We start from the raw sequence: 230,686 nt of genomic DNA, 5'->3' as shown, positions 1-230,686 counted from the left end.
TATAAGCAGCTTCACCTAGAACTTCAACATAATTCACGCCGTGATAGCTTGGATCTGGTGTATTCAACGCTTTAAAACGTTCAGGATATTTGCCCCAAGGGAATTTGCCACTATCAATAATGACACCACCAATACTGTTGCCATGTCCGCCAATGTATTTCGTCAGAGAATGAACCACGATATCTGCACCAAATTCAAATGGTTTCAATAAAGCAGGAGTTGCAACAGTATTATCTACAATAACAGGGACACCATATTCATGCGCAATTTTAGAGATTGCTTCTAGGTCGATGATATTCCCAAGAGGGTTTCCGATTGACTCAACAAAGACCAGTTTGGTCTTATCATCAATAATAGAACGTAAAGCTTCGGGATTCTGATAATCAAAGAAACGAACTTCAATCCCTTGTTTCGGCAATGTATGCGCAAATAGGTTATAAGTACCACCGTATAAAGTGGATACAGATGCAATATTGTCACCTGCTTCAGCAATCGTTTGAATCGAATAGGTGATCGCGGCCATACCTGAGGCTAGAGCCAATGCACCAATACCACCTTCAAGCGCTGCGAGGCGTTGTTCGAGTACGGCGGTGGTTGGATTCATAATACGGGTGTAAATATTGCCCTGAACTTTTAAATCGAATAAGTCAGCACCATGTTGTGTATTATCAAATGCATAAGACGTGGTTTGATAAATAGGTACAGCGACAGCCTTTGTAGTGGCTTCTGGTGAATATCCCGCATGAATGGCTAAAGTTTCATCTTTATAGGTCATGATTACATCATCTACGTGAGTTAAATACTGATCGAGTGTAGCCGAAAAGCTATCCAAAATGGTGCATAATTTATGCGATTTATTGCGTTTTTATTCATATAAACAAAATAATAAGCGATTGAAAGCCATGATTCTGTTTTGAAGACAAAATTGTGTAATGTCTTGAAAAAGAAAATCCTTTGATTGGATGAAACAAAGATGATCTTAACTTCATGTTAATCCCGTTTTCAGCGTATAATACGTGCGATTATTTTTCGCTTTTTGCGATTTATTGTTTTTTCAATTGAGGAGTCCTGCGTGGCCCAATATATTTATACGATGAATCGAGTGTCGAAAATGGTTCCGCCGAAGCGCGAAATCTTAAAAGACATCTCTTTATCATTTTTCCCAGGCGCAAAAATTGGTGTGCTTGGTTTGAACGGTGCAGGTAAATCTACCTTACTCCGTATTATGGCTGGCGTAGATAAAGATTTCTCAGGTGAAGCACGTGCACAACCAGGAATCAAAATCGGTTACTTAGAACAAGAGCCGCCATTAGATCCAACCAAAGATGTTCGTGGTAACGTTGAAGATGGTGTACGTGAAGCACTTGATGCTTTAGCGCGTCTTGATCAGGTTTTTGCAGAATATGCTGAGCCTGATGCAGATTTCGATGCGCTTGCAAAAGAGCAGGAAAAATTAGAATCAATCATCCATGCTTGGGATGCACATAATCTGAATAATCAGCTTGAAATTGCTGCAGATGCATTGAATCTTCCAGCTTGGGATGCAGATGTATCATTGCTTTCAGGTGGTGAGCGCCGTCGTGTTGCATTATGTCGTTTGTTGCTGTCTAAGCCAGACATGTTACTTCTTGACGAACCAACGAACCATTTAGATGCTGAATCAGTATCTTGGTTAGAGCGTTTCTTGAAAGATTTCCCTGGTACGATCGTTGCGATTACGCATGACCGTTATTTCCTGGATAACGTGGCTGAGTGGATTCTTGAACTTGACCGTGGCATGGGGATTCCTTATCAAGGTAACTACTCTTCTTGGCTGGAACAAAAGAATGCCCGCCTAGAGCAAGAGAACAAACAAGAAGAATCTTTTGCGAAAGCATTGAAAAAAGAACTTGAATGGGTTCGTTCAAATGCCAAAGGCCAGCAGAAGAAAAACAAAGCGCGTATGGAGCGTTTTGAAGAACTTAACTCACGTGAATTCCAACAGCGTAATGAAACTTCTGAAATCTACATTCCACCTGGCCCACGTTTGGGTAACAAAGTTGTAGAAGTTGAAGGCATCAGTAAATCATTCGATGGTCGCTTACTTTACGAAAACTTAACGTTTACTGTACCTCCTACAGCGATTGTGGGTATCGTGGGTCCAAACGGTGCGGGTAAAACCACGCTATTCCGTATGATGACTGGCGAACAGCAACCTGATACAGGTACGGTGACTTTAGGTGAGTCAGTTAAAGTGGCTTATGTGGGTCAGATCCGTGACACCTTGGATAACAACAAAACCGTTTGGGAAGAAGTTTCTGGTGGTTTGGATATCTTAAAAATCGGTGATTATGAAATTGCATCGCGTGCTTATATTGGTCGCTTTAACTTTAAAGGTCAGGATCAGCAAAAACGCGTAGGTGAATTGTCTGGTGGTGAGCGTAACCGTTTACAACTTGCCAAAATCCTGCAAATGGGCGCAAACGTGATCCTGCTGGATGAGCCATCGAACGACTTGGATATCGAAACTTTACGTGCGCTTGAGGATGCAATTCTTGTATTCCCAGGTACTGTGATGGTGGTATCGCATGACCGTTGGTTCCTTGACCGTATTGCAACGCACATCTTGTCATTTGAGAATGAACAGCCAGAATTCTACACAGGTAACTATGCAGAATACGAAGCATACCGTCAGTCTCGTTTAGGGGACGCAGCAGCAACTAAACGTACAAAGTATAAAAAGATTACAGGTTAATTTCCTGTCTAAAAAAACCAGCTTTCGAGCTGGTTTTTTTATTTTCAGAAATTATAAATACAAATCAAGGATTGTGCGATAAAGCTAAATTTCAGGACGATCTTGTTTTAGTTCGTTTAATGTAATTTTATTACATGTACTTTATTTGCTATAGTGACGCAAATTTTGAACAGTTGGTGTAACGTGCAACGTTCTGCTGTATTTATGACACTCTTGCTGAGTTTGTTCATGTTCCAAAGTTTTTGGAATGTGGCGGCGGCTTTTTGTGCGCATGAACAGCCGACTGAATATCGTACGTTGAATCATTTTGGGCATCATATCCCTGAAAATTTAGATGTTTCTGAAAAACATGCAGTAGTTGCAGATCAAGATGCTTCTGATTTACCCATGCCGTTAAGCTTGCAAGATCATCATGACCATCTGCCATCTTGTTTTCATGTGGTGGTGGCTGAAGTTCAGCAACGTGTAAATGAACCGATGTTGCACAGTCAGGACGTAGAACAAAAATATTACTGGTCCAACTTCTATCAGTCTCCACATCTTTCAGGGCTAAATCCGCCGCCTTTATCAACCCCGCTATAGGTGGGGTAGCCGAAAAATAGCCCACCGCATTCTTATTACTTTGCGGGGCTTTATATGTCTTCTAGTTTAAATCAGCGTATTCATGCAGTTGAGCAGCATACGCGAAAAAATCGTACTCAATTGTCATTGAAGTGGTCAGTGTTGGCACTTGCCTTAAGCACTGCTATTTTGAGTCCATCCATTGCCGCAGAATCTTTACTTGATGCAAATCAGCCTGCAACCAAGGCTGCACAACGTAATCTGAATTTTGAGCAAATCTTGCAGGATGTGAAACAATATCAGGCAGGCACAGGGGTGTGGCAAACGCAGCAAGGAATCGCTGAGGCCAATGTGAAACAAGCCGGGTTATGGTCGAATCCAAGTATTTCTATTCAGCAAACCGACTTTAGGTCAGGCAAAGACAAAGAGTTGGAATTTGGTGTTTCACAAAAATTAGACATTTTTGGTCAACGTCGTGCTGCGGTTAAGCTTGCCGATGTACAAGCATCTCAAGTGGGCCTTAATCAGGAACTCTACAATGCGCAACTTGAGTTAGCAGTTAAATATCTATGGTCGCAAGTCGTGGTGCTAGAGCTGGAACATGATGTGGTTCAGGCACAGTTAAAAACCAGTCAGGACACTTTGGATGCAACTCGCTTAAGACTCAAAGCGGGCAGCATTGCGCAGGTCGATTTAGATCGTACCTTGATGGCGCATATTGAAAATCAACGGTTGTTTCAACAAACCGAACTCTCTTTAGCCACTGCAAAGCGTCAATTGGCAAATCTGTGGGGCAGTACCGATAACCGCTTCTCTACTCAGGCAAGCAATGTCTGGCCACAACAAAATGATTTGCAAGATTATTTGCAGAACAATTTATTTGAGCGTGCTATTCAACTCGATATCGTGCGTCAAAAAGCCAATATCGATTATTTAAAAGTATCCAACCGACCAAATCCAACCGTCAATTTAGGCATGGTGCAAAGTAAAAGCGCAGAAACCAATTCGACCGATAACAAGTTCCGAGTGGGTATCGATATCCCGTTGAATATTTTTAATCGTCAACAGTATTCATTGCGAATTGCCAATGCCAAACAAGATTTACTGGTCAAACAGCAACAGTTTTACAAGCAGCAGAACTTGAATGCGATTCAGACCTTAACAGCAGAGTTGGCGGGATTGAAACAACAGTTCGATCTCGTCAATCAACGACAAATTCCATTGTCTGAAACGGTACAAGAGAAAATGTTGCTCGGTTTCAAAGTCGGTAAATATGCCATTACCGATGTGCAGCAAGCCACCATGCAATTGCAGGATCAACGTTTAAATAAAGTGCAGTTACTCAAGAGTGCATGGCAAAAGCAAATTGATGCAGAAAGTTTAGCACTAGGAATTGAGCTGAGTATGGTGAGTTCAAGTGATGCCTTAAATCAGATTAATCAAACCCTCTGGAAAGATACCAATAACCTTCCCGCTGTAGTAGGAGCAGAATAATGTCGACAAATAAATCTAAAAAGCAGTGGTTCTGGGTCATTCTGGTTATTGCCGTTGGCTTAGTCCTGAGCGCGTTATTATTTTTCACGGGCAAGAACAAAGCCAGCAGTGATGCAGCAGCTGATAGTCATGGCGAAGGTGAGGAAGGACATACAGAAGGTGAGGCTGGGCAGGCGGAAAGTGAGGAAGGTAGCTTAAATCTCAGCCCAAAACAGATGACTGAATATGGGGTTAAGCTGGCTCAGGTTGGTGTGGGTGAAGTCGGACAGCAATTTGCTTACCCAGCAAAACTGGTGACCAATACTGATCAGCAAGCGCATGTTTCAGCAACCTTTGCTGGGCGTGTGGAAAGTGTTAATGCGGTACTTGACCAACAAGTCAAGAAAGGGCAAGTTTTAGCCACTCTATTTATCCCTGATCTGGTAGATCAGCAGGCTAATTTAAGTATTGCACAAGAAGCTTTAACCCTTGCACAGCAAGATTATCAACGTGAAAAACAACTTTGGGAACAAGGGGTTTCTGCACGTCAGGATTATCAACGTGCCTACAATGCCTATCGTCAGGCACAGATTCAGGTACAAGCTGCACGTAGCCGCTTATCTGCCTTGGGTGCATCTAGTGGTAGTCAGGGTCGCTATGTCTTGACTGCACCTTTAAGCGGTGTGGTGAGTCTGAAAGATATTGTGGTGGGAGAGCAAATTACCGCAGATAAGCAGTTATTTGTGATTGATCAGCTGGATCAACTCTGGATTGAGTTTATTTTACCAAGCGTCAATAACATCAATGTCCAACCGGATCAGCAGATCGAGTTTAAGTCGCTGCAAACCAATAATAGCTTTAAAGCACAAATCCAGACTTTGACCACCGCAGCAGATACGCAGACAGGTCGTTTGCAGGTGCGGGCCAAAGTGTTAACTCCAGCCAAAGAACTTCGACCTAATTTGATGGTAAACGTGTTATTAGATGGTACGGACAAGAAGCCTGTGCTTCGTGTTGCCAAAGGGGCGATTCAGCAGATCGAGGGTAAAGCCACGGTTTTTGTCGCTAAGCAAGAGAAAGACCAAATGCATTTCACTCCAACACCTGTACAACTGGGTAATTACTCAAGTGATGGGCAGTGGGTGGAAATCCAATCGGGTCTGACTGAAAAGCAACAATATGTCAGTCAAGGCAGTTTCCTTTTGAAATCTGAGATCGAGAAGGGAGAGGCTGAGCATGGACACTAAAGATAAGTTGCAGCTTCCTCCCGCGGAAGGTCTGTTTGATCGGATTATTCAGTTTTCAATCTGCAATGCGATTTGGGTCATGCTGTTTGTGGTGGCATGGATCGGGGTCGGTATTTATAGCTACCAAAAACTGTCGATTGATGCCGTACCTGACATTACTAACGTGCAGGTGCAGATTAACAGTCAGGCGGGAGGATTCACTGCCCCTGAGGTTGAACAACGGATTACTTATCCGATTGAAAATGCCATGTCGGGTATTCCGAACTTGGAACAAACCCGTTCCATCTCCCGTTACGGCTTGTCCCAAGTCACGGTGATCTTTAAAGATGGTACCGATATCTATTGGGCGCGTCAGCTGATTAACCAGCGCTTACAGGAAGCCAAGAGTGCTTTGCCTGATGATATTGATCCACAAATGTCACCGATTTCAACTGGTCTAGGCGAGATCTATCAATGGGTGATCAAAGCTGAACCGAATGCCAAAAAGGCCGATGGTACGCCTTATCAGGCCATGGACCTGCGTGAAATTCAGGACTGGATTGTTCGTCCTCAATTACAACGTGTGCCGGGTGTTGCTGAAATCAATACCATTGGGGGATATAACAAGACCTATGTGGTTTCTCCAGACCTGAAACGTTTGCAACAACTGCAAATTCCGTTAACCGATTTGCAAACTGTACTCACTGAAAATAATGAAAACCGCGGTGCGGGTTTTATTGAAGAAAATGGACAACAGCTGACGGTACGTATTCCGGGGATGTTGAAAACCGTACAAGACATTGAGAATGTCACGGTCAGCACCAAGAATGGTTTGCCGATCCGTGTTGCCGATGTTGCAACAGTTTCGATTGGACATGATCTGAGAACAGGGGGTGCCACCTATAACGGTGAAGAAACCGTACTGGGTATCGCGATGATGATGATGGGTGAGAACAGTAAATCCATCGCTCAAGCACTCGACAGCAAAATGCAGGAAATCAAACGTTCATTACCTGAAGGGGTGGTGGTCGAAACGGTATATAACCGCAGTAACTTGGTTGATAAAGCCATTAAGACGGTGGCGAAAAACCTGATCGAAGGTGCAATCTTGGTGATTGTGATCCTGTTTGTGTTCTTAGGTAACTTCCGTGCGGCATTGATTACTGCCTGTATTATTCCTTTATCTATGCTGTTTACCCTGACAGGGATGGCGGAGCAAAAAATCAGTGCCAACCTGATGAGTTTAGGCGCATTGGACTTTGGGATTATCGTCGATGGTGCGGTGGTGATTGTCGAAAACTGTATCCGACGGCTGGCAGAGGCTCAACACCATAAAGGTCGACTCCTGACCCGTTCCGAACGCTTTACCGAAGTCTTCTTGGCGGCAAAACAGGCAAGACGTCCGCTGATTTTTGGACAAATCATCATTATGGTGGTGTATTTGCCAATCTTTGCACTGGCAGGTGTAGAAGCGAAAATGTTCCATCCAATGGCAATGACCGTGGTCTTGGCCTTGATCGGTGCCATTATTTTATCGGTGACTTTCGTCCCTGCTGCGGTGGCATTATTTGTTACCGGTGAGGTCAAAGAGAAAGAAAGCCGTTGGATGGCGGCATTAAAAAGCGGTTATAAATCCTTGCTGGATAAAGCCTATGCTTTCCGCTATGTGGTGGTGGCCGGTGCAGTGACTATTTTGATACTCACCGCTGCGATTGGTTCGCGTGTCGGTAGTGAGTTTGCGCCACAACTGAGTGAAGGTGACTTTGCTTTACAGTTGATGCGTGCACCAAGTACAGGAATTGAAGAATCACTGAAGATTCAGGAAAGTGTTGAGAAGCAATTACTCGCAGAGTTTCCAGAAATCAAGGCGATCTTTGCCCGTACAGGTACGGCCGAAGTGGCAACGGATGTGATGCCCCCTAATATTTCTGATGCAATCGTTTTGTTAAAGCCGCGTGATCAATGGCCAGATAAATCGGAAACCATTGACGAGCTTCGAACCAAAATGTTGGCCTATGTTGAGAAAATTCCAGGCAACAACAGTGAGTTTTCTCAGCCGATTGAATTACGTTTCAACGAACTGATTTCAGGCGTACGTAGTGATATTGGGGTGAAAATTTTTGGTGATGATATGCAGGTTCTGAACCAAGAAGCAGAAAAAGTCGCGCAAACCTTGAGAACGATTACTGGTGCAAGTGAAGTCAAAGTCGAGCAGACTGATGGCTTACCTTTGCTCAATGTCGATATCGATCACGCACTGGCTGCACAATATGGTTTATCGGTGAAATCCATTCAGGATTTGGTTGCTGCCAGTATTGGTGGACAAAGTGTTGGGCAGATTTTACAGGGTGACCGTCGTTTTGATTTTGTGGTGCGTTTGGATGATGGGATGCGTACGCCGCAGCAATTGGCGATGTTACCGATTCAACTACCGAATGGTGGTTTGATCAAACTGCAAGACGTGGCAAAAGTGGAGAATATTTTAGGCTTGGCGCAAGTCAGCCGTGAAAATGGCAAGCGCCGTGTTGTAGTCACCACCAACGTACGCGACCGTGATTTGGGCTCATTTGTGGGTGAAATGCAGCAGAAATTATCTCAGCAAAAATTACCAAGCGGTTATTGGCTTGGTTATGGCGGTCAGTTTGAAAATCTGGCCTCGGCAAAAGCCAGAATGCAGATTGTGGTGCCATTGGCATTGCTGATGATCTTTGTTCTGTTGATGGCGGTGTTTAATAACTTTAAAGAAAGCTTGCTGGTATTTAGTGGCGTGCCATTTGCGTTGTCAGGTGGATTAGTCGCACTTTGGTTGCGAGATATCCCCTTGTCGATGTCAGCAGGTGTTGGGTTCATTGCGCTCTCTGGTGTCGCAGTACTCAACGGTTTAGTGATGCTGAGTTTCATCAAAGAGCTGCGTGAGCAGTTTAATGTACATAAAGCGACATGGCAGGGTGCGATTCTCCGACTACGCCCCGTTCTGATGACGGCCTTTGTGGCATCACTGGGCTTTATTCCGATGGCGATTGCCACAGGTACAGGCGCGGAGGTACAACGTCCATTGGCAACAGTGGTGATTGGTGGGATTATTTCTTCCACTTTACTGACATTGCTGATTTTGCCTGTGGTCTATCGTTGGATGAATGAAGGTAAAGAGGCAAAAAGTCAGGAAACCGCAATCTAATCCATTTATGTTATCTTCTTAATTAAGCATTTTATTAAGAAGAATCTGAACCGATCAAAGCATGATTCATGCTTTGGTCGACTGTGGGGCTGAACAGTCTTACTTTGATAATGATAAGGAGTCCAACATGAGTGGACATCAAGGGCATGATCATAGTCATGCTGCCGTTACAGAAGGCAATGCAAAAAAACTAACGATTGCGCTAATACTGACCACAACTTTTTTAGTCATTGAATTTATCGCAGGTATCATCACACAGAGTTTGGCATTACTTTCCGATGCTGCACATATGTTCACTGATGCCGCTGCATTAGCGATTGCTTTAGCTGCGATTAAAATTGCCAAACGCCCTGCTGATGATAAGCGTACCTTCGGTTATCAGCGTTTTGAGATTTTGGCGGCATTATTTAATGCATCTATGTTATTTTTTGTGGCGATGTATATTCTTTACGAAGCCTATCAACGATTTACCCAACCGCCCGAAATTCAAAGTATAGGCATGTTGGTGGTCGCATCAATTGGATTAATCATTAATTTGATTTCCATGAAAATACTAATGTCGAGTGCGACTGAAAGTTTGAACATGAAAGGTGCTTATTTAGAAGTGCTAAGTGATGCATTAGGTTCTGTCGGTGTGATTATTGGTGCTGTGATTATCTATTACACCAATTGGTATTGGGTCGATACCATTATTGCGGTCGCGATCGGTTTTTGGGTCTTACCAAGAACATGGATTTTGCTCAGACAAAGTATCAATATTTTATTAGAAGGTGTACCTGAAGAGGTTGATATTGAAAAGTTACGCACTGATCTATTGGCTTTAGATGGCGTTGAAAGTATCCATCAATTGAAAGTTTGGGCGATTACTTCAAAAAATATTCACCTAACCGTTCATTTATTTGCACCTAACGCAGATCGCAAACAACTACATCAAGCTGCTACAGAAATGCTATCGCATGAACATGGTATTGTTGAAGTGACTTTGCAGATCGAAGATGATGCTGAAATGAATTGTCAGCATACTCATCAACATGTTGAAGATGAACAACACACTCATTCACATCAGCACTGAGCTGATGTGAATCGGAATTTAGAGCAACGTGTTAGTTTTGCCATTCGTGATTACAGTCACGGCATTTCCAATGCTTTTGCGCTTGCATAAAAGCCTGCATGGAAATTTTGAAATCAGGCAAATCTCGCCAAAATAAGATGCCCGCGATGATACAGACAATAAATACTGCAACGGTCGCAATTTGCAGGCCTTGACCAGCGCCATGCCCAAAAATCCACATGCCCACGCTAATGAGAACGAGCAGGAGTAACATAAAGATTGCAGGCACTAAAAGCACCAGGCTTTTTGGCACATTGGGACGAGGGCTGTTGGCACCCTGACTGACAGGCATAATTTTCACGCTTTGACATTTAGGGCAACGGTATTGCATAAAGATTTCCTATAGTATTTTGCTTATTTTAGCGAAAATTATGCAAAAGCTAAAATCCTACGTTGTTCAAATACATAAACTTACTTATTTTGTACTATCTTTAAAATATTAAGTTGATTCGAGCAATCCATATCGGTCGCAGCTCGTCTAAACCTGTTCGCTAAAATAATATCAGTCATGCTAATTTGTGAACTGAATGTGTTGAATAATGCGCAAGGAATCGCATGCTGCCTACCAAACTTCTAAAATTACGATTAGCTCGCATCGAAAAGGGAGAAGGTCATCTTTTGACCCAAGACAAGCTAATGTTGGTTAGCATGGAGAGTCCTGATTTAAGTGCAAATTTCTTTTTAAGATTGTTTAAAGTCTCGTTACCCAAGCAATGGAAATTCCAGCATGAGACAGATGAAGATATTCTATATACATCACAACTCATCAAATTAATTGAAAACCAATGAAACATATTTAGAAAATGGATGATTAAATTAATTTAAAAGTGTGCAACAAAAAGACGCAAATTGCGCTAAATAGCATGCTAATCTACATAAAAACAGCCAATAAGTTGATAAAACAGATTGTTGCTCATATCAAAATTGAGTTGCTGAGAAAGGGAAGAGGGAGAACATCTTGAATCGACAAGATGACAAAAAGGCAATGTTCGATATTATGCCTGCAGATATAGAATCATCAGATGAAAAACCGTCTTTATCACGTCGGTTAATCAATAAGACATTACAGCACGCACAAGATGCTGTTGAGTTTGCGAGTGATACCTCTCGTAATATCGCGGGTGTCGCAGATGCTGCCTTAGATGCCTTAGATCAAGTTACCCATCACACCAAACGTGGTGTTGAAGGGATGCGAAATACTGTTCGTGATATGGTATCAGAAACAAGTGAAGCAGCGCGTCAAGTTGCGTTGGCAATGGCACGTGCATCGTTAGGGAAAAGTAGCCTCACCTTATATTTGCCTGAAATGCTGCTCAATAATCAAATTCGGAAACGTATGGATCGTTCTGAAATTGATGATATTAAAATTGAATGTGGCAATGATCGCTTTCATATCGAATTAGATGGACACTATCGCCGTTTCCTATATCGACTGTCTTTAGAGTTCAATGTTTTAGAATGTCGTATTGGGCAGGAAAAATATTTACGTCTTTGTCAGGTCGATGAGCATCTGGACTTACAAATTCGTCATGGTGGTACTTTAACAAATTGGGCAGCAAGACGTGTCGGTAATATCAGCTTTGAAGTGATTAATTCCTTACCGATCCCATTTTTGATCAATCACCTCATTCGTGATGTGCCAGGGATTCAAAAAGAAGGGCATCGTTTATGGTATATCGACCTTGAAGAAGCGGGTTTTATTGATTTCATTAATAACCGCTCATGGATGGTCGATAAGCTATTAAGCTTGACTGATTTTAGTATTTTGCCAGGACTTAATATTTTGCAAGAGAGCCGTGAATTGGTACAACAATTAGTTGATCAATTTGAGATCCGAGGCTTACGAGTTCAGTCTGGACGTTTAGAAGTCCAAGTTGGAATTGGAAGTGAGTAAGCAATAAAAAAGCCACTGTCAATGCAGTGGCTTTTTAGAATTTGGCGTCCCTACGGGGATTCGAACCCCGGTTACCGCCGTGAAAGGGCGATGTCCTAGGCCTCTAGACGATAGGGACTTATATGAGGCATACATCTGAAAACAATAATAAATATTGGCGTCCCTACGGGGATTCGAACCCCGGTTACCGCCGTGAAAGGGCGATGTCCTAGGCCTCTAGACGATAGGGACGTTTCAGAGGTGGGCGTATATTAGGGTGAATTGGATAGGGTGTCAAACACTTTTCCAAAGAAAATCTAAAAAAATCTTGTGAGTGCCTAAAAATAAAACATATCGTAGAATAAATAATCAAAATAAAGAAGTTAAAGTCAAATCATCAAGCAAGTTAATTTAAGTTAAATAAAAAATGCAGCCTAAGCTGCATTTTTTATTCATTATCATTTTATTTACGATCACGGTATAAAACGTAGTAACTTAAATAACAAGCGGCAATAAACAGTAAGCATCCAATAAAACCAGCCTGCATTTCAGGATCGTATGCCATGCTGAGACCTGTAATTAAACAGAAAACAAAACCTAAGATGGGAACGATTGGATAAAGTGGTGCAGCAAATTTTAAATCTTTTGCTGAATGTCCAGCCTTGTACCATTGGCGTCTAAAGTTAAACTGACTCCAACAAATACTCATCCATACGATGACCATGGTAAATGCAGCAACACCTAGTAAATTCTTGAAAATTGTCTCTGGGGCAAAATGCTCAGATAGCAATCCGGGAATTGCGCCAAACATGGTTACCACTAGCGCAATGATAGGCGTACCACTCTTAGACAATTTTGAGAATATGCTTGGCAGTTGGCGTTGATCAGATAAAGACCACATCATGCGAGAAGCCGCATAGAGACCTGAGTTTGCAGCGGATAATAAGGCAGTAATAATCACGAAGCGAATAATATCGTCGGCATATGGAATACCGATGTATTTAAATACTGTTACGAAAGAGCTGCTACTCACTCCATCACCGCCTAGGCCAGTTATATGGAAAGGAAGTAATGCACTAATAACAACAATCGTACCCACAAAGAAAATTAATAGTCGCCAAATTGCTGCATTAATTGCTTTCGGAACATTTTCAGCTGGATTTTTGGTTTCACCTGCGGCAACACCAATGAGTTCAGTTCCAGAAAAGGCAAAGTTAACAATTAACATCGTGGTGAAAATTGGAAAAAGACCTTGTGGAAACCAACCATGTGCCGTTAAGTTATGAAATAACGGTGCTGATTCAGTGCCTTGGAATGGAATGAAACCAAAAATTGCGCATAAACCTAAAAGGATAAAGACAATAACAGTAACGACTTTGACTAATGCAAGCCAAAATTCTGATTCAGCAAAAATGCGGGTTGAACTTAAATTTAATCCTAAAATTGTAATTGCAAAAATAATGGTCCAAATCCACATTGAAATATGAGGGAACCATTCTTGCATGAGTAAGGCTGCGGCAGTAAATTCTGTACCAAGCGTTGCGGTCCATGTCAGCCAATACAGCCAAGAAATCATATAACCCGTTCCTGGGCCAATATATTTTTGAGCGTATGCGCCAAAAGATCCAGCCACAGGCATATGTACTGCGAGCTCACCTAAACAGAGCATGACCATATAGGCAATTAAACCACCTAAAAAGTAGGCAATAATTGCGCCGATAGGACCTGTTTGAGCGATGACCTCGCCAGAACCTAAAAATAAACCTGTACCAATTGCACCGCCCAATGAAAGCATCACTAGGTGACGGGTGCTCATTGCACGTTTTAATGTTTTTGATTCAGAGGTAGCATTTGAGTTGGAAGATTGCATACCACAATTTGTCCAAGCGTGGAGAAGCGGGTATTTTATGTAAAATTTTGAAATGTGCAATCTGAATGAATGAATATTTAGTTGAAAATTATAATTTTAATTATTTTGCATAAAATATGGCGTCCCTACGGGGATTCGAACCCCGGTTACCGCCGTGAAAGGGCGATGTCCTAGGCCTCTAGACGATAGGGACTTATTGAGGCAACACAAATTGAAGTTTGGTGGAGCCAAGCAGGATCGAACTGCTGACCTCTACAATGCCATTGTAGCGCTCTACCAACTGAGCTATGACCCCAGTCTGTGTGAGCGCAATATTAGGGCGAATGCGCTCACACGTCAATGATTAAACTGAATTAATTCTCACTATTTGCATCATTTTTCGGCAGTTTGAGTGATTCGTTTAATTTTTCCCAAACTTTAAGTTCTTTCTTGCTTGGCCCACCTACGATTTCTAAGGCATGACGTAAACGTGCAAAAGTCAAATCAGGACCTAGTGTTACCATAGATTGCATCACAGGCGTTGAACTCGTTGAACCCGCAATCGCAATAAAGAATGCTGGCATAAAGTCACGAAGTTTAACTTCCATTTGAGTGGCTAAATCCATCAGTGTTTGGCTGACAGTATCATTATTCCACGTAAACTGACTTTCTAAGCGCCAAATTGCAAATTGTAAGCTTTGACGAACTTGTTCTTCGGTCAATTTTTTGCTTTCAAACTGTTCTTTACTGATTTGTGGCATGTGATTGAAATAGAAACCAGCCCAATTCACAGCTTCTGAGAGTAGATTGATACGAGGTTGAATCGCAGCCGCAATGTCTTCAAGTGTTTGACGGTCACTTTTCCATGTTAATAGGCGATCTAGAAGTTGTCCCGGTGTTAAGCCTTTGATCCATTGACCGTTCAGCCAATTAAGTTTTTCAACATCAAAGATTGGGCCGCCCAATGAAACACGCTGTACATCAAAGTTTTCAACCATGTCCTGTAACGTGAATACTTCACGCTCATCAGGCATTGACCAACCCATGCGACCTAAATAATTCAATAATGCTTCTGGTAATACACCGATGTCGCGATAATAGTTAATAGAAGTTGGGTTCTTACGTTTAGACAGTTTTGATTTATCTGGGTTACGTAACAATGGCATATGACATAAAGTTGGCATTTCCCAACCAAAATATTGGTAAAGCAACTGATGCTTAGGCGCTGAAGGCAGCCATTCTTCCCCACGTAATACATGGGTAATTTCCATCAAATGATCATCCACGACATTAGCAAGATGGTAAGTTGGTAAACCATCCGTTTTTAGCAACACTTGCATGTCAACTTGTGCCCAAGGAATCTCCACTTCACCACGAAGCAAATCATTAATCTTACAAATACCATCTTCAGGTACTTTCATTCGAATGACATGTGGTTCACCCGCAGCAAGGCGTTGTTGTACTTCTTCTTGTGAAAGTTTTAAGCCACGTCCATCATATTTTGGCGTTTCACCACGTGCTTGCTGCTCTGCACGCATTTGGTCTAGGTCTTCTGCTGTTGCGAAACAATAGAAAGCATGTCCTTTTTCAACCAAATCTAAGGCATATTGTTTGTAAATCCCCATACGTTCCGATTGACGATACGGCGCATGAGGGCCACCCACATCTGGACCTTCTGACCAGTTCAATCCTAACCAACGTAAAGAATCTAAAATCATCTTTTCTGATTCAGGTGTTGAACGGAGTTGATCTGTATCCTCAATACGTAAAATAAATTCACCGCCGTGCTGTTTAGCAAAACATAAATTAAATAACGCAATATAAGCAGTACCTACATGAGGGAAACCTGTAGGAGAAGGCGCAATACGGGTACGAACTTTCATAAATTATCGAAGCTTAAATTAAAATTGAAACTATTATAACGAAAAAGCCTAGTCACAGCATGACTAGGCTTATTTAAACATGTAGAGCGTTACATATTTAAAAGATCAAGATGTGTGCGGTTGAAAAATAGTCTGAACAAAGCGTGAAAAACGTTCGTGTTGGCTTGCAAAGAACGTTTGCGTTGGCGTTGTACGGATCGTATTCAACATTTTTAATTCGTCATCTGTTGAAGGCAACATGGCTGTATTACGTTTTTGTTGATCAAGCGCTTTCACAATTAACGAAGACGATTTGTCTATCATTTTAATATTATTGTTTTCTTCAATTGCGGCTGCATGTCCAACTTGAATAGAAAACACCAAAAATAAGCTTAAGCATAGTGTTTTTTTAAGTTTTGATGCTTGCACGGTAACATCCCCTTCATGACTTCGAGTCTACAAGACTAACTAAATGACTATAGTATTGCTTTAATCATACGATTCAAACATAAATTTTAATAAAAAATATAACCATGTCACACTTTTTACAAAAAATAATAAATAAACACGATTTTGGGTATTGTAAGCCTGATGGCTAGAATATCTGCAAATCAAATCTAACAAGCAAATGTGTAGAAAAAGTGGAGAATGATAATTTTTCTCAAAATAAAAATAACATGAATAAACACTTAGCATTTTAACTGCAATACATCCTTAATATCACGATATATAAAAAAAAGAATAATTTCTAAATTATTGATATAACTATTTGATTGTAAATTATTTTTAAATAAATATAGTGGTCACAGATATACAGAAAATGAGTGAATAATAAATGAAAACAGTGATCGCCGCAGCATTGCTTGCTTTGGGTTTAAGTAGCATAGCGCAGGCAGCTACAATGTTCTTAAATGTATCTTATGATCCAACACGAGAGTTCTATCAAGAATATAACCAAGCATTTGGTCAATATTGGAAACAGCGTACAGGTCAAGAGGTCGATTTTAAACAATCGCATGGTGGTTCAGGCAAACAGGCAAGATCGGTAATTGATGGTTTACAGGCTGATGTTGTGACATTGGCTTTGGCGAATGATATTGATGAAATTGCCAATGCAGGTCTCATTCGTAAAGATTGGCAAAAACAATTTAAAAATAATTCTGCACCTTATACATCAACGGTTGTCTTCCTTGTTCGCAAAGGAAATCCGAAAAATATCCGTGATTGGAATGATCTCACCAAAGAGGGTGTCGAAATTATTACCCCAAATCCGAAAACAGGGGGTGCACCGCGTTGGATTTATTTATCGGCATGGGGCTATGCGTTGAAACAACCCGGTGGTAATGAGACTAAAGCCCGTGATTTAGTGAAAAAGTTATACCAAAATGTCAAGGTACTTGATTCGGGAGCGCGAGGTTCTTTAACCACATTCGCTGAGCGAGGTATAGGCGATGTGTTACTGTCATGGGAAAATGAAGCTTTATTGGCGACCCAAGGTTTAGGTAAAGATAAATACGATATTGTATATCCATCAATTTCGATTTTGGCTGAGCCTTCAGTTGCGATTGTAGATAAAACCGTGGATAAAGATGGTAATCGCAATTTAGCGCGCGGTTATTTAAATTTTCTTTATTCACCTTTAGGGCAGGAACTTGCGGCAAAACATTATTTCCGTCCACGTAATCCGCAAGTTGCAGCAAAATATGCGAAACAATTTCCAAAGATCAAACTATTCAGCATTAACGATGTATTTGGTGGATGGGCAAAAGCGCAAAAAACACACTTTGTGAATGGTGCGATTTTTGATCAAATTTATGCAGATAAACAGTAAATAAATTATATGTAAAATTTGTGATTGAAGATGGGAAAGCAAATACACCGAGTATTTGCTTTTTTGTTGCATAAAAAATGATAAGAAAACGGTTTTATCTATGAAAAGTTAAGAATTCTCTACAAAAAGTCGTTTGGTACTGGGATAAAACAAGGTGATAATGTGCAGTTACATTTTTAGCTATTGATCCTATTGTTATGTCGCATATTTCTGTCTTACTTCATGAAACCGTTGATGGCGTATTGGCAGGTCGCGATACTGGTATTTTTGTCGATGCAACGTTTGGTCGAGGAGGGCATACCAAGCTCTTACTTTCCAAATTGGATCAAAATGCACGTGTTTACGCCTTTGATAAAGATCCTCAGGCACTTGAAGTTGCCGCAGAATTAGAACGAGAAGATTCGCGGTTTAAAATTATTCATGCCAGTTTTGCCGATATTCAGGCGGAATTAATAAATATTGGTATTACCGAAGTTGACGGCATTATGGCCGATTTGGGTGTGTCTTCACCACAACTTGACCAAGCAGAACGTGGGTTTAGCTTTATGCAAGATGGCCCACTAGACATGCGTATGGATAATTCTCAAGGTTTAACTGCGGCGGAATGGTTACTTGAAATCGAAGAAGAAAAATTAGCCAATATTATTTTCCAATATGGCGAAGAGCGTTATAGCCGTCGTATTGCCAAAGCGATTAAATTGGCAGGTGAAATTACGACAACTGCTCAACTTGCAGAAATTGTCAAAGTTGCTCATCCGAAATGGGAAAAGCATAAACATCCTGCAACGCGTACTTTCCAAGCGATTCGTATTGCAATTAACAAAGAGCTTGATGATATTGAAACGTTTTTACCGCAAGCTGTAGAATTGTTGAAAGTACAAGGACAGTTAGCTGTGATTAGCTTCCACTCTTTAGAAGATCGTTTGATTAAACAATTTATTCAAAAAGAATCAACTTTAGCGGAAGATCATGGTTGGGGAATGCCTCAAGCACAGGTTGATACGCGACGTTTAAAGAAAGTGTCTCGTATTCGTGCGAGTGAAGCAGAAGTAAAAGCAAATCCTCGTTCACGTAGTGCATGGTTACGTGTAGCAGAGCGTTTAGAGCAGAAAGGCAGATAATGAATAAAAAGAATGATGATGAGATCATATCTAGCAGCAAGAAAGGACTGAAAAAAGTTGTAGTGTATGCTGTGCTGATGGCGATGGTATTCACAAGCGCAATGATGGTGGTCTTTCAAGTGTTTGAATATCGTCATGATTATCGTGATTTAAGTGCTTATATGCGTGAAAGAGACGATCTGAATGCAGAATGGGGGCGCTTGCTGATTGAACAGCAAACGTTTGGTGCAACTGCGCAGATTGGCTCTCGTGCTGTTACACAATTGCGGATGTTTTCACCACCCGCAGCACAAACGGTTGTGATTTCTTTACCTATGACTTCAAAGCAAGACAAATAAGGCATGCTGTATGGCAGATAAGCGAAGTAAACCAATACGAAAAAAACAGCAGTCTATTTCTGAAAGACCGACACTTGCATTAGACATGTGGCGATTTTATTTGCTTTGGGGTACGGTATTGCTGTGCTTTATTGTATTGATTGCACGTGCATTTTATGTGCAAGTGGTCAATAAAGACTTTTTACAAAATAAAGCGAATGCCAATATTTTGCGTACGGAACGCCTAGAAGCAATGCGTGGTGTGATTAGTGATCGCCACGGAGTGCCTTTAGCGATTAGTACACCGATCATGAAAATTGTGATTGACCCAAGAGATTATTGGGAAACGAAACAGCAATTTGATGAAATCACAGCCGAATTAAAAAAAGATCCACATAACCGAAAATTAAAACGTCAATTACCTGATAAAAACTTGAATTTGGATGAGTTGGCAGATGCGGTTGGTGTAGACCGTGCTGATCTCAAAAAGCAAATGGAAGCTCGTCCACGCTCACGTTATTTGGTACTACAAAAAGAAATTCCACCACAGCAAGCTGACCTCATTACCAAGCGAAACTTTCAAGGGGTTTATGCTGAAAAGACGTATAAGCGTTACTATCCGCAACCACAGCCGAATGCACAAATTATTGGTTTAACCAATAGTGAAGGTGTTGGGGTTGAAGGTTTAGAGATGCAACTGAATAAACAGTTGTCAGGCGTCGATGGTGAACAAAAAATTATTCGGGATAAAAAAGGTAATCGTCTTAAAGTCTCAGAAGTGATTAAAGAAGTCGAGTCAGGTGAAAATGTCACGCTCAGTATCGACTCACGTTTGCAATATATTATGTATCGTGAATTGACCGCTGCTGGTGTTGCAAATAATGCTCGTTCGGCAACCGCTATTGCTGTAGATGTAAAAACTGGTGAAATTTTAGCAATGACCAGTTGGCCGTCATATAACCCAAATGATAAAAATGGTTTAGCCAACAAAGATGCAATGCGTAACCGTGGTGCAATCGATATGTTCGAACCAGGTTCGACGATGAAGCCATTTACTGTTGCAGCTGCCTTAGAAAGTGGCAAATACACGCCAAACACAATCGTGAATACCTCACCAGGTTCAATGAAGTTGGGATGGCATACCATTCGTGATACACACAACTATGGTGCATTAACCCTGACAGGTATTATTGTTAAATCATCTAACGTGGGTTCAGCCAAACTTGCGTTATCGTTACCTAAAGATGCGATTCCATCATTCTTCCGTCGTGTCGGTTTTGGGCATCGTTCTGATGTGAAATTTCCAGGCGAGAGCGCAGGGCTGTTGTATTCGGGTGATAAGTTGAACCCCTCTCAGTTGGGTACGATGGCGTATGGTTATGGCTTAAACGCAACCATTCTCCAAGTTGCACAAGGTTATGCGATGCTCGCAAACCATGGTGTGGAAATGCCATTAAGTCTTAGAAAATTAGATCAAGCACCCCAAGGTAAGCAAGTTCTTGATCCTAAGATTGCAGATCAAGTGTTATTGATGCTTGAGCAAGTTACTATGCCAGGTGGTACAGCTACACAGGCCAATATTCCTGGTTATCGTGTGGGTGGTAAAACAGGTACGGCACATAAATTACGAGCTGACCGTAAAGGTTATTCGAGTAATGAATATCGTGCCTTATTTGCTGGGGTTGCTCCAGTGAGTGATCCTCGTCTGGCGATGATTGTCGTCGTTGAAAATCCTCAAGGTCGTTATTATGGTGGTCTCGTTGCAGCGCCCGTTTTTGCGAGAATTATGCAAGAATCGCTACGATTACTGAATGTACCTTTAGATAAACCACTTGATACCTCTATAAAATCCAATCCGTAGGTAGATTATGTCGATTAGTTTTCAGCAGATATATCCGATTCATATCGATGCGGCTTGGTTCACTCAGCCTTTTCAAGGCTTTTGTCTAGACAGCCGTAAGATTGAAGTTGGGCAGATTTTTATTGCTTTAAGTAGTTATAGCCAACCTGAAAAAACCCGTCAATTTGCACAAAATGCGCTGAATGCAGGGGCATTGGCGGTCATTAGTGAAACAAGTTTGGGGCTTGCGAACGAATGGGTTTGCCCTGAAGTACGTTTTCTTATGGGTGAATGGCAGCAGCAATATTTACAAGCGGTCGATCCTGTAGAGTCATTACGTGGTATTGCAGTCACAGGTACCAATGGTAAAACCACGATTTCACGCTTAATTGCAGAGTTAATTAGTTCGCAAGGGCAAGGCTGTGCAGTGATGGGGACAACAGGCAATGGTATCTTGCCAAACTTGACCCCTTCAACCCACACCACTTTAGATGCGCTGCACTTACAGCAGGCATTGCATGATTACGCTAAACAAGGGGCTAATTTTGTTGCACTTGAGGCGAGTTCGCATGGTCTGGAACAAGGTCGTCTGAATGGTTGTGATCTTGAGATAGCAGTTTATAGTAATTTAAGTCGTGATCATTTGGATTATCACGGTACTTTAGAGGCTTATGCAGAAGCTAAGGCGCTATTATTTAAATTTACTACATTAAAAGTCGTTGTGATTAACATCGACGATGCACATGCAAACGTGATGCTGGCTGCTGCGAAAGAAAATCCATCAAAACCGAAAGTTTTGACTTATTCTTTGACTCAAACTTCTGCGGATTATTATATTGATCATTTGCAATATCGCTTGAGTGGTGCAAGTTTTACATTGATTAGTCCAACAGGTAGATTTGCTGTGCAAAGCCCATTGCTTGGACATTTTAATGTAGAAAATTTATTAGCAAGCTTGATTGCAGCAGAATATGCTGGTTTTTCGCTTGCTGATTTAGTGCAGTTTGTTCCGCAACTTAAGGGTGCACCAGGACGAATGCAAGTCATTCAAGATGCGGATCGTCTATTTGTCGTTGATTATGCACATACACCTGATGCATTGATTCAGGTGTTAACCACGTTGAAACGTCATGTCACTGGACAATTATGGGTGGTATTTGGCTGCGGTGGTGATCGCGATCGCGGTAAGCGTCCTTTAATGACTCAGGCTGCGCTTGATCATGCTAATCCAGTAGTTCTCACCTCGGATAATCCACGAACTGAAAACCCTGAACAGATTTTTGCTGATATGAAGCAGGGAATTGATTTTGCAGAACACAGCGTACATGAAATTCATGATCGCCGTGAAGCGATTAAATTTGTGGTCGCTCAAGCTCAAGCTGGAGATATTGTCGTGATTGCTGGCAAAGGTCATGAAAACTATCAGGAAGTAGATGGCGTTCGTCACTGGTTTGATGATGTAGTCGAAGTGCAATCTGCGATTAATGCTCAGCCACATTCTGTAGATTCAGCTTATCCTGCACACTAAGGTTAAAAGGTAAATAAAGCGTATGCATACTTCAACAACCAGCACCGTTCCACTAGAACCTTGGACAGCAGAGCAATTACAACAAGCGACTCAAGGTGAATGGCATAATCATAAGATTCCACAAAGCGAAATTAAGCGTATTTTGACTGACTCTCGTCATGCTGAAGCTGGAGATGTTTTTCTTGCTTTAAAAGGTGAGCGCTTTGATGCTCATAATTTTGTAGCACAAGTGGCGACGCAAGGTTGTGAGATTGCCATCGTAGAGCATCCTGTCGATGCAGATATTGCACAACTCGTCGTTAAAGATACACGTTTGGCTTTAGGGCATCTTGGAGCCTATCGCCGTCAGCAAAATCCACAGTTGAAAGTGATTGCTTTAACAGGCAGTAGTGGTAAAACCACCACGAAAGAAATGTTAGGTAGTATTTTATCCCGTTTAGCACCAACCCTGATCACGCGTGGCAACCTGAATAATGATTTGGGTGTGCCGATGATGTTGCTGGAACTGCGTCAGGAGCATCAATATGCTGTGATGGAGTTGGGTGCCAGTCACCAAGGTGAAATTGATTACACCTCGAATCTGGTGCAGCCACATGTGGCGGGGATTTTGAATATTGGTACAGCGCATTTGGGTGAATTTGGTGGCCGTGAGGGCATTTGTCGCGCTAAATCAGAAATCTATTCGCATATTTTGCCTGACGGAGTATCGGTTGTTCCCGCTGATGATGACTTTACGGCGACTATTCGTGAAAATGCTCAAGCTCATTCAATGTTGAGTTTTGGTGATGGTGGCGATGTGTTTGCGACAGAGGTTGAATTACATCCTCAATCAGCGAAATTCAATTTACATACTCCACAGGGTATCCGTACAGTAGATCTACCGTTTGCAGGTGCTCATAATGTGCAAAATGCAACTGCTGCAACAGCATTTGCCTTGGCAATTGGGATTGCGCTTGATGATGTTGTACAAGGCTTAGAACAAGCACAGGGTGCCAAAGGGCGTCTGAATTTTATTCAACACCAAAATCACTTATTCATTGATGATACTTATAATGCCAATCCAACTTCAATGCGTGCAGCAGCAGAAGTTCTTGCTCAACAAATGGGCATTAAAGTGATGGTAATCGGGGATATTGGTGAGCTTGGAAGTACAGCAGCGCAACAACATTATTTGTTGGGCCGAGATTTGGTTTCGATGCAAGGTATTCATTTTGTAGTTGCAGTGGGTGAATTCTCACCTGCCACTCAAGAAGGTGCAAGAAGCACACAATACGGTAAAAAATTACAAGCTTTTCTGAATCAGGGGCAAGCTTTGTCATTTTTAATGAGTTTAGTAGAGACACATCAACCCCAGCACATGAGTTTCCTATTTAAAGGTTCTCGCTATACCCATATGGAAACGTTGATGGCTGACTTGATGGAGAAGATTTAAATGTTGTTATGGTTATTTGAACAATTGGCAGGCTATAACAGCTCTTTCCAAGTGGTTCGTTATTTAACATTACGCTCTTTGTTGAGTGTATTAACTGCTTTGACCATTGGCTTGGCTTTAGGGCCTGTGATGATCCGTAAATTACAAGCCTTAAAATATGGTCAGGCAGTAAGCTCATTTGCTCCTGAAAATCATGCGAAGAAGATGGGAACACCAACGATGGGTGGGATCTTAATTCTGCTCTCAATTGGTATTAGTACCTTATTATGGGCTGATTTATCAAATCCTTATGTTTGGATTGTATTGGGTGTTATGGTGGTCTTTGGTGCTGTTGGTTGGGCAGATGACTGGATTAAAGTTCGTTATAAAGATAATGCTGGTTTACCTGCACGTAAAAAATTCTTTTGGACTTCTGTGGCATCATTAGGTGCTGGTATTGCTTTATATCTAATTGCAAAGCAACAAGATAATCCAATGAATACTGCAAATATGCTAGATTTGCTGATTCCATTCTTTAAGAATCTCTCCATTCCACTTTCAGCGGTGCCGTTTGGTTTAGCATTTATTGTTTTCACTTATTTAGTGATTAATGGGGCGTCAAATGCAGTCAACCTGACGGATGGATTGGATGGATTGGCAATTATGCCAATTGTCATGGTTGCAGCAGGTTTGGGTGTATTTGCCTATTTATCAGGTGATATTCGGTTTGCCAATTATTTGCATATTTCCTATGTAAAATATACCTCTGAACTGGTGGTGGTGTGTTCAGCCATGGTTGGCGCAGGCTTGGCTTTCCTTTGGTATAATGCGCATCCTGCTCAAGTATTCATGGGTGATGTCGGGGCTTTGGCACTAGGTGCGATGCTGGGTACAATTGCTGTTATGGTTCGCCAAGAAATCGTTTTTGCGATTATGGGTGGTGTATTCGTAATGGAAGCCGTTTCTGTGTTTTTACAAATTGGTTCATTACGAATGCGGAATAAGCGCGTTTTCTTGATGGCGCCTTTACACCATCATTATGAAAAACAAGGTTGGAAGGAAACACAGGTTGTTATTCGTTTTTGGATTATTACCATTTTCCTTGTTGTGTTAGGCTTAATGACCCTAAAGTTGCGTTAAACCATGATTCAAAAAGAAGCTGGTGATCACCAGTTTTTTTTATGTTTGGAGAAAATAGATGAATTTATTGATGTGTCCTGTTTGTCGCCAATCATTGAATTTGGTTGAGCGTTCTTGGCGTTGTGAAAAAGGCCATCATTATGATGTCGCCAAACAAGGTTATGTCAATCTGCATGTCGTACAGCATAAGCATAGTAAGACACCAGGGGATACTGCAGAGTCTGTATTGGCTCGTCGTGAATTTTTGCAAACAGGTGCTTATCAGCCGTTACAGCAGGCGATTGTTGAGCTGTTGCAGCGGCTCAGGCCGAAAACTATTTTAGATATTGGTTGTGGTGAAGGTTATTACACCAGTGCGATGCAAGCGCATACTCAACACTGTATAGGTGTGGATATTGCTAAAACAGCTGTACAACGGGCTGCAAAACTCAACTCTAAAGTCACTTGGGTTGTTGGGACGGGTGCAACATTGCCCGTACAGGATCATTCAATCGACGTATGTACTAGTTTATTTAGTCCAATTCCACAAGAAGAGATCACACGTGTTCTTCAAGAGAATGGTCATCTGATTGTGGTGACACCTGCACCTCGACATCTCTATAGGTTGCGTGAAGCTTTATTTGAGCAAGTAAATTTACACGAACCAGAAAAATTTTTAGAACAGCTAGATGGTCAATTTGAATTACAGCAACAACAACTTGTCGAGAGTGCAATCGAGTTAGATCAACAAGCGCTAAAAAATTTGATTGCTATGACACCTTATGCTTATAAAGCGAATCCTGAACGAAGAATGATTTTAGAACAAGAACAGCATTTCTTAGTGACAGCCGCTTTTCAAATTTATGTATTCCAAAAAAGAAAGAAGCCATCAATTTGATGGCTTCTTTTAAATTTACTTATTGAATATTATTAATTAAATTTTCAATACCATCATGTTCTTTTTGGGGTGATGCTGTTTCCATTGTTGGAACAATAATTTGCTCTTCATCAGATGGTGCTGTATCTGGTAAATCTGAGAAGTCAGTTTGCGCGGAGCGAGTTGGTGCACCAGGAGCAGGACGATAAAGTGGGCGTGCCAACGGTGGGGAAGCACGATATTCTTTTTGCCCTTCATTTTTCTCCAGTTGTAATTTGTCGAATGAAATTGGATCTTTTGCGTCTTTATCGAAATGTACCCACGCTGATGGCGTATCTTTAAGCGAATTCGCCATGAAATTCGTCCAAATTGGTAAAGCAGCAACTCCGCCATATTCACGTCGACCGAGTGTACGAGGTTGATCAAAACCAACCCAGGCGATTGCAACTAATTTTCCATTAAAACCTGCAAACCATGCATCTTTGGCATCATTGGTTGTTCCTGTTTTTCCACCTAAATCGTTACGACCGATTTTAAGTGCTGCTCGTCCAGTACCATGCTGAATCACATCGCGTAAAATATTAGCCATATCATAAGCTGAGCTAGATTTTAAAATGCGTTGCGCTTGGCGATAATTACTATTTGTCGTTGCGGCTGTTTGAGAGTTAGATGTAACAGTTTCAGATGCGGCAGATACATCATCTAAAGTTTCATTGGTGATTTCATTTACAGCATCTTGCTCTTGAATAGCATCGGCTGTTGCATAGGCATTTGGATCACTAATACAAGGGATACAAGCGTATTCTGGATTTGCTTCATAAATTACTTTGCCTGATGCATCTTCTATTCGTTTAATAAAATGGGGCTGAATGCGATAACCACCATTTGCAAAAGTGGCATAGCCTGTAGCCATTTGCACAGGGAGTACTTGAGGTGTTCCTAATGCGATTGTGTAGTTACGAGGAATTTGATCTTCTTGTAATCCAAAATCCATAAATAGTTGGCGTGTGCGTTCAATTCCCACAGTTTGTAATAAACGGACAGAAACCGTATTCCTTGACAAATATAATGCACGACGTAAAGGAATCATGCCTAAGTAACGTCCATCGGAGTTTTTTGGAGACCATTTACCAATACTGATGGGGCTATCGTTCACCATGCTATAAGGTGTCATGCCACGTTCAAGTGCCAATGCATAAACAAATGGTTTAATAGTTGAACCTGGTTGTCTCCACCCTTGTAACGCACGGTTAAACTTCGATTGATAAAAACTATAGCCGCCAACAACAGCTTCTATGGAGCCATCATTTGGATTCAATGCAATCAATTGACCTTGAACTTTAGGAACCTGTACTAAAGACCAAACGGTTTTGTTTTCATTGGGACGTAATCGAATAATATCTTTCACTTTAACGATTTGTGAAGCATTCGACATAGCGCCGCCTACGCTGTTCGCATTCCGATAAGGGCGAACCCATGACATGCCTGCCCAATTTACCGTAACTGTTGAGCCATCTTGCATCAAAGCATCAAAAGAATTGTTATTCACTTTTATGACTTGTGCTGGATAGGTATTTGCATATGGGACAAACTGGTTAAGAGGTTTGTCATGTGCTTCTGGTCCACGCCAACCATGGCGACGATCATAGGCTTCTAAACCGTCTTGAATTGATTCTTCAGCGTAACGTTGGCGGTTACTATCAATCGTCGTATATACCTTATATCCTGAATCAATTGCTTGCTCGCCAAAGTTTTCAACCAATTCTGAACGAACCATTTCGCCGACGTACGGGAAAATATTACTGACAGAGCGATCAATCATATTCAGGTTGATTGGCTCAGCAACAGCTTTTTGATATTGACTCTGATTAATATAGCCAAGTTGTAGCATACGCCCTAAAATCCAATTCCGGCGTTCAAGCGCGCGTTCAGGATTGACGACAGGGTTGTATTTTGATGGTGCTTTCGGTAATCCTGCAATCATTGCCATTTGCGCAATGGTAAGTTGATTAATATTTTTGTTGTAATAGATTTGTGCAGCTGCAGCAATTCCGTAAGCATTTTTGCCTAAGAAGATCTTATTGACGTATGAGCTTAGAATTTCTTGTTTGGTGAGATTTTGCTCGATTTTGCGAGCGAGAAAAACTTCAGTTAGTTTGCGTTTAAGTGTTCGTTCTGGACTCAAATAATAGTTTTTTGCTACCTGCATGGTAATGGTTGAACCACCAGTTTGTACATCTGACCCTGTAATAGATTCTGTTAGTGCTCGCCCCAAGCCCTTAAAACTAATCCCATTATGTTCAAAAAATGACGAATCTTCTGCTGCTAGAAATGCATGAATAAACGCTGGTGGAATCTGTTCGTATTTCACTGGAATGGAAAGTTTGCCGCCATATTCTGCAATTAACTTATTATCTGCCGTGTAAACTTGCAATGGTTTTAGTAAAGGTGCCTTTTTTAATGAACTCATATCAGGCAAAGAGGGTGCTAGATAGAGATACATGCCATAAAATCCCATTGGAAGTGAGACTAATATAATAATAAGCATCAAAAAAAATGGACGAACAATACCAGAACTGGATAGCTTTTTCATAATAAGTAAGTTTTAATAAGAGCGAATGGCAAACTAATTATGGTCAGTATATCCTTTAGCCTTACGGATTGTTAGATGAGATATTGTATCCGTATCAATTAAAGACCAAAACAAATTAGTGAGTTGTATTTTTGGGGATAAAAAAATAAATAGGAATGTACTGTGCTCAGGTTATATCGTAAACCAAATAAGGGGTTAGTGGGTGTCGATATTAGTTCGACAACTGTTAAGTTATTGGAGCTCTCTGTAAAGAACGGTAGATATTGGGTTGAAAGCTATGCTGTGATGCCACTGCCTGAAAACAGTGTCGTAGAAAAAAGCATCATCAATCCAGAAGCAGTTGGTGACGCGCTTGAAAGAGTCGTTAACCTTGCTAATCCGCATACGAGGAATGTTGCTATAGCTGTGCCAACTTCAATGGTGATTAATAAAATCATTGAAATGGATGCGGATATGACAGCCGATGAACGAGAAGTTCAAATTCGTATGGATGCTGAGCAATACATTCCGTTCCCATTGGATGAAGTAAGTCTAGATTTTGAAGTCTTATCTGACAAATTAGCAAACCCAAATCGTGTAAATGTATTGTTAGTGGCAACGCGTACAGAAAATGTTGACACACGTGTAGAAGTTCTTGAGCTGGCTAATTTATCTGCAAAAATTGCTGATGTTGAAAGTTATGCCATGGAACGTGCTTTCAGTGTATTCGCAGATACTTTGCCAATGGGTGCAAACACAGTTGGTATTTTAGATATTGGTCATACTATGACCACCTTATCTGTCATGCAGAAAGGTAAAATTATCTATACACGTGAACAGGTATTTGGTGGTCGACAGCTAACCCAGGATGTTCAGAGCCGTTACGGTTTGTCTTTTGAAGAGGCTGGGCGTGCGAAAAAAGAAAGAACACTGCCTGACGACTATGATACGGAAGTGCTCGAACCCTTTTTAGATGCCGTAGTTCAACAGGCAGCTCGCTCACTTCAGTTTTTCTTTTCATCATCACAATTCAATGAGATTGACCATATTTTATTGGCAGGTGGTAATGCCAATATTCCTGGTTTAGCCAAGTTGTTACAACAAAAACTAGGTTATCGCGTCACCATTTCCAATCCATTCTTACAAATGGGCTTTTCTCCGCAAATTGATATTAAAAAAATTGAAAATGATGCTTCCTCATTGATGGTTGCATGTGGTTTAGCATTGAGGAGTTTTGATTAATGGCAAAGATTAACTTACTCCCTTGGCGTGATGAGCTAAGAGAACAAAAAAAGAAACAGTTCGTTGCATTTTGTGCTGGGGTAGCAGCATTAGGCGTAGTATCAGTTTTTTCTGGCTGGATGTACTTTGACCATAAGTTGAATGATCAAGAACAGGCAAATCAGTTAATTGTAAGTACTAATCAGAATTTAGATACTCAACTTAAGTCATTAGATGGTTTGCAAGAACGACGTAATGCAATTATTGAGCGTATGAAGTTGATTCAAGGCTTACAGGGACAGCGTCCTATTGCAGTGCGTTTAGTTGATGAGCTAGTGCGAGTAACACCACCTACAATGTATTTGACAAAATTTACCCGTACAGGTGATAAATTTACCATTGAGGGTAAAGCAGAAAGTCCAAACACCGTTGCTGAGCTTTTAAGAAATCTAGAAGCTTCACCTTGGTATCGTAATGCGTTTATGAATTCTTTCTTGGCGGCAGATGATAAAAAAGATAAAACAACAAGCTCTTTAGTTCCTCGAGTTGAAGAAAACTATGGAAGTTTTGTGGTAACTGTTGATTTGGGAGAAATAGGCACAACAGTTGAGGCTGACCCAACTTTAGAAGCAGTTGCATCAGGATCGGGGGTGGTGAAATGAGCCAAGAAGATTTAAACGAATTTGATCAAGAGATTGTTGCTTCGAAAAAGAAAAAAATGACATTAGAGCAATTTTTTCAAGAATTTAATACATTGGATATGAATAATTATGGAGGGTGGCCACTTTCTGTAAAAATTACCTGTTGGATTTTTGTTTTTTTGGTAGTGCTCGCTCTAGGGTATTTTGTCGTAATTAGAGGCCAACTTGATGATATTGCAAATGCTCAAGCACAAGAGCAAAGTTTGTTAAATGAGTTTAGGGAAAAGGATTCTAAATTACGTAATTTGCAGCAATACCAAGCTCAATTACAAGAAATGGAAGCAAATTTCAATCAACAATTAGAACAACTACCGAAAGAAACTGAAATTCCAAGTTTAGTTGAAGATATTAATTTAACTGGTGTGAACTCTGGATTAAAGTTTAAAAATATCCGCTTAGAAAATGAAGTAAAGCAAGAGTTTTTTATTGAGCAGCCCATTAGTATCGAAGCTACAGGTGATTATCACGCCTTTGGTGCTTTTGTTACAGGGATTGCCGCCCTGCCACGTATTGTGACCCTGCATGATTTTACGGTTGAAGCAAAAGAAGATACTCAGAAAAAGTCTGATATTCCTATAATTAATTATTCAATTAATGCAAAAACATATCGTTATATTGGTGCAGATGAACAGGCTAAACTCCAAAAGGAACAATCTGCTCAACCAGCTAAAAATACGACCTCAAAAGTTCAAGAGGGGCAGCACTAATGAATAATTATAAAATACTATGCGGTTTATTGATTAGTATTGGTTTGGTTGGCTGCGATTCACGTATTGATACTGTAAATCAACAAATGGCAGATATTCGTAATCAACCACCCTTATCGATTGAGCCAGCACCTGTGTTCACACCTGTGCCATTATTTAACTATTCAGCACATCAACTAAAAAGCCCATTTATGCCGAGTTCATTGGCTGCTGAATTAAAAATTATGGCTGGGAAGCGGGTTTATCCTAATTTGAATCGTCAACCTCAACCTTTAGAAAGTTATGCTTTAGAAGCATTAAACATGAAAGGAAGTATGCGAGGTAAAATGAATGAAACAATTGCTTTAATCCAAACGCCAGATAAACAAATTGAGCGTATACAGGTTGGTAGCTATTTGGGGATGAATCAAGGGCGTGTAGTTAAAATTAGCCCTACACAAATTGATTTAATAGAAATTGTGCCAGATGGACGAGATGGTTATGTAGAAAGACCACGCACACTCGTTTTAATTGGGCCGGTATCCTAAGATTAAGGGAATAACAATGAAAAAGCAGTTAAAAAGTTCTTTATTTGGGGAAGTTAAGACCATGAATCATGCATTCCGTCAATTTTCAATGGGTGCCGTGGCGATTGCGATTATGCAAGTTGCATCTGCACAAGTGAGTATGACGAATATTGTTCCAATGAGTTTGGCTGACCAAGGTACAGAAATCCGTATTATGTTTAACGGTTTGCCTCCACAGCCACAGGCTTATCAATTGGAACAACCCTCTCGATTGATTTTAGATTTTGATAAAACGCAACAAAATTTGAAACAGGCATCAATACCAGTATCAACTAATGAAGCATCAACAATTGATGTTGCAGCTGATGATCAGCGTTCACGTCTAGTTGTTAATTTAAAGGAAGCAGGAGCATTTACGACACGTGTTGAAGGGAACACGTTTATTCTTAAAATAAATGCAGTTCAACCAGTAAACGCTGTTCGTAATGCTACGGTTGTCAGACAATCACAGCAAGGTGTATCAAATATTGGTTTCCAGCGCGGTAAGGATGGCGAGGGGTTGGTTGCTATTGACCTGTTGGGAAATAACACACCTGTCGATGTACAGCAGCAAGGTAGTAAGATTGTGGTGCGAACAATGGGGAACAAAATTCCAGCCCATTTGGCGCGTCGTCTAAATACCAATGATTTTGCTACACCTGTCGCAAGTGTAGATGCTTATAATGATAAAGGAAATGGTGTGATCACCATTCAGTCTGCTGGTAGTTATGAATATATGGCTTACCAAGCGGAAAATAAATTAACGATTAGTCTTAAGCGTCCAGAAGATAAATCTTCTCCGAAAGCTAAAGCCCAAGTCTATACTGGGAATAAAATTTCATTAGACTTTCAGGATATAGAAGTACGTCGAGTCTTGCAGCTGTTGGCTGATTTCACCGGCATAAACCTGGTTGCTGCTGATACTGTACAAGGGAACATTACTTTACGTCTGAAAGATGTTCCTTGGGATCAAGCTTTAGATATTGTGCTTAAAACAAAGAATTTAGACAAACGCCGAAATGGCAATGTAATCTGGATTGCACCAGTTTCTGAGTTAATTAAGTCAGAAGAAGAGGAAGCAAAAGCAATTGCACAAAGTGTAAAACTAGCTCCATTACAAACTGAATATATTCGTTTAAGTTATGCGAAAGCTACTGATCTTGAGAAATTAATTACCCAAGGTAAAAATAAGACTAATAATTCAGGTGGAAATACGATAACTCAAAATGCTTCGCCTAATGATCCTTTAGGTGATAGTGTTGGGAGTTTATTGAGTCCTCGTGGTACGATTTCTACAGACCCTCGCACGAATACACTGATTATTAATGACACGTCACAAAAAATTGATCAAATTCGTAAAATGGTCGATTTGCTGGATGTATCAGTTAAGCAGGTAATGATTGAGGCACGTATTGTCAGTGCAAGTACTGACTTTACCAAAGAGATGGGGGTGAAGTGGGGCGTGCTTTCTCAGGGTATTACCAATAATAGTAATTTGTTGGTGGGCGGTAGCGATACCACTTTGTGGAACCTGCGTGAACCAGAAAAAGATTCCGAAACAGGTGGTTATAAATATACGATTGAACGCCCTGATAACCTGAATGTTGATTTGGGTGCAACAGCAGTAGGTGCGAGTCGTATTGCTTTTGGTTTAATTAGTCTGTCTGATTTTATGCTGGATTTAGAACTGTCTGCGGTTCAGGCGGATGGTTATGGCGAAGTGATTTCAACGCCTAAAGTTATGACTGCGGATAAACAAACTGCAAAAATTGAGTCAGGTTCTCAAGTTCCTTTTTCATCCTCAACGGGTACTGGGGCAAATGCTACGCCGAAAATCGAATTTAAAGATGTGGTATTAAGTTTAGATGTAACGCCGAGTATTACACCAGATGGAAAGGTTCAAATGAATCTTGATATTAAGAAAGATAGTATTGCTGGTGTAACCCCTCAAGGACAATTCTATTTTAATAAAAACATGGTGAATACTAATGTCTTGGTTAATAATGGTGAAACGGTGGTATTGGGCGGTATTTTTGAACAAGAAAATCTAAACAAACAAACTAAAGTACCATTCTTGGGAGATTTACCCTATGTTGGGAAATTATTCCGTCGTGATTCAAAAACTGAAAATAAACGCGAACTACTTATTTTTGTGACCCCGAGAATTGTTAATGACACTTTGACGAGAAATCATTAATATATTTTGAATAATCGCAATTAATATAGGTGGCGCGTTGCAAGGCAAAGCGTTTGAAACCCTACCAAATATTTATTTGGTAGGGCCAATGGGGGCAGGGAAAACAACAGTCGGTCGACATTTAGCAGAATTGTTGGGGCGTGAATTCATTGATAGTGATCATGAAATTGAGCGTAAAACAGGTGCTACAATCCCTTGGATTTTTGAAAAAGAGGGTGAATCTGGTTTTCGAGCACGTGAAACTAATGTGTTAAATGACCTAACTGCACGTTCTGCCCTTGTTTTGGCGACTGGTGGTGGTGCGGTAACACAATCGGAAAATCGAAAGTTTTTAAAACAGCGGGGTATCGTTGTTTATCTATATACTCCTGTAGAGCTTCAGCTACAGCGAACTCATCGCGATAAAAATCGTCCATTGTTGCAAGTAGAAAACCCAGAAAAGAAATTAAGAGATTTGTTAACTGTGCGAGATCCACTTTATCGTGAGGTTGCACATTTTATTGTTGAAACAAATCAGGGTGCAGCGCGAGACTTAGCGCAAAAAATTCTACAGCTTATTTTATCTAAACAAATTTAGTAATTTTCTTGTTGGTCTAATTTTATGCAAACACTACATGTTGAATTGGGTGATCGTCGCTATCCTATTTTTATTGGAAGTAATTTAAATCCCAGAGATTTGCTAGCGCCATATATTCATGGTCGACAAGTGATGTTGGTTTCCAATACAACCGTCGCACCATTATATTTGCAACATTATGTTGATGGATTGCGCCAGTTAGATAAACAGATTGCACAATGTATTTTACCCGACGGTGAGCAATTTAAAGACATTGAACATTTGAATTTAATTTTTGATGCGCTTTTGGAATCAGGTTTTAATCGTGATTGCACAGTGCTTGCATTAGGTGGTGGAGTCATTGGTGATATGGCTGGTTTTGCATCAGCTTGTTTCCAGCGCGGAGTGAATTTTATTCAAGTGCCAACTACATTATTATCTCAAGTTGATTCAAGTGTGGGTGGGAAGACAGGAATCAATCATCCTTTAGGTAAAAACATGTTGGGTGCGTTTCAGCAACCTCAAGTTGTATTAGCGGATATGGCACAGCTTGATACTTTACCAGATCGTGAACTTTCTGCTGGTTTGGCTGAAGTGATTAAATATGCATTACTAGGTGATGTGGATTTTCTAGTATGGTTAGAACAGAATATGGATGCGCTTGTTGCACGTGATGCGAATTTACTCGCAGAAGCAGTCTATCGCTCATGCGCACATAAAGCTAAAATTGTGGCTAATGATGAAAAAGAGCAGGGCGAGCGTGCACTTCTAAATTTAGGGCATACTTTTGGGCATGCAATCGAATCCTATCTAGGTTATGGGGTATGGTTACATGGTGAAGCGGTTGCAACAGGTATGGTCATGGCGGCAGATTTGTCACACCGTCTAGGTTGGATATCTGCTGAAGATGTTGAGCGTACAAAAAGAATTATTCTACGTGCCCATTTACCGATATCATGTCCACAGATTCCACTCGACGAATTTTTGGCTTATATGTCGCATGATAAAAAAGTGCTCAATGGCCAATTACGTTTGGTTTTACTTAAAAAGTTAGGCCAAGCGATAATTACCAAAGATTTTGATGTGGATTTAATGAAGCAAACGATTCTTGCGAACCAATCTTCATAATCAATATATTGAGAAAAATATGCTTATTTCTAGATCAATCTGGCAAAATATTCAACAATACAGCTGGCTCACGCTTGCAATTGTATGCTTGATTGCTGCATTGGTCTTTTGGGGAGTTACTGATGGAGATGCTTTGGTTGAGGTAGATCAACCAGCTAAAACTGAAGTTCAAATTCAACCTGAAAAAGTGACTGCAACTGCTCATCTAGGTGCCTTTTCTAATGAGGTGAAACCGCTAGATTTAACAACCAGAGTTGTTGTTTCTAATGAGCATGCACCAGAATTTCGTGGCACTAAATTTATTAAAGAAAATCAGCAAAAATGGACGATGGAAATTTTTCGTAGTTCAGATGAAGCAATTGTTAAAAATTTTTTGTTGAGTCGATTAGATCGGAAAAAGTTTATTTATTTCCGCTTAACTGGGGAGGATCAGGCAGAACAATATGTTCTTGCTTATGGTATGTCACCGAATATGGAGGAAGTAAATCGTCAGTTTGCTCAATTGAATTTGGTACTTCCGCAATCCGTGCAACCTAAAGCCCAGCAATTATCAAAATATGCAGAGTTTGTGAATGATTTAGGGTTTGATGAATTAAAAACAGCGACAAATCAGCTTTATGATATTCAGTTAAAACCCGCAGCGCTACCTAAAGTGGACGAGAGTTTGTTGGCTGCAGGGGCGGTGGTTTCACAAGGCAGTTTGGGTGTTAGTTCAGAAAAGCCAGCAGTTGATCCTGCAATAGCAACTCAGACAACAGTCACACAGCGTGATGCTCAAGGTAACGTGGTAAACGTCAAACAAAGCCAATCTTCAACACAAAACCCTGAAAAATTGAAAGAAAATTCAGATTCTTCTAAACGCGATGTGGTAGATCCATTCAATTAGTATTGCACTAATTTTGAACATTATTAGCGCCTTTTTAAGGCGAAATGAATTATTTTGGTGCAAAAAAACCTGATAAGATATAGCTTTAGCCTATTATAAATTAAGGTTATTTTAATTTTTTTAATGATTTAGTAAATTTATAATTAATTGGTATGTTTTTTGCTTCCTTGTGGTGCTAATTTATCTGCTCATTGCACTTTTTCACACTAAACACCCAATTAATTTAGTGAAATGGAAAGTTTTTGTGCTTTACAAACATTGGTGAAGGTGTAATAACTGAAAACACTTTATATGCTTGAGTACGCTGTTTCTTCTTAAAGAAAGGCGTATATTGCAAATCCGCCAGGAAAAATGTTTTTGCGAAGCATTGAACTTTATATGAGTTGATCGGCAATATCGCAGAAAATGAATTGATTGTTTGTTGCTCGAAAGAGCCATGTTGAAAGAAGGGTACGCTATGCACATGCCATCGCCTAATACTGTAGCTCCCGCTCAAGGCTTATATCAGCCTGATGAGTTTAAGGATAACTGTGGTTTTGGTCTGATTGCCCATATGAAGGGTGAATCAAGCCATCATCTGGTCGAAACTGCGATTCACAGTTTAAGTTGCATGACGCACCGTGGTGGTATTGCCGCGGATGGTAAAACAGGAGATGGTTGCGGATTGTTATTGGCAATGCCAAAACAATTTTTCCGTGAAGAAGCTCAGAAGCTAGGCAGTAATCTAACTGAGATTTTTGCTGCAGGCACAGTATTTTTGAATATTGACCCTGCTTTAGCTCAAAATGCAAAGAACATTTTAAATAAAGAAATTGCAGCAGAAGGTTTAACGGTTGCGGCATGGCGTGTTGTACCAACAAATAATGATGCTTTAGGTGAAATTGCATTGCAATCACTCCCAGCATTTGAACAAATTTTAGTGAACTGCCCAATGGGTTTGACTGAAGTTGAATTTAACCGCAAGTTATTTTTAGCTCGTCGCCGTGCAGAACAACAATTACAAAACGACCCATTATTCTATGTGACCACACTTGCAACAACTGTTATCACATATAAAGGCTTAATGATGCCAGCAGCAATTGCTGACTTCTATACCGACTTAGCTGATGAACGTCTAAAATCGCATATTGTGGTATTCCATCAGCGTTTCTCAACCAATACTTTGCCACGTTGGCCATTGGCTCAGCCATTCCGTTATCTTGCGCATAATGGTGAAATTAACACCATTACAGCAAACCGTAACTGGGCACTGGCTCGTACGCCAAAGTTTGAAAATCCATTACTGCCAGGTTTAACTGAGTTAAATCCGATTGTAAACCGTACTGGTTCGGATTCATCAAGCCTAGACAATATGCTTGAAATTCTTGTTGGTGGCGGAATGGACTTATTCCGTGCACTTCGTATGTTGGTTCCACCAGCATGGCAGAATGTTGAAACTTTAGATGCTGATCTACGTGCATTCTATGAATTTAACTCTAAGCATATGGAAGCTTGGGATGGTCCAGCAGGTCTTGTGATCCAAGATGGTCGTCACGCGATTTGTATGTTGGATCGTAATGGTTTACGCCCTGCACGTTGGGTGATCACCAAAAATGATTACATCACGCTTGCATCAGAGATTGGTGTATGGGGTTATGAACCAGAAGATGTTGTGTCTAAAGGTCGTGTTGGTCCTGGTCAAATTTTAGTTGTAGATACTTTGACAGGCAAAGTGCTTGATACGAAAGATGTCAGCAATCACCTTAAAAACATGCGTCCGTATCGTGAATGGTTGCGTGACCATGCGATTCGTTTGAAAGCAGATCCTCAGCTTGAAGAACAATTGAGTGATCAGGGTTTAACTGGTGATGCATTAAAAGCGGCTCAAAAAATGTTTATGGTGACATTTGAAGAGCGTGATCAGATTTTGCGTCCAATCGCAGAAAGTGGTCAGGAAGCTGTTGGTTCAATGGGTGATGATACGCCAATGGCAGTCTTGTCTCGTCAAGTTCGCCATGTATCAGACTATTTCCGTCAACAGTTTGCGCAAGTGACTAACCCACCAATCGATCCATTACGTGAATCGATCGTAATGTCATTGGAAACATGTTTGGGTCGTGAGCAAAATGTGTTTGAACAGGGTCCTGAACACGCTGACCGCATCATTATTTCAAGCCCTGTATTGTCACATTCAAAAATGCAGCAGCTTCGTGATGTTGAAAAAGAACGTGCGGGTTATGCTGTTGCTGATATCAATCTGAATTATGCAGAAACCGAAGGTTTACAAGCCGCAGTTGCACGTATTTGTGAAGAAGCTGCACAAGCTGTTCGTGATGGTAAAACTTTAATCGTTTTGACCGATAAAAATATTCGCGAAGGTTTCTTGCCAGCAAACTCAGTATTGGTAACTGGTGCAGTACATCATTACTTAATTCAAGTTGGTTTACGTACTGATGCAAATATTTTGGTTGAGACAGGTTTCGCACGTGATCCACATCAATTTGCAGTACTACTAGGTTTTGGTGCGACAGCAATTTACCCGTATTTAGCTTATGACGTGATTAATGATTTGGTTGCGAAAGGCGAATTATTGGGTGATCCAATTTATGCGCAAGCAAACTTCCGTAAAGGGATTGAGAAAGGTCTATTAAAAGTACTTTCTAAAATGGGGATCTCGACAGTTGCTTCTTATCGTGGCGGCCAACTGTTTGAAGCAGTAGGTTTGTCATCTGAAGTCGTGGATAAATGTTTCCTTGGTGTACCAAGCCGTATCCAAGGTGCGACTTTCGCTGATTTAGAAAATGACCAGAAAAAATTGGCAAGCACAGCTTGGTCAAATCGCAAGCCAATTGATCAGGGTGGTTTACTCAAATTCGTATTCGGTAAAGAGTACCATGCGTTCAACCCTGATGTGATTAACTCATTGCATAAAGCGGTTCGTTCAGGTCAATATCAAGACTTTAAAGAATATGCTGAGCTAGTAAATAACCGTCCAGTTGCTACGATTCGTGACTTATTCAAGTTAAAAACAACCGATTCGATTGCGATTGATCAAGTTGAAACGATTGAAGAGATTCTACCTCGTTTTGATTCTGCGGGAATGTCTTTGGGTGCATTATCTCCAGAAGCACATGAAGCAATTGCAATTGCGATGAATACGATTGGTGGTCGTTCGAACTCTGGTGAGGGGGGTGAAGATCCTGCACGTTACGGTACGATTCGTAACTCGAAAATCAAACAGATTGCATCAGGTCGTTTTGGTGTAACTCCTGCGTACTTAACCTCTGCTGAAGTGTTGCAGATTAAAGTGGCACAGGGCGCGAAACCAGGTGAAGGTGGTCAGTTACCAGGTGGTAAAGTGAATGGCTTAATTGCACGTTTACGTTACTCAGTACCGGGTGTGACTTTGATTTCTCCGCCTCCGCATCATGACATTTACTCAATTGAAGATTTGTCACAATTGATCTTTGACTTGAAGCAAGTCAATCCTCAAGCGATGGTATCGGTAAAACTAGTATCAGAGCCAGGTGTTGGAACGATTGCGGCAGGTGTGGCAAAAGCATACGCTGACTTTATTACCATTTCAGGTTATGACGGTGGTACAGCAGCATCTCCACTTTCATCGATTCACCATGCGGGCTCGCCTTGGGAATTAGGTTTGAGTGAAGCGCATCAAGCCCTTCGTGTCAATGACTTGCGTGGTAAAGTTCGTGTTCAAACCGACGGTGGTCTAAAAACAGGTCTAGACGTAATCAAAGCAGCAATTTTAGGTGCTGAAAGCTTTGGTTTCGGTTCTACACCAATGATCGCGTTAGGTTGTAAATATCTTCGTATTTGCCATTTGAATAACTGTGCAACTGGTGTCGCAACACAGCAAGACCATTTACGTCAAGAGCATTATATTGGCGAACCAGAAATGCTGATCAACTTCTTCAAGTTTATTGCTGAAGAAACACGTGAATGGTTGGCTGCTTTAGGTGTTGCATCACTCAAAGATTTGATTGGTCGTGTTGATTTGCTTGAGGTTTTACCAGGCGAAACTGAAAAGCATGCGCATCTTGATCTGAGTGCATTATTGACATCACATCCTGCTGCTGAAGGCAAAGCTCAGTATTGCCAAGTTCAAGGTAATGCACCATTTGATAAAGGTGTTTTAGCTGAGAAAATGGTGGCTGAGATGTTACCAGCAATTGAAGCAGGTACAGGTGGTTCGTTTAACTTCACCGTTGGTAACTGTGACCGTTCGATTGGTGCGCGTATTTCTGGTGAAATTGCACGTCGTTATGGCAACTTGGGTATGGAAAACAGTCCAGTAGTCATGAATCTTGTAGGTACTGCTGGTCAGTCACTTGGTGTTTGGAACGCTGGTGGTTTGCATATCAAACTTGAAGGTGATGCAAACGATTACGTGGGTAAAGGTATGGCGGGTGGTCGTGTGTCGATCTTCCCACCAAAAGGTTCACCATTCCAAACGCAAAATACCGCGATTATTGGTAACACCTGTTTATATGGTGCGACTGGCGGTAAGTTATTTGCTGCTGGTACTGCGGGTGAGCGTTTCGCTGTTCGTAACTCAGGTGCTTTTGCAGTCATTGAAGGAGCTGGCGATCACTGCTGTGAATATATGACAGGTGGTGTGGTAACTGTCTTAGGTAAAGTTGGTCATAACTTTGGTGCGGGTATGACAGGCGGTTTCGCTTATGTACTTGACCTTGATAATGACTTTGTAGACTACTACAACCATGAGCTGATTGACCTAAATCGTATCTCGACTGAGGCGATGGAAGATCATAAAGAAAACCTCCTCCGTATTCTTGATGAACATATTCAAGAGACAGGAAGTGCTTGGGCATACAAAATCCGTAATGAGTTCGACTTCTATAGTCGTAAGTTCTGGCTTGTAAAACCAAAAGCTGCTAATTTGCAAACGCTTTTGAAAACAACCCAAGCTGATCCACAATAATTCCACGACTGCAAAGACATAGGCAGGTGCAGAGGTGAAGGACACCACTGCGCCTACCCACGGAGAGAGACATGGCAGAACGCCTCAATAATGACTTTCAATTTCTGGATGTACCACGTCAAGATCCAGAGAAAAAAGATATTACTGTCCGCAAAGCAGAGTTTGTGGAAATTTATAAACCTTTTACAGCGGAAGTGGCTGCAAACCAGACTCACCGTTGCTTAGGGTGTGGTAACCCGTATTGTGAATGGAAATGCCCAGTACATAACTATATTCCAAACTGGTTAAAGCTGATTGCAGAAGGTCAAATTTTCCAAGCGGCTGAACTTTGCCATCAAACCAATACCTTGCCAGAAGTTTGTGGTCGTGTTTGTCCGCAAGATCGTTTGTGTGAAGGTGCATGTACCTTAAATGACGGCTTTGGTGCAGTCACGATTGGTAATGCAGAAAAATATATCAATGATACCGCATTTGCTTTAGGCTGGCGTCCAGATATGTCTGGCGTGAAATGGACGAATAAAAAAGTGGCCATTATTGGTGCGGGTCCAGCAGGTTTAGGCTGTGCTGATATTCTTGCCCGTGGCGGTGTGAAACCAGTTGTATTTGATAAACGCCCTGAAATTGGTGGTTTACTTACATTTGGTATTCCAGAATTTAAAATGGAAAAAGATGTGATGAAACGTCGTCGTGAAATCTTCACGGGGATGGGTATCGAATTCCGCTTAAATACTGAAATCGGTGTTGATGTAACGATTGAACAACTCCTTGCTGAATACGATGCCGTATTTATGGGGATGGGAACTTATACCTACATGAAAGGTGGTTTCCCTGGCGAAGATCTTGATGGTGTTTACGATGCCCTAGATTTCTTAATTGCTAACGTCAATCGTTGCCAAGGTTGGGAAAAAGATCCAAGCGAATACATCAGTGTTGATGGTAAGAAAGTGATTGTTCTTGGTGGTGGTGACACTGCAATGGACTGTAACCGTACTTCATTACGCCAAGGTGCGCATGATGTGACATGTGCTTACCGTCGTGACGAAAGCAACATGCCGGGTTCTGCGCGCGAAGTGAAGAATGCCTATGAAGAGGGTGTAAAATTCCTATTCAATCGCCAACCGATCGAGATTGTGGGCGAGAATGGAAAAGTGACTGGTGTTAAAGTGGTCACTACCCAAATGGGTGAGCCTGATAGCCGTGGTCGTCGTAGCCCTGAACCTGTTCCGGGTTCTGAAGAAATTTTACCAGCAGATGCGGTATTACTTGCATTTGGTTTCCGTCCAAGTCCTGCTGATTGGTTTGGTTCTGCAAATGTAAGTTTAGATGGTTCAGGTCGTGTCGTTGCGGCAGAACAACAAGAATTTAAATTCCAAACATCTAATCCAAAAATCTTCGCTGGCGGAGATATGGTGCGTGGTTCTGACCTTGTTGTGACTGCAATTTGGGAAGGCCGCCAAGCAGCAGAAGGTATTTTAGATTATTTAGGTGTCTAATTCATCTTTATAGTTTGATTGCGATAAAGCCTGCTCAAGCAGGCTTTATTTTTTTCATCTTATTTTTTGGTCTTGGAAAAATGTTTATTCAACTGATTCCAGAATACTTGTCTTATTATCAAGCAGATTTTCATCCTGCGAAACATGACTATACGAAATTAGTGAATTATTGGAACGCACGTATGGTAGATGAGTATCGTATGGTCAGTTTTCAAGAAGAAAAATTTTCAAAATTATATAGTTAATTCATTTTTTACAAACATAAATGTTGTGCTTAACAAGGCATTACTCAAGGTCATTCAGTAATGTCTTTTTTATTTAAATACGTATAAAGTAACTTTAATAAATGTTACACAGCGAACAAAAAATCACATTACAATGAATTATTGCAAAAAATATAAAGAAAAACCTGAGGATAAATTTTTATGAAAATGATCAAACACACCGCTTTGGCAACCGTATTGGCAAGCACATTGTTATTCACAGGTTGTGGATATAATACTTTACAAGTGAAAGATGAAGCTGTGAGTGCTTCATGGTCTGAGGTGCAAAACCAGTATCAGCGACGTGCTGACCTTGTTCCCAATCTTGTCAATGTGGTTAAGGGCTATGCTAAACATGAAGAACAAGTCCTCACAGAGGTTACGCAAGCTCGTTCCAATGTGGCAGGTTTAAAAGTAGATAAAGAAGTTTTAGAAGACCCAGCACTATTCGAAAAATATCAACAAGCACAAAGTCAATTGACAGGTGCATTATCTCGTTTAATTGCGGTTTCAGAAAATTATCCAGATTTAAAAGCCAATGAACAATTCCGTGATTTACAAGCACAATTGGAAGGTACAGAAAATCGAATTGCGGTTGCTCGTAATCGCTATATTACGACCGTGCAAGATTACAATTCATATGTGCGTCAGTTCCCACAAGCAATGACAGCAAAAGTCATTGGTATGAAAACCAAAGAGAACTTTAAAGCAGAGCAATCTGCGCAACAAGCGCCAACAGTTTCATTTAATTAAGATTTGAAATTGTTCTTGATGGGTTTGGAGTTGCCATATGTTGGAAGAAATTAGACAAAAACTTAAGCAGCTTTCGGCTGTTCTCATGATTGTTTTTGTAACACTATTTTTTCAACATACAGTTTGGGCTGAGGTTGCAACTGCAACAGATGAAACTGATTTAGTTGTTGCAGGTAAAATGATTCAGCAGCCACAACAAAATCAATCACAACCAAACACTACAGCACAACAAACACCTATTTTACCGCAAGTTGCCAATGATATGGCTGAGGGTGAATCAATCCGCGGTTTACCGACATTAAATCAGCCCATCATAGATCAAGCCAAAATATTAAGTGAGGCGGAAACACAGCAACTCAATCAAAAAATACTGACGTTGTATCAGCAGGGTAAAGCTCAGATTGGGGTGATTATTGTACCCACCACAGGACAAGAAGCTATTTTTGATTTTGCTTTACGTACAGGTGAAAAATGGCAATTAGGTTCTGCTAAACGTGATAATGGTTTGTTGATGGCAATTGCAGTCAATGATCGCAAAATTCAGATTCTAACAGGCTATGGTCTCGAAGGTGTTTTACCTGATGTGGTACTGAGCCGCATTATTCGTAATCAAATTACACCCTCTTTTAAACAAGGTCAGTATGCTCAAGGAATTTCATCAGGTTTGGATGAGATTAGCCGTATTGTGAACCTTGACCCAGAAATTGCACAACAGGCTGCCCAAGAATTAAAAGACCGTCATGAACAAGCTTTACGTGAGCAACAAGCGAAAGATAATACGCTAACTATGGCGCTATTCATCCTTATCGCTGGTGTTGTCGGTTCATTCATTGTTGGCAACCGTTTAAGTGCCTCCACTGCGGCAGTAGCTGCAACTGTTGCGGGACTAGTCAATGGTGCTGGTCTTGTGATGAGTCTGTTATTAGGCATCGGAATTTTCTTTCTACTGATTACTTCATTGGCACAGCTTATTTTTCAAGCTTTTCTATCTGGAGGGGGGCGAGGTAGAGGAGGTTTTGGTGGCGGCAGTGGAGGCGGTTATAGTGGCGGCGGTGGCAGCTTTGGCGGGGGAGGAGCATCAGGCTCATGGTGACAAAGACGGATACAACGGAAATCATTACGCAATCGAAACTGGAAGAATATGCACGACCTAGTCTAAAACGTTGGTTCAAACATTTTTTCTATATTTCTTCTGCACATCGTTTTTTTAATAAAAAAGACCGCTTAGAGATTGCACAAGCTGTTCAGCAAGCCGAGAAAGGGCATGTCGGTGAAATTCAAGTGGTAATAGAAGGCCATATACCCTGTTCACAGGCTTATCATCAAAACACACGGCTACGTGCTCAGCAGCTATTTGCCGAATTAGGTGTATGGGATACTGAATTGAATAGTGGAGTTTTGCTTTATTTGAACCTTTGTGAGCGAAAAGTTGAGATTGTGATTGATCGTGGTCTTAAAAATGCGACTCAAACTGAGATTTGGAATCAGATTTGTCAGCGTATAGTCTATCAACTTGCTCAAAAACAACATCTAGAAGCCATCAAAAGCGGAATTGGTGAGATTGGTCAAGTGTTAGATCATTATTATGTTCATTCTGAAGCGGATAACAAAAATGAATTGCCAAACGAGCCTGTCATTCTCAATTGAGTTATTGTGTATTTTGAAATCTTTATGTAGTTAATTTTGATGAAGAAGATGATATAAATCCTATATTTTAAAATATATCCTTTTATCTTCCGATAAACGGTTGCGTAAATATTCATAATTTTAATGTGATTTATTTCGCTCAATTTTACGCCTCTTCGATAGAAATCATGCTTAATCGATACGGGGTTTGAAAATAAGTCGTGAAAGGTGACGTTTTTTGTCATTTTTTGCCATAAAGAGTGATAATTGCATTAAAACTAATCTGTAATAATATTCTTTTAAGTCTCTGTTTTTTTGAGTTAAAATTGGATAAGCTAAGGATTGGCATAGAACATGCTAAATACTAAGTAGCTGAAAACGGCTTATAAAAATTTAATACATTGGAGAAATGTTATGAACACAATGCAAAAGGGTTTTACTCTTATCGAATTGATGATCGTTGTAGCGATCATTGGTATCTTGGCTGCAATTGCGATTCCTTCATACCAGAACTATACAAAGCGTTCAGTAGATGCTCAATGTAAGTCAACTGGTAAAAACTTTGCAACCGCATGGAATTTATCTGTGTCTGATCCAGAAGGGAAAACATCAGCGCCAGTAGCTACTAATTATAATACAGCGAACTGTGTAATTACTGCACCTACTGGTACTGCAACTACATTTACTATCGCTGTTACTAAAGGTACGGGTACAACAATGACATGTGACTGGACTAAAGGTACTTGTGGTGATCCAGTATAAACATTAGTTATAATAAAAGCACATATTTATTATGTGCTTTTATTTTTTAAAATTAAAAGATATGTGAAATAAAAGATGTATATAAATATTCATAAAATATTAAGTCCTAACACATTGTTAATTAAAAAATCATTAATACTTTTTGTAATATTTTTTTTTTCGTATGCTCAATCTTAAATTCTGAACATAATCTACCATGGGTAAGTTATACATCTGAAAAGTATTGTTTTATTTCATTTGCTTTTCTTTGTTGTTATTTCCTAATATCTTCACAAAAAATATTGTTGCCTATCATAATTATACCGATAGGCTTGATGGTTTTTATTCCTGTTATTCAATATCTTTTTGGTGTTATTGTTTTTTTTGAAACAATGTTTTTTTCCTCAATGTATTTGTTTTGTTTTTTTTGCGCTGTATTAATAGGTTATAATTTTAATGATAGGTTGTTGTTCAGTCGTTTAGTATGCAATATGTTCTTGTTCGTGGGTGTGATATCATCATGTATTGTTATTATTCAGTGGTTAGATTTTTATAATTTACAGCCTTATATAATAAAGATACAAACTGGTCGTCCATATGCAAATTTGGGTCAGCCAAATCAGCTCTCTACTATTCTTATTATAAGTTTATGTTCTTTGTGGTACTTGTATGAGTATGAGAATAAGAAAATATATAACTATATAGCTCTTTTATTATTGTTTTCTATTGTTTTAACTCAATCTAGGACAGCATGGTTAGTCTTTTTATGTTTAGTAATATATTATTTTTTAGTAAAAAAAAGAGTTAATTTTTCATTGAAAGTTAGAGCAATTTTTTTATACATCATTTTCTTTGTCTTTAGCTTAATTTTTCTTCCATATTATAATTCTATTTTAGATTGTTTTAATATAGGTTTGAAAACATCAACTTTTTATGAAAGAATTACTACTGGATACTCTAGATTAGATATATGGGAGTATCTATATCATGCTTTGTTAGAAAAACCATGGACTGGTTATGGTTGGTATCAGACACAGATTGCTAATGTTTCTGGTATGGGTAACGCTCCAACAAAGATGGTTTTAGATAGCTCACATAATATCGCCCTGGATATTTTAGTTTGGACTGGACTTATTTTGGGTATAATAATTCTATTATATTACTTTTTTTTATTTTTATCTATTTTTAAGTCGTTGAAAACCAAGGAGTCTATTGTTTTTTTTGCAATGATTCTATCAATTTTGATACATGGTTTTTTAGAGTACCCACTTTTTTATTCTTATTTTCTTTTACCTATGGGGTGGATGATTGGCTTTGTTTTAAATGAAAATAAACTTAGATTTTTTTATTTAAATAAAATTATTGTATTGTTTTTAATTTTAATTTTAATTTTTTCTATGTTTCTTGTTAATTTTGGTTATAGTTATATGTATAATAAAAAAATAGAAGCCTTAATGAAATTGGATAGAAAGGAAAAAATTTATTATACAGATAAGCAATTGAAGATAAATTTTTTTATGGAGGAAACTATATATGATAGAACTAACTTTATTATTTACTGGGTGAAATTTAATCCATATACTAAATTGGATGATAGTAAGCTTATATCTTTGAAAAAATATGTATTTGCAACAGCTACAAAGCAAAATTTGACAAAATATGCAATATTATTGGCATATAATGAATACCAAAATGAAGCAATAATGATTTTAAAAATAATAGAGAAATTATACGGTCAAAGAATAGACTATGCTCAGCTTTTGGACCATAGGATGTATCATAAGGTCTGTAAGTTTTGTGATTAAAACAGTAAAACCGAATAATAGGCTTTATATGCCATTAAATGTCAATTTTATATGCCATTAAATGTCAATTTTATATAAAAATTAGCATTTTGAAACTTTTTTAAAATGATGAAGACATATAAAACAATAGTTTATGTTTGGCATGTTATTTGAATAAGAAAATATAAAGTGGGGGGACGTAATGGACAGAGAAGGTGGATTTAGTCTGATAGAAATGATGGTTGTGGTTGCAATCATTGGAATTTTAACATCCATTATGATCCCTGCTTATAGCAGTTATCAAAAAAAGACAAGTATTAAAGCATGTTTATTTGAAGTAAAGCGCTATAGTAACTTAGTCTATGTTGATTTATTTGACCAAAATGATAGTACAACTCCTTTTCCTCCAACAATTAATGCTTGTGAATCTATAACAGATGCTTCAACTATGGATGAGAATAATATTCAAAAAATTGTTGGTGTCGTAAAACGGTATTCTGATGTAAAGATAGAATGTGATCTTCAAAAAGGATCCAAATGTATAATTGTTGAATAAATTTAATTTAGTGGTTTTTGTGTAATGTCTAAACGTATTAGATTTTTTTTAGGGCATTTATTAGTTTCTATTTTGATTGCATTATGTTTAAGTGTAATAGTATTTTACTATTGGTATCCATCACCATTAGCTAAAGCTGTTGGGGTCACTCAATTATTTTGCATGTTATTAATCATTGATGTGATCATTGGTCCCTTACTTGGTTTGTTGGTCTATAAAGAAGGGAAAAAAACATTAAAGTTAGATATTGCAACGGTCATTGTCGTACAAATCGCTGCTTCAGGATATGGTTTCTATACGATCGGTCAAGGTCGCCCAGCTTGGATTGTTTACAATAACTTGAGTTTTGTAGTTGTAAAGAATAGCGATATCGAACCTAAGTATTTACAGAAAGCTGAAACTAAATTTCAGCAACCATCTTGGTTGCATCCAAATATAGTAGCCATACAATCCATTTATACGAGTCAGCAAAAACAGTCTCTTGATTCCCTTAGTCAAGAACGTAACAATGCAATGAACCGACATCCAGCATATTATACTGATATAGAAAATGTGAAAGTACGTTTGCAAATGAATGCCTATCCAATTTCTATGTTGGAGCAATATAATGATAAGCAAAGAGTGCTAGATATTTTACATAACTATCCAAATGCGGATGCATGGCTACCTCTTTCGGCTCCAGTACAGGACATGGTTGTATTAATTAATAAAGAAAAAGGCGAAGTTGTTAAAATTGTAGACTTGCGACCATGAAAGTAAATCAATGCAAGTTAATTCATTATTAGGATTTGTTTAAATGAGCTTCGATGTATAATCTATCGAAGCTTATTTTTTTATGTCGATATGCAAATTCTTTGTAGTGTAGTTGCCGCTTTGCTGATTAGTTTTGCTTGGCTGTCACCATTTCATACCTATCCATGGGTGACATTTTCTAGTGAGCTGGCAAGCTTTGGTGCTGCTTTGGCGTTACTGGGTGCTCTGCTTAAACAAAATATTAAAATTCCTAAACCACAGCTTTTGATGTTGCCGTTGCTTTTGATTCCTGTATTTCAATGGCTATTTGGACTCGTTCCAGATTTTAGTGTGGCATTGCTAAGTTTTTCATATGTTTTTATGTTTTGGTTGATGATGATAGGTGGATATAACCTGTCCTCTACATCTGGAAATCGTCAACGCTCTATGCAAGGGTTGAGTTATATCGTACTGAGCGTTGCTTTTATAAGTAGTTTGATTGCGATTGTTCAATGGTTGAATTTAGAGTCAAACTTTAATTGGGTTATTCAGCTCAAAGGTAACCGCCCATATGCAAATTTTGGTCAACCCAATAATTTAGCTACATTTTTGATTATAGGTTTAATGGGTGCATTGTTCTTATATGAAAAGCATAAAGCATCTTTGTGGCTACTTATTCCATCAAGCTTATCTATCTTATTTGCGATTTGCTTAACGCAGTCACGGACTTCCTTGCTAGTCTGTATTTTTATTTGTATCTATTGGGTGATTAAGCAATATAAGAATAAACCAAGGCTTAATTTTATTAAATTATTTGGTTGGGCTGCTACGTATTTTTTAATTGCGGGCTATTTATTGCCTATTATCGCACAAGTCATGACGACAAGTGTTGGAGAGGCGGTAACCCATACAGCATCACTAGCAGAACGTGCAGGTTCAGGGCATGAGCGTCTTGGGATGTGGATGCAAATTATACATGCCATAGGTGAGCGTCCGTGGTTTGGCTATGGCTGGAATCAAACGAGTGTCGCGGTTGTGGAAAGTATTCATTTTAATACCGTACAAGTTTGGTTTAATAGCGCGCATAATATCGTGTTAGATCTTTTGGTTTGGAATGGTTTGCCATTAGGCTTTTTAATTATTGCGTACTTTGCGATTTGGTTATTTTGGTTAAGTAAAAATGCAAAAGATACAATTTCGATTGTGGCAATATTGATGGTCAGTGCAATTTTGATGCATGCAATGTTGGAGTTTCCGCAACGCTATGCCTACTTTTTATTACCAATGGGTTTTTTGTTGGGGTTAATTCAAGCTCAAACGCCAAATTTAAACAGTGTTATCTTACATCGAAATATTATTCGTTGTGTATGGCTCATTTCTCTGATTGTCTTACTGTTGATTTGGCGAGATTACAAACTGTTCCAAGAGAATAGTAAATTGGTTTTTAAGCAAAAACCAGTTTCAGAAGAAATATTGGGAAGTTCTAAAATATTGATACTTACTCAATTTCAGCAAAGATTAGATTGGATTGCTTTAAAGCCTCAGACATTGATGTCTGATTCAGATCTTAGCGTAATTGGCGAAATGGTTGAAAATAAGGCCACACCTTATAATTTAAAAAAATATGCACAATTACTTGTTTATAATCATAAGCTTGATGAAGCGGAGCAACAATTATTTGTTTTACAACAATTGTATAAGCAAAAAATAAGCTTGGCAGAAATTATGGAATTAAATAATAAATAAACTTGTAAAATTCATCTACTTTATCTTTTAAGGGATAAAGTAGATGACATGCTTTAAATTTGGCTTTGGATATAGTTTTCGATGCCAACATTTTCAACTAAATCAAGTTGTGTATCGAGCCAATCCCAATACTCTTCTTCTTTCTCTAAAATTTCCTGAACTAAATCACGTGTAACATAGTCTTGTTGTGCTTCAGCAAGTTCAACAGCTTGTTTAATCGCTTCAATGTTTTCTTTTACTTTACGAATGTCGCAATTGAGGACTTCGATGGTATGTTGCCCAATATACAATTTACCTAGATGCTGTAAATTAGGTAGGCCTTCTAAGAATAAGATTCGTTCAATGACCTTATCCGCATGCTTCATTTGACGAATTGATTCTTTATATTCAGCGGAGCCAAGTTTTTCAATTCCCCAGTCATTAAACATGCGGGAATGTAAAAAATATTGGTTGATTGCAGTTAAATGGTGATAAAGCACCTGATTCAGTTGATTAATGACTTCACGATTGCCTTTCATTGCACTTACTCCATAACACCATGATGCCCTAGTTTTTAAGGCAATTTATATGATTTTAATCAACAAATAATAATCTGACGAGTAAATTATAGAACGGCAAATGAAAATCACAATCAAAATACGAAAAGCATTTTGGATTCGTACTAAAGTGAATAACTGAAATAAAAAAACCGCTTATCTGAGGAATGGTTAAAGTTCGACAAGAAGCGGTGTAGTCGTAAACAGATCGTTAAATGAGGTTGTTGAGATATTGGATTAATTTAGATTATGCAGCAACTGAAATACGAGCAGCTATTTCTGCGAGCTCATCACTAATAATAGAACGGGCTTCGGGTGCACAACGACCACAGCAAGTGCCTAAGTCGAGTAAATCACGAATTTCACGATAACTTTCAGCGCCGTTTGCAACAGCGTCTTTGATATCTTGATCTGTGATTCCACGGCATAAACAGACATACATGGGAGTGATCCACAAATATTAATGCGATAATTGATATTATTGATAATTGTTATCGTTTGTCAATGAATTTCATTCTTAGAGTGAATATATTCTTATTGGGAATTTGAATAAAAAAATACCACCTGATCGGTAGTATTCTTTCTTTATTTTATCTATTTGATAAATATCGCATTTAATTCTGTGTTGGAATAATAACAATACCATCCATTTCGACTAATGCACCTTTAGGCAGGCTTGCGACACCCAATGCTGCACGAGCTGGATAGGGCTGGGCAAAATATTCGCCCATAATTTGATTCACCAATTGGAAGTGAGAAAGATCTGTAAGGAAGATATTTAATTTAGCGATATCTGCTAAGCTGCCACCTGCGGCTGCACATACTGCTTTTAGATTGTCGAATACACGACGAATCTGAGCCTCAATACCTTCTACAAGTTCCATACTGTATGGGTCTAAGCCAATTTGACCTGAAAGATAGAGCGTATTGCCAACAAGAATTGCTTGAGAATATGTTCCGATAGCAGCAGGGGCGTGTTCAGTATGAATAACTTGACGTGACATTAAGCTCTCCTATGTCATTGTTTCTATCTTAAACAATGTGACTTTAACACAAAAGTTTGGCTCCGAAACGGTCGAATACTGTTTAGTCGCAATTGTTTGCAAATGATTCATTAGCTTTAAGAATAAGGAATCTTTCAATTTTAGGTCTGGGTGAACATCGTCTATTAAACGATTAACTGACTTTTGCAACCTCTGGTTGGGCGATTGGCATATTTAATCGTTCAATCCGTGGGAAGCCAAAATGCATGCGTAAATCACGAATAATTTGGGCAATTTGATTTCGATTGCTCACGACTATATTTACATAGGTTTTCTGGTCTTGTGAATAGACCATTTCTACGCCTGTTTTGGCCTTTCGGCATTGATAAATCAGGTCAGAAATTTGTTCGTCACTCATCGTCATATGAATACATAAGAAAGCACTAAAGCGAACATCATCAATTTCTTCTGATTGCCAGTGTAAAGGCATAATGTTTTCAGGATGGAGGTGCTGTTCATGCAGTAAATTACGGCAGCGTGAACGGTGTACGATTAAACCGCGTCGAGATAAATGTCCCTGAATTGGATCGCCAAGCACAGGATTGCAACAGTGTGCATATTTTACATCAACACCCTCAGTTCCTAAAATCAAGCGATCAGAAGTTTCATGATGCTGAGATTGATAATCTTGAGCAAATAAATGATTTGCAACCAATTGAGGTAATAAATCCCCAACTGCGATTTGTTCAAATAGCGTATCTTTATTAGCTAAATGTCGCCACTCAAGTACACTAATCCAGTCTTCTGCTGAAAGGTCATCTATAGAGCGATGAAATAGTTTTAAAGCGCGATTAAGTGCTTGCTGACCGACAAGACGTTGCTCATCAATGTCTTGTTCTCTTAACAAATTTTGTAATGCACGGCGTGCTTTTTGAGTATTAATAAAACTGAGCCAATCTGGATTCGGTGTTGCTAATACGTCTGTGATAATTTCAACTACTTGTCCGCTATGCAATGGGGTTGAAAGAGGACGAATTTCACCATCCACTTTTGCGCCAACGGCATGATTACCTAAAAATAGGCTAGCTGAGTAGGCGAAATCAACGACAGTGGCGCCTTGAGGAAGCTCATGTAATTGACCATGCGGCGTATAGACCCAAATTTTTTCCTGATGTAAATAATCAAGTAAATCGCTAAAAGTGGTTTTTGCACAATCACTGTCTATGAGCGTATTTAGGTTCTGCATCGAAGCTTGAATTGCCGAACGGCATGCTTGAGGTGCATTCTCTCCGAGTACTACACCAAAACGAGCAGCTTTACGCATTAATTCGGTTTGGATCGTCAAAGATAATGTTGTTTTTTCACCTTTTAGCTTAATCATTAATGATTGATTACCACCCGGTAATGGGCGGCGAATATAATCATTATATTGTAAAACTTGGAAATTATCTTTTAATGCTTCAACGAGACGATCACAGTCTGCAATGCTATTTAAAATAATTTCAAAGGCATGGCTATGACTGAGCTCATTTAAATCAATTTCACTTTTTACGAAATGACGTAGTAATTCAATATTATTATTTTTCTTTTTAATACGCCCTTGTAGATTATATTTTTTAAGCAAATCTGATAATTTTTGCTCCCATACTGCTTGGTATTCACAACGTTTGGGTTTGGTTTCTAATAATGCGGCTTGCACATCATTAAACATATCCAAATCAAGATTTTGATAACATAAGTGTTCTAGGTTATCGGCCATTTCATTCATACCGACTAAACGTGCCATAGGTACGAAAATATCAAAGGTTTCTTGCGCGATACGTGCTCGTTTATCTGGACGTAATGCGCCTAAAGTCGTCATATTATGATAGCGATCTGCGAGTTTAATAATAATGACACGTGGATCTTGTAAGGTGGCTTGTAGAATTTTGCGGAATGATGCCGCCTTATTATATTCCTTATCACTAGAGTGGCTGAGTTTGGTTACACCATCAACAAGTTCGGCAACAACAGATCCAAATTTTTCACCAATCTCATCTTTGCTAAATTCGGTATCTTCAATGACATCGTGTAATAAAGCTGCCATAAGCGTCTCGGCATCTAAACGCATATGCGCCAGAATGCAACTCACAGCAATAGGATGAAGAACATAGGGTTCACCGCTTTTTCGCGTAATACCACTATGTGCTAAATCAGCAAAATCACAGGCAGCAAGTACACTCTGAATATCACTATCTTTAAGATAGGCTTCAATAATGACCTTGAGTTGTTGCTTGGCTTGGCTGACCTCTTCGCCTGGCATAAAACACCTTTTATAACATAAATTCAGGAATAAATAAGACTAGCTTCTAATGAAAAGCATATTGTGAAACTTGTCAATTTGTTCATTAGAAAAACTCGTAAATTTTTTCAATGAAATATATTGTTTTTACCAATATAGCACTGAAATTTTCAACAAACAAAAAAGCCCAGTGTATTCACAATGGGCTTTTAGACAAAGCAAATCAAATTTAGAAAGAGAAGCCTTCTAAATTTAATGAGTTTGTAGACAACACCATATCAAGATTTGAAGTCTGATAATCTTGATCGCGTTGTTTTAAAATTTCTTTAGTGACATGACCTGCCGCAATTTCGCGTAATGAAACGACTGTTGGTTTATCATTATCCCATTCTACAGTTGGTTCCATACCTTGACGTGCTAATTGGCGTGCACGTTTACTCGCTACCAGTACTAACTCAAAACGGTTATCTACGTGGTCTAAACAATCTTCAACGGTTACACGTGCCATAAGTTGTCTCGTTTGAACATTACATTTGAAAAGACTAAATAGTATAAAAGGCTTTTAAATAAGACTCAAGTTATTCGCGATTAAGGGTGATTAACTTTTCAATTAATTGCTGGTGACGAGCACTTTGCTGTAAGGTAACTAAACGATTTGCTGTAATAATTGCTTCTAAATCATGAACAGCTTTATTGAAATCATCATTGATGATGATGTAATCGAAATTTGCGAAATGACGCATATCTTCTACAGCACAACTTAAACGATGTTCAATTACTTCAACTGAATCTGTTCCGCGATTAGACAATCGTTGTCTTAAATCATATTGAGTTGGCGGCAAGATAAAGATTTGTTTTGATTCAGGAAAAAGTCGACGAACTTGATCGGCACCCTGCCAGTCAATTTCGAGTAACACATCATGACCTTGTTGTAATTGTTCTTTGACTTTGGCTTGAGATGTACCGTAGTAATTACCAAATACTTCTGCATACTCAATAAAACCACCTTGTTCTACTTGAGCTAAAAAAGTTTCAGTATCAGTAAAATGATAGTGAACACCATCAAGTTCACCAGGGCGTTGACCACGTGTAGTATGAGAGACAGAAACGTGTAAATTGCTGACTCGATCGAGTAGGGCTTTAACGAGAGATGTTTTGCCTGTTCCTGATGCCGCAGAAACGACAAACAATAGACCCGACATGATATTTTTCCTGATATGATAAAATATCTTGGCTATTGTAGTGTAGCGTGCCATTAAACGAAATAGTTTGGCATAAATATTCAGGTGATAAGAGAGGATGTTATGGAAATTGTATTGGCCAATCCGCGAGGTTTCTGTGCTGGTGTTGACCGTGCGATAGCAATCGTCAATCGCGCACTAGAATGTTTTAATCCGCCAATTTATGTCCGTCATGAAGTCGTACACAACAAGTTTGTGGTTGATGATCTACGTCAGCGTGGTGCTGTTTTTGTAGATGAGCTTGATCAGGTTCCTGATGATTCCATTGTGATCTTTAGTGCACATGGTGTTTCCAAGGCTGTACAACAAGAAGCAGATCGTCGAGGTCTAAAAGTATTTGACGCAACTTGCCCTTTAGTGACTAAAGTACATATTGAGGTCACGAAATATGCCAGAGAAGGAACGGAAGCAATCTTAATTGGGCATGAGGGGCATCCTGAAGTTGAAGGCACAATGGGGCAATATGATAAATCTGGTGGTGGAAAGATTTATTTGGTTGAAGATGAAGAAGATGTTGAAGCTTTGGTGGTTGAGCATCCTCATAAAGTTGCATTTGTCACTCAAACGACGCTTTCGATTGATGATACGGCTAAGGTCATCGATGCCTTAAGAACAAAATTTCCTAAGATCCAAGGTCCGAGGAAAGATGATATTTGTTATGCCACTCAAAATCGTCAAGATGCCGTACGTGATTTGGCGGAACAATGTGATGTAGTGTTGGTAGTAGGTTCTCCGAATTCATCGAATTCAAATCGCTTACGTGAGCTAGCCGAGCGGATGGGTAAATCTGCTTATCTCGTGGATAATGCTGATCAGCTTGAAAAAGAATGGTTTAAGCAGCAAAGTAAAATCGGTGTGACTGCCGGTGCATCTGCACCAGAGATACTAATCAAACAAGTGATTCAACGGTTACAAGATTGGGGTGCAACCCCTCCTAAAGAGCTGGATGGACGAGAAGAAAATATTACGTTTAGCTTACCTAAAGAGTTGCGTATTCAGGTGATACAAGCCTAATTCCTATAGAAAAATGTGAACTCAAAACGGATAGGGTACAGCCCATCCGTTTTTTTATGGAGTTTATCTGCTTTGTATTGGTTTTGTAAGAGATAAGTTTATTATTAATATAAGTAAAAGTTTTTCTTGGGTGCGGAGCGATGGGGAAAAATCGAGGATTCACCTTAATAGAATTGATGGTGACGATTGCTGTTTTTGCGATTATTGCAATGATGGCTGCGCCAAGTTTCAAAGCTGTAAGGGCTCAGCAAAAAATAGACTATTCAACCAAGGATTTAGAAAAAGTCTTATTACAGGCACGTTATGATGCAATCTTACATCGACAAAGAATGATGGTAAATTTAGGGCAAATAGGTACCTCTAGTACAAATACACTATATTGGTCTGTTCCTGATGAGCAAACTTTGTCTTTTAAAAAGTTCGTGTGTACAAGTAATAAATGGCAGGGAACGCTTATTGACGGTGTAAAGCAACTGATATTTGCAACTGATGGTACAGCTGAACTATTTCGTGGTTATACAGATGATGATGGCAATGCACAAAGGCAAAAACAAGAACTTTCCTCTATTGAGGTCATTATATCGAATGGTAATACTTCTAAGTATGTAGAAATTAGCCCACTTGGTAAAATAACCACAAAAGATCAATCCAGACAAGATCAGGAGTGCTGATAAATGGGAATTCAGTATCAGAAAGGGGTAGGGTTGGTTGAGGTTCTCGTTGCATTATTACTTCTAGCAGTAGGGGTTTTAGGTTTTACTTTGTTGCAAGTGAGTGCATTAAATTCATCTATAGAAGCATCCAAACGTATTCAAGCCATGAGTTTGGCTAAAGATATTGCAGAGCGTATTCGGGCAAATCAAGAGGGTTTGATTAAAGATATAGAAGGGGAAGCTGATTCGGATGGTAAAAAAGAGATTTATAAAGCCTATATTAAGGGCTTTGAGGGTAAAGAGAATTTAAGTAGTTATAGTTATACCAATTGTTTTGGGACAGCAAATGCTTGCAATAGTGAAAATTTTGCGAAAGAAGATGCAAAGCAGGCGTTATATAAAGCCTATCAAATGGGTATGAAGATTGGTTTAAGTCAATGTGCTGGAGCAGTACAGAGAAACCGTTACTGTATTTATGTGGCTTGGGATGAAACAAATCCGAAAGATGGTTCAAATACTAATGATTGCACTAAAAATGGAAGCTATGGTTTAGATACAAAATGTATAGTCTTGGAGGCATATTGAGATGAGTAAACAACTTGGTATGACCTTGATTGAATTGATGGTTGCATTGGCATTAGGATTAATTATTACTGCTGCTGGTGTTCAATTATTTGTTTCAGGTACGATTAATTATAGCTTACAAAAGACGTTAGGTGAATTGCAGGACAATGGTAACTTTGGTTTAAATTATATTACTAAAGATATTCGTTTAGCGAATTTAGATGCAAATCTGGCTGTGATTAATGATCGAAATTTATACAGTGGGATCGTGCTGACAAGTTTGGAAAGCTATTCTGGATTGACAGCGGATGATAAGGCTGTACAAACGGCCAATTTGCCCCTCCATTTAACAAATGCGGATACAACTAAAATATCTGTTCTAACCCAAGGACATGGTCAAGCAGACTGGGCTGGTCAAACGAATATAAAAGAATATAAAAGTGATCAGTTGGTGATTCAATATAAAGCAATTATTGCAGGGGCTATGGATTGTGAGGGTAATAGCATTACACAAGCAGAGATAGATCAAGGTACATTTATTATACAACGATATTTTTTAAGAAAAGATGGTAATGAGCTTGCTTTAGCGTGTGATGCGGGACGTTATAAAACATTACTTGCAACATCTGACTTACCTACCACGATTAGTAATTATGGAGGAAATGGAGAAATTATTATACGTAGAGTTGACCATTTTCACGTGTTGCTAGGGGTTAAAGATAATAGTAAAGATGAATTTAAATATATGTCGATTAAAGATTATATGGGAAATAATAATAGTCTTATAAAAGATGGAACACCTAGAAATCGTATTATGTCTGTACAGCTGGGTATATTAATGCGTGGTGTGGAAACAATCCCAGGTGGGCAAGATGTACCTGAAACATTCCAAATATTAGACCAAAGTGTTTCGCTTAATAATGCTGCTAAATCAAAAAGATATATTCGGGAGGTCGTCACACAAACGATTGCTTTACGTAATGGTTATGGATTGATGGAGAGCTTGTAATGTCTATGTTCTATCAGCGTGGTGCGACACTGATCACTATACTTTTTGTATTATTGCTTGTGACAGTAGTTGGTACATTTGCAGTCAAACAAAGTATTGTGGGTTTAGGAATTGCGACCAATAGCCAAGCTCGAAATTTAATGCAGCAAACTGCGGATGCTGTCTTTTTTGCTTTGGAACAGGACAATAAAGACAATGCCATTTTACAAAAAAACCTAAGTTCGTTAGGTATGTTGGGGATGGTAAAGTCAGATAATTTTTTAACTAAAGAATTAGTATTTTGCTATCGTCCAAAATCACAAAAAACAATGTTTGATTTGAATAAGGCAAGTATCGTGTCTTGGCAAGAAACAACTGATCCAAGTGACAATACTAAGAAAATTACTCAAATTAAAAATGATGAATTAGGGATTACAGGTTTTTGCCAGTACACATCAAATGATTTTAGTAGTGGTAGAGATATTATGATCTCACAAATCGCGGTTAAAAAAAGTGCTGTGAATAGTGATGTTCCTTTTAAGTTCTATCCAATTGGAACGGATACTTCTACAGTACAACTCGACAATATTCAGCCAGTACGGGTAGTGGTCACGACAGTAATCCCAAGTATGGTATCAGGTGGTAATGCTTGGAGTTCAAATACGACAGAAATTAATAAATGTTTTAAAAATTACACCAATGAGAAGTCGAAAGAGTACACGGACACTGAAACGGTAGCAGACTGTTTTGAAAAGCTGGGTGTGCCCTACAGTCAGCAAGTCATGGACTATGCCGTGGTAAGTTACGCAACGAAACAAGGTAGTTAGGCGAGGATAATGCAATGAAAAATATCAACTTGAAAAAATTGGTCGTTGCTTGCCAAGCGGCTACTTTTACTTTAGTCACCAGTGTAGCTGTCACCACTCAAGCCAGTGATATCGAACTCTATAAAGCACCACAGACCTCACAAACTACGCTAATGTTTATGTTGGATGTGTCAGGAAGTATGAATCCAGAATGGAATGATTATACTGAAAATCGTTTGCAAAGCTTAAAGGATGGAATGACAACTTTATTACAAGGAGATAGTAGTAAAGGAATTGCACCATTGGATGATAAGCTAGTGGTTGGTTTATCTACGTTTAATCATCAAACAGGTCGAATAAAACTTGAAGCAAAACCTTTGGGTGATCCTGTACAACTGGCTGGAAATAGAGAAGTGTTTAGAACCGTTCAACAAGTAGAGCAACAAGCACAAAGAACAAGAACACGTACTAAAACATATGAAGAATGGCAAGAGCGTATAAGAGAACGAGCTCGCTCATGTTTTTTTGGGTGCGGAAGCTGGTCTGATTGGAGTAATCCTGGATGGAAAAATAAAACGTCTAATGGGAGTTGGTCAGCTTGGTCAGAACCAAGTTGGACGCTGACAGGAAGTGAAGTGGTAAAAAGTACCATTGCTCAAGAGTGTGTAGATTGGGAGAGCAATTATAAATGTAAAACAACTGGTTGGGTAGCAACTACAAAGCAGGCTGAAGACTTTGCTGGAACTATTCCTGTATCTCAAACGGGTAATGTGACGTATTCCAATCCCACAAATATTTCTACAGATTCAGCAACCTCCCCTGCTCAATCAATACCTGCGACGGATGAGATAGATTGTGTGGACTCAGATTTAATTAATCGTTGTCTTAAACAAGAAAATAAACTAACTCGAAATGGAAAAAAAACGACTACTACTGAAAAAGTTGATCAGGAAGCCACTGCCTCATTTACAAAGAGTATTATCTATACGGGTGCAGCCTATGAAACACATCGTAAAAAGATGTTGAGGGAAGTCAAAGCATTAGAAGCTGAGAATGGAACGCCAACTTCATTTGCCTATGCTGAAGTTGCTGCGTACTTATTAGGAAAAACAACTAAAAATCAAACAGGCAGTGGTTTTACCGAATCTGATATAGGAAATATTAGAGATGATAATAATTATAAAAAACCTACACAGATCGATTCTACTAAGCAGTGTAATACACAAGGGATTTACTTTCTAACAGATGGAGTACCTGAGTATAATCAACGTGTTTCTACTGAAAATATGGTGAAATCAGCATTGAATGATTCAACCTTTCAATGCGATGATACAAGTTTGAATCCAGTTTCAGGAAACTTTTATGATGATTGTAAAACATGGAATAATAATCGTACATCTTGTACGGAATGGTATAGTAGCAAAGTATCAAAAACAAATTGGCAATGTATTGCAAGTTTAACAAAAAGATTGAAGAATGGAGAGATAGATAACAATAGTAATCCTATTAATAACCCTCAAGGTGTGAGTATTTTAACCGCTGTTGTTGGTTTTGGTAGTACTTTAGGAGAAACAACAGGAAAATATGCAAACGATGTTGCTGCGGCAAAAGCTTGGGGAGCACTTGGTGGTGGTGGGTATTATGCTGGTAATAATGATAAAGCCGTAGTTGATAGTGTAAATGCCTTTGTAAAAAAACTTGGAAAATATATTCCTCCTGTAACCACGGGTTCAGTAACAATTCCTGTTGATAATTTGGATACACAAAATATCCAGCCTTGGGGTTATTTCCCACAATTTGACCCTAAACCTGATGCAGTTGGGAGTACAGGTGTGGTCACTTGGTTAGGAAATCTGAAAAAGTATAGAGTCGTAGATGGAGTTTTAAAAGATCGTGATTCTAATACGATTACCAACAGTAATGGGCTTTTAAAAGATGACCTTAATGATTATTGGGCAGATACATCAATTAAAAAAACTATTGAAAAAGAAGTCGATGGCGTAAAAATAAGTCAGGAAGTGAAGGTTGGAGGAGCGTTAAGTCGTATGTTGCTGGGTTATAGTACAGCCCAGACCCCAAATGAAAGGAGAATTTTTACGGATCGTACTATTAAACAAAATAGTACAGATAATAGTCAAAATGATATTGGTACTATAAGTTCAGGTAACCTTATAAAGTTGGGACGAGATGACTTTATTTCGACCAGTTCAAATTTGTATAAACAAGACCCTAAAAGAGCATATCTATTGTCATTATTTGGTTATCCAGTGGGCAAAGACTTAGCTTATAACGTTGAACTATATCCGAAGGAAACAACTTTTCAGACTGAACTAGAGCAGGTCATTCAGCAAACGCCAAAAAGAGATTGGTTAATGGGATCTGTAATGCACTCCAAACCGATCTTGATTACTCAGGAGGGGACTACCAAATACGATGCAGAGAATAAAGTGACTACCTATGATAAACGTGATGATTTAATTGTTTTTGGTACGACACAAGGCTTGTTACATATAGTACGTGCAGGCACATCTGCAGGGGATGGAGATGCAGGAAAAGAAGTTCTTACCTTTGTCCCAAATGAAATAATTGAAAAACAAGCAAAAGGCTTTTTGTCACAAGACAATCAGTCATCAAATTTGCAATATGGCTTGGATGGGCAATGGACAGCTTATACTGAGTTTGTCACGAAAAAAGGCACAAATGTTAATGAACCTGTAGTGACTGTGAAAGGTGGTAAACAATGGTTGTATGGTGGGTTGCGTATGGGAGGTAAAAGCTATTATGCGCTAGACCTATCTGATGTGACATCAAGTAGCGGTACGCCAAAACTTAAATTCCATATTAATCCAGCAGGAACATGTAGTACCACAAATGCTTTGGGCTGTATGGGGCAAAGCTGGTCTAAACCAACGCTTACATGGGTTAATTGGCAAGGCAAACGTAAACTAGTGATGCTAGTTGGTGGTGGTTATGACGCTGCATACGAAAGTTCTGTAGATTATACCCCAAGTAACACAGATCAAGGCGCAGGCATTTATATGTTCGATGCAGACAATGGTAATTTGTTATGGTGGGCAAGTGCTAATGCAGGATCAACCAATACCGCAACCAACAAAACTTATGCTGACGAGATGAAGCGTAGCGTGGTCAGTAGCATCAAGGCTATTGATCGTAATAGTGATGGTATTACTGATCATCTCTACTTTGGTGATTTGGGCGGACAGGTTTGGCGTGTTGATTTAAATGCCTCATCTAAGGCAGGAAAGGATGAAAACTTCGCTATTCGTGCAGTGCGTATCTTAGATATGTCTGGCTCAACCAAAGTACCTCGTTTTTATAATGCACCAAACTTCACGATTCATAATTCAAATAATGGACTGTTTGCTGCGGTTAGTATCGGTTCCGGTAATTTGAGCTATCCAATGTCTGCATCTACTAATACTGATGATGGTGTATATGTAATATATGATAAGGATGTAACACGTCGTAATTTAGCTGTATTAACAACATCAGAACTATATACTCAAGATGCTAAACCAAGTGCCACAGGTGGGAAAAAGCTGATAAAGAATACCAATGGTATTACCAAAACTACCCTTACCAGTGGTGGATGGTACTATCCTCTAGGAACAAAAAAGCGAGTTTTAAATGAAACGGTTGCAATTGATGGTGATTTATATGTAAGTATCTTTGATTCATCTGTTGATATTAATGATGTGAACTGCGCTGGTGGTGTACGAGGTGAAAGTAACGCAAAACAGTTCTGTCTACCTTATGGTGATGGGGATTGTAAACCTGTTCAGGATTCAGGTAGTGGCACTGGAGGAGGAAGTTCCGATGAAATTTTCTTAGGTAAAGGAAATGTTGGTATTAGTTTTGGGGGGATTAGCCGAGACAGAAATATCGTACTGAACTTGCCAACAGATAAAACATTAAGAACATATACTGGAAAAACCAAGTTCGTTTCCCAGCGTTGGTATGAGCGTTAAGGCGGGATATTTATGAGAAACAAAGGTTTTACCTTGGTTGAATTGATGATTGTCGTTGTGATCATTGCAATATTTGCTGCAATCGCAATCCCAAGTTACCAGCAGTTTGTCCGTCGTGCAATTGCTTCACATGCTGAACAGGAAATGCAGCGATTAGCAAATTTGTTAGAGAGACATAAATCACGGAATCTTAATTATAGAAATTTTGAGACTACTTCTGTTGCTATACCAATAGGTAAAACAGGGTCAGAAAAGCAATATACAGTCTACATACGTGATGCAACGACTCCAGCCAATGATTTAAAAAATAATGAAGCTTTGGGTCAAGGATGGGTTATATTGGCTGAAGCAAATTCTAAAATAAACTATGGTACAAGTTGCACCACTTGTAATGTTTTACAAGAACAGAACTATAGTTTTCTTTTAACTAGTAGTGGAATCCGTTGTAAAACAAAAGATAAGTTAGTGGAAAGTGAGGTCTTAACCTCGACGAAGCTAGCATCAGCAACCCCATGTGGAGCAAACAGTGAAAGTTGGTAAGCAATATGGATTTACTCTAATTGAGCTTATGATTGTCGTGGCAATTATTGGGATTTTGGCTGCCATCGCTTATCCATCCTATCAGGAGTATACACGCAAAACTAAACGTGTAGATGCTCAGGCAGAAATGGTAAATATTGCTGGTCAATTACAACGGTACAAAATTGTAAATTTTAAATTTTTAAAGTCGGATGGTACAGCGATTGAACTCGATGACATTGGAAGAAGTGAACAACTTCCACCATCAGGAACAGCTTTATATAACCTAGCTTTATCTAATGTCACAGCAGGAACATGGACATTAACTGCAACCCCTATTGGAGCTCAAACAGGTGATGGTCATCTTGTACTCAATCATCGTGGAGAAAAATGCTGGACGAAAGGCTCTGACAAAAATAGTGGTTCGCCTTGTATGCCATCAGCGACAACCAACTGGAGTGGTCATTAACAGTTAAATAGTTTACAAGAAGCAAATATTCCGAGTATTCGCTTCTTATGTATCGGGTGTCTTCATGTTTTATTAGCTGTACATTCAAAACTGTGGATAAATCTAAATTATTCTTCCTTTCAGCATAAAATTAACGTAAAATACCGCCCTCTATGAAAGGGGTTTGAAGTGTTGCCGATGGTCGGCGCAGGGATAATCCGTAAAAATTATAAGGTTGTTCTCATGGTTGTTATTCGTTTAGCGCGCGGTGGTGCAAAAAAACGTCCATTCTATCAAATCGTTGTGACTGATAGCCGTAACGCACGTGACGGTCGTTTCATCGAACGTATTGGTTTCTTTAACCCAACTGCACAAGGTAAAGCTGAAAAAGTTCGTTTAGATGCTGACCGTTTTGCTCACTGGATTTCTCAAGGTGCTCAACCTTCAGATCGCGTTGCTTCTTTAGCTGCTCAAGCTAAAAAAGCTGCAACTACTGCATAATTGTAGTAGGTAGCCCATGACATCAACACAGAATGTGCCAGAAGATCGTATTCAGATTGGACAGTTACGTTCAGCTTATGGATTGAATGGGTGGCTTTGGGTTTATTCTAATACAGAACCTATGAGCAATATGTTTGACTACCTGCCTTGGTACATTGAGACCAAGGCAGGTTGGCAAACCATAGATGTAAAACGTTGGAAACCACATGGCAAAGGCTTGGTTGTTGCATTAAAAGGCGTGAATGATCGTACGGGTGCAGAAAACTTAGTTGGTGCAAATATCTGGATTGCCAAATCACAGCTTCCTAAAGCAGATGTAGACGAGTACTACTGGTCTGATCTTAAAGGTCTAACAGTCTTAGGTCTTGATGATGAAGAACAAGAAGTGAATCTCGGTCAAATCTATGAACTGTTTGAAACCGGTGCTAATGATGTCATGGTCGTGAAAGCGACACCTGATAGTATTGATGCTGAAGAACGAATGATTCCTTGGCATAAAGATGTGGTACAACGCGTTGATCTTGAAGCTGGTCGTATTTACGTCAATTGGGGCGTAGACTACTAATCCTTTTTGGAATAGTAGCGCAGCAGGAAAATAAAGGAGTCTGCGGTGTTTTTTGCAGTCATCACATTGTTTCCTGAAATGTTTGAAGCGATTACGGCATATGGCATTAGCGGAAGAGCAACAAAAAAAGATATTGTGCAAGTCACTTGTATAAATCCAAGAGATTTTGCAGAGGGCAACTACAAACGAGTGGATGAACGTCCTTTCGGTGGTGGTCCTGGTATGGTGATGATGGCTGAGCCTTTGGCAAAAGCAATTAACCATGCCAAACAACTTGCAACACAAGCAGGCTGTGTTCATGCCCCAGTGGTGTATATGTCACCGCAAGGGAAAACTTTAAATGAACAGGCAGTACAACAATTCGTTGATTATGATGGTTTGATTGTATTGTGTGGGCGTTATGAAGGAGTTGATGAGCGTTTAATCCAGCATTATGTTGATCAAGAATGGTCAATTGGGGATTACGTTTTATCGGGTGGTGAACTGCCAGCGATGGTGCTGCTTGATAGTATTATTCGTCGATTGCCGAATGTCATGTCTGACGAGCAATCTGCGATCCAAGATTCTTTTGTGGATGGTTTACTAGATTGTCCACAATATACCAAGCCAGACCATTTCGAAGGGTTAGATGTGCCTGAGGTACTGAAGTCAGGACATCATGCCAATATTGAGAAATGGCGTTTTTTACAGCGTTATCAACGAACTTTAGATCGTCGACCAGAGTTGGTGGAAAAAGTTGAGTTGACTAAACAGCAAAAAAAATGGCTTAAAAATTCGCAAGACTAAACTGTTAGAAGTTTGTGTTTGCAACAGACGAGAAGCTTTGCTTCGAGTTACTACTTAAACTGAGTTTAAGTTGAAAATAGGCTCTTTAGGGTAATTTTGCTTTAAAGGGAAAGTTAAACGAGCGATATGCGTTTTAGCCTCTATCCTCAGCGGTATAAGAGACCTCTTCTCTCCCGCACATATTGGAGATTCCACAATGAGTGGTAAACATCCTTTAGTTCAAGCTGTTGAAAATGCACAGTTAAAAACTGATATCCCTGCTTTTGCTCCTGGTGACACTGTTATCGTTCAAGTTAAAGTAAAAGAGGGTGACCGTGAGCGTCTTCAAGCATTTGAAGGTGTTGTAATCGCTAAGAAAAACCGTGGTTTAAACTCTGCTTTCACAGTTCGTAAAATTTCTAGCGGTGTTGGTGTTGAGCGTGTTTTCCAAACTCACTCTCCAATCGTTGCTAAAATCGAAGTGAAACGTCGTGGTGACGTTCGTCGCGCTAAACTTTACTACCTACGCGAGTTGTCTGGTAAAGCTGCACGTATTCGTGAAAAGTTACCAGCTCGTAAACAAGGTTAATTTTAACTTTGTTGTAAAGCAAAAAAATGCGCCTTTGGCGCATTTTTTTATGTCTGCTCTATAGTCCTTGTAATTTTAGTCGATTGGCATGTTGACGATAAATATCAATTGGATTAGGTGCAAACAGTGATTTCAAACCTAAAACCTGATTCACTTCATCTGCATGATTCCAAGGGAGATTATCTCTAATTGTACGTCCAAACTTAGCGCTACAACGGCTGACCATACCATCATTATCTCCTTTAATATCGACAATTAGGCTCGTACCTGCAAATAGGAGATCAAGAGGGTCAAGAATGTTTGTGACTGCTTGAGTACCTGAGAATGAATACATATATATTCCTTTCTCTTGATAATTACCTTCGCCACATGTTGTAGTTGGTACGCCCATTGGGAATCGTGTATTGAATTGGGTTGAACCTTCTACCGAAATACTGCGTCCAGCGGCTAAAGCATCGTGAGGATAGCTTTTTGGATTAAGTCCTTGTGACCATGTAATCGCTCCTGAGAAAAAGTTCACGACGGCAGAGCCAGCTGTACCTAAGATAGTACCATCTACATTCATAATTAAACTAGCGACAGGTGAACCCTTATGAGTGCCACTTACACTGGTTAATGATGCAACTTTATTTGGCATAATGCCAGCCACGTAACGGATCGTTGGACCGCCTTGGCTATGACCAATTAAATTAACTTTAGGTTGCCCAGTAATTGCAATAATTTCTTCAACTTGTTGCGCGAGTTGTTCACCACGAATTTCATTTGAGTTAAAAGGTGAAAGTCGTGTCGCCCAGACATTTGCACCATTACGAGCAAGGTCAGGTAGGATTTGATGCCAGTAATCAACGCCTAGAGGATCACTTCCTACACGTGAAAAACCTGCGACACCATGTACAAAGACCATCGGATATTTGGTTTTTGCATAAGTAGAGGAGGCCGTACCTGTAACTTGTGTTGCGTTTGATGCGTAACTTGTTGATACGCTCATTGCTATCATAGATAGTGCAAGACAGCGGATTAGTTTTTGCATGATATTTCTCTCGATTTTTGTTTTCATCAGGGTCTTGATGTTCTTGCGAACTGACATTGCATCCTTGCTAAATCGCATTATTTCAATGTCTTGTATTACGTGTTCCTAGTTGCTAAAAGGTAAGGTGCCTCCTTGGTCATAGATAGTTTCAAAAGTTTGCAAACGCTGTTGTTCTTGTGCTGATTGGAATTGTTTTTGTTTGAGCTGTTGAATGGCTTGATCCTTGGCTGAAGTGCTCATATTGCTATCTACAATGGTTTTACGCTCATCAAGATAGGATTGTACGCGTTGCTTCCAGTCAGAACGTTGTTGATCAAGCTGCTCTAAACGTTGGGTGGCTGCCTCTCCAACCAGATTGACCCGCATATCCCGAAGTTCCTGCGCTGAACCATTTCTGGCCTTGATTTGTGCAGTTAATGAATGTAAATCATCGAGCTTAGATAAATCTCTGAGGTTATCTTGCCAATCTTGAGGAAGCTGCTCAAAACGTTGTTGTAGTTGTTTTGCTTTCGCTGATGCATCTAATCCGTTATTTTCTAGAATTTTCATGCGATCAAGGGTGTATTGTTGATAGATATCCTCTGATCCAAACAGTCCCTCAATTTCGGTATTTGAAAAAAAATGCTGCTTTAAATCATGCATGGCATTAAAAACAGTCTGGAAATATTGATAGCTTTCCTGAGCAGGCTGTTGCACCTGTAATTTACTCAGCTCTTTGCGATAATCTACATAGCGTGACCACAAGGCTAAAATCTGCTGTTGCTCCGATGCCTGAAAACCCTTGGCAATATAGCGCTGAAAACTCTGACGGATTTCATCAATATTCCGTTCGCCATATTGGGAAATGAAATATTCAAAGCAGTTTCGGGTCAGCTCATTCACCACTAATTTTTGTGATGCATTAAACTGTAGTTTGCAGTTGATTTCAGTATCGAGCTGGCTTGTGCTGTTGAATGTTGCATCAAGTGCTTGTGCCTGCCCTAAATTTTCAGAATGTTCTGCTGAATTGGAGGTGCCGCTGGATTGAGCAGTTGATTTGAACCGTGACTGCTGATCTTGAGGATATAACCAATACAATACACTCAGCGTGACTGCTGAAATGATCAATAAGCTACATAATAATGCTATTTTTTTTCCATTTTTATTCATTAAGCATAATCCATTTGCTTTTAATTTCGGAAACTAATATAAATTTATCATAAGTGTTGTTTTTTTGAGCGTTTAATTTTTAAAAATCCGATGAATAGTTTTGATAAAATACCGTTTTATACTTTGACTTTTCATTTATGAAAAAAAGTTCTTATCGCCATCTGAGTGGTGTTTTTTTGCTTAATAAGCCCTTGGGTTTAAGTTCTAATTCGGCATTGCAAATAGTACGTCGACTTTTTAATGCACAGAAAGCAGGACATACAGGTGCTTTAGATCCGCTTGCAACAGGTTTATTACCGATTTGCTTAGGGGAGGCAACCAAGTTTTCGCATTATTTATTGGATTCTACCAAGCGTTATCAAACAACAGTAAAACTTGGACAAACAACTGCTACGGGTGATGTTGAAGGGGAAATTCTTCAACAAAGAGATGTGCTCGCATTAACTGAAGCTAATATTGAACAGGTTCTAGAACAGTTTCGTGGTGATATCAAGCAAGTGCCACCGATGTATTCGGCACTGAAACGAGAAGGTCGCCCTTTGTATGAACTTGCGCGTAAAGGAATTGAGATTGAGCGCGAAGCACGTCCAGTTACGATTTATGAGCTACGATTAGTGAGTTTTACCGAAGATAGCTTAACTCTGGATGTGACTTGTTCAAAAGGAACTTATATCCGTGTGTTGGGGGAGGATATTGGTGAGGCTTTGGGCTGTGGCGGACATTTGACAAAATTACACCGTGTTCAAACAGGGCATTTTGAGATTGATCCAAACTATACCATTGAATATTTGGAAAGTTTGTCACTTGAACAACGGGATGCTTTATTGCTACCTGTCTATGCACCCGTTGAGCATTTCCCTCGTGTACAGCTCCCTGAGGGACGCGAAAAATATTTTGGTAATGGGCAAGAAAGTAATATTGATCACGAAGCGGCAACGGAAGTATTAGTGTTTAATGGTGATCGTTGTTTGGGCTTAGCTGAAATTACAGATAAAAAACGATTAGTGCCAAAACGTTTATTGAATTTATAAGGTTATATTGATGGAATGGGGGCTGATTCTGAGTCTAGTGTTCTTTGCATTCTGTGCGGGAACAATTGATGCGGCAGTTGGTGGTGGTGGGTTAATTCAGATTCCAGCATTAATGGGTGCATTACCACAAACGGCTCCTGCAACATTATTTGGAACAAATAAACTTGCCTCTATTTTTGGAACGGGTTCTGCAGCTTTTTCATTTGTACGTCGAGTAAAGTTGCAGTGGTCATTATTATGGGTGATCGCAATTTTTGCTTTTGTCAGTGCGTATGTAGGTGCAGCGTGTGTTTCACTGGTGCCTACTCATATATTAAGACCAATTGTCTTAGTTATGCTGATTGTGATTGCGATTTATACCTTTATGAAAAAGCAATTTGGGCAAGTACATGTTGATCAACACATCACACCAAAATTATTATTTTTTGCCGCATTGGGTAGTTTAGCGATTGGTTTCTATGATGGAATCTTTGGTCCAGGTACAGGCAGCTTCTTTATCTTCTTTTTTATTCGCTTTCTTCAAGTCGATTTTTTACATGCTTCTGCATTATCCAAGATTGGCAATTTTATGACTAATTTGGCAGCACTGAGTTTCTTTATTCCCGCAGGGCATATCTTCTTTCAGCTTGGTTTTATGATGGCGGCTGCCAATATTGCAGGTTCATTATTGGGTGTACGTTTGGCTTTGAAATACGGTAGTGGTTTTATTCGTATTTTATTTTTGATTTTGGTCAGTATTTTAATTTGTCGGTTGGCTTATCAAATCTTTGTTGCAGTTTAATCTATAAAAATAAACTTTCCATACAAAAACCTACGCAAACATCGCTGTTTAAAAAAGTGTCATTTTTTAATATGAAGGCTCAGCCAAACAGATCAACTAGATAAGAATTGAAGTAAGTGTTGATTATGCTAGCCATCGCAGAGGTAAAGAATGAATATATTTGAGGCACTCAGAGAAAGCCACGAACAACAACGTAACTTAGCTGAACGATTAATTCAGACCAGCGGACATACTCAAGAAAGGGAAGATTTATTTAAACAGCTTAAGAATGAACTCTATGCACATTCAGTTGCCGAAGACCGTTATTTATATATTCCTCTAATGTTTGATGATGTGGGTTTAGACATTACCCGCCATGCTTTATCTGAGCATCATGAAATGGATGAACTGGTTGAAAAATTAGAAGAAACTGATATGAGTAATCCGAGTTGGTTAGCCACAGCAAAACAATTAAGTGAAAAAGTCCATCATCATTTAAAGGAAGAGGAACATAAATTTTTCCAACAGGCTGGAAAAATATTAGAGGATGATGAAAAGGAAAAACTAGGTAAAAAATATCTTACTGAGTATCAGAAATATAAAAATGCAGATCGCTCATTTTCGTTATAACGAGAATGAGCAGAAAGGAGTACTCTTACTGTGTTTGGGATTTTTCAGCACGTAAGGTCACTCCAATCGATGCAATCATAATACATGCAAGTGCGATCCACTGGATGAAGCTAATTTGTTCATGCAGTAACACGAGTCCTGCTAAAGCAGCAAGCGCAGGTGCAAGGCTTGAAAGCGTACCATAGCTGAGTTTACTTAAACGTTTTAGTGCCATGAGATCGAGTGCATAAGGAATAGCTGTTGCTAAAATTGCTATGACTAAAGCTTTACCCCAATATTGAGTGTCGAGTAGAGCAGGTGCATTACTCCACAGACCAAATGGAAGTAAGGTCAGGGCAGATAAACCAATTGCGATGGTTAAGGCATGCATCCCAATATTCTGTTGCACAACTCGATGTCCGAAATAAATATAAAATGCCCAAAATAGTCCAGCACCTAAAGCACACGCTGCACCAAGATAAGAAAAATGCTCGGTATTTGCATCATGCCAAGGCACCATCAGTGCAATCCCTAAAATCGCAAAAGCCACCCAGATATAATCGCTACGCTGTTTAATTGAAAGCAGGGCCAGACCCAAGGGTCCAATAAATTCCAGCCCCACAGCAATTCCCTGTGGCAATTTTCCTAAAGAACTGTAGAACAGGATGTTCATACAGCCTAAAGAGGCACTGTAAAGTAACAGGTCACGCCATTTGAGCTGTTTAAGTCTGGATAAAATGCTCCATGAGCGGAACATGATCGCAACCAGAACTGTGGCGAAACAGAGCCTTAAAATCGTGACGGTCAATGGATCAAGGGTTGCAATCAACTGTTTGGCAAATGAGGCACTGATTTGATAAGCCACCATGGAAAGAACCATGTATAGCACAGCGACCAACTGAATATTTTTCATGGGAGATCTACAAAATCAAAATAAACAGACCTAAAAATAGGCGCGATGACTATATGCTGTGAAAACGACATTATGTTCATACGGTGACATTTTATTGAGCCTCTTTCTGTTGTCTAGCATGTTGAGTGGTAAAAGTACAACCGATCGATGCAGCTATAATCGTTGCTAAAGCCAGCCATTGATTCCACAATAAAGTCTCACCCAGAAAAATAAATCCTGATAATGCAGCTACGGCAGGTTCAAGACTCATGAGTGTTCCAAAACTTAAAGGAGTTAGGCTTCTTAAAGCGATCATTTCTAAAGTAAAGGGCAATGCACTTGCTAAGATTGCAAGTCCAATAAAATAGTAGATATTTGGCAATTCAATGACACGATCAAGCGCCCCTGAAAAGATGGCGAAAGGTAATAAACACAGCATACCAATACTCATGCCTAAACAAACCGTATGATTACCTGAAATACCTGATGGTTTTTGACCTGCGATAATGTATAGCGCCCAACATGCACCTGCAGCCACAGCGAAAAATACACCGACTAAATCTAGATGTTGTTGTGCTTGTTGTAGAGGAAATAGCAATACCAAACCTAGAATAGCGCAACCCACCCAAATAAAATCATAGCGCTGTCGTGCATGAAATAGTGCAACACTTAAAGGGCCGATAAACTCAAAGGCAACCGCTAAGCCCAAAGGCAAACGCTCTAGTGATAAATAAAACAGGGCGTTCATTCCAGCAAGTGCAAAACCATAGCTGAGAATCGCTTTCCAACGAACCACTTTGAAGTTGATGGTCCAAATTTTAAAAATTACCGCTAAAATGAGTGCACCAAAAAACAGACGCATGGCTGATACGGTAAGGACTGGAAAACTTTGGAACAGAATTTTGGCTAAAGAACCGCTTCCTTGTACACACAACATGGCAATCATTAATAACAATAAGGCATGAAGTGGGGTTTTTAACATTAGAGAAGCAACTTATTATTTGAACAATTGGTATATTATTCACATAATAATTCAAATGCGAATAAAAAAGCCACAGCTATTGCTGTGGCTTTTTATAGATTATTCTAAATTTAGCTTAGAACAATACACGTACACGAATTGTGCCTTCAACTTGGCTTAAGGTATCAAGTGCTTCTTGAGAAGCAGATGCGTCAACATCCATAACGAGATAACCAATATCACCTTTGGTCATTAAAGACTGACCAGAGATGTTGATGCCTTGTTCAGCAAATAATGTATTGATTTTAGACAACACACCTGGCACGTTTTTGTGGATGTGAAGTAAACGGTGTTGACCGTCAGAAAGTGGTAATGCAATTTCTGGGAAGTTCACCGCAGAAAGTGTCATACCTTTATCTGAATATGCAACGAATTTTTCAGCAACTTCTAAACCGATGTTTGCTTGTGCTTCCATCGTAGAACCACCCACGTGTGGTGTTAAAATCACGTTGTCTAAGCCACGAAGTGGAGACTGGAATTCTTCACCATTTGCTTTTGGTTCTTTCGGGAATACGTCGACCGCTGCACCAGCGATGTGACCAGATTTAATCGCATCTGCCAAATCTTCAATGATGACACATGTACCACGTGCAGCATTAATGAAGATCGAACCTTCTTTCATTTTTGCGAACTGTTCTTTTTTGAAGAAGTTACGTGTAGAAGGAACATCTGGAACGTGTAAAGAAACTACATCAGCAGTTTCTAAAAGCTCATCCAATGAACCCACTTGGCGTGCATTACCTAACGGTAATTTAGTTACCGCATCATAATAGCAAACTTTCATACCTAAGCTTTCAGCTAAAACTGAAAGTTGTGAACCAATTGAACCGTAGCCAATAATACCTAGAGTCTTGCCACGCGTTTCAAAAGAACCAACCGCAGATTTGTTCCAACCGCCTGCATGAGTATCTTTTGATTTTTCAGGTACACGACGAAGTAATAAAATTGCTTCAGCAAGAACCAATTCTGCAACCGAACGTGTATTTGAATATGGTGCGTTGAAAACAGGGATACCACGAGACATCGCTGCTTTTAAATCGACTTGGTTGGTACCGATACAGAAACAACCTACCGCAATCAATTTATTCGCTGCTTCAAAGATTTCTTCAGTCAATTGAGTACGCGAACGAATACCAACAAAATGAGCATCTTTGATCGCTTCTTTTAAAGCTTCACCTTCAAGTGCAGTTTTGTGGTAGTCGATGTTGGTATAACCCGCAGCGTTTAATGTATCGATGGCATTTTGGTGCACACCTTCTAACAAAAGGAAACGGATTTTGTCTTTAGGTAGTGATAGATGTTGGCTCATTACGGCTCCGCTACAAAGGCCAAAATTTAGTTGCAGTATCATAGCATAGAGCTTTGAGATATAGATATTTCGTTTAAAATTAGCTCAGCATAAATGTTGAGAATTTTTTCAGTTTCGAATGAATTTTAGGGTTTATACACATTTTGTTATGACACTATTGCCATCCTGTGCTTTATCCCTCGCTTGCTTACATGTAAAATAAAGAAATACGATAATCAAACTGATCAATTGAAAGTTTGATGCTTTCGCTAGCGTTTCTATATTTTGGATGTTTCCAGACCTTTGTTTGTAAGGTTTTGAAAGATATTATGTTGTCATCCAAAAGCCCTATATTTACTTCTTGCTAGGCCTGTAAACGATGAATGCTTCAGTCGCTTTGACACCTGAATTATTGACCCAATTGACGGCAATTGTAGGTGAAAACCGTATTAAAACCGATGCTGACAGTTTAGAAAATTGGGGGCGAGATCATACTAAACATTTTGATCCGAACCCATCAGTCATCGTTTTTCCATCAAGCACTGAACAAGTTCAGTCGATTGTAAAACTTGCCAATCAATTCAATGTTGCGATTACGCCATCGGGTGGTCGTACAGGTTTATCTGCTGGTGCGGTAGCGAATAATGGCGAAATCGTGATTAGTTTTGACAAGATGAATCAAATCTTGGAATTCTTGCCAGCGGATCGTATGGTTCGTGTTCAAGCAGGTGTGGTGACTGAACAACTGCAAAATTATGCTGAACAACAAGGCATGTATTACCCAGTGGACTTCGCTTCAGCTGGTTCAAGTCAAATCGGTGGAAACATTGGTACAAACGCGGGCGGTATTAAGGTCATTAAATATGGCATGACGCGTAATTGGGTGCTTGGTTTGACGGTTGTGACTGGTAAAGGTGACATTTTACGTTTAAACAAAGGCATGATTAAAAATGCGACAGGCTATGCCTTACAGCATTTATTTATCGGCGGTGAAGGCACATTAGGTTTAATCACTGAAGCTGAAATTAAACTTGAGCGTCAACCACAAAACCTACAAGTGATGGTATTGGGTACGCCTGACTTTGAAGCAGTGATGCCTGTATTACATGCTTTCCAAAAAGAAATCGACTTAACTGCATTCGAGTTCTTTGGTGAAGTGGCGATGCAAAAAGTATTGGATCGTGGTCATGTACAACGTCCATTTGAAACAACTTGCCCATTTTATGTATTACTCGAATTTGAAGCGCCGTATGAGCCGATCATGGACAAAGCAATGCAGATTTTTGAGCATTGTATGGAACAAGGTTGGGTGATTGATGGCGTAATGAGCCAAAGCTTAGAACAAGCTCAAAGCTTATGGCGTTTACGTGAAGATATTTCAGAATCGATTGCGCCGTATATTCCTTATAAGAATGACATTTCAGTGTTGATTACGCATGTGCCCGCGTTTATCTCAGAAATTGATGCGATCGTTGCAGACAACTATCCAGACTTTGAAATCTGCTGGTTTGGTCATATTGGTGACGGTAACTTGCACTTAAATATTTTAAAACCTGAAAACTTAACTAAAGATGAGTTTTTTGCGAAGTGTCAGGTGGTGAATAAATATGTGTTTGAGACTGTGAAAAAATATGATGGTTCAATTTCAGCCGAGCATGGTGTGGGAATGACTAAGAAACCATATTTAGAATATTCACGTTCGCCTGAAGAAATTGAATATATGAAAGCATTGAAGTTGGCGTTTGACCCGAATGGAATTATGAACCCAGGTAAATTATTTGATCTTTAATGCTTGATTAAATAAAAGAAGTTCTGCTAAAAGCGCATCGAAATATGCGCTTTTTTTATAAAACCAATATGAAAACTCAAGCTTATATTTATCTAGAGAGTGATCAAGTATATGGAGACTATATTGATCATTTTTATAATGAACATAATATAAAGTGTATGCGTATTATGTTGAGAGTAAAAATTGGAAATCTATTTTACTCCTGTTCATTTATATTCAAAGACTTCTCTTCATGGATATTAGGAGAGATTATTCATTGTGAGATAAATTTTCTTTGTTATGACGGAGAATTAAATTTCTTTAGGAATTACGAGCTCCATAACTTAAAAAATGAACAGATAGGATTTATCTATTTTACTGATGTGTTATAGGTTAACTTAGCTAGTAAATTAAAAATACTATTTTTTATTGGACAAACTAAGGGTAGAGAATCAAATTGACAGGTTACAAATAATAAAATTCTCGTTTAATCGAATCTTAGAGAGAAATATGAACATTCACCAAGAAATCGAAAAACTATTCGAACAACGCCAAGATATTCCACTATTTTATATTGAAAGTGGGAGTCGTCTATGGGGTATGGCTAGCCCTGACAGTGACTATGATGTGCGTGGCTTCCATTTGCCGAGTAAAGATCAATATTTTGACTATAAAAAATACCGTGATTTGATTGAGATCATGGATGGGGATTTCGATTTCGTTTCATATGATCTCGATAAAATGTTTGGATTACTGGCAAAAAGTAACCCAACAGTTTTGGAATGGGTCAGAGCGCATATTGTTTATTTTAATGCTTTTCCAGAATGGCAAACTTTTCGCGATGGATTGCTTGAGCGAATCGACTATAGTGCGCTATATCACCACTACCTATCACTGGCAAAAGGTGGCATGAAAGTAATGCAAACTGCGGATAATTTTACTTATAAGAAAGTATTTTATTCAATTCGTGGTTTGATGTCGGCAGAGTTAGCAACCCAAGAAGTCATGCCTGAATTATTGATTACCGATTTATTTGCGCAAGTCTCTGAGCATGATCCATTACGTCATTGGGCAGAGGATTATTTAGAAATTAAAAAACAGCAGAAAGAAAAAGCCCAACTTCCTGAAACAGAACAAGCATCGGTTCTGAATTTATTGGAAATCAAAATAGACCAATTGGCTGCTAAAGAAATGCAAAAAGCTGATCGTCGAGAGGGCTTAGCGTGTTATTTAACGGAGTATAGTCGCCATTTAAAACAATATTATTATTAATAAAATGATTCGCTTATTCATTATCTAAGTTCGGCTTAAATATTCAGTGAACGCATTTCTGAAGATTATATTTAATGTCGAACTTAGGTTAATGGTTTTATCTATTAAATCCCACTGTTTAGAATACGGATTTTCACATCAGCAACATGGTCTTTGGTTGCTTCAAAATGGTGCTGCATATGCGCAGTTTGCATATGTGCTTCGAGATGAGCAGTACTTTGCCATTTTTCTAACATCACAATGCTATTTTCATCTTGCGTCTGCATAGCAATCGCTGGCATGTGATCAATCAATGGGGCATAGCCATGACAACCATCCTCTGCCAGTACAGTTGGAATGATTTTTTGGAAAGCATCTAAAACTGCTTGGCGATGTTCTGCACCTGCATGTGTCTGAATTTCTGCAATAATCGTCAACATAGGATTTCTCTCTTAATGGGCCGTCGTAAAAAGCTGATCTAAATGGGCTTTGTACGCTTCGATGTAGCTTGGTACATCGGGCATTTTGATTACATCATTCACGATAAATGTAGGTAATGATTGCATACCCAAGAATTGATTGGCTTTATGGAAAGCTAAATACACACCATCAACGCCAACGCCGTGAAAGAATTGATCTGGATCAGTGAACGCTTCAATTGGTGCATTCCATGTCAACGACAACATGTATTTTTTATCTTGCAGCAAGCCACCTGAACCATATTTTTTCGATGCATCAGAACGGCTACGTCCATCACTGGCATAGAGTGAACCATGACCAATGGTAAAAATATCATCAATGTATTTTTTCATTGTCCATGGCGCGCCCATCCACCAGCCTGGCATTTGATAGATCACTACATCTGCCCATAAATATTTTTCAATTTCGGCTTGGATGTCATAGTCACTGTCGGTACGTGTCACTTGTACTGTATGACCTAAAGCTTTTAGATGTGATTCGGAAAAGTCAGTCAGGGTGTCATTCAATTCACCATTCGAGTGAGCGAATTGTTTAGCACCATTAATAATTAAAATATTGCTCATAAAATTAAACTCAAAAATAGATTTCTAAAACTTGGATATATTTTAGAGAATCTATTCATGAGTAAAAATGTATAAATAAGCAAAATACTATTGACTAAAAATCAATAATTATGGGTTCTGTTTTCGTGTTTTATAGGCTTTACGGATTAACCAAATTGCAATAATCACTATATAAAACGCCCAAAATTGGATCAACCAGATGAGCGTTTCTTTAAAATAGGATAGTCCAATTTTGAATGCTTCAGCTATTCGGGTGAGTAATGGATCGCTGTCTAGTGATGCAATACGATGAATATTGAGGTCATGACTCTTACGCACTTTTGGCTGTTGGAAAAATTCTAAACGAATGGTGCTATAGGCTAGGCGATCTTTCACTTCTAAATCAGTGAGCTGTTGTAATTGATTATTTACTGCATTAGATGCGCTATTACTTTGGTTCGCTGTATTGAGTTTCTCTTCTAACAGTTTTAACTCATAACGTTTTGCTTCGTAGCTTTGTGTATTAAAGTTCAGCATTAAAGGCAGTAAATGATTTAGAAATGTTGTCACCTGATCATTTGGAATACGTACCATCAGTTGTACAGTCGGCGTGATTTTTTCATAAATATCCACGGTTCCATCGATACGATCATGTTGAGAACGGTCACTCACTTGATAGTCAATTTGCTTATTCTCAATATAGCCATTGTATTGCAATAATTGTTGCTCAAGTGTAGATGTGGTTTTTAATACATCGTTCACTTCAAATTTTAATTCAGCACTTTTAATTAATTGCCGATTTTGTTCGAGAGCACTTTGTTGTGTGCTTACTAACTGTTCGGGGTTTTTTGCTGCATTTGCTCGAATTGTTTCACTATTGGGCGCCGCACTTTCTGTCGCTACAGATGCATCGCTTGCAGCACCTTCTTCTTTTTTCGAACAGCCGACAATCGTACTACTGACGACTAAAATAATTGCTAATTTTTTTGCTAAATCTGACATTGGTGATGGCTAATCCGTGGTGATATTCATGTTATAAAATTTGTTTTTTTATTGACTTGTGATGATGTTCAAATGATTGATAAATACAACAAATCTCTCATAAGTCACATACATTTTGTTGCTTTGAAATCCAGTTTTGCATAGTAGCATAAATGCATGTGGTAAATAGGAAAGGTACAAAATGTATAAAATTTGGATGGTTTTATGGTGTAGCTTATTTTTAGCCGCATGTAATCAGCCGATTGCACAGTCACAGCAACAAGCAGCGGTACAAAAAAGTACGGCAATACATGCGGTTTTACTCGATCAACCAAATTTATTTCATGATGAAACCAACTTGAAAATAGACCAGCAGTTTAACAGTGCAGAGAATCCAACCGATGCACAGGTGACGGTTGAACAAGCCCAATTAGATGACTCTGTTGTAGCTATTCGTACCGAATATGAGTTAAAGCGTGATCAAGAAGTCTGGAAGATTGTAAATAAAAAACAAAGCTATCAGTGTGCGAGAGCGGACAATACCAATAAATTCCAGTTTGAATTGTGTTCCTGAATCTCATTGATAAATTGACGATGAGTAAAAACCAAACAAAAATGTGGATAACTTTTTGGTTATTCACATATCCACACAATTCATTTTATTGCTTAAATTGCAGGCATTTTTAAAAAGTGCTAAAGTTGCGCTTGTAAATTTTTACGATAGGTAAAATATTTACGAATCTCACGCAATTTATACACCTTGTGAATATGGTGTTTCCACATTTATTACATGCGCTCTCACTGCATGAAAATCAAAATTTAATTTAAATCAGAACCATAAAATGACGTGGTGCGGAATCTATTTTCTTTTTTTTCAAGGAAATGGATGCACGCGAATTGGTTATTTTTGTGAATAGAACATGATGACGAACAATCAAAGCATGACGTTAAACCGTATAACGCTCATGTTTCCATTAGCTTTAGTGCTATTCGAATTTTCAGTCTATATTGGTAATGACTTAATTCAGCCAGCAATGTTGGCAATTACAGAACAATTCGGTGTTAGTGCAACATGGGCACCATCTTCTATGTCTTTTTATTTATTGGGTGGAGCAAGTGTTGCTTGGTTGCTTGGACCTCTGTCAGACCGTCTTGGACGTAAGAAAGTATTATTGGCAGGCGTGGCTTTCTTTACCATCTGTTGTTTACTGATCTTATTGACGCAGAATATCCAACAATTCCTGACTTTACGTTTTTTACAGGGAATTGGCCTTACGGTCATTTCGGCAGTGGGTTATGCTGCAATTCAGGAAACATTTGAGGAACGTGATGCCATTAAAGTGATGGCATTAATGGCCAATATTTCCTTGCTTGCGCCATTACTTGGGCCTGTTCTTGGTGCATTTCTGATTGATTATGTCTCTTGGCATTGGGGTTTTGTTGCGATTGCAATCGTTTCATTCCTGAGTTGGTTTGGTCTAAATAAATTTATGCCAGCAACCCCAGAGCGTCGAGCGAGACAACCGTTTATTTATATTTTTGATGATTTTAAAAAAGTATTCACCAATCGCCGTTTCTTAGGGTTAAGCATTGCTTTACCTTTGGTTGGGATGCCATTAATGCTGTGGATTGCGTTATCACCCATTATCTTGGTCGATGAGTTAAAGCTCAGTAGTGTGCAATATGGTTTAGCGCAATTTCCTGTATTTTTTGGCTTAATTGCAGGGAATATTATCCTGATCAAAATCATTGATCGCTTTCCATTAGGTAAAACGATTTTGATGGGCTTACCCATTATGTTGCTCGGAACCTTATTTTTGCTGCTAGGCGTGATTTGGCAAACTTATCTAGTGCCGTGTTTATTGATGGGTATGACCTTAATAAGCTTGGGAGAGGGGATTAGTTTTTCAGTTTTATATCGTTTTGCATTAATGTCTTCAGAAGTATCCAAAGGGACAGTCGCTGCGGCTGTTTCAATGCTATTGATGATGAGTTTCTTTGTGATTATAGAATTGGTACGTGTACTTTATACGCATTTCCATATTTGGGCTTTTGCTTTAACGAGTGTTAGTTTAATCAGTTTTTGGTTTATGCAACCAAGAGCTGTACTCAAACAAGTGATGCAAGAACGTAAAGCCGAGGGGATCAATTAGTGAATAATATGCTGAACCAATAGCGTAGTTATTTGTAGCTGCATAAAATATCTACGAAACTGTGGATATCTTTTTAGATACCCACAGTGCTTTTATTATTGAATAACACCGCAGGCAATTCGCTCGCCACCACCACCTAAAGGCTTGGGTGTATCTGAATAATTATCTCCACCCGCATGAATCATGATCGCACGACCTTGAATATCTGAAAGTTTTAGGCGAGGAGCAATGACGGGTGTAATCGCAAAACCTTTATTATTGACCACTAACACAGGTAAGTCACCTAAATGCCCATTCTCAGGTGTACCATGATTGGCAATATGATCTGGGTTGAAGTGACTACCGGCAGCAAGGGCGGCTCCCATTTTGCCATCCTTTAATGCTGCTTCACATGAGCCGTTTTCATGGATATGAAAACCATGTTCACCTGGGGAAAGTTTCCAAAGTGCAGGAGTAATTAATAAACCTTTTGCTGTTTGCTTAAATGTTACTTTTCCAATCGATGCACCTACACCTTTGGCATCGACTTGGTAAATTTGTATGAGTTGTTTTTGATCTGTTGTCGTTGGCTGTGTTTGAATTTTAGATGCATTGCTGTCTAAGTTAATAGACGAACATGCACTCATCATCAAAACTAAACTTGCCAGAACACAAGACTTTTGTACCGTTGAAATCATTGCAAATTATCCTTATCTATCAGCTTTATTTGTTTGATTCAAATAAACTATGGGATAACTCGCAAGTTGTCAGTAAGATTAAATGGTAAATCGTGTAAATAGATTACGACCTTGTTTCAGGTGGCGCTTCAATGGCAGCGATTGGCTCCTGAACATTCTCATGCAGCCATTCACGCCAGATTGCCAATAAAATAGCTAAGATGACTGGACCAATAAATAAGCCCACTAAACCAAAACTTGCGATTCCTCCTAGCACACCAAACATAATTAAAATGAATGGAATTTGAGTTGCGCCTGAGATAACTAAAGGTCGAATCACATTATCTGAACTACTTACAATTAAGACACCCCATGTAATCACACCAATTGCTTCGACAGTTTGGCCTTGAGCAAATAGCCATAAACCAACCCCTAAATAGGAGATGGGAGTTCCAAATGGAATTAAGGCCAAAATAAACGTTACCATGGTGAGTAGCATTGGGTTAGGCACACCTGCTACAAAGTAACTGAGACCTGCTAAAATGGCCTGTGCCACAGCAGTTAATCCCACGCCATACACTACAGCGCGTGTTGTTTCTGAAATGGTTTCTAAATAATGATGTACGCGAGGACCAATGATCTTTTCTAAGGCGCGACTCACCTGAGATAAAATCATTTGCCCATCACGATAGAAAAAGAACAACGTCATGATTGCAAAGGTCAGTTTAACTAAATTCCGACTAATCTCGCTCAGTACAAAACGGCCATAGCTCAAATGACCTTGTATCCATTCGGCAACATTCTTCGCAATACTATTCGGATCGGCACTTAATTCATTGACTGTACGACTGATATCCTTACCAACAATCGGAAGTGTTTTTATAAACTCGGGGACTTGAATATGACCTGAAAATAATTGTTTTTGTAAATTAAAATATAAATTTCGGCCTTCGAGTTGCAGCATGAAAATGGCACAAACAAAGGGAACCCCAATCACTAAAATGACCAACGTAATCATGATCGTTGCATTTAGCGTTGGTCGATTTGCACCAAAAAAGCGACGTTGTACCCATAAATAAACAGGCCATGTCATATAAGCAATAATCGCTGCCCAAAGCACAGGAACGATAAAGTATTTGAGAATGCTGAATCCCAAATACATTAAGACAAAGAACAGTCCAAACAATAAAACACGTTGTAATGTGGGAGCGTATTGTTGCACAAGCTTCCGTCTCTAGGGTTAAAAGTTGAATAAAATCATATTAACTGAAAAATGCGTCCAGTAAAATTTTCATTCAGTAATTTCACGTTGAAATCTCTAAATGAAATCAGGGGCTAAACCGCTGGCATGTTTCAGCCAGCCGATTATTTTCAATGGAGTGGCCCGTGATCGGCAATATGTATATCTCAGCATTTACGAAAGTTTCAAGACTGCAATACAGCAACTTACCATAGCAACATTTGCTATCGACTTTAATACAAGAGTTGGCAAAGAGTTACAAAGCGTATTGTTATATTGAATTCATCACACATCCATAAAGTGAATTTAAGGAGCAGTTCGATGACACATTCAAATAATCAGGACAATACCTCTCCAAAAACAGGTCAGGACCATCATTCACAACCGAATAACAGCAATGGTACACAAGCCGAAAGCGCAGTGGCTACCCTCTTGAACGGTGATAAACTCAGTTATCAGCAAGTGGAAGGCCTGACGGACAGTGATCAATTACAGCAGGCTATAGAAAGGGAAGATATTCCTAAAAATCCTGAAAATGCACTACAGGACCAAGGTGCGGAACGTGAACAGGCAATCCAGTCAAATGATGGCAGTCACGGTAACGAGACCATTCGTAAAGCTATGGAAAACCTCGATAGTGATGAAATGAGACATAACCTGAAAGATGAGGGTGATGACACAGACCAACCTAGCCCAAATCCCGCACCTTTCATTGAAGCTAAATAAAGATAAGTTTTATTAATGCAGTTACATCAATGGTCTCATGCCTTGTTCCATCCTGCTAATGGAGCAAGGCGGCTTAAAACCATTCACTTGGATCATCGACTAACTGATTCAGAACGGGTTGCCATTGGCTTTGAATACTCACAAAATTTTTCTGTGGTTTATCAAAAATACTTAAACCTTGCATAGCCAACGTGCCATAAGCACTACGTTCTGAAATCCATGCGACAGGCTCTTGTTCAATCTTCTTAAAGAAGTCTTGAATGTCTTTTGAACTAGAGCTATTCGCTTTCACGCGATTGGCAATCAACAGAATTTGTACTTTTCCTTTACGTATTCGTTTGATGTCTTGTAAATGTTTTAGGAACCGACGCGTACTATCAATATCAAAGAACGAGGGCTGTAAAGGGGTCACAATCGCATGGGCTTCGCTGACCAGTTGTTCTGCATGCTCACCTGACAGTGCACCAGGCGCATCAATGATTAAATAATCGAGATGTTTAGGTGCATCACCAATTGATTTCTCATGCCTCCAGTCGAGGCTTTGAATGGCAGCAACAGTTTCAGGGCGTTGTTTTAACCATTGTAATGATGATTTTTGGTTATCAGCATCAGCCAACGCGACTTTATAGCCCTTTTGTGACAGTGCTGCGGCAAGCGTAATGGCTGTCATGGTTTTACCACAGCCACCTTTTTGATTTGCAATTAATATTGTCTTCATGAAATTAGATTTTTTAACAAGCGTTTTGTATTCAACTATACCTTAGCATCTTTTTCAGTAGAGTGTGTGACACATGACAAAAGTTTAATGTTGCAGTTAAATAGCAGATTCAGAAAAAGGAAAGTTTTATGTCAGTTTGGCTTGCAATGTTAATTGGTGGTTGTATTGGTGTTGTGATTACCACGCTGATTTTGTCCAATACGCGGAATGGTCGTATTCAGGCGGAATATGAAAAATATATTGCTGAATTAGAATTAGAACATAAGCAAGCTTTGCTAGATGCACAGAAACGTAGTGTAAATACCAGTCGTGCGGTGTTAAAAGGAAAAATGGCAGAACAGTTTGCACCGATTTTACCTGAATTTCAGTATTTACCCAGTGATGCAAAATTTCTCGGTGATCCTGTCGATTACGTGGTTTTTGATGGCTATACCGATTTTCGTGATGGTGATGGGACTGCGGACGATATTGAGGTGATTCTACTTGATATTAAAAGTGGAGGTGCGCGCTTGAGCAAAGGACAGCAGGCAATTGCTCAAGCAGTACGTGAAGGACGTATTCGTTTTGAAACGCTAAGAATTGATTTTGAAAATTAATGACTGCTTTGAATTTATAACTTTTGCACGCGAGCCAACAGCATTTTTTGTGCAATCGCAGGAATACCATCTGCATCAAAATATTCTTTTTCAAGAAATTTAAATTTAGCTTGTGCAAGGTGTCGTTCAATATCGCGATTGAGATGGCATCCATCTCCAATCCTTTTTTGTAGCGGAGTGAGTAGGGTCTGTAAGGATTGTAATTTGATCGAGTCAGGATGTTTCACATGCTCAATTAAATGAAAGGTGCCTGTAGGTTTTAACACTCGATAAATTTCTGCTAAGGCGGCATCAAGTTTTGGAATACTACAGAGTGTCCATGTGGAAACAATATGATCTAAACTTGCATCGGCAAATGGAAGTTTTTCTGCGCTGGATTGTACATGCTTAATATAAAAAGGCGCATGCTGAACTCGTTCAACGGCAAGATGATAAATGTCTGGATTGGGTTCCAAAGCATAAAGTGAGTCAACATTGCCATAAAAAGGAATATTTAAACCTGTACCAAAACCTATTTCGAGGACTTCACCTTCGATAGGAACCAATAATTCACGACGCTTATCCATCAAACTTGCAGTCTGCATGACTTGATTGAGTAAATGTGGGAAAACTCGACGTTGATAGAATTGATAAATCATAGAGATCCATTCGTTGATTCAGATTAGAGAAATCAGTAACAAAGCCACAAAAATATGACTAAAGTAAGTTTGATTGTTACTAAAAAAAGTAATTTTTTTCATCGTCTAAGCATACTATGAAGAGATACGCTTTTCTAAGAATTTAGTTAGATTTTGAGGGTGATGAGCCATGAAAAAACGTCTATGGATGAGTTTAGGCATGGTGGTTATGCTTGGGCAGACACATGCATCGACCAGCGGAATAGAATATAACATTGCCAATGGTTTATCGCCGATCGCAAAGGATCAGTCTATTTCGGTGTTACAGCCTTTTTATGGCAACTTCCGTATTCTTGGTTCTAAAATGTACCAAGATGACGAACAAGCAAAATTTTCTCCGATTGATTATGCCGTGAGTTGGGGTTTGTTTGCCAAGCCCGAGATCGCACGTAAAATTTCAGTAAATCAATATGACCGCTATTTGAATTGGAAAATAGATAAGCTACCTGTTCCTGCAAATCAAGCCATGCAAATGGTTTCCAATATGCATATTATTCCCGCAAATCCTGAAATTGCCCAGCAAATCAAACAAGTGAAGCGTGGGGATTTGGTGCAGTTGAAAGGTGAGTTGGTTGAGATTCGGGATAAAGATTTGGTTTGGCGATCTTCTTTAACACCTACGGATACGGGTGATGGTGCTTGTGAGTTATTCCGTGTTAATTCAATTCAGTGGATAGAAAAACAAAAAATCTAATCTTGTTGAACAAGAGAGGGTCGTATGACCCTCAATTTTTTATATCACTCGCTCGCCTTTTTAGTTTCTGTTGGTTGAGAACTTTTCCAATGGTGTAGTTGGCTTTGCGCATGTAGATATTCATTTAAATGATCAACTTGTTTGGCCGTATCAGTATTTTCTGTGGTACTCGCTAAGGTACTTTGCTCAAGTACTTTGGCTTGATTATCCCAGTATTCATATAAAAGTCCTTGAATATATCGACCTTGTTCTGTTTTGAGTTCTAACTCTTTCAGCATATTCAATGCCGATTGAACATTATCTGTTTGGCGTTGCTGTTCAAACGCTGGAGTGAGCGTATTGGCTTCTTTCATCTTTGCCAGCTCTATTTCCATGCTGTCGCTCATTTCGGTAAAACGACGGTCATAGTCATCTAAAATCGCAATATCATGCGCATCGTCAGCCGTTGTAGGGAACTGTTTAATCGGGATTTGTTTAAGCTGACCAATGGCATCATTAGCATTTTGAGTTTGCTGTTCTTGCTGAGAGGGTGCTTTAGGATCTTTGTTACAAGCACTCAGTAATAGTGTAGAGCTGATCAAGCAACTGAGTGCAATCGTTGTTTTAAATTTAAAGGTCATAGAAACACCTGATTTATTGTTACTTTGCTATTTTTTGGAAATGGTAGGCAAAGGTTGTATAAGGAAAATCAATCTGATCTTGAGCAGTTTGGCCTGTAAAATCAAATACAATTTGTTCAAATCTTGCTTTTAATTGCTGTTGTTGATGTTCTGGCATTGCTGCAATAAAACTCGTGGAAAGTAAGCGTTTGCTGACCACTTGTTCTACTGTGCCTGTATGTTTGAGTTGAAAGGTCTGAAGACCGTTGAATTGAAAGAGCTGTTGTTGCTCAAAAACCTGTTTCCATTTCTCACTATGATAACGTGGTGTATCTGCTTCAAATGGGGCGATTTCATCGGCCAACGCTTTGACCCAGTCAACAGTAATATCACGTTGATTCCAAACCAGTCCAAGATGCCCCGTAGGAATGAATACCCGATACATTTCCTTGAGCGTTTCGATATTTGAGAACCAGTGAAAAGATTGGGCACAAATAATGGCGTTAATGGATGCATCCTTCACCAGAAGTTGATCGCTTGAAGTCTGTAGACATTCGACTTTGTCATAGCGTTGCTCCAGTTGTTCTCGCATCGCTGTCACAGGTTCAACCGCAATCACTTTTGCCTGTGTCTGAAGTAGGAAAGGTAAGAATTTGCCAGTCCCTGAACCGAGGTCAATAACACTGGAATTTTCACCGACTTTGAGCTGATCTTGCAGCCAAACGAGGATTTCTGGTGGGTAACTGGGACGAACTTGCTGATACAGTTCAGCCCCTAAACTAAAGCCTTTTTGAGCGGAAGGATGTAAGGATTGTGTCATTTTTTGCGCTTTTTAATCTCTCTTATCTCTATAAAATAAGATACTCCGCAAATAGGGTTTGGCAAAGACATCATTTGATGGCTTTTTGCGACAAGCCTAGGATTAATTTTTCAGTGTGAGCATGGATAAGCAAATAATATTTGAAGATGAACATATTCGCGTTATTTTTTTAAAAGGTTCAAGTGACACTTTGGTGGTTTCGTTTGGCGATTTGATTAGTCGTGCCAAAGGAATGTCAATTAATGCTGAAAAATCACTCATAAAATATCAATACAATGTCATCGGGATTATGCCGAAGCAAAAATCTTGGTTTCCTCAAAGCAGCATGCTTGAGATGCAGCGACAGATTCAGCCGACCTTACAACAGTTTGAGCAGATTGTGGGTTATGGTGGATCAATGGGAGGCTATGCTGCGATTAAATATTCTAATTTATTGAATATGCATAAAATCGTTGCTTTTGTACCACAATATTCGATAGACCCTGATGTGGTTCATGATCGCCGTTATGCAGAATTTTTTGATGCATCTATTCATCAAAATATGCAGATTCAGGCAGATGAAGTGGATTCATCTCGTGAATACATCATTGTCTATGATCCATATTATGCAGAAGATAAAGAACATTTCTTAAAAATACAGCCCTTATTACCAAAGATGCATGTGATTCATTTGCCTTTTACAGGACATGAAGCCCTCTCGGTTTTGGCAAGTTCGCAATTACTCAATGATTTTGTTGAGCAACCTTTTGAGATTACTTATTTTTATAAGCGCGTTCGAGAGGTTAAAAAGCAAAGTAAGTTCTACTATCGCCATGTATTAGATGCATTATTGAGCAGACATCATCAGGCTTTATTGCGAATCTTACAAAATAACAATTTTGAATTAGATGAACGTTATTTTGATGCTGTTCTTAAGCAAAAATTGGTTCAACAATTATTTAATCTACAACAGGGTACTGAGCAAAATTTACGGAAGTTAGGTATTCATCCGCATTTTATGCAACAGATGAACAGCTCAGTGCCGACCATTCTCACGATTCAAAATACATGGTTAGTTTTTAATTTAGTTAGCTTAAAGCTAGAGGCTTATAACGCTGAAGCAATTCAGCCGAATCAGCAATATCTATTGCCATTGAAAGCCAGTGCGAATGCCGTTGTTGAACTTGAGTTAAATGCAGAATCTTATGTTTTGACGATGAATGATCGTGGGATTCATAAATTAGTTAAAGTCGGTGAAGCTTTGGCTTTGGATCAGTCTTTATTGATTTTTAAACGCTATCCTGAATTTTATCAACTCAGTTATAAAAACTTGACCTTGAGTTGTGATGATCATGGACAGGGACATTTTATTGAAGATCATGCAGATGAGCAGACAAAACTACAATTGATAGACTAAATCACATAATCAAAAGCCCTTTGCTTAAGCAAAGGGCTTTTAACGATGGGTTCGAAAATTAGTTTGTACCCACTTTTGCATCGGTATTTACGTTCGCATTTACACCTAATACTTTCACACCAACATTGGCACCTGCCTGAGCCTGTTTCCTGTCTGCATTCAAGCCCGTTTGTGCCTGAATGGATGAGTTTCCAACGTTAACCCCTGCTTGGGTATTCAGGCCAATCGACTTTTGCTCAGCCTGATGTTGCTGATGACGTTTTTTTGCTTCTGCTCTTTTTTCAGCAGCAAACTCCTTGCCATCAGCAGCTTTCTCTACCGCATAATCCTTAGTGTTTTTAACCACTTTCGCGGTTTTATCTACCACCTGTGAACCCACATTTACACCTGTGTGTACAGCAGCATGACCAACATGTTGAGTTGCATGACCAACGCCTTGTGCTGTATTTCTAACTACACCAGTAACGCCTTTGATCAAGCCACCTGATTCGACATTGACTTGTGCAGAACCATTGGCATTTACACCAACGTTTTGCGCAAAAATAGATGCAGAAGCAAGTAGAGTTGTTGTGACGATAGCTGTTTTGATCATTTTTTTCATTGCGATTTCCTTAGCGATGTACCGTATTGGAGTACTTCATCAACGCCAATGCATCATAGCGAGCAAAAGAAAGAAAGCGATGGATTTCAGCAAAACTTTACAAGCACATTACAGCTCAAACACACTCTGGATAGAAATTGTGGAGATGGCAAACTTAGCTACATTGGTCCAAAACGGTTTGGTTAAAGTAGCTTTTTAACTTGTCAAAGTTATGTTTTACCTCAGGTTTCTGAATGTCAAATACTGTGGTTTTTCGCGTTTTCTGATCTAATACAGGTTTTTCAGTGGCCGCATTGAACAAACGATTCGGCACATATTGATAGGTCTCAGAAAAAGCCCGACTCAACTGATTGCCTTTAAATTCCCATGATTCCGTACTCTGCCCACCATCAAAATAACCTGTAAATTGGATCATGCAATGATTCTTGTATTTATTTAAGGATGCCGCATTGGTCTTGGTATTGGGTAGGGCATCAATGTTCTGAACCAGTTGCAGTTGCTGTAAAGGCTGCTCGGTTTGAGAAGAGAGCGTTGAACACGCGGTAAAGCCAATACTACTGACTAAACAAAGCAAAATGGTTTTAAAAGGCATAACTGTCATTGTTTCATTCATTCCTATAAATTTTGTTCAATCGTATTAATTTGATGAGGGTTGACTAAGTTCAGCTCGTTCGATTGGCACATTTCCATTATTTGTACCTACTACAGCATCTTTGGTGTCTTGCCATTTTTTAGCAGTGTATTGTTTGGCTTTTTGCGTTTGTTCCTGAACGATTTCAGATTGTTCAGCGGTATATTCTTTGGTGTTTTTCCACCTCTCACTCATTTTTTGTGAGGTGTTTTCAGATGCACCTTGGATGGATTCACCTAGGTTTTGCATGCCTTTGCCTGTTTTATATAGCAATACGCGACCAAGGCTAGGGTTATCACCATAAGGAAGTGTTTTTTCAGCCGTTGCAGTATTTGCATTCGTCGTAGTTGTATTTGTTTCGGCTGCCCAGAGAGAAGACGATGCGATCAGTGCAGTCGCAAAACACAGTACAGGTATTTTTTTCATCATCTTTTATCCTTTTGGCAATAATGTTGCAATTCAAGTTTTATAGCTTATCGCCAAGTTCAAGAAAAGAATGTAGGTGATGTGAAATCAATACAGTGCGTAAAATTTATGCCTATTCAGTTTATAGCTCTTAAGTCTTTAGCGTATTCGCTGCTTCATCAAATCAAGAAGATAGGGGGTAATCTGACATTTTATGATCGTTGACGCCTTGTTTTCCTCATGATAATTTTCATTCAACACAAATCAATAAATTTTATTTAATTTTTAATTAATTGGGTGTCTTATGCAGCAGGATTTGGAATCTTATGTGTTACTTCTGCTGTATAAGGCTATTGAGGCTTCAAATGGATACTCTAATAAAAATTGATATTGATAAGTTTATAGAAAACTATCCAAATCAATCTTCTGTTGCGGAATTTAATATTAGCGACCTAGAAAAATATATGTCTGAATTGTTAAAAGTAGCAAAAGAGTATGGAAGTATTAACAAATTCCCAAATGGTGTTGATGGGTATTTAATTTTTTTAATGCTTGCAAATATGACTAGAATTTCTGCTCAGGAGAGCGATTATGCTGATTTCACGCATGAAGATTTAAATATCTACAAAAGTGCATATCAGGCATTATATTGTGGTGTTAAAGAAAGATTTGAAAGGGCATTTTAGTAGTTTAAAACTAGATTAAAAGCCTAATTCTTGCTCAAGTGCGACATGCACCCAGCCAATTACGGGGCAATTTTTGATTATTTTGGCAACTTTGCACATTTCGATTTTGTTGCGGGGCATTGCCTGTTAAGCTTTTAGTTTGGCTTCTTTGGAGTATCCAATGAAAGGATCGTGCCTTATCCTCTTTCGTAGTGACAGCTGTACCCTCGAGCGAGCAGAACAAGAACTGAGAGCGTACAACCTGCAAGTTCATCAGAATGGAAACTCTTTGATGGTGGAGCGTTCCGGCTCTTCGAAATTTCAAATAGTTCTGGTTCGGGAGCCTCACGTTATCAAAGAGGCCCAAGAGATTGCTGAAGGAACTGAATATGAACAAAGCATCAGTCTGTGCGATGCTCGGTTTGAGGTAACCATTGATGATCTAGAAATGGCACTTGATGAAATCAATACGCTGATGGAAGTTCAAGGTGCGTTGCAAGATGCTTCTTCTGGCTACGCTTTCCTTCCTTGGAATGGGCAAATCATCAAGCCGTGGGTTGGTTAAAGCAGAGGCTACTGGCACTTCAACAAGGACAAGGCCCCAGCCTCCTAGTAAATCGTTCTAGCCGAGGGATGTCTGATTTCCAACGTTAAGTACCAGTAATATATTCAGATGAATCACAGAATGGAAATTTTTATTAAAATTTGGCTGATGATTACTCAATGAAATAAACCCCGCTATTGTATAGCGGGGTCTATTTGAAAGATCAAGTATTATAAATACTTAACCCTGCAATACACTTACATCTGCAATCGCTGTGAACAAATCACGCAACTGAGCCAATAAACGTAAACGGTTGGCTTTTAACTCTGCATCATCTGCCATGACCATTACACCTTCAAAGAAGGCATCAATTGGTGCACGAAGCGCAGCAAGCTTAGACAAGGCTTCTGTGTAGTTACGCGCAGCAAGTAAAGGCTGAACCACTGGTGTTAAAGCTGATAACTCTGCATAAAGCGCTTTTTCAGCCGCTTCAACGAGATTCGCTTCAACCACAGCACCTTCAGGCGTTGCTTCTTTGGCAAGAATATTGGCAACACGTTTATTTGCCGCAGCCAATGCTGCCGCTTCTGGCAAAGTACGGAAATGATTCACCGCAGTCACACGTTTATCAAAATCAAGTGGAGATTTTGGAGCAAGTGCTTGAACCGCTTGAATCACATCAACTGCAACGCCTTGGTCTTCATATTTGGCACGGTAACGACCTTCAAGGAATGCAACGGCATCCGCACGTGTCTTGTCATGATCTTTAACTATATCGCCATAACCTTGAAGCGCAAAATTAACCAGTTCTTCAATCGTCACATCAAGTTCATTTTCAATGATCAAACGTAAGATACCGATTGCAGAACGACGTAATGCAAATGGGTCTTTAGAACCTGTTGGCGCTTGACCAATACCAAAAATACCAACCAGCGTATCTAAACGATCTGCAAGCGCAATCGTTGTGCCTGTCTTGGTTTGTGGTAATACGTCACCCGCAAACTTAGGTAAGTATTGCTCACCTAAAGCTTCAGCAACTTCATGATTCTCACCTTCAAGGCGAGCATAATAAGTGCCTGCAATCCCTTGAAGTTCAGGGAATTCACCCACAAGTTCAGAGGTCAAATCACATTTAGCGAGTAACGCTGCTTTTTCAGCATCAGCTGTATTTGCACCTGTAATTGGTGACAACGCAACGGCTAATTTCGCAATACGTTCTGATTTATTCCAAAGCGTACCCAATTGCGCTTGGAATACCATATTGGCTAATTTTTCTTTACGAGACGCAAGCGGTTGCTTTTGGTCTTGTAGGAAGAAGAATTCTGCATCCGACAAACGAGGGCGTACAACTTTTTCATTGCCTTCAATAATTTGAATCGGATCTTTCGACTCAATATTTGAAATAGTAATAAAGTAAGGCTGTAATTTACCTTCAGCATTGATCAAACAGAAATACTTTTGATTGTCCTGCATCGTGGTAATCAAGGCTTCTTGAGGAACAGCTAAATAACGCTCTTCAAAAGTTGCACGTAATGCAACTGGCCATTCAACCAAGCTGGTGACTTCATCAAGTAAGTCTGCTGGGACAATCGCAGTTGCATTAACTTCATCAGCTAACTGTTTCACTTGATCTTGAATCGTTGCTTGACGCTTTTCAAAGTTCGCAACAACGTAAGCTTTTTCTAAAGCAGCAAGGTAGTCATTTGCATGCGCCAAAGTCACGGCTTCAGGTGCATGGAAACGGTGACCATAAGTCACATTACCTGCTTTATGATCTTGAATGGTTGCTTCAACCACTTGATCATCTTTTAGCAATACAACCCATTTCACAGGACGTACGAATTCAGTACGACTTGCTGCTGAACGCATACGTTTTGCGATAGGTAAGTTGTCTAATGCAGTTTGTAAAATTTGTGGCAGTAAAGCATCAAGGCTTTGACCTTTCACATCTTTCAAAAAGCAAACTTTTTCAACTTTGCCTGCTTGGAACGTCGAAAGCTGATCAACCGTGATGCCTTGACCACGCATAAAGCCTTCAAGTGCTTTAGTTGGTTTGCCTTCTGCATCATAAGCGGCTTGAACAGCAGGGCCGTCAAAACGTTTTTGTGTGTCTGCTTGAGCAGCATCGATATCAACAATTTTTAATGCCAAACGACGTGGTGCGGCATAAGCTTCGATTGCAGTGAAGTTTAAGCCTGCATCTTTTAAGCCTTTTTCCGTTTCTGCTTTCAAAGCATCACGTAAAGTTTTTAAGCTTTTGGGTGGAAGTTCTTCACAGCCAAGTTCGAATAAAACAGTATGCTTTGTCATTATTTATTCTCCTTCGCTTTTTCAGCTTGGGCTGCTTCTGCTTCAACTTGTGCTTTTAACTGCGCTAATACTTCATCACGTAAATGTGGTTCTGCCATTGGGAAACCGAGTTTCGCACGCGCAGCCACATAACTTTGAGCGATTGAACGCGCTAAGGTACGAACACGTAAAATATAACGTTGACGCTCAGTTACAGAAATCGCACCACGCGCATCTAATAAGTTAAAGCTATGCGATGCTTTAATCACTTGCTCATAAGCAGGAAGTGGCAGTTCAGCTTCCATTAAACGAGCTGCTTCAGCTTCATAGAAATCGAATAATTCAAATAATTTATCGACTGGCGCATATTCGAAGTTATAGGTCGATTGTTCCACTTCATTTTGATGGAATACATCACCATAAGTCACGGTACCGAACTGACCTTTGGTCCAAACAAGATCGTAAACTGAGTCTACACCTTGAAGGTACATCGCAAGACGTTCTAAACCGTATGTGATTTCACCAGTAACAGGGTAGCATTCAACACCACCGACTTGCTGGAAGTAAGTGAACTGAGTCACTTCCATACCATTTAACCAAACTTCCCAACCTAAGCCCCAAGCGCCGAGTGTTGGAGATTCCCAGTTGTCTTCTACGAAGCGAATATCGTGAGTAAGTGTATCGATGCCGATCGCTTTTAACGAATCAAGATAAAGCTGTTGGATATTGTCTGGGTTTGGCTTAAGCACTACTTGGAACTGATAATAGTGTTGTAAGCGGTTTGGGTTCTCACCATAACGACCATCTTTAGGACGACGTGATGGTTGAACATAAGCCGCGTTCCAAGTTTCTGGGCCTAATGCGCGTAAGAAAGTTGCAGTGTGGAATGTCCCTGCACCCATTTCCATATCATATGGTTGTAATACGACGCAGCCTTGCTCCGCCCAATAGTTTTGTAGGGCAAGAATTAAGCCCTGAAATGTATCAATATGCGATATAGCACGACTCATGGTGCATCCACTGGAATCAAACAAAAATTGTGGTTAAGTATAAGGATTTTCGGGTGCAGTGCAAAGGATTCAAGCGTTTCAGCGACAAGTTCTGATAATAAATTATTTAAACGCTTTTGTTTAATTTTCGAGTTAATTCAAAACGTACCTAATAGCTGACATATTTTCCCAGTTGGCAAAGTCCTGAATCGGAGACCATTCACATAAACGTCACCTCATGACGCATAACATCTTTATCGATCTTAATTTTCAAATCATGAAATGTTAGCTTTGAAATGATGTTGTCACTGAGGTGCTTGCTATGTCTGATCGCATTCGTGAAAAATTACAAATTCTTGCGGACGCAGCCAAATATGACGTGTCCTGTTCATCCAGTGGTAGTGACCGTAAAAATAAAGACAAAGGTTTAGGTGATGCCAGTCGGGCAGGGATTTGCCATAGCTATACCGAAGATGGACGCTGTGTTTCTTTGCTGAAAATCTTGTTCAGTAATGTCTGTATTTTTGATTGTGCTTATTGTGTGTCACGCCGTTCTAATGATGTCAAACGTGCTGCATTTACCGTACAAGAAGTGGTTGATCTGACTATTAATTTTTATCGTCGTAATTATATAGAGGGATTATTCCTGAGCTCAGGTATTTTTAAATCCGCAGACTATACAATGGAGCGGATGCTTCAAGTGGTGAAAAAACTACGTCTAGAAGAAAATTTTAATGGCTATATTCATCTCAAAACTATTCCAGGTGCATCACCTGAACTGATTCATGAAGCAGGGCTTTATGCTGACCGTATGAGCATCAATTTAGAAATGCCAACTGAGATCGGATTAAAAGCGTTTGCCCCTGAAAAATCACATCAAGAAGTACAAAAAGACTTAGGCTTAGTACGAGATCGACTGATTCAACTCAAAGATGAACGTCAAATTATTAAGCATGTGCCGAAATATGTACCCGCAGGGCAGACCACCCAAATGGTGGTCGGCGCACATCAAGAAACTGATCAAGACGTACTTGTGATGGCAGATCGACATTACAAGGAATTTAAACTGAAACGGGTGTATTTCTCAGGTTATATTCCAATCAACACAGAAAATAACTATTTACCAGCGGTCGGTTCGGCGCCACCTCTGTTGCGTGAAAATCGTCTTTATCAAAGTGATTGGTTGATGCGTTTTTATGGTTTTGAAGTCAATGAGATCGTCAATGAAAAACACCCACATTTAGATTTGGATGTAGACCCCAAACTGAGTTGGGCGTTGCGTCATCCTGAGCAGTTTCCAGTGGATTTAAATCGTGCTGACTATCGCATGATCCTTCGTGTACCAGGCATCGGCGTAAAGTCAGCCAAGAAAATCGTGCAAGCGCGTCGTTTTGGCAAGATACATACTGATTTATTGAAGCAACTCGGTGTGGCGTATTCACGTGCCCAGTTTTTTATTCGCTGTGAAGACAGTCCACGGTTTCAAAAGGAACTTTCTACGACTGATATTCGTCAGCAAATATTAACGCAGGGTTCATCTAAATACGTTAAACAACTGTCACCGCAATTGAGTTTAGGATTTTAAACATGCTCAGTGATGCGGTGGTTTATTACTACTTTGATGGCTCTATGATCGGTTTACTCAACTGCGTATTTCGTGCTTTTCAATTCAAAGAGTTTCACGTGCAACTGTGTTTAAACCAAGGTGCACAGCATGGTTTATTTGCCACTGTAGTTGAAATTCCAAATCACGAGCAGCATGCAGCACGTGTTTGGTCAGCTTTACAGCAGAAACTTTCGCATTCATCTCTGAGACAATTTTATTTTGCTTATTTGTCGGAATCGTTGGATGCCTATCAGCATTTATTTAATTACTGTATCTATGTTTTTCGGCATCAACATTCAGTCGAAAAAAATTACTCTCATCCCAGTGTTTTAGCGATTTCGCAATGGACGAAAAAAGTCGGACGCGAAAAGCATCGTATGGAAGCTTTTGTGCGGTTTAAGAAAACTACAGATGGATTGTTTTTAAGTTTGGTTCGTCCTGATTTTAATGTGCTGCCTTTGATACAGCCGCATTTTAAGCGTCGTTATCAAGATCAACGTTGGTTGATTTATGACGAACAACGCAAATATGGATTGTATTATGACTTACACGAGATTCATGAGGTGTCTTTAGATGCTCATCAGGTTGACCGTAATATCGAAAATGGGGCCAGTCAAAACTTCCAATTAGAATTAGATGAACAAGAAGAATTATATGATCAGCTTTGGAAAGATTATTTCAATAGTATCAATATTAAAGAACGTCAGAATGTGAAATTGCATGTGCAATATTTGCCTAAACGTTATTGGCGATATTTGAATGAAAAATATGTTTAAGGCATTTTTTTGATTATTATTTTAAAAATACCAACATAACAAAAGAGCACATTCATGACTAAATTAGTTTTAAAAATAGCAGTACTGATTATGGCTTGTTTGAGTACTTTGGTATTTGCCAAAACGCAAGATAAAGCGATAGATCCTTATAGCCAATGTGTCGATAACACCATTCAACAGCTAAAACTGGGGAATATCAATAATGCTGTGGTGGAGATCTGTAGTACCAGAACCAAAACTTTATATGCAAAGCAGATTGTGCAGGTATTGGATCAAATAAAAAAACAGAGTCAGGAATACAAGCAGCTTGAACGCTATCAGGACATCATGAAATCACAACAGCTCTGGAAAAATTTTGTCGATCAAGAGTGCCGTAATGCTGGTGCTTATATCGGTTCGCCGATGTATGAGTTTTGCCCCATGCAAAAATATGCAGAGCGATTGGAGCAATTGGAGGAGTATTTAAATTAACCTTGATCAGTTTTCGTTATTATTTAAAACTGTAATTTAAATACATCTTCAGTCTGAGTCGGCGTATACTGCTGCAACCAATGAAACAACCCTATTCCAGCAAGGTGCATTGTGAGCTTAACCCAATCAGACTGGCTAAATTTCTTAAAACCGAATTACAAAGTATTACCTTTGAAAGAACGTTTACTTTCAGGATTTGGTGCGCTTTGTGGTTTAGCAATATCCTCTTTAATCAGTTGGTATGTATTGGGTGGTATGAATGCATGGTATATCGCCCCGATGGGTGCCTCTTCTGTACTGCTTTTTGCAGTTCCGAATAGTCCTTTAGCGCAACCATGGAATGTTGTGGTTGGCAACATATTGGCAGGTTTAATTGGTGTGACATGTACACAGTTGTTGCCTGATTTAACCTCTGCTTTTAGTGTCGCAGTTGGGTTAGCTATTTTTATGATGATGACAACCGATTCATTGCATCCTCCAAGCGGCGCAGTTGCAATCACCGCGGTATTAGGCGGTGATGCTGTACATCGTTTAGGATTCCACTTTATTTTATATCCCGTATTGCTCAATTCAATTTTACTTTTGTTGATTGCTGTCTTTTTCAATCGTTTGATTGGACGTCATTATCCGATTACAGCGCATGTCAATGAGCGTTCCAAAGACCCGACACCAACTCAGAAAGTTTCGATCCAACCTAAAGATATTAAACATGCTTTAGCACACCACACAGAATTATTAGATATTAGTCAGTATGATTTAGAAAAGATCATTTTAGAGGCACAAGAGCATGCCAATGAACGTTTGAATCACTCATTTGTTTGCCAAGATATTATGAGTCGTGATGTGATTAAGCTACATGAAGATGATGATATTCAGCAAGCCTTAGATAAATTCAAAGCGGTAAATTTAATGAGTTTGCCTGTAGTAAATTCAGAGCATAATTTGGTCGGGACACTTGCTTTGTATGAGCTTGTGGAGTGGTTTAAAGGTGCAACAGATCCAAGAAATTCATGGCAACATTATGTCCATCAAATTATGAGTCATCGCGTAGTAACGGTTGATCCGCTGCAACCGATTCAAGATCTTATTCCTTATTTTGTAGAAAAATCTTTTAATTATATTCCTGTCGTGGAAAATCAACGTTTGATTGGCATGATTAGTCGTGCAGATATGATCGCTGCGCTTCAACAACAACTCAATCGTCAAAAGCTTCAATCAGAATAAAAAAAAGCTACGGTTGTATTAGGGGGGAATTCAACCGTAGCGACCAAAAGAGGCAAAGAAATTAACGTTTTATGCTTTGGTCTTCATAAACGGTTTTTACGGGCTGATTATAGCCTTGTACATAATCAACGCGACTTTGCTGTTGTTTTGGAATTACTAACCACAAAATCAGGTAAACCAAAATACCAGGGAAAGCTGCGCTCATGAGTGAAATCACTACAAAGATCAAGCGTAATAAATTTGCATTCCAACCAAAACGTTCCGCAATACCGCCCATTACACCAGCGATCATGCTTTGTCGGTTTGAGCGATATAAACCAGAATTGGTCATTTAATTTTTCTCCTAAAATATTTGATACAGCAACAGAATGAGGCTTCATTCATGATAAATCGCTGTTAATAATGAGATAGGGATGAACTGGTTTTTTTAAAGTTTAAACAGATGGGAGAATCGTTACGGTGTGTAAAAGGCTGATGGAAAAAACGACGGTATCACCTAAAATGCACCGACTTAAAGCATACTGCTTTGTTAATTTGCTATTTCATCAAGTTACGTCCGCCATAATTACCCATTTGAGGGAAGAGACGAATATTCAAATGCTTCCTATATTTTGCAGAACCATCGGATGTTTTTGAAAAAAGTGTGACAACGATGTTGATATTTGAGATTTGTGGATATGCAGTTCAGGTTCTTCTTACAGCATGTTAGTGTAGGATTTTTATTGAGTTTAGGCTTGAGTGCTTGTGATAGCTATCATCCAGATTCAATGAAAACATCAAACCAAGCGCAGCCAACTAGTGATGAAAGTTCTATTCCAGTGATGTTAGATGCTGAGCAAGCACGAACAAGTGCAAGTGAAGGAATGTCACTGACTGAGGTTGCTGGACAAGCAACAGTTCCTCATGTTGCTTCTAAACATATGACGCAACCGACTCAACAAGATATGCAATATGTTGGGCGCTATCATGCGCGTATTCCTTGTACTGATGCATTTGCTGGTTGTGTCAAAGATGAAAAAGAAGCGGAATATATCTTAAATTTATTAGAAGATGGTTCAGTTTATTGGACCAATACCAGTTTCGGGCGTTTGGGTTCAGATCCATCGCGCAATATGGCCAAAATAGAGCGAACCTGTAAGCAAGTGCAGTGGCATGTTGAGCCCACAGAACAAGAGATCGTTGTGCGCTGTGATGCGGTGGATGTGAATTTATATTATCGGATCAATCAGGACCAGAATCTTGTGATGGATCTGGATAAAATCTGGAATGGGGATCAGGGCCGCAACCGTAAGTTCTTTAAGGAATATCCATTTCCTAAAAAAGCCTATGTGTTTGAAAAGGCGGAATAGAAAAATTAGTATAAAAAAAGAGCGCATCAAGCGCTCTTTTTGTCAGTTCCGATTAGTAATCGAAGCTGAAGTGTTCTGGAGCAAGTGAAGTCAAAGTACGTGAAGTCGTTACCATTGATTCTGCGTGACCTTGTGCACGTGGCAATAAACGGTCAAAATAGAAATCTGCAACTTTGATTTTTGCTTTATAGAATTCAGGCGTTTCAATGCCGTTACCAGCTTCTAGTTTTTCAGAAGCAATCACTGCTTGTTGAGCCCAGAAATAAGCCATCATCACATAACCAGAGAACATCAAGAAATCAGCAGAAGCAGAAGATACGATGTCACGGTCTTTGCGTGCTGCAAGCATGATGCGAACAGTTAATGTGTTCCATTGAGCGCAAACCTTAGTTAAGTCCCAAGCGAAGCGACGTAAATACTTGTTGCGAGCATGTGCAGCACAGAATTTTAAGATTTCAGCAGTATAGTCACGAACAACTTTACCTTTTGAGCTTAAAAGAACTTTACGACCTAATAAGTCAAGTGCTTGGACACCCGTTGTACCTTCATACAATGTTGAGATACGTGCATCACGTGCGATTTGTTCCATGCCCCATTCTTTGATGAAACCATGACCGCCATATACTTGGATACCATGGTTTGCAGCTTCCAAACCTAATTCAGTCAAGAAACCTTTAAGAATTGGAGTATAGAAACCAAGTTTGTCATCGGCAGCTTCATAAGCAGCTTGATCACCACTTGCCAGCGCATCAGCCATTTTATCTGCAAGTTTTGCAGCGTGGTAGATCATTGAACGACCGCCTTCTGCAACCGCTTTTTGAGTTAACAACATACGACGAACATCAGCATGGTGAATAATCGCATCAGCTACACGCTCAGGCTCTTTCTTACCAGAAAGGGCACGCATAGACATACGATCTTTCGCATAAGGTAAAGCACCTTGGAAAGAAAGTTCAGCGTGTGCGATACCTTGAACAGCTGTACCAATACGTGCGGTGTTCATGAAGGTAAACATTGCATGTAAACCTTTGTTGACTTCACCGATGAGGTAACCTGTTGCATTGTCAAAGTTCAATACAGCAGTTGCTGAAGCACGGATACCCATTTTGTGTTCGATTGAACCACAAGATACGGTATTGCGCTCACCTACACCGCCGTCAGCAGTTGGGATGAACTTAGGCACGATAAATAAAGAAATACCACGGGTACCAGCAGGTGCGTCTGGAAGACGCGCAAGTACGATGTGGATAATGTTTTCAGTTAAATCATGCTCACCCGCAGAGATGAAGATTTTAGTACCAGAGATTTTATAAGTACCATCAGCAGCAGGTTCAGCTTTAGTTTTAACTTGACCTAAGTCTGTACCACATTGAGGTTCCGTTAAGCACATTGTGCCTGACCAAGTACCTTCAACCAGTTTAGGCATATAAGTCGCTTTTTGCTCATCTGTACCGAACTGGATGATGGTGTTCATACAACCTGTACTTAAACCAGGGTACATGGTGAATGACCAGTTTGCAGTACCCATCATTTCAGACTTGATGAGGTTTAAAGATATTGGCAGGCCTTGACCACCAAACTCTTCTGGGTAAGAAAGACCTTGCCAGCCACCCATGACGAATTGGTCATAAGCTTCCTTGAAGCCTTTAGGTGTGGTGACTTCGCCGTTGTTAAAGGTACAGCCTTCTTCATCACCCGATTGGTTCAGTGGAGAAAGTACGTTTTCGCAGTAATCTGCCGCACCTTCAAGAATCATATCAACGGTTTCAGCATCCGCATTTTGACCACTTGTCAAAGTTTGGTAATGTGCTGGATAATCTAACATTTCGTTCATTAAGAAACGAATATCGCGGAGAGGGGCTTTATAAGCTGGCATAATCTTAATCCTGTATTTGAATCATTTTGGATTATCTGTTTCGATACTTTGATTATTCATAATAGCGATAAAAATACATTGATAAACTCTAGGGAAAAAATTGTCAGAAAAGCTAATTTTCGAAATGAGTTGTGAGTAAGAAAATCATTTTTCTGTTAGAGTCTTCGCATATATTATATGTGAAAAATGATCTATTTTATAGTTGAAAATATAACGATATAAAGGTGTTTGGTAAAGCTATGCATTTAAAATATTTAACATTATGCTTGTTAGGTCTTAGTCTTTCTGCATGTTCACAGCATGTCATTAAAACCAATTCAGGTTCTCAGAATTTAGAGCAAAAGGCAATTAATAGTCTGAATGCAATGTATGAATATCCGAGTTACGATTATCGTGGCAAATTTAAAGTTCATGTTGACCTAGATCAAAATAAATCAAACACCTCGTCAGAAAAGGCAACCTTAGATGCAGCACTCAAACAAAAAGTAGATCAATATTTACAAGAGCAAAAGGTTAATTTAAACAGCAAACAGAAGCAGGCACTCTATAATGCTTTGGCACAACAGCCCAAAAGTTCTGGTGGTTCTAAAGCTGATAAATTTGCTCAGATCATGGCCAATATATTGAATGATATGCAATTTGAATATGATGGTTCTGTGCATTATCGTCAGAAAATGGGGTTGTTTAATCTGACAGCACGTTATGAAAAACCAACCTTGTTAGTTCAAGCAAAAGTGCCGATGGTCCTAGATTTAAATAATTATAAGTTTTATATCAATTACTTTGCTTTGATGCCGTATTTGGTGAACAAAGAAAATCAAAATAATTTAGCTTATTTGGATTTTTCAAAATATCAGGCAATGTTTAAGCAAGTGGATTACAAAAAATTTGCAGAGTATGTGAAAGCTTCAAGTGCTGTTTATTATCGTTTAGCTGATCAAAATAACATTCAAGCATTGTCTGTCTCCGCTGCTGATCGAAATTTAGGAGTAGTCGAAAAAATTCGCTTAAAAACATCGATTGAAGAATTAATTTTACAAGCGAATTTGTACAGCAAAGTGAATGAAAAATATTTAATGCAAAGCATTTTAAATATTAAAGGACAAAATTTAGAAAAGCTGATTGCTGATGAAACCAATGCTGCAAGTAAAACTAAACCTGATGCAGCGGCATCCATATTAGCGAGTAAAGATTCCGCAGATGATGCAAGTGTCGTCAGTCAGCAATTATATCGTTTAGTGAATCAGCACTTTGGTGTTGAAGATGAAGCTGATCCACAGGTATCCGATGCAGCGCAGCAAGCGATGGATGCTGCCAAAGAAGCAGGGATAGTCACTGACGATTCAGAATCAGCTGATGCTGCCGCAGATGCAGCTTCTTCCTCAGAAGATGAGCAAGGTTTAACAGAGGCCCAATGTACAGCGCTTCAGAATGCTCAACAGGCTGCTTATGGAGATGCACAGTATTGTGAAAGTATTTACGATATTGATGTTTTTAATACGAAAAAAGCCGAATCAGGTTTTCTATCTTATGTTGAAAAATTACAAAGAGTAGAAAAAGAATTTGCTGTATATGATCAAAATCAATTTATTGATGATCAGGCATTTAAAGCGCTGTGGATCAAGCATCAGGCTGAGATTGAAAAAGCATTGCCTCCTCAAGACAAACGTAATCCATTTACTATGGATATTGGTTTAGATGCACAAGGGCGAGCAGTTAAAATTGATTATGATTTGAATTATGCACTCCCTGAACTGAAGTCTCGTTTTAATCTTAAAGCAGATATGTTGATTTCCAATTATGGCCAAGCAACGCCAATTGATCAGGCTCAATTGAAACGAGCGAAAACATGGGCTGAAGCAAGCAAGGGTTCAATGCTCGAACAGGCAATTGGCAGCTTCTCGGAAAAACTAGGCCAGTCTGGCATTCAGGAACGTTCTGCACAGCCTTATACTCTGTCTCTGGATGACCAACTGAAAGTGATTGCGGAACAGCGTTATGATGCAACCCATTCCTATGAACAAACCTATAAAGCTGTATTTATTGCCAAGCTGACAGAAAGCCAGCCACAGGTTGTGCAGCGTTATTCCACTCAGGAGTTGCAGGAGATCGCCAGTGTCTACGCCTACTGGTACTCGGATGAGGAGGTGTATAACCCAGAGGGCAAGGCACTGAAAGCGATTGAGGGTTTACAAGGCAAGCACCACCTTGAACAGGAAGACCAATTTGATGACAAGCTAGGGCGCGCAGTAGACCGTATTGTGAACGATGCCATGCGTGGTGATCAGGATCGTCAGGCTCTGAAAAAATTAAAGGCGCAATATAAACAGCCACAGCAGCTATTTGCTCAACAGTATCAAGTTCAATTTGAGGGTGCTAATGGAGTTTCGAGTGAGGAAAAACCACTATTAGCACAAACCGCAACGATTTTGGGACAAGTATATGTCGATGCTCGTAAAAATCAGTTATCTGAAAAGAGCATTAAATCATTAAAGATTGAGCATAATGAATTCATTGATTATGAAATCTTTAAAGAAGTGTATTTGAAAATGCTAACGGCAAAATAATTGGCGATTACTTGAAAAGAACCTGCGCAATGCAGGTTCTTTTTTGCTTACTAATTTATAGATGGGTTATAAGAAATCTTTTAATTCAGGTTTAACCCCATTCCAAATAGAAAAAGCTTCAATTGCTTGACCCACCAACATACCAAAACCATCTGTTGATGGAACTTGACGCTCTTGAGCTTGATTCAAAAAGCTCGAAGGTTTGCCATAAGCCATTTCATAAGCATGGTGAAAAACCAAGCATTCAGGAAGCTGTAAAGTATCACCAGTTAAGCTGGCAGAAGTGGCATTGATGACAAAATCAAATTCACCAGCGAGTTGCTCCAAGCTGAGTGCTGAGAGTTGCGCCTGCGGCACGGCATCTTTTAAATCTGAGACCAATTGTTCAGCTCGAGCAAGTGTACGATTGGCAATGACAATCTGCTTTGCACCTGCTTGTACTAAAGGATAAATGACACCACGTGTTGCACCACCAGCACCTAAGATTAAAATGCGACTATTTTTCAGGTCCCAACCTAAGGTTTGAGTGGCGGCAACTAAACCCTGACCATCGGTATTATCTCCAAACAGTTTGCCATTTTGCATCCACAAGGTGTTCACAGCTTTGGCAATTTTGGCACGTTCAGTCAGTTGATCACATAAAGCAAATGCCTGCTCTTTAAACGGCACAGTTACATTCATGCCAACACCATTTTGATCGAAGAACGCTTTAACTGCGGATTCGAAACGATCTAGCGGAGCAAGAATTTTTTTATAATTCAAATCAACGCCTGTTTTTGCTGCAAAAGCATGATGCAATTCTGGTGAGCGGGATTGTTCAATCGGATTCCCAATGACAGCAAATTGTTTGGTCATACTTTTATCCAAAGTTGAAAGAGGGGACAGAGGCTATTAAACATATTTGAATGCTTATGCTGAGACAATATACGATAATCTTTAGGTACAAAAAAAGCACCTAAATTCAGGTGCTTTGAATTATTACAGTCAATTATTTATTTAAACTCAACCAATCTCTAGGTTTTAGATAATAATCTGTTAAGCGTTTTTCTATTGAGTCGGCATCCCATTCAGGGCGATACGACCAGCCTGCAAGATTCGGTAAACTCACTAAAATGGATTCAATACGTCCACCTGTTTGCAGGCCAAACAGGGTACCTCGATCGTAGACTAAGTTGTATTCAACATAGCGACCACGGCGATACAACTGAAACTCACGCTGCGCTTCGGTATACGGCTGCTCACGGTGCTTTTCGAAAATCGGCAAGATCGCTGCTAAATAACCATTACCAACGGCTTGAATATATTTAAAGCAAGTTTCGAAGTCCCATTGGTTCAAATCATCAAAGAATAAACCACCTACACCACGTTGTTCATCACGATGTTTTAAGTAGAAATAATCATCACACCATTGTTTATGTTCAGAATAAACATGTTCGCCAAATGGTTGGCATAAGTTATAAGCGGTTTGATGCCAGTTTTGAATATCTTGATCATCTGGATAGAAAGGTGTGAGATCAAAGCCACCGCCAAACCACCAAACAGGGTCTTGACCCTCAGGTTCAGCAACAAATAAACGTACATTTGCATGTGAAGTTGGGATATTGGGATTTTTAGGATGAATCACTAAAGAAACGCCCAACGCTTGTGCTTTTGCACCTGCGATTTGAGGATGGCGTTCCGTTGCAGAAGCAGGAAGTTTACTGATGTTGATGTGGGAAAACATGACCCCACCTTTTTCAATCACTTCACCATTTTGCAGAACTCGAGAGCGACCACCACCACCTTCGGTGCGTTGCCAATCATCAATGATAAACTCAGCGGTGCCACCGCCTGCACGTTCCTGTTGTTCTAATCCTGCACAAATACGTGCTTGTAAGTCGAGTAAAAACTCGCGAACACGTTGAATATCAGCTGAAGTTGGATGCTGCATTTCAACCTTCTAATCATTAAAAAAGATGGAAGGATATGTACCATGAAATCATAAAAAAAATAAGCTGATTTTGTGATTCAAACTGCAATTAGATAGTTGAACAGCTTAAAGGATCTAATCGATCTAACTATAATTATTCCGACCAAAAGGGTTGGTTGATTTCTTAGGTTAAGCTCAGCAGAATGTATTGATAATGCTTGTTGTTGCAAGCTGAACATCAGATAGGCACGTTATGACTCAAGTTCATTCACTCATTCAAAAATACAATGTTGCAGGACCACGTTACACCAGTTATCCGACTGTTCCGTATTGGCAAGAACAAGATTTTAGTTTGGAAATGTGGAAGCAAACTTTAAAACGGGCATTTGATGAGACAAATACGAGTGAAGGGATTAGTTTATATATCCATTTGCCATTTTGTGAAAGCTTGTGCACTTTTTGTGGTTGTCATAAGCATGTGACGAAGCGCCACGAAGTGGAACAACCTTATATTCAAGCCGTGTTAAAAGAATGGGAGTTGTACTGCCAGTTGCTTGTCGACAAACCGCGGATTAAAGAAATTCATTTGGGCGGAGGAACTCCGACATTTTTCTCTGTACAACACTTGATCGAGTTGATTAATGGGTTATTGGCAAATGCAGATATATGTGATGAATATGAATTTAGTTTCGAAGGACATCCGAATAATACGACTCGAGAGCATTTACAAGCCCTATACGACCTAGGTTTTCGCCGAGTGAGTTATGGGGTGCAGGACTATAACGAAAAAGTTCAGAAAGCAATTCACCGTATTCAGCCATTTGCTCATGTACAACAGGTTACAAAGTGGGCACGGGAAATTGGCTATACTTCGATTTCACATGATTTGGTCTTTGGCTTACCATTTCAGAACTTGACTGATGTGTTACACACGATTGAACAAACGAATAGTCTAAAGCCAGATCGTTTGGCATTTTATAGCTATGCTCATGTACCTTGGATTAAAGGCAATGGACAGCGTGGTTTTAAAGATCAGGACGTACCTAAAGATGAGTTGAAACGCCAGTTATATGAAGAGGGAAAGAAAAAACTTTTAGCACAGGGTTATCATGAAATTGGTATGGATCACTTTGCTTTGGAACATGACAAAATGTATCAAGCTTTCCAACAAGAAAATCTGCATCGTAATTTCATGGGGTATACCTCATCAAAAACGCAAGTCATGATTGGTCTAGGTTTGTCTTCAATTAGTGATAGTTGGTACAGCTTTGCGCAAAATGAAAAAAGCCTAGAAGATTATTATGTACGTTTAGAGAAGAATGAGATTCCTGTATATCGTGGACATCTTTTAACAGAAGAGGATTTAGTCATTCGCCAACACATACTCAATTTAATGTGTCGTTTCAGCACTTCATGGCAGAATAAGGCATTGTATTTTCCAGAGTTACCTGAAGTATTAGCACAACTAGAGGAAATGCAGAATGACGGTTTGTTAAAGATGACATCAAAGGATATTCAAGTAACCGAACAAGGTAAAGCATTCGTAAGAAATATTTGCATGGCATTTGATTTACATCTTCGCCGCAAAATACCCAATAATCGTATTTTTTCTATGACGATATAAAACAATCGCTTATTTTCGAATTATCATGAGCTTGATTGAATCAAGGATGACTTAGAAGTCATCCTTCTGGTAAAGATGATCCATACGCTCACGTTTGGTCTTTAAATATTGTTCATTAAATGGGTTACGACCTACTGTTAACGGTACACGCTCAACCACATTGATGTCTAAATCAGTTAGGGCTTTAAGTTTTAACGGGTTATTCGTAATTAACTTAACTTCTTTAATTTGTAGATGATCTAGCATAATGCTACACATATCATAACGACGTGCATCCGCAGGAAGATTTAATAACAGGTTTGCATCAACAGTGTCATGCCCTTGATCTTGTAAAGCATAGGCGCGGATTTTATTCGTTAAACCAATCCCACGACCTTCTTGGCGTAGATACAAAATCACACCTTGACCTGCTTCATTAATCAAACGTTGAGTCGCTTGTAATTGAGGACCGCAGTCACACTTTAATGACGCGAAAGCATCACCTGTTAAGCATTCTGAATGAATACGGACTAAAACAGGTCCTGTTGGGGGAGTTTCTAAACCTTTAGAAAGCGCCACATGTTCTTCGCCCGTTTGAGGGTCTTGAAACACAGAAATATTGAAGTCACCAAAAGCAGTTGGTAGCTTTGATGTTGCAATAAATTCAATCGGCACAGAGAGCTCGCTATGTTAGTAAAAACCGTCAAAGTATAGCTTAATGTGTGAAGATTGAGTGAATTGGAATTTCTGATTTTTCACATAAGTTTTTCTTTTTCATAGAAAGCACACAATAATGGTTGATAAACAGTGACATAATTCAGGATAATCTGTAAGTCAGTTGTTTAAGATTGGCTTGAGAATGTTCAGCACTACATCATTCGCACATGTGGCTGATTGAAGGTAGATCGTATTTAATTGTATGATTGCCCCCATTTAACCCAGCTTCGGATTTGCCAGGCTTAAAAAGGCTTTGCCACATTATGTTGTATACCGAAATTCCAACTCAACGTCCTGTTACGCCATTGTTAGATGGAATTGATCATCCACAACAATTACGTCAGCTCGAGCAAAGCCAACTCGCACAAGTGGCGGATGAGTTGCGTCAATATATTTTGTATGCGGCAGGGCAAAGCGGTGGCCACTTTGGCGCAAATCTTGGTGTAATCGAATTAACGGTTGCACTGCATTATTGTTTTAATACGCCGCAAGACCGTTTGGTTTGGGATGTGGGTCATCAAGCATATCCACATAAAGTACTGACGGGGCGTCGTGAGCGAATTACTACGATTCGTAGTAAAGATGGTTTAGCTGCTTTCCCTGCGCGTGAAGAATCTGAATTTGATACCTTTGGTGTAGGGCATTCGTCAACAGCAATTTCTGCAGGTCTAGGAATGTCGCTTGCGCGTCGTTATCAAAAAGATCCGTGTGATGTGGTTGCAATTGTTGGTGATGGTGCAATGACAGCAGGTATGGCATTTGAAGCCATGAATGATGCGGTTGCACATGATGCTGATCTGATCGTTGTTTTAAATGATAACGATATGTCGATTTCATGTAGTACGGGCGGTTTTGCGAGGCATTTGGCTGCAATTTGGGAAACAGGTCAACTGGTGAATGTCGACGAACATGGTCAAGCCTACGTTCAGCCACATCCGAAGTGGACTTATAACTCACGGTTACATCAGTCTGCAACAGATGCAGCGGATAACTTATTTAAAGCGATCGGTTTTGATTATTTTGGGCCATTTGATGGACATGATGTTGAGCAACTCACACAAGTTTTTCATGCGCTAAAAAAACGTAAAGGCCCTCGTTTAGTTCATATTTATACCAAAAAGGGTAAAGGATTTGCGCCAGCTGAAGCAGACCCGATTACCTATCATGCTATTACTAAAATTGCACCTACAGCATCTGCTCCTGCAAAAAAATCACCGCCTAAATACTCAGACGTGTTTGGACAATGGTTATGTGATGAAGCAGCGCAAGATGATCGTTTACTCGCAATCACTCCAGCGATGTGTGAAGGTTCAGGGATGGTTCAGTTTGCACAGCAATACCCTGAACGTTTCTTTGATGTTGCGATTGCTGAACAGCATGCAGTCACTTTAGCAGCGGGTATGGCGTGTGAAGGTTTAAAGCCTGTTGTCGCGATTTATTCAACCTTCTTGCAACGTGGTTATGATCAATTGATCCATGATGTTGCTTTGCAAAATCTAGATGTCACTTTTGGGATTGATCGTGCTGGTTTGGTTGGTGAAGATGGTCCGACCCATGCAGGTGCATATGATTATGCCTATATGCGTACTGTACCTAACATGGTGATCATGGCACCAAAAGATGAAAATGAATGTCGCCAGATGTTGCATACGGCATATCACTATAATGGACCAACTGCCGTACGTTATCCACGTGGTGTTGGTACAGGTGCTGAAATTCAACAGCAAATGACTGCTTTAGAAATTGGTAAAGCTGAAATCGTTGCGCAATTTAATCAGGACGCAGATCAGCAGATCAGTATCCTTGCTTTTGGTAGTCGTGTTGCAGCATCAGTTGAAGCAGCAGAATTATTTGCAAGTAAACATTCGGTTGCTGTACGTGTGGTCAACATGCGGTTTGTAAAACCATTAGATGAGCAGATACTTCGTGACTTAGCTGCAGACACAAAACTTTTTGTGACTGTTGAAGAACATGCCGTGATGGCAGGTGCGGGAAGTGCAGTGAATGAATTCCTCGCACAAGCAAAAATTGTAAAGCCAATCCTCAATTTGGGTTTGCCAGATGAGTTTTTACATCAAGCTACACATCAACAAATGCTTGCCGATTGTGGTTTGGATACGCATGGAATTTTAGCATCAATTGAACGTGCTTGGTTTTAGATAAAAAACGGAAATAATTTTTCGTAAACATTTTTCCCCTAAAAGCCCTTATATTTGATAGAATGTAAGGGCTTTTATGCATTATTCTTTGTCAAAATCTTCAAATTTGTAGTGGGTGTTCAATGGAACCTATGGTGGTTATGGCTGCGCGTGCGGCTCAAACAGTTGGTCAAGAGCTTTTAAAGGCACATCAAAATCGTCATAAACTCGATTTACAAGTTGAAGAAAAAGGCATTGATGGTCCAGTAACACGTGTTGATCGTTATTTGGAACAACTTACAATAGATACACTTCGCAAAAGCTATAAAAATCATAGTTTCCTAGGTGAAGAGTTTGGTATGCAAGAAGGTAAAGGTCACGATGCAGATTGGTGCTGGGTGATTGATCCTTTAGATGGTACTCAAAACTTTATCAACGGTTTTCCTCATTTCTGTATTTCTATCGCGGTACAACATAAAGGCGTAACTCAGCACGGTGTGATCTATGATCCAGTGCGTGATGAATTATTCTCTGCAAGTCGTGGTCGTGGCGCAGTCATGAACCAACGCCGTATCCGTGTCAATGTTAAAGACTCTTTAGAAAGCACATTCCTTGCGGTAGGTCATCCTTATCGTGCGAAGCGTAACGGTGAAATCGTTTCTTATGCAGAACAACATTTCGCTTCTTTGTTGGCTGTAACTAAATCATGCGCGCAAATCCGTCGTGGTGGCTCTGCTGCTTTGGATTTAGCTTATGTCGCTGCAGGTCGTTTTGATGGTTTCTTTGAGCTTGGTTTAAAACCGTGGGATATTGCTGCGGGTGAGTTGATTGTAAAAGAAGCGGGCGGTGTGGTTGTGGATGCTCGTGGTGGTAATGAATCATTTGATAATGGTCAAGTACTTGCTTGCTCATTGAAAATGTTAAAACCATTGATGCAAACAGTCGTTCCAGCTTGGGGCGATGCTGCAAAATAATTTGTGGATTTTTAGAAAAAGAGTAGCCATTGCTACTCTTTTTTATGCCTAATAATAGAAACACATAGAACAAGATGAAAAAAGAATAAAATAAATATATTTATCATATATGCCCACATAAAAGGTGGTGCATGCATAGCACTGCTATATGCAATTAAAAGTTGTATGAAAGTGATAGTGCTTAAAATCGTGCAACTTCTAAAGGGATATTTTTGAATAGATGAAGTCGATTCTAGAAAATATGTAACGATAAAATAACTAGAAAAAAATAAAGAAATTAGGATTACACCACCTATGGGGTAGTGATAAATATACTCTGGTTCACTCTTTATAAGAAATGGATCAAGTTGAAAACCGAAATAGATAATATTGAGGCATCCTAATAGCCATAAGATGAATAAGAATTTTAGTAGCATAGAGATTTTAAAATTTTTGTTTGTGTATAAATATATTTAAGCTAAATTCTTATAAAATCAATGAATAATCGAAATGGATAGAAAAAACCTATTAAAAAGGGTGACTTTTAAAATTATTCTGCTATAATCCGCCCACGCACTTAAATTCCAGTTCATTACCTGAACATTCAGTTCTATTCATATTAGCGCACGCTGTCCATAGAGAGGACCACATCTTGCGCCCAAATCGCTTAGCGATTCTTCAGGTTGAGGCAGTAATCAAGCGTGCGTTAGTCCACATCGTCGTTATTCGGATTGCCGCTGAATTTCATATATTTTCAGCTTGAGTCGCTTTGCCGCTTTTTGCCGATGTCTATTTTTTTGTATTTATTAAAATGGAGCACCCATTAGGGTGAAACTCTCTATGAGCAAAACTTTTGCCGAATTTTCTTTGCACGAAACCTTACAACAAGCCCTAGAAGGTTTAGGTTTTACTAGTCCAACTCCTGTGCAAGAACAAGCGATTCCAGCTGCGTTAGAAGGAAAAGATCTATTAGTTTCTAGCCAGACTGGTTCTGGTAAGACAGCAGCATTTTTACTCCCAACATTAAACGCTTTAACTGGTCAAGAAACTTTCGTGCCATTTAAAGAGCGCATGAAAGCGATTACCCAACCAAGTATTTTAGTTTTATGCCCAACGCGTGAATTGGCTCAACAAGTAAGCCAAGATGCGATTGCATTTGTACGTCATATGAAAGGTGTTCGTATTGCTGCAATTATGGGTGGTATGCCTTTTGGTAAGCAAATTCAACAGCTTAAAGGCGCACAAGTTATTGTTGCTACACCAGGTCGTTTACTTGACTTGGTTAATCGTCGTCAATTGAAACTTGATAAAGTTGAATCATTAATCGTCGATGAAGCTGACCGTATGCTTGATCTAGGTTTCTCTGAAGATCTAGAAGCAATTGGTGAGTTAGCTGCAAACCGTAATCAAACATTAATGTTCTCTGCTACTTTTGCTGATCGTATTATTCGTCTTGCTGAACGTATGATGAATGATCCACAACGTATCGCAATCGAAACAGGCCACAGTACTAATACTGATGTAACTCAAACATTACATTGGACTGATGGTTTTGAGCATAAGAAAAAATTACTTACTCACTGGTTGTCTGACGAGTCAGTAGATCAAGCTGTTGTCTTTGCAAGCACGCAAGAAGATACAGATATGCTTGCTGAAGAATTGGCTGAAGCAGGTCACTCAGTTGTTGCATTGCATGGTGCTATGCCACAAACTGTTCGTAACCGTCGTTTACGCAGCATCCGTGAAGGTCGTGCAAAAATCTTAGTTGCAACTGACGTAGCAGCACGTGGTTTAGACGTACCAACTATTTCTCACGTGATTAACTTCGGTTTACCGATGAAAAATGAAGACTATGTACACCGTATTGGTCGTACAGGTCGTGCGGGTCGTACTGGTCAAGCGATTACACTTGCGACTTATCGCGAGCGTGGCAAAATCCGTGCGTTAGAAGATTATTTAGATGCACGTTTAAATGTATCTGAAATTGAAGGTTTAGAGCCATCTCCACCTCCTGCTCGTTCAGGTCGTGATGGTGGCGGTCGCGGTCGTGATGGCGGTGGTCGTGGTCGTGGCGGCCGTGATGGCGGTCGTGGCGGTTTTGGTGGTGGTCGTCGTTTTGAAGGCGAGAGCAATTTCAAACGTCGTGAAGGCGGTGAAGATCGTCCACGTCGTAGCTTCGATGATAAACCACGTGGTGAGCGTCCATCATTCGGTGGTGAAGATCGCCCACGTCGCGAGTTTAACTCTGACCGTCCACGTCGTGAAGGTGGTTTTGAAGACCGTCCACATCGTAATTTTGATGATAAACCACGTGGTGAACGTCCATCATTCGGTGGTGAAGACCGTCCACGTCGCGAATTCAATTCTGATCGTCCACGCCGCGAAGGTGGTTTTGATGATCGTCCAAAACGTACATTTGGTGGTGAAGATCGCCCACGTCGCGAGTTCAATTCTGATCGCCCGCGTCGTGAAGGTGGTTTCAATGATAAACCGCGTTTTGATTCGAATGATGACAACCGTGGTAACCGTGTAGATTACAAACCACGTCGTGAAGGTAGCTTCGGCGACCGTCCAAAGCGCGATTTTGGTGATCGCCCACAACGTGAAGGTGGTTTTGGTGACCGTCCAAAACGTAGTTTCGGTGGTGAAGATCGCCCAAAACGTAGTTTCGGTGGTGAAGACCGTCCAAAACGTAGTTTCGGTGGTGAAGACCGTCCAAAGCGTGATTTTGGTGATCGTCCAGCACGTGAAGGTGGCTTCGGTGGTGACCGTCGTCGCAAAAACGATTTTTAATCGTTAAAAAAAACCGATGAAAAGAAGAAGCCAGTTGTAAAACTGGCTTTTTTATTCAAGATTAGTCATGTAAAATTACAAAAATGTCTACTAATTCAAATTTTATAGAAGAAATGAATAAACTTAAACAAAATAAAAGTCTTTTAAGTCAAATATGGTCATTCATTTGTGGTGAAGGGTTGCCATGTCTATTTGTTATTTTAATGCTTTGTAATGGGTTATTTTTTACATATGCACTTATTGCACGCAATAATACCGATTCTTTGAATGCAAGCTCACAACATGAGTTGAGCACAGAAGTTGATAAAAAGAACAATTACATAAATTAATAATCTTCATACGTAGCATATCAAAATAAAAACAAGCGCTTAATCTTTCAGTGTATAGTATGCGTGCATAAAAAGTGCAGGAATGAATGCCAGTATGAATAACAAATCTCCTCTCGATGCTGAAGCCCTCATTGAAGTTAAAAACTTGAGCTTTAACCGAGGGGAACGCGTCATTTATGATGATGTCAGTCTTAAAATTCGACGTGGTCAAATTACTGCAATTATGGGGCCTTCAGGAACAGGTAAGACCACTTTGCTCCGTTTGATTGGTGGGCAGTTAATCCCTGATCATGGTGAAGTATTGCTCGATGGTAAGAATATTGCAGCCATGTCTCGTCCAGACTTGTTTGCTGCACGCGCACGTATGGGTATGTTATTCCAGAGTGGTGCGTTATTTACTGATATGTCAGTTTATGAAAATGTTGCATTTCCTATTCGTGCGCATACACAATTACCAGAACATTTGATTGCTGAGTTAGTCGCTTTAAAGTTGGAATCGGTTGGGCTACGTGGTGCTGAACCCTTAATGCCATCTGAACTTTCAGGAGGTATGAATCGTCGTGTTGCCTTAGCGCGTGCGATTGCACTTGATCCAGAATTGATTATGTATGATGAGCCATTCGCTGGCCAAGATCCAATTGTTAAAGGTGTTCTAACACGATTGATTCGTTCTTTGCGTGAAGCTTTAGACTTAACAACAATTATTGTCTCGCATGATGTCGCAGAGACATTATCGATTGCTGATTATATTTATGTGGTTGCTGAAGGCAAAATTCAGGGTGAAGGTTCACCTGAGCAGCTACAGGCACATGCTTCCCCATTTGTACGTCAATTTTTAACAGGCTCAGCTGAGGGTCCTGTTGAATATCAATTTACTCATCAAGCATATTTAGATAACGAGGTTCGTGCATGAATACGATTGCCTGGTTAGGTAGACTCGTTATTGAGCGAATAAAGGGGATAGGTGCAGCATCACTTATGCTCATCCAGATTTTATTTTCAGCGCCTTCAAAGGGTGGCTTTCAACGCTTTGTCTATCAAATGCATCGTGTCGGGGTCATGTCTCTGCTGATTATTGCTGTGTCAGGTTTATTTATTGGCGCTGTCCTTGGCTTACAGATGTATAGCATTTTGGTCACTTTTGGTAGTGAAGCTATGTTAGGGACTGCGATTTCGTTAACTTTGTTACGTGAACTTGCTGCGGTTGTTGCTGCATTACTATTTGCAGGGCGCGCAGGCTCGGCTCTCACTGCCGAAATTGGTTCAATGAAACAGAGTGAACAATTGGCCAGTATGGAAATGATTGGCGTTGATCCACTTCGTCAAATTGTGGCTCCGCGTTTGTGGGCAGGTATTGTGAGTTTGCCGATGTTGACTGTGATTTTTGCAACGATCGGTATCATTGGCGGCAAGTTGGTTGGCGTAGATTTTTTAGGTGCTGATGAAGGTTCTTTCTGGGGTGGTATGCAAAGTACAGTTCAGTTTGGGCATGATATTTTTAATGGCACTATTATTAAAAGTATTGTTTTTGCGCTGATTTGTACATGGGTTGCGGTCTATCAAGGTTATGCTTGTGATCCAACACCAGAGGGTATCGCGACTTCGATGACCAAAACGGTCGTATATTCTTCACTTTGTGTATTAGGTTTTGATTTCGTGTTGACTGCGGTCATGTTCGGAGGGATTTAATGAAATCACGTACTAGTGAGCTGGCCGTAGGTATTTTTGTGATTATCTTCGGTATCGCTCTATTTTTTCTTGCGATGAAAGTTAGTGGTTTAGTGGGTACAAATCTACGTGATAGCTATAGCATGACAGCGCAGTTTGATAACGTAAATGGTTTAAAACCACGAGCAAAGGTGTCCATGAGTGGTGTGACCATTGGTCGTGTAGAATCTATTACGCTTGATCCAGTAACACGTTTAGCAACAGTTAAGTTTGATTTGGATGGTAAATTAACCAGCTTTAATACTGAGCAATTAAAAGAAGTGCAGAAAAATGCCTTAGAAGAATTGCGTTATAGCTCAGATTATCAACAAGCTGATGCTGCGAAACAAAAAGCAATGGAACAGCAACTTATCAGTAACATGACCTCCATCACCAGTTTGGATGAGGATGCTTATATTATGGTTGCAACCAATGGCTTACTGGGTGAGAAGTATTTGAAAGTTGTACCTGGTGGTGGTGTGAATTACCTAAAGCGTGGTGATGTTGTTTCAAATACCCAAGGTACAATGGATTTAGAAGATTTGATCAGTAAATTTATTACTGGTGGTGCTGGTAAAGCCACATCAAGCTCAACAACTTCAGAGAGTTCGGCATCGCAGCCAGTTGCTACTGAAGCAGAACCATCATTTGTTGAGTAATTCAGGTTAGGAGATTGAAGTGAATACATTATTGAAACAGACGTTAACAGCAAGTGTATTATCAACCATGCTTGCGAGTGCTGCATTTGCAGCACCAACAGAAACCCCACCTGATTTTGTTAAACGTGTGGCTGATGGTTTAATTACACGTCTAAAAGCAGATCATGCGAAATTACAAAGTAATCCTGCTTTAGTTAAATCGATTATTCGTCAAAACCTTGATCCGTATGTTGATTCACAAGCATTTACACGTATCGTATTAGGTACGTATGCAAACAATCAATATACAACTGCTGCGCAACGTGCTCAGTTTGAACAAAATTTCCGTGCGGTGATTATTGAAAACTATGGTGGTGCTTTCGCTAAATATACCAATCAAAGTTATACTATGCGTCCTTTTAAGTCGACCAATAGTAAGAATCCCGTTGTTACATTAGACTTCTTACATAATGGTGAGAAAATCCCTGTATCGTTCCAGTTGACAGATAAAGGTGACCAATGGAAAGTCCGTAATATTAATGTCTCTGGTATTGATTTAGGCTTGCAATTCCGTAATCAGTTTGCTGCTACTGTTAAGCGCAATGGTGGTGATCTGAATAAAGCGATTGCAACCTTTAAGCCAGATGCAGATGCTGCTGTTAATAAAAAATAAGTAGGTGACGGGTGATTCAGTATATTGATCAGCAATTAATTGTTTCAAAAACAATTGATTTCTCGAATGCACAACAGGTTTATCGAGCAGGTTTAAAGCATATCCAGCAACATAAGAGTTTTCCTCTCATTGTTGATCTGGGTCAGCTTGAACAAGGAAATACCCTTTCTTTAGCGGTATTGGTGCAATGGCTGCGTCAGACACCTGAAAGTAAAGGGCTGCATTTTAAAAATGTGTCTGATAAGATGCTGAAAATCATCCAAGCCTGTCATTTGCAAGATGATTTGAAATTGATATGAAAAAAGTCTTGTAATAAAAAAGCACCGCAAGGTGCTTTTTTATTAAATCCATTTCTTCCAGCGGAAGTACACCATTGGGAGTACAAGGAACGCCATCAGGATACTCGCTACAATCCAGAAACTCAGACTACCATGTGCGAAAGGTAAGACCTCAGTGTTCATGCCATAAATACTAGCAATCAGCATCGGTGGTGCAAGCATACTTGGCAAAATCGAGAATCGACGAATTGTGTCATTCTGTTCGGTGTTAATAAAGCCTGATGTGGTATCCAGTAAGAAGCGGACTTTCTGGAATAAGAATGCATCATGTTCGACCAGTGAACGGACATCCTCACTTAATTCTCGAATATCAGCATCATAAATATGACTGCCTAAAGCTCGAGGACGAGAAAGGAAGGTAAGCACACGACGTAAATCGATCAAACACAGTTGCGCCTTTCCAAGCATATCTTCTTGTTGTGCGAGTCGTGTAATCATGTCATCAAGATCGAGTAGGGTTTCACGATGATGATTATTCAGTACCTCTGTGGAATATCTTTCCAAGTCTTTGTGGATATCTTCCAAGATATCCGCAAGCTCATCTAGTTTTGCTTCAAGTAACCCGAGCAAGATCCAAGTGGGATCTTTATAGTCCATATTGTAATCATTACGGCGTGCACGCGCACGGAAGGCACGAAATGCAACTAATTTTTCGCCACGCATGGTAAACAAACGATCTTTATGCAGAATGAAGGCAACTGTTTGTACTGTTGCAAGCATATGAGATGACTCATCTGTATCGCCATCGACCTGATAATTTTTATTCTTTGTTAAAAAATATGTACTGATATGCAAGATGCCATCATCATCACGGTAAAATCGTGCGGATGAGGAAATGTCTTCAAGTGATTTTAATGTTGGTAGGTTTCGCTCGTAAGCATCAAATACCCACTGTTGTTCTTCTTGAGATGGCGCAATTAGATCAATCCAAACCAATTCAGGGTGGAGATCAAAACTCCCATTGATTGTTGCATCTTCTAGACTACCGCGCTCTGTGGCATAAAAGGCTTCAAGCATGTCTTTTTTCCTCGCGCAGCCAATGTGAGATTTTCAGCATTGTACCGAAAACCAGCGTGTATTTTAGACAAGGATGAAACGAAAAACACTTGCCTAAACGTTAATTTCTAAAAAATCTTGTTACACAGCCTACTTTATCAGCATGACAGTTATATAAAACGGTTTTAATTGTATGAATTCTATATGTGTTTTTTGTGTGAGGCTGCCAGATTACGGTTCTATTCATCTAAAAAATTATCGTTGTCTAGATAAGTCATGGCTGAGCAGGACAATACCGAATTTATGGTTCTTTAGTTCTATTGTAATGAATACATCGGTTGAAATTTAAGTGTGAGGAAAGGGTATTGAAAACGATTACTGTGGCTGCCGCTGTCATTTTAAATGAGCAGAATCAGTTGCTTTTAGTGCGTAAACAGAATACGCAGGCATTTATGCAGGTGGGTGGAAAACTGGAACTGAATGAAGCGCCTGAAATTGCAATACAGCGTGAAATTTTAGAGGAAATCGCGTGTGAATCTGAGATCAAACAGTTTATCGGGCGCTTTGAAACGGCGGCTGCAAATGAGCCTGATCATCTGTTAGTGAGTTATGTTTATGAGGTGAAACTGAAACAAACACCACGTATCGCTGCGGAAATTGCAGAGATGAAATGGATTGATTTGGAAGATCAAGTCACTTTACTTGCACCTCTTACTCAACACGTGGTGATTCCATGGTGTCAGCAAAATTTAGAGAACTAGCATTATTACGGATAGGGGCTGCTAAACAAATACTATAAACCTGTTGGCAGCCAAGTTGTTGCAAGACTTGAGATAAGGCGGTAATTGAACTGCCCGTTGTGACGACATCATCGACGATCAAGACTTTGCGATAACGAAGATGATTAGGCGGCGCAGCCACAAATTGCTGTTCAATATTTTCTAGTCTTTCGATGCGCGATAAGCCTTTTTGCGAGTGTTGATCCAAGCGTTGTACAGGTTGCCAGATAGGGATATTTAAGCTTTTACTAAGTGCTTGCGCCAGTAACAGCGTTTGGTTGAAACCTCGTTCAACTAATCGATCAGTTGAAATCGGCATTGGAACGATGGCATGAACTTTAGGAAGCTTGAGTTGTTGTAGCAGACCTTCAAGTAGTCGTTGATGATGCAGTTTTTGTTCATATTTAAATTGCTGAATGATGCGATCAATCGGATATTGATAATGGCATACAACGAATATTTGTTGCTGATTACGTTGAATGGATTGTTTTAACCAAGGTAGCTGATTCCAACAACTTTGACATACTCCGTATTGCTTCCTGATCCCAATATCACACAGGCTACATGGCGTTAGATAATCAAAGATTTGTTTTGCTGATGTTTGAATTAATTTAAACATAGGCGTATCTTGGGGCTTCAGGTAGCCAGCGTTTTAATAGTCCATCAGCATGTTGTGGATAATCTTTTAGAATTTGTTCAGCCACATAATGGGCTTGTGTGAGTAAATGATCATCACGTTCTAAACGTGCCACACGGAAGCCCATATCCCCAGTTTGTTTTGTTCCTAAGAGTTCACCCGGACCGCGTATTTCCAAATCTTTTTCAGCAATCACGAAGCCATCATTACTTTCTCGTAAAATAGACAGTCGCTCCTGACCATTTTGAGACAAAGGTACTTTGTAGAGTAGAGCGCAAAAACTAGCGGTAGCACCACGCCCAACACGCCCTCGAAGTTGGTGCAATTGCGAGAGACCCAAACGTTCAGCATTCTCAATGACCATGATGGATGCATTGGGTACATCGACCCCAACCTCAATCACTGTGGTGGCAATTAATAGTTGTGATTGATTGTCTTTAAAGGCTTGCATGACCGCTTGTTTTTCATCTGCTTTCATTTTGCCGTGGACCAGACCAATATTGATGTCTGGAAAGCGTTCCTTAATTTCTTGATAGGTGGCTTCGGCGGCTTGAGCATCTAGGGTTTCAGATTGTTCCACTAAGGTGCAGACCCAATATGCTTGTTTACCTTCACGACAGTTGCTGGCAATCCGTTGCAGGACTTGTTCACGGCGATCTAAAGGAATTGTTACGGTTTGAATTGGGGTGCGTCCCGGGGGGAGCTCGTCAATAATTGAAGTATCTAAATCACCATAAGCACTCATCGCGAGTGTGCGGGGAATCGGGGTTGCTGTCATCACCAGTTGATGTGGGGTAAGTTGATTAGCGCCTTTATTTCTTAAAGCAAGGCGTTGATCGACCCCGAAACGATGTTGTTCATCAATAATAACCAAGCCTAGTTTAGAAAATTCCACGGCATCTTGGAATAAAGCATGCGTACCGACAATAAGTTGTGCATGACCTTGTTTAATTTGTTGTTCAGCTTGTGTACGTGCTTTGCCTTTTTGTTTGCCTGAAAGCCATGCCACTTGGATGCCTAGCGGCTCAAACCAACGTTTAAAATTTAAATAATGTTGTTCTGCTAAGATCTCAGTCGGTGCCATCAGTGCAACTTGCCAGTCTGCTTCTAGTGCATGGCAGGCTGCAACTGCTGCGACGAGTGTTTTACCTGCTCCTACATCACCTTGGACTAAACGGAGCATCGGTTGATTTTGCTTGAGATCTTGCAAGATTTCCTTAGAAACTCGTTTTTGTGCATTGGTCATTTGAAAAGGGAGACCGTCTAATAATGCCTTAGCCAAGATTTTACTGCTATCAAAACGAGGTGCAGCAATTTGGCGGATATAGGCACGGCGTGTTAATAGGCTAATTTGATGGGCGACCAGCTCTTCAAAAATTAATCGTTGTTGGGCAGGATGCGAACCTTGATTGAGTTGTTGCATGTTGGCATCAACAGGGGGCTCATGAATATATTCTAATGCTTGTTTAAGTTCATAGCCGTTGCTGTATTTTTTAGGCAATAACTCAGCTAAACCATCACTATGATGTTGTAACGCCTGACGAACATATTCACGTAATTTAGGCTGCGTCAGACCTTCAGTGCTAGGATAAATTGCTGTAAGTTGGGTTTTGGGTAACGGCGTATGTTGTTGGATCACCTGTATTTCAGGGTGATACATTTCAAGACCACGTGCTCCAACACGAACTTCACCAAATATTCGGAGCTGTTGTCCCATTTTGATGCGATCAGTTAATCCCTTATAAATATGATAAAACCGTAAAGTAACCTTGCCAAAATCATCTTGTAATAAGGCCGCAAGTGATTTCTTTTTGCCTGGAGGAAAATCTACGGATCGAACTTCACCTTCGAGCAAATAACTTCGTCCAACAACCAGCTGATTCATTGGAATAATGGTGCTACGATCTTCATAGTCACGAGGAAGATGAAATAACAAATCATCCGTGCTAAAAATATGAAGCTTTTCTAATAGGGTTGCTGCGGCGGCACCAACACCTTGTAATTGCTGGACTGAAGTCATCTCTATTCAAGGGTGTATATGCATATTTTATTTATTGGTTATGGTAAAACATCTCAGCGTGTTGCTAAACACTTATTTGAGCAAGGTCATCACATTAGCACAATTAGCCGTAGTCCAAAAATGGATTGTTATGCAAGACACTATATTCAAGATATACATTATTTAGATTTGACTCAGCTTGATCCAATTGATTTGGTTTATGTCATTCTTGCACCTTCGCAGAGCGGCATAGAAGCATATCAACAAACCTATGTTGATAGCGTTGAACCAATTGCTAATGCTCTCAAAAATCATCCTGTTCGACGTATCATCATCGTTTCTTCGACACGAGTCTATGGTGAAAATACAGGGGAGCGAATCGATGATGAATCATTCATCCAACCCATCGATGAGCAGGGACATCTGCTTCGGAAGATGGAGTTGTTGTGGCAATCACATTATCCTCATCAGAGCATTATTGTCCGACCAGCAGGAATTTATGGGACCTCAATTGCTCGTTTAAAAAAGCTTGCTGAACAAACACTGACTTATTCAACGATACATTTTAGTAATCGAATTCATATCGATGATTTAGCCAAGTTTTTAGCATTATTAGCTGTTATAGATGTTGTTGAATCAAGTTATATCATCAGTAATAACAATCCTTTACCCATGCATGAAATATTAAGTTGGTTTCAACAATATTTAAACTTGCCTCAGTTGCAACTTTTGTCTGAGCAAGTGACTGGGAAGCGAATTTATGCAACTCGATTGCCACAAACGGGATTTAAATTTGAACATCAGATTTGCTTTAATGACTATCAGACGCTGTTGTCGGTACATAATAATGAAAAATAATTAGATTAAACTGCAAGACAATTTGAATAGTTGGTATAGATTTTGATGATAAAATACCAACAGACTCCGTAAAGGAACTGCCTGAGTTGTGCACATGGTTTGTGATGAGGCATTAAGGGGTGGATATGAGAAAAATAATTTTTACCATGATGCTGGGTTTGGTAGCAACAACAAGTTGGGCGGGCGCACAAACATGGTGTGTGTTTGATCCATTGGGCACTCAGGGAGATATTAGTCGTCGTTTACAAGATATTCGTCTCTATGCACTTCAACATAAAACTCAGTTAAAGTTTGATACTTTTAAGGATGAAAAAAATGCGATTCAGGCATTTGATCAAAATAAATGTTCAGGTTTAGTGGCATCTAATTTTCATACCTATCGTTACAACCATTTTATGGGAAGTACCAGTGGAATTGGTTTGATTTCAAACAATCGTGTTGCACGTATGTTGTTGCAGTTATTGACCAATCCAAATGTCGAAAAACGTATGCTAGATCAAAATTATGAAGTGCTAGGCATGATTCCAATTGGCACGGCATATATGACCATGAATACTCAGCAGATCAGGAAAGTTTCACAATTAAAGAATAAGACCATTGGTATTCTAGAAAATAATCCGCCTCAATTGGCATTGGTACAAAGTGTATCGGCAAAACCTGTTTATGTGGATTTTGCTACGGCAGTTGATTCTTTCAAGCAAAAGAAGATCGATATATTGGCTGCACCAGCGTATGGCGTATTACCTTATAACTTGAAAAAAGAGTTTGGTGAATCGACCCAAGTGGTCAATTTTCCAGTCGCGTATTTCGCAATTAATATTGTGATTCGATCTCAAGCGTATCCCAATGGTTTTGGACACCAAATCCGAACTTGGTTTGTAAAAAATAGTAATGTTTTAGCTGCACAAGCGATGCAATGGGAAAATCATTTACCAGCGTATTACTGGGCGGATATCTCAAGTTTTGAGAAACAAGGTTATGAGGCGCTGGTTGCTAAGATTCGTAATCGTTATGTGGATTCAGGTTACTACGATGCCTATTTTGTCGAGCTAATCAAACGACTCAGATGTCTAGATGATCCGAAATATTTAGAATGCCGCAAATAAATTGGGTTAGCCAATTTTTTTGACTAACCCATCAGAAGTGAATACCGAAACATTAAGCTTTCTTGCGTTTTAAACGACGTTTTGCCTGTTGAGAAGCCATTGCTTCTAAAGCGGTTGCAAGTTCTTTATCTGTAAATGTTGTGATGTGTTGCAACATTTGCAAGGTCGTTTCATCAAGTACCAACTGTGCACCTGCGGCCATTTCACTAAAGTTGTCATCATATTCAATGAAGCCCTGTTCATTGTTGCGAATATAATTCTGCTGAGTTAGCACCTTAATAAAGCTTTGGAACAGTGCCTTGTCAAAGAACTCTGGTGAGTTGAATTCATACAGCACAGACAGACGTTGACCCAATAAGTGACTCAGCTCCTCAACCTGTTTGGTGGAGATATTGCCAGAACCACGTTGGGTGATCAGTGCAAGCGTCATGTAATAACGCTCTAAGCTTTGTTTAACTGGCATGCCTAAAGTCAAAAGTTTCTGATGTTCTTCACTGTTTGGTGTTGGGCTAAATAAGTTGCCATCATGATCTTGGAAAATTAGACCAATTTTAACAAGTGCGTTGATATAGTTATCAATGTGCTGTTGCAATTCAGAAGCTTTCCACTTCATGAATAATTCGGCTTTTAAGAATGGATACAATGTACGAATCACATTGCTTAAATCTGTTTTATTAATCTTACCGTTATGTTCAACCAATGATGCAACCAGTGATGGTAAGACAAAAGCATGTAAGATATTATTACGGAAATAGGTTAATAAAACGGCTTGATTGTCTTCTATGGCAATAATATCGCCTAAAACATGCTGCACACGTTTGATCAGTTTGAGCTTTAAACCATAAGCAATGATTTCTTTACCTGATAAAGAAGTGACTTGTGTGCGTTCGTCATACGGTTGCTGCGTGGCCAGATCACGATAAATATCAAGTTGTTTCGCACAGATCTCTTCATCTAATGTATGTTTTGGTGTTGCTAATAAGATCAAAGATAATAATGAAACAGGGTTGATGACCACTGCGCGATTAATATTTTCTAAAATAACATTAGCTGAGCTTGAAACAACATTTGATACTTCAGCTGGAATTGGCGCATCATTTTTTTCGATTTGAATTTTATCCGCATTATGCTGCTTTAAAATATCATCGAGGAAAACAGGTTCACCAAAGTTAACGTGTACCTTGCCAAAAATTCTTTCAATTTTACGTAAAGTTTTGACGATACCGAAAATTGATTCTGCTTCTTTTGGCTTACCTTGCATTTCACCTACATAAGTTGAGCCTTCCATCAAGCGCTCATAACCAATATACGTCGGTAAGAATACGATTGGCTTAGCACGACCGCGTAAATGACCATGTACGGTCATTGCAAGCATACCTGTCTTCGGTGGTAGTAAGCGACCAGTACGTGAACGGCCACCTTCAATGAAGTACTCGATAGGCGTATTGCGCGATAGAATGCTGTATAAATATTCTTTGAATACAGATGTATATAGTGCATTTCCGCGGAATGAGCGGCGTATGAAAAATGCACCGCCTCCACGCAATAACTGACCTACAAAAGGTAAGTTCAGGTTATCACCCGCAGCAATATATGGAATCATCAAGCCACGTTTGTAAATCACATAAGACAACAATAAATAGTCGATATGGCTACGGTGGCATGGTGTGTAAATAATCTCATAGTCTTTCGCAAGTTCGCGAACTGTACTGAAATTATGAACTTCAACGCCGTCATACAGTTGTGTCCATAATCGTGTTAAAGCCATATCTGCGAAGCGTACTGCTGACGCTGAATAATCAGAAACGATTTCATTGACATAGCCAATTGCGCGGCGTTCTGCCTCAAGCATGCTGATTTTATGCTGAATACTTTCACGACGAATGGCATCCTGTACATCGGGTGCCTTAATGACAGACTGCATCACGTTGCGGCGGTCTGACAAGTCAGGCCCAAGTACCACTTCGCGTTGCTGGTCTAGGTAGCCATCTAGTGAACTTGCGATATACGTGGCAGGAGAGATATTTGGATGATGTCTCTTGGCATAATCTACCAATTCACGTAGAGATTGAGGCTCATGGAATTCTAAATATGAATCACGCCCATGTAAGCCAATATTCATGAGTTGTTTAACAGTACCTGGTGTTGCCCAAGTATCAGAAAATAATAATTTAAACCATGAATCTTCTTTATCAGGTGAGCGTCCCCAAAGCACTGTAACGGGAACTAATTGAACATCTACTTCTTGATTTTGTTCTAATGCTTCGATCAACTGTAGAAGGCGAGGGGGATATGTTTGAGTATTAAAAAAGTTATTTTCATTTTGATGTAAAAATAGAATCGAGTTTTTTTCGTGATAAGTTCCAAAACTCATGGCATCTAAAGCTGGCTTAAGATGAAGGCGACGCGTTTCACCATCAACTACCAAAGCATTACTACGTGAATAATTTTGTAGTACATAGCAAATCACTTTATTTGAATCTGGTGTGCTTTGCTCAGTTGTTGTTGATTCTGTAGGAACTTCACCAAGAACATGTGGGGTGACCACAAGGTCAAGTAACTTACTCGAAAGTTGGCGATACATTTGACCAAATCCAGTCTTGGACATTACAGACTCCTAAATCATAATCCTGACAGTAAGTCATGATGAGCACGACATTCTGCGTTATTCTGACATAAAACGATATGTTATTTTCTGACAAAATATAGCGTATTTGGTAGATTTTATCGTTAAAAATCGTATTTTTAGCGCTTATAAATAAAGATTAATGTGACGGATGAATCATTTTATCCTGAGCATATTTATTGGAATTTGTGGCACAATCGAAATGATCAATCCTGAATGGATTAGTTGATCTCTCCTCATTGATGTTGGAAGGCTATTACATGAATGCGTTAACTCAAGAACTGGTTGAGCTTTTGACTTTGGAAAAGTTGGAAGAACATATTTTCAGAGGCAACAGTCGCAATTTGGTTGGGAAACGAGTATTCGGTGGGCAAGTTCTTGGACAAGCATTAAGAGCGGCATCATATACCACAAACCGTCCAGCACATTCGTTGCATGCTTATTTTTTATATGGTGGTGATGTCGATGCACCGATCATTTATGAAGTTGATCCATTGCGAGATGGTAAAAGTTTTGCCAGCCGACAGGTCAGGGCGATCCAACATGGACGTACAATTTTCTCGGCGATGGTATCTTTTGCCAGTCCAGAAGAAGGCTTAAATTATCAACATAAAGAACCAGAGTATCCGAGTCCTGAAGAGCTGAAGTCTGAGAAAGAATTAAAGGAAAGTATGCTCAATTTCGTCCCAGAAAATGCACGTACGAGTTTTATGCGCGAACGTCATGTTGAAATCAGACCAACTCGACCAGTTAATCCTTTTCAGCCGCAGCCTGAAGCACCATATTATGCGCACTACATTCGTACCCATGATCGTATTGCAGAAAATGTTGATGACGTTTCATTACATCAAGCCATCGTTGCGTTTTATTCAGATTTTACCTTGATGACCACAGCGTTGCGTCCACACGGGTTATCTTGGATTTCACCAAATTTACAATGTGCAAGCATTGATCATACCATTTACTTCCATCGCCCGTTACGTGCTGATGATTGGATGCTTTACGATATGGAAGCAACGATTAGTGCCAGTTCACGTGGTCTGAATTTTGGACGCATGTGGCAGAATGGTCAGCTGGTATGTAGCACTGTGCAAGAGGGTCTAATTCGATTGAGAGAAATTGAAACCCAGTAAATTAGATTTGAAAAATTCAAAAAAAGCCATCGTTTAGATGGCTTTTTTTTGTCATAAGGCTGTGACAAAAAATTGCTCGATTCTTCAATGTGAGCGTGCCATAGTACCTACAAGCTAAAATATTTTATTAATCAGAATGAATTTAAATACACAAATTCTAATCGCAGCCGTACTGGGTGTTATATATGGGTTCTTCTTAACTTTGTATCCGCAGACTAGTTTTGCTGAACATAGTTTGTATGGACTGGGGATTTTAAGCAGTATTTTTATTGGTTTACTAAAAATGTTGCTCATCCCACTTATTTTTAGTTCGATCGTTGTAGGTGTTTCAAATTTACAGGCTGGCGGACAATTTGGACGAGTTTGGAAAATTACAGCATTAAGCTGCCTCACGACGACAACCTTAGCTTTGATTTTAGGGATTAGTTGTGCACATCTATTTGAAGTAGGTAAAGGCGTAGATATTCAAATCTTCCAAGAAGCCATGCAAAACCATCAGACGCCAGATACGCTGACGCCTTCAAGTTTTCTGACCAGTTTTATCCAAAATACCTTGATCAATCCTTTTAAAGCATTTAGTGAGGGTAATGTACTTGCAGTTGTGGTCTTTGCGTTATTCCTTGGAGTCGCATTAGTCAAAGGGGGTGAAAGCTTTAGTTTGGTTCGCAATATCTGCCAACAATTCTTTGTCATGATGATGATGCTTGTGGGTTGGGTGATGAAGCTAGCCCCAATCGGTATTTTTGCATTGCTTGCTAAATTGATCGCGACCGAAGATCTTTCCGTGTTAAGTCGTTTAGTGGAATTCGCAATGGTTGTCACAGGAACAACGATTTTTCACGGTGCTGTTGTTTTGCCGGCATTACTTTGGATTTTTGGAAAAATGAATCCAATCACTTTCTTTAAAGGTGCACGCACAGCTTTGGTCACTGCATTTGCGACTAGTTCAAGTTCCGCGACGATGCCACTCAGTATGAAATGTGCACAAGAAAATTTAGGTGTGCGACCACAGACGGCAGGATTTGTGATTCCTTTAGGAACACAATTAAATATGGATGGTACTGCACTTTATGAGGCAGCCGCTGCTTTGTTTATTGCAAATTTGATGGGCTTGGACTTGAGCTTAACACAGCAAATTATCGTATGTTTAACTGCCATGATTGCTTCATTGGGAGCACCAGGTATTCCCAGCGCAGGTATGGTGACCATGATTATGGTTTTGCAATCAGTTGGTTTGCCTGCGGAAGCGATTGCGATTTTATTACCGATTGATCGAGTATTAGATACTGTACGAACAGTAGTGAATGTACAGGGTGATATGATGATCAGTGTTGTTGTTGATCGTTATGCTAAGCAAGCAGAAGTTGAATCAAGTTGATGCGATTTAAGAAATAAAAAAGCAGGAGAAGACTCCTGCTTTTTTATTGAAATGCTTATGCAGCTTGTTGTAAAGCGCGTTTTGCTGCCGGTGAATTATTTAAATAATTCACCGCATCTTGAGTATTACCTTCTTTCACAGGATCATACCAAGGCATGAGATAGTCAATTTGTTGGGCGACTAACCAAATTGGATTTGGTAAAACCCGATTATCTTGACGACCAATTTTATACCATTCCATCCAGACCCATGGTTTAAACGGACTTGGTTTTTTGTCGGCAAAACGTGGGTCCTGACTCATGATATGTGCCGCGCCATCAACCCATCAACCCATAAACCAAGTACACCCACGATTACAGCGACACTCATGTAATAACGTGCAATATAACCACCACCTAAATGACGATATAGATCAAAGGCAACGGTACGATGTTCGATTTCTTCAGAACCATGCCATTTAATCAGATCAATCATTTCAGGATCGGCACCGAGCTCTTCCCAACGTTTGTTATACAGTGCGTATTTACCCAATACACAAGTCATGTGTTCAACTGTTGCAATGATGCCTAGACGGAACAAATCCCATTGATGGTCAAGTATTTTAGGAACTTCTTTACCAAAAGGTTTATCAGCTAAAGCTTTGTTAAATAAGAAATCCATAATATCGAGATTACGCTGAATATCAATATTACGTTGGCTAAGATATTCTTTGTTCGCAGACGTATGTGCAACCGCATGCATCGCTTCTTGGCGAATAAATGCTTGAACGTCTTGTTTTAATTTTTCATCAGTAATTTCTGGAAGAACTTTGTTGTATAAGCGGCAGAACCAAAACTCACCAGCAGGCAAAATATTGTTAATTTCATTAATAAAATAACTGGCATAAGGCTGGTTTGGAATCCAATCCACTGGTGTTTTTTTCCAGTCAAACTTCACTTTGCGTGGGAGAATTTTATAGTCAATCGAAGAACCAAGCACTTTATTCTTCATAAATGATAGTAATTTCATCGTTTAGTCCTAATCGATAGTGCAATGAACCAACACTAAGCAGTATATGAAAACTACCTAGTGTTTGTGTTTAGCAATTCGGGACAATTAGAAATTATTTAATGCATCAAGTTGCATAAAATGCATTATTTATTCTTCGACGTCTACTTCTGAAGCTTCTGGGATCTGATCAAGGTCAAATTCTGCTGGTTGATCAAGTGTGAAATTTAAACGGCCACCCATGACGCTTGCCAATTCTTCTAAACCAATTCGATTGAGTGAAGAGAATAATTGAATCGAGAAATCAAGTTTCATTTTCTTCAACTGCTGCTTAATTTCTAATAGTACTTTATTGGCAGGGCCACGGTTTAATTTGTCGGCTTTAGTAAGCAGGATATGCACAAACAAATGGCGTGAATGTGCCCATTCCAGCATCATTAAGTCAAAATGTTGTAATGGATGGCGGATGTCCATTAACAGTACTAAGCCTTGTAAGCTTTTACGATGGATTAGATAGTTCTCAAGTTCTTTCTGCCATACGATTTTCATGGCTTCAGGTACAGCCGCATAACCATAACCTGGTAAATCGACCAAACGTTGATCTGGATTACCTAAGCTAAAAAAGTTGATCATCTGGGTACGGCCAGGTCTTTTAGAGGCACGCGCCAACTGCTTTTGATTGGTTAAAGCATTAATTGCACTCGATTTTCCTGCATTGGAACGACCTGCAAATGCGATTTCATAACCTGTATCTTCTACGCACAAATCCAGTTTAGGTGCACTCATCAAAAATTCAGCTTGGCGTAACCAAGTCAAAGACTGCACTGCATACGCGGTTACAGCAGGATCAGTCTTTTTTTCATAACTGATTTTTTGTTTAGGTGCGAGTTTGGCTTTGGTGTCTTTCGATTTTTCACTACGACGCATAGAAGCTTACTTTTTGAATTGAAATAGCAACGACTATTATAAAGGATGTGAGAGATTCGTGCGAATCTTGATGTTTAGGCTTTTTGAACGAGTTGTAAAAAATCAATATTTGAATTTGTAGAAGAGGGAAGAATGCCATATTGCACCACTTCTCCAAGTGTATATTGATCTAGGCTTTGATAAAAACATTCTAAAGCTTGATCCAAAATACTTTTCAGTCCGCAATGAGAGCGTAAAACACAAGGTGGTGTATTACATTCTACGATTTGATGATTGCCTTGTAGGATACGAACAATTTCACCTAGTTTTAAACTTTTGGCTTCTGGATTTAAACGAAGTCCACCGCCTTTGCCGCGAATCGTTACAATCCAATGCTGTTTTCCCATGAAGTGAACGATTTTCACTAAATGGTTTTGGGATACATGCAAGTCCCGTGCAATATCTGCAATCGTATACGGTACATCACTCGGACGAGCGACATACATTAAGATTCTGAGTGCATAATCAGTAAACTTATTGAGTTGCATGGGTTTTCACTCAATCTATTGCTTTAAACAGAAAGGGCTAGTCTAACATGGACTAGCCCTATGCAAAACGCAGCGCCGATTAGCTGAGTTTTACGCCACCCGTACCGAATGCTTCGCTATGAATGTTTTCGGCAGGAATACCACGGGCAACCAGTGCCTTATGCTGTTCCGCCATAAATGGCATTGGACCACAGAGATAGTAATCTGCATTGATTGGCAGTAAAGCGGCATCCATCGCTGCTAAATCCAGACGGCCAGCAACGTCATAATCTTCACCTAGCACATCACTTTCATGTGGGAACTCATAGGCAGTAAATGTGCTCAGGCGTGGATACTTTGCCTTTAACTCATGAATATGCTTTTTCATGGCATGCACTTGGCTGCTGCGACAAGCATGAATAAAGCTGACAGGCTGAGGCATATCTTCTGTCACTAATTGATTCAGCATAGCAATCATTGGAGTTAAGCCAACACCACCACTGATAAACACATTACGTTTTTTGCTATCAATCAGGTAGAAGTTGCCTGTAGGTGCAGACACCTCAATTTCTGAACCCTCAGCCAAGCCATGTAAGGTGCTTGATACCCAGCCACCTGCCAAATCACCTTTTTCATCTTCACGCTTGACTGAAATACGTAAGTAATCTGCTTGAGGGCTCGTTGAAAGCGTGTATTGACGTGGCTGTCTTAAACCTAGTTCCTCAACAAATACACGGACTGAAATGTATTGACCCGCTTCATATTTAGGTAATTCACCACCATCCACAGGAGCTAAATAGAATGAAGTAATTTCATCGCTTTCAACTACTTTTTTGGCAATTTTGAAATTACGCCAACCTAACCAACTGCCTTTGGTTTGTTGATGTTGATCATAGATCGCTTTTTCAGTGCTAATAAATAAGTCAGCTAATTGACCATAAGCGGCGGCCCATGCACCAATCAATGGATCTTCCATCGAGATATTCAGTACTTCACTGATAGAGTGCAGTAGGTTCTCACCCACAATACTGTAATCAGGTGATTGAATATTCAAGCTCACATGTTTGTGTGCAATCAATTCGACCACAGGTAAAAGTACAGAAGGATCTTCAATATTTTCCGCATAAGCTAGTACAGCACCCGCAAGTGCTTGTGCTTGTGCACCACTACGTTGATGTCCCATATTGAAGGTTTCTTTTAATTCGGGGTTATTACCTAACATACGGTTGTAAAAGTAACCAGTGAGTGCCACACCATTTTCACGGAGTACAGGTACAGTTGCTTTTACAAGGTCAATTTGCTGCGGAGTCATGGGTGATCTCTCTTGGCCATCATTTATAAGATATATTTAAAATATACCTTATAAAATTTATTTGCAAGATCTGTTTTGACTAAAACCATAAAAAAGATAGGGGATAAATGATTATCCTCTGATTTTTAAAATAATAAAGATTTTTATTTGCCAAATAATGAGCCAAGTAAACCGCGAACGATCTTTTGACCTGTAGAGCCGCCCAAGCTACGAGCCGCACTTTTTGCAAAAGTTCCCACAATATCTTGGGTGAGTTTCTCTCGATCTCGTTGTGCTTTCTCTGCAGCTTTTTGTTGCTCTTTCGCAAAGCGTTCTTGTTCTTTCGCCTGTTGTTTGGCTAAAGCATCTTGTTCTTTGCTTTGCTGCTTTTCTAATTCATCTGCCTGTTTTTGTTGAGACTGTTGTAGCACTTTCTTTTGCAGCATTTCATAAGCACTATCACGATCCACAGCTTGATCATAAACACCTGCAACAATACTTTGCGAAATAATAATTTGGCGTTCTTCTGGCGTGATTGGCGTAAATGAAGAGTAAGGTGGCATGACCCAACCGCGCTCTACAATTTGCGGTGTCCCTTGCTCATCTAGACAACTAATTAATGCTTCACCTACAGCAAGTTCTGTAATTGCTTGATCAACTTTGAATGCTGGATTGGCTCGAAAGGTATCCGCTGCGGTTTTGACCGCCTTTTGATCTTTTGGAGTAAATGCACGTAAGGCGTGTTGCACACGGTTGCCTAATTGCCCTAAGACACTTTCCGGTAAATCCAGTGGGTTTTGGGTAATAAAATAAATTCCCACGCCTTTAGAGCGAATCAGGCGAACTACCTGTTCGATTTTCTGTTGCAAGGCTGGACTGGCATTATCAAATAACAAATGAGCCTCATCGAAGAAGAACACCAGTTTCGGCTTATCCATATCGCCAACTTCTGGAAGCTGCTCAAATAGCTCAGAAAGCATCCATAACAGGAATGTGGCATAAAGCTTCGGGGTATTCATCAACTTGTCGGCAGCTAAGATATTGATATAGCCATGACGATTGGTATCGGTCTGAATAAAATCGAGAATATTCAGGCTAGGCTCACCAAAAAATTGCTCTCCACCTTGATCACCTAAAGCCAATAAATTACGTTGAATCGCCCCAAGACTAGCTGGAGAAAGGTTGCCATATTCAGCTTTTAATTCGGCTGCATTTTCGCTGACATAGGTCAGCATGGCTTTAAGGTCTTTGAAATCAATTAATAAAAGCCCTTGATCATCTGCAACGCGGAAAACGGCCGAAAGAACGCCTTCTTGTGTGTCATTCAGATTGAGCATTTGTGCCAAAAGTAACGGACCAATTTCTGAAATTGTGGTACGAATAGGATGACCTTGTTGTCCAAATAAATCCCAAAAAATAACAGGGGAAGCAGCAAATGAAATGGGTTCAAGTTGTAAGTTTTTTAAACGCTCATCAAATTTGGGGTTGCTACTTCCTGCTTTAGCCAAACTAGAGACATCACCTTTAGCATCTGCCAAAAAGACAGGTACGCCCAGCCGTGAGAAACTTTCGGCTAATACCTTCAGAGTCACTGTTTTACCTGTGCCTGTCGCACCTGCAATTAAACCGTGGCGGTTTGCAAATTGAGAATGTAAAACAATATCTTGCGTTGTATCTGTGGTTTTTTTTGCAATAATAATGGGTGTATTCATTCTTCACCTATGCTTTATTTCATTCGAGTTGTTTTAGTGCGTTTTGAATATCTTGGATTAAATCGTTTGGATGTTCTAGTCCTATGCAGAAGCGAACCAATAAACCTTGTTGTAAATGTGTATTTTCTAGTTCTCGCATCTGTTTTAAATCATAAAGCATAACAAGGCTGACAGGGCCGCCCCAACTGAATCCCAACTTAAATAAGTTTAAGCTATCGCAGAATTTTCGAATCGCTGCGAGATCATATTCAGGTTTGAAAATGACACTGACTAAACCTGCACTTTTTCCTGTTTCACAGACTTGCTGCCAAAATAAATGGCCTGCTGAGTTGGCATCACTTGGATGTAAAACTTGGCAAAATTGAGATTGTTGCTTTAGCCAATCAAGCACTGTTATTGCACTGTTAGATTGTTGTTCATAACGAAGTGGCATATGAGCCAAGCTGCGTTGAATTTGTGCGGTATCATCGCCTGAAACACAGATCCCTTGGGTTGCATGCATACGGTACAGTTTATGATGTAATTGCGGATCTCGTGTAACCACTGAACCCATTAAAATATCGCCACCACCGCTTGGGTATTTGGTGAGTGCATGTATAGTGATGTCCACAGACAAATGCTCATCTGAAAAATCAAATGCATTAAAGGCCAGTCCAGCACCCCATGTGTTATCCAATGCTGTCAGAACCTTCGCTTGCTGTGCTTTTTTAACTAGATTTTTGAGGTCGGGAAATTCTAAGGTGACAGAACCTGCTGCTTCAAGCCAGATTAGTTTAGCTTTTTCAGTCGGTTGAAAGCTATTTGCATCAATTGGGTTGTAGATTTTGACGTGAATGCCGTAGCGGTCTTGCAGATTCTTTAAGTGTTCCAGATTTGGGCCATAAATATTGTCTGCAACCCAAACTTCATCCCCTGAACTTAAAAAAGTACTATTCACTAAATTGATTGCAGATAAGCCACTGGGTGCAAGTAAACAATAATTTCCACCTTCAATTCGAGCAATATTATCTCCTAATGTAAACGTCGTCGGTGTACCGTGTGTGCCATAACTATAATCATAAGGGTCAGTCCAGTGGCGATCAAAAAGGTGCGCTGTTGTTTTAAAAATAATCGTGGATGCACGAAACAGGGGAGGTTGAATCGTTTCTATGTATTGGGGAGCTTGGCGTGGTGCATGAATGAGTGTGGTTTGTAAGCTATTTTGTTTAGTCATGGGGCAAAATTAAATCAATAGAATGATTTAGGTTAAGAGAAAATATCGAATCCTGCTAGTCATTTGCATATTTTGTACAGAATCGTTACGAATCAAAGCTTTTAGTCAAAACTGGCTTTATTTTTGCTAAGACTAATTATCATTCTAACTACAATAGGTTTACGCGCATGAAGTCGCATTTAAGAGTGCATTATTTTCAGCACATTGCTGGTGAAGGTTTTGGCAGTTGCTATGACTATTTAAAGGCACATCAAGCAAAAATTACCGCCACAGAGTTCTTTGCTTTACCCGTTGATTTACCTCTTGAATTGGAGGCCCTACCTAATATTGATGAAGTTGATTTGCTGATCATTATGGGGGGAACCATGAGTGTGAATGACGAAGCAAATTATCCTTGGTTAAAATTGGAAAAAAGATGGTTAAGACGTTATCTCTCTGCGGGTAAACCAGCGATTGGTTTATGTTTAGGGGGGCAACTGATTGCCAATGCACTCGGTGCATCTGTGAGTCGAAATCAACATCAAGAGTTAGGTTGGATGGACGTGGGTCGTGTTTCACACGTACCTGAAAATTACTTTCAAATACCAGAAAAAATTAATATTATGCAATGGCATAGTGAAACCTTTGAAATCCCCAAAGGTGGTGTGCGTCTAGCAGAAAACAGGGTGTGCCGTAACCAGCTTTATCAGATCGGGCGGAATGTTTTGGGTTTTCAGTTCCATCCAGAAATGACACCACATGCTTTGCAATTATTGATTGAAAATGAAGAAGATAGTGCAGTATTTAATGGTGAATATGTTCAGCCAATCGCAGAATTAAAAAAAACGATTAAAAGTAAGTTTGAACAGGGTAATCAATTACTAAATCGAGCAATAGAGTATGTGGTGAATGCTTAATCAACTATAAAACTAAAAAAATAAAAGAAGAATTGCATAAGACTTAAACAATCGTTATAATGGGCGACCCTCAAATGGAGGGCGTTCACTACGAAGAAAGTAGTTAACGCATTACAGTCGTGGCATCGATCATGACCTTAGTGATTTTCACTGCCCTTGACACTTGCCAATAAGGTGAGGTGCGTCATGGGTGATTCTTTATATTTTTGGCTTGGAGTTTACTGGTATGTCTAACCAGAGAATTCGTATCCGTTTGAAGTCTTTTGATCATCGTCTGATTGATCAATCTGCTCAAGAGATCGTAGAAACCGCTAAGCGTACTGGCGCACAAGTGTGTGGTCCAATCCCGATGCCGACTCGCATCGAACGCTTCAATGTTCTTACTTCACCACACGTCAACAAAGACGCTCGTGATCAGTACGAAATCCGCACTTATAAACGTTTGATCGACATCGTTCAACCAACAGATAAAACTGTTGATGCATTGATGAAGTTAGATCTTGCTGCTGGTGTTGATGTTCAGATCGCTTTGGGTTAAGGCTTTCGGTTAATTAGCGTTAAGTTAATTAGGCCGCTTTTTTAGAGGTTTATGCACATGGCTATTGGTTTAGTCGGTCGCAAATGTGGTATGACTCGCGTCTTTACAGATGCTGGTGTATCTGTACCTGTTACAGTTATCGAAGTCGATCCAAACCGCATTACGCAAATCAAAACACTTGAAACTGATGGTTATCAAGCAATCCAAGTAACTACTGGTGAACGTCGCGAATCGCGCGTAACTAATGCTCAGAAAGGTCACTTCGCGAAAGCGGGTGTTGCTGCTGGTCGTTTAGTTAAAGAGTTCCGTGTTACTGAAGCTGAGCTTGAAGGCCGTGAAGTTGGTGCTTCTATCGGTGTTGATTTGTTCACAGTTGGTCAAATTGTTGACGTAACTGGTCAATCAAAAGGTAAAGGCTTCCAAGGTGGTGTTAAGCGTTGGAATTTCCGTACGCAAGATGCTACTCATGGTAACTCTGTATCTCACCGTGTATTAGGTTCTACAGGTCAAAACCAGACTCCTGGTCGCGTGTTCAAAGGCAAGAAAATGGCTGGTCACTTAGGTGATGAACGCGTAACAGTTCAAGGTCTTGAAATTGTATCTATTGACGCTGAACGTTCTGTTTTAGTTGTTAAAGGTGCTGTTCCTGGTGCAACGAATGGTGACGTTATTGTACGTCCTACCATTAAGGCCTGAGGGGAAATACTGTGAATTTAAAAACTGTTTCCGGCTCTGCTGTTGAATTGTCTGAAGTTGCTTTCGGACGTGAGTTTAACGAAGCGCTTGTACACCAAGTTGTTACAGCTTACTTGGCTGGTGGTCGTCAAGGTTCGAAAGCTCAGAAATCACGTGCAGACGTTTCTGGCGGTGGTAAAAAACCATTCCGTCAAAAAGGTACTGGTCGCGCTCGTGCGGGTTCTATTCGTAGTCCTATCTGGGTTGGTGGTGGTAAAACTTTTGCTGCTCGCCCACAAGATTGGTCTCAAAAAGTAAACCGTAAGATGTATCGCGGTGCAATGCAATGTATCTTAGCTGAACTTGTTCGCCAAGATCGTCTTGTATTAGTTGAAGAGTTTGCTGTTGCAGCTCCAAAAACTAAAGACTTGCTTGCAAAACTTACAGACTTGAATGCAACTCGTGCATTGATCATTACAGATGCTGTAGATGAGAACTTGTATCTTGCAGCTCGCAACCTTCCACACGTTGATGTGGTTGATGCTACTGCTATTGATCCTGTTAGCTTGATTGCATTTGATAAAGTTGTAATGTCTGTAGCTGCTGCTAAGAAAATTGAGGTAGAACTCGGATGAACAACGAACGTATCTATCAAGTCCTATTAGGACCAGTATTCTCAGAAAAAGCACAAGTTTTAGGTGATACTGCTGGTGTTCAAGTGTTCAAAGTTGCATTAAATGCAAACAAACTTGAAATCAAAAAAGCAGTTGAGCAGCTCTTTGGTGTTGAAGTTGTAAAAATTAATACAACGATCACTAAAGGTAAAACAAAACGCTTTGGTAAAACATTAGGACGTCGTTCTGATGTGAAAAAAGCATACGTCACCCTGAAAGCTGGCCAAGATGTAGAAATGGCTGACTTGGGCGATACCGCTGAAAACGCAGCGGAATAAGGACGAGAATTATGCCAATTCAAAAATGTAAGCCAACGTCTCCAGGACGTCGCTTTGTAGAGAAAGTGGTTCATGACCATCTTCACAAAGGCGCTCCTTATGCACCGTTGGTAGAAGCTAAAAAACGTACTGGTGGTCGTAATAATAATGGTCACATCACTACACGTCACGTGGGTGGTGGTCATAAGCAAAACTACCGTATTGTTGACTTTAAACGTAACAAAGATGGTATTCCAGCGACTGTAGAGCGCATCGAATACGATCCTAACCGTACAGCTCATATTGCTTTATTGAAATATGCTGATGGTGAACGTCGTTACATCATTGCACCTAAAGGCTTACGTGCTGGTGATAAAGTACAATCTGGTAATGATGCTCCAATTCGTCCAGGTAACTGCTTGCCACTTCGCAATATGCCAATCGGTTCTACGCTTCACAACCTTGAACTTAAAATCGGTAAAGGTGCTCAATTAGCACGTTCTGCTGGTACTTCAGTTCAATTGTTGGGTCGTGATGGTTCTTACGCTATCGTTCGTTTACGTTCTGGTGAAATGCGTAAAGTACACGTTGAATGTCGTGCTGTAATTGGTGAAGTTTCTAACCAAGAAAGCAACCTTCGTTCATTGGGTAAAGCTGGTGCTGCGCGCTGGCGTGGTATTCGTCCTACCGTTCGTGGTATGGCGATGAACCCGGTAGATCACCCGCATGGTGGTGGTGAAGGACGTAGTAAAGGTATTCAACCTGTAAGTCCATGGGGTCAAAAAGCGAAAGGGTACAAGACACGTACCAATAAGCGTACGACTAAGATGATTATTCGCGACCGTCGCGTCAAGTAAGGGAATCTGAATAATGCCTCGTTCATTAAAAAAAGGTCCATTCGTCGACGCGCATTTGTTCGCTAAGGTTGAAGCTGCGATTGCTGCTAACAACCGTAAGCCGATCAAAACATGGTCACGTCGTTCAATGATCCTTCCAGACTTTGTTGGTTTAACAATTTCTGTTCACAATGGCCGTAACCACGTTCCAGTAATTGTTACTGAACACATGGTTGGTCATAAATTGGGTGAATTCGCGCCAACTCGTACCTATCGTGGTCACGGTGTTGATAAGAAGTCTAAACGTTAATAGGTGCTATGATGGAAGTAACTGCTAAATTACGCGGTGCCGCTATCTCGGCACAAAAAGCACGTTTAGTTGCTGATTTGATCCGTGGTAAGTCGGTTGCACGTGCGATAGACATTTTGAACTTCAGCAACAAGAAAGCAGCTGTGCTCGTTAAAAAAGCACTTGAATCTGCAATCGCGAATGCTGAACATAACAACAGCTTAGATGTTGATGACCTTAAAGTAACTACGATTTACGTTGATGAAGGCATGAGCCTTAAACGTATCATGCCACGTGCTAAAGGCCGTGCAGATCGTATTACTAAGCGTACTTGTCACATCACCGTTAAGGTAGGGGTTTGATATGGGTCAGAAGGTTCATCCAATCGGTATCCGCCTAGGTGTTGTGAAACGTCATAACGCTAACTGGTATGCGAGTCCGAAACAATACGCTGAATACTTGCTTAAAGATCTTCAAGTTCGTGAGTTTTTGCTTAAAAAACTTAAGAATGCGATGGTCAGCAATATTCTTATCGAACGTCCTACAGGCGCTGCTAAAGTAACAATTAGCACTGCTCGTCCTGGTATCGTGATCGGTAAGAAAGGCGAAGATATTGAGAAATTACAGCGCGAACTCACCAACATTATGGGTGTTCCAGCTCAAGTTAGCATCAATGAAATTGATCGCCCTGACTTGGATGCACGTTTAGTTGCTGAAGCAATTGCTTCTCAATTAGAAAAGCGTGTTATGTTCCGTCGTGCTATGAAGCGTGCGGTTCAAAACACAATGCGTGCTGGCGCTAAAGGTATCAAAGTTGAAGTTTCTGGCCGTTTAGGTGGTGCAGAGATCGCTCGTACTGAGTGGTATCGTGAAGGTCGTGTACCTTTGCATACACTTCGTGCTGACATCGACTATGCTACTATGCGTGCAGAAACAACATACGGTACGATCGGTGTTAAAGTTTGGATTTTCCGTGGCGAGATTTTAGGTGGCATGAAACAAGTCATGAACCCTGCTCCTGCTGAAGAGCGTCCAGCTAAACGCGGTCGTGGTCGTGGTGAAGGTCAAGAGCGTCGTGGTCGTCGCGGTGACCGTGCTGCTGACAAGGGAGAATAATCCATGTTGCAACCTAAACGTACCAAATTCCGTAAAGTGCACAAAGGCCGTAACACTGGTCTAGCGCATCGTGGTAGTACAGTATCATTTGGTTCGATTGCAATTAAAGCAACTGAACGTGGTCGTATGACTGCGCGTCAGATTGAAGCTGCACGTCGTACCATTAGCCGTCGTATTAAACGTGGTGGTAAAATCTTCATCCGCGTATTCCCAGACAAACCAATTACCGAAAAACCATTAGAAGTTCGTATGGGTAAAGGTAAAGGTAGTGTGGAATACTGGGTTTGTCAGATCCAGCCAGGTAAGATCCTGTACGAAATTGAAGGTGTTAGCGATGAGTTAGCGCGTGAAGCTTTTGCTTTAGCTGCAGCTAAACTCCCGTTTAAAACCACTATCGTGACTCGGACGGTGATGTAATGAAAATTAAAGATCTACGTGAAAAGTCGGTAGAAGAGTTGAAAGCTTTGCTTGATGAGCAACAGCTTAACCAATTCCGTCTTCGTATGGCGAAAGCAACTGGTCAATTAGGCAAAACGCATGAAGTGCAAATTGCTCGTAAGACAATTGCTCGTATCAAGACACTCCTTACCGAAAAACAGGGGAACGGACAATGAGTGAAAAAACAGTCCGCACGTTAACCGGCAAAGTTGTAAGTGACAAAATGGACAAGTCTATTGTTGTGCTTATTGAACGCCGCGTTCAACACCCGTTGTACGGCAAATCAATCCGCCGTTCAACTAAATTACACGCTCATGATGAGAACAATGTTGCTAAAACTGGCGACTTAGTGACCATCAAAGAAAGCCGCCCAATTTCTAAAACTAAAGCTTGGACTTTAGTGGAAGTCGTTGAAGCAGCTGCTGAGTAATTAGACGTTCTTGTTGCATCATCGGACAATTTCGAGTACTCTTTGAGCCTTTCGAAATTGCGACCGGTGATGCTCGGTTTTGGAGTAGGGCAATGATTCAAACCGAAAGTATGCTCGACGTAGCAGACAACAGTGGTGCACGCCGCGTACAATGTATTAAAGTACTTGGTGGTTCACACCGTCGTTATGCTTCAGTTGGCGATATTATTAAAGTTACTGTAAAAGAAGCAATTCCGCGCGCACGTGTTAAAAAAGGTGACGTGATGAATGCTGTAGTTGTACGTACAAAATTCGGCATCCGTCGTCCAGATGGTTCTGTTATTCGTTTCGACGATAACGCAGCTGTTATTTTGAACAACAACAAAGCTCCGATTGCGACTCGTATCTTCGGACCAGTGACTCGTGAACTTCGTACTGAACAGTTCATGAAAATCATTTCATTGGCTCCTGAAGTTTTATAAGAGGCAATCATGGCTAAGATTAAAAAAGGCGATCAAGTAATTGTGATCGCAGGTAAAGAAAAAGGCAAACAAGGTGTTGTTTTGTCTGTTTCTGAAGATCGAGTTAAGGTCGAAGGTCTTAACTTAGTGAAGAAGCATCAAAAGCCAAACCGTGTAACTGGCGCTGAAGGCGGTATCGTTACTCAAGAGGCAACGCTTCATATTTCAAACGTGGCAATTTTTAATGCTACAACCCAAAAGGCTGACCGTATTGGTTACCAAGTGATTGATGGCGCGAAAACTCGTGTTTATAAATCAAATGGTGAATCAGTGGCGGTAGCGAAGTAATAGGTTGAATAGGCGATGGCCAGACTTAAAGCACGTTATAACGACGAACTTAAAGCGAAGTTACAAGAAGAACTTGGCGTTAAGAATGTGATGGATATTCCTCGCATCACGAAAATCACTCTTAACATGGGTGTAGGCGCAGCTGCAACTGATAAGAAATTATTAGATGGCGCTGTTGCTGATATGCAACTCATTGCTGGTCAAAAACCAGTTGTGACACTTGCACGTAAATCAATCGCTGGTTTTAAAATCCGTGATGGTTGGCCAATTGGTTGTAAAGTTACTTTACGTGGCGACCAAATGTACGAATTCTTGGATCGTTTGATCTCGATCGCTATCCCTCGTATCCGTGACTTCCGTGGTTTCTCTTCGAAATCATTTGATGGTCGTGGTAACTACTCTATGGGTTTAAAAGAGCAGATCGTTTTCCCTGAAATCGATTTTGACAAAATTGATCGTATCCGTGGTTTAGATATCACTATTACGACCACTGCTCGTAGCGATGACGAAGGCCGTGCGCTTATGCGTGCATTCGGCTTCCCGTTCAAATAAGAGGTCGATATGGCTAAGAAAGGTATGATTAATCGCGAATTGAAACGCGAAAAGACAGTTGCTAAATACGCTGCAAAACGTGCTGAATTAAAAGCAACGATTGCAAACGTAAATGCATCTGATGAAGAACGTTTCGAAGCGATGATGAAGTTACAAGCATTACCACGTAATGCATCTCCAGTACGTCTTCGTAACCGCTGTGGTTTAACTGGTCGTCCTCATGGTTACTTCCGTAAGTTCGGTTTAAGCCGTAACAAATTACGCGATACAGTAATGCAGGGTGATGTACCAGGCGTTGTTAAAGCAAGCTGGTAAGGAGCGACTATAATGAGTATGCAAGATACCGTTGCCGACATGTTAACGCGTGTTCGTAACGCTCAAATGGCAAAGAAACAAGTTGTTTCTATGCCTTCTTCTAAGTTGAAGGTTGCTATTGCAAACGTTCTTCAACAAGAAGGTTATATTTCAAATGTAGAAGTTGCTCAAGAAGATGCAAAAGCTACTTTGACTATTACGTTAAAATATTTCGAAGGCAAACCAGTTATCGAAACTGTGAAGCGCGTAAGCCGTCCTGGTCTACGTCAGTATCGCGGTAAAGATGCACTTCCAAGCGTTAAGCAAGGTTTAGGTATTGCAATTGTTTCTACAAGCAAAGGCATCATGACTGATCGCGCTGCACGTGCTGCGGGCGTTGGTGGTGAAGTTATTGCTTTTGTTTCTTAATAGGTGATTCCTCATGTCTCGTGTGGCTAAAGCCCCAGTAACTGTACCTAATGGTGTAACAGTTACTCAGAACGGCCGGCAGGTCGAAGTGAAAGGCACTAAAGGTACATTGTCTTTCAACCTGCATGCGCTGGTCGAGCTAAAACAGGAAGAAGGTAAACTTCAACTTGCTCCAGTTAAAGAGTCGAAAGATGCTTGGATGCAAGCTGGTACTGCTCGCGCTGTATTGAACAACCTTGTAAAAGGTGTTAGCGAAGGCTTCGAACGTAAGTTACAGCTAGTTGGTGTTGGTTACAAAGCAGCAGTTAAAGGCACTGTCGTTAACCTTGCTTTAGGTTATTCACACCCAATTGACTACGCTTTACCAGAAGGTGTAACAGCGGAAACTCCAACTGCAACTGAAATCATTTTGAAATCAGCAAACAAGCAGTTGTTAGGTCAAGTAGCAGCGGAAATCCGTGCATACCGTTCTCCTGAACCATATAAAGGTAAAGGTGTTCGTTATTCGGATGAAGTTATTCTTCGTAAAGAAGCTAAGAAGAAATAAGGCGCGAGGTTCTTATGAACGAAAAGAAACAAACCCGTTTGCGTCGTGCAAAAAGCACACGCTTGCACATTCGTGCATTGGGTGCGACTCGTTTGTGTGTAAACCGCACTCCGCGTCACATCTATGCTCAAGTTATTTCAGCAGATGGTGGCAAAGTTTTAGCGCAAGCTTCAACTTTAGATGCATCTTTGCGTAGTGGTGCGACTGGTAATATCGATGCAGCAACTAAGGTTGGTGCTTTAATCGCAGAACGTGCTAAAGCAGCTGGCGTTACTAAAGTTGCATTTGACCGTTCTGGTTTTAAATATCATGGTCGTATCAAAGCCTTGGCTGATGCTGCTCGTGAAGGCGGCTTGGAGTTCTAATCATGGCGAAAGTTGAACAAAACGAAGGTCTCGTTGAAAAGCTGGTTGCCGTTGATCGTGTAGCCAAAGTTGTTAAGGGTGGTCGTATCTTCTCTTTCACAGCATTAACTGTTGTGGGTGATGGTAATGGTCGTGTAGGTTTTGGTCGTGGTAAAGCGCGTGAAGTTCCAGCTGCTATTTCTAAAGCACTTGAAGCTGCACGTCGTAACATGATTACTGTAGACCTTGCGGGGACTACTTTACAACACCCTGTGAATGCTCGTCATGGTGCAAGCCGTGTATACATGCAACCTGCTTCAGAAGGTACTGGCGTAATTGCTGGTGGCGCGATGCGTGCTGTTCTCGAAGCTGCAGGTGTACATAACGTACTTGCTAAATGTTATGGTTCTACAAATGCTGCTAACGTAGTAAACGCAACTTTCAAAGGTTTGCGTGATATGACTTCTCCTGAGAAAGTCGCTGCGAAACGTGGTCTTTCAGTAGAACAAATTCAAGGGTAATCAATCATGAAAACGATTAAAGTTACCCAGACTAAATCTTCTTCGCATCGTTTAAAAAATCATAAACTTTGCTTACAAGGTCTAGGTCTGCGTCGTATTGGTCATACTGTAGAAGTGCAAGATACGCCTTCTAACCGTGGTATGGTCAACAAAGTTTACTATATGGTTAGTGTAGAGGAATAAGCCATGACTCTGCGTTTAAATGAACTTGCACCTGCTGAAGGTGCTAAGCGTGAAAATCGTCGTCTAGGTCGTGGTATCGGCTCTGGCGTTGGTAAGACTGGTGGTCGTGGTATCAAGGGTCAAAACTCACGTAAAAGTGGTGGTACTCGTCCAGGCTTTGAAGGCGGTCAAACAGCGTTATATCGTCGTTTACCAAAATTCGGTTTCACTAGCCAAATCGCTTTGAAAACTGCTGAAGTACGTTTGTCTGAATTGAATAAAGTTGAAGGTGATGTAATTAGCCTTGAAACTTTAAAAGCTGCGAACGTTGTTCGTCGTGATCAAATTCGTGCTCGCATCGTTCTTTCTGGTGAAATCACTCGCGCATTCACTGTTCAAGGTGTTGTGTTGACTAAAGGCGCTAAAGCTGCTGTTGAAGCTGCTGGCGGTAAAGTCGAGGAGTAATCTCGAGTGTCTATGACTCCTAGTTCTTCAGGTCATGTAAACATGATGAAAGGCCAACCATTTCATGTGAAATATCGTGAAATTATTCGTCGATTAATGTTTTTGATTGGCGCGTTATTGGTCTTTCGACTAGGAGCGCATATTCCGTTGCCAGGTATTGATAATATAGCGCTAGCACAGTTTTTTAAGGCGAATGAAGGTACCTTCTTAGGCTTATTTAACATGTTCTCTGGTGGTGCATTAGAACGCATGTCGATTCTAGCGTTGGGGATTATGCCGTACATTTCTGCATCGATTATCGTGCAGTTAATGTCTACGGTTGTTCCTTCGTTAGAAGCTTTGAAAAAAGAAGGCGAGCAAGGCAAACGAAAGATCAATCAATATACACGTTATGGCACCTTATTCCTTGCACTCGTGCAAGGTGTAGGGATGTGTGCTGGTTTGATCAGTCAAGGTATTACTTTGACATCAGGCTTAGCATTCTATGTTCCTGCAGTTACTTCGTTAGTTGCGGGAACAATGTTTCTGATGTGGTTAGGAGAGCAAATTACCGAACGTGGTGTTGGTAATGGTATCTCGATGATCATTTTTGCAGGTATTGTGGCAGGCTTGCCAAATCTTGTAATACAGTCGTTTACGTCTGTAGATAATGGTCAAGGTAGTTTAATTGGTTTGGCTGTATTTGGCTTACTCTCATTAGCCGTTTTAGCTGCGATTGTGTTTATTGAAAAAGCACAACGTCGTATTCCAGTGAACTATGCACAAAAGCAACAAGGTCGTCGTGTTTTTACTGCACAGCAAACGCATTTGCCATTAAAAATTAATATGGCAGGTGTGATTCCAGCGATTTTTGCAAGCTCATTGTTATTATTTCCAGCGAGCTTAGGGCAATGGTTAGGTAGTGCTGATCCAAATGCGGGGATTGTGAAGCGTAGCCTACAAGATCTGGCATTGGTGTTATCGCCTGGACAGCCGTTGTATTTGATGCTGTTTGGTGCGTTAATTATTTTCTTCTGTTATTTCTATACAGCGCTAGTATTTAGCCCAAAAGAAGTTGCAGAGAACTTAAAACGCAGCGGAGCATATGTGCCTGGTATCCGCCCAGGTGAGCAAACGGCTCGTTATTTAGATCATATTCTTAACCGTTTGACTTTTATTGGTGCAATTTACATTACTGTAGTGTGTTTAATGCCTATGGTGCTACAAAGTTCGTTTAGTATTCCATTCCATTTGGGTGGAACATCTTTACTCATTGTAGTTGTAGTAGTAATGGACTTTATGGCGCAACTTCAAGCGCACCTTACTTCGCATCAATATGATAATCAAACGTTAATGAGAAAAACGACTGCTCATCCTAAGGGATAAGCGCACTTAGAGGTTTCATCATGAAAGTACAAGCTTCTGTAAAGAAAATTTGTGGTAGCTGCAAAGTTATCCGTCGTAATGGGGTTATTCGCGTGATTTGTAGCGCAGAACCTCGTCATAAGCAGCGTCAAGGTTAATTTAATTAAGACCTGTTGATTTCAGTAGGCTAATTAGGTTATTATCCGCCCCTCAAGATTTTTGTGGGGCGGTTGATTATCTTGACTGCCTTTTTGGAGAAAATTGAATGGCTCGTATTGCCGGTGTAAACATTCCGGATAACAAGCATGCTGTTATCTCTCTCACGTATATTTTTGGTATCGGTCGCCACACTGCTAAGAATATCTTAGCAACTGTAGGTATTGCTGAGACTACAAAAATCCGTGAATTAGATGATGCTCAGCTTGATGCGATTCGTGCAGAAGTTGCTAAGGTTCCGACCGAAGGTGATTTACGTCGCGAAATTTCCATGAACATTAAACGTTTAATGGATTTAGGCTGCTACCGCGGTCTTCGTCATCGTCGCAGCTTGCCTGTTCGTGGACAACGCACCAAAACTAACGCACGTACCCGTAAAGGTCCGCGCAAACCGATTAAAAAGTAAGATTTCTGGAAGCTAAAAGATGGCTAAAGATACTCGCACACGCAAGAAGGTCACTCGTACCGTCTCTGAAGGTGTTGCACACATTCACGCGTCTTTTAATAACACCATTGTAACGATTACCGATCGTCAAGGTAATGCATTGGCTTGGGCTACCTCAGGTGGACAAGGCTTCCGTGGTTCACGCAAATCAACTCCGTTCGCTGCTCAGGTAGCTGCTGAAGTTGCTGGTAAAGCAGCTTTGGATTACGGTTTGAAAAACCTAGACGTCCTTGTAAAAGGTCCTGGTCCAGGTCGTGAGTCTGCGGTTCGTGCATTAGGCGCAGTGGGTTATAAGATTAACAGCATTACCGATGTGACACCAATTCCTCACAACGGTTGCCGTCCACCTAAAAAACGTCGCGTGTAAGGAGAAACATTCATGGCTCGTTATATTGGTCCAAAATGCAAACTCTCTCGCCGCGAAGGGACAGACCTGCAACTTAAATCAGGCGTTAAACCGTTTGATGTAAAAACCAAAAAACACAATAAAGCACCTGGTCAACATGGTCAGGCTCGTGGTGGTAAGCAATCTGAGTATTCACTACAATTACGTGAAAAACAAAAAGTACGTCGTATGTACGGTGTGTTAGAGCGTCAATTTAGTAACTACTATAAAGAAGCAGCTCGTGTTAAAGGCGCAACTGGTGAAAACTTGTTGAAATTGCTTGAAAGCCGTCTTGATAACGTAGTTTATCGCATGGGTTTTGGTTCTACACGTTCAGAAGCTCGTCAGTTGGTATCTCACCGTTCTATTACTTTAAATGGTCGTCGTGTAAACATTGCGTCTATTCAAGTAAAAGCGGGTGATGTAATTGCAGTGCATGAAGGTGCTAAACAACAATTGCGTATCAAAAACGCTATTGAATTAGCTGCTCAACGTGGTATCCCTGCTTGGATGGAAGTTGATCATTCTAAGTTGGAAGGTACGTTTAAAGCTGCACCAGATCGCTCTGATTTACCTGCTGAAATCAACGAAAGCTTGATTGTAGAATTGTATTCTAAATAATCCTTGAGGTAGCAATAAATGACGCGTACTGCAAACGAGTTTCTAACTCCGCAAGCGATCAAGGTCGAAGCGGTGAGCGGGACCTCGGCAAAAGTGATTCTTGAGCCTTTAGAGCGTGGTTTTGGCCATACTCTAGGTAATGCTTTACGTCGCATTCTATTGTCTTCTTTACCTGGCGCTGCTGTGGTTGAAGTTGAGATAGAAGGCGTCGAGCACGAGTACAGTACTTTAGAAGGCTTGCAGCAGGACATCGTCGAGCTCTTGCTGAACCTAAAAGGATTGTCTATTAAGCTGTTCGATCAAAATGAAGCATATTTAACATTAGAGAAGCAAGGTGCAGGTGACGTAACAGCAGCTGACCTTCGTTTACCTCATAATGTTGAAGTGGTTAACCCTGATCATTTAATCGGTACTTTGAGTTCTTCTGGTTCATTAAAAATGCGCCTTAAAGTAGCTCAAGGTCGTGGTTATGAGACATCTGACTCTCGTTTCCCAGAAGGTGAAACACGCCCAGTAGGTCGTTTACAGTTAGATGCTTCTTATAGCCCAATCAAGCGTGTTTCTTACACAGTAGAAAATGCTCGTGTAGAACAACGTACCGATCTTGATAAGTTAGTGATCGATCTTGAGACTAACGGAACTGTTGATCCAGAAGAAGCTATCCGCAAAGCGGCAACGATCTTGCAACAACAAATTGCAATTTTTGTTGATCTTCAGAAAGATCAAACTCCTGTCGCTCAAGAACCTCGCGAAGAAGTTGACCCAATTTTGCTTCGTCCAGTAGATGATCTCGAGCTTACTGTTCGTTCTGCTAACTGTTTGAAGGCAGAAAATATTTACTACATTGGTGATCTTGTTCAACGTACTGAAGTTGAGTTGTTAAAAACTCCTAACTTAGGTAAAAAATCGTTAACAGAGATCAAAGATGTTTTGGCATCGAAAGGTTTACAACTCGGTATGCGTTTAGAGAACTGGCCACCAGCTAGTCTCCGTATGGATGACCGATTTGCCTATCGTAGCCGTTAATTAAGTAGGACTATCACCATGCGTCATCGTAATAGTGGTGTGAAATTAGGCCGTACAAGCAGCCACCGTAAGGCGTTGTTTCAAAACTTAACAAATGCTTTAGTAGAGCACGAGTTAATTAAGACAACTTTGCCTAAGGCGAAAGAACTTCGTCGTGTTGCTGAGCCTTTAATCACTTTGGCTAAAAACGATACTGTTGCAAACCGTCGTTTAGCGTTTGCTCGTACTCGTTCAGCAGCAACTGTTGGTAAATTATTTACCGTTCTTGGCCCTCGTTACAAAGAACGTAACGGCGGTTATCTTCGTGTTCTTAAAGCGGGCTTCCGTGCAGGTGATGCTGCACCGATGGCTTACGTTGAACTCGTTGACCGTGAAGTAAAATAATACTTCTACGTGTAGAACAGTCAGTTGTTCCAAAAAAGGTCGGTGTAATAACCGACCTTTTTTATTGTTTAATAACACTTATAATAAAATCATCAAGATACAATTAGATGAGTCAATACGAGTATTACTACTATAAATGAGATGATCGTGGATTCTGAAAAATATTGTTTTATTAATGGATTGAAAAAGCGGCATGCTAATTTAATATTTGGATACAATGGAAATTTGTATGATAGACAGCTATTAGGATTCATTACAGCCGAAGCAGCAGCTCTAAGTCCAGATTCAATAAGTGTAAAAAAATTATCCAATATTTGGTATGTTGTATCAGAATATGATTGGATAAATAATTTATCTGATGATGAAAGCTATCTTTTTAAGCCGAATTATTTACCAGATGCTGATAATTTCTATCATTTATTTGGTGCTATTCTGTCTGCATTTTCTAATGGTGTGGGCCTAGCATTAAACGGAGAAATAACAACTTCATATAATCTTAGTGACAATGATCTAAATGAAATCAAAAAGGAAGTTGAACAACTAAAAAATAGAGTTGTCTTTTTTAAAAGTGTTGATATTTCAAGTGAATAAACAAATTAATAGATTTTCTACGGAATGGATGAACTTTCCTTTTTCAATGTGTTTTACAAAGCTTATTTTTCTAAAATACCTTCGCCTAAAAATTATATAAAGATTTATCCTTATTTTTTTATATTCAATACAACATAGCTCAAACGTAAACCCAAGCAAAAATCTCAGGATTTTTTAACCTCAATTTTTTTAAATTGTCCCGAAGTGATATAAAAAAACCGATGAATGACTAAACTTGACATTGTGTATTGTCAGATTTGTGCTTTAATAAACTCATAGTTTCTACTAGGTATAAAAAAAATGGAAAAGCAAGTTGATGTATTAATTATTGGTGCAGGGATTTCTGGAATTGGGTTAGCTGTGCATCTCTCTAAGAACTGTCCACAACGTAAATTCGAAATCTTAGAACGTCGTGAAAGTTTCGGTGGGACTTGGGATTTATTCCGTTACCCTGGTATTCGTTCTGATTCGGATATGTCGACTTTTGGTTTTAATTTTAAACCGTGGGCAAAAGATAAAGTTCTTGCAAGCGGTGCTGAAATCAAAGGTTATTTAAGTGATGTGATCAGTGAAAATCAGTTAAAAGATAAAATTCACTTTGGTCATCGTGTACTTTCTGCGAACTATGATTCTACTAAGAAGAAATGGCTTGTTGAAGTTGAAGATAATAATAAGAAAAAGCAAACTTGGTCAGCTAACTTTGTGATGGGATGTACGGGTTACTATAATTATGATCAAGGTTATGCACCTAAATTCCCTAAACAAGAAGATTTCAAAGGTCAGTTTATTCACCCACAACATTGGCCAGAAAATTTAGATTATACGGGTAAGAAAGTGGTGATCATTGGTAGTGGTGCAACTGCAATTACGCTTGTACCTTCAATGGTGAAAGGTGGAGCAGGGCATGTCACAATGTTACAGCGTTCACCAACTTATATTGCTACGATTCCTTCAATTGACTTTATTTATGAGAAAACACGTAAATTTATGTCTGAGGAAACGGCGTATAAATTTACGCGTGCACGTAATATTGGTATGCAACGTGGTATTTATGCATTAGCTCAAAAATATCCGAAAACTGTACGTCGTTTATTGTTGAAAGGAATTGAATTACAGCTGAAAGGTAAAGTGGATATGAAACACTTTACGCCAAGCTACAACCCTTGGGATCAACGTTTATGTGTTGTGCCAGACGGTGATTTGTTCAAGGCATTACGTGAAGGTAAGGCAAGCGTTGAAACGGATCAAATTGAGAAGTTCACTGCGAATGGTATCCAATTAAAATCTGGAAAACATTTAGAAGCGGATATTGTGATCTCGGCAACTGGTTTAGAAATTCAGATTCTAGGTGGGGTGAAAGGTTCAATTGACGGTAAGCCAATGAACACATCTCAACATATGCTGTATCAAGGCGTGATGGTGAGTGATGTCCCTAACATGGCGATGATCATTGGTTATATCAATGCTTCATGGACATTAAAGGTTGATATTGCAGCTGATTATATCTGTCGCTTAATCAATCATATGGATAAAAATGGTTTTGATGAAGTGATTGCACATGCTGATCCTTTACAGCGTGAAAATGATACAATCATGGGTAAATTGTCTTCGGGTTATATTGCGCGTGCAGCTGATGTAATGCCTAAACAAGGTAAACAAGCACCGTGGAAGATCACCAATAATTACCTAGCTGATCGTAAAGAACTGAAAGATGCCAAGTTTAATGACGGGGTTTTAGAATTTCATAAGCGTGGCGATCAAACAAATCGTAAGCCAAAATTAGTCTCATAAGTTTTTGCTTGAATGTTTTGAAACCCTATGCAGTTGCATAGGGTTTTTTATTTGAGTGGCTATTTAAATATAAAAAATATCGCGTATATTGAGCGCAATAACATTTAAAACAGGGATGACTGAGTGAAAAAACTATTAATCTTGGGGACATTATTATTCAGTACATTTGTTTTTGCTGATGATGTAAAACAGAAAGAAGTTATTGCTCAAAAATTGGTATCTGTAGATGGAACCGAACAAGGTTTACAAAACACTGATAAAATGATTTTAGAGCAAATCCGAATGCGTTTGCCTAAAGATATACCTGAAAATTTTTACGTAGATTTGATTAAAAATTTAAACAGTGAACAGCGTAAGCAATTCATTATCCAACGTTATGTTGAAACATTCAGTCAACAGGAACTACAAGCCGCATTAACCTTTTATCAATCTACAGAAGGGAAAGCGTGGGCTAAAAAAGCCAGTGAGATAGGAAGTGAAGTTGCACATTTCACTACGCAAAATGCACGCACTGCTTTAAATGTCACTATGCAGCAACATATTGATAATCCAACGGTAAAGCAACTAATGGCACGAATGAATCCAACGCCTACGCCAGCTCAAGTAACTGAAAAACCTGAAACTAAATAAATAAAAAAGGATCGTGTAATTAAACACGATCCCTTTAACTTTCCCATTTATGTTTAAAGTGTACGAGAAATTAATTCTTTCATAATTTCATTTGTTCCCGCATAAATACGGTTAGCACGGTTATCGATGTAGGCACGTGCAATTGGATACTCCAACATATAACCATAGCCACCATGTAATTGTAAGCAATCATCTACAACTTTTGAGAACATATCTGAAATTTTGTATTTGGCTGCTGCTGCGGCATCCACACCTAAGCTTTCTTCGAGTTGTAATTCCATACAACGATCTAAATAAGTACGGCAGAAATCAATTTCAGTACGTAATTCAGCTAATTTAAACCTTGTATTTTGGAAGGTACTAATGGCTTTGCCAAATGCTTTACGATCTTTGGTGTATTGAACAGTATGCGCAAATGCTGCTTCTGCACCTGCTTGGCAAATAATCGCAACCAACATACGTTCCCAAGCCAGTTCTTTCATCAACATGATGAAACCCATACCTTCCATACCAAGTAGGTTTTCCTTAGGTACTCGTACGTTGTCAAAGAACAATTCGCAAGTATCTTGCCCTTTCATTCCGATTTTATTCAAAGGTTTACCTTTACTAAAACCAGCACGATCAGCTTCAACGATGATTAATGATAAATTTGCTGAGCCTTTTTCATTGTTGCCTGTTTTACAGACGACAATTGCCATGTCACAAAGGTAGCCATTGGTAATGAAGATTTTTGAACCATTAATGACATACTCATCGCCATCAAGCACAGCTGTAGTACGAACTGCTTGAAGATCTGAACCTGTACCCGGTTCAGTCATGGCAATCGCTGTAACTGTTTCACCTGTTGCCATTTTAGGCAGCCATTTTTGTTTTTGCTCTTCATTGCCAAAGTTGTTGATATAGTTGGCAACGATATCTGAGTGTAATGAGAAACCTGTACTTGAGTCCATTGCATAAGCTTGTTCTTCTATGAGAATCATACTGTACAAACGATCAACCCCAGAGCCACCATATTGTTCTGGCATGGTGGTACAGAGTAAACCTAGTTCACCTGCTTTGTTCCATAAGTCACGGTCAACATGTTGTTGTTTCTCATATTTTTCAATATTTGGCACGACTTCTTTTTCATAAAATTTACGTACAGTTTCACGAAATGCTTCATGATCAGAAGTAAATAGCTTACGTGGGAGCATATTTGGAATTGGACGAATTGCACCTGATTGCATTTGTTATTTTTTCCCTAGTCATTGGATATAAACGATCATCATCACGATACAAGAAATTGAAAATAGTGAACAATGTGATCAATGCTCAATTTGATTGATGTATTTGGTCACTTGAGAAAAAACGCTGCGAAGTTAATGGGGGATCGAGTACACTATGACTATAAAATTGTTGCATAGTGGAACAAATAATGTCTGATGAAATAAGTTTGGAAGAACGTAAGGTCGTTTATCGCGCACGTCGTGGTTTAAAAGAAATTGATGTGTATTTCGATCCTTATGTTAAAAACTATTATTTAACCGCCGATGCTGATGAAAAGGCGCTATTTGCAGAGTTGGTTGATCAAGAAGATCCAGATTTATTGGATTGGTTTATGGAAGTGGGTGAGCCACCTCGTGCTGAGTTAAAAGATTTTATTTTAAAATTAAAACATTATGTTCATGGCTAATCGTGTTTTTGAGTTGCAATACAGTCGATTTTCGCTTGTATTGCAACTTTTTGTTTTTGTCACTGTTCTAATTTTAGCCTACCAATTGCTAACTCTTTCATTTTGGCTGCTTAGCCTTGTTGTGATGGTTTTATTTTGGGCTCTATTGTTACGGCGTCCTTTAATAAAGCGTTTTGAGTATTTGGATCATCAGCATTGGTCATTTGAGTTTGTGGATACTTCTATCGCAATCCAAGATCGAACAATCACTAAAATTATTGATCACCAAGCTTATATTACGATTTATTTTTCTGATACTCAGTACCAACCTTTAACGATTTGGTGGGATCAATTGTCAATTTCGCAGTGGAAAAACTTAAAATTATTAATAAAAATGCTTTAATTGTTGGACAATTCTACAACTGCATATAATTAATTATATGTTTATTTTCAATTTTTTATGTTGGTTTTACTTTACGTTCATTTAAATTGTTAGATTAAATATTCTGAAATTTCGTGAAAATATAAATTGTCAGACAATCTGACCATCAACTTGTATTCATTTTCGTTAAAGTACAAATACCAACGTAAAGTGTGGTGGAGGTCCAAAGTAATGGAAATTCCAACATGGTCGTTTCTGGTGATTGCAATTGTTTTTGCAATTGTTATAGGAAGAGCAGGAACTTTACTCAAGGATTACTTTCAACAAAACTAAAAGATAAAGAGTTTCACGTTTTTACCAGTTAATAAGTAGCATGTGCTGAACCGTCGCAATGCTACTTTTTTTTGCCTAAAATTTTTGTATTTTCAACTCTCTGTCAATTCGCTTATCTATGAATTGTGTCAGAATGAGCATGTTAAATTAGAGCAATTACTCTTTAATTCAAGTATTGCATCTGATAAGGTACGTCTAAAAGGAAAAACAAATTAATTAGAGGACAGGAAGAATGTCTAAATTCCAAAAAATGGGACAGGGTGTGGCGGTTGCGTTACTCACAACATCAATATTATCAGGGTGTTCACAAATCATTAAAACAGGGGCTAATGTCGCATTAAGTTTTAGTGAAAATCATATTGTTCCACCAATTTTGGCGATGGATGACGCCGAAATGGTGTGTAATTCAGGTAATGCCTTAACTCCAGCGGTGATGTCAACCAAGGATATGGGTGCTGATCCAACACGTATGGCGGTGTTATTGTATACCTCAGCAGGTATTTGTGCTGAAAATAAAGCCTTAGAAGCGGAACTCCGCTATTTGCGTGCTTCGAAAGCAGGTCAAGTTTCTGAAGCTCAAGATGCTCGTATTGAACAAAAACGTTGGGCGGGGATTGCTGCTGAACGTCAATATGCAGGTTATCAACTTTTTGCAAATCGTTGGGAATCAAAATATAAATATAAATTGGGTGATTCATGCCCAACAATGCGCAATGATTTAGATCAGACAGTTTACCTTTTAGGGATGGTAAGTGGTCTGCAAGCGATGACCAATGATATTAACTCTGGTGGTGCGGTTAATGTCCCGAAAGATATTGCGGGTATTGTTGAGCGTGGCATGACCTGTTTGGATAATGAAAAATTCTGGGGCGCGCCGATGGCGACGCGAGCAGTGATTTGGACTTTATTACCAGGTGCGGGTGACGGTAAACCTGAACCTTATGCAACCATGAAAGAATCAATGCAAATTGGTGAGAAAAAAGGTGTTCGTTTATCACATGCATTATATGCAGTTGCTGCACAAGCAAGTGGTGATGATGCCAAACTGCGTGATGCTTTCCGTTCTTATGCTGCTGCAACAGGTGAAGACAAACCAGTAAATCCTCAATTTAGATTGATCGATAAGATGGCTGGTTTGATGGTCCAGGGTATAGCTGATCGTTATTGGACTGAAAATACAGGTGTACGTTCTAGTGATGAAGGTTTGACTTCTTTCTGGGACGATAAGAAAGAAAGTTCATCTGAATTGGATGCTTTATTTGATGGTGGAGATGGCGCATCAGCACCAGCAGAGTAAACTTGAATTAAACGACCTTTTACAAGTGAAACATTTAAACTGGTAAAAGGTCAGTTTTTTCATGGGGTGGTAATGGATGAAAGATCACGTATGGATACCGAAAGTTATTTTAATCGCTGTATGTGTTTCTATATCAGCGTGCTTGCAAGTATTTGCAGATCACTTCATTTATTGGAAACCTAGTTTATTCGCTGAGTTTTGGCGTTTATGGACTGCACATTGGGTTCATGTTGGATGGATGCATTTTTTCTTAAATATGCTGGCATTTGCATGTTTACCTTTTATTTTTCCTCATGCGCGTAATTTGCACTTATGTGTTCTGCTTTTAATCCTTCCTCCGTTTATTAGTCTTATCTTTTATTTCTACTTACCTTATATCGATGCATATGCTGGTCTTTCTGGCGTGTTGCATGGATTATATGTTGCTGTTGGTCTCGTGTATCTGAAATATCCCAAAGAAAGAAAATTTGCCTTATTGGTCTTGTTGCTGATCTCAGCAAAATTAATATGGGAAAATACTTTTGGCCAGACGGGTACTGCACAGTTAATTGGTAGTCCTGTTTTGACAGAAGCTCATTTGATTGGTGCGATTGGTGGTTTGTTCTGTGGGTTAGGTTATTCATTGTTAAGAAGGATAGAGAGAGAACATATAAGTTGATAAAAAAAACCAATAAAAAAATGATTGTAGTCATTCTTTTTTGGGAAAGATTGCTGCAAATTTAGGCGGTTAAAAGGGATTGGTTACGAAGAGGGTAAATTCACTTATCTATCAACCATGGACATCGCATGATTCAACATCTTTGGATGGGTGTTGATAACAATAAACTGGAATATACATGCAAAATAATCAAGAGAAAAAGTCTGGATTAGCCCGACTGGGTTATATCTGGAATGATTGGATATCAACATTCATCATTCTTGCTTTGTTGCTAATGACTTTGCTTATTGGTACTGGCGAGATGATTCACGGTCAAATGCTCCGTATGGGGGAGCGTTTGTATGGTGATGAAAAAATAGGAATGCAGTATTCGTTTTTACGAGCTGAACCTGAAAAACCATCTTGTGATCGACATCCTAATATTGAAGCGCAAGTTCAAGAGCAGATGAAAGCAAATGCTGCTGATGAGTTTGCAAGTATGTTTGGTACAGCATCTGAATCAGATGTACGCGCTTCTTTATTAGCTGCACAACAACAGTGTGAAGAAAAATATCAGTTCTATGATAAAGCAATGAAGCACTTGGAAGCTCATCCAAGTATTCGTACTTATCGTCAAGTTGAAACCACTTTCTTTGGTATTTTTAAGTTAGGTTCTGAAAATCAGACTGTACTTTTACTGATCATGGTGTTGTTCACCTCTATCACAGCTTCTTTACGTTATCACCACATCGGTTTACGTGCACCTAAGACGAAGATGGACTATCGTGTCTATTCAGCATTTATGGTTGCAGGTAATGCCTTACTGAGTTTATCGACAATTAGTCAATATAACTCGTTGCTGAATTCTGGCGTAGAATTGACTACGAAGACATTGGCGATTTCATGGTTATGGATAGCACTCTTTGTCTCTTTAACCGTAATCAGCTTAGTGCAATTATTTTTAATTCCTAAAACAGCGCAACCTAAAGGTAATTTTGGTTTGGCGGTGCTGAGCGTACCATTGTATGCACAGATGTCACTGATCACGGGGATAATCTTTACTTTCTTCATGGATTATCCAATGGGGCAAGGGATCTACTTGGGAATTATTGTTGAGTTCTCTGGTATTTTCTTAAACCTTGCATTGTTTATTTGGGCAGGTATGTTACTGACCCAAACGCGTGTGATGGATTTATTCTTAAATATCCTGCGTCCGTGGAATCTAGCACCTGAAACTTTAACTTGGTTAATCTTAATTGCAGCGGCAATTCCAACAGCATATACAGGCGCTTCTGGTATTTTCGTTATTGCCGCAGGTGCAATCATTTATAAAGAGGTTTGGAACTCTGGTGCGCGCCGTCAATATGCATTAGCTGTATCGGCAATGTCGGGTTCTTTAGGTGTGGTGATTCGTCCATGCTTGCTTGTAATTTTGATTTCAATGCTAGATAGCCGCCATGTAACGTCTACAGAATTATTTGATCATGGTATCTATGTTTTTTGGTTAACTGCATTTATTTTCCTTGGCGTTTCATTGATTCTTGCTGAAGAAAAATTCCGTGTTGCTTCACCAAAAGTTGCTGTACCTGGAATGTTACGTGCATGTGTGCCTGTGATTCCTTATGTAATCATTGGTTTTGCAGTTGTGATGTTCTATAAACTTGCGTTAGATACATCAATCAATGAATTTACAGCGCCAATGATTTTACCATTGGTGTTGATTGCAATGATTTTGTTTGACAAATTGTTTGCAGCAAAACTTGCACCAGCTCCAGTTATTGATGCAAAGCATGAGGCACTAGTTCTTGAACATGAACAGAAATCAGACTTCTTAAAAAGCCATGATCCTCATGGTGGTAAGAGTTTTGGTTTTGGTGGGGCATTACGTTTTGCAACTTCAGAAACAGTGGGTCATATCGGTGCTTTAATTCTACTGATGGCATTATCTGCGAGCGTTGGTGGTTTAATCGAGCGTGCTGAAGTGGTTGAGTTATTACCAACTCACTTGGATAATATCTATATTTCTCTTGCCTTTATTGCAATGTTACTTGCAATTATTGGTATGACTACAGATCCATTTGGTGCGGTAATCTTAGTTGCTGCGACAGTAGCGCCAGTTGCTTATGAGAACGGTATTCATCCGATTCACTTCTGGATGATCGTATTGGTTGCATTCGAATTTGGTTATGTAACACCACCTGTTGCATTAAACCACTTGCTGACGCGACTCTCAGTCGGGGATGAAGAGGTATCGGCTGCTGATAAGGAAGCGAAAGAGAAATACACAAGTTTCTATTATCGTTATGAGCGTTGGTTATTACCGATTATCGTATTGTTCTCATCTTTAGTGTTGGTGACTTATGCACCATATATCTTCCAAATGTTTGGTTGGTATAAACACTAAGTGTTGAAATAAAAAAGCACCTTCGGGTGCTTTTTTATTTCTAAGATTTAAAATGCTTTAGACATTATTAATGTTGATAAGTTATTTTTAAAGATCAAATATTTTAGCGTTGAATCATTTTCTTTTGACGTTGAGTCAATGGACTACATAATAAAATTGCAAGCAAAATAATACAAAATCCAATCACGCTGTATAAATCAGGTACTTCATTCCAAAGTAAGAATCCCCATACACCTGCAAAAATAATTGCCATATAATTCACAGGTGCAATTTGTCCTGCTGGCGCAAGTCGATAAGCATGAGACATAAAAATTTGGCTGACATTAGCAAGTATCCCTGCGCCAATCAAAAATAATAATTCTTTTACATGATAGGTTCGCCACATCCAAAACATTGGAATCACAGAAAGTGCTGATCCTATCAAGCAGAAATAAAATACGATGCGTTCAGGTGGTTCGGTTTGAGTGAGTGCTCGAACGGTTACAAAAGCCATTGATGCAAGTAAGCTAGAGGCGATACCAATCACCGAAATCCAGTTCAGTAGACCTTGATCAGGTTTAGCCACACAGAACACCCCAATAAAGCCGAGTCCCGCGGCACAGAGCATGGCCGTAGTAATTCGTTCCTTTAAAAATAGCCATGCGATCAGCGGAATAAAAATAGGAGAGGAGTAGGTAAATACCATAGCATTGGATAATTTCAGGTGGGCAATCGCATAGAAAAAGCCATACATAGCTGCAAGTCCAACAATACTACGCCAACTATGCATCCATAGTTTTTCTGTTTTTACAAAGCCAATACCTTGTTTAAAAATAAAAGGCAGAAACAGGATGAGTCCGACCACGTTGCGGAAAAATACAATTGTATAGTTATCAACCGTATGTGATGCATAACGAATACAGATACCCATGATCGAAAAGAGAAGGGCCGAGGTTGTTAGGCAACCAATCGCAAGTAAAAGGTTACGATTAGTTTGAAGTGAATTCATATTAGACGCGAGGCTTTGAGACTAAAGTTATTCTATGCTTCTCAACGGATGAAAGAAATGTGCTTTTAAACTGGATTTTAGATTTATTGAGTGACTTATATCTATCATACCGCAATCAGTGTAAATACAAACTTATGAGTGGCTGTATGAAAAATCGCGATTAGAAATATGAGATTGATATTTCAATGAGTAAAAAGCTTTAAACTGGATTAAACCTTTTGTTGTTTTAAGATTTATGTTGTGCGGAGATTTGAGCCTCCAAAAGTTTAATTTGATCTTCTTTGAGCTTAAGTAAAGTATCAACATCATTATTTTGTTGTTTCAAGTCACGCTGTTGGTCTTGTAGTTGCTGTTGAATATCATCTAGCTTTGCAATCTCTTCTTTGGCTAAACTGTCATTGCTCGGAAGTGGTGATTTGACAACTGACTCTTCGACTAATTGTATTGGTGCAGCAACTTCACTGCTCGCCGTATTTATATTTGGACTAACAGTTGTTTCTGCTTTGGATATAATTGTTTTTTCGGCAATTGGTTGTGTAGCTGTGCTTGTCGATTGCTGATCTTTTTGTGATAAAAACCATTGAATTGCAAGAAACAAAACCACAACAACGCTAATTCCACCAATTATCATCCATAATAATTTGGAATTTTGAGTTTGGTATGTGGACATCATTTTTAACCTTCTAGTCAAAATGACGAGGTTTGAATTGTATCACCCCAATTTCATCTGGCTCAGCGGTTTGTTGCTCTTCCACGTGGGTCGGGCGTTTTTCGCTATAAGCACATTCGATACATTCAATCCACTCGTCATCCACAGTGATGATCTTAACCACACGATCTAAGGCGCCACATTTAGGGCATTTTGCACCCGCGATGAACTGTCTTTTCATGTCAGTTAATTACCACCCTGTGAACAATAATGACGTAGTTTAAGCGGTTTTATTGGTATTCGTCCAACCTTGATGGCGTAATAATGCATCTATTTTTGGTTCTCTTTTTCGGAAATTGCGAAATGCATCAAGTGCAGTATCTTTTCCGCCAACTGCTAGAATAAACTTTCTAAACTCTTTTCCAGTCTCGGTATTAAAAATACCTTCACTTTCAAAGCGGTCAAAGGCATCACTCGCTAAAACTTCTGCCCATTTATAAGAGTAATAACCTGCCGCATAACCGCCTGCAAAAATATGGCTGAAACTGTGCTGGAAACGGTTATAAGGTACCGCAGGAACCACGGCAAATTTATCGCGAATATCGTCCAGTGTCGCTTGGATTTGCTGACTGTTTAAGGCAGGTGCCTGACGGTGAATGCTTAGGTCAAACAATGCAAATTCAATCTGACGTAATGTTTGCATGCCTGATTGGAAGAAACGCGCATTGAGTAACGCAGACAGCAATTCTTGTGGCAAAGTTTGCTTAGTTTGGGTGTGTTCACTGAGTACATCTAAACTTTCATTATCCCAAGCCCAAAATTCCATGAACTGACTTGGTAACTCCACCGCATCCCATGCCACGCCATGTGTGCCTGCAACAGAGATGTTATCTACTTCGGTCAACATATGGTGTAAGCCATGTCCAAATTCATGGAACAAAGTAATGACTTCATCGTGGGTGAGTAGCGCAGGTTGATCGCCAATCGGTGGGGTAAAGTTACACACCATATAGCAAATTGGTTTTTGTAGACCATTGGCCGTTTGCACACGAGAACGGAAACCACTCATCCATGCGCCACCGCGTTTGCCGTTACGGGCATATAAGTCAAAATAGAAACCACCGACCACTTGACCTTGATCTTCAATTTCAAAATAACGTACATCATTTTGCCAAACAGGGGCTTGGCGTTCGATGATTTGAATACCATAAAGACGTTGCACGATTTGGAATAAACCATCCACCACTTTTGGCGCAGGGAAATACGGTTTAAGCGCTTCTTGAGACAAATTGAACTGTTGTTGTTTCAACTTCTCAGAATAATAGGTTGCATCCCATGGTTTTAATTCTTCAACACCATCTTGTTGTGCAATTGCTTTCAGTTCAGCGATTTCAGCAAGGGCTGGTGTGCGGGCATGTTCTGCCAAGTCGACCAAAAACTTATCGACGGTATCAACATCAGGTGCCATTTTGCTGGCAAGGGAATATTCAGCGAAGTTATTAAAGCCAAGCAGTTGAGCCATTTCTTGACGCAAGCTCAGAATTTCCTGCATCACTGGGGTATTATCGAACTCGGTTTTGTCTGATTGTTCTGAGGCGCGAGTCACGTAGGCTTTGTAGAGTTCCTCTCTAAGTTCTCGATCATCGGCATAGGTCATAATCGCAAAATAAGCAGGAAAGTCGAGTGTCGCCACGGCTTGCTCCAGCTCGCGTTGTTGGCCGTATTGTTTTAACAGTTCAACACTGCTTTGCGGTAAGCCTTTAAGTTGCGCTTCTGTTAGCGGTTTAAAGTAGGCTTGAGTGGCATCGAGTACATGATTGGAGAAGTCTGAAGACAGCTGCGATAAACGTGCTGAGATTTCGGCATAACGCTTTTTGGCTTCACCTTCGAGTGCAACACCCGACAGTTTAAAGTCACGTAGCGCCAGTTTAATCGCGCTTTGTTGTGCTTCGCTCAATGTTTGAAATACATTACTATCATGAATCTGCTGATAGGTTTGATACAACGCCGTGTGTTGTCCCAACTGAGTGTAGTATTCACTCAAACTTGGTAACAGTGCTTGATAGACTTCACGGGTTTCGGGATTGTTCATCACGGCATTGAGATGTGACAAAATGCCCCATGCTTCACTCATATTATTTTCAAGTTGATCAACTTCGGTCAATGTTGCCAGTTGGGCTTCAGTCCCTTGCGGAACTTCATTGAGTTGATTTAAGAAATTTTGACCGTTTTGAATGGTTTGTTCGATCTGTTGTTTTAAATCGGCAAGTTGAATTTGATCAAATTGAGGAAGGGGAAGTGTCGCTTGTTGGAGTGTCATTCTATTTTTGCCATATTCATCTTTAAACATAGTTATAGATGTAGGGCTTTGAGGGGGAGAAATCAAGGTTGATGAGATTGTTTTATGATTTCTTTTAGTTTTTCGATAGAAAGGGCTGGGGTTGTACGATGTATCATTGCATGACAATTTGCACAAAGCGGAATTAAATCTTTAATTGGATCAACTTGATAATTTTTTCTAATTTTTGCAAGCGGGATAATGTGATGAACATGAATGTAGTTTTGACCAATTTCACCATAGGTTCTATAGAAATCAAAACCACAGCATAAACATGACGTTCCATAATATTCTAAACATTGTTTTCGAGCAATTGGGTTGCGTTCAAAAGCATTAACTACAATCGTTTTAAGATTACCCTCTATCAATTTTGTAGTGTTCACAGAGGAAATATTTTCTTCTAATGAAAATGAATACATATTTTTGTAAACAGTAACTTCTCTTTTTCCTACTTTTTCTCGTTCTTGTTTATACTTGTTTTGCCAATCTTTAGAAATAGAACTTTTTTTAGTTAATTCAGCGGAAAACCAATCCACTAAATTCCCAGAAACATATGTTAAATTTTGATTTTTATAGCCTGTTGCAATATTTTGTATTAGGTCAGGATATTTCTCAATAAGTCGAGCTGCAATTTGGTCTCGATGGATAGAATCTTGAGTTAATAAGGTATCATCAATGATTTGACCAATAAGAATGAAAACTTCGGCTTTTTTAAATGCAGACATATTTGACCTTTGAAAATAAAAAAGCCGCTCAAAAGATTAAGAACGGCTTTAAATGACTTAATCAGACTTTGCTTTCGCATTGTCCTTTTTCTTTTTCACTTTCTTCTTTGGCTTTTCTTTGCTTTCAGACTTCGCAGAAGATTTTTTACCTGTTTTTTTGGTATAAGAATTAGAACTCGATTTGCTCTTATCCTTTTTCTTACGCACAGGTTTTTCCCCATCTTCACTAACTTTAGCTGTTGTCGATTGTGGTTTGCCAAATACCTCTTCAGTGGTTGAAGCACGATTTGAAGTATTGGTTCTTGGTGCTTTTTGACGAATTGTACGTCCCAAATGCGTCAGTTGTTGAACCAATTGGAAGTCAATCTTACGTTCTTCCAGATTCACGCCTGCCACTTGAATTTTGACTTCATCGCCAAGGCTGAATGACTGTCCACGATTCTGACCAATCAAACTTTGGCTGGCTTGATCATACAGGAAGAAGTCTTCACCGAGCTGACTGACATGAATCATGCCATCGACATAGAGGTCTTTCAGCGTCACAAATAGACCGAACTCAGTCACCGCACTAATGATACCCACAAACTCATCGCCTAAATGCTGTTGCATATAATGGCATTTCAACCATGTTGTCACACTACGTGATGCTTCATCGGCACGACGTTCAGTTTGTGAAAAATGCTCCCCTGCATCATCTAAAGCTGCACCAGACAATGGATAAGCTTTCTTATCGAGATAGGCTTTAATGGCACGGTGTAACAATAAATCTGGGTAACGACGAATTGGTGAAGTGAAATGCGTATAAGCTTCATAAGCAAGACCATAATGTCCTGCATTATTCGCACCATAATAGGCTTGCATCATTGAGCGTAATAACACCGCATGAATACTTGGCGCATCTAAACGATCTTTGGTCGCTTCAATCACGGCTTGGTAATCAGCTTGGGTTGGTTGCTCTGGGAATGGCAAACCGAGTAATTTGACAAAATCACGGACTTTTTGAATACGTGAGAATTCTGGTGCTTCATGTACACGATACAACATTGGAATATCATGTTCTAATGAGTATTCAGCTGCGGCAACGTTCGCCAATAACATGCATTCTTCAATCAGTTTATGCGCATCATTACGAGTACGTGGCAAGATTTCTTTAATGCCGCCCAACTCATCAAAGGTCATATAGGTTTCAATGGTTTCAAATTCCATCGCATGACGTTTGGCACGTAGTTCTTTTAGTGTCTGATAAAGCTGGAATAGGGTATTTAACGATTTATGAACGCTTTTATCCTGTGGAATGGCATCGGTTGCGCCGTCAAAATAAGCAGCCACCTGATTATAGGTCAAACGTGCTTTGGAATGCATCACCGCAGGATAGAACTCATAACCTGTGACTTTACCTGCACGAGACAACTTTAAATCGCAGACCATACACAGACGGTCAACATGTGGATTGAGAGAACACAAGCCATTTGATAGTGCTTCTGGCAGCATTGGCAAAACAAAGTGTGGGAAATAAACCGATGTACCACGTTCTTCAGCTTCTTCATTTAAAGGTGAGTCTAAACGGACATAATGGCTCACGTCTGCAATTGCCACGACAACACGGTAACCACCACCTGAGCGTTTCTCTGCGAATACGGCATCGTCAAAGTCACGTGCATCTTCACCATCAATCGTGACGAGTGGTAAATCGCGTAAATCAACACGACCTTTGCGATCTTGTTCTGAAGGTTCTTTAAAACTTTCAGCTTCTTTAATGACGGCTTCTGGAAATTCATAAGGCAAACCAAATTCTAAAATGGTTTGCGGAATAATAATTTCAGTGTCAGCTTTGTCCGCCATCGACTGTACAACATGACCTGTCGCTAATTCTTCGCGAGTCGGGTAATCATCAATCGCAACTCGTAGCATATCGCCAACTTTGGCATTGGCATGTTCAATCAATTCTTTTTCTAAGGTAATTGGTTGGTGCTGATTTGGATTGCTTGGCTGAATAAAGTATTCACCTTCATGTTCAGCGACTTTACCAATAATTTGTTTGACACGGCGTTGTACGACTTCGGTAATAAAGCCCCAAGCTTTACCTTTACGGTCAACAGAAGTTTGGCGTACTTTAACGCGATCACCATTAAAGACTAGACGTAATTCACGTTCAGGTAATAGTACATCATCCTGACCTGCGATATTGGCCGTACCTAGACCTTTACTATTGATATAGACCGTTGCTTCATGGCTTGGTAAATCGGTTGCAGGTTGGTATTTAAAACCATCCTTCATAAGTTGCCCATCACGTACCATTGCACTTAAACGATGATTCAATGCATCAATACTTTTTTGATCTGGGATATTAAAGTGATCAACCAGTTCTGCATGAGACTGTGCAGTTTTTAATTGTTCTAATGTAGTTAGAATAAGAGTTCGGCTAGGAATAGGATTATCGTAACGTTGCGCTTCTGCTTTTGCTTCGGGATCAACCCAATTTGTAGTCATATCGTTTCATTTCACATCTGGCAGATCGGTTTAGCATAAGTCATTCAAACTTTAACTGCACGTCAAAGATTGCAAGATTCTGTTTATTGTCCAATCTGAATAAAGGAGAGAACACTATATTAACAAGCGTTGAGCTAAAAAATGCCGAAAAAATATAAGAATTGGTTAAAAAACATTTGATTGATTTAAAAAAACAGAAAAAAACAGGATCATCCCTTGTGTAATGTGGTTTTAGTTTGTATTATTGCGCTCGTGTTACGGTGAGATGGGTGAGTGGCTGAAACCACATCCCTGCTAAGGATGCGTACGGGTAACTGTACCGAGGGTTCGAATCCCTCTCTCACCGCCACTTTACTTAAAGCGCTCATAGCTCAGCTGGATAGAGCACTTGGCTACGAACTAAGGGGTCGGGAGTTCGAATCTCTCTGAGCGCACCAAGTAAAGATTTAAAGTAACACATGCCTAAATTGGCAATATAAGTAATGCGCTCATAGCTCAGCTGGATAGAGCACTTGGCTACGAACTAAGGGGTCGGGAGTTCGAATCTCTCTGAGCGCACCAACTTAATAGAAGAAACCGCTTAATTGCGGTTTTTTTGTGCCTGTAAGTTGGAGTAGTTAAACTATAACATATCTATTTGATGTTCAAATTAAGGCTCTTCATTTTTTATTAATAATAAAATCAGTTGTTTATGTTGTTTTTAAATATAATAACTATTGCGTTGTAAACTTGTAACGATCAATCTATCAGCATTTGATTTCTATTTTATTAAAAAACACTTATCAATAGGGAAAAAATGGGTATAATGCGCTCCATGAAATATGCGCTCATAGCTCAGCTGGATAGAGCACTTGGCTACGAACTAAGGGGTCGGGAGTTCGAATCTCTCTGAGCGCACCAATTTGAATTTATCGAAAGATAAAGATTGAAAAAAACCGCTTAAGTGCGGTTTTTTTGTGCCTTATGTCTTTGCCTTGATTTTTTGCACAAACACCGCATTACCGCCCACTGCTGGCAATACGTCATGATACGGCAGGCTTCGCATTGCCCTGAGTAAAAATGGCGCTTTCTCATCAATTTTCATTGAGCTAGTGATTTTAAATAAAGTACCTTGATTAAGCTCTGAGGCAATCATTTTTCCTTTAATCAATCGTAAATCACCACCATTGGCATAAAAGTTATTTTCAACAGTATTTGGATAGTTGAAATGCAGCTTAAATGCAAAAGGAATATTAATCACACCTAAACCCACATTCACTTGAATATCCGCATCTTGACCCTGATTTTGGATTGGAGAGGTGATGATTTTCTTGATTTGTCTTGGAAATAATTCTTGATAGGCTAAAGGGTTTAACCATTTATTTAATTGCTGTGTTGGCTGTTGATAAAATTGATAGGTGGTGGTGAAGCGCATGGCTTCACGTCCATGCGTGTACATGATGCTGGTTGGAGCATGCAGAAAGCTAACGGGTTGCTGTGATGTCTGGCTGAGCTGGGTGATTTTTGTGAGCTGGGCTGCATTGAATTGAGGGCTTGGTATTTGTCCTGAATTTAAGGCAACGATATTCTGTTTAATAAAGCGTGTTCGAAGTGATTCTAGGATAAAAGCATTGGTTGAGCTTGGAATCCCTAATTTGACCTCTGGAATCGCATTCAGAATTTTTTTAAAAATAAAACCTTTAGGTTGATTTAAATCTCCCCACTGGGTGAGCGTAATTAAAGTTCGATGATCATCTAAGGCAAACCATTCAAACTTTCCTAAACCGTATGGAATAGGAGAATCAATCACTAAACTGGAAATACTGTTCGATTTAATCTGATGCTGTAAGGTAACGTCTTCATTAAAATTGAGCACTGGAATAGGCGTTGGAATGGAGACACGATATTTCATTTTTACAGTATTGCCAGATTGTTCTAGTATTTTGGCCGATTTAAGTGTTGGAAATAGACCGACATAGTGATTAAAGTCAGTCAGGGTCTTACTAACCTGTTGTACATTGGTAGGAACAATAAGTGCTGCGGATGTAAAACTGGCGTTTGGTTGTGAATTGGATTTGAGAGTGGGGAGGTTGGTTTTAGTTGTTGGATGCGCATAAATGAAAATATTATTTTGCGTGTAGCTTGCCAAAAGCTGGGGCTTATTTTGAAAAGGTTGTAAAGCGCTTGGGATATTGTCATTCCAAGTCAGCATTTGTGCAAAGCAAGTTTGCGTTATGCTAAAAACAAGAGTCGTTAATATAAATCCATTCAAATAAAACATCACATTCCTTTGATTTTTCTTAGTGATATAGTCAGTGGCATTCATCAGTAAATGATAGAGCCTTGCTATTAATAAAAGTTTTTTTGTTTAAAAAACAGTCGTATTGTGTAAAATTTTCTTGAGCATCGAAACCTTAGACAAAGCGTTATCTATGCAAGTAAATACTTATAGCGGTTAATGTTGATCAGTTAAGTGTAATTTCATTATTACTGAATTAGAAATTCCATCTCTTTGTTAAAAAGCAACTTAGAGTAGTGCTACGCCGTATTTGAATTTTGTATAAAATCGCTATAAATCTGATTTACGCTCAAGTCATTTATGTTCTAATAGATGAGTTTTTTCAAATCTTAGAAATCAAAAATGTCTGAACAACGTCCAACTGTATCTGTGCGCTATTATCTTAATTTAGAAGAATCACAAGATGGTTTTGCTCTTGTCACTTTTGGTAAAAAGACCTTTAGTCGTTTTCTAACACCTGTTATTAGTATTGCAATTATTGGTTGGGGAATCTATTTAGGTTTCTCAGACGTTGGTCGTTATTACGTTGCATTAGGTGCTTTTTTTCTGATTATGCAAGGATTGATGCGCTATTGGTTGTTACCGATGTTGTTTAAACGTCAATTTGTTCGCTACCAATTTGGAAAAAGTGAGCAGGGAATTGACCTTTATCAAGATCATTTTGAACTTTATTCAACAGGTAAAAAGCAAATAGCGCAGTATGCTGAGGTGCAATCTTTTGCAGTTGGAAAGCTCACGTATATGTTAGAGCTGAAGAATCATACCGTCATTATTGTTCCAAAGCGTTCATTCAATGATCCAGCAGATCAAACCAAATTTGAAAATAGTTTTAAAAAATAACTTCATTCGCGATTTAAGGAACAAGGAGCTTTTATGAGCACACGTCCGTCAAAAATTGTTTGTGTAGGCAGAAATTATGCTGAACATGCGAAAGAACTAGGTAATGCAATTCCTGATCGCCCAATTTTATTTATCAAACCACCAAGTAGTTTGAGTAGCTTAGCCCAAGGTGCCCGTTGGAATCAGGCTTTGGGTGAATGTCATTTTGAATGTGAAATTTGTTTGCAGATCGCACACCCATTGTCGCAGGAAACCAATCCAAGCAAAGTTTTAGAAGCGATTGGCGCTGTGACTTTAGGGTTGGATTTAACTTTACGTGATTTGCAGAATGACTTAAAAGCGAAAGGGCAGCCTTGGGAGCGAGCAAAAGCTTTTGACGGTGCATGTATCTTGGCAGACTGGGTTGAAGCGGATGCAATTGGCGATTTACAAGAGTTAGAGCTTGTTTTAATGATTAATGGCGTTGAACGCCAACATGGTTTTAGCCAAGACATGATTTTTGATATTGGTGCATTATTGGTTGAAATTAATCAGTCATTTAGTTTGGAAGCGGGTGATGTCATTATGACGGGTACGCCTGCTGGCGTCGGGGCATTACACCCAAATGATCAATTAACCATGAAACTAATAACCCAATCAGGAGAATATGATTGGGATACATTTGTTCAAGCATAATGATTAAAAATAAGTGCTGTTAATAAATAGCTTCTACCTAATTTCGTATAAGCGAGACAGTAAAAGAAAGACCTCAGTTGAGGTCTTTCTTTTACTTCTGTTCAAAGATCGTCGAAAGAGGAATCGAAAGTTTTGCAGCTAAATAATCATTACTCTCGATGAGGGATGGCCCTAAACGCTCAATCCATTCATCATCTTGATGGATATTGGCCACATCATGACGTAATGGCAGGGGATAAGGGAGTGCTGTAAAAAAGCTCCAGAAATCGACTTGCGCAAGATTTCTAGCCAATACATACTCATCGTTGTCTGTACGTTTGACTAAATTCTGTTTTTCTAACTGTAAGATATATGCAGGTAAACGTCCTAATTCACCACGTCCAATAATCCCAAGAAGTTCTTGTTCACTGACACTTTCTCCAATTTGTTGCTTTTTATAAAATAACTCCAATATGTCTAATAACATTAAGATAGGATGACGCTTTTGTTCTTTATCTGAATGAAAAGCAGTCAGTGCATAACTGATTTCTACGCCTAATAAGATAATGTTCCAAGACAAATAAATCCACAGAAGGAAGATTGGAACAGCAGCAAAAGCACCATACACAATTTCATAACTGGTGAAATTACTCATAATCCAGCCAAAGAAATTTTTTAAAATTTCAAATACTGTTGCGCTAAAACATGCAGCAATAACAGCGGAAAGAATAGGGACGCTACGATTAGGAATGGTCCAGTAAAGAATGAAAAAGCCAACAATTGTAAGTAGAAATGAAATGAGCCATAAAAGGAAAGAGCCATCTAATTGATAACCCGCAAAATTATTGCTCAGAATATTCATTGAGGCGACAGTAGATGAAAGTACAAAAGCACTGCCTAGAATGATTGGACCTAAAGAGATGATTGTCCAATAACGCATAAAGCCAACAAGACCTGTCCGAGTTTCTTTGACACGCCAAATACGATTGAAAACGGTTTCAATCGAAGACAGCATCAGTACAGTGGTGACAAAAAGAAACAGTACCCCAATCACGGTGAGGTTACTGGATTTATCTGTAAATGCGTTCAATGCTTTGTCAAAGGCAATGGTACTTTTTGGTAAAAAATTACTGTAAATCAATTGCTGTAGTTGTTGTCGAGCAGGCTCTAAAGCTTTAATTGAGGAGATAATGACTAAGAAAACGGTCAGCATCGGAACAACTGCAAACAAAGTGGTGTAGGTGAGTCCTCCAGCTTGTTCTCTACAGCGATCAGCTTCGAAACGCCGTAACACAAATACAATAAATTGAAACCATGTTTTTTCTAAAAAAGGCAGATTTTTTAGATAACGATTTAAGATCATGGGTTCTATCCTAGTTATTTTTAATAAAATCCTGTGTTAGCACAGCATTGACTACAGCTAAAAAGAGGAAAAATGTCGTATAGTGTTCTTTTTAACAAAATTTATTAAAGTGATGCAACCTTACGTTCTTGTTCTTTATTACAGTAAATATGGTTCAACTCGAGAAATGGCTCATCTAATTGCCGATGGAATTGAGTCTTCTGGTATCACAGCTCGTATTCGAACCGTTCCTAATCTAGCAACTGTTGTTACCCAAGCAGAACCGAGCATTCCTGCAGAGGGGGATGTTTATTGTACTTTAGATGATTTGACGTATTGCTCAGGTTTGGCACTTGGTTCACCTACTCGCTTTGGTAATATGGCGAGCGAGATGAAATACTTTTGGGATCAAACCACGAGTTTATGGTTGAATGGTGCTTTGCATAATAAACCAGCATGTGTTTTTACTTCTTCTGGCTCGATGCATGGTGGGCAGGAAAGTACTTTGCTTAGCATGTTACCGCCATTATTCCATCATGGTATGTTCATCATGGGGTTGCCAAATTCAATTCCAGCCCTGTCCAATACCAAAACAGGCGGTACACCTTATGGGGCAAGTCATGTCAGTGGCCCTCGTCATGATCAAAGTTTGAGTGCAGATGAAAAAGTATTATGCGAAGCGCAAGGTAAACGTTTAGGTGATGTCGTAAAAGCATTGTTAGGAAAAGTTTAGATCTAAAAATGGGAGCATCTGCTCCCATTATTTTATTTTTTAATTTGCCAATCGTAGATTTTTTTCTGATAGGCATACCACATCATCCACAGTCCAATCAGTAACATTGGTACAGTGAGAATCTGACCTTTGGTCATCCAACCGAATAGAATAAAACCTTGATCTGCATCGGGCTGACGGAAGAACTCCATAAAGAAACGTGCAACTCCGTAGCCCATCAGGAATAATGCTGAAACCGCCATACGGGGACGTGGTTTAGCACTAAACCACCAAAGTATGATAAATAGAATCAGACCTTCACAGAGCGCTTGATAAATTTGCGACGGATGGCGAACTAAACCTAAAGGATCAGTTGGAAAAATCATACCAAATGGATAGCTAAGGTCTTGAACTTGACGACCATACAATTCACCACCAATAAAATTACCGATACGACCAAACATCAAACCTGTCGGTACACAGGGTGCAATAAAGTCCAGTGTTTGAAACCAAGTTTTCTGATATTTCTTACACCAGAATAGCATTGCGATCATGACACCCAAGAAACCGCCGTGAAAGCTCATCCCACCTGTCCAGACTTGGAATAACCAAAGCGGGTTTTCTAAGAATTTGCCAAACTCATAAAACAAGACATAGCCAATACGACCACCAAGTACGACGCCTAGAGCGCCATAAAACACCAGATCGGAGACCATATCGGCAGTCCAACCATCACGTTGTTTAGCACGATAAGAGGCTAAGCCCCAAGCGCATAAAAATGCCAAGAGATACATGAGTCCGTACCAATGCACTTTGACTGGCCCCAAGCTCAGCGCAACTGGATCAATATTTGGATAGGTCAGCATTGCTGTTCCTCAATTTAGAATTTGAAATTAAGTTTTGAGCAGATTGTAGCGGAATGATGTGAAAAATGTTGTACATTCAATGTGTAAAGATGTGAGAACAGAATTAATGTGTATTGTCGCTTTTGCATGGCATGTTCTTGATGATATGCCGTTGTGTTTAATTTCAAATCGTGATGAGTTCTATTATCGACCAAGTGCTGTCTTACATCAGTGGGCAGCAAGTTCAATTATTGCTGGGCAAGATTTACAGTCAGGTGGGACATGGATGGGAGTCACTGAGTCTGGACGTTGGGCAATCGTGACTAATTTTCGAAATGGACGAGATAAGAACCAATATTCAACTTCACGTGGGCATTTAATCCAGTCTTTTTTAGAAAGTGATTTAGCCCCCTTTCGTTTTGCACAACAATTAGAACAGCAACAACAGGACTACGCTGGTTTTAATTTGTTTGTTGGTGATCGAGAGCAAGCGGTTTATATGAGTAATCGGGGGGAAGCACCACAAGTCTTAGCGAATGGTGTTTATGTTGTTTCCAACGGTTTAATGTCAGAAGATTGGGAGAAAACCAAACATTTACGTAAACGCTTTACGCAAGAATTTTTACCAATGTTGCAACAATCAACGATTACAGAATCTGATTTGCAATATTCAGTCTGGGATATTTTGGAAGATGAACGAAAAATTATTCCAGATTTGTTACCAGATACAGGGATTAGTGTGGAGATGGAGGAATTATTATCTTCAACTTTTATTCAAAGCCCAATTTATGGAACACGATGTTCAAACTTCTTAAGGCTTGATTCAAAACAATGGCATTGGCTAGAGAAAACACAGCAAGGTGAGCAGCAGGGGCTTATGATAGAAATAAATATAGATGTGTTGAAATAAAAAAGTGTCTATCCAAAGATAGACACTTTTTTACTAGAATAATTTCAGGTTTTATCCTGCAATTACGCCACCATCTTTACGTGTAATGACTACAGTTGCTGAACGTGGACGAGCAGTTTTATTACTTGAGTCCGTTTGTGTCGCAGGCCAGTTACTATTTGGTGTCGCATAATCTTTCGAGTCTTCACCTGGATGCTGAACATTAATAAAGATTGCTTTGTAATCAGGTGTCATCGCAATACCCGTGATTTCACATTCTTTCGGTCCAACAAGGAAACGACGCAAGGTTTCATCTGTTACTTTCTTACCAACTAAGGTTTCAGTACCATTTGAAGTCGTTGCTTTAGCTCCATCACCAATCTGACCTGGAAGTGCAGCTAGCATCATACAGTTCGTTACGTCAGTGTATGCGCCGTCATCTGTCTGAATCCAAAGTACACCACGAGGGTCAAACCACATACCATCTGGGCTTGAAAGATCATTATTATCTGTCAAACCTGAAAGGTTGATGTTTGCAGCCATAGAAGCTTCAGCACCAAATAAATAGATATCCCATTTGAAACTTTCAGCAGTAGTTAAGTCAGCAGTTTCACGGAAACGAATAATGTGACCGTTTACATTTCCTTTATTGGTTTTTGTACCAGCATATTTGTCTTCATAATTACGTGGATTTGCTGCATCAGTTGGATAGCTAGTACCACGGTTCGAGTTATTGGTCAATGTAACGTAGACTTCACCATTCTCTGGATTTACCGTACACCATTCTGGACGATCCATTTTTGTTGCGCCTACAGCATCGGCAGCTAAACGAGCAAAAGTGACAACATCAGCTTGTGAGCTAAATGGATAGACTGAATTACTTTGGTTCAAACCATTCTTACCAAAAGCTAATTCGATCCATTGACCTGTACCGTCATTATTGAATTTGGCAACATAAAGTTTACCTGCATTCATGTATTTATCACCAGCAGCATAGCCACCGTTGATATCTTTGGTATCCCATTTTGCATCTGAAACGAATTTGTAGATATATTCTCCACGAGAGTCGTCACCCATATAGAATGCTAATGGTTGTCCAGCGATTGCACGGCAAGCACTATCTTCATGAGCAAAACGGCCTAATGAAGTACGTTTTACAGGATTTTGGCGACCATCAAACGGATCAATTTCTACCATCCAACCAAATGTATTAGGACCATTACGGTAATCTTCGGCTGCTGTAGTAGCTTTTACATCAGCTGACCAACGATCATATAAGCCTTGAGACTCGACACTTCCAACAGCAGTTTCCCAACCATAACGTGAATTTGTATTTAGATATTTAATTCGCCCTTGTTCATCTAAGTTTGGTATTTTATTTTTTTGAGCATCTAAAATATAAATAATTTCGCCTTTTTCATTCTTCTTAGGTGTTCCATCTGGATTTTTTTCATATTGATAATCAATAGATAAACCTAAACCATAGCGTTTGAGTGCAATTTCTTCTGTTGCAGTACGTTGGTATTTATCAGTTCCTGAACGCTTAAAATAACCAATAAAGTTTTCTTCAGTCGTTAGGTATGTTCCCCAAGGTGTATAACCATTACCGCAGTTATTATGTGTACCACGAGTTTTGTCAGCTGATTTAGAATAAATTGTTGCAAGAAGTGGTGAACCTGCAGCAGCACCTGCCAAGTCCATCACTGTAGAGCCTGTAATACGACGGTTAAAAACAGAGTTTTTAACAACTTCTACTTTTTGCGAAGTTTTATCTTTTTTGATTTCTATCACCGAAACACCGTGAGCATTTACTTCACGAATAACTTCATCTTCAGGTCGACGACCATCAACTTTAGTTGGACCTTTAGGGTGCAAGAATGTTGGATTGATATATTCGTGGTTCATGACTAATAAACCACGATCTGAAACACTTTCATCAAAACGTTGTGTTGTTGAATTCATGCCGAAATAGTGCATACCATCATGACAGTCACCAGAACGGAATTGAAAGCTAGGACCAGAAGGTATTTTGTCATCCTTCCACTCTTCATAGGCAGGATTGATTGAATCCCCTAAAGCATAAAGTACAGTTGCTTCATAACCTTCAGGCACTGTTACGATGTCATTTAAATTTTTAGCAACAGGAGAAAAGTTTAATTTTTCTGGTTTTTTATTTGGATCAACAGGTGTTGGCGGTGTTCCACCGTTATTGCTCGAATTATTATCGTCGTCGTTACAGCCAGTTAATGTCGATGCTAAAGTTAATGCAACAGCACCACTCGCAGTTTTAGTGATGAGACTACGGCGGCTAATGTGCTGTTCTAAAATGTCACGGAAATGAATATTATCCGATGTGTTGTTATCCAACTCTTGATCTTCATGATATGGCGATAGCTCGGTCATGGAATTTTTCCTAAAAAATATAACAGTTGTTCTAAAAGTTTTCCCCAATAAACTTAATGTTTAAATGTGACGAAGCCTTGACACTTGTGTGACAGCTTTGTGAAAAATCAATTAAAAATTAAAGTAATAAAATTAAAAAAACAGGCGAGAAGCCTGTTTGTAGTTATAAGAACTAAGTAATCAAGTTGTTTTTCTTTTTTCGATAATCTTGCCAAAAAATAATCCAATCTCAAACAATAACCACATCGGAACGGCTAACATGATCATAGAAATAGCATCAGGCGGTGTAACAAACATTGCTACGAAAAAACAGCCAACAATGATAAATCTTCGTTTCTCAATCAGACTTTGTGTACTCACGACTCCAATCAGAATCAAAAGTAGTGTAATCACTGGAATCTCAAAGGTTAAACCAAATACGAGAAATAGTTTTAAACAGAACGCTAGATAGCTATTGATATCTGTCATTGGCGCTACAGTTTCAGGTGAAACACTGATGAAAAAATGTAAAATCGAAGGTAATGCAACAAAATATGCAAAGGCAATTCCTGCATAAAAAAGAAAAATACTGCTTAGTAATAACGGAAGAGCAAGTGTCTTTTCGCGTTCATATAATGCAGGTTTAGCAAATGCCCAAATCTGATAAATAATAAAAGGCATTGCTAACATCAGTGCAACAAAAAAGTTCAGCTTAAAGGGTGCCATGAATGTTGCAGTCACATCTGTTGCGATCATTGATGAGCTAACAGGAAGCTGAGCTCGCAAAGGTTCAGAAAGTAACTGATAGGTACGATTTGCAAATGGTAATAAACAAAAGAATAAGAGTAATAAAATTCCAACGATCTTGAATAAATGCTGACGCAAGATCATTAAATGCTTGGTAATCGGCATTTCTTCAAGTTCAATCTTTTGCTTTGATTCTTCAATCGATTGAGCAGGTAACTGAGAATGAGAGGATGTACTCATACGGCCACCTTAAATTCAGGTTGATGATCTGGTGCAGGAAAAATAGTGGTCTGAGCCTTTTGAATATTTTTTTCCACATATACAAATGAAGAATGCTCTTTCACATAGTGATAAGTAGGATAACTAATGTTATCTGTTGTTTGTTCTTGTTTGCTTGGTTGAACAAACATTTCTCGTTTTTGTTGTTCGAGCTCAGACATTTGAGCTTGCATTTTTTGTTCTAGTTCAGCAATACGTTGCATTTCTTGCTGCATCTGCTCGCGTAATTCAGATAGGCGTAATTCACGATCAATATCGTTTTGCACATTACTGACAAGGCGCTTCACTTTGCCATACCATTTCCCGACAAAGCGAGCTGCTTGAGGTAATTTATCTGGTCCAAGCACAAGTAAAGCAATAATGCCGAACACCAAAAGTTCGGACATTCCAACATCTAACATATTGTTGCTCGCTTAACTTTTGATTGAGCTTTCAGTATTTTTTACTTGTGCATCAATCGTACGGGGTTCATTTAGAGATGCTGCCGCTTCGTCATCTTTCATTGATTTTTTGAAATCTTTAACGGCACCACCGACATCTTTACCTAAGTTTTTAAGCTTTGATGTACCGAAAAGTAAAATAACCACGATTGCAAAAATGAGTACGTGCCAAATTGATAAACCAGCCATAATTTTATTCCTATCAAACTTTGTATATATCTCAACAGCTTGGCATGACAAATATGTGACACTTATATTGCAATTTTGCGACAGACGGATAAGTAACTTTAAATAGTTGAATAGATAATTTTACTTTTTGGTTTGTAATCAAGGTTTAATACAAGGTTTTTGTTATTCTAAATTCAGCGTGTTTGATTTTTATTTTATCTAAAAGTGCTCTAGTTTTTATTAACTAGAGCACGCAGTGCGATTTATATTAAGCTAGCTTTGAAGAGCTGCATCGCTTTACCACGATGACTAATTTTACTTTTTTCTTCTTTGCTGAGTTCAGCACTCGAACAGTTACGTTCAGCTACCCAAAAGAGGGGATCATAACCAAATCCATTTTCTCCGCGAGCAGTTTCTAAAATTTCACCTTTCCAAATACCTTGAAAGATTTGTGGTAGAGGGTCTTCGGCATGGGTAACCAATGCAAGTACGCAAACAAACATGCCTTCAATCACTTCGCTGTCTTTGCGGAAAGGTGCGAGGTCAGCTAAAAGTTTTTGGTTATTGGCAGCATCGTTACCATGTTCGCCAGCATATCGCGCTGAGTAAATGCCTGGTGCTCCCCCTAAGATTGGCACACATAAACCCGAGTCATCTGCAATAGCAGGTTTGCCTGAAAGTTTAGATGCATGGCGAGCTTTAATAATTGCATTTTCAACAAAGCTTAAACCATCTTCAATCGCATCTTCGATATTGAGTTTACCTTGAGGAATGATTTCGACAGGTAGATTGAGTTGTTGAAATAGATGATCAAATTCAGCAATTTTACCTTTGTTATTGCTTGCAAGCACAAGGCTGCCTTGATTAAGCCATAATGGAGTAGACATATATATTTTAGATCAGCTCAGATTGACTGGGATTTTAATATGTTATTTTAAGATAGAATAGAAAATTGTTTAAATAAGATAAATTAGTTCAAGTATTAAGATCGAATAATATTGGTAAGTGGTCACTATATTGAAGCCATTCATCTTTATCAAAAATTTTAAAATGTGAGTTTCTTCCAGAGAATAAACTAGTATGACTAAATAAATAATCGATATGATAATTTTTTTCTTGGTTTCGATTCATAAAAAAAGTTGAATTCTTTTCCTTGCCTTGTTCTTCATTTGTTAGTTCATGGTAAAGACTATGGATATTCATTGTTTTTAGCTGATTGACCACATCACTGTGATTCCACCAACGATCCCATACATCCCATTGAGCGTTGCTATTTAAATCTCCACAAATAAGAGTTGCTTTTGTTGCAATAGCTGTATTATGTAATTGTAAATATTTCCATAGTTGTCCGATGTATTGGAATGTTGGAGAGTTAGCATATTTTGTCCAAACAGCTAACAATTGAAAGTCATCATTGATTTTAAGTGGTAAGAATAGTTCTAGGTTTGAATCTTCCCAATATAACTGTTCTAATTTAAATTGCTCTTTAGCAAAAACTCCTAATCCTTTGTTTTTATTATGGCCTTTCCATATTCGATTAGGTAGCCAACTATCATAAGTTCCTTGAGACTTTTCTTCACTTTCACATTCTTGAATTATGTATATGTCTGCATCAATCTCTTTTAATAATTCAATTTTCTTTCTGAAAGCACCATTACAGTTCCAAGTTAAAATTTTCAATTTTATTCCTTTATTAATAAAAAACCGACTCTCAACAGTCGGTTTTTTTAAATAAATCAGCTGATCTAAACTAGTTTACTGCGCTTGAATCCATTTATCAGCACGGTCACGTGCGGTACGGATTTGCTCTTGAGTTAAGTTTGCAGCCAAAGCTGTTTTCTTACCTTCAGAAAGACTAATTACTTTAGTATCGAGCATGCCATCACGTGTTGAAAGCTCATACCACTGATATGCACCAACGTAGTTTTTCTTTTGCTCTTCCATCATGGCAAGATTGAAGCTTGCACGATTGTCGCCGTTACTTGCTGCTTTTTCGAAATATTTGCGAGCCAATACTTCATCTTTCTTTGTGCCAATGCCATCTGCATACATACGACCAACATTCAGTTGAGCCGCAGAGATACCTTGATCCGCAGCAGCCTTAAACAATGCAAAAGCTTGTTTCTCGTCTTTAGCGACATCTTTACCATATTGATAGCGTGTAGCTAGATAAAACTGTGCACCAGCTTGACCAGCTTTTGCAGCGCTTTGTAACTCGCCAATACTCATCACAGAGTATCTAGCTGCTTGTGTTGCTACTGACTGTGGTTGAGCAACATAGTCTGCATGCGCTTGAAAGCTGAGTATGCCAAATAAAAACGTGCTGATTAATGTCTTTTTCATAGAGCGCTCACTCGATAAATTGCGACTTCACCAAATAGGTTCGGCATATGCTTACTCAGCACACTACCTTGTTGGTCACCATTAACGGCAAGTCGATTAATAATTTTAATTCCGTTTTCTGCACATAAGGCTTCGAAATCACGGAAAGTACATAAATGAATATTTGGGGTGTTATACCACATATAGGGTAAAGCTTCAGAAACAGGCATTTTTCCTTTCAAAGCAAGAAAAGAACGAGTCTTCCAATACGCAAAGTTTGGAAAAGTAATAATTGCCTGTTTTCCGACACGCACCATATCACGAAGTAATACATCGGGCGCATCTACAGCTTGCAAAGCTTGTGCCATAACCACAGAGTCAAACGACTGGTTGGCAAAACGGCTTAAACCCAAGTTTAAATCCTGTTGGATAATATTTAACCCTCGACTGATGGCAATTGCAATCTTTTCTTGATCAATTTCTAAGCCATAAGCACGAATATTGTGCTGTTTGCTCATATGAGCCAACAGTTCGCCATCACCACAACCCAAGTCTAGTACGTTAGAATTAGGGCTAATCCATTTTTCAGCGAGTCGTTGATCTATACGCATTAGTGAAGCTCCTGCGGTGTCGATTGCAACTGTTGTTCTCCACCTAAAAATGCTCGAAGTGTTTTGACATAAAGCGGGATTGGGAATAAGAACGAGTCATGCCCTTGTTCAGCATCGATATCTAAATAGCTGACAGGTTTATGATTATCAATCAAAGCATCAACCAATTCTTGTGAGCGACTCGGGCTAAAACGCCAATCTGTAGTAAATGAAATCACCAAAAATTTGCATTTAGGCTTGCTCATTGCTTTAGTCAATGAATGTTCATACTCACGAGATGGATCAAAATAATCCAAGGCTTTGGTCATAATCAAGTAAGTATTTGCATCAAAATTGCGACTAAATTGTTCGCCTTGATAACGTAAATAACTTTCAACTTGGAATTCGACATCAAAGCCGTACATAAATTTGCCTGATTTGAGATCACGACCAAATTTCTGTTTCATCGCTTCTTCAGACAAATAAGTAATATGACCAACCATACGAGCCAAAATCAAACCGCGTTTTGGATAACTGTCATGTTCCAAGTAACGCCCATTATGGAAATCTGGATCAGAGAGAATTGATTGGCGAGCAACTTCATTAAAGGCAATATTTTGTGCCGATAATTTTGGTGCACTGGCAATAATGACACATTTTTTTAAACGATCAGCATAGTCCAATGACCATTGTAGTGCTTGCATGCCACCTAACGAACCACCAATCACCGCATACCAAATATCTATACCAAGACGATCAGATAACATGGCTTGAGTTTTTACCCAGTCACGAACTGTAACTAGTGGGAAATCAGGACCATAAGGACGGTTTTCATTTTCTGGATTTGGTGAGGTTGGTCCTGTAGAACCATTACAGCCACCGATATTATTTAAAGAAACGACAAAAAAATGATTTGTATCAATCGCTTTTCCAGGTCCAATACAACTGTCCCACCAGCCAGCCTTTTTATCATCTTCATGATGATAGCCTGCGGCATGATGATGACCTGACAATGCATGACAAATTAAAATGGCATTCGATTTATCTGCATTGAGTGTTCCATAGGTTTCAACCATTAAATCAAAACGGGGCAGAATACGCCCGCATTCAAGTTCAAGAGGTTGTTCGAACTGAAACTTTTGTGGTGTGACTAAACCCACTGAATCCGATGGAAAAGACACTGGAATAATTCGCCTGTATAAATCTTTTATCAATAATGAAAAGGATACCAATTCAGGTATCCTTTCAAAAGCCATTTTTTCTGTTATTACAACATAAGCTTAGACTGCGGCAGCAACCACTTGATCAGTTGTTAATACACCTTGTTCGATCAAACGGTTTGTACATGCAATAATCGCATCGATTGAAGAGGTTACGATGTTGTCATGTACACCTGCACCAAATGCACTCTTACCTGTACCTTTGACTTGAAGTTCAATCAATGCAAGGGCTTTGGCATTTGCACCTGAACTAATACTACGTTCTTCATAGTTCACAACGTCAATCGGCAACTGTAAAGCATTTAACATTGCTGAGATTGGGCCGTTACCTTCACCACGTAGGCGTTGAATTTCACCTTCAATTTCAATATCTAATTCAATGATTTGTGTGCCATTGATGTCTGATAATTGATAATGTTTAGTTTGGTAGTGATGGTTTTTGATATCGACATAAGTTTTCTCAAACAATGTCCAGATCTCATGTGCACTGATTTCAGTACCATTCTCATCAGTATGTTGTTGAACAATCTGACTAAATTCAATCTGAACACGACGTGGCAATGCAACGTTATAGTTCGATTCTAATAAATATGCGATACCACCTTTACCTGATTGACTATTTACACGAATAACAGCGTCATAGTCACGACCTAAATCTTTAGGATCGATTGGTAAATAAGGCATATCCCAAATTTCTTCGTTTTTCTGGAACTCAAAGCCTTTTTTGATCGCATCTTGGTGAGAACCAGAGAAAGCTGTGAAGACTAAATCACCTGCATATGGATGTCGAGGGTGAACAGGTAAGCCCGTGCATTCTTCAACAGTTGCAATGATTTCGTTGATGTTCGAGAAATCTAAATTTGGTGCAACACCTTGGGTATACATGTTCAAGGCAATTGCTGCAACATCGACATTACCCGTACGTTCGCCATTTCCAAACACACAACCCTCAACACGGTCAGCACCTGCCATAATGGCTAATTCAGATGCAGCAATACCACAACCACGGTCATTGTGACAGTGAACTGAGATAATTACGCCATCACGACGTTGCAAGTTACGGTGCATCCACTCAATTTGATCTGCATAAACATTTGGTGTTGAAACTTCAACTGTTGCAGGCAAGTTTAAGATCACTTTATTGGTTGGAGATGCTTCCCAAATTTCAGTAACCGCATCACAAACATCTTTGGCAACTTCTAATTCTGTTGCTGAGAAACATTCAGGGCTATATTGGAAAATCCATTCTGTTTCAGGATATTGTGCTGCATATTCCTTGACTTTATTGGCTGCATTAATCGCAAGTTGCTTTGCGCCGTTTGCATCTACATTCAACACTTTTTGACGGAATGTTGGTGAGTTTGAATTGTAGATATGCACAATCGCACGTTTTGCACCAACCAAAGACTCAAAGGTACGCGCAATTAAATGATCTCGAGCTTGAACCAAAACTTCGATATACACATCTTCTGGAATCAAATCTTCTTCAATTAACTTGCGAGTAAAGTCAAAGTCAATTTGAGATGCTGAAGGAAAACCAATTTCAATATGTTTGAAGCCGATTTTAACCAACATGTGGAACATCTTTAATTTTTGATCCATATTCATTGGTTCAAAAATCGCTTGGTTACCATCACGAAGGTCGGTACTCATCCAAATCGGTGCTTGGTTGATTTCGTTATTCGGCCATTGACGATCTGGTAAATCCACACGTTGATACATACGGCGGTATTTTTTGCTTGGGTCAGCCAACATCATGAGATAACTCCTTGTTGTAGCATGGTTGCTGCTTCAAAATAAATGCAACGTGCTACAAATATATATGGTGTCTATAAGAATCAATTTAAAGAGAATATGTATTGAGTACCTAAAATCTAGGTAAAAATTTATACGCGCGCGAGGCGCAGCATCAGGAGAGCAGTGAGGTTTTTTATATCAGACGGATGGCTAAAATCATCACTCGTTTTCATCATCTACCGTTCAAAGCAAAAGTATTGGGTTTTGCAGTTATCTTAATCACCTAATTTGAATCAGTCTAGGTGAAAATAAGCTGGCTGCAAAGGTCTATAATTTATTTTAATTCGAATGGATGGGAAATATTTTCCTATTTTTTGCATAAAAATAAAATTTAAAGAAAATATTTCCCATTAATATGCTTAAGGCTGATAAATATAGTCTTGATTAATGTCCTTTATGGTAGCGGTTCCCATAAGTGCCATCGTAATTTCAAATTCTTCCTTTAACATGCGGATGACATGAGCAACACCTAAAGCGCCTGCTGTTGCTAAACCATAAATATAAGGACGTCCAATCAATACGGCGTTTGCACCTAAAGCAATTGCTTTAAAGACATCTGTACCACGTCGAATTCCACCATCTAATAATACAGGGTAATCAGGAGGAACAATTGCGCGAATTTTTTGTAATGCAATTAAGGGTGGAAGAGTCGTATCTACAATGCGCCCACCATGATTAGAAACAATAATCCCAGATACACCATGATCGAGGGCTTTTTGAGCATCGGCAGGATGTAATATTCCTTTTAAGATTACAGGTAAATGTGTATTTGCAATCACCCAAGCAATATCCGCCCACTTAGGTGCAATTTGCATTAAGCCTTGAAATAGTTGGCTTTCGGATGGCGATACATCAGGAAAACTTAAATGGGTAGGGGTGTGTGGATGTTGCATTTCTTCTGGTAACTGAAAGAATAACTTACGTTCCCGATCTCGGATACCCACATGGGGAGCATCGACCGTAATCACAATTCCACGATAACCTGATTGTTCAGCTTGTTTGATCAAGGTTAATGATTTTTCTCTGCATCCTTGCCAATACAATTGAAACCATTTATACGGGTTTTCTGGTTTCAACTGTGCCATATGAGTATTTGTGAATGTACTTAATACCAAGTTACTTTGCATAAGTTCAGCTGCGAGAGCAGATGCAGCTTCTGCTTGAGGATGAAAAAGTGCTTGGTGGCCAATCGGTGCAAGAAAAATAGGATGCGGATATTCCATCCCAAATAAATGAAAACGAGTATTACCTTGTGTTAAGTCGTTTAGATGTCTAGGAATCAATTGAATATTTTGAAATTGTTGGCAATTATTTTGCACGCTAATTTCATGCATCGCTCCACCATTTAAGTATCCCCAAACATCTTCAGAAACGTGTCGCTGAGCTTGTTGTTGATAGTCGTGAATGGTTTGAATATACGAAGGAATAGTATTCAAAGCGGGTGTAGGGATCTGGCCATGCATTATAAATCCCCCCATTGTCTTAATAAATTATGATAATGACTGGTTAAACTAACAACTTCTTCTGTATCGCCTAATTGTTGTCTGAGTTTGATAATAGTCATGTCTAAATTGAATAGCATCGTTCGCTGCCAGTCATCTTTAACCATGCTTTGAATCCATGTGAATGCTGCGATTCTACGTCCTTGAGTCACAGGTTCAACACGATGCAAACTTGTTGCTGGGTAAACAATTGCATCTCCTGCATCGAGTTTGACTTCATGGCTGCCATAAGTATCTTCGATAATCAGTTCCCCACCTTTATATTCATCAGGTTCAGATAAAAAGACGGTGATAGACACATCAGTACGAATCATTTGCCCTGTTTTTGCAGAATATTGAATCGAATTATCAACATGGTTGCCATAATTGCCTTGATTTTGATAGCAGTTGAACATTGGCAATAACGTATGTTTAGGAAGGGCAGCTGAACGCAAAAGCAGATTTTGTTGTAATGCATTCAAAACAGAATGGCTAACAGATTCATATACATTACTCTGTATATCGACTTGTAAATTATTTTTAATTTTTTGTGCTTGTGGACCTGCACTATGTGTACCGTCAATCCAAACTGATTGTTGTTGTATTTGTTCGCGTAGCTCAACCACTTGATGCTTATTGAGTACTTGGGGGATATGCAACATCATATTTTGAATCTTCCAAAAAATACAACCTGTCAAAAATTATAGCTTTTTTGACAGGCTGTGTTCATTTATTCAATCATGATGAATTAAATAAAATGACTTAGAATTTGTAGTTAAAAGTTAAGGCAGCAGAACGTGGCTGACCAAGTACGAAACGACTACCGCCATTATTTAAAGCACTAATGTAGTCTTTATCAGCTAAGTTATAGACATTTAGATTCACAGAAGCATTCTTGTTCAAGCTATACCCCGCCATTGCATCAAAGACAACATAAGATGGAACTTTAGGCATATTTGCTGGCGCTGTACTATCTGTGATCACACGTTTTTGTTCATCAACATAACGTGCGCCTAGGCCTAACTTAAAACCTGCAATATCATAGGTTGTCCATAATGAAGCAGTCCAATCTGGAGACCAACGTACCGAATCAGTGACAGTTTTTTCACCTGTCGTAGTATTGAAACTTTGTTGATTTTTTTGCTTAGTTTTCATATGAGCAACGCCCGCAGAAATATTCCAAGCATCTGTAATTTGACCAACAACTCCAAGTTCTACGCCTTGAACACGTGTTTTGCCTTCTTGAATAGACTCTTTCGTAATTGGATCTTGGGTAAACTGGTTTTCATTCTCAGTATGATAAATCGCACTAGTTAATGCTAATTTATTCTTTAATACATCCCATTTTCCACCCATTTCATAGTGATTAGTTTTTTGTGGTTTAGCTGCTGAACTATTAGCTCCTGTGTCCGATAAGCTAAAGTTTGCACTTCCGGGCGGAGTCAATGATTTAGCGTAAGACACATAAAGGCTGCTATTTTTGGTTGGTTTGAATAAACTACCTAATTTCCAGCTCACCAAAGTATCGTGTGCTTTGAGATGAGTGGGAGTTTTAGTAATCGCAAGGGTGGTTGCATTCGTTGCAACAGCTAAAGCCTCATAATCGGTATGATAGTAATCAAGACGTACACCACCATTAAACTGTAAACGATTATCTAATAGTTTTACCGTATCAAATAAATAGGCTGCGGCTGTTTTGGTTTCACCATCACTATATGCACCTGTATAAACCAATTCAGGCATTACATCATCATGGTTAGGATTATAGAGATTCGCAGCAGGCGTTGTAGGAGCTTTTGTTCCTGGTTTTTGGGTAGATAAGGTACGAGAGATTTGTTGTTCCCGCAAAAATTCTAAGCCAGCAACTAAGTCATGTTCAACAGCACCCGTTTTAAAATTAATATTCAAATTTGATGTATTCGCAAGGATTTTATTTTCTTGATCTACGCCTTGATGGGAACGAGAAATTGCCCATGTATCTCTATTATTAGGGTCAAATGACCCATAGTTAAATTTGTAACTATAGCTATTATCTGGATTAACGGTAACTGTAGCTGATGGAGCATTAATTGCATTAATTCCAGTTAATGCTCTTTTCATGCTGGTTTTACCTAATCTAGAGATATTGGTAAATTTGATATTTCCACTAAAGTCACTTTCGATTTTAGCCGAAATCATATCCGAGCTAATATCTTCATAGTCATTTACGCTTCCATAAAAGTTACTACGATCAACTTCAGGCGCATTTTGTAAAGCTTTATTCACTTTCTGCATATCAGCAGAGTTATTAATAGCTTCACGGATTTGATCTCTTAACGCAAGATTTTTATCGTTTGCGTAGCTAGAGGTGTATCCATAAAAGCCTTTTATACCTATAGTTGGAATACCACCATCAGGAATATTATTCTGACGAATATGTTGAGAATACAAATACAGACGAGTATCGCTGTCTAATCCGAATGCAATTGATGGCGCAATTGCCCAACCGTTATTTTCTATAACATCTCGACCTTCGACACCACCATCTTGTCCCATTACGTTTAAGCGGATTGCGGTACTTTCGCTAATTGCCTGATTAATATCAGCCGTTAAACGCGCATTTTCTGCTGTGTTATAACGGGCAGAGACTTCACGGCTATTTTCAGCTTTAGGTAATTTAGTGACTAAATTGATATAACCAGAAGCAGAGCCACGACCAGCTTCAGCACCTGAAGGACCTTTGACAACTTCAATTTGCTCTAAGTTAAATACATCACGACTTACAGCACCAAGATCACGAATTCCATCTACATAAGTCGAAGTTTGAGTCGAAAAACCACGCATTTGGAAAGTATCGCCTGCACTGGTATTTCCATTTTCACCCATTTGTAGGGTAATCCCAGGAGTATTTCGCAATGCCTCCACTAAAGAAGCAGCCCCTTGCTCTTGTAAAATTTCTTTTTTAATTATTTGAATCGTTTGAGGTGTGTCTACTAAAGGTTGTGTGTACTTTGGGGAACTAACCGTATTGGCTTTATAGATCTCTTGTGCTGTCACTTCAATGGTTGGAAGTTGAGTCACTTTTTCTTCTTTAGTTGCCGCATGACTGGCTAAAGGTAGACTTGCTGCAAGTGCAACTAACGGTGTTGTAGCAATATGTTTACGGCTTTTGATTTTTGCCATGAGAGAACCCCCGAAATTAAACAGATGAATGACAGAGCTTTTGATCTTTTTAAACTTCTACAAAAATGTAGTAAAAGTGAGTAGATTGTTAAGCTATGTAATATTTTGTGAGAAGTCTAATGATAATTATTATTATTATCAATTGTGATTTTGGCTGTATAATGAATTGTATAGGCTTAAGCTTATGATATTTATAATTTAATTTTATAATTGGTATTATACTTGTTTTTGATAATGAGAATCAGTATTAACGATTGATTTGTTTTAATGCTATGTTTTTTATACTTAAATGATTATTTTTAAAATTGTTAGTTTGATTTTTTAGGTTGAGAATTTAAATGTTGTTTTTCTGGCAAATTAGGAAAAATAGGGAATTTTGATCATCTGATTTTGTATATCTAGAAAGTTGTCATATAATGTGGCACTTTTAAAAATGTTACTACTAACTATATATCGAGGAAGCCATGCAAGTAACGACTGAAGCGGTTTCGGGCGTTGCCCGTCGTTTAAATGTTTCTGTACCGACGAGCCGTGTTAACGAGCAATTTGAAGCTCGCTTAAAACGCACTGCCAAAACTGTGAAGATCAACGGCTTCCGTCCAGGTAAAGTGCCTTTAAATGTTGTTCGCCGTGAATATGGTGCGAGCATTTATCAAGAAGTTGTGAATGACATCATTCGTGACACAGTATTCGAAGCAATTCAACAAGAAAAAATCAATGCGGTCGGCATGCCGAACATTGAAAAAGTTGAAAACAAAGATGATGCTTTAGTTTTTGAAGCGACTGTAGAAGTTTATCCAGAAGTAGAAGTGAAAGCTTTTGCTGACTTAGAAGTTGAACGTAAATCATCAGAAATCAACGATGCTGATGTTGATGTAATGATTGAAAACTTGCAAAAACAACGTGCTTCTTGGACTGAAACTAAAGGCATGGCGAAAAAAGACATGCAAGTGACTTTCGATTTTGAAGGTACAGTTGATGGCGAGAAGTTTGAAGGCGGTGCTGCTGAAGACTTTAAACTTGTTCTTGGTTCTGGTCGTATGATTCCTGGCTTTGAAGACGGCATCATCGGCATGAAGAAAGGCGAAGAGAAAGTGATTGATGTTACTTTCCCTGAAGATTACCAAGCTGAAAACTTAGCGGGTAAAGCAGCTCAATTCAAAATCACTGTGAAGCTTGTTGAAAAACAAAAACTTCCAGAGATTGATGCTGAATTCTTAAAAATCTTTGGTTTAACTGAAGAAGAAGGCTTAGACAAGTTAAAGGCTGACGTTCGTAAAAATATGGAACGTGAAGTTCGCAACGGTCTTCGTAACCAAGTTAAACAAGCTGCATTTGATGCACTTGTCGCTGCAAATGAAATTGAAGTCCCAGCTTCTATGGTTGCTCAAGAAATTGACCGTCAACGTCAACAAATGATTCAACAGTTCACTCAACAGTTTGGTGCTCAAGGTGCAGGTGCATTTGATAGCAGCATGCTTCCAGATGAGTTGTTCAAAGAACAAGCTGAAAAATCAGTGAAGCTTGGTGTATTGGTTAGCAAAGTATTAGCTGATGCTAAACTTGAAGTTGATCAAGCACGTGTTGAAGCTTACATCGATGACATGGCTTCTTCTTATGAAGATCCAACAGAAGTGGTTGAATACTTCAAAAATGACAAACAACAACGTGCTCAAATCGAAGCAGTTGTGTTAGAAGACCAAGTTGTTGATCACATTTTAGCTGCTGCTAAAGTAAAAGATGTTCCAGTAAGTTACGAAGACTTATTAAAAGAACAACAAGCTCGTCGTGGCTAATCTTTTAAAAGTTCAGAAGAAAGGCGCTTAATGCGCCTTTTTTTATCCGTGTTATGAAAGTGTTAATTTATCGAAAAATTGCCAGCTTTTAGTCTAAATAGTCGAATATTTAGGGTTGAACCTTTTGCAATTTCAGCGATTATCCCTCATATTGTTGGCATGATCGAGTCACAATAATTTAGGAATAAATAAACATATGTATGTTCCAACAATTGAAAATGCTTTAGTTCCTGTAGTCGTTGAACAGTCATCACGTGGTGAGCGTTCATTTGATATTTTCTCACGTTTGTTACGTGAGCGTGTGATCTTCTTGACTGGTGAAGTGGAAGATAACATGGCGAATCTTATCGTTGCGCAGATGTTGTTTCTGGAAGCTGAGAATCCAGAGAAAGATATCCATCTTTATATCAACTCACCGGGAGGCTCAGTAACTGCTGGTATGGCAATTTATGACACTATGCAGTTTATTAAGCCAGATGTTGTTACATATTGCATGGGACAAGCGGCTTCAATGGGTGCATTCTTATTGAATGCGGGTGCTAAAGGAAAACGTTACTGTCTTGAAAATGCACGCGTGATGATTCACCAACCACTCGGTGGTTTCCGTGGTCAAGCGTCTGATATCGAAATTCATGCACGTGAAATTCTTTATATCAAAGAGCGTCTAAACCGTCTGATGGCTGAGCATAGTGGTCAAGATTATGAAAGAATTGCACGTGACACAGATCGTGACAATTTTATGACTGCACAAGCAGCTAAAGAATATGGTTTAGTTGACCAAGTATTAAGCAAACGTCCCTAGTTTTTAAGATTTAAGTTGTGGAGTAAATATGTCCGAACATCCTCAAGGACAAAAGCATTGTTCATTTTGTGGTAAGACACAATCTGAAGTTGGAAAATTGATTGCAGGTGAGGACGCATATATTTGTAATGAGTGTGTGGATGTCTGCTTAGATTTAGTGCAAACCAGTCAACAAGTTGAAGCAGGTGACTGGGCGACTAAAGCTTTGCCTAAACCACATGAGATACGTGCTGCGTTGGATCAATATGTCATTGGACAAGATGTTGCAAAGAAAACATTATCTGTTGCGGTCTATAATCATTATAAGCGTTTGAAAGTTGGTCAGTCGCATCATGCACATCAAGATATTGAGATTGCGAAAAGTAATATCTTGTTGATTGGACCAACAGGTTCAGGTAAGACCTTGCTTGCGCAAACACTTGCACGCTTATTGGATGTTCCTTTTGCCATGGCAGATGCAACCACACTCACAGAAGCGGGTTATGTGGGTGAAGATGTTGAAAATATCGTACAAAAGTTATTGCAGAAAGCGGACTACGATGTAGAAAAAGCGCAAAAAGGTATTATCTATATTGATGAGATTGATAAGATTACCCGTAAATCGGAGAATCCATCAATTACTCGTGACGTATCGGGTGAAGGTGTACAACAAGCATTATTGAAAATGATTGAAGGCACCGTTGCTTCTATTCCGCCACAAGGTGGTCGTAAGCATCCGCAACAAGAATTCATTCAAATTGATACCTCAAATATTTTATTTATTTGTGGTGGTGCATTCTCTGGTTTAGAGAAAATTGTACAGCAACGTCAAGAGAAAGGCGGTATTGGATTCACGGCTGATGTGAAGAATAAGGACGACAGTAAAAAAGTCTCTGAGTTGTTCCGTCAAGTCGAAGCAACTGATTTAGTCAAATTTGGTTTGATTCCTGAGTTTATTGGTCGTTTGCCTGTGATTGCAACTTTAGAAGAACTGGATGAAGAAGCATTAATGCAAATTCTGACAGAGCCTAAAAATGCATTAACTCGCCAATATCAGTATCTTTTCACGATGGAAAATGTTGATCTTGTTTTTGATGAATCTGCATTGCGTGCTGTAGCGAAGAAAGCACTTGAACGAAATACGGGTGCGCGTGGCTTACGTTCAATTTTAGAAAACGTTTTGCTAGAAACCATGTATGACTTACCAAGTCGTAGTGATGTGGGGACGGTTATTGTGGATGAAGCTGTAATTAATGGTACAGCTAAGCCAACATTTAAAGCTGAACGTTTACCACAAGTGACAACACCTGAATTAGTTGAAAAGAAAGATTTGAAAGTTATTGATTCAAAATCTGCTTAATTCTCATTCATCTAAAAAGCATGAAAGCTTAGACTTTTCATGCTTTTTTTATTTGCAATTAATTAATGAGGTGTTAATCTTAAAAATTGGAAAATCCGCATAGTTTTGCGCTGTTAAAAATAAATCCAAGAAAACGCCTTGAGGGATATCATGCGTTATTTAATATTGTCATTATGTTGTGCAGGGGTATTGGCTGGTTGTCAAAGTCATAAGACAGTTGAAGAAAATACGACAACACTCACAGCAACTTTACCTCCAGTAGATACAACAAAAGAGCCAGGTCTGCTTGATCAGTATCATGTGGGAGGTTTTACTGTTGGTGGATGGGTTAATCAAAAATTAGGTCAATTTTACACACCGATCAAACCACAAAATGAACAAGCCGCGGTGGTTTATTTGTATCGTCCAGATACACGTTGGAATCGTCAAGAAATTGCAGCAGCAAACTTATTTATTAATGGGCATCGAATCCCAAGCCTATTGCATAATCACTATTATTGGGTGGAACTACCAGCAGGTACCTATCGTTTGAGTGTGAGCCGGCCATTGGCTGGTATGCATTTCCAAAAACCAAAGTATTTAGATTTCACGGTTGATGCATCACAAACTTATTTTATTAAATATGATGAAGAAAATAGGATTTCTCGCAGCGAACATACGGGACCATTTATGATCATGCCCGATAAAGTCGCACATCAGGAAATTGCCTTTACCCGCCTAAAATCATCAAGCTATAACTTTGTGGCACAAGATGCCTCAGGTAAACTTCGGTCTAAGCCTCAAGAGTTAAAGCCAGCTAAGTATGATGAAAAATCTGAGGTCTTATTGGTTAAGCCATTTAAACTTTGGAATCCATTGACGTGGTAGTCAATATTGAGCAGCGTTTATTCATCTTGAATTAAGGGTTTGATGATGCTTAAAAGCTGCTCTTTGAGTTTTAAATTTTGCTCAGGATCATTTAAGGTCTTTTGATTTAAATTATTCATGTATTGAAAAATATTGCTACTAATTGTTAAATTTTTTTGGTTGATTGATTTTCCTTCTGGCGTTCGCAAAAATTTTAAATAAGCTTGCACTTCCTCTTCACTCAGTATTTCTGTATAAATTTGCTCAATTGCTTGTAATGTTTCAGGCCGCATAAACATTTTTGAACTTGTGTCTTTTAATAATTGACTGAGTTCTACAAGTGCTAGATGTTCTTGATTGGTTGTCAGTCTCTCTTTACCCAAAATTTTTAAAAGCATACTTTCGGCTTTAGAGTCTAATGCAGGCTGCATCTCATCTAGAGACGAATGTAAAAGGTTTTCTAAATCACTGAGTTTAATTAGTTCTTTTACAGATTTTTTTTGAGCAGGACTGGCAAATGTATTTTCTGTTGCCATTACACAGCAAAGACTCATTATTAGGATCGATATTGTTTTATTCATCTTGTTATCCTTATTGTTTTTTCTTTGTACACGACAAAAAAAGATAACTCATTGAAATAATGGCATAATACTTGTTTTCTGACGACGAATATGATGACACATTTCAATGAGTTATATCTCATCTTAAACAAATATCTAAAGTGGAACAAGTCACATGTAAAATGTTTTACACTGATTATGCTGGCATTAATTGTAAAACAGACATGCAACCTTTCTTCTGCATCTAAAGCCTTACCCATCAAGTGCTTACCACAATCATTTTATCGACGTATACAACGCTTCTTTGCAGGTCAGTATTTTGATTATCGTCAAATTTCTCAGTTGATTTTCAATATGTTTTCATTCGACAAAGTGCAACTGACTTTAGATAGAACCAATTGGAAATGGGGAAAACGAGATATCAATATCTTGATGTTAGCCATCGTCTATCGTGGAATAGCGATACCTATTGTTTGGACATTGCTCAATAAACGTGGAAATTCAGATACAAAAGAGCGTATTGCTTTGATTCAACGCTTTATCTCCATTTTTGGTAAAGATCGTATTGTGAATGTGTTCGCAGACAGAGAATTTATCGGTGAGAAATGGTTTACATGGTGAATTGAAAATGACATTAACTTCTGTATACGTGTTAAAAAAACTTTATTGTGACCAATCACTTAGCCAAGAATCATAAAATTAGTGATTTATTTCGTCATCTTCAAGTTGGTCAAACTGAATGTCGTAAACGACGTATTTGGGTTGGTCGAGTGAAACTGTATATTAGTGCGCTACGATTAGAAGATGGAGAACTTTTACTTGTTGTTTCTCGTATGTTTAATGCTTCTGCTATTCGTGATTATGCATTACGCTGGGAAATCGAAACCTTATTTAGTTGTCTCAAAGGACGTGGATTCAATCTTGAAAATACTCGTTTAACAGACCCTAGACGAGTCAAGAAATTGATAGCAGTGCTAGCGATCGGTTTCTGTTGGTGCTATTTAACAGGTGAATGGCAACATGATCGAAAAAAAACGATAAAAATAAAGAAGCATGGACGACTTTCAGTAAGTTTATTTCGATACGGTTTGGACTATGTTCAAATGGCTATTCTACGTTTGATTGGTTTTGGAAAAAAAGAAGAATTTAAGAAAGTGCTCGCAATTTTAAGGAAGAAAAAGCCTGATAGGACAAGGGCCCTATGAAATTTGTCGTGTACAGAGTTGTTTTTTATAATTTAACAGATGCTTTAGGCAAAAAAATAGCCGAATACGATGATTCGGCTAAGATTATTGTATGAGTATTATTGAGCGGCAGCATCCACAACTGGAATTTTCCCAATTTTTGCTTGCCAGATTTTTGGCGCAGTCGCGTGGATAGACGTACCATTCACATCAACTGCAACAGAAACAGGCATATCTTCAACTACGAATTTGTAGATGGCTTCCATACCTAAGTCTGCAAAAGCAACGACTTCAGCTTCACGTACAGCTTTAGAAACAAGGTAAGCAGCGCCACCCACAGCCATTAAGTAAGTTGCTTTATTGTCTTTGATTGCTTCAACAGCCGCTGGACCACGATCCGCTTTACCGATCATGCCAAACAAGCCAGTTGCTTCTAACACTTGACGCGTAAATTTATCCATACGCGTTGCAGTTGTAGGACCAGCAGGACCAACGACTTCATCACGAACAGGATCAACAGGACCAACGTAGTAAATGAATTTACCTTTTAGATCGACTGGAAGTTCTTCGCCATTATTTAGCATGTCAACCATGCGCTTATGTGCAGCATCACGACCTGTATAAATTGTACCATTGAGAAGTAATGTATCGCCTGGCTTCCAAGCATTCATTTCTTCTTGAGTAATGGTATCAAGGTTGACACGTTTAGATTGAGATGAATCCCATGTTACAGCAGGGTAGTCTTCAAGTTTAGGTGCTTGGATATGTGCAACACCAGTACCATCCAACTGGAAGTGTGCGTGGCGTGTGGCAGCACAGTTTGGAATCATACCGACTGGCTTACCTGCTGCGTGGCATGGGTAATCTTTGATTTTAATATCAAGAACTGTGGTTAAACCACCCAGACCTTGTGCACCAATACCCAATGCATTCACTTTCTCGAAGATCTCGATACGGAGTTCTTCCATCTTGCTTTGTGGGCCACGACGAAGTAATTCGTCCATGTTGATTTCTTCCATAAGTGCTTCTTTGGCAAGCATCATGGCTTTTTCAGCAGTACCACCGATACCAATACCGAGCATACCCGGTGGACACCAGCCTGCACCCATCGTTGGAACAGTTTTAAGTACCCAATCCACAATTGAATCAGATGGGTTTAACATCGCAAGTTTAGATTTATTTTCTGAACCGCCACCTTTGGCAGCAACTGTAATATCTACTTTGTTACCAGGAACGAGTTTGTAGTGAATCACGGCAGGGGTATTGTCTTTGGTATTTTTACGACCAAAAGCTGGGTCTGCTAAAACAGAAGCACGGAGTACGTTTGAGTTTTCTAGGTAACCTTGGCGTACACCTTCGTTTACAGCATCATCCAAGCTCATGGTTAAATCAAATTTAACATCTAAGCCGACTTCAAGGAAAACGTTAACGATCCCTGTATCCTGACAGATTGGTCGGTGACCTTCAGCACACATACGTGAGTTGATCAGGATTTGGGCAATAGCATCTTTTGCAGCTTTGTTTTCTTCACGATCATAAGCACGGCTCATCGCTTGGATGAAGTCTTGTGGGTGATAGTAAGAAATAAACTGCAGGGCATCCTTGATTGATGTAATCAAGTCATCTTGTTTGATGATCGTTGTCATATCAAATTTCTCTTGAGCGGGCGATTAGCTGGCGGGCTAAATTATATGACAAAAAGCAATGAATGTGGGAGTTTTAGCTTAGATTTGGCTAAAGGTCTAAATAGGCAGGAGACGTGTTGAAATTTTTAGTTTTCCTTATGTGTGGCTGGCCGCATGGAAAAACAAGTCTAATAAAAAACCATCTACTTTTTATCTGGTAGATGGTTTTTTATAATATCAGGATCGTGATTTAATCCTGTTGCGCTGCCTGAATCGCCGTTAAGGCAATGGTAAACACAATATCATCAACCAAAGCACCGCGAGACAAATCATTTACGGGCTTGTTTAAACCTTGTAGCATTGGACCGACACTGACCACATTCGCTGCACGTTGTACTGCTTTATAGGTGGTGTTACCAGTATTGAGATCAGGGAAAATAAATACATTGGCACGACCCGCAACTTTAGATTCAGGTGCTTTTTGACGTCCAACGCTTTCAACTGAAGCCGCATCGTATTGTAGAGGCCCATCAATCAGTAAATCAGGACGACGTTGTTGGGCGATCTTGGTTGCTTCAGCCACTTTTTCAACATCGGCACCTGCGCCTGACGTACCTGTTGAATAACTGATCATGGCAATACGCGGATCAAGACCAAAGGCTTTAGCAGAGTCTGCAGATTGAATCGCAATTTCAGCAAGCTGTTCAGCATTTGGATCTGGATTAATTGCACAATCGCCGTAGACATAAACTTCATCAGGCAACAACATAAAGAAGATTGATGAAACTAATGAGTAGTTCGGGGCTGTTTTAATCAATTGAAATGCAGGTCGAACGGTATTGGCAGTGGTATGAATTGCTCCAGATACTAAGCCATCGACTTGATCAAGTGCTAACATCATTGTACCAAGGACTACAGTATCTTGGAGCTGTGCTTTTGCTTGTAATGCATCTAGCTTACCTTTGCGTAATTCAACCATAGGTTCAATATATTGGTCACGAATACTATCGGGATCAATAATTTGCAGATCAGCTGGAAGCTGAATACCACGCGCTTTAGCAACTTCAGCAACAGCTTCAGGTTTCGCTAATAAAATACATTCAGCAATACCACGTGATTGGCAAATCGCTGCGGCTTGTACAGTACGAGGTTCATCACCTTCAGGTAGTACAATGCGTTTTTTCGCAGCAATCGATTTTTGTACCAGCTCGTAGCGGAATGCAGATGGAGATAATCGTGGATTCAGGTTGTTCTGAGTATGTTGATCGAGCCAACTATTATCAAGATGGCTTGAAACAAAACGCGTCACTTGTTCAGCACGCTCAATATCATCTACGGGAATTTCATTGCCAAAATGATATAGGCGTTGTGCTGTTTCTAATGTGTCTAGCGAAGTGTGTAAAATTGGTAGACCTTGTTTAATAGCACCTTGGCAGAATTCTAAAATATTCGCGGCTGGAGCGGCTTGTTCAGCTAAAACTAAACCCGCCAAAGGAATTCCATTACTGCTTGCAAGACTTGCTGCAAGTAGGGCATCTGTACGTTGAGATGCACTAATGATGAGTTCGCCAGCAACAAATTTATGTAATTCGGCTTCAATATCCGATGCGATTAAACTGGTATGTAAAATACGGCGTTGTTTTGCTTCACCCTCATTTAACCAAGTACCATTAACAACAGTGGCAATATCTAAGCTACGCGGTACGCTGAGAATATTACTGAATGGTACTAAACCAATGATAGGTAATTCACTTGTGCCAATAAAACGATTGTAACGTTGTAATTGTATTGAAAATTCAGCAATTTGCTTATCTAAACGCAAACTTGGATCGAGTGTGACAGGAATTGCTGCTGTATCTTCAGGAAGGCCTTTGGTTCGCATAAATAAAACGCCTGTGGTGCGCGGTGATGCAGCACCTCCGAATTGACGCAAATGTGCATCAACTTTTTCAGCTGTTTTACGTGGGTCAGCTAAATCTGCTGTGCTGACCAAAACGACTTGGGCATCGAGTGCTTGTGCAAGTGCGGCATTAATTTCATTGGCAAAGTGATCTTGTCCATTTGGAACAAGACCTTCGACAATAATCACATCATGATTGGCTGAGATTTTACGATGCAGTGCAACAGCTTCTTCGAGTAGCTCATCTGTTTCGCCTAAACCAAGAAGCTGGGTGAGCTTTTCATAAGCAATCGGTTCAACAGATTGATGTTGAAATAAATGACGATAAAGTGTTGCAGTACGATCAACGGTTGAATCTGCTAATTGAGAAAATGGTTTAAGAAAACCAGCATTAATCCCTTTACAGTCTAAAGCGTAGATCATTCCTAAACAGGCAGATGTAAGACCAACCCCTTCACCTGTTGGAATCAGTAAAATCGTATTCATAAGAACCTTAAAATTTATCTAAATTTTTGTGAATTAAGCGAGCTGTTCAATGACTTGACGCGTTTCTTTCGCAATGCGTCCTTCTTCGTCTGTAGGTACAACCCAAATTTGTGGACCTGTGCCATTATCGATTCGACCTTCAGTGCCGCGTGCTAACGCATTATTTTTTTCTGCACTAAATTGCAAACCAAAGTGCGGTAGATAAGCCAAGGTTTTTTCACGAACATAAGATGAGTTTTCACCGATTCCACCTGTGAAAACTAAACCATCTAAACGCGGTAAACCACAGCTCAAAGCAGATAATGATTTTGCTAAACGATAGCAGAATACTTCAATCGCCAGTGTTGCTCCTTCATGACCATTACCCGAAGCTTCAACTAAAGTGCGCATGTCGTTTGACAGACCAGATAAGCCAAGCAAGCCACTTTCTTTATTCAGCATACTGTCAATTTTCTGGATACTCCAGCCTAAATTACTTGCAAGGAATAAATGTAGGCTTGGGTCAACATCACCACTACGTGTACCCATCACTACACCTTCTAATGGAGTCATGCCCATAGAAGTATCAAGACTTTGACCATTCCAAACCGCACAAGTTGAACTACCATTGCCTAAGTGAGCACTGAGCCAGCCCCCTTGATTTTTTGCACCTGCGAGTTCACTTGCACGTTCAGTCACATAAGCGTGGCTTGTTCCATGAAAACCATAGCGACGGACATGGTGTTCAGTATATAAATTTTGTGGTAGAGCATAACGATACGCGTGTTCAGGCATGGTTTGGTGGAATGCAGTGTCAAATACAGCAACCTGAGGCAATTCAGGGAACAAACGCATGGTTGCTTCAATCCCAATCAAATGTGCAGGATTGTGCAAAGGTGCAAGTGGTGTTGCAGCTTCGATGCGGTTTACAATTTCAGGTGTTAATAGTTCTGCTTTGGTTAAATTGCCACCATGAACAACACGATGACCAATCGCTTGTGGATTGTAGTTCGCTAAACGTGCAAGAAGAGTTTCAAGTGCTTTGGCGTGATCTGCATGTGGAATCGAAAGTTCAAGTGGTTCACCACCAATCGTAACGCCTTTGATCCGCGCTTCAGCAGAACCTAAGTTTTCTGCTAATCCATAAATACGATCTTCACGGCGTTCTGAGATAAGCGCGTATTTGATTGAAGATGAACCACAGTTAATTACAAGTACAGATTTAGCCACGTTTGAACACCTAACAAATTTTGAATTTTATGACGAACACTTTTGATCTTGCTGCAACGTGTCGAGCAGAGCAATCACGTGCAATGTTTTAACATGGGTTGTCATATTGGCGAAGATAGACTTTAGCCTATACAACTGATTTATAATTGAATCTAATGATTATAGAGTGTAAATACAAACTTCTTAGGATGAATCTGTTTGTTTTGATCAGGGTTTTTGTATGGAAATATGTAAAAACACGATAAAGATCAAATAAATGAGCTTTACCGTGCAGCGTTTTACTTGGATCTAAATGCCTTATTGGCGTATTTGACCATCACCAAATACGATCCATTTCTGAGAGGTTAGACCTTCCAGACCAACTGGACCACGTGCATGAATTTTGTCTGTTGAAATTCCTATTTCTGCACCTAGACCATATTCAAAGCCATCAGCAAAGCGGGTTGAAGCATTGATCATGACTGAACTTGAATCAACTCGTGCGAGAAACTCACGTGCTAGACTAAAGTTTTCAGTAATAATCGCATCGGTATGATGAGAACCATATTTATTAATATGTTCGATTGCTTCATCCATACCTGTAACGACTTTGATTGCAAGAATAGGACCTAAATATTCAGTGTACCAATCTTCTTCGGTGGCTGTTTTAACAGACTCACCTAAGATACGTTGTGTTTCCGCACAACCTCTTAGTTCAACTTGTTTATCTGCATATAGTTCAGCAATACTTGGTAGGAAATCTTCTGCAATTTCTTCATCAACAAGTAATGTTTCCATCGCATTACATACGCCATAACGATGTGTTTTTGAGTTGAGCGCAATTGGTAATGCTTTTTGTAAATCTGCTTGTGCTTCAACAAAAACATGGCAATTGCCATCTAAATGCTTGATCACAGGAATACGTGCTTCATTCGTTACACGTTCAATCAAGCTTTTACCGCCACGAGGAACAATCACGTCTACAAATTCAGTCATTGTGATTAAATGACCTACTGCTGCGCGGTCAGGTGTGTCAATCACTTGAACAGCATGTTCAGGTAAGCCTGCAATTTGTAAACCATGCTGAATTGCGATTGCAATTGCTTTATTCGATTCAATTGCTTCTGAACCACCGCGTAGAATAATGGCATTTCCTGACTTTAGTGCTAATGATGCGGCTTCAAGGGTAACATTCGGTCTCGATTCGTAGATCATGCCGATTACACCTAAAGGAACCCGCATTTTACCCAGTTGAATACCTGATGGACGGTAAGCTAAATCCGTAATTTCGCCGATTGGGTCAACAAGTGCAATAACATCTTTTAACCCTTGTAGCATGCCTTTAAAGCGAGCAGGAGTGAGTTCAAGACGATCAAGGAGGGCAGAATCTAATTGACGTTGGTGACCATTTTGCATATCAATTTGATTGGCTGCCAAAATTTGTGCTTGATTATTTTCTAAAGCAGTATAAATTGCAGACAGAGCATGGTTCTTTAGATGCGTTGATGCGCTCATTAAGATACGAGACGCTTTACGTGCCTGAGTACCAACCTGTTGCATATAGTTTTGAATAGAATCTTGCATAGCATTTTGACGATTGCATATATTTATAATGATAGTAACAGTCAAATGCTGAACAATGAATAGGCTGAACTGATAATTCAAAAAATTATAGATTGTAAATTTTGAGTAGCTCTTTTGATTTAAAATTGAATTTACAAGCTGATTACATATTTTGAAAAATATTATTGATCTAAACAAGATAAGTGGTTAAGGAAATGATTGCGTATAAATCATGCATTTGTATAGAATGAAAAATGTATAGGATAAATGTAATACAAATTTTATAAATTTGTTAACTTGTAACTAGAACTCACTAAAAATGAGACTAATTACAGCAAAAAAATAAACAAGGATGGAGGAAGGATATGAATTCCATAATCCAAATGGACTCGGATTTAAATCATACCTACACAGGGTTTGGTTTTTTCGACATATACAATAAAAACAGTTTTAAACAACCAGCGCGTACTACATGGATAGATGGTTGGAAAATTGAATATATGGCAATTGCAGATCCTAAGACGATCTACAACACGCCAATTGTAATTGTCGGGGGCGCATTTCAAAATTTTAACTCTTATAAGTATTGTGTTGAGCAACTCTTTGAGAGTGGTCCTGTCATATTGATTGATTTACCATCAATGGGCGCAAATCAGCAGATTCGAAATGTGGATACAGGCGAGTCAGCTGGAATTCTTGAATTACCAGATTTATCAAAAATGTTGGGTCAATGGCTTGATATTGTTGGGATTGATAAAGTTTCTGTCATGGGTATGTCGTTGGGTTCAGTTGTTGCATCTTCATTTGCACACCAACGTCCTGAACTGATTGATCGTATGGTCTTGATGGGTGTGATGCAAAAAACCCGTAAAAGCTGGCGTATGTTGCTCGAGGAATCTTTACACTTGATGCGTGAAGATCGTATGGAGGAGTTTGGGCAAGCAGTTATTTTGTATCTTGTGAATCATGCCAAGCTTGATAAAACGCGGATGTCTCCAACGGCAAAACGTTTATTCTTTAGACAGATGGCAGAGTTTACTGCAACTGAACGTGAGCGTTACGAGATTAATTGCAATCGACTACTCCGTTTAAGCAATGTACCTGTTGCGCAGTGTAAAACTCTCGTTGCAGCAGGGCAGTACGATAGCTTTACTTTGCCACATGAAAATGCTGACTTTGCTTTGCAATGTAATAATATGGAATTCGCATTAATTGCCAATGCAGACCATGTTCCACAATTACAACGCCGCAAAGAAACGATGACGCTTTTTACTACGTTTTTAAAGGGAGAATCCATCGACAATCTTGATGGTATTATTCCAATGAACCGCGAACAGATGAAAAACATTGAGCGTCGTGGTGAAGAACGTATTCCTGTTTTAAAACCAGACACTAAATTATCACATCGACATTCAGATACCGAAGTAGCAGTAAAGATTGTAGATATTACGTTCTTTGGGGTGTATCTAAAACTTGATCATTTGGATCAGCTTGATTTTGTTAGCCAGCATCCACGAGATTTAGCCTTACATTTAGCTGATGAAGAAGGTGAGTTTAAAATAGAATGTTTAACATTTGAGGCAACTGAACAGGGTTTACGTATCTTGTTTAAACACGGTAGTTTCGACGTTGCGGATCGTTTATCTCGTTTTATTGAGCGTCAGAAACAAATTTAATTATTTTTTAATAGAATTTAAAAGAGAAGTGTTTTGAATTCACTTCTCTTTTTTTTGATTTTTATTTATTGGTCGCTTGAATCATCCAAACAAGATCACCGAGATGCTGTTCCTTGTTTTCTAAATGTGTTTGTTCAAAGAATTCTTTAGGTTGAAGCACTTCAACTTGCTTAAAACCAGCTTCATGAAAAAAAATCTCTACCTCTGCTGGTGTCTTAAAGTGGAAGCTAAAAGCGCTGCGTGACATTAATTTCAATAAACGACTACTATTCCAGATAATGGTTGCTAATTTATTTTGAGTGGGTTCTGGATAAAGATCGGTTAAATAATGAAGTTCTTTGAAGTCGCGGCCATAGATCGCAATTGCTTGAATAAGTTGCTGAAGTAACGGCTTTTCAAAGTAGTTAATTAAGCCTTCACTAATAATCACCAAAGGTCGTTTAGGGTCAAAGACTTTAAATACGTTTGCAAATGCTTCTGTAAATAAATCAACGGATAGGACATCATCAACATGTGGTTCAATTTGTTGTAATGCTGCTTGTTTTGTAGCGGCCATATCAGGTAAGTCAAGCTCACGATAGCAAATGTCTGGGTGATGCTGTCTAAACCACCAACCTCGTGGTGATAAGCCACATGCAATTTCAAGTACTTGTAGGTTTGGATATTGCTGAATCAATTGTTCTAAATGCGTATCAAGCATGGTATGGCGTTGTTTCAAGGTTGTTCGCATACTTCCACCAACATACTTTTCTGCCCAACTTTCAATCGGATGGACTAAGGCTGCTAGTGTTTTTCCTTTAGTTGTCGCTAATGCAGGATGGGAAATGCCCATTTGATACCAAATATAGCCGGTATAGTGTGCAGTAAAAGAAATATGGCGGTGTTTCGAAAGTTGTTGTGTCATCTGTCCTAGACTCAATTTTTTTCATTTTATTCTGTTCCCATGCACAACCCATTTGCGCGAGGAAATTGACCTATTCATTTTTAAATAGATCAATTGGAGATGGTGTGTTAAATCATCTTTTGCTTATTGGCAAGTTAAAACGAATTCTTAAAGTCTTCAATGACTTTTTTTGCGTTCTGCCAACTTTCATCTAAATTTAGTGTCGAGCCTACTTGGATGTTTGGAATTTTACCGCGCATACGCTCTAGACGTTGTTGATTTGGTAAAGCCAATTTTTGAATGCCATCTAAAGCTGTACATGCTGCTGTTCGATCATTACACACTAATCCCATATCACAACCCGCATTTAATGCCGCTTGAATACGTGCATCAGCACCACCAGCAACACATGCAGCTTGCATACTCAGGTCATCAGAGAATAGGACGCCGTCAAATTTAAGTTGCTGACGTAAAATATTTTGTAGCCAGAACGGAGAGAAGCCTGCTGGGTTTGGATCGACTTGATCATAAATCACATGCGCTGGCATCAGTGCATCAAGTTGAGGCATCAACTTGATAAAACTTTGCATATCTTTGTCGTAAATTTCTTGATATGAGCGACTATCAATCGCCGCAGCGACATGTGAATCAGCTTTTACAGAACCATGTCCAGGGAAATGTTTTCCAGTTGTCGCCATGCCTGCTTGTTTCATTCCACGCATAAAGGCATCAGCTAGTGGAACGATGTCTTGCATATTTTTAGCAAAGCTTCGATCACCAATCACATCACTAATATCATTGAGATCTAAGACTGGAGCAAAACTAAAATCAATACCTACAGCGAGAACTTCAGTTGCCATTAACCAACCACACTGTTGGGCTAACTCAATTGCTTGTTCGGGATGATGTACATAATGTTCACCAAGTCGCCCCATTGCAGGTAACAAGGTGAAGCCTTGTCTTAAACGTTGAACACGCCCACCTTCTTGATCGACAGCAATCAGAATATCTGGACGGACTTGGCGCATATGATCAGTTAAAGCACGAACTTGTTGAGGAGACTCAATATTTCGTGCAAATAAAATCATGCCACCGACTTGCGGAGCTTGTAATAGTTCAATATCTTCTTGAGTAAGTTCTGTGCCAGCAACGTCTAGCATCAATGCGCCGATCATATAGATTCCATTTGAATTTTGATGTAAAAAAAGCGATAGCTAAATTGTGCAATGATTTGCTACATTTTGTCAGTACAGAATATGATAAAACTACATGATATTGATGATAAGTGCTTGTTGGTCATTTATTTATAATGATTAACCTGTACTACAGTTTGGTAAAAATATTGAATGAAATATGTTCATATTGATTGTACTAGCATGTAATAATTGCCATATCCAAGGAAGTACCAAAATTTTATGAAACTTCAAATGATAGCGTGTGCAGTTGCAATCGCGACTGGTGGTTTATTTTTTTCTCATACAATGAATGAGGCATTTGCGGCAACGGAAGCTCCTGTTGTTTCAACCGTGATCAAGCCATCACAAGAACAAGCATTGGTCGCACGTCAGTTGGCAACATTAGTTGATCGTCAGCATTATCTGAATATGCGTTTAGATGCTGCGACATCAAATCGTATTTTAGATATGTATTTGGACAGCTTAGATCCAGATCATTCATTATTTCTGAGCAGTGAAGTTTCAGAATATAAAAATAAATATGGTTCAAATTTTGGTAGCTCATTAAAAGCAGGAAACCTAACTGGACCTTTTGCGATTCATGCCCAATATCGTGAACGCTTGAAACAATTCTACGAATTTATGTTGGCTGAATTGAAGAAGCCACAAAATTTACAGCAAAAGGGTGTTTACCTTGATATTGATCGCGAAAAAGCGCCTTATTTTCAGACTTCTGCCGAGCAACAAGCACATTGGCAGAGAATGTTGGTGTCTCAGCTAATTAATTTAACGATTAGCAAAGAAGAAGAGCAAGCGAAGCAAAAGGCTTTGAAAGCTGATCCATCGCTTGCAAATGGTCAGGATTTAACTGGTCCAGAAGATTTAACACCAGTACAAACGCTGACAAAACGTTATACGCGCCAGCTTGAACGTATTGGTCGAGTAAAGAGTGATGATGTTTTAGATAAAACATTAAATGCAATGTTGGCAACTTACGATCCACATAGTAATTATTACCCTCCTATTGATGCGATGGAGTTAAATCGCCAGACCACATTGCAACTTGAAGGCATTGGGGTATCCATTCGCCCAGAACGAGGCAATGAAGATTACACCAAGATTGAAACCATTGTTGAAGGTGGGCCAGCGAGTAAATCTGGTCAAATCAAATCAGGAGATCGAATCATTGGCGTTGCCCAAGACGGCGAAAAAATGATTGATGTCATTGGTTGGTCGAGTTCAGAAATTGTTGGATTGATTCGTGGTAAGCGTGGAACTAAAGTAACGGTTCGCTTACTCGGTGCGGGTGCTTCCATGAGCCAAGCACGTAATGTGAGTTTAGTCCGAGATGTGATTCAGGAAGAGGATGCGGGTGTTCGCTCACGTACAGTTGAAATTACACGTGATGGGAAAAAACATCTTTTCGGTGTGATTGAAATTCCATCTTTCTATTTTGATTATCGTTCACGTCGAGCTGGTACAGAATATCGTTCAGTTTCTGAAGATACAGCAAAAGCATTTGAATCGCTCAAAGCAAAGAAAGTAGAAGGTGTTCTGGTTGATTTACGTAATGACCCAGGTGGTTCATTAGAAGAAGTTGCTCGTATGCTGGGTCAGGTGATTAAGTCTGGTCCAGTCGTACAAATTCGGGATGGCAATGGCAATGTGAATGTCTTTGAAGACACTGATGGCGGAGAGCAAATTTATGCTGGGCCAATGGCAGTGCTTGTTAACTTAGCCTCTGCATCTGCGAGTGAGATTTATTCTGCTGCAATCCAAGATTATGAGCGCGGTATTATTATTGGTAGTACCACGACAGGAAAAGGCACCGCTCAGGTTCAATTAGACTCCTTAGCACATGGTCAGGCAACGTTAACTCAACGCAAATTCTATCGTGTTACAGGTGGAAGTACGCAGAACAAAGGCGTGATTCCTGATATCAAACTTGTTGATATTTACAATGAAGAATTTGGTGAGCGTAAAGCTAAAAATGCATTGAAATGGGATACCATTCCAACAGCTCCTTTCAAGCGCGAAGGTTCTGTGCAACCGTATATTGCTAAGCTTACCCAATCTTCTGAACAGCGGGTGAAAGCTGATTCACAATTTAATTATTTAGAAGCCCGAAAACTGATCGCACAAAAAAGTTCTGATCAGAAGAAAGTTGAGTTAGATATTGCTCAACGTCGAGCTGAGCTAATTGATTTAGAAAAGCAAACACTCAATGCTGAAAATCAGCGTCGTATAGCGACAGGTCAGGCACCTTATGCCAACTGGGAAAGCTATCAGGCTTCGATTGATGCATTAATTGAGTCACGTGCCAAAATGAAAGCTTATGCACGACCAGCATTGCCTGAAGAAGAAACCTTTATTACAGAAGCTGCAAATGTTTTGATTGACTACGCAAAGTTACAAAGCCATTAAACTACAGTTATAGCAATATAAAAAAGCCCTTAAATTGAGGGCTTTTTTATTGATTAGATTTTTAGTTATTCACACGAATCCAGATTTGACTACGACCCAATACTGATACGCCAACATAACCTCGTAGATGTAACCTTTGTCCATTGTTACTTAACTTTGCTGCGAGACTATACATACGACCAGTGTTTGGATCTAAAATTTTTCCATCTGCATAAGACAAATCCTTTTTATACTTCAGCTTAGTAATTACATTTAAGCCTAAGATGGGTTTGTTCGTGTAAGGAGCAGGGCAACCCGTACAGAATTCTTTTGGTGTATAACCTGTTCGCGGGGTAATTTTAATAACTTTACCAATATAAGTTCCATCAGCTTCTTTGATAATTTCAACCTGTCCTTTAGGCGCTCCTGTTACATCGTCAACGCTTTGCCAAGTACCTACGATATCTTGTGCAAAAGTCAGATGGCTAAGACTAAATAAGAAGAAAAACGTAATGAGTTTTGTGTACATGTCTAAGCTACTCAGCCACTATTATTGTCTCTCTATTATTTCGGATTTTTAATCCTAGATTCAATTATTATTTTACAATTGTGTATTTTATTAATAATTGAAATTTCAAGGAATTTTTTAAAATTTAATAAAAAAACACCCTTAATTCTGAAAGAAATAAAGGTGTTTTATAGTGCTAAACCGTGATCAATTTGATCCAATATAGATGGTCGGCGTGATTATGTCGTTTTAAAATTTATTCATCGCGAAGCCAAATTTGATTACGACCTAATGCAGATACGCCAACATAGCCTCGCAAATGTAAGCGTTTGCCATTAGAACTTAATTTTGCTTTCATACTATAAACTTTGCCAGAATTTGGATCTAGAATACGACCATTAACATAGTTCAGCCCCTCACCTTGTTTTAGGCCTGTCATCACGTCTAAGCCTAAAATAGGTTTATTGGTATATGGTGCTGGGCAGTCTACACACGTTTCTTTTGGTGTGTAACCCGCACGTGGAGTAATCTTTACAATCTTACCCGCATAAGTACCGTTCGCTTCTTTACGAATTTCGACTAAAGCTTTTGGTGCACCAGTTTTGTCATCGATACTTTGCCACATACCTGTAATATCCTCTGCAAAGCTTAGACTACTCATTACAGATAAAATCAACGCACCGAATAATTGTTTTCCCATCATTAAAAATCCTTTTAACGTTTGAACTTTCATTATGTAGGATTTTTGATAACTAGTTCAATATAAATTGACATCTTTGTGACAAATTAAGAAAGAGACAAAATAAAAGTGGGTAGCCATATAGCAGTAAACACACCATTCACAGCCATACCAAAAGCGGCATAACGACCTGTAACAGGACCTCGCTGCCATGCTTGTGCTGTACCAATTGCATGAGCTGCCAAACCTAAAGCTAAGCCTGAAGCCCGTTCATCATGGATATGTTTTAAAATCCACGGAGAAAATGCGGCGCCAATGACTCCAGATAAAATCACAATCAGTGATACCATCATCAGAGGAGCGTGTAATAGTGTGGCAATATTCAGAGCAATTGGCGTCGTTACAGCTCGGGTTGCAAAAGCCATAATTGTTGGTTCTGACATGTGTAATAAATATGCAAGCCCCATCGGCAATGCAACTGCACTGATACTTGCAAAACACAAAATGCCAATCATCGATTTAATTGGTAAATCATCATAACGCATTGCAGCCAGTGGAATTGCCAAAGCGACAGTCACATAACCAAGCAAATGATTAAAGACACCATTCACATTATTCATGTACTGTTCATAAGGAATACCCAAAATTGCGAGTAGTCCGATCACAATAAACATCGCAAAAACAATTAATGGAATCTGTGGAATTTGTTTGTTTAAAGGTTTTGCGATGAGATAACTGATTAAGGTAATCACGAATCCATATATAACCATTAACATATTCATGAACTCCTATAACCAACGTTTCGCCATTTTGGCGTAAATCCACAATGGCAATAAAGTACTCAAGGTTAAGACAAATAAAAAGATTGGAATTTCTTTGCCTAAATGTACCAACATGATCAAAGAGCCAGCACAGATTGGCAAAAATGCAAAAGCACTTTCTTTCATGATTTTGTTGTTGGTATCTATAAGGCGATTGGAGATTTTTCTAAATCTTCTCCAAATTAATAAAGTTGCAAGTAAGCTGATCAGTCCGACGAGATTACCTAATTCTGGGTGATGAAAGACCGTGGTAATAGCAACAGCACCTTCACGAAATACAATAATTAATAGAATCGTGCAAAACCAGGCTGTCCAATCAATTTCTTTCATCTTTTTTCTAACTCTCACTTATAAACGATTATTACATTGATGCTTACTTTTCAAATTCTTCCAAAGGCCTGTGAAATAAAGCTGCTTGGTTTCCAAGAATTTCATCTAATGGTAGATGTGCTTGTTTGATTAGTTGATGCAATTTTTGTGGAGCAATACAAACTGATAAATGCAAATCACCTTGCTCATCATATTGTTCAGTTTGAATGACATTCAGTGTATAAAGTTGTGTGCGTAGTTTACCGTAAGCAGGTTTGAGAACTAAGTCGAAATGTTGTAACTGTCCCATGAGGCATTGTTGAACAGCTTGGCTTAGTAAATCCAATCCCTGCCCAGAATGCGCAGAAACATAAACGCGATCAGGTAAATCCGCTGCTTTATAAATAATTTTTGCCGTATCACCGCTGAGATCAATTTTATTGTAAACATGAAGAATTGGTGCATCGGCTCCAATTTCTTTCAGTACAGATTCTACTGCTTCAATTTGTTCAGGCATGTTGGGGCTACTGCTGTCAATTACATGCAAAAGCAAGGTCGCTTCTAGTGTTTCTTCTAAGGTCGCTTTGAAAGATTCAACCAAATCATGCTGTAAATTTCTTACAAATCCAACCGTATCTGCGAGTACGACAGTACCAATACCATCCCATTCTAGACGACGTAAGGTTGGATCTAGTGTTGCAAAAAGTTGGTCTGCTGCATAGACATCACTTTGGGCTAAAATATTAAACAGTGTCGATTTACCGGCATTGGTATAACCAACCAAAGAAATCGTTGGAATTGCTGCTTTTTGGCGTGCGGCACGACCTTGTAATCGCGTCTGTTGAACTTTAACCAATTTGTCTTTCAGTTGGGTAATACGTACTTTGATGAGTCGGCGATCAGTTTCAAGTTGTGATTCACCAGGACCACGTAGACCAATCCCACCTTTTTGTTGTTCTAAATTACCTGTGAAGCCTCGAATTAAGCGCGTTGATAAATGCTTAAGTTGGGCAAGTTCAACTTGTAATTTTCCTTCGTGTGTACGGGCTCGTAATGCGAAGATATCTAAAATAAGCCCTGTACGATCAATCACACGACATTTTAAGATTCTTTCTAAATTACGTTCTTGAGCTGGTGAAAGAGAGTGGTCAAAGATAACTAATTCAGCTTCTAGCTGCTGAACTAATTCTGCGATTTCATCAACTTTACCTGAGCCAATAAAAAATTTAGGGTCTGGTTTATTTCTTTGTACAGAAATATGTTCAAGAATTTCAGCACCAGCGGATTGAGCGAGCAATCGAAACTCTTCAGCATCAAGGTCATCGAGTAACTGCACAGAAACACTGACTAAAATTGCTCGTTCACCACTTTGTTGCCGCTCAAAAAATTCCACGCTATTATCATATCCTGAGTATTGAAGCCTTATTCTAGAATAAACTTCAAGCAAAGGGCAAAGGCTTCATGGATTTATATGACATGGTGGTGAATAAGTTTGATAAAACCAACGAGTGTGCCGATATATAAAATTGACCAGCCCAAAAATATTCTTAAAGCATAGCCATAAGGAATATTCACTTGATTATGAGATGTTGTGTGTTGAGGATTCATCATATGACCTCTTAATTTATTAATTCGATCTATTTATAATATTTAATTTAAAAAACCTTTTAAAATTGAAAATAATTATATTCACTAGGACTTACGCATTGACGGATTCAAAAAAGTATTAAAATAGTTTATAAAGTATCTGTGATCAGACGAACTAAACATGCTTCTACAGCAACTTGTACATTACCCATTTATATGGGCTTTCTCATGACAGAACCGAACTCTATTAGCTGCACACAACTTGCCGAGACTTATAATATCTCGCATGATAGTGTAAATCGCTTTCTGGAGCGTGAAGACTACACACCTCACGACCTATATCAAGAAGCAATTCAACATATTGATAATAATAAACTTATAGTCAGTATTGATGATACTGTTTTAGATAAACCATATAGTCAACATATGGACTTGGTTAGCTATTTTTGGTCAGGCAAACACCACCGATCCGTCAAGGGGATTAATCTCATTACCCTGTATGCGACAGATCAGAATGGTCAAAATATTCCAATTAATTTCCGAATTTATGACAAATCTGAGGGTAAAACCAAGAATGATTACTTTATGGATATGTTAAGTGAAGTACTTAGTTGGGGTGCAAAGATTCAATTTATTACAGGTGATAGTTGGTATTCATCGACTGGAAATCTAAAAACCATAAGAAAATATGGTATTCGATTTATGTTTGGTATCGACTGTAACCGTAAGGTTTCCCCAGAAAAAGGACAATGGTTTCAACTGCGTTTATTGCCAGATTTTCATCAGGGTCAAGTGGTCTGGCTCAAAGATTTTGGCTTTGTACAATTATTTAAGACTCAGTTAAAAGAACAGCAGAGGTTTTATATTGTGCATCAAGATGAAGATGATTTATTGTCCTTTGAGGGTTTTCATGAATTACATTCAAGTCATTGGAAAATAGAGCAATATCACCGAGTGATTAAACAGGTTTGTCATATTGAAAAGTTTCAAGTAAGACGATCTAAACTGATTTTGAATCATATTTTTGCAGCCTTGATGGCCTACGTCGAGATACAAAAGAACCAGTTTGAGCGGATCTTTGAAAATGTATATCGTTGGCAGAAGAAATTATTTAGACCAATCATCAAAGACTTCATTGATGACTTTATTCTCGATAAAAATCATCTCCTACCACAGAGAATCTATAAATAATAGTGCGTAAGTCCTATTCACATTCGTTTTTTCTCATGGTGGTAACTTTTATAAATAGATACGGGCATGATATAAGTGAGCTAGTTCAATGCAATGTGCATACATGCGTACGGTTTTAATGATTTATGACTCAAGAAGCAACAGCAGCAAATAACACACCATTAAATTTCATCTCTAAATTGAGCTTGTATAGTAAAAAATTAGCCTCAGGTCTAGAAACAATTGGTGAAGGTTTTTATCTCATTTATCGACACGGGTTATACAAAGACCCGAATAATCCAACGAATACGCGTTATGTTCAGTATTTTTGCCGCCGTTTATGCGAAGTTTTTAATATCGAAGTGCAGATTCATGGCACTATTCCACGAGAACCAGCGCTTTGGGTGAGCAATCATATTTCTTGGTTAGATGTTGCTGTACTTGGCTCTGGAGCACGTATTTTCTTCTTAGCAAAAGCAGAAGTCGAAAAATGGCCCATTTTGGGTAATTTAGCAAAAGGCGGTGGAACCTTATTTATTAAGCGAGGTTCTGGTGACTCAATCCGAATAAAAGAACAAATTACAGCGTTTTTAAAACAAGATATTCCAGTTTTGTTTTTTCCAGAAGCCACAACCACAGATGGTCGTCAGGTCAAAAAAGTACATGGGCGCTTATTGGGTGCTGCGATTGATGCGCAACGTCCAGTTCAAATTTGTGTGATTTGCTATGTCAATCAACAAGGTGAATTAGATCTGGTCGCACCATTTATTGGTGAAATGTCTTTTGCAGAACATGTGCAACGTGTTTTAGAAATGCCAAAAGTTACCGCTCATTTATTGACCCTACCTGCAATTCCTGTAACAGGCCATACGGTAGATAGCTTAACTAAAGAAGTTGATCGTCAAATGCGAGCAGGGCTGCTTGAGTTACAAAGCAAAGTTTTAAATACTCAGCCATAACAATACTCGCTTTAAATTACATAAAGCCTTCAATCGGCAGCCATGAAATAATTTTCAGTCCTGCCTTTTGCCACCATTTCATTCGAGGTTCTTTGGTGTAGATGACAGCACCTTGTGGTGTTTCACGTCGCCATGTAATTTTTTTATTGGCATCTAACACTAATTTATAGGCATATTTACTTAGATTTTGATCCATAGTCGCATGAACAGCTTGCGCTAAAGATGGGCTATCTAAAAGCACGCCAATTTCAGTGTTCAGATAAGCAGAGCGTGGGTCAAAATTGAATGAACCAATAAAAACTTGCTTTTCATCTAGCGCCATCAGTTTGGCATGTAAACTGGAACGGCTTAGTCCTTTGATATTTACTTTTGCTTTCTTCGCGAGTTCTTCGGTATGTTTATCGAGATCATTTTTATTTAATGCGGGGAGAAACTCATATAGCTGTACACCATGCTCCAGTAAATCCTGACGATATTTCCCATAAAATGCATGAACAACAGCGACATCATTTGCCTCAAATGAGTTCGTGAGCACTCGTACCTCGATTCCATCTTTTGCAAGATCGTTGAGAATTTTAGCCCCCTTTTTTTCAGGGACAAAGTAAGCTGAGATGAGGTCAATATTTTTTTCAGGTTGTTCTAAACGATTAATCAATTGGAAATTAAGGTGTTCTTGTTTTTTGGCTTTTGATTTAATTTTGTCAGGAGAGTCTTTTACAACTTCAGCTTTTACCCAGTTTAAAGGAATATCCCGACTGATAATTGAATCAATTGCCTGTGAGTTGCCAGTCAAATCAAGATAATTCTGTACCGTTGCTCTATTATAATGCTCATCAAGTTGCTGTTTTAGGCTCTCATAGCTCAAGCGATGAGCATTTTGATTGACAATTTCCCTTACATCGTAAGCGTAACTATGATTCCAGTATTCGTCAAAAGATTGTGAAATGTCATTGACCGCTTTGCCAACCAACATCACATCGACATCAGAAAACTGATAGTTATCACTCACGTTGTAGTATTGATTCGTCATATTACGTCCACCAATCAAGGCAACTTGTTGGTCTGCAATAAAACTTTTGTTATGCATTCTGCGGTTGATACGTTTTAAATCTAAAACCATATCAAGCGCACGGTATTTGCGAAAACGATAGGGATTGAATAATTTAACTGCAATATTTGGATGCTGTGCCAGAGCTAAGAAGATTCCTTCAGTTTTCTTTGCATTGTTATCATCAATAAGTAATCGAACTTTGACACCACGATCTGCTGCGCGAATCAGCGCATGCAAAGCAAGAGCACCTACTTTGTCATTGTCCCAAATATAATATTGCAAATCTAAAGTTTTCTCGGCCTTATCAATTAAACGTAGTCGTGCTGCTAACGCTTCTAGGGGTTCAAATAAAACGTGATAACCCGTCAATCCAGGATTTTGTTGTTCTAAAGGCTGAATGATCTGAGCCAAAGTTGTCTGATTTATTTCTAATTGTTGAATGTTAGATTGTTGTATTGGCTCTATTTTATGTTTAGGTAGTGTGCTGCATCCTGTGATTGTGATCGCAATACTGCAATAAATCGCAAGCATACTTTTATTGTAAGTAGTTGTACTTATTTTTGTATGTTTACGATTTAGATGAGAAAATTGCGTCATAATCTTTACTGATTAAAAGTTGGACTTGAGTATAGCATTTCATCAAAAATTATAAATATGAGATGCGATGTATGCCCTAATGTCAGATTAATGAGAGTGGTAATGTCGAATTCGGACACAGTTATATTAATTTTCTATATTATTTTTATTGTTCTAGCCTTGTGGGCATTCGCTCAGGCATGGACTCATCAAGCAAGAACTGAAACGATTCATCCTTTTAAAGCTTTTGTACATCTAGCTACATTTTATCTTTCTTATTTGTTAGTTCCTCTCTGGTTTTTTAGCTTGTATGCAGGTTGGTCTGAGTTTTACAGTTTACATCAAAGTATTTTTGTTTTCCTTTTAACGAGCATATTGATTTATGCACGATTTATTGAACCACATATGGTTCATGTTAAACATCATCAATACCGTTTAAATCCAGATCGTGATTTTATTCAACCAGTTAAAGTGGCCTTGATTGCAGATATGCATGTGGGATTATTTTCTGGTCATGAACGTCAATTAAAAAGCATTGTTAAAAAGTTAAATGAAGCTAAACCAGATATTGTAGTGGTTGCAGGTGATTGGACTTATGAACCTGAGAATCGCTTAATTCAGGAACTCTCAGTACTAAAACAAATTCATGCCCCTGTATATTCTGTCCCCGGTAATCATGATGAGCAGTATCCTGGTCCACCTATACAGACATTATTAAAAGATGCATTAGAGCAGAATAATGTGATTGATATAGAAGGGCAGATTATCGATTTTGATGAGTTTCGCTTAATTGGAATTGGTGATTTGTGGGCGGGTAAAGCAAATATGCGATTTATGCCAGACTTACTACAAGATAAACCATGGCTCATTTTATCTCATAACCCTGATACAGTAGATATGGTGCCAGCATTACCTACACGACCATTAATGCTTGCTGGTCATACACATGGAGGGCAAATAGAACTTCCTTGGGTTACAACATATATTATGAAAAAAGTGTCTATCTTGGGGCACAAAAAAGGTTTTTATACACATGAACACGCTGATGTATTTGTAACGGTTGGGACAGGTATGGTTGGCGTTCCATTTCGATTTAGGGTTCCACCGACGATTGATATTATTGAACTCATATAAATTAATAAAAGCCAACTTTAAAAAGTTGGCTTTTTAAAAATTTGCAAGTTAAGAAATAATAATAATCGTAACTCTGCGATTATTCGCGCGGTTCTCATCAGACGTATTGGGCACGAAAGGTTGGCTTGCACCACGACCAATCACAGTGACATTATTTGGCTTGAAACCCTGATGAATAAAAATCGAAGAAACGCTTTGAGCGCGTTCTTCAGACAATTTCTGGTTATACTCAGGATTACCAATATCATCAGTGTGACCCACAACTTTTAATTTTTGCAGATCATATTTGTTCAATTGATTGGCAAGACGAACGATTTCTCTTTGATGTTCAGGTTTGATATCTGCTTTGTTAAAGTCGAAAAGTAAACGTTCAGGCAGACCAAGACTCCAACCTTCTTCTGTTAAAACGAAACCTTCTTTTTTTAGCATTTTGACTTGACGATATTTCAAAGGACCAAAACTTAAACAGCCAGCCAATATTAGGCAAAGTAATGCTACAAAGGAGATCTTGAAAGTGTGAGTGCGCATAACATGTCCTAAATTTCTGGTTTATAAAGAAACCAATGTGGATTTAAATTTTTAGCTTTATACATTGCTTGATCTGCTTGCATGACTAAATCATCTGGATTGTCTGCAAACTGTGAAAATGCAATCCCTAAACTAAAGCTAAAATGGATAAGTTGTCCGTTAAAATCCAAAGGCTCATCACAACTTGCTAGTAAACCTTCAGCGATTGTTTGTAAATGATCAGAATGATGGATGGTATGCAAAATGATTGCGAATTCATCACCACCCAAACGAGCAATAAAGTCTTCTTGTCTGACAGACTGCATTAATCGATTTGCCATTTCTCTTAATACCGCATCACCAGCAAGATGACCATAATGATCATTAATTGCTTTAAAGTTATTATTATCTATGAAAATCAGTGCTGAATTGTGACGAAATTGATTATTTTTAAAAATATTGAGCAGTTCTTCATAAAAATAGTGTCGATTAGCTAAACCTGTGAGCTGGTCATGGCGAGCTTGAAATGAAAGTTGTAGATTCTCTTTCTGTAAATGGGTATGCCAAACTTGTATTTCTTCTAAGAGCTCATTAAATACCGTATTAAGATTTTGAAACTCTTTAATGTGGTTATTTGGAAAACGTAAGTTGTAAGCTTTTTGGTCACTCACTAATTGAGCAATATGGGTTAATGGTTTGATCGCTTGCATGATTTGGCGATAGGTAAGATTAACCGACCATAACAGTGCAATCACAATAAAAAACATTGATATGGCTAGGCCAATAATGATGGTTTTTAAGAAATGTAAAATATTTTCTGAGCTGCCATATAAAACTAATTCGCCGACTTGTTTCTTATGATGAATAACCGTCAGTTTGATTGGATCATGTAGAAACCATTTATCTAATACGCTTTGTAAAAATGATGTGTGGTCGATTTGCTTGTTACTTTCTGCTAATAATTTATGCTCTGGAACATAAACATGAATACTACGAATCGCATGTTCTGTTGTGTAGTCCGCTAAAATTTGATCAATTGCTCCTTTGTCCTTGAAGACAACAGCGGGCTGGATTCGTTCAAGTAGCGTTTGACTTAATAGTTGTAAATTTTGTTTGGCGTGCGTTTCCATTGTGAATATGGAAATTGTTGCAAAAGTACAAGAGCAAATTAAAAAAGTAATTGCAAAAATCGTAAATTGAGATTTACGGAATAAAGCATGTAGCGAAGTAGATTGATATAAATTCGAAATCACTTTAATTACTCCGTATTCCTCGCCAAGATTAAGACTCGGGGGTCGATATGAACTTTGGAGTAACTCAAAGCATCTAGATTTATTTTAAATCTAGAAGAAGTCTTTTTGTTGTATAAACAGAAAATACTGCCAATTTCACATGCTGGATTATTAATGCTTAATGACAGTAATGAACGCGATGGATAAGCTTGAATCAAGTTTTGTTGTTGTTGCGGTGTTGTTGTTGAGAAATACACAACATGACATTCTGTTTTTTGAAAATCTTTTGAATTAACAGCTCGTACCTGATAATCATACCCAAGTTGTTTAATATTGGATTGAAATTGCCTCGAAGCCTCAGCATTATCTATTACACAAATAATTGGGTGAGATGTATTCGACCACTTGCTATAACTCAATATGGTTAATGCTAATTCATAAAAATTATGATTTGAAATGGCGTAACAAATCTGACTCGTAGCGATCAAGGCTAAAAGCAACAGTAATTGTACTTTTTTACTAATAAACCGTATTTTCAATCAAAAATGCCAAAAAATTTGAAGCAAGAGATACATTCTACTTAACTTAATTGTTTAAAAAAAGTTCTTATCGATAAAGAAAATAGACAAAAAGCAACTGAGTTGGTTTAAAAAACGTCCACTTAAATAAAAAGATTAGGAAAGGGGGTTGTGTTGGGTGGGGAATGGTGTAGAATGCACATCCATCGGCGGTGATGCAGATAAAAACTTGTTGAGAAACAAGGATTTGGCTAGATTGGTTAGGTTCTTGGGTTGGTTGGTGAGTTTTAAGAATATCGAAATTACCTGTTGACTTTAATTTAGATTAGAGTAATATAGCCGACCTAGCTTGATGATGACGAATCATCGAGAAGATCATTAAGAGAATAGAAGAACAACTTGTGTGGATTTTTACTGGTTGATCGATCGAAAATATTTCATTGATTGAATGGTAGAAATTACTCGAAGTTTATTTGAGCGAATTTTTAGTCAGAAAATTGATGAGCCAGATTTAGTACTTTTAGTAAAGTACAAATGATTTTAAACTGAAGAGTTTGATCATGGCTCAGATTGAACGCTGGCGGCAGGCTTAACACATGCAAGTCGAGCGGAGATGAGGTGCTTGCACCTTATCTTAGCGGCGGACGGGTGAGTAATGCTTAGGAATCTGCCATTTAGTGGGGGACAACATTCCGAAAGGAATGCTAATACCGCATACGTCCTACGGGAGAAAGCAGGGGATCTTCGGACCTTGCGCTAAATGATGAGCCTAAGTCGGATTAGCTAGTTGGTGGGGTAAAGGCCTACCAAGGCGACGATCTGTAGCGGGTCTGAGAGGATGATCCGCCACACTGGGACTGAGACACGGCCCAGACTCCTACGGGAGGCAGCAGTGGGGAATATTGGACAATGGGCGGAAGCCTGATCCAGCCATGCCGCGTGTGTGAAGAAGGCCTTTTGGTTGTAAAGCACTTTAAGCGAGGAGGAGGCTACCTAGATTAATACTCTGGGATAGTGGACGTTACTCGCAGAATAAGCACCGGCTAACTCTGTGCCAGCAGCCGCGGTAATACAGAGGGTGCGAGCGTTAATCGGATTTACTGGGCGTAAAGCGTGCGTAGGCGGCTGATTAAGTCGGATGTGAAATCCCTGAGCTTAACTTAGGAATTGCATTCGATACTGGTCAGCTAGAGTATGGGAGAGGATGGTAGAATTCCAGGTGTAGCGGTGAAATGCGTAGAGATCTGGAGGAATACCGATGGCGAAGGCAGCCATCTGGCCTAATACTGACGCTGAGGTACGAAAGCATGGGGAGCAAACAGGATTAGATACCCTGGTAGTCCATGCCGTAAACGATGTCTACTAGCCGTTGGGGCCTTTGAGGCTTTAGTGGCGCAGCTAACGCGATAAGTAGACCGCCTGGGGAGTACGGTCGCAAGACTAAAACTCAAATGAATTGACGGGGGCCCGCACAAGCGGTGGAGCATGTGGTTTAATTCGATGCAACGCGAAGAACCTTACCTGGCCTTGACATACAGAGAACTTTCCAGAGATGGATTGGTGCCTTCGGGAACTCTGATACAGGTGCTGCATGGCTGTCGTCAGCTCGTGTCGTGAGATGTTGGGTTAAGTCCCGCAACGAGCGCAACCCTTTTCCTTACTTGCCAGCATTTCGGATGGGAACTTTAAGGATACTGCCAGTGACAAACTGGAGGAAGGCGGGGACGACGTCAAGTCATCATGGCCCTTACGGCCAGGGCTACACACGTGCTACAATGGTCGGTACAAAGGGTTGCTACCTAGCGATAGGATGCTAATCTCAAAAAGCCGATCGTAGTCCGGATTGGAGTCTGCAACTCGACTCCATGAAGTCGGAATCGCTAGTAATCGCGGATCAGAATGCCGCGGTGAATACGTTCCCGGGCCTTGTACACACCGCCCGTCACACCATGGGAGTTTGTTGCACCAGAAGTAGGTAGTCTAACCGCAAGGAGGACGCTTACCACGGTGTGGCCGATGACTGGGGTGAAGTCGTAACAAGGTAGCCGTAGGGGAACCTGCGGCTGGATCACCTCCTTAACGAAAGATTGACGATCGGTAAGAATCCACAACAAGTTGTTCTTCGAAGATGTATCTGAGGGTCTGTAGCTCAGTTGGTTAGAGCACACGCTTGATAAGCGTGGGGTCACAAGTTCAAGTCTTGTCAGACCCACCACTACTGACGAAGTGATGAATAATCACAAGCTGCTAGATAAAAAGATATGTCGTTCATTAAGTGATAAGCTGGGGACTTAGCTTAGTTGGTAGAGCGCCTGCTTTGCACGCAGGAGGTCAGGAGTTCGACTCTCCTAGTCTCCACCATGAATTAAAAGAGTTTGTAAAAACGAAATTAATTCAAAGCTAAATAGATTATAGAGTTTAATGAATAAAAAGATTAAGTAATTGATCTTGGTTTATTAATCTCTGTGATTTATCACAGTTTACTGCAAGCTGACGAGGCTGTAGTTAATCATTAACAGATTAGAAAATTGAGTCTGAAATAAATTGTTCACTCAAGAATTTAAGTTGATCGAAGTAATTTGATTGATTTAAACATATTGAGAACTAGCAAAAACACTGAATCAAGCGTTTTGGTATATGAATTTAGATTGAAGCTGTACGGTGATTAAGTTCACGAAGCAACAAACTGGATGAGAGCGATGTAAGTTGAAAAACGAGCATAGCAATCTGTCCTAACCTTACTTGTAAGGGTTAGCGACTGTTTGGGGTTGTATAGTCAAGTAATTAAGTGCATGTGGTGGATGCCTTGGCAGTCAGAGGCGATGAAAGACGTAATAGCCTGCGATAAGCTCCGGGGAGGCGGCAAATATCCTTTGATCCGGAGATTTCTGAATGGGGGAACCCACCCGCTATAAGGCGGGTATCATAAGCTGAATACATAGGCTTATGAAGCGAACGAGGGGAAGTGAAACATCTCAGTACCCTTAGGAAAAGAAATCAATTGAGATTCCCTTAGTAGCGGCGAGCGAACGGGGATCAGCCCATTAAGTTGTGTGTGTTCTAGTGGAACGCTCTGGGAAGTGCGAACGTAGAGGGTGATATTCCCGTACACGAAAGGGCACACACAATGATGACGAGTAGGGCGAGGCACGTGAAACCTTGTCTGAATATGGGGGGACCATCCTCCAAGGCTAAATACTCCTGACTGACCGATAGTGAACCAGTACCGTGAGGGAAAGGCGAAAAGAACCCCTGTGAGGGGAGTGAAATAGATCCTGAAACCGCATGCATACAAGCAGTGGGAGCCGACTTGTTCGGTGACTGCGTACCTTTTGTATAATGGGTCAGCGACTTATATTCAGTAGCGAGGTTAACCGTATAGGGGAGCCGTAGAGAAATCGAGTCTTAATAGGGCGTATAGTTGCTGGGTATAGACCCGAAACCAGGCGATCTATCCATGAGCAGGTTGAAGGTTGGGTAACACTAACTGGAGGACCGAACCCACTGTCGTTGAAAAGCCAGGGGATGACTTGTGGATAGGGGTGAAAGGCTAATCAAGCCTGGTGATAGCTGGTTCTCCCCGAAAGCTATTTAGGTAGCGCCTCGGACGAATACCATTGGGGGTAGAGCACTGTTTCGGCTAGGGGGTCATCCCGACTTACCAAACCGATGCAAACTCCGAATACCAATGAGTACTATCCGGGAGACAGACTGCGGGTGCTAACGTCCGTAGTCAAGAGGAAAACAATCCAGACCGCCAGCTAAGGCCCCAAAATCATAGTTAAGTGGGAAACGATGTGGGAAGGCATAGACAGCTAGGAGGTTGGCTTAGAAGCAGCCACCCTTTAAAGAAAGCGTAATAGCTCACTAGTCGAGTCGGCCTGCGCGGAAGATGTAACGGGGCTAAAACTATGTGCCGAAGCTGCGGATGTATACTATGTATACGTGGTAGGGGAGCGTTCTGTAAGCCGATGAAGGTGTGTTGAGAAGCATGCTGGAGGTATCAGAAGTGCGAATGCTGACGTGAGTAACGACAAAACGGGTGAAAAACCCGTTCGCTGAAAGACCAAGGGTTCCAGTCCAACGTTAATCGGGGCTGGGTGAGTCGACCCCTAAGGCGAGGCCGAGAGGCGTAGTCGATGGGAAATTGGTTAATATTCCAATACTTCTGTGTAATGCGATGAGAGGACGGAGAAGGTTAAGTCAGCCTGGCGTTGGTTGTCCAGGTGGAAGGTTGTAGGCATGTATCTTAGGCAAATCCGGGGTACTCTATGCTGAGAGCTGATAGCAAGCTGTACTTGTACAGTGAAGTGGCTGATACCATGCTTCCAGGAAAAGTCTCTAAGCTTCAGTTACACAGGAATCGTACCCGAAACCGACACAGGTGGTCAGGTCGAGTAGACCAAAGCGCTTGAGAGAACTCTGCTGAAGGAACTAGGCAAAATGGTACCGTAACTTCGGGAGAAGGTACGCTGCTGACGGTGATGGGACTTGCTCCCTGAGCGGTTGGCAGCCGCAGAAACCAGGCCGCTGCAACTGTTTATTAAAAACATAGCACTCTGCAAACACGAAAGTGGACGTATAGGGTGTGATGCCTGCCCGGTGCTGGAAGGTTAATTGATGGGGTTAGCGTAAGCGAAGCTCTTGATCGAAGCCCCAGTAAACGGCGGCCGTAACTATAACGGTCCTAAGGTAGCGAAATTCCTTGTCGGGTAAGTTCCGACCTGCACGAATGGCATAATGATGGCGGCGCTGTCTCCAGCAGAGGCTCAGTGAAATCGAAATCGCTGTGAAGATGCAGTGTACCCGCGGCTAGACGGAAAGACCCCGTGAACCTTTACTGCAGCTTGACATTGAACTTTGACCTTACTTGTGTAGGATAGGTGGGAGGCTTTGAAGTTGGAACGCTAGTTCCAATGGAGCCGTCCTTGAAATACCACCCTGGTAATGTTGAGGTTCTAACTCTGCCCCGTAATCCGGGGCGAGGACCATGTCTGGTGGGTAGTTTGACTGGGGCGGTCTCCTCCTAAAGAGTAACGGAGGAGTACGAAGGTGCGCTCAGCGTGGTCGGAAATCACGCGTAGAGTATAAAGGCAAAAGCGCGCTTAACTGCGAGACCCACAAGTCGAGCAGGTACGAAAGTAGGTCTTAGTGATCCGGTGGTTCTGTATGGAAGGGCCATCGCTCAACGGATAAAAGGTACTCTGGGGATAACAGGCTGATACCGCCCAAGAGTTCATATCGACGGCGGTGTTTGGCACCTCGATGTCGGCTCATCTCATCCTGGGGCTGAAGCAGGTCCCAAGGGTATGGCTGTTCGCCATTTAAAGAGGTACGCGAGCTGGGTTTAGAACGTCGTGAGACAGTTCGGTCCCTATCTACCGTGGGCGCTGGAAATTTGAGAGGATCTGCTCCTAGTACGAGAGGACCAGAGTGGACGAACCTCTGGTGTACCGGTTGTGACGCCAGTCGCATCGCCGGGTAGCTATGTTCGGAAGGGATAACCGCTGAAAGCATCTAAGCGGGAAGCCTACCTCAAGATAAGATTTCCCTAGGAATTTATTCCTCTAAAGAGCCGTTCGAGACTAGGACGTTGATAGGTTGGGTGTGGAAGCACGGTGACGTGTGAAGCTGACCAATACTAATTGCTCGTGAGGCTTGACTATACAACACCCAAACAGTTGTTGTATTCAAGATAAATTCAATACACAACTTGATTTAGTGTGAAAACTAGTTAAAATGCTGAACACAAAGTTAGACTCAATATCTAATCCGTTAATAACTCTTTGGTTCGTAAGTAAGGCAGACATGAAGTGAAAACACAACATGATCAATAAGACCCCAAAACACCACAACAGTTTGCTGGCGACAATAGCAAGAGTGAACCACCTGATCCCTTCCCGAACTCAGAAGTGAAACCTCTTAGCGCTGATGGTAGTGTGGCACTTGCCATGTGAGAGTAAGTCATCGCCAGCTTTTAAATCTAAACACCCCTAACCTAACGGTTAGGGGTGTTTTTTTATTGGGAGAAAAGACAAATAAGCTAAAACAAAATCTAGTCTCAATTTTAAAGTGGAAAACTTAATATCATTTTTTATTAATTGTTATAGAAATTCGTTGTTTACAGTTATATAAGTTTGACTCATAAGCGAAAGAATAATGATCATGATGAGTAAAACGTAATTATTTAAAATAATTTCAAAAATACTTTAATTATATAGTATGAAAATTAAATATATTTTTTGTCTAATAGTTCACTTTCTCGACTCATAAAGGTGGTATTACGAATTGATAAAATATATTATTTAGAGTAAATTTTTGTACAAAAGTCTTAAGAACATTCTAAGGCTAAATATTAAAGAAGATGGATATTATAGATATGACATATTTCAAAGGTTTAAAAAAAATTGGGGTAAATACGACAGTATTAGCAACGTCTGTTGCATTAGTCGCATGTGGTGGTGGTGGTGGTTACTATGGCAATACAAATTCTAATACAGACACGGGTAATCCTAGTAATCCTAGTACTACAAAGGAAGTCGCTGGTGTTAGCATTCAGCTAAGTAAAGGTACTCTAAAAGTCCAAGGCGATGAACTAATCGTTACTGCAAAAGCATTAGATAAAGATAGTGGCGGAGTTGCTGGAGCTAAAATTAATCTCAATATTAAAGATGGCGAAAAAAATGGAGCTACGAGTGATGCTTCTACAAAAACGACAGGTAATGATGGAACAGTAACCTTTACTGTAAAATTAAATGGCACTAATCAAAATTTAACAGAATTATTATTTACGACTACTGTAGTTGATACTACGATTCAAAATCAGGCTAAGGCGATAGTTACAGGCGCTGGGACTGTTGTACAAAGTCAATATGAATTGAAATTTGATAATGTTACACCTTTACAGGTATCGGGGGGTGAAACCGCTGTTCGTATTCGGGCAATAGATACAAATGGTGGAGGTGTTCCAAATGAGAAAGTTACTCTGAAGGTTAAAGATTTCCAACTAAACGGAGTAACGATTAAGGGTAGTTCGAGTGCTGTAACTAATGATGAAGGTTATGTTACCTTTACTTTACAACTACCAAATGGTAAAGAAGCGGATCGTTTAGCGCTGATTGCTTCTGGTGTTGCACTTGAAGCGACATTAACAGAACAATCTGGTGCTGTAAAAACTCAGGTTTCTACGGCCCAAGTTGTGTCCGTTAAAAATATAATGAGCAGTCTCTCATTATCAACATCTTCGAATAATAAAGTAGATGCGATTGGTGGAACGATTGAAGTTGAAGCTATTGCTAAAAATCCTGAAGGACTTGCAGTTGCTAATAAAGAAATTAGTTTAAAATTAGATGATTTGTCGCTTGATTATGGTGCCAAGTTAATTAATTCAACAGCAAAAACTGATGAAAATGGTAAGGCTAAGTTTACAATTAAGACGGAAGCTAATAGTTTAAATCCGACTGGTCAGTTATTAGTTAATAATGGGATAAAGGTTTCAGCAACATCAACTGATGGTTCTGTTAGTACACAAACAAGTACGATTACAGTTGTATCTGTAGCGACAGAAAGTGTATCTTATTTAACTGCTACTAGCCCTGATGCTATAGATGTTAGTGGTGGTCAAGCAAAAATTACTATAACTGCTAAAGATGCCAAGGGTGGTGCAGTAGCAAACAAGCAAATTAATTTAACTATACCAAATAGCCAAAATAATGGTTTAACTATTCTTGAAGGTTCTAAGCTAAATACTGATAATAATGGTCAGGCAAGCTTTACGGTCAAATTTGATAAAAATACCGTTTCAATAAATGAAATAAATAATTTACTTTCAAATGGTGTTACTGTTGCCGCTAGTTATACTACGATCAATAATAATGTCTTAACTCAAACAACAAGAATCAATTTCACTAATAAAAATGCAACTTTAGAAAAAGATGTACAGCGTTTAGAATTAACAGCAAGTAA

Annotated in this window: 211 protein-coding genes, 10 tRNA genes, 3 rRNA genes and 6 pseudogenes (2 of these 230 cut by a window edge); 141 read left to right on the top strand and 89 right to left on the bottom strand. The window is 39.5% G+C overall.

Annotated features, from left to right (window positions below; genetic code table 11):
• Window positions 1-775: the 5' portion of an O-acetylhomoserine aminocarboxypropyltransferase/cysteine synthase family protein gene (locus tag ABLB98_RS12995; protein WP_249570954.1), read on the bottom strand. The gene continues 503 nt to the left of window position 1, outside the view; the window shows 775 of its 1,278 coding nt (coding positions 1-775); it begins with the start codon at window positions 773-775; the stop codon falls past the left edge of the window.
• Between the two features lie 297 nt (window positions 776-1,072).
• On the opposite strand from ABLB98_RS12995, the gene ettA reads away from it, so the two are divergent.
• The 6 genes from ettA to ABLB98_RS12965 all read left to right on the top strand — a co-directional run bounded on the left by ettA (window position 1,073) and on the right by ABLB98_RS12965 (window position 10,244).
• Entirely contained in the window at window positions 1,073-2,734 is a 1,662-nt protein-coding gene (ettA, locus tag ABLB98_RS12990; RefSeq protein ID WP_348883387.1) for an energy-dependent translational throttle protein EttA, read from the top strand.
• A 183-nt stretch (window positions 2,735-2,917) separates the two neighbouring features.
• Window positions 2,918-3,316 carry a cation efflux protein, CzcI-like gene (locus tag ABLB98_RS12985; RefSeq protein WP_205666451.1) on the top strand — a complete coding sequence of 133 codons (399 nt, stop codon included), beginning with the start codon at window positions 2,918-2,920 and terminating at the stop codon, window positions 3,314-3,316.
• Between the two features lie 54 nt (window positions 3,317-3,370).
• Complete coding sequence (locus tag ABLB98_RS12980; RefSeq protein ID WP_087535954.1) at window positions 3,371-4,789, top strand: TolC family protein; 1,419 nt, start codon at window positions 3,371-3,373, stop codon at window positions 4,787-4,789.
• Entirely contained in the window at window positions 4,789-6,015 is a 1,227-nt protein-coding gene (locus ABLB98_RS12975; RefSeq protein WP_087535955.1) for an efflux RND transporter periplasmic adaptor subunit, read from the top strand. The genes ABLB98_RS12980 and ABLB98_RS12975 overlap by 1 nt, the downstream gene beginning before the upstream one ends.
• Entirely contained in the window at window positions 6,005-9,172 is a 3,168-nt protein-coding gene (locus ABLB98_RS12970; RefSeq protein ID WP_348883386.1) for a CusA/CzcA family heavy metal efflux RND transporter, read from the top strand. Before ABLB98_RS12975 ends, ABLB98_RS12970 begins: the two co-directional genes overlap by 11 nt.
• 127 nt (window positions 9,173-9,299) lie before the next feature.
• Entirely contained in the window at window positions 9,300-10,244 is a 945-nt protein-coding gene (locus ABLB98_RS12965) for a cation diffusion facilitator family transporter (RefSeq protein WP_336942501.1), read from the top strand.
• Window positions 10,245-10,275: 31 nt separating this feature from the next.
• Here ABLB98_RS12965 and ABLB98_RS12960 read toward each other — a convergent pair whose 3' ends face one another.
• Complete coding sequence (locus ABLB98_RS12960; protein ID WP_287690778.1) at window positions 10,276-10,614, bottom strand: hypothetical protein; 339 nt, start codon at window positions 10,612-10,614, stop codon at window positions 10,276-10,278.
• Window positions 10,615-10,838: 224 nt separating this feature from the next.
• On the opposite strand from ABLB98_RS12960, the pseudogene ABLB98_RS12955 reads away from it, so the two are divergent.
• Together ABLB98_RS12955 and ABLB98_RS12950 are read left to right on the top strand one after the other, a co-directional pair.
• Window positions 10,839-11,069: pseudogene (locus ABLB98_RS12955) on the top strand (hypothetical protein); the annotation flags it as partial.
• Window positions 11,070-11,268: 199 nt separating this feature from the next.
• On the top strand, window positions 11,269-12,177 hold the full coding sequence (locus ABLB98_RS12950) for a hypothetical protein (protein WP_227505855.1): 909 nt from the start codon (window positions 11,269-11,271) through the stop codon (window positions 12,175-12,177).
• 42 nt (window positions 12,178-12,219) lie between these two features.
• Here ABLB98_RS12950 and ABLB98_RS12945 read toward each other — a convergent pair.
• The 7 genes from ABLB98_RS12945 to ABLB98_RS12915 form a co-directional block, all read right to left on the bottom strand.
• Window positions 12,220-12,295, bottom strand: a tRNA-Glu gene (locus tag ABLB98_RS12945).
• Window positions 12,296-12,332: 37 nt separating this feature from the next.
• A tRNA-Glu gene (locus ABLB98_RS12940) sits at window positions 12,333-12,408 on the bottom strand.
• Window positions 12,409-12,619: 211 nt separating this feature from the next.
• Window positions 12,620-14,026: an amino acid permease gene (locus ABLB98_RS12935; protein WP_348882404.1), complete on the bottom strand. Its 1,407-nt coding sequence runs from the start codon at window positions 14,024-14,026 to the stop codon at window positions 12,620-12,622.
• A gap of 117 nt (window positions 14,027-14,143) precedes the next feature.
• Window positions 14,144-14,219 (bottom strand) — tRNA-Glu (locus ABLB98_RS12930).
• Window positions 14,220-14,245: 26 nt separating this feature from the next.
• Window positions 14,246-14,321, bottom strand: a tRNA-Ala gene (locus ABLB98_RS12925).
• Between the two features lie 58 nt (window positions 14,322-14,379).
• Window positions 14,380-15,888: a glutamate--tRNA ligase gene (gene gltX / locus ABLB98_RS12920; protein ID WP_005156634.1), complete on the bottom strand. Its 1,509-nt coding sequence runs from the start codon at window positions 15,886-15,888 to the stop codon at window positions 14,380-14,382.
• A gap of 105 nt (window positions 15,889-15,993) precedes the next feature.
• Window positions 15,994-16,296: a DUF4179 domain-containing protein gene (locus tag ABLB98_RS12915; RefSeq protein ID WP_348882403.1), complete on the bottom strand. Its 303-nt coding sequence runs from the start codon at window positions 16,294-16,296 to the stop codon at window positions 15,994-15,996.
• A gap of 406 nt (window positions 16,297-16,702) precedes the next feature.
• Between ABLB98_RS12915 and ABLB98_RS12910 the strand changes: the two genes are divergently transcribed.
• From ABLB98_RS12910 to ABLB98_RS12875, 8 genes and pseudogenes are all read left to right on the top strand, one after another.
• On the top strand, window positions 16,703-17,698 hold the full coding sequence (locus ABLB98_RS12910; protein WP_348882402.1) for a sulfate ABC transporter substrate-binding protein: 996 nt from the start codon (window positions 16,703-16,705) through the stop codon (window positions 17,696-17,698).
• 197 nt (window positions 17,699-17,895) lie between these two features.
• On the top strand, window positions 17,896-18,819 hold the full coding sequence (rsmH, locus tag ABLB98_RS12905; protein WP_348882401.1) for a 16S rRNA (cytosine(1402)-N(4))-methyltransferase RsmH: 924 nt from the start codon (window positions 17,896-17,898) through the stop codon (window positions 18,817-18,819).
• On the top strand, window positions 18,819-19,157 hold the full coding sequence (locus ABLB98_RS12900) for a cell division protein FtsL (RefSeq protein WP_005156612.1): 339 nt from the start codon (window positions 18,819-18,821) through the stop codon (window positions 19,155-19,157). The genes rsmH and ABLB98_RS12900 overlap by 1 nt, the downstream gene beginning before the upstream one ends.
• A 10-nt stretch (window positions 19,158-19,167) precedes the next feature.
• Window positions 19,168-21,001: pseudogene (gene ftsI / locus ABLB98_RS12895) on the top strand (penicillin-binding protein PBP3).
• A 3-nt stretch (window positions 21,002-21,004) separates the two neighbouring features.
• Window positions 21,005-22,504 (top strand): UDP-N-acetylmuramoyl-L-alanyl-D-glutamate--2,6-diaminopimelate ligase, encoded by a 1,500-nt coding sequence (locus tag ABLB98_RS12890; protein WP_005156610.1) that lies wholly within the window; start codon window positions 21,005-21,007, stop codon window positions 22,502-22,504.
• A gap of 22 nt (window positions 22,505-22,526) precedes the next feature.
• The gene (murF, locus tag ABLB98_RS12885) at window positions 22,527-23,936 is read left to right on the top strand and encodes a UDP-N-acetylmuramoyl-tripeptide--D-alanyl-D-alanine ligase (RefSeq protein ID WP_348882400.1); all 1,410 of its coding nucleotides are present in this window, start codon (window positions 22,527-22,529) and stop codon (window positions 23,934-23,936) included.
• Window positions 23,937-25,055, top strand: coding sequence for a phospho-N-acetylmuramoyl-pentapeptide-transferase (gene mraY, locus ABLB98_RS12880; protein ID WP_004660135.1), 1,119 nt, complete (start codon window positions 23,937-23,939; stop codon window positions 25,053-25,055).
• A 58-nt stretch (window positions 25,056-25,113) separates the two neighbouring features.
• A complete protein-coding gene (locus tag ABLB98_RS12875; RefSeq protein WP_348882399.1) occupies window positions 25,114-25,932 on the top strand; it encodes a putative RNA methyltransferase in 819 nt (272 codons plus the stop codon).
• 19 nt (window positions 25,933-25,951) lie between these two features.
• Here ABLB98_RS12875 and ponA read toward each other — a convergent pair whose 3' ends face one another.
• On the bottom strand, window positions 25,952-28,504 hold the full coding sequence (gene ponA / locus ABLB98_RS12870; protein WP_348882398.1) for a penicillin-binding protein PBP1a: 2,553 nt from the start codon (window positions 28,502-28,504) through the stop codon (window positions 25,952-25,954).
• 162 nt (window positions 28,505-28,666) lie between these two features.
• Here ponA and ABLB98_RS12865 point away from each other — a divergent pair, with 162 nt between their 5' ends.
• The 19 genes and pseudogenes from ABLB98_RS12865 to ABLB98_RS12775 all read left to right on the top strand — a co-directional run bounded on the left by ABLB98_RS12865 (window position 28,667) and on the right by ABLB98_RS12775 (window position 51,060).
• Window positions 28,667-29,725, top strand: coding sequence for a pilus assembly protein PilM (locus ABLB98_RS12865; protein WP_348882397.1), 1,059 nt, complete (start codon window positions 28,667-28,669; stop codon window positions 29,723-29,725).
• Window positions 29,725-30,366 (top strand): PilN domain-containing protein, encoded by a 642-nt coding sequence (locus ABLB98_RS12860; RefSeq protein ID WP_348882396.1) that lies wholly within the window; start codon window positions 29,725-29,727, stop codon window positions 30,364-30,366. The genes ABLB98_RS12865 and ABLB98_RS12860 overlap by 1 nt, the downstream gene beginning before the upstream one ends.
• A complete protein-coding gene (locus ABLB98_RS12855) occupies window positions 30,363-31,112 on the top strand; it encodes a type 4a pilus biogenesis protein PilO (RefSeq protein WP_348882395.1) in 750 nt (249 codons plus the stop codon). Before ABLB98_RS12860 ends, ABLB98_RS12855 begins: the two co-directional genes overlap by 4 nt.
• Window positions 31,112-31,639: a pilus assembly protein PilP gene (locus tag ABLB98_RS12850; protein ID WP_249570974.1), complete on the top strand. Its 528-nt coding sequence runs from the start codon at window positions 31,112-31,114 to the stop codon at window positions 31,637-31,639. Before ABLB98_RS12855 ends, ABLB98_RS12850 begins: the two co-directional genes overlap by 1 nt.
• Window positions 31,640-31,700: 61 nt before the next feature.
• Entirely contained in the window at window positions 31,701-33,854 is a 2,154-nt protein-coding gene (gene pilQ, locus ABLB98_RS12845; RefSeq protein ID WP_348882409.1) for a type IV pilus secretin PilQ, read from the top strand.
• 10 nt (window positions 33,855-33,864) lie between these two features.
• Entirely contained in the window at window positions 33,865-34,431 is a 567-nt protein-coding gene (aroK, locus tag ABLB98_RS12840) for a shikimate kinase AroK (RefSeq protein WP_087535970.1), read from the top strand.
• Between the two features lie 24 nt (window positions 34,432-34,455).
• Window positions 34,456-35,538 (top strand): 3-dehydroquinate synthase, encoded by a 1,083-nt coding sequence (gene aroB / locus ABLB98_RS12835; RefSeq protein ID WP_004660157.1) that lies wholly within the window; start codon window positions 34,456-34,458, stop codon window positions 35,536-35,538.
• A gap of 19 nt (window positions 35,539-35,557) precedes the next feature.
• The gene (locus ABLB98_RS12830) at window positions 35,558-36,424 is read left to right on the top strand and encodes a hypothetical protein (RefSeq protein ID WP_348882394.1); all 867 of its coding nucleotides are present in this window, start codon (window positions 35,558-35,560) and stop codon (window positions 36,422-36,424) included.
• Window positions 36,425-36,887: 463 nt separating this feature from the next.
• Window positions 36,888-41,366: a glutamate synthase large subunit gene (gltB, locus tag ABLB98_RS12825; RefSeq protein ID WP_348882393.1), complete on the top strand. Its 4,479-nt coding sequence runs from the start codon at window positions 36,888-36,890 to the stop codon at window positions 41,364-41,366.
• Window positions 41,367-41,437: 71 nt separating this feature from the next.
• Complete coding sequence (locus ABLB98_RS12820; RefSeq protein ID WP_087547375.1) at window positions 41,438-42,859, top strand: FAD-dependent oxidoreductase; 1,422 nt, start codon at window positions 41,438-41,440, stop codon at window positions 42,857-42,859.
• A 41-nt stretch (window positions 42,860-42,900) separates the two neighbouring features.
• Window positions 42,901-43,104: pseudogene (locus tag ABLB98_RS12815) on the top strand (hypothetical protein); the annotation flags it as partial.
• A gap of 180 nt (window positions 43,105-43,284) precedes the next feature.
• On the top strand, window positions 43,285-43,875 hold the full coding sequence (locus ABLB98_RS12810; RefSeq protein ID WP_005156567.1) for a LemA family protein: 591 nt from the start codon (window positions 43,285-43,287) through the stop codon (window positions 43,873-43,875).
• A gap of 37 nt (window positions 43,876-43,912) precedes the next feature.
• Complete coding sequence (locus ABLB98_RS12805; protein ID WP_348882392.1) at window positions 43,913-44,968, top strand: TPM domain-containing protein; 1,056 nt, start codon at window positions 43,913-43,915, stop codon at window positions 44,966-44,968.
• Entirely contained in the window at window positions 44,962-45,522 is a 561-nt protein-coding gene (locus tag ABLB98_RS12800; RefSeq protein WP_348882391.1) for a TPM domain-containing protein, read from the top strand. The genes ABLB98_RS12805 and ABLB98_RS12800 overlap by 7 nt, the downstream gene beginning before the upstream one ends.
• 393 nt (window positions 45,523-45,915) lie before the next feature.
• Window positions 45,916-46,263, top strand: a complete 348-nt coding sequence (locus ABLB98_RS12795; RefSeq protein WP_348882390.1) for a prepilin-type N-terminal cleavage/methylation domain-containing protein — start codon at window positions 45,916-45,918, stop codon at window positions 46,261-46,263.
• A gap of 482 nt (window positions 46,264-46,745) precedes the next feature.
• Complete coding sequence (locus tag ABLB98_RS12790) at window positions 46,746-48,047, top strand: O-antigen ligase family protein (RefSeq protein WP_369028871.1); 1,302 nt, start codon at window positions 46,746-46,748, stop codon at window positions 48,045-48,047.
• Window positions 48,048-48,228: 181 nt separating this feature from the next.
• Window positions 48,229-48,582, top strand: coding sequence for a prepilin-type N-terminal cleavage/methylation domain-containing protein (locus tag ABLB98_RS12785; RefSeq protein ID WP_348882387.1), 354 nt, complete (start codon window positions 48,229-48,231; stop codon window positions 48,580-48,582).
• Window positions 48,583-48,606: 24 nt separating this feature from the next.
• The gene (gene tfpZ, locus ABLB98_RS12780) at window positions 48,607-49,335 is read left to right on the top strand and encodes a TfpX/TfpZ family type IV pilin accessory protein (RefSeq protein WP_249570981.1); all 729 of its coding nucleotides are present in this window, start codon (window positions 48,607-48,609) and stop codon (window positions 49,333-49,335) included.
• A 90-nt stretch (window positions 49,336-49,425) separates the two neighbouring features.
• Window positions 49,426-51,060, top strand: coding sequence for a Wzy polymerase domain-containing protein (locus tag ABLB98_RS12775; RefSeq protein ID WP_348882385.1), 1,635 nt, complete (start codon window positions 49,426-49,428; stop codon window positions 51,058-51,060).
• Between the two features lie 53 nt (window positions 51,061-51,113).
• Here ABLB98_RS12775 and bfr read toward each other — a convergent pair whose 3' ends face one another.
• From bfr to gmk, 6 genes are all read right to left on the bottom strand, one after another.
• Window positions 51,114-51,578 (bottom strand): bacterioferritin, encoded by a 465-nt coding sequence (gene bfr / locus ABLB98_RS12770; protein ID WP_087539617.1) that lies wholly within the window; start codon window positions 51,576-51,578, stop codon window positions 51,114-51,116.
• 265 nt (window positions 51,579-51,843) lie between these two features.
• The gene (locus ABLB98_RS12765; RefSeq protein WP_004660183.1) at window positions 51,844-52,038 is read right to left on the bottom strand and encodes a bacterioferritin-associated ferredoxin; all 195 of its coding nucleotides are present in this window, start codon (window positions 52,036-52,038) and stop codon (window positions 51,844-51,846) included.
• A gap of 172 nt (window positions 52,039-52,210) precedes the next feature.
• Window positions 52,211-52,600, bottom strand: a complete 390-nt coding sequence (locus ABLB98_RS12760; protein WP_004660185.1) for a RidA family protein — start codon at window positions 52,598-52,600, stop codon at window positions 52,211-52,213.
• A 172-nt stretch (window positions 52,601-52,772) separates the two neighbouring features.
• A complete protein-coding gene (locus ABLB98_RS12755) occupies window positions 52,773-54,881 on the bottom strand; it encodes an HD domain-containing protein (RefSeq protein WP_348882384.1) in 2,109 nt (702 codons plus the stop codon).
• Window positions 54,882-55,089: 208 nt separating this feature from the next.
• Window positions 55,090-55,368, bottom strand: coding sequence for a DNA-directed RNA polymerase subunit omega (rpoZ, locus tag ABLB98_RS12750; protein WP_004660187.1), 279 nt, complete (start codon window positions 55,366-55,368; stop codon window positions 55,090-55,092).
• 70 nt (window positions 55,369-55,438) lie between these two features.
• Complete coding sequence (gmk, locus tag ABLB98_RS12745) at window positions 55,439-56,062, bottom strand: guanylate kinase (protein ID WP_004660188.1); 624 nt, start codon at window positions 56,060-56,062, stop codon at window positions 55,439-55,441.
• Window positions 56,063-56,164: 102 nt separating this feature from the next.
• On the opposite strand from gmk, the gene ispH reads away from it, so the two are divergent.
• The 12 genes from ispH to rplS all read left to right on the top strand — a co-directional run bounded on the left by ispH (window position 56,165) and on the right by rplS (window position 67,502).
• On the top strand, window positions 56,165-57,115 hold the full coding sequence (gene ispH / locus ABLB98_RS12740; RefSeq protein ID WP_348882383.1) for a 4-hydroxy-3-methylbut-2-enyl diphosphate reductase: 951 nt from the start codon (window positions 56,165-56,167) through the stop codon (window positions 57,113-57,115).
• Between the two features lie 140 nt (window positions 57,116-57,255).
• The gene (locus ABLB98_RS12735) at window positions 57,256-57,786 is read left to right on the top strand and encodes a Tfp pilus assembly protein FimT/FimU (RefSeq protein ID WP_026094202.1); all 531 of its coding nucleotides are present in this window, start codon (window positions 57,256-57,258) and stop codon (window positions 57,784-57,786) included.
• Window positions 57,787-57,789: 3 nt separating this feature from the next.
• Entirely contained in the window at window positions 57,790-58,353 is a 564-nt protein-coding gene (gene pilV / locus ABLB98_RS12730) for a type IV pilus modification protein PilV (protein ID WP_004909566.1), read from the top strand.
• Between the two features lies 1 nt (window position 58,354).
• Window positions 58,355-59,341, top strand: a complete 987-nt coding sequence (locus tag ABLB98_RS12725; RefSeq protein WP_019385499.1) for a PilW family protein — start codon at window positions 58,355-58,357, stop codon at window positions 59,339-59,341.
• Complete coding sequence (locus ABLB98_RS12720; protein WP_125272474.1) at window positions 59,341-60,147, top strand: pilus assembly protein; 807 nt, start codon at window positions 59,341-59,343, stop codon at window positions 60,145-60,147. Before ABLB98_RS12725 ends, ABLB98_RS12720 begins: the two co-directional genes overlap by 1 nt.
• Before the next feature lie 14 nt (window positions 60,148-60,161).
• Window positions 60,162-64,115, top strand: coding sequence for a PilC/PilY family type IV pilus protein (locus tag ABLB98_RS12715; RefSeq protein ID WP_348882382.1), 3,954 nt, complete (start codon window positions 60,162-60,164; stop codon window positions 64,113-64,115).
• A gap of 12 nt (window positions 64,116-64,127) precedes the next feature.
• Window positions 64,128-64,655, top strand: coding sequence for a prepilin-type N-terminal cleavage/methylation domain-containing protein (locus ABLB98_RS12710; protein ID WP_348882381.1), 528 nt, complete (start codon window positions 64,128-64,130; stop codon window positions 64,653-64,655).
• Window positions 64,642-65,103, top strand: coding sequence for a type IV pilin protein (locus tag ABLB98_RS12705; RefSeq protein ID WP_348882380.1), 462 nt, complete (start codon window positions 64,642-64,644; stop codon window positions 65,101-65,103). The genes ABLB98_RS12710 and ABLB98_RS12705 overlap by 14 nt, the downstream gene beginning before the upstream one ends.
• A gap of 222 nt (window positions 65,104-65,325) precedes the next feature.
• The gene (gene rpsP / locus ABLB98_RS12700; protein ID WP_348882408.1) at window positions 65,326-65,583 is read left to right on the top strand and encodes a 30S ribosomal protein S16; all 258 of its coding nucleotides are present in this window, start codon (window positions 65,326-65,328) and stop codon (window positions 65,581-65,583) included.
• Window positions 65,584-65,599: 16 nt separating this feature from the next.
• A complete protein-coding gene (gene rimM / locus ABLB98_RS12695; protein WP_005156501.1) occupies window positions 65,600-66,148 on the top strand; it encodes a ribosome maturation factor RimM in 549 nt (182 codons plus the stop codon).
• A 45-nt stretch (window positions 66,149-66,193) separates the two neighbouring features.
• Window positions 66,194-66,934, top strand: a complete 741-nt coding sequence (trmD, locus tag ABLB98_RS12690; RefSeq protein ID WP_208728039.1) for a tRNA (guanosine(37)-N1)-methyltransferase TrmD — start codon at window positions 66,194-66,196, stop codon at window positions 66,932-66,934.
• A gap of 196 nt (window positions 66,935-67,130) precedes the next feature.
• A complete protein-coding gene (rplS, locus tag ABLB98_RS12685) occupies window positions 67,131-67,502 on the top strand; it encodes a 50S ribosomal protein L19 (RefSeq protein ID WP_004660214.1) in 372 nt (123 codons plus the stop codon).
• Between the two features lie 58 nt (window positions 67,503-67,560).
• Here rplS and ABLB98_RS12680 read toward each other — a convergent pair whose 3' ends face one another.
• The gene (locus ABLB98_RS12680; RefSeq protein WP_348882379.1) at window positions 67,561-68,532 is read right to left on the bottom strand and encodes a triacylglycerol lipase; all 972 of its coding nucleotides are present in this window, start codon (window positions 68,530-68,532) and stop codon (window positions 67,561-67,563) included.
• Between the two features lie 105 nt (window positions 68,533-68,637).
• Complete coding sequence (locus ABLB98_RS12675; RefSeq protein WP_348882378.1) at window positions 68,638-69,681, bottom strand: lipase secretion chaperone; 1,044 nt, start codon at window positions 69,679-69,681, stop codon at window positions 68,638-68,640.
• Between the two features lie 137 nt (window positions 69,682-69,818).
• Here ABLB98_RS12675 and truB point away from each other — a divergent pair, with 137 nt between their 5' ends.
• From truB to ABLB98_RS12660, 3 genes are all read left to right on the top strand, one after another.
• Window positions 69,819-70,712 (top strand): tRNA pseudouridine(55) synthase TruB, encoded by an 894-nt coding sequence (truB, locus tag ABLB98_RS12670; protein WP_348882377.1) that lies wholly within the window; start codon window positions 69,819-69,821, stop codon window positions 70,710-70,712.
• A 10-nt stretch (window positions 70,713-70,722) separates the two neighbouring features.
• Window positions 70,723-71,493 (top strand): TSUP family transporter, encoded by a 771-nt coding sequence (locus ABLB98_RS12665; RefSeq protein ID WP_348882376.1) that lies wholly within the window; start codon window positions 70,723-70,725, stop codon window positions 71,491-71,493.
• 150 nt (window positions 71,494-71,643) lie between these two features.
• Window positions 71,644-72,102 carry a hemerythrin domain-containing protein gene (locus tag ABLB98_RS12660; protein WP_151831089.1) on the top strand — a complete coding sequence of 153 codons (459 nt, stop codon included), beginning with the start codon at window positions 71,644-71,646 and terminating at the stop codon, window positions 72,100-72,102.
• Window positions 72,103-72,127: 25 nt separating this feature from the next.
• Here the strand turns inward: ABLB98_RS12660 and ABLB98_RS12655 are convergent, their stop codons facing one another.
• The 3 genes from ABLB98_RS12655 to serA all read right to left on the bottom strand — a co-directional run bounded on the left by ABLB98_RS12655 (window position 72,128) and on the right by serA (window position 75,303).
• Complete coding sequence (locus ABLB98_RS12655) at window positions 72,128-72,994, bottom strand: EamA family transporter (RefSeq protein ID WP_348882375.1); 867 nt, start codon at window positions 72,992-72,994, stop codon at window positions 72,128-72,130.
• A 91-nt stretch (window positions 72,995-73,085) separates the two neighbouring features.
• Window positions 73,086-73,955, bottom strand: a complete 870-nt coding sequence (locus ABLB98_RS12650) for a DMT family transporter (RefSeq protein ID WP_348882374.1) — start codon at window positions 73,953-73,955, stop codon at window positions 73,086-73,088.
• Window positions 73,956-74,070: 115 nt separating this feature from the next.
• Window positions 74,071-75,303 (bottom strand): phosphoglycerate dehydrogenase, encoded by a 1,233-nt coding sequence (gene serA / locus ABLB98_RS12645; protein WP_004660223.1) that lies wholly within the window; start codon window positions 75,301-75,303, stop codon window positions 74,071-74,073.
• Between the two features lie 358 nt (window positions 75,304-75,661).
• Between serA and ABLB98_RS12640 the strand changes: the two genes are divergently transcribed.
• Window positions 75,662-77,071 (top strand): FAD-binding oxidoreductase, encoded by a 1,410-nt coding sequence (locus ABLB98_RS12640; RefSeq protein WP_348882373.1) that lies wholly within the window; start codon window positions 75,662-75,664, stop codon window positions 77,069-77,071.
• 489 nt (window positions 77,072-77,560) lie between these two features.
• Complete coding sequence (locus ABLB98_RS12635; protein ID WP_348882372.1) at window positions 77,561-78,322, top strand: nucleotidyltransferase domain-containing protein; 762 nt, start codon at window positions 77,561-77,563, stop codon at window positions 78,320-78,322.
• Window positions 78,323-78,426: 104 nt separating this feature from the next.
• Here the strand turns inward: ABLB98_RS12635 and ABLB98_RS12630 are convergent, their stop codons facing one another.
• The 3 genes from ABLB98_RS12630 to ABLB98_RS12620 all read right to left on the bottom strand — a co-directional run bounded on the left by ABLB98_RS12630 (window position 78,427) and on the right by ABLB98_RS12620 (window position 80,325).
• The gene (locus ABLB98_RS12630) at window positions 78,427-78,741 is read right to left on the bottom strand and encodes a putative quinol monooxygenase (RefSeq protein WP_348882371.1); all 315 of its coding nucleotides are present in this window, start codon (window positions 78,739-78,741) and stop codon (window positions 78,427-78,429) included.
• Between the two features lie 12 nt (window positions 78,742-78,753).
• Window positions 78,754-79,344, bottom strand: coding sequence for an NAD(P)H-dependent oxidoreductase (locus tag ABLB98_RS12625; RefSeq protein ID WP_005156454.1), 591 nt, complete (start codon window positions 79,342-79,344; stop codon window positions 78,754-78,756).
• 108 nt (window positions 79,345-79,452) lie between these two features.
• A complete protein-coding gene (locus tag ABLB98_RS12620) occupies window positions 79,453-80,325 on the bottom strand; it encodes a DUF4349 domain-containing protein (protein ID WP_208728030.1) in 873 nt (290 codons plus the stop codon).
• A gap of 181 nt (window positions 80,326-80,506) precedes the next feature.
• On the opposite strand from ABLB98_RS12620, the gene ABLB98_RS12615 reads away from it, so the two are divergent.
• Complete coding sequence (locus tag ABLB98_RS12615) at window positions 80,507-80,878, top strand: hypothetical protein (protein WP_348882370.1); 372 nt, start codon at window positions 80,507-80,509, stop codon at window positions 80,876-80,878.
• A 349-nt stretch (window positions 80,879-81,227) separates the two neighbouring features.
• The gene (locus tag ABLB98_RS12610) at window positions 81,228-82,457 is read left to right on the top strand and encodes an MFS transporter (RefSeq protein WP_348882407.1); all 1,230 of its coding nucleotides are present in this window, start codon (window positions 81,228-81,230) and stop codon (window positions 82,455-82,457) included.
• A 95-nt stretch (window positions 82,458-82,552) separates the two neighbouring features.
• Here the strand turns inward: ABLB98_RS12610 and sodC are convergent, their stop codons facing one another.
• Together sodC and ABLB98_RS12600 are read right to left on the bottom strand one after the other, a co-directional pair.
• On the bottom strand, window positions 82,553-83,134 hold the full coding sequence (gene sodC, locus ABLB98_RS12605) for a superoxide dismutase [Cu-Zn] SodC (protein WP_348882369.1): 582 nt from the start codon (window positions 83,132-83,134) through the stop codon (window positions 82,553-82,555).
• A gap of 103 nt (window positions 83,135-83,237) precedes the next feature.
• Window positions 83,238-84,335, bottom strand: a complete 1,098-nt coding sequence (locus ABLB98_RS12600; RefSeq protein WP_348882368.1) for an AI-2E family transporter — start codon at window positions 84,333-84,335, stop codon at window positions 83,238-83,240.
• Between the two features lie 339 nt (window positions 84,336-84,674).
• Here ABLB98_RS12600 and ABLB98_RS12595 point away from each other — a divergent pair, with 339 nt between their 5' ends.
• Window positions 84,675-85,079, top strand: coding sequence for a hypothetical protein (locus tag ABLB98_RS12595; protein WP_348882367.1), 405 nt, complete (start codon window positions 84,675-84,677; stop codon window positions 85,077-85,079).
• Window positions 85,080-85,152: 73 nt separating this feature from the next.
• Here the strand turns inward: ABLB98_RS12595 and ABLB98_RS12590 are convergent, their stop codons facing one another.
• Window positions 85,153-85,797, bottom strand: a complete 645-nt coding sequence (locus ABLB98_RS12590) for a ParA family protein (protein WP_348882366.1) — start codon at window positions 85,795-85,797, stop codon at window positions 85,153-85,155.
• Window positions 85,798-85,925: 128 nt separating this feature from the next.
• On the opposite strand from ABLB98_RS12590, the gene ABLB98_RS12585 reads away from it, so the two are divergent.
• Entirely contained in the window at window positions 85,926-86,393 is a 468-nt protein-coding gene (locus ABLB98_RS12585; RefSeq protein WP_005156416.1) for a Holliday junction resolvase-like protein, read from the top strand.
• A gap of 14 nt (window positions 86,394-86,407) precedes the next feature.
• On the opposite strand, the gene ABLB98_RS12580 is transcribed toward ABLB98_RS12585, so the two are convergent.
• On the bottom strand, window positions 86,408-87,031 hold the full coding sequence (locus ABLB98_RS12580; protein ID WP_348882365.1) for a class I SAM-dependent methyltransferase: 624 nt from the start codon (window positions 87,029-87,031) through the stop codon (window positions 86,408-86,410).
• Between the two features lie 169 nt (window positions 87,032-87,200).
• Here ABLB98_RS12580 and ABLB98_RS12575 point away from each other — a divergent pair, with 169 nt between their 5' ends.
• The gene (locus ABLB98_RS12575) at window positions 87,201-87,764 is read left to right on the top strand and encodes a hypothetical protein (RefSeq protein WP_087544161.1); all 564 of its coding nucleotides are present in this window, start codon (window positions 87,201-87,203) and stop codon (window positions 87,762-87,764) included.
• Window positions 87,765-87,808: 44 nt separating this feature from the next.
• Here the strand turns inward: ABLB98_RS12575 and ABLB98_RS12570 are convergent, their stop codons facing one another.
• Both ABLB98_RS12570 and ABLB98_RS12565 read right to left on the bottom strand, forming a co-directional pair.
• Entirely contained in the window at window positions 87,809-88,384 is a 576-nt protein-coding gene (locus tag ABLB98_RS12570; RefSeq protein WP_348882364.1) for a hypothetical protein, read from the bottom strand.
• Window positions 88,385-88,403: 19 nt separating this feature from the next.
• Complete coding sequence (locus tag ABLB98_RS12565) at window positions 88,404-89,183, bottom strand: class I SAM-dependent methyltransferase (protein ID WP_348882363.1); 780 nt, start codon at window positions 89,181-89,183, stop codon at window positions 88,404-88,406.
• 121 nt (window positions 89,184-89,304) lie between these two features.
• On the opposite strand from ABLB98_RS12565, the gene ABLB98_RS12560 reads away from it, so the two are divergent.
• Window positions 89,305-90,579 (top strand): hypothetical protein, encoded by a 1,275-nt coding sequence (locus tag ABLB98_RS12560; protein ID WP_348882362.1) that lies wholly within the window; start codon window positions 89,305-89,307, stop codon window positions 90,577-90,579.
• A 58-nt stretch (window positions 90,580-90,637) separates the two neighbouring features.
• On the opposite strand, the gene ABLB98_RS12555 is transcribed toward ABLB98_RS12560, so the two are convergent.
• The 3 genes from ABLB98_RS12555 to ABLB98_RS12545 form a co-directional block, all read right to left on the bottom strand.
• On the bottom strand, window positions 90,638-91,180 hold the full coding sequence (locus ABLB98_RS12555) for a hypothetical protein (RefSeq protein WP_348882361.1): 543 nt from the start codon (window positions 91,178-91,180) through the stop codon (window positions 90,638-90,640).
• A 154-nt stretch (window positions 91,181-91,334) separates the two neighbouring features.
• A complete protein-coding gene (locus ABLB98_RS12550; RefSeq protein WP_087544151.1) occupies window positions 91,335-91,781 on the bottom strand; it encodes a hypothetical protein in 447 nt (148 codons plus the stop codon).
• A 36-nt stretch (window positions 91,782-91,817) separates the two neighbouring features.
• Complete coding sequence (locus tag ABLB98_RS12545; RefSeq protein ID WP_087544226.1) at window positions 91,818-92,237, bottom strand: hypothetical protein; 420 nt, start codon at window positions 92,235-92,237, stop codon at window positions 91,818-91,820.
• Window positions 92,238-92,581: 344 nt separating this feature from the next.
• On the opposite strand from ABLB98_RS12545, the gene ABLB98_RS12540 reads away from it, so the two are divergent.
• Complete coding sequence (locus ABLB98_RS12540; protein ID WP_087544149.1) at window positions 92,582-92,902, top strand: hypothetical protein; 321 nt, start codon at window positions 92,582-92,584, stop codon at window positions 92,900-92,902.
• Between the two features lie 160 nt (window positions 92,903-93,062).
• Window positions 93,063-93,446 (top strand): hypothetical protein, encoded by a 384-nt coding sequence (locus ABLB98_RS12535; protein WP_087544144.1) that lies wholly within the window; start codon window positions 93,063-93,065, stop codon window positions 93,444-93,446.
• Between the two features lie 219 nt (window positions 93,447-93,665).
• Here the strand turns inward: ABLB98_RS12535 and glyS are convergent, their stop codons facing one another.
• Entirely contained in the window at window positions 93,666-95,735 is a 2,070-nt protein-coding gene (gene glyS, locus ABLB98_RS12530; RefSeq protein WP_348882360.1) for a glycine--tRNA ligase subunit beta, read from the bottom strand.
• Window positions 95,735-96,724 carry a glycine--tRNA ligase subunit alpha gene (glyQ, locus tag ABLB98_RS12525; RefSeq protein WP_004641159.1) on the bottom strand — a complete coding sequence of 330 codons (990 nt, stop codon included), beginning with the start codon at window positions 96,722-96,724 and terminating at the stop codon, window positions 95,735-95,737. The genes glyS and glyQ overlap by 1 nt, the downstream gene beginning before the upstream one ends.
• Window positions 96,725-97,025: 301 nt before the next feature.
• Between glyQ and ABLB98_RS12520 the strand changes: the two genes are divergently transcribed.
• The 4 genes from ABLB98_RS12520 to ABLB98_RS12505 all read left to right on the top strand — a co-directional run bounded on the left by ABLB98_RS12520 (window position 97,026) and on the right by ABLB98_RS12505 (window position 100,780).
• The gene (locus tag ABLB98_RS12520) at window positions 97,026-98,288 is read left to right on the top strand and encodes a putative DNA modification/repair radical SAM protein (protein WP_099948025.1); all 1,263 of its coding nucleotides are present in this window, start codon (window positions 97,026-97,028) and stop codon (window positions 98,286-98,288) included.
• Window positions 98,289-98,290: 2 nt separating this feature from the next.
• Window positions 98,291-99,085, top strand: a complete 795-nt coding sequence (locus ABLB98_RS12515) for a TIGR03915 family putative DNA repair protein (protein ID WP_348882359.1) — start codon at window positions 98,291-98,293, stop codon at window positions 99,083-99,085.
• A 54-nt stretch (window positions 99,086-99,139) separates the two neighbouring features.
• Window positions 99,140-99,556 (top strand): lysozyme inhibitor LprI family protein, encoded by a 417-nt coding sequence (locus ABLB98_RS12510; RefSeq protein ID WP_348882358.1) that lies wholly within the window; start codon window positions 99,140-99,142, stop codon window positions 99,554-99,556.
• Between the two features lie 111 nt (window positions 99,557-99,667).
• Window positions 99,668-100,780 carry an HPP family protein gene (locus tag ABLB98_RS12505; RefSeq protein ID WP_348882357.1) on the top strand — a complete coding sequence of 371 codons (1,113 nt, stop codon included), beginning with the start codon at window positions 99,668-99,670 and terminating at the stop codon, window positions 100,778-100,780.
• 61 nt (window positions 100,781-100,841) lie between these two features.
• Here the strand turns inward: ABLB98_RS12505 and ABLB98_RS12500 are convergent, their stop codons facing one another.
• Window positions 100,842-101,111 carry a PspC domain-containing protein gene (locus ABLB98_RS12500; RefSeq protein WP_005156379.1) on the bottom strand — a complete coding sequence of 90 codons (270 nt, stop codon included), beginning with the start codon at window positions 101,109-101,111 and terminating at the stop codon, window positions 100,842-100,844.
• Between the two features lie 346 nt (window positions 101,112-101,457).
• On the opposite strand from ABLB98_RS12500, the gene ABLB98_RS12495 reads away from it, so the two are divergent.
• A complete protein-coding gene (locus ABLB98_RS12495; RefSeq protein WP_087544132.1) occupies window positions 101,458-102,129 on the top strand; it encodes a hypothetical protein in 672 nt (223 codons plus the stop codon).
• 52 nt (window positions 102,130-102,181) lie between these two features.
• On the opposite strand, the gene ABLB98_RS12490 is transcribed toward ABLB98_RS12495, so the two are convergent.
• Window positions 102,182-104,005: an acyl-CoA dehydrogenase C-terminal domain-containing protein gene (locus ABLB98_RS12490; protein WP_348882356.1), complete on the bottom strand. Its 1,824-nt coding sequence runs from the start codon at window positions 104,003-104,005 to the stop codon at window positions 102,182-102,184.
• Between the two features lie 239 nt (window positions 104,006-104,244).
• On the opposite strand from ABLB98_RS12490, the gene ABLB98_RS12485 reads away from it, so the two are divergent.
• On the top strand, window positions 104,245-106,572 hold the full coding sequence (locus tag ABLB98_RS12485; protein WP_348882355.1) for a hypothetical protein: 2,328 nt from the start codon (window positions 104,245-104,247) through the stop codon (window positions 106,570-106,572).
• Window positions 106,573-106,638: 66 nt separating this feature from the next.
• On the opposite strand, the gene aroE is transcribed toward ABLB98_RS12485, so the two are convergent.
• Window positions 106,639-107,427: a shikimate dehydrogenase gene (gene aroE, locus ABLB98_RS12480; RefSeq protein ID WP_348882354.1), complete on the bottom strand. Its 789-nt coding sequence runs from the start codon at window positions 107,425-107,427 to the stop codon at window positions 106,639-106,641.
• Window positions 107,428-107,560: 133 nt separating this feature from the next.
• Window positions 107,561-108,502, bottom strand: coding sequence for an oxygen-dependent coproporphyrinogen oxidase (gene hemF, locus ABLB98_RS12475; protein ID WP_348882353.1), 942 nt, complete (start codon window positions 108,500-108,502; stop codon window positions 107,561-107,563).
• A 232-nt stretch (window positions 108,503-108,734) separates the two neighbouring features.
• Between hemF and hemN the strand changes: the two genes are divergently transcribed.
• Window positions 108,735-110,105 carry an oxygen-independent coproporphyrinogen III oxidase gene (gene hemN / locus ABLB98_RS12470; RefSeq protein ID WP_348882352.1) on the top strand — a complete coding sequence of 457 codons (1,371 nt, stop codon included), beginning with the start codon at window positions 108,735-108,737 and terminating at the stop codon, window positions 110,103-110,105.
• 51 nt (window positions 110,106-110,156) lie between these two features.
• Here the strand turns inward: hemN and ribA are convergent, their stop codons facing one another.
• Window positions 110,157-110,759, bottom strand: a complete 603-nt coding sequence (gene ribA / locus ABLB98_RS12465; RefSeq protein ID WP_004660293.1) for a GTP cyclohydrolase II — start codon at window positions 110,757-110,759, stop codon at window positions 110,157-110,159.
• Between the two features lie 305 nt (window positions 110,760-111,064).
• On the opposite strand from ribA, the gene dxs reads away from it, so the two are divergent.
• The 8 genes from dxs to ABLB98_RS12425 all read left to right on the top strand — a co-directional run bounded on the left by dxs (window position 111,065) and on the right by ABLB98_RS12425 (window position 120,331).
• Entirely contained in the window at window positions 111,065-112,960 is a 1,896-nt protein-coding gene (dxs, locus tag ABLB98_RS12460) for a 1-deoxy-D-xylulose-5-phosphate synthase (protein ID WP_348882351.1), read from the top strand.
• 122 nt (window positions 112,961-113,082) lie between these two features.
• Window positions 113,083-113,913 carry an inositol monophosphatase family protein gene (locus ABLB98_RS12455; protein ID WP_348882350.1) on the top strand — a complete coding sequence of 277 codons (831 nt, stop codon included), beginning with the start codon at window positions 113,083-113,085 and terminating at the stop codon, window positions 113,911-113,913.
• Window positions 113,914-114,732: 819 nt separating this feature from the next.
• Window positions 114,733-116,685, top strand: a complete 1,953-nt coding sequence (locus tag ABLB98_RS12450) for a DEAD/DEAH box helicase (RefSeq protein ID WP_348882349.1) — start codon at window positions 114,733-114,735, stop codon at window positions 116,683-116,685.
• Between the two features lie 423 nt (window positions 116,686-117,108).
• Window positions 117,109-117,927 carry an ABC transporter ATP-binding protein gene (locus ABLB98_RS12445; protein WP_005156344.1) on the top strand — a complete coding sequence of 273 codons (819 nt, stop codon included), beginning with the start codon at window positions 117,109-117,111 and terminating at the stop codon, window positions 117,925-117,927.
• Complete coding sequence (gene mlaE / locus ABLB98_RS12440; RefSeq protein WP_348882348.1) at window positions 117,924-118,703, top strand: lipid asymmetry maintenance ABC transporter permease subunit MlaE; 780 nt, start codon at window positions 117,924-117,926, stop codon at window positions 118,701-118,703. Before ABLB98_RS12445 ends, mlaE begins: the two co-directional genes overlap by 4 nt.
• Entirely contained in the window at window positions 118,703-119,380 is a 678-nt protein-coding gene (locus ABLB98_RS12435; protein ID WP_087544117.1) for an outer membrane lipid asymmetry maintenance protein MlaD, read from the top strand. Before mlaE ends, ABLB98_RS12435 begins: the two co-directional genes overlap by 1 nt.
• 19 nt (window positions 119,381-119,399) lie before the next feature.
• Window positions 119,400-120,032, top strand: coding sequence for a phospholipid-binding protein MlaC (locus ABLB98_RS12430; RefSeq protein WP_005156334.1), 633 nt, complete (start codon window positions 119,400-119,402; stop codon window positions 120,030-120,032).
• An 11-nt stretch (window positions 120,033-120,043) separates the two neighbouring features.
• Window positions 120,044-120,331, top strand: a complete 288-nt coding sequence (locus ABLB98_RS12425; protein ID WP_087544113.1) for a lipid asymmetry maintenance protein MlaB — start codon at window positions 120,044-120,046, stop codon at window positions 120,329-120,331.
• A gap of 42 nt (window positions 120,332-120,373) precedes the next feature.
• Here the strand turns inward: ABLB98_RS12425 and ABLB98_RS12420 are convergent, their stop codons facing one another.
• Entirely contained in the window at window positions 120,374-121,387 is a 1,014-nt protein-coding gene (locus tag ABLB98_RS12420; RefSeq protein WP_087536049.1) for a CorA family divalent cation transporter, read from the bottom strand.
• Between the two features lie 344 nt (window positions 121,388-121,731).
• On the opposite strand from ABLB98_RS12420, the gene ABLB98_RS12415 reads away from it, so the two are divergent.
• Complete coding sequence (locus tag ABLB98_RS12415; protein ID WP_348882347.1) at window positions 121,732-122,127, top strand: NUDIX domain-containing protein; 396 nt, start codon at window positions 121,732-121,734, stop codon at window positions 122,125-122,127.
• Here ABLB98_RS12415 and ABLB98_RS12410 read toward each other — a convergent pair.
• Together ABLB98_RS12410 and recG are read right to left on the bottom strand one after the other, a co-directional pair.
• Window positions 122,078-122,764, bottom strand: a complete 687-nt coding sequence (locus ABLB98_RS12410) for a phosphoribosyltransferase family protein (RefSeq protein ID WP_348882346.1) — start codon at window positions 122,762-122,764, stop codon at window positions 122,078-122,080. The genes ABLB98_RS12415 and ABLB98_RS12410 overlap by 50 nt on opposite strands.
• Window positions 122,757-124,802 (bottom strand): ATP-dependent DNA helicase RecG, encoded by a 2,046-nt coding sequence (gene recG, locus ABLB98_RS12405; protein ID WP_348882345.1) that lies wholly within the window; start codon window positions 124,800-124,802, stop codon window positions 122,757-122,759. Before recG ends, ABLB98_RS12410 begins: the two co-directional genes overlap by 8 nt.
• 18 nt (window positions 124,803-124,820) lie before the next feature.
• Between recG and ABLB98_RS12400 the strand changes: the two genes are divergently transcribed.
• Both ABLB98_RS12400 and ABLB98_RS12395 read left to right on the top strand, forming a co-directional pair.
• Window positions 124,821-125,639 (top strand): NAD-dependent epimerase/dehydratase family protein, encoded by an 819-nt coding sequence (locus ABLB98_RS12400; protein ID WP_348882344.1) that lies wholly within the window; start codon window positions 124,821-124,823, stop codon window positions 125,637-125,639.
• A 125-nt stretch (window positions 125,640-125,764) separates the two neighbouring features.
• The gene (locus ABLB98_RS12395) at window positions 125,765-126,745 is read left to right on the top strand and encodes a putative solute-binding protein (protein ID WP_348882343.1); all 981 of its coding nucleotides are present in this window, start codon (window positions 125,765-125,767) and stop codon (window positions 126,743-126,745) included.
• Between the two features lie 52 nt (window positions 126,746-126,797).
• On the opposite strand, the gene plsB is transcribed toward ABLB98_RS12395, so the two are convergent.
• Entirely contained in the window at window positions 126,798-129,353 is a 2,556-nt protein-coding gene (gene plsB, locus ABLB98_RS12390; protein WP_348882341.1) for a glycerol-3-phosphate 1-O-acyltransferase PlsB, read from the bottom strand.
• A 278-nt stretch (window positions 129,354-129,631) separates the two neighbouring features.
• On the opposite strand from plsB, the gene ABLB98_RS12385 reads away from it, so the two are divergent.
• Together ABLB98_RS12385 and ABLB98_RS12380 are read left to right on the top strand one after the other, a co-directional pair.
• A complete protein-coding gene (locus ABLB98_RS12385; protein ID WP_348882340.1) occupies window positions 129,632-130,504 on the top strand; it encodes an acyl-CoA thioesterase II in 873 nt (290 codons plus the stop codon).
• Window positions 130,505-130,640: 136 nt separating this feature from the next.
• Complete coding sequence (locus tag ABLB98_RS12380) at window positions 130,641-131,882, top strand: dicarboxylate/amino acid:cation symporter (RefSeq protein ID WP_348882339.1); 1,242 nt, start codon at window positions 130,641-130,643, stop codon at window positions 131,880-131,882.
• A 55-nt stretch (window positions 131,883-131,937) separates the two neighbouring features.
• On the opposite strand, the pseudogene ABLB98_RS12375 reads toward ABLB98_RS12380, so the two are convergent.
• From ABLB98_RS12375 to ABLB98_RS12350, 6 genes and pseudogenes are all read right to left on the bottom strand, one after another.
• Window positions 131,938-132,890, bottom strand: a pseudogene (locus tag ABLB98_RS12375) (metal-dependent hydrolase).
• Between the two features lie 129 nt (window positions 132,891-133,019).
• Complete coding sequence (gene yihA / locus ABLB98_RS12370; RefSeq protein ID WP_178882677.1) at window positions 133,020-133,796, bottom strand: ribosome biogenesis GTP-binding protein YihA/YsxC; 777 nt, start codon at window positions 133,794-133,796, stop codon at window positions 133,020-133,022.
• A 74-nt stretch (window positions 133,797-133,870) separates the two neighbouring features.
• Complete coding sequence (locus ABLB98_RS12365) at window positions 133,871-134,323, bottom strand: Rrf2 family transcriptional regulator (protein ID WP_004660334.1); 453 nt, start codon at window positions 134,321-134,323, stop codon at window positions 133,871-133,873.
• 79 nt (window positions 134,324-134,402) lie between these two features.
• The gene (gene hmpA / locus ABLB98_RS12360) at window positions 134,403-135,614 is read right to left on the bottom strand and encodes an NO-inducible flavohemoprotein (protein WP_348882337.1); all 1,212 of its coding nucleotides are present in this window, start codon (window positions 135,612-135,614) and stop codon (window positions 134,403-134,405) included.
• A gap of 143 nt (window positions 135,615-135,757) precedes the next feature.
• Complete coding sequence (locus ABLB98_RS12355; RefSeq protein WP_348882336.1) at window positions 135,758-137,305, bottom strand: helicase HerA-like domain-containing protein; 1,548 nt, start codon at window positions 137,303-137,305, stop codon at window positions 135,758-135,760.
• Between the two features lie 19 nt (window positions 137,306-137,324).
• On the bottom strand, window positions 137,325-138,518 hold the full coding sequence (locus ABLB98_RS12350; protein WP_348882335.1) for a PLP-dependent transferase: 1,194 nt from the start codon (window positions 138,516-138,518) through the stop codon (window positions 137,325-137,327).
• 167 nt (window positions 138,519-138,685) lie between these two features.
• Here ABLB98_RS12350 and ABLB98_RS12345 point away from each other — a divergent pair, with 167 nt between their 5' ends.
• The 32 genes and pseudogenes from ABLB98_RS12345 to ABLB98_RS12190 all read left to right on the top strand — a co-directional run bounded on the left by ABLB98_RS12345 (window position 138,686) and on the right by ABLB98_RS12190 (window position 156,202).
• Complete coding sequence (locus tag ABLB98_RS12345) at window positions 138,686-139,414, top strand: type 1 glutamine amidotransferase (RefSeq protein ID WP_348882334.1); 729 nt, start codon at window positions 138,686-138,688, stop codon at window positions 139,412-139,414.
• A 226-nt stretch (window positions 139,415-139,640) separates the two neighbouring features.
• Window positions 139,641-139,952: a 30S ribosomal protein S10 gene (rpsJ, locus tag ABLB98_RS12340; RefSeq protein WP_000070912.1), complete on the top strand. Its 312-nt coding sequence runs from the start codon at window positions 139,641-139,643 to the stop codon at window positions 139,950-139,952.
• Between the two features lie 57 nt (window positions 139,953-140,009).
• A complete protein-coding gene (gene rplC, locus ABLB98_RS12335; RefSeq protein ID WP_004660344.1) occupies window positions 140,010-140,648 on the top strand; it encodes a 50S ribosomal protein L3 in 639 nt (212 codons plus the stop codon).
• Window positions 140,649-140,659: 11 nt separating this feature from the next.
• The gene (gene rplD / locus ABLB98_RS12330) at window positions 140,660-141,262 is read left to right on the top strand and encodes a 50S ribosomal protein L4 (protein ID WP_004660347.1); all 603 of its coding nucleotides are present in this window, start codon (window positions 140,660-140,662) and stop codon (window positions 141,260-141,262) included.
• Window positions 141,259-141,579, top strand: a complete 321-nt coding sequence (rplW, locus tag ABLB98_RS12325) for a 50S ribosomal protein L23 (protein ID WP_004641070.1) — start codon at window positions 141,259-141,261, stop codon at window positions 141,577-141,579. The genes rplD and rplW overlap by 4 nt, the downstream gene beginning before the upstream one ends.
• Window positions 141,580-141,590: 11 nt before the next feature.
• Window positions 141,591-142,415, top strand: a complete 825-nt coding sequence (gene rplB, locus ABLB98_RS12320) for a 50S ribosomal protein L2 (protein ID WP_004660349.1) — start codon at window positions 141,591-141,593, stop codon at window positions 142,413-142,415.
• A 13-nt stretch (window positions 142,416-142,428) separates the two neighbouring features.
• Window positions 142,429-142,704, top strand: a complete 276-nt coding sequence (rpsS, locus tag ABLB98_RS12315; RefSeq protein ID WP_004641066.1) for a 30S ribosomal protein S19 — start codon at window positions 142,429-142,431, stop codon at window positions 142,702-142,704.
• 11 nt (window positions 142,705-142,715) lie between these two features.
• The gene (gene rplV / locus ABLB98_RS12310; protein WP_004657676.1) at window positions 142,716-143,045 is read left to right on the top strand and encodes a 50S ribosomal protein L22; all 330 of its coding nucleotides are present in this window, start codon (window positions 142,716-142,718) and stop codon (window positions 143,043-143,045) included.
• A gap of 1 nt (window position 143,046) precedes the next feature.
• Window positions 143,047-143,863 (top strand): annotated as a pseudogene (gene rpsC / locus ABLB98_RS12305) (30S ribosomal protein S3).
• A complete protein-coding gene (rplP, locus tag ABLB98_RS12300; RefSeq protein ID WP_004657678.1) occupies window positions 143,803-144,216 on the top strand; it encodes a 50S ribosomal protein L16 in 414 nt (137 codons plus the stop codon). Before rpsC ends, rplP begins: the two are co-directional and overlap by 61 nt.
• Entirely contained in the window at window positions 144,216-144,413 is a 198-nt protein-coding gene (gene rpmC, locus ABLB98_RS12295; protein WP_348882333.1) for a 50S ribosomal protein L29, read from the top strand. The genes rplP and rpmC overlap by 1 nt, the downstream gene beginning before the upstream one ends.
• On the top strand, window positions 144,410-144,667 hold the full coding sequence (rpsQ, locus tag ABLB98_RS12290) for a 30S ribosomal protein S17 (RefSeq protein ID WP_004641057.1): 258 nt from the start codon (window positions 144,410-144,412) through the stop codon (window positions 144,665-144,667). The genes rpmC and rpsQ overlap by 4 nt, the downstream gene beginning before the upstream one ends.
• Before the next feature lie 92 nt (window positions 144,668-144,759).
• Window positions 144,760-145,128 (top strand): 50S ribosomal protein L14, encoded by a 369-nt coding sequence (gene rplN, locus ABLB98_RS12285; RefSeq protein WP_004657680.1) that lies wholly within the window; start codon window positions 144,760-144,762, stop codon window positions 145,126-145,128.
• Between the two features lie 9 nt (window positions 145,129-145,137).
• Complete coding sequence (gene rplX, locus ABLB98_RS12280; RefSeq protein WP_004641054.1) at window positions 145,138-145,455, top strand: 50S ribosomal protein L24; 318 nt, start codon at window positions 145,138-145,140, stop codon at window positions 145,453-145,455.
• Window positions 145,456-145,470: 15 nt separating this feature from the next.
• Window positions 145,471-146,007, top strand: coding sequence for a 50S ribosomal protein L5 (gene rplE, locus ABLB98_RS12275; protein ID WP_004660357.1), 537 nt, complete (start codon window positions 145,471-145,473; stop codon window positions 146,005-146,007).
• 9 nt (window positions 146,008-146,016) lie between these two features.
• Entirely contained in the window at window positions 146,017-146,322 is a 306-nt protein-coding gene (gene rpsN / locus ABLB98_RS12270) for a 30S ribosomal protein S14 (RefSeq protein ID WP_004660360.1), read from the top strand.
• Between the two features lie 12 nt (window positions 146,323-146,334).
• Complete coding sequence (rpsH, locus tag ABLB98_RS12265) at window positions 146,335-146,730, top strand: 30S ribosomal protein S8 (RefSeq protein WP_004660361.1); 396 nt, start codon at window positions 146,335-146,337, stop codon at window positions 146,728-146,730.
• Window positions 146,731-146,743: 13 nt separating this feature from the next.
• Window positions 146,744-147,277: a 50S ribosomal protein L6 gene (gene rplF / locus ABLB98_RS12260; protein WP_004660363.1), complete on the top strand. Its 534-nt coding sequence runs from the start codon at window positions 146,744-146,746 to the stop codon at window positions 147,275-147,277.
• 14 nt (window positions 147,278-147,291) lie between these two features.
• Complete coding sequence (rplR, locus tag ABLB98_RS12255; RefSeq protein WP_004660364.1) at window positions 147,292-147,642, top strand: 50S ribosomal protein L18; 351 nt, start codon at window positions 147,292-147,294, stop codon at window positions 147,640-147,642.
• 2 nt (window positions 147,643-147,644) lie between these two features.
• Window positions 147,645-148,142, top strand: coding sequence for a 30S ribosomal protein S5 (gene rpsE / locus ABLB98_RS12250; RefSeq protein ID WP_004657688.1), 498 nt, complete (start codon window positions 147,645-147,647; stop codon window positions 148,140-148,142).
• Window positions 148,143-148,148: 6 nt separating this feature from the next.
• The gene (gene rpmD, locus ABLB98_RS12245) at window positions 148,149-148,325 is read left to right on the top strand and encodes a 50S ribosomal protein L30 (RefSeq protein WP_003653652.1); all 177 of its coding nucleotides are present in this window, start codon (window positions 148,149-148,151) and stop codon (window positions 148,323-148,325) included.
• Window positions 148,326-148,328: 3 nt separating this feature from the next.
• Window positions 148,329-148,769: a 50S ribosomal protein L15 gene (rplO, locus tag ABLB98_RS12240; RefSeq protein ID WP_004660366.1), complete on the top strand. Its 441-nt coding sequence runs from the start codon at window positions 148,329-148,331 to the stop codon at window positions 148,767-148,769.
• 45 nt (window positions 148,770-148,814) lie between these two features.
• Window positions 148,815-150,134: a preprotein translocase subunit SecY gene (secY, locus tag ABLB98_RS12235; protein WP_171287530.1), complete on the top strand. Its 1,320-nt coding sequence runs from the start codon at window positions 148,815-148,817 to the stop codon at window positions 150,132-150,134.
• A gap of 20 nt (window positions 150,135-150,154) precedes the next feature.
• Entirely contained in the window at window positions 150,155-150,271 is a 117-nt protein-coding gene (rpmJ, locus tag ABLB98_RS12230; RefSeq protein ID WP_000867907.1) for a 50S ribosomal protein L36, read from the top strand.
• A gap of 107 nt (window positions 150,272-150,378) precedes the next feature.
• Window positions 150,379-150,735 (top strand): 30S ribosomal protein S13, encoded by a 357-nt coding sequence (gene rpsM, locus ABLB98_RS12225; protein ID WP_348882331.1) that lies wholly within the window; start codon window positions 150,379-150,381, stop codon window positions 150,733-150,735.
• A 19-nt stretch (window positions 150,736-150,754) separates the two neighbouring features.
• Complete coding sequence (gene rpsK / locus ABLB98_RS12220; protein WP_001040166.1) at window positions 150,755-151,141, top strand: 30S ribosomal protein S11; 387 nt, start codon at window positions 150,755-150,757, stop codon at window positions 151,139-151,141.
• 12 nt (window positions 151,142-151,153) lie between these two features.
• Window positions 151,154-151,780, top strand: coding sequence for a 30S ribosomal protein S4 (gene rpsD, locus ABLB98_RS12215; RefSeq protein WP_004641035.1), 627 nt, complete (start codon window positions 151,154-151,156; stop codon window positions 151,778-151,780).
• A gap of 18 nt (window positions 151,781-151,798) precedes the next feature.
• Window positions 151,799-152,806 carry a DNA-directed RNA polymerase subunit alpha gene (rpoA, locus tag ABLB98_RS12210; protein ID WP_004660372.1) on the top strand — a complete coding sequence of 336 codons (1,008 nt, stop codon included), beginning with the start codon at window positions 151,799-151,801 and terminating at the stop codon, window positions 152,804-152,806.
• Between the two features lie 18 nt (window positions 152,807-152,824).
• Window positions 152,825-153,190: a 50S ribosomal protein L17 gene (gene rplQ, locus ABLB98_RS12205; RefSeq protein WP_004641032.1), complete on the top strand. Its 366-nt coding sequence runs from the start codon at window positions 152,825-152,827 to the stop codon at window positions 153,188-153,190.
• Window positions 153,191-153,337: 147 nt separating this feature from the next.
• Entirely contained in the window at window positions 153,338-153,781 is a 444-nt protein-coding gene (locus ABLB98_RS12200; RefSeq protein WP_348882330.1) for a hypothetical protein, read from the top strand.
• A gap of 300 nt (window positions 153,782-154,081) precedes the next feature.
• Window positions 154,082-155,572 (top strand): NAD(P)/FAD-dependent oxidoreductase, encoded by a 1,491-nt coding sequence (locus ABLB98_RS12195; RefSeq protein WP_348882329.1) that lies wholly within the window; start codon window positions 154,082-154,084, stop codon window positions 155,570-155,572.
• 123 nt (window positions 155,573-155,695) lie between these two features.
• Window positions 155,696-156,202: a DUF2059 domain-containing protein gene (locus tag ABLB98_RS12190; RefSeq protein WP_256413868.1), complete on the top strand. Its 507-nt coding sequence runs from the start codon at window positions 155,696-155,698 to the stop codon at window positions 156,200-156,202.
• Window positions 156,203-156,255: 53 nt separating this feature from the next.
• Here the strand turns inward: ABLB98_RS12190 and ABLB98_RS12185 are convergent, their stop codons facing one another.
• The gene (locus tag ABLB98_RS12185) at window positions 156,256-157,428 is read right to left on the bottom strand and encodes an acyl-CoA dehydrogenase family protein (RefSeq protein WP_178882684.1); all 1,173 of its coding nucleotides are present in this window, start codon (window positions 157,426-157,428) and stop codon (window positions 156,256-156,258) included.
• Window positions 157,429-157,616: 188 nt separating this feature from the next.
• On the opposite strand from ABLB98_RS12185, the gene ABLB98_RS12180 reads away from it, so the two are divergent.
• From ABLB98_RS12180 to ABLB98_RS12160, 5 genes are all read left to right on the top strand, one after another.
• Window positions 157,617-157,874 carry a succinate dehydrogenase assembly factor 2 gene (locus ABLB98_RS12180; protein WP_005156268.1) on the top strand — a complete coding sequence of 86 codons (258 nt, stop codon included), beginning with the start codon at window positions 157,617-157,619 and terminating at the stop codon, window positions 157,872-157,874.
• Window positions 157,861-158,256 carry a hypothetical protein gene (locus tag ABLB98_RS12175; protein WP_348882328.1) on the top strand — a complete coding sequence of 132 codons (396 nt, stop codon included), beginning with the start codon at window positions 157,861-157,863 and terminating at the stop codon, window positions 158,254-158,256. The genes ABLB98_RS12180 and ABLB98_RS12175 overlap by 14 nt, the downstream gene beginning before the upstream one ends.
• Before the next feature lie 544 nt (window positions 158,257-158,800).
• Window positions 158,801-159,865, top strand: a complete 1,065-nt coding sequence (locus ABLB98_RS12170) for a hypothetical protein (RefSeq protein WP_348882327.1) — start codon at window positions 158,801-158,803, stop codon at window positions 159,863-159,865.
• A 76-nt stretch (window positions 159,866-159,941) separates the two neighbouring features.
• Complete coding sequence (gene rrtA / locus ABLB98_RS12165; protein ID WP_249570535.1) at window positions 159,942-160,523, top strand: rhombosortase; 582 nt, start codon at window positions 159,942-159,944, stop codon at window positions 160,521-160,523.
• Between the two features lie 178 nt (window positions 160,524-160,701).
• Window positions 160,702-162,906 carry a TRAP transporter large permease subunit gene (locus ABLB98_RS12160; RefSeq protein ID WP_348882326.1) on the top strand — a complete coding sequence of 735 codons (2,205 nt, stop codon included), beginning with the start codon at window positions 160,702-160,704 and terminating at the stop codon, window positions 162,904-162,906.
• A 103-nt stretch (window positions 162,907-163,009) separates the two neighbouring features.
• Here ABLB98_RS12160 and ABLB98_RS12155 read toward each other — a convergent pair whose 3' ends face one another.
• The 6 genes from ABLB98_RS12155 to rnr all read right to left on the bottom strand — a co-directional run bounded on the left by ABLB98_RS12155 (window position 163,010) and on the right by rnr (window position 170,096).
• Window positions 163,010-163,894 carry a DMT family transporter gene (locus ABLB98_RS12155; RefSeq protein ID WP_348882325.1) on the bottom strand — a complete coding sequence of 295 codons (885 nt, stop codon included), beginning with the start codon at window positions 163,892-163,894 and terminating at the stop codon, window positions 163,010-163,012.
• Between the two features lie 226 nt (window positions 163,895-164,120).
• Window positions 164,121-164,567, bottom strand: a complete 447-nt coding sequence (locus ABLB98_RS12150; RefSeq protein ID WP_348882324.1) for a hypothetical protein — start codon at window positions 164,565-164,567, stop codon at window positions 164,121-164,123.
• 10 nt (window positions 164,568-164,577) lie between these two features.
• Window positions 164,578-164,784, bottom strand: coding sequence for a YheV family putative metal-binding protein (locus tag ABLB98_RS12145; protein WP_087536469.1), 207 nt, complete (start codon window positions 164,782-164,784; stop codon window positions 164,578-164,580).
• A 39-nt stretch (window positions 164,785-164,823) separates the two neighbouring features.
• Entirely contained in the window at window positions 164,824-166,863 is a 2,040-nt protein-coding gene (locus ABLB98_RS12140) for a M3 family metallopeptidase (protein ID WP_348882323.1), read from the bottom strand.
• Between the two features lie 62 nt (window positions 166,864-166,925).
• Window positions 166,926-167,606, bottom strand: a complete 681-nt coding sequence (locus ABLB98_RS12135) for an HNH endonuclease (RefSeq protein WP_208728009.1) — start codon at window positions 167,604-167,606, stop codon at window positions 166,926-166,928.
• 57 nt (window positions 167,607-167,663) lie between these two features.
• Window positions 167,664-170,096, bottom strand: coding sequence for a ribonuclease R (gene rnr, locus ABLB98_RS12130; protein ID WP_348882322.1), 2,433 nt, complete (start codon window positions 170,094-170,096; stop codon window positions 167,664-167,666).
• Window positions 170,097-170,355: 259 nt separating this feature from the next.
• On the opposite strand from rnr, the gene ABLB98_RS12125 reads away from it, so the two are divergent.
• From ABLB98_RS12125 to ABLB98_RS12110, 4 genes are all read left to right on the top strand, one after another.
• A tRNA-Ser gene (locus ABLB98_RS12125) sits at window positions 170,356-170,445 on the top strand.
• Between the two features lie 11 nt (window positions 170,446-170,456).
• A tRNA-Arg gene (locus ABLB98_RS12120) sits at window positions 170,457-170,533 on the top strand.
• 47 nt (window positions 170,534-170,580) lie between these two features.
• Window positions 170,581-170,657, top strand: a tRNA-Arg gene (locus ABLB98_RS12115).
• 262 nt (window positions 170,658-170,919) lie between these two features.
• Window positions 170,920-170,996: transfer RNA gene (locus tag ABLB98_RS12110), tRNA-Arg, on the top strand.
• Window positions 170,997-171,057: 61 nt separating this feature from the next.
• On the opposite strand, the gene ABLB98_RS12105 is transcribed toward ABLB98_RS12110, so the two are convergent.
• Window positions 171,058-172,356, bottom strand: coding sequence for an SRPBCC family protein (locus ABLB98_RS12105; RefSeq protein ID WP_348882321.1), 1,299 nt, complete (start codon window positions 172,354-172,356; stop codon window positions 171,058-171,060).
• A gap of 360 nt (window positions 172,357-172,716) precedes the next feature.
• Between ABLB98_RS12105 and ABLB98_RS12100 the strand changes: the two genes are divergently transcribed.
• Together ABLB98_RS12100 and ABLB98_RS12095 are read left to right on the top strand one after the other, a co-directional pair.
• A complete protein-coding gene (locus tag ABLB98_RS12100) occupies window positions 172,717-173,214 on the top strand; it encodes a YcxB family protein (protein WP_005156231.1) in 498 nt (165 codons plus the stop codon).
• Window positions 173,215-173,247: 33 nt separating this feature from the next.
• The gene (locus tag ABLB98_RS12095) at window positions 173,248-173,889 is read left to right on the top strand and encodes a fumarylacetoacetate hydrolase family protein (protein ID WP_178882694.1); all 642 of its coding nucleotides are present in this window, start codon (window positions 173,248-173,250) and stop codon (window positions 173,887-173,889) included.
• A gap of 91 nt (window positions 173,890-173,980) precedes the next feature.
• Here the strand turns inward: ABLB98_RS12095 and ABLB98_RS12090 are convergent, their stop codons facing one another.
• Entirely contained in the window at window positions 173,981-175,231 is a 1,251-nt protein-coding gene (locus tag ABLB98_RS12090; RefSeq protein ID WP_348882320.1) for a YihY family inner membrane protein, read from the bottom strand.
• Between the two features lie 112 nt (window positions 175,232-175,343).
• Between ABLB98_RS12090 and wrbA the strand changes: the two genes are divergently transcribed.
• Window positions 175,344-175,943 (top strand): NAD(P)H:quinone oxidoreductase, encoded by a 600-nt coding sequence (gene wrbA, locus ABLB98_RS12085; protein WP_348882406.1) that lies wholly within the window; start codon window positions 175,344-175,346, stop codon window positions 175,941-175,943.
• Window positions 175,944-175,975: 32 nt separating this feature from the next.
• Here the strand turns inward: wrbA and lgt are convergent, their stop codons facing one another.
• Window positions 175,976-176,788, bottom strand: coding sequence for a prolipoprotein diacylglyceryl transferase (gene lgt / locus ABLB98_RS12080; RefSeq protein ID WP_087536474.1), 813 nt, complete (start codon window positions 176,786-176,788; stop codon window positions 175,976-175,978).
• Window positions 176,789-176,894: 106 nt separating this feature from the next.
• On the opposite strand from lgt, the gene ABLB98_RS12075 reads away from it, so the two are divergent.
• Window positions 176,895-177,677, top strand: a complete 783-nt coding sequence (locus ABLB98_RS12075; protein WP_348882405.1) for an NRDE family protein — start codon at window positions 176,895-176,897, stop codon at window positions 177,675-177,677.
• A gap of 51 nt (window positions 177,678-177,728) precedes the next feature.
• Here ABLB98_RS12075 and ABLB98_RS12070 read toward each other — a convergent pair whose 3' ends face one another.
• From ABLB98_RS12070 to ABLB98_RS12010, 13 genes are all read right to left on the bottom strand, one after another.
• Complete coding sequence (locus tag ABLB98_RS12070) at window positions 177,729-180,059, bottom strand: PhoX family phosphatase (RefSeq protein WP_348882319.1); 2,331 nt, start codon at window positions 180,057-180,059, stop codon at window positions 177,729-177,731.
• A 180-nt stretch (window positions 180,060-180,239) separates the two neighbouring features.
• Window positions 180,240-181,025 carry a twin-arginine translocase subunit TatC gene (gene tatC / locus ABLB98_RS12065; protein WP_004760684.1) on the bottom strand — a complete coding sequence of 262 codons (786 nt, stop codon included), beginning with the start codon at window positions 181,023-181,025 and terminating at the stop codon, window positions 180,240-180,242.
• Entirely contained in the window at window positions 181,022-181,465 is a 444-nt protein-coding gene (tatB, locus tag ABLB98_RS12060) for a Sec-independent protein translocase protein TatB (RefSeq protein ID WP_004760685.1), read from the bottom strand. Before tatB ends, tatC begins: the two co-directional genes overlap by 4 nt.
• A 12-nt stretch (window positions 181,466-181,477) precedes the next feature.
• On the bottom strand, window positions 181,478-181,693 hold the full coding sequence (gene tatA / locus ABLB98_RS12055; protein WP_004760687.1) for a Sec-independent protein translocase subunit TatA: 216 nt from the start codon (window positions 181,691-181,693) through the stop codon (window positions 181,478-181,480).
• Between the two features lie 242 nt (window positions 181,694-181,935).
• Window positions 181,936-182,559, bottom strand: a complete 624-nt coding sequence (gene rdgB, locus ABLB98_RS12050; protein WP_270909932.1) for an RdgB/HAM1 family non-canonical purine NTP pyrophosphatase — start codon at window positions 182,557-182,559, stop codon at window positions 181,936-181,938.
• Between the two features lie 88 nt (window positions 182,560-182,647).
• The gene (locus ABLB98_RS12045; protein ID WP_348882318.1) at window positions 182,648-183,352 is read right to left on the bottom strand and encodes an endonuclease/exonuclease/phosphatase family protein; all 705 of its coding nucleotides are present in this window, start codon (window positions 183,350-183,352) and stop codon (window positions 182,648-182,650) included.
• 75 nt (window positions 183,353-183,427) lie between these two features.
• On the bottom strand, window positions 183,428-184,015 hold the full coding sequence (locus ABLB98_RS12040; RefSeq protein WP_348882317.1) for a tetratricopeptide repeat protein: 588 nt from the start codon (window positions 184,013-184,015) through the stop codon (window positions 183,428-183,430).
• Window positions 184,012-184,605: a methionine biosynthesis protein MetW gene (gene metW, locus ABLB98_RS12035; RefSeq protein WP_348882316.1), complete on the bottom strand. Its 594-nt coding sequence runs from the start codon at window positions 184,603-184,605 to the stop codon at window positions 184,012-184,014. Before metW ends, ABLB98_RS12040 begins: the two co-directional genes overlap by 4 nt.
• Window positions 184,605-185,765 carry a homoserine O-acetyltransferase gene (locus tag ABLB98_RS12030; protein ID WP_348882315.1) on the bottom strand — a complete coding sequence of 387 codons (1,161 nt, stop codon included), beginning with the start codon at window positions 185,763-185,765 and terminating at the stop codon, window positions 184,605-184,607. The genes metW and ABLB98_RS12030 overlap by 1 nt, the downstream gene beginning before the upstream one ends.
• A gap of 99 nt (window positions 185,766-185,864) precedes the next feature.
• A complete protein-coding gene (gene leuA / locus ABLB98_RS12025; RefSeq protein ID WP_348882314.1) occupies window positions 185,865-187,562 on the bottom strand; it encodes a 2-isopropylmalate synthase in 1,698 nt (565 codons plus the stop codon).
• A 398-nt stretch (window positions 187,563-187,960) separates the two neighbouring features.
• Window positions 187,961-189,064 carry an alpha-hydroxy acid oxidase gene (locus ABLB98_RS12020; RefSeq protein ID WP_348882313.1) on the bottom strand — a complete coding sequence of 368 codons (1,104 nt, stop codon included), beginning with the start codon at window positions 189,062-189,064 and terminating at the stop codon, window positions 187,961-187,963.
• Window positions 189,064-189,747: a Fe2+-dependent dioxygenase gene (locus ABLB98_RS12015; RefSeq protein ID WP_348882312.1), complete on the bottom strand. Its 684-nt coding sequence runs from the start codon at window positions 189,745-189,747 to the stop codon at window positions 189,064-189,066. The genes ABLB98_RS12020 and ABLB98_RS12015 overlap by 1 nt, the downstream gene beginning before the upstream one ends.
• A gap of 97 nt (window positions 189,748-189,844) precedes the next feature.
• Window positions 189,845-192,244 (bottom strand): catecholate siderophore receptor Fiu, encoded by a 2,400-nt coding sequence (locus ABLB98_RS12010; protein ID WP_348882311.1) that lies wholly within the window; start codon window positions 192,242-192,244, stop codon window positions 189,845-189,847.
• A 464-nt stretch (window positions 192,245-192,708) separates the two neighbouring features.
• On the opposite strand from ABLB98_RS12010, the gene tig reads away from it, so the two are divergent.
• From tig to ABLB98_RS11990, 4 genes are all read left to right on the top strand, one after another.
• Window positions 192,709-194,040: a trigger factor gene (gene tig, locus ABLB98_RS12005; RefSeq protein ID WP_348882310.1), complete on the top strand. Its 1,332-nt coding sequence runs from the start codon at window positions 192,709-192,711 to the stop codon at window positions 194,038-194,040.
• A gap of 196 nt (window positions 194,041-194,236) precedes the next feature.
• Window positions 194,237-194,842 carry an ATP-dependent Clp endopeptidase proteolytic subunit ClpP gene (clpP, locus tag ABLB98_RS12000; RefSeq protein WP_004660445.1) on the top strand — a complete coding sequence of 202 codons (606 nt, stop codon included), beginning with the start codon at window positions 194,237-194,239 and terminating at the stop codon, window positions 194,840-194,842.
• 28 nt (window positions 194,843-194,870) lie between these two features.
• Window positions 194,871-196,181, top strand: coding sequence for an ATP-dependent Clp protease ATP-binding subunit ClpX (gene clpX, locus ABLB98_RS11995; protein ID WP_004660446.1), 1,311 nt, complete (start codon window positions 194,871-194,873; stop codon window positions 196,179-196,181).
• A gap of 150 nt (window positions 196,182-196,331) precedes the next feature.
• Window positions 196,332-197,048 carry a DUF2846 domain-containing protein gene (locus ABLB98_RS11990; protein ID WP_348882309.1) on the top strand — a complete coding sequence of 239 codons (717 nt, stop codon included), beginning with the start codon at window positions 196,332-196,334 and terminating at the stop codon, window positions 197,046-197,048.
• Window positions 197,049-197,065: 17 nt separating this feature from the next.
• Here ABLB98_RS11990 and ABLB98_RS11985 read toward each other — a convergent pair whose 3' ends face one another.
• Window positions 197,066-197,608 carry a DUF2059 domain-containing protein gene (locus tag ABLB98_RS11985; RefSeq protein ID WP_348882308.1) on the bottom strand — a complete coding sequence of 181 codons (543 nt, stop codon included), beginning with the start codon at window positions 197,606-197,608 and terminating at the stop codon, window positions 197,066-197,068.
• 93 nt (window positions 197,609-197,701) lie between these two features.
• Between ABLB98_RS11985 and ABLB98_RS11980 the strand changes: the two are divergent.
• Window positions 197,702-198,792: pseudogene (locus tag ABLB98_RS11980) on the top strand (IS4-like element ISAba33 family transposase).
• A gap of 98 nt (window positions 198,793-198,890) precedes the next feature.
• Here ABLB98_RS11980 and ABLB98_RS11975 read toward each other — a convergent pair.
• The 4 genes from ABLB98_RS11975 to ABLB98_RS11960 form a co-directional block, all read right to left on the bottom strand.
• Complete coding sequence (locus ABLB98_RS11975) at window positions 198,891-200,417, bottom strand: fumarate hydratase (protein ID WP_005156176.1); 1,527 nt, start codon at window positions 200,415-200,417, stop codon at window positions 198,891-198,893.
• A gap of 229 nt (window positions 200,418-200,646) precedes the next feature.
• Window positions 200,647-202,782, bottom strand: coding sequence for a phosphate acetyltransferase (gene pta, locus ABLB98_RS11970; RefSeq protein WP_348883604.1), 2,136 nt, complete (start codon window positions 202,780-202,782; stop codon window positions 200,647-200,649).
• Between the two features lie 33 nt (window positions 202,783-202,815).
• A complete protein-coding gene (locus tag ABLB98_RS11965; RefSeq protein ID WP_348883603.1) occupies window positions 202,816-203,991 on the bottom strand; it encodes an acetate kinase in 1,176 nt (391 codons plus the stop codon).
• Between the two features lie 297 nt (window positions 203,992-204,288).
• The gene (locus ABLB98_RS11960; RefSeq protein ID WP_005156167.1) at window positions 204,289-205,554 is read right to left on the bottom strand and encodes a glutamate-5-semialdehyde dehydrogenase; all 1,266 of its coding nucleotides are present in this window, start codon (window positions 205,552-205,554) and stop codon (window positions 204,289-204,291) included.
• Window positions 205,555-205,898: 344 nt separating this feature from the next.
• On the opposite strand from ABLB98_RS11960, the gene ABLB98_RS11955 reads away from it, so the two are divergent.
• Window positions 205,899-207,209, top strand: coding sequence for an alpha/beta fold hydrolase (locus tag ABLB98_RS11955; RefSeq protein ID WP_004660460.1), 1,311 nt, complete (start codon window positions 205,899-205,901; stop codon window positions 207,207-207,209).
• A 61-nt stretch (window positions 207,210-207,270) separates the two neighbouring features.
• Here the strand turns inward: ABLB98_RS11955 and ABLB98_RS11950 are convergent, their stop codons facing one another.
• Window positions 207,271-208,113, bottom strand: coding sequence for a class I SAM-dependent methyltransferase (locus tag ABLB98_RS11950; protein ID WP_348883600.1), 843 nt, complete (start codon window positions 208,111-208,113; stop codon window positions 207,271-207,273).
• A gap of 134 nt (window positions 208,114-208,247) precedes the next feature.
• A complete protein-coding gene (nagZ, locus tag ABLB98_RS11945; RefSeq protein ID WP_005156157.1) occupies window positions 208,248-209,267 on the bottom strand; it encodes a beta-N-acetylhexosaminidase in 1,020 nt (339 codons plus the stop codon).
• Window positions 209,268-209,507: 240 nt separating this feature from the next.
• On the opposite strand from nagZ, the gene ABLB98_RS11940 reads away from it, so the two are divergent.
• Window positions 209,508-211,691: a carboxy terminal-processing peptidase gene (locus ABLB98_RS11940; protein WP_005156156.1), complete on the top strand. Its 2,184-nt coding sequence runs from the start codon at window positions 209,508-209,510 to the stop codon at window positions 211,689-211,691.
• A gap of 61 nt (window positions 211,692-211,752) precedes the next feature.
• Here the strand turns inward: ABLB98_RS11940 and ABLB98_RS11935 are convergent, their stop codons facing one another.
• The 5 genes from ABLB98_RS11935 to hflX form a co-directional block, all read right to left on the bottom strand.
• Window positions 211,753-212,199, bottom strand: coding sequence for a DUF2147 domain-containing protein (locus ABLB98_RS11935; RefSeq protein WP_005156153.1), 447 nt, complete (start codon window positions 212,197-212,199; stop codon window positions 211,753-211,755).
• Between the two features lie 235 nt (window positions 212,200-212,434).
• Window positions 212,435-212,878, bottom strand: a complete 444-nt coding sequence (locus ABLB98_RS11930; RefSeq protein ID WP_162620852.1) for a DUF2147 domain-containing protein — start codon at window positions 212,876-212,878, stop codon at window positions 212,435-212,437.
• An 86-nt stretch (window positions 212,879-212,964) separates the two neighbouring features.
• A complete protein-coding gene (locus tag ABLB98_RS11925) occupies window positions 212,965-213,633 on the bottom strand; it encodes an LrgB family protein (RefSeq protein WP_348883599.1) in 669 nt (222 codons plus the stop codon).
• Window positions 213,634-213,645: 12 nt separating this feature from the next.
• Window positions 213,646-214,008 carry a hypothetical protein gene (locus ABLB98_RS11920; protein ID WP_004660470.1) on the bottom strand — a complete coding sequence of 121 codons (363 nt, stop codon included), beginning with the start codon at window positions 214,006-214,008 and terminating at the stop codon, window positions 213,646-213,648.
• A 43-nt stretch (window positions 214,009-214,051) separates the two neighbouring features.
• Window positions 214,052-215,380 carry a ribosome rescue GTPase HflX gene (gene hflX, locus ABLB98_RS11915; RefSeq protein ID WP_208727996.1) on the bottom strand — a complete coding sequence of 443 codons (1,329 nt, stop codon included), beginning with the start codon at window positions 215,378-215,380 and terminating at the stop codon, window positions 214,052-214,054.
• Between the two features lie 356 nt (window positions 215,381-215,736).
• Here hflX and ABLB98_RS11910 point away from each other — a divergent pair, with 356 nt between their 5' ends.
• Together ABLB98_RS11910 and ABLB98_RS11905 are read left to right on the top strand one after the other, a co-directional pair.
• Window positions 215,737-216,765, top strand: a complete 1,029-nt coding sequence (locus ABLB98_RS11910) for a transposase (protein ID WP_081399852.1) — start codon at window positions 215,737-215,739, stop codon at window positions 216,763-216,765.
• Between the two features lie 125 nt (window positions 216,766-216,890).
• A complete protein-coding gene (locus ABLB98_RS11905) occupies window positions 216,891-217,703 on the top strand; it encodes a 1-acyl-sn-glycerol-3-phosphate acyltransferase (protein ID WP_178882708.1) in 813 nt (270 codons plus the stop codon).
• 16 nt (window positions 217,704-217,719) lie between these two features.
• On the opposite strand, the gene ABLB98_RS11900 is transcribed toward ABLB98_RS11905, so the two are convergent.
• Window positions 217,720-219,351 (bottom strand): phospholipase D family protein, encoded by a 1,632-nt coding sequence (locus ABLB98_RS11900; protein WP_348882414.1) that lies wholly within the window; start codon window positions 219,349-219,351, stop codon window positions 217,720-217,722.
• A gap of 102 nt (window positions 219,352-219,453) precedes the next feature.
• Between ABLB98_RS11900 and ABLB98_RS11895 the strand changes: the two genes are divergently transcribed.
• Window positions 219,454-220,464, top strand: a complete 1,011-nt coding sequence (locus ABLB98_RS11895; protein ID WP_348882412.1) for a metallophosphoesterase — start codon at window positions 219,454-219,456, stop codon at window positions 220,462-220,464.
• A gap of 48 nt (window positions 220,465-220,512) precedes the next feature.
• Here the strand turns inward: ABLB98_RS11895 and ABLB98_RS11890 are convergent, their stop codons facing one another.
• The 3 genes from ABLB98_RS11890 to ABLB98_RS11880 are packed head-to-tail and all read right to left on the bottom strand — an operon-like array spanning window position 220,513 to window position 222,703.
• Window positions 220,513-220,992: an OmpA family protein gene (locus ABLB98_RS11890; RefSeq protein ID WP_348882411.1), complete on the bottom strand. Its 480-nt coding sequence runs from the start codon at window positions 220,990-220,992 to the stop codon at window positions 220,513-220,515.
• Window positions 220,993-221,000: 8 nt separating this feature from the next.
• On the bottom strand, window positions 221,001-222,224 hold the full coding sequence (locus ABLB98_RS11885) for a diguanylate cyclase (RefSeq protein WP_348882410.1): 1,224 nt from the start codon (window positions 222,222-222,224) through the stop codon (window positions 221,001-221,003).
• Between the two features lie 5 nt (window positions 222,225-222,229).
• Window positions 222,230-222,703 carry a YfiR family protein gene (locus ABLB98_RS11880; protein WP_256414425.1) on the bottom strand — a complete coding sequence of 158 codons (474 nt, stop codon included), beginning with the start codon at window positions 222,701-222,703 and terminating at the stop codon, window positions 222,230-222,232.
• A 560-nt stretch (window positions 222,704-223,263) separates the two neighbouring features.
• Here ABLB98_RS11880 and ABLB98_RS11875 point away from each other — a divergent pair.
• The 6 genes from ABLB98_RS11875 to ABLB98_RS11850 all read left to right on the top strand — a co-directional run.
• A 16S ribosomal RNA gene (locus tag ABLB98_RS11875) occupies window positions 223,264-224,800 on the top strand.
• Window positions 224,801-224,859: 59 nt separating this feature from the next.
• A tRNA-Ile gene (locus tag ABLB98_RS11870) sits at window positions 224,860-224,936 on the top strand.
• 70 nt (window positions 224,937-225,006) lie between these two features.
• Window positions 225,007-225,082 (top strand) — tRNA-Ala (locus ABLB98_RS11865).
• A 413-nt stretch (window positions 225,083-225,495) separates the two neighbouring features.
• A 23S ribosomal RNA gene (locus tag ABLB98_RS11860) occupies window positions 225,496-228,387 on the top strand.
• A gap of 195 nt (window positions 228,388-228,582) precedes the next feature.
• A 5S ribosomal RNA gene (gene rrf, locus ABLB98_RS11855) occupies window positions 228,583-228,697 on the top strand.
• Together the 16S, 23S and 5S rRNA genes with 2 tRNA genes alongside form the textbook arrangement of a ribosomal RNA operon.
• 403 nt (window positions 228,698-229,100) lie before the next feature.
• Window positions 229,101-230,686 carry the 5' portion of a hypothetical protein gene (locus tag ABLB98_RS11850; protein WP_369028799.1) on the top strand. 11,311 nt of this gene lie beyond the right edge of the window, so the window shows 1,586 of its 12,897 coding nt (coding positions 1-1,586); the start codon lies at window positions 229,101-229,103; the stop codon falls past the right edge of the window.

Origin of the sequence: Acinetobacter yuyunsongii (assembly GCF_041021915.1) — a bacterium.
GTDB lineage: Bacteria > Pseudomonadota > Gammaproteobacteria > Pseudomonadales > Moraxellaceae > Acinetobacter.
Note: the sequence above shows the minus strand (reverse complement) of the source record. Positions and strands in the feature narration are given on the sequence as shown.

Excerpts from the sequence above, each read along its gene's own strand:
- hemF (WP_348882353.1), bottom strand. The coding sequence starts at position 108,502 with ATGCAGCATCCAACTTCAGCTGATATTCAACGTGTTCGCGAGTTTTTA.
- aroE (WP_348882354.1), bottom strand. The coding sequence starts at position 107,427 with ATGACCAAACAATTTGCTGTCATTGGGAATCCGATTGAACAATCCCGC.
- ABLB98_RS12345 (WP_348882334.1), top strand. The coding sequence starts at position 138,686 with ATGAAGTCGCATTTAAGAGTGCATTATTTTCAGCACATTGCTGGTGAA.
- tatC (WP_004760684.1), bottom strand. The coding sequence starts at position 181,025 with ATGAGTACATCCTCTCATTCTCAGTTACCTGCTCAATCGATTGAAGAA.
- ABLB98_RS12775 (WP_348882385.1), top strand. The coding sequence starts at position 49,426 with ATGCAAATTCTTTGTAGTGTAGTTGCCGCTTTGCTGATTAGTTTTGCT.
- mraY (WP_004660135.1), top strand. The coding sequence starts at position 23,937 with ATGTTGTTATGGTTATTTGAACAATTGGCAGGCTATAACAGCTCTTTC.
- ABLB98_RS12550 (WP_087544151.1), bottom strand. The coding sequence starts at position 91,781 with ATGACAGTTATGCCTTTTAAAACCATTTTGCTTTGTTTAGTCAGTAGT.
- ABLB98_RS12095 (WP_178882694.1), top strand. The coding sequence starts at position 173,248 with ATGAGCACACGTCCGTCAAAAATTGTTTGTGTAGGCAGAAATTATGCT.
- rpsM (WP_348882331.1), top strand. The coding sequence starts at position 150,379 with ATGGCTCGTATTGCCGGTGTAAACATTCCGGATAACAAGCATGCTGTT.
- hemN (WP_348882352.1), top strand. The coding sequence starts at position 108,735 with ATGACTCAAGTTCATTCACTCATTCAAAAATACAATGTTGCAGGACCA.
- rplC (WP_004660344.1), top strand. The coding sequence starts at position 140,010 with ATGGCTATTGGTTTAGTCGGTCGCAAATGTGGTATGACTCGCGTCTTT.
- ABLB98_RS12630 (WP_348882371.1), bottom strand. The coding sequence starts at position 78,741 with ATGTTGACGATTATTGCAGAAATTCAGACACATGCAGGTGCAGAACAT.
- ABLB98_RS12860 (WP_348882396.1), top strand. The coding sequence starts at position 29,725 with ATGGCAAAGATTAACTTACTCCCTTGGCGTGATGAGCTAAGAGAACAA.
- ABLB98_RS12655 (WP_348882375.1), bottom strand. The coding sequence starts at position 72,994 with ATGAAAAATATTCAGTTGGTCGCTGTGCTATACATGGTTCTTTCCATG.
- ABLB98_RS12015 (WP_348882312.1), bottom strand. The coding sequence starts at position 189,747 with ATGATGTTGCATATCCCCCAAGTACTCAATAAGCATCAAGTGGTTGAG.
- ABLB98_RS12010 (WP_348882311.1), bottom strand. The coding sequence starts at position 192,244 with ATGGCAAAAATCAAAAGCCGTAAACATATTGCTACAACACCGTTAGTT.
- ABLB98_RS12650 (WP_348882374.1), bottom strand. The coding sequence starts at position 73,955 with ATGTTAAAAACCCCACTTCATGCCTTATTGTTATTAATGATTGCCATG.
- ABLB98_RS12070 (WP_348882319.1), bottom strand. The coding sequence starts at position 180,059 with ATGACCGAGCTATCGCCATATCATGAAGATCAAGAGTTGGATAACAAC.
- ABLB98_RS12965 (WP_336942501.1), top strand. The coding sequence starts at position 9,300 with ATGAGTGGACATCAAGGGCATGATCATAGTCATGCTGCCGTTACAGAA.
- serA (WP_004660223.1), bottom strand. The coding sequence starts at position 75,303 with ATGAGCCAACATCTATCACTACCTAAAGACAAAATCCGTTTCCTTTTG.
- ABLB98_RS12900 (WP_005156612.1), top strand. The coding sequence starts at position 18,819 with ATGAATAAAAAGAATGATGATGAGATCATATCTAGCAGCAAGAAAGGA.
- ABLB98_RS12950 (WP_227505855.1), top strand. The coding sequence starts at position 11,269 with ATGTTCGATATTATGCCTGCAGATATAGAATCATCAGATGAAAAACCG.
- ABLB98_RS12075 (WP_348882405.1), top strand. The coding sequence starts at position 176,895 with ATGTGTATTGTCGCTTTTGCATGGCATGTTCTTGATGATATGCCGTTG.
- ABLB98_RS11890 (WP_348882411.1), bottom strand. The coding sequence starts at position 220,992 with ATGCGCACTCACACTTTCAAGATCTCCTTTGTAGCATTACTTTGCCTA.
- rpoZ (WP_004660187.1), bottom strand. The coding sequence starts at position 55,368 with ATGGCACGTGTAACCGTTGAAGATTGTTTAGACCACGTAGATAACCGT.
- ABLB98_RS12975 (WP_087535955.1), top strand. The coding sequence starts at position 4,789 with ATGTCGACAAATAAATCTAAAAAGCAGTGGTTCTGGGTCATTCTGGTT.
- ABLB98_RS12410 (WP_348882346.1), bottom strand. The coding sequence starts at position 122,764 with ATGTTTAAATTAATTCAAACATCAGCAAAACAAATCTTTGATTATCTA.
- mlaE (WP_348882348.1), top strand. The coding sequence starts at position 117,924 with ATGAATACGATTGCCTGGTTAGGTAGACTCGTTATTGAGCGAATAAAG.
- ABLB98_RS12540 (WP_087544149.1), top strand. The coding sequence starts at position 92,582 with ATGGATACTCTAATAAAAATTGATATTGATAAGTTTATAGAAAACTAT.
- ABLB98_RS12785 (WP_348882387.1), top strand. The coding sequence starts at position 48,229 with ATGGACAGAGAAGGTGGATTTAGTCTGATAGAAATGATGGTTGTGGTT.
- gltX (WP_005156634.1), bottom strand. The coding sequence starts at position 15,888 with ATGAAAGTTCGTACCCGTATTGCGCCTTCTCCTACAGGTTTCCCTCAT.
- ABLB98_RS11940 (WP_005156156.1), top strand. The coding sequence starts at position 209,508 with ATGAAACTTCAAATGATAGCGTGTGCAGTTGCAATCGCGACTGGTGGT.
- ABLB98_RS12195 (WP_348882329.1), top strand. The coding sequence starts at position 154,082 with ATGGAAAAGCAAGTTGATGTATTAATTATTGGTGCAGGGATTTCTGGA.
- ABLB98_RS12910 (WP_348882402.1), top strand. The coding sequence starts at position 16,703 with ATGAAAACAGTGATCGCCGCAGCATTGCTTGCTTTGGGTTTAAGTAGC.
- ABLB98_RS12585 (WP_005156416.1), top strand. The coding sequence starts at position 85,926 with ATGTCAGTTTGGCTTGCAATGTTAATTGGTGGTTGTATTGGTGTTGTG.
- nagZ (WP_005156157.1), bottom strand. The coding sequence starts at position 209,267 with ATGATCGGCGCATTGATGCTAGACGTTGCTGGCACAGAACTTACTCAA.
- dxs (WP_348882351.1), top strand. The coding sequence starts at position 111,065 with ATGTTGTATACCGAAATTCCAACTCAACGTCCTGTTACGCCATTGTTA.
- ispH (WP_348882383.1), top strand. The coding sequence starts at position 56,165 with ATGGAAATTGTATTGGCCAATCCGCGAGGTTTCTGTGCTGGTGTTGAC.
- ABLB98_RS12090 (WP_348882320.1), bottom strand. The coding sequence starts at position 175,231 with ATGATCTTAAATCGTTATCTAAAAAATCTGCCTTTTTTAGAAAAAACA.
- ABLB98_RS11930 (WP_162620852.1), bottom strand. The coding sequence starts at position 212,878 with ATGGGAAAACAATTATTCGGTGCGTTGATTTTATCTGTAATGAGTAGT.
- ABLB98_RS12435 (WP_087544117.1), top strand. The coding sequence starts at position 118,703 with ATGAAATCACGTACTAGTGAGCTGGCCGTAGGTATTTTTGTGATTATC.
- ABLB98_RS12155 (WP_348882325.1), bottom strand. The coding sequence starts at position 163,894 with ATGAATTCACTTCAAACTAATCGTAACCTTTTACTTGCGATTGGTTGC.
- ABLB98_RS12715 (WP_348882382.1), top strand. The coding sequence starts at position 60,162 with ATGAAAAATATCAACTTGAAAAAATTGGTCGTTGCTTGCCAAGCGGCT.
- rdgB (WP_270909932.1), bottom strand. The coding sequence starts at position 182,559 with ATGTCTACTCCATTATGGCTTAATCAAGGCAGCCTTGTGCTTGCAAGC.
- rpsH (WP_004660361.1), top strand. The coding sequence starts at position 146,335 with ATGAGTATGCAAGATACCGTTGCCGACATGTTAACGCGTGTTCGTAAC.
- ABLB98_RS12625 (WP_005156454.1), bottom strand. The coding sequence starts at position 79,344 with ATGAGCAATATTTTAATTATTAATGGTGCTAAACAATTCGCTCACTCG.
- gltB (WP_348882393.1), top strand. The coding sequence starts at position 36,888 with ATGCCATCGCCTAATACTGTAGCTCCCGCTCAAGGCTTATATCAGCCT.
- ABLB98_RS12970 (WP_348883386.1), top strand. The coding sequence starts at position 6,005 with ATGGACACTAAAGATAAGTTGCAGCTTCCTCCCGCGGAAGGTCTGTTT.
- rplB (WP_004660349.1), top strand. The coding sequence starts at position 141,591 with ATGCCAATTCAAAAATGTAAGCCAACGTCTCCAGGACGTCGCTTTGTA.
- metW (WP_348882316.1), bottom strand. The coding sequence starts at position 184,605 with ATGCGTATAGATCAACGACTCGCTGAAAAATGGATTAGCCCTAATTCT.
- rpoA (WP_004660372.1), top strand. The coding sequence starts at position 151,799 with ATGACGCGTACTGCAAACGAGTTTCTAACTCCGCAAGCGATCAAGGTC.
- ABLB98_RS12170 (WP_348882327.1), top strand. The coding sequence starts at position 158,801 with ATGTCTAAATTCCAAAAAATGGGACAGGGTGTGGCGGTTGCGTTACTC.
- rpsE (WP_004657688.1), top strand. The coding sequence starts at position 147,645 with ATGGCGAAAGTTGAACAAAACGAAGGTCTCGTTGAAAAGCTGGTTGCC.
- truB (WP_348882377.1), top strand. The coding sequence starts at position 69,819 with ATGAAAAAAAGTTCTTATCGCCATCTGAGTGGTGTTTTTTTGCTTAAT.
- ABLB98_RS12515 (WP_348882359.1), top strand. The coding sequence starts at position 98,291 with ATGCTCAGTGATGCGGTGGTTTATTACTACTTTGATGGCTCTATGATC.
- ABLB98_RS12725 (WP_019385499.1), top strand. The coding sequence starts at position 58,355 with ATGAGTAAACAACTTGGTATGACCTTGATTGAATTGATGGTTGCATTG.
- murF (WP_348882400.1), top strand. The coding sequence starts at position 22,527 with ATGCATACTTCAACAACCAGCACCGTTCCACTAGAACCTTGGACAGCA.
- tatA (WP_004760687.1), bottom strand. The coding sequence starts at position 181,693 with ATGGCTGGTTTATCAATTTGGCACGTACTCATTTTTGCAATCGTGGTT.
- clpX (WP_004660446.1), top strand. The coding sequence starts at position 194,871 with ATGTCCGAACATCCTCAAGGACAAAAGCATTGTTCATTTTGTGGTAAG.
- rplW (WP_004641070.1), top strand. The coding sequence starts at position 141,259 with ATGAACAACGAACGTATCTATCAAGTCCTATTAGGACCAGTATTCTCA.
- ABLB98_RS12355 (WP_348882336.1), bottom strand. The coding sequence starts at position 137,305 with ATGAATACACCCATTATTATTGCAAAAAAAACCACAGATACAACGCAA.
- ABLB98_RS12380 (WP_348882339.1), top strand. The coding sequence starts at position 130,641 with ATGAATTTAAATACACAAATTCTAATCGCAGCCGTACTGGGTGTTATA.
- ABLB98_RS12675 (WP_348882378.1), bottom strand. The coding sequence starts at position 69,681 with ATGAATAAAAATGGAAAAAAAATAGCATTATTATGTAGCTTATTGATC.
- ABLB98_RS12455 (WP_348882350.1), top strand. The coding sequence starts at position 113,083 with ATGGAACCTATGGTGGTTATGGCTGCGCGTGCGGCTCAAACAGTTGGT.
- rplN (WP_004657680.1), top strand. The coding sequence starts at position 144,760 with ATGATTCAAACCGAAAGTATGCTCGACGTAGCAGACAACAGTGGTGCA.
- pilQ (WP_348882409.1), top strand. The coding sequence starts at position 31,701 with ATGAATCATGCATTCCGTCAATTTTCAATGGGTGCCGTGGCGATTGCG.
- ABLB98_RS12185 (WP_178882684.1), bottom strand. The coding sequence starts at position 157,428 with ATGCAATCAGGTGCAATTCGTCCAATTCCAAATATGCTCCCACGTAAG.
- ABLB98_RS12760 (WP_004660185.1), bottom strand. The coding sequence starts at position 52,600 with ATGTCACGTCAAGTTATTCATACTGAACACGCCCCTGCTGCTATCGGA.
- rpsN (WP_004660360.1), top strand. The coding sequence starts at position 146,017 with ATGGCTAAGAAAGGTATGATTAATCGCGAATTGAAACGCGAAAAGACA.
- ABLB98_RS12615 (WP_348882370.1), top strand. The coding sequence starts at position 80,507 with ATGTATAAAATTTGGATGGTTTTATGGTGTAGCTTATTTTTAGCCGCA.
- rpsK (WP_001040166.1), top strand. The coding sequence starts at position 150,755 with ATGGCTAAAGATACTCGCACACGCAAGAAGGTCACTCGTACCGTCTCT.
- ABLB98_RS12350 (WP_348882335.1), bottom strand. The coding sequence starts at position 138,518 with ATGACTAAACAAAATAGCTTACAAACCACACTCATTCATGCACCACGC.
- ABLB98_RS11985 (WP_348882308.1), bottom strand. The coding sequence starts at position 197,608 with ATGAATAAAACAATATCGATCCTAATAATGAGTCTTTGCTGTGTAATG.
- rpsP (WP_348882408.1), top strand. The coding sequence starts at position 65,326 with ATGGTTGTTATTCGTTTAGCGCGCGGTGGTGCAAAAAAACGTCCATTC.
- recG (WP_348882345.1), bottom strand. The coding sequence starts at position 124,802 with ATGACTTCAGTCCAGCAATTACAAGGTGTTGGTGCCGCCGCAGCAACC.
- rplR (WP_004660364.1), top strand. The coding sequence starts at position 147,292 with ATGAACGAAAAGAAACAAACCCGTTTGCGTCGTGCAAAAAGCACACGC.
- aroB (WP_004660157.1), top strand. The coding sequence starts at position 34,456 with ATGCAAACACTACATGTTGAATTGGGTGATCGTCGCTATCCTATTTTT.
- ABLB98_RS12145 (WP_087536469.1), bottom strand. The coding sequence starts at position 164,784 with ATGAAAAGACAGTTCATCGCGGGTGCAAAATGCCCTAAATGTGGCGCC.
- ABLB98_RS12960 (WP_287690778.1), bottom strand. The coding sequence starts at position 10,614 with ATGCAATACCGTTGCCCTAAATGTCAAAGCGTGAAAATTATGCCTGTC.
- ABLB98_RS12150 (WP_348882324.1), bottom strand. The coding sequence starts at position 164,567 with ATGATGTCCACATACCAAACTCAAAATTCCAAATTATTATGGATGATA.
- ABLB98_RS12140 (WP_348882323.1), bottom strand. The coding sequence starts at position 166,863 with ATGACACTCCAACAAGCGACACTTCCCCTTCCTCAATTTGATCAAATT.
- ABLB98_RS12875 (WP_348882399.1), top strand. The coding sequence starts at position 25,114 with ATGAATTTATTGATGTGTCCTGTTTGTCGCCAATCATTGAATTTGGTT.
- yihA (WP_178882677.1), bottom strand. The coding sequence starts at position 133,796 with ATGCGTCGTAGTGAAAAATCGAAAGACACCAAAGCCAAACTCGCACCT.
- wrbA (WP_348882406.1), top strand. The coding sequence starts at position 175,344 with ATGCAACCTTACGTTCTTGTTCTTTATTACAGTAAATATGGTTCAACT.
- ABLB98_RS11895 (WP_348882412.1), top strand. The coding sequence starts at position 219,454 with ATGTCGAATTCGGACACAGTTATATTAATTTTCTATATTATTTTTATT.
- ABLB98_RS11960 (WP_005156167.1), bottom strand. The coding sequence starts at position 205,554 with ATGCAAGATTCTATTCAAAACTATATGCAACAGGTTGGTACTCAGGCA.
- ABLB98_RS11920 (WP_004660470.1), bottom strand. The coding sequence starts at position 214,008 with ATGAAAGAAATTGATTGGACAGCCTGGTTTTGCACGATTCTATTAATT.
- rplQ (WP_004641032.1), top strand. The coding sequence starts at position 152,825 with ATGCGTCATCGTAATAGTGGTGTGAAATTAGGCCGTACAAGCAGCCAC.
- leuA (WP_348882314.1), bottom strand. The coding sequence starts at position 187,562 with ATGATGTTGGCTGACCCAAGCAAAAAATACCGCCGTATGTATCAACGT.
- ABLB98_RS12535 (WP_087544144.1), top strand. The coding sequence starts at position 93,063 with ATGAAAGGATCGTGCCTTATCCTCTTTCGTAGTGACAGCTGTACCCTC.
- rplX (WP_004641054.1), top strand. The coding sequence starts at position 145,138 with ATGGCTAAGATTAAAAAAGGCGATCAAGTAATTGTGATCGCAGGTAAA.
- ABLB98_RS12890 (WP_005156610.1), top strand. The coding sequence starts at position 21,005 with ATGTCGATTAGTTTTCAGCAGATATATCCGATTCATATCGATGCGGCT.
- ABLB98_RS12590 (WP_348882366.1), bottom strand. The coding sequence starts at position 85,797 with ATGAAGACAATATTAATTGCAAATCAAAAAGGTGGCTGTGGTAAAACC.
- rpmJ (WP_000867907.1), top strand. The coding sequence starts at position 150,155 with ATGAAAGTACAAGCTTCTGTAAAGAAAATTTGTGGTAGCTGCAAAGTT.
- rplV (WP_004657676.1), top strand. The coding sequence starts at position 142,716 with ATGGAAGTAACTGCTAAATTACGCGGTGCCGCTATCTCGGCACAAAAA.
- rpmC (WP_348882333.1), top strand. The coding sequence starts at position 144,216 with ATGAAAATTAAAGATCTACGTGAAAAGTCGGTAGAAGAGTTGAAAGCT.
- ABLB98_RS12850 (WP_249570974.1), top strand. The coding sequence starts at position 31,112 with ATGAATAATTATAAAATACTATGCGGTTTATTGATTAGTATTGGTTTG.
- ABLB98_RS12665 (WP_348882376.1), top strand. The coding sequence starts at position 70,723 with ATGGAATGGGGGCTGATTCTGAGTCTAGTGTTCTTTGCATTCTGTGCG.
- ABLB98_RS12560 (WP_348882362.1), top strand. The coding sequence starts at position 89,305 with ATGGATAAGCAAATAATATTTGAAGATGAACATATTCGCGTTATTTTT.
- ABLB98_RS11950 (WP_348883600.1), bottom strand. The coding sequence starts at position 208,113 with ATGACACAACAACTTTCGAAACACCGCCATATTTCTTTTACTGCACAC.
- secY (WP_171287530.1), top strand. The coding sequence starts at position 148,815 with ATGAAAGGCCAACCATTTCATGTGAAATATCGTGAAATTATTCGTCGA.
- ABLB98_RS12500 (WP_005156379.1), bottom strand. The coding sequence starts at position 101,111 with ATGACCAATTCTGGTTTATATCGCTCAAACCGACAAAGCATGATCGCT.
- ABLB98_RS12450 (WP_348882349.1), top strand. The coding sequence starts at position 114,733 with ATGAGCAAAACTTTTGCCGAATTTTCTTTGCACGAAACCTTACAACAA.
- tfpZ (WP_249570981.1), top strand. The coding sequence starts at position 48,607 with ATGTCTAAACGTATTAGATTTTTTTTAGGGCATTTATTAGTTTCTATT.
- rplP (WP_004657678.1), top strand. The coding sequence starts at position 143,803 with ATGTTGCAACCTAAACGTACCAAATTCCGTAAAGTGCACAAAGGCCGT.
- ABLB98_RS12660 (WP_151831089.1), top strand. The coding sequence starts at position 71,644 with ATGAATATATTTGAGGCACTCAGAGAAAGCCACGAACAACAACGTAAC.
- ABLB98_RS11900 (WP_348882414.1), bottom strand. The coding sequence starts at position 219,351 with ATGACGCAATTTTCTCATCTAAATCGTAAACATACAAAAATAAGTACA.
- ABLB98_RS12855 (WP_348882395.1), top strand. The coding sequence starts at position 30,363 with ATGAGCCAAGAAGATTTAAACGAATTTGATCAAGAGATTGTTGCTTCG.
- bfr (WP_087539617.1), bottom strand. The coding sequence starts at position 51,578 with ATGAAAGGCAATCGTGAAGTCATTAATCAACTGAATCAGGTGCTTTAT.
- ABLB98_RS12820 (WP_087547375.1), top strand. The coding sequence starts at position 41,438 with ATGGCAGAACGCCTCAATAATGACTTTCAATTTCTGGATGTACCACGT.
- ABLB98_RS11955 (WP_004660460.1), top strand. The coding sequence starts at position 205,899 with ATGAATTCCATAATCCAAATGGACTCGGATTTAAATCATACCTACACA.
- ABLB98_RS12755 (WP_348882384.1), bottom strand. The coding sequence starts at position 54,881 with ATGCCAGGCGAAGAGGTCAGCCAAGCCAAGCAACAACTCAAGGTCATT.
- ABLB98_RS12555 (WP_348882361.1), bottom strand. The coding sequence starts at position 91,180 with ATGAAAAAAATGATCAAAACAGCTATCGTCACAACAACTCTACTTGCT.
- ABLB98_RS12810 (WP_005156567.1), top strand. The coding sequence starts at position 43,285 with ATGAAAATGATCAAACACACCGCTTTGGCAACCGTATTGGCAAGCACA.
- ABLB98_RS12365 (WP_004660334.1), bottom strand. The coding sequence starts at position 134,323 with ATGCAACTCAATAAGTTTACTGATTATGCACTCAGAATCTTAATGTAT.
- ABLB98_RS12180 (WP_005156268.1), top strand. The coding sequence starts at position 157,617 with ATGTCTGATGAAATAAGTTTGGAAGAACGTAAGGTCGTTTATCGCGCA.
- ABLB98_RS12620 (WP_208728030.1), bottom strand. The coding sequence starts at position 80,325 with ATGTCAGATTTAGCAAAAAAATTAGCAATTATTTTAGTCGTCAGTAGT.
- rplO (WP_004660366.1), top strand. The coding sequence starts at position 148,329 with ATGACTCTGCGTTTAAATGAACTTGCACCTGCTGAAGGTGCTAAGCGT.
- ABLB98_RS12575 (WP_087544161.1), top strand. The coding sequence starts at position 87,201 with ATGAAAAAACGTCTATGGATGAGTTTAGGCATGGTGGTTATGCTTGGG.
- ABLB98_RS12635 (WP_348882372.1), top strand. The coding sequence starts at position 77,561 with ATGAACATTCACCAAGAAATCGAAAAACTATTCGAACAACGCCAAGAT.
- ABLB98_RS12800 (WP_348882391.1), top strand. The coding sequence starts at position 44,962 with ATGGTGACAAAGACGGATACAACGGAAATCATTACGCAATCGAAACTG.
- ABLB98_RS12795 (WP_348882390.1), top strand. The coding sequence starts at position 45,916 with ATGAACACAATGCAAAAGGGTTTTACTCTTATCGAATTGATGATCGTT.
- ABLB98_RS12935 (WP_348882404.1), bottom strand. The coding sequence starts at position 14,026 with ATGCAATCTTCCAACTCAAATGCTACCTCTGAATCAAAAACATTAAAA.
- ABLB98_RS12395 (WP_348882343.1), top strand. The coding sequence starts at position 125,765 with ATGAGAAAAATAATTTTTACCATGATGCTGGGTTTGGTAGCAACAACA.
- rpmD (WP_003653652.1), top strand. The coding sequence starts at position 148,149 with ATGAAAACGATTAAAGTTACCCAGACTAAATCTTCTTCGCATCGTTTA.
- ABLB98_RS11975 (WP_005156176.1), bottom strand. The coding sequence starts at position 200,417 with ATGACAACGATCATCAAACAAGATGACTTGATTACATCAATCAAGGAT.
- rplS (WP_004660214.1), top strand. The coding sequence starts at position 67,131 with ATGAGTGGTAAACATCCTTTAGTTCAAGCTGTTGAAAATGCACAGTTA.
- ABLB98_RS12765 (WP_004660183.1), bottom strand. The coding sequence starts at position 52,038 with ATGTATGTCTGTTTATGCCGTGGAATCACAGATCAAGATATCAAAGAC.
- rpsD (WP_004641035.1), top strand. The coding sequence starts at position 151,154 with ATGGCTCGTTATATTGGTCCAAAATGCAAACTCTCTCGCCGCGAAGGG.
- pta (WP_348883604.1), bottom strand. The coding sequence starts at position 202,782 with ATGAATACGATTTTACTGATTCCAACAGGTGAAGGGGTTGGTCTTACA.
- rpsS (WP_004641066.1), top strand. The coding sequence starts at position 142,429 with ATGCCTCGTTCATTAAAAAAAGGTCCATTCGTCGACGCGCATTTGTTC.
- ABLB98_RS12040 (WP_348882317.1), bottom strand. The coding sequence starts at position 184,015 with ATGAAAAAGACATTAATCAGCACGTTTTTATTTGGCATACTCAGCTTT.
- rplF (WP_004660363.1), top strand. The coding sequence starts at position 146,744 with ATGTCTCGTGTGGCTAAAGCCCCAGTAACTGTACCTAATGGTGTAACA.
- glyS (WP_348882360.1), bottom strand. The coding sequence starts at position 95,735 with ATGACAAAGCATACTGTTTTATTCGAACTTGGCTGTGAAGAACTTCCA.
- ABLB98_RS12805 (WP_348882392.1), top strand. The coding sequence starts at position 43,913 with ATGTTGGAAGAAATTAGACAAAAACTTAAGCAGCTTTCGGCTGTTCTC.
- ABLB98_RS12710 (WP_348882381.1), top strand. The coding sequence starts at position 64,128 with ATGAGAAACAAAGGTTTTACCTTGGTTGAATTGATGATTGTCGTTGTG.
- ABLB98_RS12520 (WP_099948025.1), top strand. The coding sequence starts at position 97,026 with ATGTCTGATCGCATTCGTGAAAAATTACAAATTCTTGCGGACGCAGCC.
- ABLB98_RS12135 (WP_208728009.1), bottom strand. The coding sequence starts at position 167,606 with ATGTCTGCATTTAAAAAAGCCGAAGTTTTCATTCTTATTGGTCAAATC.
- lgt (WP_087536474.1), bottom strand. The coding sequence starts at position 176,788 with ATGCTGACCTATCCAAATATTGATCCAGTTGCGCTGAGCTTGGGGCCA.
- ABLB98_RS12595 (WP_348882367.1), top strand. The coding sequence starts at position 84,675 with ATGACACATTCAAATAATCAGGACAATACCTCTCCAAAAACAGGTCAG.
- rimM (WP_005156501.1), top strand. The coding sequence starts at position 65,600 with ATGACATCAACACAGAATGTGCCAGAAGATCGTATTCAGATTGGACAG.
- ponA (WP_348882398.1), bottom strand. The coding sequence starts at position 28,504 with ATGAAAAAGCTATCCAGTTCTGGTATTGTTCGTCCATTTTTTTTGATG.
- ABLB98_RS12445 (WP_005156344.1), top strand. The coding sequence starts at position 117,109 with ATGAATAACAAATCTCCTCTCGATGCTGAAGCCCTCATTGAAGTTAAA.
- ABLB98_RS12495 (WP_087544132.1), top strand. The coding sequence starts at position 101,458 with ATGCAGTTCAGGTTCTTCTTACAGCATGTTAGTGTAGGATTTTTATTG.
- ABLB98_RS12545 (WP_087544226.1), bottom strand. The coding sequence starts at position 92,237 with ATGAAAAAAATACCTGTACTGTGTTTTGCGACTGCACTGATCGCATCG.
- ABLB98_RS12105 (WP_348882321.1), bottom strand. The coding sequence starts at position 172,356 with ATGTTTTATTTGAATGGATTTATATTAACGACTCTTGTTTTTAGCATA.
- ABLB98_RS12640 (WP_348882373.1), top strand. The coding sequence starts at position 75,662 with ATGAATGCTTCAGTCGCTTTGACACCTGAATTATTGACCCAATTGACG.
- tatB (WP_004760685.1), bottom strand. The coding sequence starts at position 181,465 with ATGTTAGATGTTGGAATGTCCGAACTTTTGGTGTTCGGCATTATTGCT.
- rnr (WP_348882322.1), bottom strand. The coding sequence starts at position 170,096 with ATGACTACAAATTGGGTTGATCCCGAAGCAAAAGCAGAAGCGCAACGT.
- hmpA (WP_348882337.1), bottom strand. The coding sequence starts at position 135,614 with ATGACTCCGCAGCAAATTGACCTTGTAAAAGCAACTGTACCTGTACTC.
- ABLB98_RS12830 (WP_348882394.1), top strand. The coding sequence starts at position 35,558 with ATGCTTATTTCTAGATCAATCTGGCAAAATATTCAACAATACAGCTGG.
- ABLB98_RS12980 (WP_087535954.1), top strand. The coding sequence starts at position 3,371 with ATGTCTTCTAGTTTAAATCAGCGTATTCATGCAGTTGAGCAGCATACG.
- ABLB98_RS12510 (WP_348882358.1), top strand. The coding sequence starts at position 99,140 with ATGACTAAATTAGTTTTAAAAATAGCAGTACTGATTATGGCTTGTTTG.
- plsB (WP_348882341.1), bottom strand. The coding sequence starts at position 129,353 with ATGTCCAAGACTGGATTTGGTCAAATGTATCGCCAACTTTCGAGTAAG.
- ABLB98_RS12420 (WP_087536049.1), bottom strand. The coding sequence starts at position 121,387 with ATGCTTGAAGCCTTTTATGCCACAGAGCGCGGTAGTCTAGAAGATGCA.
- ABLB98_RS12720 (WP_125272474.1), top strand. The coding sequence starts at position 59,341 with ATGTCTATGTTCTATCAGCGTGGTGCGACACTGATCACTATACTTTTT.
- ABLB98_RS12485 (WP_348882355.1), top strand. The coding sequence starts at position 104,245 with ATGCATTTAAAATATTTAACATTATGCTTGTTAGGTCTTAGTCTTTCT.
- rpsQ (WP_004641057.1), top strand. The coding sequence starts at position 144,410 with ATGAGTGAAAAAACAGTCCGCACGTTAACCGGCAAAGTTGTAAGTGAC.
- ABLB98_RS12020 (WP_348882313.1), bottom strand. The coding sequence starts at position 189,064 with ATGCATGGCCAGATCCCTACACCCGCTTTGAATACTATTCCTTCGTAT.
- ABLB98_RS12610 (WP_348882407.1), top strand. The coding sequence starts at position 81,228 with ATGACGAACAATCAAAGCATGACGTTAAACCGTATAACGCTCATGTTT.
- ABLB98_RS12570 (WP_348882364.1), bottom strand. The coding sequence starts at position 88,384 with ATGACCTTTAAATTTAAAACAACGATTGCACTCAGTTGCTTGATCAGC.
- ABLB98_RS12385 (WP_348882340.1), top strand. The coding sequence starts at position 129,632 with ATGAATGCGTTAACTCAAGAACTGGTTGAGCTTTTGACTTTGGAAAAG.
- ABLB98_RS12160 (WP_348882326.1), top strand. The coding sequence starts at position 160,702 with ATGCAAAATAATCAAGAGAAAAAGTCTGGATTAGCCCGACTGGGTTAT.
- ABLB98_RS12680 (WP_348882379.1), bottom strand. The coding sequence starts at position 68,532 with ATGCAAAAACTAATCCGCTGTCTTGCACTATCTATGATAGCAATGAGC.
- ABLB98_RS12400 (WP_348882344.1), top strand. The coding sequence starts at position 124,821 with ATGCATATTTTATTTATTGGTTATGGTAAAACATCTCAGCGTGTTGCT.
- ABLB98_RS11905 (WP_178882708.1), top strand. The coding sequence starts at position 216,891 with ATGACTCAAGAAGCAACAGCAGCAAATAACACACCATTAAATTTCATC.
- ABLB98_RS12490 (WP_348882356.1), bottom strand. The coding sequence starts at position 104,005 with ATGCCAGCTTATAAAGCCCCTCTCCGCGATATTCGTTTCTTAATGAAC.
- gmk (WP_004660188.1), bottom strand. The coding sequence starts at position 56,062 with ATGTCGGGTCTATTGTTTGTCGTTTCTGCGGCATCAGGAACAGGCAAA.
- rsmH (WP_348882401.1), top strand. The coding sequence starts at position 17,896 with ATGTCGCATATTTCTGTCTTACTTCATGAAACCGTTGATGGCGTATTG.
- rrtA (WP_249570535.1), top strand. The coding sequence starts at position 159,942 with ATGAAAGATCACGTATGGATACCGAAAGTTATTTTAATCGCTGTATGT.
- pilV (WP_004909566.1), top strand. The coding sequence starts at position 57,790 with ATGGGAATTCAGTATCAGAAAGGGGTAGGGTTGGTTGAGGTTCTCGTT.
- ABLB98_RS12565 (WP_348882363.1), bottom strand. The coding sequence starts at position 89,183 with ATGACACAATCCTTACATCCTTCCGCTCAAAAAGGCTTTAGTTTAGGG.
- rpsJ (WP_000070912.1), top strand. The coding sequence starts at position 139,641 with ATGTCTAACCAGAGAATTCGTATCCGTTTGAAGTCTTTTGATCATCGT.
- ABLB98_RS12100 (WP_005156231.1), top strand. The coding sequence starts at position 172,717 with ATGTCTGAACAACGTCCAACTGTATCTGTGCGCTATTATCTTAATTTA.
- clpP (WP_004660445.1), top strand. The coding sequence starts at position 194,237 with ATGTATGTTCCAACAATTGAAAATGCTTTAGTTCCTGTAGTCGTTGAA.
- rplE (WP_004660357.1), top strand. The coding sequence starts at position 145,471 with ATGGCCAGACTTAAAGCACGTTATAACGACGAACTTAAAGCGAAGTTA.
- ABLB98_RS11925 (WP_348883599.1), bottom strand. The coding sequence starts at position 213,633 with ATGTTAATGGTTATATATGGATTCGTGATTACCTTAATCAGTTATCTC.
- ABLB98_RS12580 (WP_348882365.1), bottom strand. The coding sequence starts at position 87,031 with ATGATTTATCAATTCTATCAACGTCGAGTTTTCCCACATTTACTCAAT.
- ABLB98_RS12175 (WP_348882328.1), top strand. The coding sequence starts at position 157,861 with ATGTTCATGGCTAATCGTGTTTTTGAGTTGCAATACAGTCGATTTTCG.
- glyQ (WP_004641159.1), bottom strand. The coding sequence starts at position 96,724 with ATGAGTCGTGCTATATCGCATATTGATACATTTCAGGGCTTAATTCTT.
- tig (WP_348882310.1), top strand. The coding sequence starts at position 192,709 with ATGCAAGTAACGACTGAAGCGGTTTCGGGCGTTGCCCGTCGTTTAAAT.
- ABLB98_RS11935 (WP_005156153.1), bottom strand. The coding sequence starts at position 212,199 with ATGTACACAAAACTCATTACGTTTTTCTTCTTATTTAGTCTTAGCCAT.
- ABLB98_RS11990 (WP_348882309.1), top strand. The coding sequence starts at position 196,332 with ATGCGTTATTTAATATTGTCATTATGTTGTGCAGGGGTATTGGCTGGT.
- sodC (WP_348882369.1), bottom strand. The coding sequence starts at position 83,134 with ATGATTTCAACGGTACAAAAGTCTTGTGTTCTGGCAAGTTTAGTTTTG.
- ABLB98_RS12735 (WP_026094202.1), top strand. The coding sequence starts at position 57,256 with ATGGGGAAAAATCGAGGATTCACCTTAATAGAATTGATGGTGACGATT.